This window comes from Brevundimonas sp. ALps5, assembly GCF_058681645.1.
Genome location: NZ_CM178744.1, coordinates 2,138,899 through 2,365,054, shown reverse-complemented (window position 1 = coordinate 2,365,054; position 226,156 = coordinate 2,138,899). Strand labels below are relative to the sequence as shown.

Below are 226,156 nucleotides of genomic sequence, written 5' to 3'. Positions count from 1 at the left end.
CATGCCGATCAAATGCGCCGGCGCCCCGCAGAAGGCCATGTATCTGTCGGCCGATCACTGGCGCGACCACGGTCGAAACGACATCGAGATCGAATTCCACAACGCCGGCCCGGTGCTGTTCGGGGTCAAGGACTACGTTCCGGCCCTGATGGAATATGTCAGCAAATACCGCATCGACCTGAACTTCGGATCGAAACTGGTGGCGGTGGACGGCCCGGCGCGGATCGCGACCTTCGCCGTGACCGGTGCGGACGGTGAAGTTCGCCAGGTTCGGCGCGAGTTCGACTTCCTGCACGTCTGCCCGCCGCAGACGGCGCCGGACTTCATTCGCGAAAGTCCGCTGGCCGCCGAAAGCGGCTGGATCGAGGTGGATGACGCCACCTTGCGCCACAAGCGGTTCGAAAACGTCTTCGGTCTGGGCGACGCCTGTTCGGCACCCAACGCCAAGACTGCTGCGGCCGCCCGCAAACAGGCGCCCGTGGTGGCCGAGAACATCCTGTCGCTGCTGGACGGCCAGCCGATGCGGGCGGTCTATGACGGCTATGGCTCATGTCCGCTCACGGTCGAGCGCGGCAAGATCGTGCTGGCCGAGTTCGGCTATGGCGGCAAGCTCCTGCCCAGCTTCCCGAAATGGATGCTCGACGGGACCAAGCCGACCCGTCTGGCCTGGCATCTGAAGGCCCAGGCCCTGCCCGAAATCTACTGGCTTGGGATGTTGCGCGGTCGCGAATGGCTGGCCGGCCCCCACCACATCGAACCCGCCCCCCAGCTTCGCCCTGCTGTCGCCTGAGCCTGATCATGGACCTGTCTCCGCTGCAGTACGGCCTCGGCGCCGGCGCCGGCTCGCTCGTCGGCTTCACCCTGGGCCTGGTCGGCGGCGGCGGGTCCATCCTGGCCGTGCCGCTGATCGTCTATCTGGTCGGGGTCAAGGAGCCGCACCTGGCGATCGGCACCAGCGCCTTCGCCGTGGCCGCCAACGCCTTCGCCAATGTGATCAATCATGCCCGCCACGGCACGGTGAAATGGAAAATTGCCAGTCTGTTCGCGGTCGCCGGGGTGCTCGGAGCCTTTCTGGGTTCGAGCCTGGGCAAGGCCGTGGATGGTCAGAAGCTGCTGGCCCTTTTCGCCGTCCTGATGCTGGTCGTCGGCGTACTGATGTTGCGGGGCCGCTCCGCCGGCGGAGACCCGAACGTCCAGCTTGATCGGCGCAATGCACCCAAGCTCGTCGGCACGGGCCTGGCCACGGGCGTGATGTCGGGCTTCTTCGGCATTGGCGGCGGCTTCCTTATCGTGCCCAGCCTGATGTTCTCGACCCGCATGCCGATCTACTATGCCGTCGGCTCTTCCTTGGTCGGCGTCACCGCCTTCGGCCTGACCACGGCCTTCAACTACGCCCTTGATGGCTGGGTCGACTGGCCCCTGGCGGCCGTCTTCATCGGCGGCGGCGTGCTGGGCGGTCTGGTCGGCGCACGGCTCGCCAAGGCCCTGTCGGGACAGAAAGGCGTCTTGAATACCGTCTTCGCGGGGCTGATCTTCGTCGTCGCCTTATATATGCTTTACCGCAGCGCCGGCGCGCTCGGCTTGATCGGTTGAAACGCTTCCATGGAACTTGACGCCCTGATCCTGGCTCGGATGCAGTTCGCCTTCACCGTCGCCTTCCACATCGTCTTCCCGGCCTTCTCTATCGGCCTGGCCAGCTATCTGGCCGTGCTGGAGGCCCTGTGGCTGAAGACAGGGCGCGAGCTCTATCTGAACCTTTTCAAATACTGGCTGAAGATCTTCGCCGTCGCCTTCGGCATGGGCGTCGTCTCGGGTCTGGTGATGTCCTATCAGTTCGGCACCAACTGGTCGGTCTTCTCCGACAAGGCCGGACCCGTCATCGGCCCCCTGATGGCCTATGAGGTGCTCAGCGCCTTCTTCCTCGAGGCGGGCTTCCTGGGCGTGATGCTGTTCGGCCTGAACCGGGTCGGCAAGAAGCTGCACTTCCTGGCCACCCTGATGGTCGCCATCGGCACCTTCGCCTCGGCCTTCTGGATCCTGTCCGTCAACAGCTGGATGCAGACGCCGCAAGGCTACGCCATCAACGAGGTCGGCCAGTTCATCCCGGCCGACTGGTTCAAGATCGTCTTCAACCCGTCCTTCCCCTATCGCCTCGCCCACATGCTGCTGGCGGCCTACCTGACGACCGGTCTGGTGGTCGGCGCGGTCGGCGCCTGGCACCTCATGAAGGAGCGGACCAACAAGGGCGCGCGCAAGATGTTCGCCATGGCCATGGGCATGATCCTGGTCGCCGCTCCGGTGCAGATCTTCATCGGCGACATGCACGGGTTGAACACCCTGGAGCACCAGCCCGCCAAGGTCATGGCGATGGAAGGCCACTTCGAAAGCCACCCGGACGGGGCGCCGCTGATCCTGTTCGGCCTGCCCGATCGCGAGGCCGCCACCGTCCATGGCGCGGTCGAGGTTCCGAAGCTGTCGTCCCTGATCCTGAAGCATGATCCAAACGCGCCTCTGGCCGGTCTCGACACCGTCGCCCGCGCCGACTGGCCGCCGGTGGAGATCGTCTTCTGGTCCTTCCGCGTCATGGTGGGACTGGGCATGGCCATGCTGCTGCTGGGGCTATGGGGGTTGTACGCCCGCCTGCGCAGCCGCCTCTATGACGCCCCCTGGCTGCACCGCTTCGCCCTGATCATGGGACCGATGGGGTTCGTCGCCGTGCTGGCGGGCTGGATCACCACGGAGGTCGGCCGCCAGCCCTGGACCGTCTACGGCCTGCTGCGCACCGCCGACAGCGCCGCGCCTCTGGCGGCGCCTGCCGTCGCGACTTCCTTGGCCGCTTTCGCCGTGGTCTATTTCACCGTCTTCGGCGCCGGGGTCTTCTACATCCTGCGTCTGATGAGCCATGCGCCTCATCGCGGCGAGCCGGGCGTGGCGGAAACGCCGATCCGCACGGCGGGCATCACGCCTGCCCCCGCCATCGACCCCGACCGTCCCATCCCGACTGGCGAGGAGACTGATCATGAGCGTTGATCTGACCCTGGTCTGGGCCGGTCTGCTGGCCTTCGCCGTCTTCGCCTACATCGTCATGGACGGGTTCGACCTGGGTGTCGGCATCCTGTTCCCGACACTGAAGGCCGGCGATCAGCGCGACAAGGCGATGAACTCGATCGCCCCGGTGTGGGACGGCAACGAGACCTGGCTGATCCTGGGCGGTGGCGGCCTGTTCGCGGCCTTCCCCCTCGCCTATGCGGTCCTGATGCCGGCGGTCTACACGCCGATCATCGCCATGCTGCTGGGGCTGGTCTTCCGGGGCGTCGCCTTTGAATACCGCTGGCGCACCGTGCGGGCCAAGCCCGTCTGGGATGTCGCCTTCTTCGGCGGCTCCCTCCTGGCCGCCTTCTCCCAGGGCGTCACCCTGGGGGCCATCCTGCAGGGGGTCGAAGTGTCCGGTCGCGCCTATGGCGGCGGCTGGTGGGACTGGCTCAGCCCCTTCAGCCTGCTGACCGGTGTGGCCGTCGTCGTCGGCTACGCCCTTCTCGGCGCCACCTGGCTGAACATGAAGACGGATGGCGCGCTCCAGACCCACGCCCGGTCCCAGGCCTGGAAGTTGGGGCCGGCGACCTTGCTGATGATCGGCGCGGTCAGCCTGGCCACCCCGTTCCTCGACGGCGAATACGCCCGCCGGTGGTTCGACTGGCCCGGCGTGCTTCTGACGGCCCAGGTGCCGTTGCTCGTCCTGATCGTCGCGGCCGCCTTCTTCTGGACCATGCGTCAGAAGCGTGAGGTCTGGCCCTTCCTGCTGTCGCTGGGCCTGTTCGCGGTGACCTTCGCCGGGCTGGGCGTCAGCGTCTTCCCTTACGCCGTACCCGACGAGATCACCCTCTGGCAGGCCGCAGCTCCCGCCTCCAGCCAGCTGTTCATGCTGGTCGGCGCCCTGATCCTGATCCCGATCATCCTAGCCTACACCGCCTACGCCTACTGGGTGTTCCGCGGCAAGGTCGGCGACGACGGTTACCACTGATGCGTCGCGGCTCCACAAACGGGCTCCGGCAGGGCCTCTGGTTCGTCGCGCTCTGGGCGCTGGGCGTGGGCGTCCTGGGCATCGTCGCCTATCTGCTGCGCGGCGTTCTCAAGCTGGCCGGGGGGTGAGCCCGCAGGCGCCGAACCGCTGGCCCTGGCCGCCGCTCATCACGGGCGGCGCCGTCCTTGTCGCGCTCATCACGGCGCGTCTGTGGTCCCCGCCCGCTCTCTTCCCCGGCGCCTTCGCCGCTGGCGGCCTCCTGGTCGGGCTCGCCCTTGGTTTGGACCTCTGGGCCATGCTGGTGATGCGGCGGTGGCGCGCCAACATCCTGCCGCACCGGGCGGCGACCGCTCTGGTCACGACCGGTCCGTTCGCCTGGAGCCGCAACCCGATCTATCTCGCCAACGGCCTGCTGCTGCTCGGCCTCGGCGGCCTGTTCGACAACGCCTGGTTCTTCGTGGCCGCCCCCGTCGCCGCCTTCGCCACCGACCGCCTCGCCATCCGGCGCGAGGAACGACACCTGACGGCCCTCTTCGGGCCAGCCTGGTCCGCCTACGCCGATCGCGTGGACCGCTGGTTTGGGCGGCGGATGCCGTCGCAATCACCTTAAGGCTGGCTTAAGCTTGGCCCGGCCTGTTGCGACAAAACGCAGCAGGAAACGACGATGGGAGACATCAAGAGGCCCGCGCCAACCACGGGAACGCTTGTCCGGTGCTGATGGGCCTCCTCATGAGCGGTGCGATCGCCGCCGCCGGGCAACCCACGGACGCCCAGGATAGCTGGCGCGTCTCCGGATCGGCGCGCGCGCGGGGAGAGACGCTGTCAGGCCAGTTTTGTCCGATGGCGGAGCCAAGCGACGCCGTCCTGACGACGCGGCTGACGCTGGCCGTCGAGCGGGATGTGGGTCACGTGACGTTCGGGCGAGGTGTTCGATTCGCGGGCGTTCGGGCAAGGTCCGCTGTCGTCGGTCGGCGTTGGCGAGGTCAATGCGCTGGAGTTGGTTCAGGCCTACGCCAAGATCCGTCTCGGCGCGCGACGTGAGCGGACACTGAAACTCGGCCGCTTCACCATGGATCTGGGTTCCAAGCGTTTCGTTTCTCGCCAGAATTTTCGCAACACCACCAACGCCTATACCGGCGCCCGTTTCGACACGCCCCTGGCCGACGGCGCGCTGACGGCCTTCTGGGTCATGCCGCAGGTGCGGTTGCCGGACGACAGGGCCGCCATCGAGGACAATCGGATCGCGTGGGATCGAGAGAGTTCCAACCTGCAGTTCGCCGGCCTGTTTTGGACTCGCGACCTCGGCCAGCGGCGGTCGCTCGACCTCTATGTCTACGGCCTGACCGAAAGCGATGACGCGGACCAGCAGACCCGAAACCGCCGGCTGGCGACGCCCGGCGTCCGTTGGCGCCATTCGCCGGCGGCCGGGGCGTGGGATGTCGAGGTCGAGGCGGCGGCCCAGGTCGGTCAGGTCCGGCGCTCGGCCTCGCCCGCAGACACCCAGGATGTGGATGTCAGGGCGGGCTTCATTCATCTGGAGGCGGGACGTACCTTCGCCCACGACTGGTCGCCGAGACTCGCCGCCCAGTTCGACAATGTCACGGGCGATGGGGGACGGGGCGACTATGGCCGGTTCGACACCCTGTACGGCGCACGCCGCTTCGAGTTCGGCCCCGCCGGTCTCTACGGCCCGGTCTCGCGCGCCAACCTCGTGTCGCCCGGCGTTCGCCTCGAGGTAAAGCCCGACCGCAAGCTGGACGGCTTCGTCGCGGTGCGGGGCCTGTGGTTGGAAGACGCGCGCGACAGTCTGGGCGCGACGGGGGTCATCGACCCGTCGAGCGACAGCGGCCGCTTTGGCGGAACTCAGATCGAGGCGCGGGTCCGCTACAAGCTGACCCCCGACGTCACTCTGGAGACCGGCGGCGCCCGGCTCTTCAAGGGCGGCGCCCTGACCGATGCCCCGAACGCGCCGGCGACCGCCGACACCACCTACGGCTATGTGGACGTGACCTATGCCTTCTGACAGAGTCCTCGCCCCATGTCGCTGACCATCGGCCTCCTGCTGGCGCTCAGCTTCCTCGTGTCCTTGCTGGCCCTCGCCTTTCTGATCTGGGCGGTGACGAATCGGCAGCTCCAACTACACCAGGGCCAGGCCTACACCGTCTTCACGCCCGGCGAGGCGGGCACGCCCGACGATGCGACGATGGCCGGCGAGGACACCCAGTCCGTCGGGCCGCATCACTATGACACCGAGCGCGAGGGCATCGATGCGGTCTCGCGCCGCCCCGTGATGATCCTGATCGGCAGCGGCATCACCTGGCTGGTCATCGGCTCCATTTTCGGCCTGATGGCCTCGCTGAAGCTGCACTGGCCGGACTGGCTGACGGACGTCGCGCCGCTGACCTTTGGCCGGGTCCGCACGCTTCATCTGAATCTCGTGATCTATGGCTGGCTGTCGATGACCGGCATCGGCGTGGCGCTCTGGATCGCCCCGCGCATCTTTCATACGGAGCTGCGACATCCCCGACTGCCTGTGATCGGGGCCGTGCTCTGGAACATCGCCGTGGCCTGCGGCGCTCTGGCGATCGCCTCGGGCTGGACGGATGGCGAGGAATGGCTGGAGATCCCCTGGCAGATCGATGGGCTGTTGGCCCTGGCCGGGGCCTTCTTCGTCTGGCCGCTTCTCCACACAGCACTACGGCGCAACGTGGACCACATCTATGTGACCGGTTGGTACTATCTCGGGGCGCTGTGCTGGTTCCCCATTCTGTTCTTCATCGCCAATCTGCCGGGCATCCATTCGGGCGTGCAGGAGGCGACGGTCAACTGGTGGTTCGCCCACAATGTCCTGGGGCTCTGGCTGACCCCGCTGGGCGTTGGCGCGGCCTATTATTTCATTCCCAAGATCATCGGCAAACCCATCTACTCCTACAGCCTGTCGCTGCTCGGCTTCTGGGCGCTCGCCTTGTTCTACAGTCAGGTCGGCATCCACCATCTGATCGGCGGTCCGGTGCCGACCTGGGTGGTGACCCTGTCGATCGTCCACAGTGTGATGATGTTCGTTCCGGTGATCGCCGTGGCCATCAACCAGCACGTCACGGTCGCCCGCAACCTGTGGGCCTTCAAGGCCTCGGTCCCTCTGCGGTTCATCTCGCTGGGGGCGGTCATGTATACCCTGGCGTCCTTCCAGGGGTCGATCGAAGCCTTGCGCACGATCAATACCGTGACCCACTTCACCCAATACACGGTCGGGCACGCCCATCTCGGCGCCTATGGTTTTGTGTCCTTCATACTGTTCGGCGCGGTCTACCACATGGGCCCGCGACTGACGGGACGGCAGTGGCCCGAACCGGCCCTGATCAAGGCCCATTTCTGGCTCGTGGTCATCGGCTTCGCCATCTACTTCTTCGCCCTGACCATCGGCGGCGTGCTGCAGGGTCTGGCCATGCTGGACGCGACGCGCCCCTTCGCCGACAGCGTCACCGTCCTGGCGCCCTATCTTGAGGCCCGGTCTGTCGGCGGCGGGCTGATGACCCTGGGTCACCTCATCTTCGCGGGCCATTTCATAGCCCTGCTGGCCAAGGGCCGCGCGCCCCAGGCCGGGGCCGTCCCCACCGACACCGTTCCGGCGACCACAGCATGAACCGCGTCATTCCTCTGGGCGTCCTCGCCCTCGCCATCCTGGCCTTCGCCACCCTGATGCTGGTCATCCTTCCCGGCATCCAGATCCGCGAGCAAGCGCCCACGCCGGGTCTGCTGCCCTACACGGAGGCGGAGCTTCGGGGACGGGCGGCCTATGTCTCCGAAGGCTGCGTCTATTGTCACAGCCAGCAGCCCCGCGCCCTGGACCAGGCGCCGGACAGCGAACGCGGCTGGGGCCGGGCCGCGGTGGCCTCCGACTATTTCTACGACCAGCCCCATCAACTGGGCACCATGCGCACCGGGCCGGATCTCCAGAATGTGGGCGCGCGACTGCCGAGCGAAGCCTGGCACATGACCCACCTCTATCAGCCGCGCGCGATCTACGACTGGAGCATCATGCCGGCCTATCCTTATCTGTTCGAGGTCAAGGACAAGGCGGCGCCGGGCGACGTTGTCGTTGCGCTGCCGGAACGCTATGCGCCCAAGGGCAAGGTCGTCGTGGCCAGACCGCAGGCGCGCGACCTCGTGGCCTATCTGCGCAGCCTGGACCGGACCTTCCCTGCCCCGCCCACGGCCGTCCGCGACGACGGATACAGCGAAAAGGGCGAGCCGAAATGATCCGCAAAAGGCCGCCTGACGCCCCTCGGCCCCGCGAACCGGACGAGGCCTTCGAACCCTACGAGGAATTCCGGCGCATTCCGCTGCCGGTCTACTGGATCGCCATCGCCCTGGCGATCTGGGGCGCGGTCACCTTGTGGGACAACGCCCAGGCGGTCAGCGTCGGGCGAGAAGAACGCGCCGAGCAGATCGAGGACATCCCCGCCCTCGCCTTGAACAGCGGCGCTCAGGTCTTCGAGGCGCGGTGTTCGACCTGCCATCAGCCCAACGCCGTGGGCGTGCGCAGCGCCATCCCGCCGCTGGCGGGATCCCGGTTCGTCGCCGCCGATCCGGCCGTCATCGTGCAGATCCTGCTGCATGGGATCGACGGCCCGATCGATGTCGGCGGCAAGGTCTTCGACGGCCATATGCCGAGCTTCGCAAGCGTGCTGTCCGACGCCCAATTGGCGCGGGTCGCCACCCATGTCCGCCAGACCTGGGGCGGCGATGACCAAGAGATCACGCCCGCCTTCGTGACGGCGCAGCGCGACCGCTTCCCCGGCCGCGGGGCCTGGCGCGGAGGCGAGGAGCTGGCTCGGGTCGTCGATCCCGGATTGGCGCCTCAACCTCCGGTCGGACCTGTCCGGATCTTCAGTTTCGACGATCCTGGCGTGATGCGTCTGGTCACAGAGGGCCGAGGCGAAGCCTGGGCCTGCGCCTCCTGTCACGGCGCCGCCGGCGAGGGCGGCGCCAACGTGCCCCGACTGGCAGGTCTGCCCGAGGGTTACATCGTCAAACAGCTGCAGGACTATGTCTCGGGCCGCCGTCGCAATGAGACCATGCAGACCGTCGCCGGCGCCCTGAGCGACGCCGACCGACGCGGCCTCGCGCGATACTATTCGGCCCTGCGCACGCCCTCCACAGCGCGGCCGGAGCTTGGCGGCGGACTGAAGCGTGGCGAGCAGCTGGCGCTGTATGGCGACTGGTCCAAGAACCTTCCCGCCTGTTTCAGTTGCCATGGCCCCTCGGGCTTCGGCGTGGCGCCGAACTTCCCCTCCCTGGCGGCCCAGCATCCCGCCTATACGGCCTCGCAGCTGGCCGCTTGGGTCGGGGGGCAGCGCGACAACTCTGACGTCCAGCTGATGAACGAGGTCGCACGCAATCTGTCCGACGCGGACCGACGCGCGATCGCCGACTATCTGGCGACCCTTCCGCCGGTGCCGGCCGCTTCCGATGATGAAAGGCGATGACCATGGATGACGACGCTCCGCCTCCCGCACCGCAGGATCGGCCCGCCAAGGGCCGGTTCGCCCGTGACGTGATCTATGCCGTCGGCGGCGGCTTCGCCCTGTTCGCCATCGCCGCCTACGCCTTTGACGCGGGCTGGCTGCGGGATCGCAAGGCTGGCGAGGCCGACGGCGACAGGAACGTCCACGCAGCCCTGTTCCAGCCGCCGCCGGACAGCGCCATCCCCGACGGGCCGGAAGGCGATGCGATCCGGCGCGGCCAGGCGATCTTCATGAACACCTCGGCCAATGCCTCGGATTTTGTCGGCAACAATCTTTCGTGCTCGAACTGCCACCTCGACGGCGGTCGACGGGCCAACTCGGCGCCCATGTGGGCCGCCTGGACCGTCTATCCCAAATACCGTTCCAAGAATAAGCAGATCAACACCATGGAAGATCGGGTGAAGGGCTGTTTCACCTATTCGATGAACGCCCAGCATTCGCCGACCGGCGGCCCGCCGCCGGCCGGTCACGACGTCTACAAGGACCTGCAAATCTATATGCACTGGCTCGCCACCGGAGCCCCGACGGGCCAAGACTTGGAGGGCGCCGGCTATCCGGAGCTTGAAAAGACCGCGGCGGGTTACGACCCGGCGCGCGGGAGCCGGGTCTACGCCGCCAACTGCGCGACCTGCCATGGTGCGGACGGCCAGGGGCAGTACGACCTGAATGGACGGCCGGTCTTCCCGGCGCTCTGGGGCCCGCGGTCCTATAACTGGGGCGCCGGCATGGCGCGGGTGAACACCGCCGCCGGCTTCATCAAGGCCAATATGCCGCTCGGCCAGAGCGATCGTCTCACAGACCAGCAGGCCTGGGACGTCGCCGCCTTCATCAACAGCCACGAGCGCCCCAAGGATCCCCGCCAGACCGGGACAGTGCAGGAGACGGCCCAAAAGAACCACAGCGGCGAGGAGACGTTTTACGGGCGCACCTACCAGGGCCGTCTGATCGGGGTGGGCACGCCTGAACCGGCCGCTCGCGCCCGGCCTTGAGCGCAGACCCCCGCCAGCAGCTGTTCGCCGTGGACGGCCTCTTCTGCGGCGGGTGCGCGCGCGGTCTAGAGCGTCGGCTTGGCGAAACCGACGGCGTCCTCCTGGCCCGGGTCCACCACCTTTCCGCCTCGGCCCTGGTGCGATGGGACACACAGCGCTGCGATACCGCTCATCTTCGCGCCGTCGTCCGTCAGGCCGGCTATCGCCTGATCGAGCGCGCCGACCCTCAGGATGCGGTGGACCGGTTCGACGGTCAAATCCGCCAGTTGACGCTCAGGCTCGCCGTGTCGGTGGCCTTCGGCATGTGGGCGATGGTCGCAGCGATCGTGATCTATGTGACTCCGAGCCTCGGCGCGAACCTCGGCTGGAGGCTGGCTATCGCCAGCGGTCTGCTGGCCTCGCCGGTGCTTCTCTATGGCGGTTGGGACATCGGCCGCATGGCGATCCGATCCCTGCGTCTCCGCGCGCCCGGGCTAGACCTCCTGGTCACGCTCGGCGTTCTGGGCGCCGTGGCGGCCTCGCTCGTTCATCTGGGGGCCGGCGATCGCCACGTCTACTTCGACACGGCGGTCATGCTGATCACCCTGCTGCTGACCGGACGTCTGATCGAGACCCATATCCGCCGCAGGGCCGCCCAGGGCGTGGTGGCGATGGGCCGTTTGTTCGACGACACGGCCCTGGTCTGGCGGGAGGCGGACGGCTGGCAGGCGGCGCCCAGCGCCAGCCTCCGTCTTGGCGATCTCGTGCGGATCCCTGCCGGCGCCGTAGCGACCGTCGATGGCCTGATCTTGACCGGTAAGAGCCGCCTGAACTCGGCCGTGCTGAACGGCGAATCCGCGCCGCGCGCCATCACTCCGGGAGACCGCATCAGCGCGGGGGCCGTCAATCTCGACCGGATGATCGAAGTCTCGGTTGATCGCGAAGCCGGAGATCGCGACGTGGATCGGATGGGGGGACGGGTGGCCCTAGAACTGGCGACGCGCGGCGGTGACGAGGACCGGATCGCGCGCCTGGCCGGCACGCTGACCCAGGGCCTGATCCTGGCGGCCGTCCTGGTGACGGCAGCGACGCTGGCGGTTATGGCCGACGGGGGCGAGGCGGTGATGCGCGGCCTGGTCGTGCTCCTGGCGGCCTGCCCCTGCGCCCTGGCCCTGGCCGCGCCCCTGGCGCAGGCGCGGCTCTCGGCCAAGGCCGCCGGGCACGGTCTGCGGTTTTCCGATCCCGGCGTCGTCGATCGCATGGCCGGGCTGCGCACCGCCTTTCTGGACAAGACCGGGACCCTGACCCTGGGCCGCCTCGAGGTGGTCGCCGTCGACCCCTGCCCCGGCTGGTCTGTGGCGCAGGTGCTGGACCTGGCGGCGCGTGCGGAGACCGGCATCGCCCATCCCCTTGCGCAGGCCGTCGTCGCCGCCGCGTCGATCGGCGACGCGGTCGTCGTCGGCGGTCAACGCCTGGATCGCGGCGCCGAGACGACGCTGGCGGACGGAACCCACGTCCATGTCGGCGGCGTCGCTAGTTTGCAGGGAGAAACCCGTCTTCGGGTCACCGTGGATGGTCTCGCGGTCGGCGACCTTCTGCTCGCCGATGCGCTGGACCCCAGCGCCGCCGACGGTGTGGCGCAGCTCAAACGGCGAGGATTGCGGGTCGCCATGGCCACCGGCGACGCCGACGGGCCGGCCCTGGCGGTCGCGCAGCGGATCGGCCTGGACGCCGCTGCGGTCCACTGGGGCTGCACCCCCGCCGACAAGGCCGACAGGATCAGGAACACGAGAGGACCTGTGCTCTTCGTCGGCGACGGCGTGAACGACGCCCCCGCCCTGACCGCCGCCGCCTGCGGGGTCTCGGTGGCCCGGGCGCATCCGGCCGCCGCGGCCACGGCGGCGATCGTCATCCTCGAAGGGGGTCTTGAACAGGTCGACGTGGCGCTAAGCCTGGCCGCCGAGACACGCCGCAAAATCCGCCAGAATGTCGTCCTCGCCCTCGCCTACAACATCATCGTCCTGCCCCTGGCGGCTTTGGGCCTGCTTTCTCCCTTGGGGGCCGCAATCGCCATGACCGCGAGTTCCCTGCTGGTGCTGCTGAATGCGTTGCGAGATTGACCGACGGGGCAGTCCGGGGGCCATCCGCCCTCGGCGCCGGACGAACACCGACACCTCATGTCTTGCGTTGAGCGCCGGTTTCGACCCAGCACGGCTGTGGGATTTCGATAGAGGGCCTTTCGCGCGGGCGCTCGGACGACGGGGAACGTCCGGCGATCCTCAGATCTGGAGCCAAGAGACGCCAATGGCTCGGCAGCGATCGCGGGGAAGATGTTGAGCGGAGCACGCTTGTTTCTAGCCCGCCGCTACGAACGATCTGATGGCGATTGCCATGGAGTTCCGCTCAGCAGCCTGCGCCAAAAGTCCGTTCTGCGAATTGGGCGCCCTAAGTCTGATCCGCACGATCCCATCCGCGCATGATGACCCCCTACTCGACGTCAAGATATGCTGATCGCGCATGCCGTCATCCTCCCGCCGAGCGCAGTCAGGAGGATGTGCCCCGGCTTCTTCGGCGCAGCGGTCAGATTCGCTCCGCCGAAAAGACATATATTCATTGGGCGTCACCCGTGGTTGTCTCGATCTGCGCCGGTTAGGGCGCCGCCTGTCGAGGCGCGACCAGCTTAGGGAAGTAGGGCGGCGGCTTGCAGGGCGCGCCGGCGATCAGCGGATGCACCTTGGCGAGTTTCACACCGAGGCATTGCGTTACGAAATCGCCCGCGTCATAGGCCCCTGGCGCGCCTTCAAATGACTGGTGGTGATAGACGGCGTTTCGCGCATCCCGGATGCGGTCGAGCCAAGTCACCGCGAGTTGCTTCGGAACCATTTGCCCCTTGAAGACGAACTTGGGCGCGAAGAGCGACCAGTGGTCCTCAATCAGGAAGACGAGGTGTCCGAAGTCGCAGGCTGTCAGGAGCTCGTTCCCGGTGCGAAAGCTGGTGACCGCGACCTTCTTGTCGATCAGGGACTGCAGGATTCGCCCCATTCGGTAGGGAATCTCGCGGTTGATGTCGACGTTGCCGATGCGCGTCACCGACCGGGGATCCCACGCGCTCGACATCAGCCCTTTGAGTACAGGGTTCCACCAACCTTGGATGCCGTAGTGGGTCTCCAGCTCGACGGCGAGGCTCGCGCGCAGGGCGGTCTCGACCGTGTGGAACATCGGGAACATCTGAGCGTGCTCAGCGACCTTGCGATTGTAGATTCGGTAGATCGCGTCGCGGATATCGCCCTCAGCCGGTTCTTCCGGCAGCTTCTTTTTCGCGGTCGCCGCGATCTCCTGGATGGCGCCGCTCAAAAGCTGCGAGCTGACGACCGACAGGTCCGTTCGGAGACGGTCGATTACGGCTTGGTCGGGTCGCTGCGGCAGGGCGTCGATGAGGGCGTTCAGGGATTCTGTGATAGACTTGGTCACGCGCCGACGCCCCCGCTCCAGCCCGGCGCATTGACGAACCGGGAAACAAACCTCATATTCACGGCACTCCAGCCACGTCGTTCCGTGGGTTCGTTACCAGCCGCAAGGCTGGCGTGGAATGAGTCTAAACAGACTTCCAAGGGCCGCCGCGAGGCGGCCCTTCTACTTTGGGCCTCGATCCGAGCGGTCAGGCCGTCGCCTTCCACCTCGTGCGTCGAGACCGGATCGGTCACGGCTCCACCAAGGGTTCAAGTCTTGAGCGAGAGCTGCAGCTTGTCCTGATAGACCCTGATGCGCTTTTTCGCCCTGGCGACGACGTCGTCGTAGAAGAGGATTTCGGAATAGGTCTCGCCCAGTTGTCGCCTGGCCACCGGGTCGCGGAGCTCACCTGAGGAAAACCAGCCCGTGCCGGTCGGAAACTGGGTCCAGGTCTCGCCGAGCCGCAGCGGGTTGAGCGTGTCGCCGATCAGATAGCAGTAGAAACGGTTGAGCTTGCCGCCGGACTTGGCCGCAAGGAGATGGGCGTACTCCCGCAGGTCGCCGGTGTGATCGTCCATCGACACGCCAGGCGCCTTGAACTCGACAATGATCGCCGACCCCTCCTTGCTGAAGAGCGCGATATCGGGGCGTTTCGCGGCATGGTCATTGGAACGCTCGACCAACAGCTTGGCGAACTCGCGATCGATATCGTCCTCGAAGACGGTCTCGTCCCCCTCCCAGACGATACTGGCCAGCGGAACATCCGACGCGATGTAGTCGTAGTACTGGTAATCCTCGCTCAGCAGCCAGATGTCGTGATCGGTGACGTCGGTGCTGTCCCGCCGCATCGGGAAGAAAATGCTGTGAATGATCCGTTCGTCCTTGCGGCGGACACCATCCGCCAACGACTGCATGGCGAGGTTCTTGCCGCAGGCCAGGGCGAGAATTTCCACGATGGCGGCGCGGCGAACGACGAGCTGGGACAGGTTCGCCATGTCGAAATTCTTGAGCGACGAGGTGTACTTCCAGGCCAGCTGGTTGATCTTCGCACGGAACTCCTCGGAATCCGGTTCGGCGCGGATGATCTCCTCCTTCAAGTCGAAGATTTCCGCCGTCTCCTCGATGACCCGCTCCTGGTACTTCTTGAGCACGCGCTCGACCACGGACTGCGCCGGCTCGCCATAGACGATGCGCGTCGAGGTGTCGGCCAACATGGCTTCGCTCACACCGAACTGGTCGGTGAGCTCCTTGATCACGACCTCCTTCGTCCAATCCGCCGGAACGACCATCTCCTCGATCACGGGATCGATGGCGGCATGGATGTCGGCGTAGGAGAGGGGGTCCGAGGCGAAGAGGTCCGTGGTCGGGATCTCGGCGGGAATGTCGTCGAAGCCGTCGCGCTGTTCGTTCACCCGTTGGTCGAGGAAGTCGCTCTCCACGAGGACGATGTGGTGAAAGCCGCCGACAGGGTTGTTCTGCTCGGTCTTCGTACGGAGGTAATAGCCTGTGATGTCCTGCACCGGAGAGGATTTGGCGCAGAAGGCGATCGCATTCCTGGGCAGGCCGAACTCGGCGGCGTCCAGCTGATAATGCGAGAGCCGGAAGGTCTGATGGACCCCGGTCCCCTCGCCCGTCGACGGATTCCGCTCCTCGACCTCTACCGACCGTGTCGCGGTCACTTTCGGAAGATCGGCCCGCTTCAGCACTTCTGTGTTGGCGTCGCCGTCGCCATGGCGGGTCACAAAGGCGATGCCGAAATCCCCCAGGCGTTCATCCAGCCCGACGAGACGCTGGAGGAAGGCCATGAGCATCTGACGCTTCAGCGCTGCAGCGGAGAAGAGCGTGCTGGGGGCCGCCCCCGCGAAGCGCGGCCGCGCCGTCTCCTTGAAGGCGCCGAGCGACAGCGCCGTGCCGATAACCGTCTCAGCGCCTGGCGTTTCCGAGAAGTCCTCGAAATCGATCTGCTTGGTCGGCTCGGCATAATCCATGCGACGATGGATCGCCTCCCCGCCCCGCCTGAACGTGCTCTCGATCGATAGCGAACCGAAGTAGTGGAAATACTGAATGCGCCCCGCGCCCTTACACTTGCCGATCCCGGCGATGTGCAGGTCGTCCTTGTATGACGTGTCCTTGGTGAGGAACGCCTTCAGCTGATCGTCACCGAGCCCGCAACCGTTGTCGCGACAGCGCACCGACATCACCTCGAGCTCGCCGAACAGATCGCTCGTCCTGAACACCACGTCCACACGGACATCGAGCGCCGGCGCCGAAGGCTCGGCATCCTTCCGGATCAGGTAGGAGTCGATGGCATTCGAGATCAGTTCCTCGAACACAACATAGGGGTTCGTACTGAGCTTCGTATTCTTGATGCTGCCCCGGATATCGAGCGTCATAGTCGTGTCGGCCCGTCTTCGAGGTGTCGCCCTTCCCTCTCCAGACCAGCGCCCAGAGGGCAAGTCAAGACGACTTTCTTCGCTCCACGAGACGTCCGCGACCGCACCTGGCGCAGGCGAACGACTCTGGAACACTCGCGCAATGCGGGTATCATCGCCCCTCGTTCAAGCCGCTGGAATCACTCCGGCGGATCGGGGGAAGTCTTGACGGCGTTCGAAATCCAGAATGAGAACCGGAACCCGGGCTCCGCTCTTCGGAACGAGGCGGCGAACTACCTCAGCGGTCTCTACGGAAACGGCCGCACCGAGATCCTGATCGCTGGAAAGAAGGTCGACGGCGTTTTCGAGCGAGACGACTTCGGAAGCCGCGAGACGATCATCCTTGAGGCGAAGGACTACGCGCGCCCCCTCCATCGGGACGACCTCAAAGCAATCTGGTCGGACTATGAGACGGTTCTGGATGAAGTGCGGCCGGCCAAGCTTCTGGTCATCTCCCGTCACGGTCTGGCTCCCGGCGCACAGGCCTATCTCGATACCCGCCCGCCGATGCGGCACCGCACGATCTGGGAGCTGGAAGACGAGGTGCTGGGCCTGCGACCTCACACCCAGGCGATGGCGGCCGCCTTTGAGGAGGGCGGGCTCAGCCGGTTCTACATCGAGGCCCGAGCCGCCGAGGTCGCGTATGATGCCGACATGGCCGAATCCGAAGGCGAGGTCGTCGGTCTGATCGACGAGGTCGTGGCATGGCTGGCTACGGAAGACCCCACGCCGCTGGCGATCCTCGGCGGTTACGGGGCCGGCAAATCGAGTTTCGCCAAACGCCTCGTGACGCAGCAGGCGGCGCAGGCTCTGACGGATCCCAGCGCTCGCCGTCCGATCCTGATCAAGCTCGGCGGGCTGTCCCGCTACAGCGATCTGGAGGGCTTCCTCGGCGCGATGCTGACGAGTCAGCACAATGTCCGGGGATACAACTTCACCCGCTTCCTGGACTTCAACAGCAAGGGCCGTTTCCTGATCGTCCTCGACGGCTTCGACGAGATGAAGCACGCGATGTCCTTCTCGGAGTTCCGCGCGCAGGTCGGTCAGTTCAATCAGCTCATCACACCGGGGGCGAAGGTGGTTCTGCTGGGCCGCCCCTCCGCATTCACCACCGACGCCGAACACCACTATGTACTGAAAGGGCGCATCCCTGCGCAGGATCGCTGGCGCAAGCTGCCGGGCTGGCCCGAGTTCAGGGAGTACCGCCTCGCCGATTTCAGCGACGCGGAGCGCGATCTCTTCATCGCCGGCTTTCTGGCCTATCAGGCCGGAACCTCGGGCGATGGGGGTGCGGATGCGGAGTGGGTCGACAAGCGTCGCCAGGAGGTGTCCGAACTCGCGGCGGCGGACCCTGCGGTTTTCGGACGCCCCATCCATCTGAAAATCCTCGCCGAAATGGCGGCGGACCGCGAACAGGATCTGACCCGACTGCGCCGAAGCCCGTCGCGCTGGTCGCTTTATGATGAGTTCTTTCAGTCGCTGGCGCGCCGTGAGGCCGAGAAGCCCGCCCGCACCCCCATCGGCGAGAAAGATCGACTTCGTTTCCTGGCCGAACTCGCCTTTTGGCTTTGGAGAGATCGGGCCGCAGCAACGAGCTTCGTCGCGGAGGTCATTCCATCGGACCTTCTCGCGGACTTGCCGGATGGAGACGCGCACGAGGTCGAACACAAGCGTCGGGAGTATCTCGCCGGGGCCTTCCTGGAGCGGAAAGCCGGCGACATCTATTATTTCCCGCACCGGTCGTTCGCCGAATTCCTCGTGGCCTCCCGGATGTTGAGCTGCCCGCCGCAGGCAGGCGACCATGTCCTCTACGGGACCCTCGCGCAGGAGGGCGTTCTGGAGTTTCTCCAGACCCCCGAAAACCAGCCCCGCCTCCGCGCCTGGGCGGAAACCTTCGTCTCGGCGCAGGGCTCGCTCCGGCCGAGTTACATCCGCCTTTTGATCGATGCTTTCGGCGGACCAAACCCGCTCATCCAGCACATTCCTTCAACCTACTGGACATTGCCGATCCGACTGATCGGCGGATCGTTGAAGATCGATCCGTCGAACCTGGCGCCTCTGCGGACCGCGATGATGCAGGCTCGCGTTCCCGAGCTGGCGCTCGCACTGCAGTTGCTCGAGCCTCACGGCGTTCTCGCCTCTGAAGACACTGTCCGTCAGGCGCTGGAGCCGATGATCGCCGGCGTCCTGATCGAACGAACCCTGGGACACGTCCGAGAGCTGCCGCAGAATGATCGGCTCTCGGTCGATGGCGAAGAGGGCGAGCGCATGCGTGCGCTTGCGACCGCGGGGGTAAAGGAAATCGCGGCCGGCCGCACAGGGCGCGTGGTGTCCATGAACTGGCTTGGACTGCTTGAAGGGGCCTGGGCGGCGAGCCAGGCGCACGGCGTCGTCCTCAAGACCCACGCCCCTCAACAAGCCTCGGGTTACCCACCCCTCGAACTGCCTCTCGATGTCGTGCTCTCGACGATCCCGGTGGCATCCCGCCCACGGATTCAAGGGTTTCTGCATAAGCTTTCCGACCTGCGGCACATCATCGTTGTCGCGCGCCGTAACCCGCGCACGATCGCAGCGGATCGGCCAATCCGGAGGCCCTGAATTCCGCTCGCGCGAAGCCCTTCCCGGCGTCGTGCGGCGCGGTTGTGCAGGCGACGCGCGATCATCGGAGAATGGCCGACCGAGGCCGTGGGTGCGTGGTGAGGTGACGTGGGCGCCGAACGTTTGCACCTGATCGACGGACCGGGACCGCCGACAGGAGCGGCGCGCCGCCCAGCCGTCACTCAAAAGGGCGAGAGCGCCAGGTCGACCCTCTCGATCAGGGCCCGAAAGAGTTCAGCCGTTTCGGTCACATAGGCTTTGGTGAAGACCGTCAGCTTCTCGTTGTTCTTGTCGCGGCCGTTTCGATGGACGCAGTCGTGACGATGCTGAATCGCGACAAACAGCTTCTCCCTCTGTGTTTGCTCCTTGAGGAGTTCGACCTCCAGAGCGATCCGGTACAGCGTGTCGACCTTCGCGAGGTTGTGGTAGCGGATGTCGGCCAGATAGGCCCCGACCCTGTCTCGGATCAGGCCGGGATTTTCCTGGATCTCCGCCAGGGTGAACCTTTCCTTCGCCAGTTCCTTGTCGCCGGCGAGAAGCCGCCCCAGACGCTTCTCGTCGCCCAGCACTTCCTTGAGAAGCGTGTCGCCGAGGAAGGCTTCGAGAGCCGCAACGTGCTGAGAGAAGACCATCCGATTGATCAGGGCGCCGCCGTCGTCCGAGCCGTGGGCATCGAGATAGGCCTGCGCCTGCTCGAACGACTCCGCCCAGATTGAGAGCGGGTTTTCCGGGAGAGCGTAGTCGGACCAATCCTCCTCGGGAGAGTAGAAGGCGACATCCGCCGAAACCGCCGTCTCAGGATGGGCGTTGAGCCTGACCTCGCAACTGCCTGCGCTGTTCACGACATAGGCCTCAAAGACGGTTTCGCAGTGGGGGCATTCGACCTCGGTTTCGCCCTCGGAGTTCAGGTCCGACATGCTTTCGGCTGCGCTCCAGTCCGGCTCGGGCACCTCCGCGCTCGTGACCGCCAGGGCGTGGCAATCCGGGCATGTGAACTGGATCTGCGTCTCGAAACGTTGGGTCATGCGGGCGCGGTCCTCTTGAATGGGCGGGGGTCGGCATTGGGCCGACCGCGCGAACGCCAGATATCGCGGAACAGGACCGACTTCGCCCCCCAGTTGCTGTCTCTGGACAGACTATCACACGACCGGAGTAGAACGACGCCCTCCGAAGCTCCCAATACGCAAGAAGTTCGGTGATCGTCCGCAAAAAAGTTGCGGGTCACACGCAATCTATTGGCGGTCAAAATATAACCTTGCATTGCATCAAATATATCTGCACTAACTTGTGTAATCGGATCGGCCTCCCCCCGTTTCCCGGTCCGCCCATTGTTCAGTCGAGGGCGTCATGCAGACTTCCGAACCACGAGACCCCTATGGAGCGGCTCTGGGTGCTCTAAAGCGGTTCGCCGAGGCGGGCCGGTTTGTTCCGGGCGAGCCGATCGTGGTGACGGAGCTGGCGGCGGAGGTGGGATTGAGCGCCACGCCGGTCCGGGAAGCCCTGGCCTGTCTCGCGGGACAAGGGCTCATCGAGCGCAGACGCGGACGCGGCTACTTCTACCCGTCGCTGAGCCCGGCGGAGATCATCGACCTGTTCGAACTCCAGCTCGCCTATCTCCACGCCGCGCTGACCCTCTACCCCCGCGGGCTCACACCTTTGCGCAAGGCGGCCGTTGCGGTCGATCCGCTCGACGGCGTTCAGGCCCTTTTCGACGCGATCATCAACCAGTCGACCAACGCCGCGCTTGTGCTGGCCCATCAACGTGTCGTCGACCGGCTCAAGGCCGTTCTCAAGGCCGAGCGCATCCATGAAGAAACTGACGGCGCGACCGTAAGGACCATGGTGGAGGTGATCGTCGACGGGCGGATCCCGGCGCTCCTGGGTCTGCTGGAATCCTATCACGAGCGCCGCTGCTCACGCACAACGATCCTGGTGATCGAGGCCGCCTGATCCCCTCACTCCGTCCCACTTCGCGCCACCTCTTCCCGAGGCCCGACGCCGGCGAAGACCAGAGCGGCCAGTGCGCCAGCCGCCCCGATGCGCCGGTCATGGTAGCGCCCGACGGTCGCAGCGAACGCGGGCGCGGCCTCCTCATTGTAGGCGGTATAGAGCCCTATCGCCTCGTCACAGAGATCGTCAAACAGGGTCGCCTCATGGCGGCGCACCAGATCGAGCTGTCCGCTCACCTTCTGAAATCCGTCCCACAAGGCCTGATTGCCGGCGCTGCAGACGATGGTCGCGAACAGCCGGTTCACGGCCGCTATGGGACGACCGTGTTCGTAAGCGGGCGCCGGCGGACGCACGGCTCCGAGGGCGCGCAGGTTCACCTCGACGGCGATGCGGACGTAGTGGCCATGCATCGCCCAACGGTCACGGGCTGCGGTGGCGTCCAGCCGCAGGGTGACATAACCGCCGGTCGACGCACGCTCGACCAGTCCTTCTCCGCTCAGCCGAGCAAGAGCCTCTCGGATCGGCGTGGTCGACAGGCGCAGCCGCCGGGCCTCGTCCTGAACAATGACCGGCGACCCGCCGGCCAGGGCTCCCGAATGAATACGCTCACGCAAAGACGACAGCGCCTGGGTGAACGGGTCGCGATTACGCGCCATGTTCAGATTCCGATCTGCTCGGACCCCGGTCCGCCCCCTGATCGTCCACCCAAGCATCGTTCCCCAGACCGGCGAGTTCGTCTGCGAAAATCTTCTTCGGACAGGCCGCCATGCTCTGGCGCGCGCCCCGCCGATTTCTTGCGGGTTCTTCGTCTCGCTCCGGAACCATTCAAAAAAGTCGCACACGCCTGCATTGATTCGACACACCCAACACAGCACCTTCAGTGGTGAAAGGTCGAATCGCCTATGCTTTCCGATCCACCAGAAAAGTTGAGTGATGCACGGCTGATCGGTCTGGCGGCGCGGACGGTGCGGCGTGCCCGAAACATGACCGCCCAGCAGGTGGCGACCGCCATGAACCTGCCGCTTCGCACCTACGAATACTTTGAAGCCGGCGCTGGCCGGGTGAACCTCGACTACGTTCACCGGTTCGCCGTCGCGACGAACTGCGACCCGTGGTCGCTCTTGCTCGGCCCTTCGCTCGGCTCGATCGAGTTCGCGCGTCAGACGGCTGACAGCAAGCTCATGCTGATCTTCCTCATCGCCCTGGGCGAGTTCGTCCGGAAGATGGGAGACCGGCTTTTGACGCTCGATCCCCGCGCCCTGATCGAGGCCTTCACCGAGACCTTCCGCAAGCTGGAGGAAGAGAACCGGGCCAAGAGCGAGGAAACCGAGTCCTGGCTCGACGCGGGCCGCGACCGTCTGGCGGGCAAACCGCCGGAAGATGAGGTCTGAGCCGCAGCAGTTGAAATACACGACAGATATAGATTGCCGCTGGGGTCACCGCGGGCGCTCCATGACCTGCCGCAATCCGCGGCGACTTGCGAATGGAGGCTACCATGACCAGCACCGTTCAGATCCGACTGATCGGCTTCGGACCCGTCACCGCCCTCACCCGGGGCGCCATCGTCGGGCCGCCGCTGGAGATCGAAGAGACGCCGTTCGACGGCGTGGCCTGATCGCCCGGGACGAGCGTCGTTCGCGGCGCTCGTCTTGCCCCACATTGAGGATGACCGGTCGCCCGACAGCCGTCGCGGCGACGTTTGTGCATTCGCTCCTGTCCGATCGACAAGGCTCAAATACACGACAGATATAGATTGCGACCGCCGGCTTCGGAGCGGCTCCATAGGCTGCCGCAATCCTGCGGCCTCACAACCTGGAGGCTCTCATGACTGGCATCGCTCAGATCCGACTGATCGACCTCGGTCCCGTCACTGTTCTGACGAGGGGCGCGGTGATCGGCCCGCCCCTCGAACACGAGGAAATGCCGTACGACGGCGGGGCCTGACGGCCTCGGGGACGAACGCCTTTTGCGGCGCTCGTCCCCAGCCGCCGCGCGCGTGCCTCATGGAGAACCAGACCTTCGATTCCCCCACGCCCTTCGTCGCCGAGCCGGGGAGCGCTCTCGCCCACCTTTGGGAGCATCTGCATTTTGCTGTCGTCGATGAAGACGTCATTGTGCTCGATGAACGGACGGACGCTTACAGCTGCCTGCCCGGCGCCGGAACGGTGATACAAGTCCGTGGCGACCTTATCGTCGCCCCCGAACCCGTGCTGGAGCAACTTCGGGACGGCGGGTTTCTCGGCCCCTCGGGTGAGACCCGGGCCGTCGCGCCGCCGGCGCCGACCCGAGCCCTTCCCCTGCCGCCGTCGCCTGCGATCGATGTGGTTGCGACCACGCGGTTCTGGTGGTCCTGGTGGCGCGAGGGACGGAATTTCGAATCCCGATCCCTCGCGAGTCTGCTCGCCACGCACCGCCGGCGCTCCCCCTCCTCGAGCCTGTCCGAAGAGGAGGTCGCCCGTCTGACGGCGGCCTTCGTGCGCCTCCTGCCTTGGGCGCCGGGACAGGGCGCCTGCCTCTACCGGGCGCACCTGCTGAGGACCTTGATCCGGGACGCAGGCGGAGACGTGCGATGGGTGTTCGGGGTTCGCACCTGGCCATTTTCCGCCCACTGCTGGCTGCAGGTCGGCGACGCGGTGCTCGACGACGAGCCGGACCGGGTCGCCGTCTACACCCCGATCATGGTCGTCTGAGGTGGGGCATTTTCTGCATCTCGCCTGGTCCGACACCAGCAACCTTGCTCTCGCCGAAGGCCTTGTGGCTGAAGCCCAGGCCCGAGGGTTTGTCCCGGTCCAGGTCATGGAGCAGGCGTGGCTCGGCACGAAGGGGCCGAGGCCCCTGGCGGTCCACCATCCCGCCGGCGAGCATCTGCTCGTCCTCGGCGACCTGTTCGATGCCCTCGACGGGGATCGAACCCCTATCCCGACGCACGGCGACGACGCCGACCGCGCACGCGCCCTGATCCGGCGGTACTGGGGGCGGTACATCGGGATGTTCAGGACGCCGCGAGGCCAGGTCCGCCAGATCCTGCGGGACCCTTCCGGCGCCCATGAATGCGCGGCCTGGCGGTACGAAGGTGTCCAGGTCGTCACCTCCGAACTCTCCGACTGGCTGCTGGAAAGCGCCGCGCCGCCGGTCCAGATCGACTGGGACGTGGTGGGCGGTCTGCTGCGCGACCCCATCAATGCGACCGCGGCCAGTCCGTTGATCGGGATCAGGGTCGCCGAGGCCGGCGACCTGACCGATCTCAACGCCCGGCGAACGACTCCGCTGTGGCGTCCGGTAGACTTCACCGCCTCGGTCACCTCCGATCCCCGCGAAGCCGCAGCCTGGCTGAGAGGCCGGATCGACGGCTGCCTCGCCGCCTTCGCCAAGGTCATCGAACGGCCGGGCGTCGAAGTGTCCGGCGGGCTCGATTCTGCGATTGTCGCCGGCGGCTTTCAGGCTGGGGGAGCGACCCCGCACCTCTGGTTCAACATGTTCGGCCCGTTCGCCGAAGGCGACGAGCGTCGGTTCGTTCGAACCCTCGGAGATCGCCTCGGCTTCGAACCGCACTGCGTTCAACGCGCGATCAGGCCGATGACGACGGAAGGGTTCGAGGTCACCGCTCGAGGTCCCAGACCCGGAGTGAATGGAAGAGATTACTCGTTCGACACGGCCGTCGCGGAAGCCTGCCGGGAGGCCGGCGTCGACGCCCTCCTGACCGGGAAGGGTGGCGACGGGGTCTTCTTCCAGATGGGGGTTCCGGACATCTTCACCGACGTCCTTCGCGAGCGGGGTCTCGGCGCTGTGTTCAGCCCCGCACTACCGCAACTGGCGCGGTGGACACGCCGATCGACCTGGTCCCTTCTGCGCACCGCCCTGAGCACACCGCGACGCGCTCCGCTCGACCGGTCGGCACGCAGACTGTCCATCTTCAATCCGGAGAGCGTTTCGCACGATGCAGAAAGGGATCTGCATCCGTGGCTACGCGGGCTGGAAACGGTCCCGCCGGCCAAACGTCTCCAGATCGAATCCGTGGCGGCGGGCCTGGCCTATCAGAGCCAGTGCCGCCGAACGGAGGCTGCCGACCTGATCCATCCGCTTCTGGCTCAGCCCGTTGTCGAACTGGCGCTCGGACTGTCCGTTCCCCTCCTCACCGACGACGGTCGGGCCGATCGAAGGCTGGCGCGCGCGGCCTTCGCCGACAGACTGCCGCCCGAAATCCTGCACAGGCGATCCAAGGGTGAGATGACCGCCTACTTCGGGCGCCAGGCGGCCGCGAGCATTCCGTTCCTGAGAGACCACCTGCTCGGGGGTCGCCTCGCTGCGCGCGGACTTATCGACCGGGGTCGTACGGAAGCCCTCCTCGACCCTGACCGTCTGCTCTGGAAAGGCAGCGTCCCGGACTTCACGATGGCGGCAGTGATGGAGAGCTGGGTCCGGCGCTGGGAGGCGATCGGGGCTGGGGTCTGAGTACCGGCGGGACCTCGCCCGAGCTGAGGGTGCGGTCGAGGAAGGCCACGATCTCCGTGTAAAGATCCCGGATATTGTCCGGGCTCCAGAGGTGATGGCCCTCGCCCCAGTAGGTGAGAAGCCGTGCATCCTTGTTCTGTCGCCAGAGCGCCGAGAACATGATCTCGGACTGGGTGCTCGGCAGAAGATCGCGGTCACCGTGGACGAGAAGAACCGGTGCCGAGATCCGGTCCGCGCCGAACAGGGGACTGTTCCGGACATAGAGGTCAGGCGCGGTCCAGGGCGGCGCGCGCATTCGCCCCTGGCTTTCCTCGGCCCATCCGATGCGCTGGCGCAAGGAGAGTCCGAACTCCGGATTGTCCCGGTTGGCGGGAGAAAACTCGCCCCAGGCGGTCGCAAGATCTGACAGGCCCGCAACGGAGATGATGGCCTTGAACCGGTCCGTCTGCGTGGCGGCGACCAACCCAGCATAGCCGCCGAAACTGTGTCCCCAGTGCGCGACGCGGTCCGGATCCAGATCCGGGTACTGCGCGAGGGCGGCGTCGACCACCGCCAGGACATCCTCAGCGTAGTCCTCCGCGGGCTCCTTCTCCCGGTCGAGAGGCACGATCGGGATCAGCACTGCATATCCGCCGGAGACGACAAGCTGGGGGTTGGCCCAGGCGTTGAGCGCGGCGGGTTCCGACGGCGCGGCCGCAGGGCCGCCTGGGTAGGAGAGAACGACCAGAGGCGTCTTCTCCCCCCGCCACTGCCGGGGGCGATAGAGCCAACTGAACCGCTCTACGCCGTCCGCCCCCCGATGGCGGACCCGTTCGGGCTCGGGGAAGTCGATCTCTCCCATCCATGCGTTGATCATCGACAGTGTCCGGTCGGGGCGACCCGGCTGCTGAAGGCGCAAGGTCTGGACCCCGTTTTCCACGGTGCGGACGATGACGCCGTCGGCGCCGGCGTAGACGCCGGAGACGAAGGCGTCGCCCGTCGCCATCACGTCAGGATCGAGGTCCGGGCGGGCGATCGCACCATCGGACAGGCGCACCGCCATCCAGCCCCGCCGGGGTGGAGAGTTCCGCTGGCGTCGCTGCGACTCCAGATAGCCTGCGCCGTCGAAGCCGGTCACGACGCCGGTCGGAGCGACCATCGGCGCGGCTTCGCCAGAGACGGTCACGGCCCAAGGGCGGCCTCCGGCGACCAGCAATAGCCGCTCCCCGTCGATGGCCCCGATGTCGACGGACGGCGGACTGAGCGCCGCCGTCAGGTTGACGGCGCCCTGGCGTCCGAGCCGGTGCCAGTCGTTGCGCTCGCCCGTCGCGGTGTGGGCGAAGAGGACAGGCCAGTCTCCCAGCCAGTCCGCATAGACGCTGTTGAATGTGGCCACCCCGCCGCCGGTGTAGGGCCTGAGACCGCCGAGATCGTAGCGCTGCACGGCGTCACCGTCCGGGTCGACGCCGAGAAGGTCGCCGGCCTCCCATCCTTCGGCGCCGCGCGCCCACACCAGCAGACGATCCGAGGCCGGCGACCAGGCCAGCAGGCTCGGGGCGATATCGGCGTCGCCCAGCGGCGAGGTCACGGCGCCCGTCCGCAGGTCGGCAATGCGAAGCCTTCGCTCCCGATCAATGGCCTGCGGCTCGAACGCTGTTGTCGGGTCGAAGGTCGCCGCCGTGGCGGTCTCGACCAGCGCCAGGCGATCTCCGTCCGGGGAGAGTTCGAGGTCGTAGAACCAGCCTGCGGCGAGCGGGGTGGCGATGCCTGAACGAACGTCGAGTCTGACCGCCTGGTTCTGCGGAGGCTGGGGCATGTCGCCGGCGAAGGCGCCGCTGCCGAGGGAGGTCCGCTGCGCCGGTCCACCGGCGTCCGTCGCACGCCAGCGCGCCTCGAGCGCTCGCCTGCCTCGCGCACCGCTGGCCAACCATTGCGGCAACGATCCATCGGGTCTCACCAGCAGCAGGAGCTCGTCGTCCGAACGCCATTGCGCCGCCTCCCCGAAGACAGAGAGCTCCGGCGACAGGGAAAACCAGTGGACCGTCCGATCCGACATTTCCACGACCCCGGCCTGCCACCGGTGATCTCTGAGACGGAAGATCAGGAGTCTGCGCCCGGACGGCGACCAGGGCCCCAGGACGTGGCCGTCTCTCTCCTCCGGCCGAAGGAGGCTCTCAGCAGGCCGGCCCGAGGCCAGATCCACCACTTTCAGACGGCTCACGGTCCATGGGTTGCGGAGACCGAACTCGAACGACGTCGCCTGGTCGTAGGGCGCGCGTTGTTCAAACACCGCCCACCGCCCCGTCGGATCGATGGTGGCGTTGCCGAAGGACTCCGCCGCGAGCATGTCATCCGTGCGATAGGGACGACCCGGTGTTGCGGGCGAGGGAGATCCGGTGGCGACCTCAACTCCCGCCGGAGCGTTCTGTGGGATCTGCGCGGCAGCACCCCATCCCGCGCCCGACAGTAGGATGAAGGCCGAGGCGGCGACAAATGCGCGCGAACGCGCGCGGCGTCCTGCGGACGCCGTCTGGCGTACGCTCGAAGCAGCTCGGGGCATGACGGCCTACCAGCGCTTGATCAGCTGGAACGCCGCGACCCGGCCAAGCGGACCCGCCTGCCCCGGATCGAAGCCGAAGCCTTGCGGGGAGTCATAGAAGGGCGGGTCCGCGTCGAAGACGTTCTGGATCGTCAGGGCCACCTCGACGCCCTCGGCCAATCCGGTTCCGACCCCCGCCCAGCGCAGCTGAAGATCGGCGGTCGTGAAGGCGTCGATGGTCCGCCCCGCCGCGTCGCGGTAGTCGGCGGCATGGTTGACGCCGATCCGCGTCGACCAGTCCCCGCGCGTCCAGGTTGCGGCGGCCTGGGCGCGGAGATCGACGGGGAAGCCCACCAACCCGAGAACGTCCTCGCGAACGGCCACCGGGGTCACCCGACGGCTGTAGTCCAGCAGGTAGGATGCCGAGAGGGAGAGACCGAAAGCGTTGTCTCCTACGTCGAAGTCGTAGCTGCCCGCCAGATCGATCCCCTCGACGTTCAGTTCGCCGGTGTTGGCCCATCGGCCGTCGAGGATCACCGAGTAGGACGACGCCGGATAAAGGGTTGGCGAGACGAAGCGCGGGTCGGCGAGGAAAGCCTGGACGCGAGCCAGATCGGCCGCATTCCCGGGCGTGAGACGGGTGACGAACGGCGACAGGCTCGGATCGACGAGGATGCTGGTGATGTTCTCCAGCGCCGGTCGACCGATCTTGTTCTCGAAACGGATGTCAAAATAGCCCGCGCTGAACCGCATGCCGGGCCGGGGCGCCCATTCGACCCCGAGGGTGAGGCTATCGGCCGTTTCCGGTTCGAGGTCGGTATTCCCGCCGGACTGCAGGATCGCCACGCGGCTGACCCCGGAGTCGGACACGGTCAGGGGACCGAGCTGGACCCGATCGAAGACTTCGGTGAGGGCGGGGGCGCGAAAGGACGTCCCCCAGCTGGCGCGAACCGTGAACGGGTCCGAGGGCTGCCAGATCAGGCCGATCTTGGGATTGGAGGTCGTGCCGACGTCGTCATAGTCCTCGGCGCGCCCCGCCAGGGTAAGCTCCAGACGCTTGATCCCGGGCATTGCATTGGCCTCGCCCACCAGCGGCGCCCGCACCTCCATGAAGACGGCGCCGATGTCGCGGACCTGGGGGTCGCCGATGGTGATGACCGGAGCCACGCCCGAAGCGAAGTTCTGGCTGCGACGGTTGAACTCCTCGCGCCGGAACGACGCGCCGATCGCAATCCGGAGGTCCCCGCCCGGCAGTCTCAGGGGTGAGCCGTCCAGCATCAGATTGGCGGAGCTGATACGGCTGCGGTAGCGGGACCAGGTGTAGCCCTGCGAGATAAAATCCAGAACCGCGTCGCCGTTGGCCCCGCCCGACCCGAAGGGATTGAAGTATCCGTCCCGGGCTGCGTTGTAGGAGGTCGCCGGATTGTCGACGGCGTTGCCCAGCGCTTCGGCGAGGAAGGTGCTGTTAAGCTGGTTGTTCGTGCCGCCTTCGCTGAGCTCCTCGGCGAAGGCGCCGTAGGCTTCCAGCGTCCAGTCCCTCGGCAGCGCGATCTCGATCCCGGCGGTCCCGCCGAGGCTGCGCGACATGCCGTAGCTCTCGGTCGGACCGAGGTCGCCGATGAAATTGTAGGCGATCAGGTGGGAGGCCGAACCGGTCGGCGATACGAAGAAGGGGTTGTTGCGTCCGATGGTGAGAATGCTCACGGGCGCGAGGTTGGCGTATTCGAACGTCCGCCGGCTGAAGCGGGCGTCGGCGGACACTTCGATGTGCGAACCGAGGTCTTGGCGGACGCTCGCATAAGCGCTGTGGCGCTCCTGGAGCGGGAGGATGTCGACGTCGGCCCGCCGGTTGCCGAGGTTGGCGCCGCCTGCCTCGAAGTCCGACGGCGTGCGCGCCGTGCCATCGGGACCGGGTCGGATCGCATAGGTGCTGCGATAGGCGCCGCGAGACGCGTCGAACACAACGATGCTGCCGGGCGGCCCGTAGAAGCTGCGGCGATCCGTGCCGCCCCAGGGCCTCAGATCGCCGGTGGCGGTGTAGTCGCGGTCCGCCGAGTTGAGCGCCGATTGATGCTGATACTCGTAGGACAGGAGCGCCGAGCCGGTCTCCCACCGCGTCCCGAACAGGTGGGACGCCAGCAGGTCCTCGCCCCCGCCTTGCGCCGCAGAGGCGCGCAGCCGGGTTTCCTGACCCTCATAGCTCCGCCGCAGGATGACGTTCACCACGCCGGCCACCGCGTCAGATCCATACAGGGCCGAGGCGCCGTCGAGCAGCACGTCCACGCGCTCGACCGCTCCACCCGGGATCGCCGAGACATCGGCGAACTCCCCCTTCATTCCGGTCCCCGCCAGGCGCCGCCCATTGACCAGAACGAGCGTCGCGTCCGCCCCGAGCCCTCGGAGGTTCACGCCCGTCGCCGTCGAGGTGTTGCTTCCTAGCGAGTCGGCGCCCAGCAGCAGGCTGTTGGGTGTCGCGTTGCCCGAATAGGACTGAGGCAGCCGAACGAGGGCGTCGGCGACCGTGGCGTCGCCGCGCCGGTCGAGGTCCGAGCGCGAGATCACGGTCACGGGGGACGGCGATTCCCCGGGGCCTCTCAAAAGCGTCCCAGTGACGACAACCTCGTCGATGACGGTGGCGTCGTCGGTCGCCGCCTGCTGCGCCGAAGCCCGGCGCAGAACTATCACGCCCGGCCGACTGCGCGACCAGACGACGCCGCTTCCGGCGAGCAGGCGATCCAGCGCCGTGTCCGGCGCATGCCGTCCGCTCAGTCCCGGTGTCCGAAGGCCGGCCACGAGGTCGGCGGTATAGAGCATCTGCACATTGGCCTGCCGGGCGTAGGCGATGAGCGCCGCGTCCAGCGAGCCGCTGGAAATATTGAACTCGCGGGCCTCTTGGGCCTGCACGTCGGTGGCGAAGGCCACGGCGGCGATGGGCACGAGCGCGACGCCGGCAAGCAGGCTTCGGGTGCAGATGGTCATGAGTTAGGTCCTCTCTGACGCAACGGCGCGTCGAACAGGAGACGCAGGGCCGTCATCTCATCTGAGTTGGAGCCTGAAATTTTTATCCGCCGACGGATCGCGCGGTGAGGCGGACGCCGCCGTCGGCCTGCGGCTGGGCGGTCAGACCGAAGAGATCCGAGACGGCCGCGACGAAGGCGTCCCTGTCACCCGTGGCGAAGGAGCCGTTGACCGCGACCTCCGATGCAGGCCCGGCCGCCAGGACAATCTTGTCCGGAAGGTAGCGATTGACCTCGGCGACGGCGTCGCGCAGCGGCGTGCCCCGGAAGACCAGGTGACCCTGCGACCAACTCGTCTCGACCGTCGCATCGACAGCAACCGGCGCAGGGTCACGACGCGATGTCTGGACCTGTTGCCCCGGGGTCAGGCGCCAGTTGCGGGTCTCGGCCTGGACATCGGTGACCGCGACCGATCCCTCGACGAGGGTCACACGCGCCCCGGTGGATTCGCGCCGGACGTCGAAGACGGTGCCCAGGGCCGTGACCTCCGTGCCCCCGGCCTCGACCCTGAAGGGGCGGGTCGCATCGTGGGCGACGGTGAACAACGCCTGACCCTGTTCGAGCACGATCCGCCGTTCGCCAGAGGCGAACCGCACCCTGATCCGCGTGTCCGTATCCAGCCGGACCTGGGTCCCGTCGTCGAGCGCGACGACCCGTTGGCCGCCGATCTCCGTTTCGTACAGGCCTCGCGTGGGCAACCAGAAGACCAGCGCTAGCGCCAGGGCGGCCACGGGGACGAGGACGACCGCGACCGGGAAGAGCCGTCTGGACCATTCGCGTTTCGTCCTTGGCCTTGAGGTCCGCAAGGTGGCCTGGGTCAGGTTCTGGATGTCGCCATCCGACGAGAGGGATCCCGTGCTCCGCCAAAGACGCTCGACCTTGTGATAGGCCTCCACGTTGCCAGCGGTCTCGCGCCACGTCTTGAACGCATGGAGCGTGTCGGCGGACACGGGGCGTTCCCCGAGTCGGACATGCCACTCGACCGCTTCACGGTCCGCAACGCCTGTCGCGCTCTGCGGGTCGCTCATGGCGTTCCCCATCGGCTACAGCCGCAACTGGGCTGCGCAGTACTCGAGCGCCTTGATCATCCGCCATTGGACCGTGGTCACGGGGATGTTCAGCCGCTCGCCTATCTCTTGATACTCCAGATGCGCGAAACGGCTCAAGACGAACACGTCCCTTAGTCGGGGCGGCATCGTCATAACGATCTGCTTGAGAAGGACCATGTCGATCTGAGAGGCGGGATCCACGAGCGGATCAGGGTCCAGCCGATCGTTGGCCCCGAGAGGCGCTGGCCCCCGCCGCCTGGCCTTATCAATGATCAGGTTGTCGACGATCTTCAAAAGCAGCGCCTTGGGATGCTCGATCAGACCCTTGCGACTGTATGGCGCGGCCCGGATCCAGGCCTCCTGGGCGAGGTCCTCGGTTTCGTCGCCGAAGCGCTGCCTCAGCCGCGCCGTGAGCCAACCGGAATAGGCGCGATAGAGATCGTGAAGGCCGTGATCGGCCTCCTTGTCTCCCACACCTCCAGTTCGATCCGACACGGGCTCGCCTCCAGATGATGAGGCGAGCCCGGCCGAAGCACCGGGTGTTGAGACCATGCTTGAGGCATGCGCCGACGCCTTTAGCCCCCAAGTCGTTGTCCGAGGGGCCTGGACATACGCGCCAGCCACACCGCTGCCGCGGAGCGAAGATGTAGAATGATCGTCTCAAGCGAGGTTCTCACGCCTCGGCGCCGCCCGAAGGCGACGCACTCAAAGCTTGAATCATGGCGGCGGGGTTTGCAAGCGGTGGCGCATTGGGTGCGCATGTCATCCACGACAAGCCAGCCGCGCGAGCCTCACCGCGCCTAAGCGCCCCATCGGGACACGCGCGTCTTGTCTGAATTCGCTGTCGCGGTCTTCAGGCGGTGAACGGTCTCATCGATGCGACCTTGCGTATCCGATCGACGACCTCCTTCGCCGCTCGCTTGGCCTCCCCTCGTTTCATGCCCTTTCGGCGCAGCTTCAGGGCGGTGTGGGCGAGGAAGAGCCGGTCCCAGGTCGCCTTGAAGCCCGTGTCCGCCACCTCGACGATGATCTTCGGCTTCTGTGGATCGTCCTTGAGACGATCCCCTGGCCGGCCAGGTTGCACATAGAGGCCGCGATTCTGGAGGATCTGCTCCACGATGACCCCATGGTTCTTGTTGAGATCGAATTCCACCATCACCACTGCTTCCACCGGGCGAAGAAGGGTCAGGATGAGGGTCACCGTCTCCTCACGGTGCGGAAGCCTACCCCACTGGACCCGGACGTCTCCCGGCGGCCCATGGTCGTGAGCTGCGATCGCCGCGTCGATATCGGGACGCTCCGTGGTGTCGAGGATGACCAGGGGAAACATCCGACCGTCGCCCACCCCCACGGTGGCGAGCGATCCGTCGGCGATGATCGGCGCGATCAGCTTCTCGTGGCTATGGTTCAGGGCGATCATCGCCTTGCGGAACGCTCCGATCATCGGAGACTCCAGGTCAGCATGTGGGTCTCGAGCGTCGTCTTCTCCTGATGCGTATCGGTCGCGACCAGCTCGTAGCCCTCGATGGTCGAGCCCTTCAAAAGGTCGGCGGCGACCGCGAACCGCACCCAACCTTCGACGGTGTGATGGGCGTCGATGCGCAACGGCATCAGGAGCATCGGCACGCTCTCGTCGGCATTGGGGATCGCCGGCGCCAACAAGGTCAACGGAATCTCGCGGCGGTGGCGGATGCACAGTTCCAGCCCGGCGACACTGTTGGCTGTGTCGGTTGGGTTGGCGATCTGGAGGTGGATGGCGAACGATCTCTTCCCGTCGATGTCGGAGACCTTGGAGTCGATGAGGCGGAGATCCAGCCGGGGCGCGCGACGGGCTTCCTGCCGCTCCGCCAGTCGCTGAGCGCGGTGCGCAGTGATCCAGCTCATGATCGCAACGACAAAGGCGGCGAGGGAGACGAGACCGGTCGCGATGGCGATCACGTCAGACGAGGTGAGACCTTTCATCCGATCGCCTCGCGCTTGCGGGCGATGCGCACTTCGGCAGCCGCATCCTGTGACGCCCTGAAAGGCCCATAGTCGGCCGAGATTTCCCCGAGGCGAGTGTTGTTCTCCTCATCGCCGACGATCTGGGTGAAGGCGACTCCCAGGGCGATCCCGATCATCAGGATGCGATCGAGCGTGTCGGCGATCCGCTCGGGATCCTCGGGACCGACCAGATAGCCGTTCCAGCTCTCACCGTCGTCAGCCATCCTCATGTGCCGCTGCAGGGACTTGCCGGAGGGGTGAACGGCATCGTCCGACATCACGCGATAAAGGAGGTACAGGTGTCCCAGAGGGCCGAGCTCCGCGAGCTTCGAGATGTTCAGGTTCGACACGGATCCGATGCTGTCCACAACATCCTGAAGCATCGCGGCGTCCGCGGACATACCGCTGCGGAGGATCGTTTTCGCCTGCCCCTTCTTGGCGGCGGCGGCATCCTCGATCATCACCGCGCGCGCCTTGTCCGGATTGTCGTGAAGCGCGGCCATCAGCAGGGTGTTCTCCAGCAGTCCGCGCGCCAGTGTCCGCGCCTCAACATCCATGCCGCGTTCGGCCATCAGCACCGCTCCCTGCAACTGGGCGCAGGACCGATGCAGGAGAAGCAGGGCCATCGGCTCGCGGTCGAACGGCATGCCCCGCACGGTTTCGCAGGCCGCGGTGGCGGCCTTCTGAAGGCAGGCATTGAGGGCTTCGACGAGTTCGAACCCGAGGGCGTTGCCGTTCCGCCTGGCCTGGATGCGGTCCGAGATCGCCGTCGACAGAAAGCCTGCTTCGTTGAAAGTCGTCATGCTGCGGATAACACGGTCGTCCCGTCTTGAAGGCAAGGGTCGTCTCTCCCTACCTAGGATTCACGCCCAGGGCGCACGGGGAGGGACTATTCGGCGGGATGACGCAGCAAGGGTTCAGCGCGAAGGACATGGTCGGGGCCCGCGCCTTGTTGGCGTGGTCGCAAGCTGACCTGGCCAAGGCGGCGAATATTCACCCCAGCGAGGTCGCTGACTTCGAGCTCGATCGGCGTGAGGTCAGGCCTGCCGCCATCGAGGCCATGACTGAGGCGATCGCAGACGCCGGCGTCCGGAACGACGATCAAGGCCTCAGCCTCATTGAAGATCCCGCTGCGCCGACCCCCTTCTCCGGCGGGAACCCGACCCGCTTGATCGAGGCTTCCGACCTCGTCGTCTGGGCCGACAGCCGCGACGGCCAGGCTGGCATGCCCGAGCTTCTGAGCCGTTTGATCCGCGCCGAGCGCGGGGTCGCCGCCAGAGTTCGATTCCCGTCCGGCGACAGCGTCGCTCAACATGGCTGGGACGGCGAGGTCCGCGTTGTCGGCGCGTCGGTCAGGATTCCGGATGGCCAGTCGGGGTGGGAAACCGGGACCGACCAGAACAAGAAGTCAAAAGCCGATGGAGACATAGAGGCCCGAACGACGGATCACGGCGACCTCGACCCGGCGGATACGACGTTCGTCTTCGTAACGCCCCGTCGTTGGGCAAAGCAGAAGGACGTCTGGGCCAAGGCGCAGCGCGCCAAGCGCATCTGGAAGAACGTCCTGGCCTATGACGCCGACGACCTGGTGGACTGGATCGAGTGCCATCCCGGCGTCGGCCAGTGGCTCGCAGTCCGCCTTGGCAAGCGCCCTAGAGATCTGAAGTCACTCGCGGACCTCTGGGCGGACTGGTCGGGCGCGACCCAGGTTCCGTTGAGCGGAGAGCTTACATGCATCGGACGCGACGAGGATGCTGCGGTCGTCCTGCGGTGGCTTTCGGCCCCCGCCTCAGAGCCGCTGTTCGTTCAGGCCGAGTCCGTCGAAGAGGCGGCGGCCTTTTTCCATGCGACGATCGAGATGTTGCCTGATCGGTACTATCGCGCCGTGGAAACCCGCGTCCTGGCGCCGGAAACATCGGCAGCGGCGGCGGAGCTTGCCGACGGCCTGACGCCGCTCATCCTCATCCTCAACGAGACGGAAGCCGGCGTCGCTCAGCGGCTCTCTCGAAAGGGCCATTATATCTACGTCGCCCTGGGCCCGAACTCGGAGGCGCCTGACTCAGCGCGTCGGTTGGCGAAGCCGACCCGGAACCAGCTGCAGCAAGTGTTGGAGCGGATGGGCCTCGAGTACGGCCAGGCGCAGAATCTCTCGCTCGACGCCGGCCGTAGCCTCGCCGTCCTTCGCCGTCTCATGCCTGCGGCACCGGGCAGCCGTCCATCCTGGTCGATCCCGCAGCCGCCTCGTCCGATGCTGGGTGCGCTTCTCGCCGGCGGATGGCTCGAGACGCTGGACGGCGACAAGGCCGTCATCGAACAGCTGGCCGGCGTCCCGTACGAAGAGGCCGTCAGAGCGCTCGGGCCATACGCGACCGCTCTGGACGGGCCTCTGCGCAAGCGCGAAGACGCGTGGCGACTGAAATCGCCTCGCGACGCCTGGACCCTCCTCGCGCATAGTCTGACGGCTCCGGACATCGACCGCTTCCTGTCCGTCTATTGCGAAGTCTGCGCCGAGATCGATCCGACATGGGACATGGCGCCGGACGAGCGCTGGCTGGCTCCCATTCGGAACATCCACCCGCGTTTCTCGTCATTCCTGAAACAGTCGATGACGGAAACGATGGCGCTTCTGTCGTTGTACGGCGACCGGGCGGGTCTGGTGGACGGCGTCGAGGCGAAAGTCGCCAGGTCCCTCACCACAATTCTGGACGGCGCCACGGAGGCGATCTGGTGGTCCCTCGGACCCGTCCTGCCGAAGCTGGCGGAGGTCGCGCCTTCGGCCTTCCTTGGCGGCATCGAACGTGCGCTCGGCCCGACGCCCAGCCCACTGATCGCCTTCTTCGAGCCCGAGACGTCGACCCACACCGTCACGCGGCTTCCCCAGCTGATGTGGGCCTTGGAAAGACTGGCCTGGGATCCGGCTCTTCTGCCTCGGGTCGCCGACGTCCTGGCGCGGCTCGATGCGCTGGATGGGGGCGGCAACAACGTCGCCCGTCCGAAGCAGGTTCTCACCACGATCTTCCTGTCGTGGTCTCCTCAAACCCACGCGACGCTGAAGCAGCGGCTGGCCGTCATCGACGGCCTGCGCAAACGACATGGAGACATCGCCTGGGATCTCATGATCTCACTCCTGCCGCGCTCGCACGCGATCACGATGCCGACGTCGTCTCCGCATTGGCGCAAGGCCGCGCCAACCGACCGCGAGGCGTCGCCTGAGACGGTCGTCCACGACTGCGTCGTAGAGGTCTCAGACCGGCTGATCGAGGATGTCGGCAATCGGCCAAAGCGTTGGAAGGCTCTGCTCAAGGCCATGGAGCTCCTTCTGCCCGACGCTCGGGCTGGGATCGGCCAGAAGTTGCTGGAGGCGGAGCCGACGATCATCGGCGAAGAGGATCGCGACTTCACGCGCACGGCCCTTCGGAAGGTCCTGGCTCGCCACCTGGAATTCCAGGACGCGGACTGGTCGATCCCGGCGGATGAATTGACGGTCTTCCAGACCACCCTCGAGCGGTTCAAACCCGAGGATGTCCTCTGGAGGCATGCCTGGCTGTTTTCCAACGGCACCGGCTGGATGGGTTCCGTGCGCGAGTGGCGTCAGTCGCTGGACGAAGCGACCGCCGCCCGTGCGGCGGCCTTCGAGGAGATCGTCGAGGTGCGCGGAATCGACGGCGCGCTGGCCCTCCTCGACCGATGCGATCAACCCCGGTGGGTGGGAGAGGCGGTAGCGCACTCGCCCGCCGCAGCGTCCTGGCGGTCAGACTTCATCGAACGCGGACTGGCCTCCGATGACGGGCCGCTCTGGCAGGCCGCAGCCGAAGCGATCGGCCTTCTACGCGAGAAGGAAGGCGGCGCCGATTTCGTCACCCGCCTGCTGCCGGCGCCGGCCCCCCAACTGGACGAACGCGTGGTCGGACGCCTGCTCCACTTCCTCCCGGCGCGCCCCGAGACCTGGTCGGCGGTCGCGGCCTACGGCCTCTCGTCAGAAGATCGCTACTGGCGTACTCTCGCGGGGTGGGCGGTGGCTGAGACCAAAGAGGAAACCGAGCACGCGATCCGGCGCTTCAACGTCGTCGATCGCGCTCGTGACTCTCTCCATCTGATCGGAAGCCGCCTTGAAGTCGACCTCGATCCAAAGCTGATCGTCGAGACGCTCCACTTGGCGCTGAAGACGATGAACCAGGCGAGCGAGGACACGAACGAGCCGGTGATGCGGCTCCACTACCTCACGCGGATCCTCGCCCACCTCGAAAACCATCCCGAGGTGTCGGACGAAACCTTGGTCCTGCTCGAGTGGTACTACTTCCACATGCTGCGGTACTCCGAGCGACCCAGCCCGGCTTTACACCGCGAACTGGCGAGGAACCCGGACTTCTTCCTCCAGGTGCTGACCATGGTCTTCCTGCGGGACGACGACGGCGGCGGCGCAGACGAGGACCTCCCGGGCGGACCCGCGACGCCGGAACAGCGGGCCGCCATGGCCCGGCACGGCTACGATGTGCTGGATGCTTGGAACCGCATCCCCGGCGCAGACGACAAGGGGCGGATCGACGGCGCCGAACTCGAGCGGTGGGTCACGGAAGTGCGCCGCCGCGCGTCGGAACTGGGACGCAGCCTGCCGGCTGACCTCCGGATCGGCCGCATCCTCGGGATGAGCGCAAAACCAGCCGGCGAGGTTTGGCCTCCCATCGCCATCCGCGAGATTCTCGAGAGCGCAGGATCAGAGACCCTGGAGGATGCTTTCGTCTCGGGTGCGTATTCATCGCGCGGAGTGATCACCCGTGACCTGAGGGAAGGCGGTCGCAAGGAGCGGACGCTGTCTGACCGCTACAGAGATCACTCGTCGGCGATGGCGTCAGACTACCCCGTCACCGCCCGGCTACTGAATGACATCGCCGATATCTACGACGGGCGGGCGAAGCGCGAAGATGACGAGGTCGAGGAGCGGAGCTGGCACTGAGATGCCAGCCGAGCGTGATCAGCTTGCTGCGCCTCGAAGCTGATTGAGGCGCTCGCGGCAGACTTCGGCGACGACGGCCCCGAGGCGGCGGGCCGAAATCGCCAGCATTTCGAGGTCTTCCCGGCTGACATCGTACTGGTCCGAATAGCGGGCCTCGACATAGGCGCGCTTCAGCGTCTCGAACCGCCGCCGTTCGGCCCGCTGCTCACGCGGCCACGCCTCGACAAGGCGCTTGTCGATGTCCTCGGCCAGCGACCTCAGGAACTTGATGTTGTGGGACCGCGGGAAATAGAACGTGTGGACGAGCAGGAAACAGATGTAAGCCGCCTCCACAGTCTGGTGGAGTTGGAACGCTGCGTTCTTACGCCTCGAAAGCGTCGACTCCTGCGCCAGCAGGTGCGCGACGGTGTCGAGCCAGACTTCAATGTCCGCCTGCTTCGTATCGAAGTACCGCTGCGCCATCTCCAAGGCGTCAGCCGGCGTCATCGGCTTGGGAGTCGCCAACGGATGGCCCGGCAGCTCGTAGAGCATGACCCCGTCGCGGGCGATGTCGGTCCAGAAGTATTCGCCGCGTCCGAGAGCCTGGTTCACCTCGGCGAGGTCGTGCACGATGATGTTGACGATCCGGCCAACCGACGGGTCGTGGAGGATCTTATTCTCGGCCTCCCACCAGTAGTCGGCGATGTCGGTCAGCTTGGGGTGGCTGACGATGACCAGCAGATCAAAGTCCGAGAGGTAGCCGTTGTCCGGTTCGTCCACCCAGTCGGTGCGGGCGTAGCTGCCGAACAGGATGATCTTGAGGACCTTGCCGCCCTTGCGCCAATCCGACGTGCCGCCCGCGCCTTTCCGGAGCGCCGCTTCGAACTCCGTCAGCAGGGTCGCGCGGACGTGCGCCAGCTCCTGCTGCTGACGTTCGGGGAGATGGTCGAGGGTCGTTTTCATCGCGATGACTCTAGCGAGAAATTCGCGTTCTGCCGGATATATTTTGGCCGACCGGCACAGATACCCACGAAGCTAGGCTGGAGGCCGCACAACCGTTAGTCTCACTCCGAGAGCGGCGGTCACGCCGGTGGGATCATCGCTGAAAACCACCCTAGAACCTGCCCCTCGCGCCACAGAGGCCGTCGCCAGGGAGCCGCGCATTCTTCGAGTCTTCGCCCACCTCGCCAACCTCACCCAAGGACTGGCCGCACTTCGAAAGCCGTCGCTCCAGCGGATCACGACACGGCTCCACCGCGAGCATCTCCGGCGGAACGTCGCGTCCGCCGGGCTGCGGCATGGATCGGGCCGTCGCATGCTCGCGTTCGTCCGTCGACACTGGCGGGTGTCGCTCCTTGTGGCGATCGCCCTCTACGGCGTTGTCGGCACGATCACCGCCCTTGTGCCGCCCACCGATTACGGACCGCAAATACCGGGCGATCTGGCCGACTATTTCCGCGATCTCCAGACCATCAACCTGGCCCTGCTGGGCGCGCAGGCGACCTTGCTGGGCCTGGTCTATCCCCTGGTGATCGCCTTGGTCGGAATGCTGTTTGAGACGCGGTCCTCGACCGGCCACCGGCTTCAGATCTATTTCTCCGAGACCGAGGCGGCTTCCGTAGGCGGCCTGGCGCTGACCTACATCGCCTTCGTGGCCCTGCAGTCGCTCCTCTACGCCCAGCTCGAGCTCAAGGTCGTCGGCGCGATCACCGTGCTCAACGTGATCTGGTTCGCCATCAATCTCCTGGGCCTGGCCTTCTTTGTTCTGAGAAGCCTGGATTTCATCCAGCCGACCCGCCGCGTTCGACTGACGCGGAGCTACATCGCCAACATCGCCTGGCGCGATCAGTTGCGCGGCCTGATGCTCGCGAACCGCTGGGTGAACGCCGCGAGGTACAAATATCTGCCCGAGGACGCGGCCGAGTCCGAGTTCACCATCACGCCTTTCATCAGCGACGCCGACCTCGTCGCCCGCGAATTCTCCAGCCCACGCCGGCTGCGTGACATCCGCTTCGGCGTACTGTCCGTGGCCCTCAAAGCCAGAACGAAGCGCGCTTCGGCCGAGGACAAGGAAATCCGCACGACGTTAGCGGGATGGCCCGGTCAGGACTACGCCAGCCGCGCGGTCCTGGTTCGAGGCGTGGGTGAAGCGAGCTGGTCCGAACGCCGGCTATTCCTCGCCGCCTTCCGGTTCGGTCCCGTCTCACACGCGGACCCAATCCCGACGACCGAGGGCCTTCTGGCGGAGGGCGCCGCCGATCTCGTCTCGCTGTTCGATGCTGGTCGGCTCGATGATTTCAAGGCGCGCCTGAGGGAACTGCTCGAACAGCACGCGCTCTACTATCAGCTGGCGCAAACGCCCCAGAACCCCGGCGACCCACCCTTCAACTACGGCGCCATGGACGCCGGTTTCCAATCGCTCGCGATGGAATGGGTGCGCGCCTACATCCCCTTGCTGGACCGTCTTGCGGAACGGCTGAGCAGCGACCCCAAGTTTCTGGAGAGCGCGGCCTCGCTTGCCGCCCGGCTTCAGCACCGTGTTGGGAGCGCTCCGCACGAAGCGACCCGCGCATTGTTCTTCCCGACCATGTATCTGGTGCGCGGCCTGCTCCTCACCGCGACGCGCAGTCGAACCCTGTCGCCAGGGACGACGCCCGAGCCGACCTTCGCGTTCTCGGGTCCGAAGGCGGACGCCTATACCCGCGCCTGGCAAGATGTTGTCGGGGGCTGGGAGACCTTCGCCGAAGCTCTCGCTCCGCTCGGGACCAGCAAGCCGGCGCCAGGATGGCCCCAGATCCGGGCCCTGGCGCCGGGTTTGGCGCGACATCTGCGCGACACGGCGATGATGGTCGCCGTGGCGGCTCAATCCGGCGAGACCATCGCCATCCGCTGGACCATCGATCTCATGCTCAAATGGGACGAGCGCAATCGGCGGATCTGGCCGACGTCAAGCCAGGGTTGGGCCGTCGGGCGCGCACTGCCTACTCTGGAGCTGACGTCCCGGGAATGGGAGGCCGTGCCCGCCTCTCTCTACCGTCACGACGATCGCCCCGCAGAACCGATCGATGTCTTCGACGCGGCGATCGAGAACGCCTGGCGAGACACCCTTCTGGTGCTCGTCTGCAGCCTGATCGGACGCTCCGTTTCTCCCGCTCCCGGCGTGGTGAATGACGGCGCGGCCATGGCCGCCTGCGCCCTGTTCCAGAATCGGGAGTTCGACGCCGGCGCCTCCTATCACCCGCGTTCCGCCCCGCTGGTCACGGAGGAAATCCTGCGCTCGATCCTCCGCCTCGTCGGCGAGTCCGGTCGTGACGACGCAGCCTACGGGCGGTCCATCGAGGAGCTCGCCGAGCAAATCAGCCGCCTGGAGGGGCCGAACTACATCTCCGGTCGGGTCTATGGGTGGTCGGGAGAGGCGTCTCTCTGGGGTCAGAACACGACCCATGGCCTGCTGATCGCCGCCAGCCTGAATACACTGCCCGCCGGAAGAACGGGCAAGATCGGCGTGTCGGGCACGATCAGAACCCTTCTTCTGCCAGCCTCCGATGAAGCGCGACGAGCGATCATCCGGCATCTGGAGGGAATCCGCGATGCATTGCCCGGGATCGATCGTGTCCACGGAGCGGGGATAGCGTCCGCACTGACCGCATCCGTGATCGATGTGCCCGAGCTCGAGACACGTCTGGACCGGGTGCGGGAGTGGTTGGAGGAATGCCTTTCGCTCATCCACGTCGCGCGTGAGCAGGTCCTGTTGTCCGCTCCAGTCGACACCGCCGCGCTGAGGGCGATTTCCGACGCCGCCCAAACCAAGGGCTTCTCCAAGGCAGAAGGGGCCTTCCCGGTATCGGCCTTCGCCGTGATCGATCAATCCTCCGACGCTCTGAAGCCTAGGGTCTATCGCCAGACGCACGTCCGCCGAGGAAGCTACGTCTTGCCCCCGATGGACGACCGGATGGGCAGCGAGGGAGAGTGGTGGGCGCACGAACTCGTGGGTCGCGTGGGCGAGATCGTGCTTCTCGATGTGCTCGAGGCCTCCACCCCGTCGCGACGATCCCCGCGCAGCGCAGCGACCTATTGGAAGGCTCTGTCCGAAGCGCTCGAGGCCGTGCGCGCGACCGGGCAATCACCCGTGGTGATCCGGCCTCATCGGCAGGACCCTAAATGTCTCTGGGACTGGACCCACGGCAGCGGCGATCGCCCATCGGACTTCGCCTTCGTGCGCCAGCCGAATGAAGACGACAGCTACGACTTCCATCTCAACGGTACGCCCGTCTACTCGTCGAGAGCCGCGAACGGAGCCACATGGGTGTTCGGCGTGGAGCGGCTGGATCGGCTGACGTTCCAATCCTTCGGCGAAGAGGGTCTGACGAAACTGACGCTGGAGCCGGATGCGGCGAATCCGTGGTCGGCCTCCCTGCGTCTTGAGTGGGCACGCAGGGTCCGCCTGTCCGACGGCCCGGCGTTCCGCATCTCGCACCCCAAGCCATCGTCGTGACAGCCCGGCGATCGCGTTCCCGCCATGGACGGCGCTCGGCCGTGTTCCTACAGTTGCCCCACCTGAATGTTCGGAAGGTCACGCAGTGACAGAGGCGCTCCTCAATCAACTGGTCGAAACGGTAGAGGCGCACTACGCCGCCCCCGAGGCGCCGCCGCTGCTCGCATCGCGCTTTGGGCATAGCAACAAGGCCCTCCTGAACGACCTGAAGGGCGCCTATGGCGGACTGCTGGCTGCCGTCCGGGCCGCCGGCGAGGACCGCCTCAGGATCGCCGACACCCGCCCCGGGCGGGAGGTCATCGCGCCGGCGGACCGGGCCGCCGATATCGGCAATGAGGTGCAGCAACTGTCTGCGACGGCGCGGGCGGCCGGCTCCAGTTTCGACAGTCTTCCGAAGTCCGTTCAGATCGCCTTCTGTGTTCGGACCGAGGCCGGGGAAGTCGTCACCCTTCGTGTGACCTCGCCCTACGACTACAAACGCATCAAGGCCGGTGAAATGGTTCGGCCCGGCTTCCGCATCATCGCGGAAGAATATCGCAAGCCCGGTCTCGCCCTCGCTTCAGCCACCGTCCAGGACAAGCAGGCTTTGTGGCGACAGTTCCTCGCCTGGGCCCAGCAGGAGCAGCTCGACCCTGCGACCTTCCAGGCCGCCAAGAAAGACAGCAACGCCCTGGCCCGGTTCCTCGCCGCCCAGCCTTCGGACATTATCGGCCGCATCGTCATTCCGGCCGATATCGCAGAGATGCTTCTTCGGCGGAGCTAGGCGTGGCGGGGAAGGTCAAGACCAAGGCGAAGCCTGTTTCGCGAGCGAAGACACGCGGCGTCGCCGGCCGAGCGCCGCTGCTTGTGCTCGCGGGCTTGCCGCAAGCCAGCGCCGCCGCCGCCGCGAACACGATCAACAACGACGGAAGGACGCCGTGGCGGGCGACTACGGTCGCCTTCCCGGATCGCGACCCCGTTTACGACGTCGCAGCCGTCGAGGAGCTCGCTGCTCAGGTTCTCGCCTATGCCAGGGAGAACTATCAGGGCGAAGAGAACCCGGTGAACCCGACCCGCATCGTTCTCGCCTATGTCGACGATGAGTGGACCCAACCGTTATGGGAGGTCTTCGGCAGCGCCGTCTTCCCGATACGCATGGCGGACCCTGGCTGGGAGTGGCCGGACGGTCGCCCATGGCGTTTTGACGCTGATGCCGTGCATGCAGCCGTGAACCGCGCACGCGTCACCGCCGAAAGTGAGGAGGTGAACGGCACCCGGCGAAGGCTCGAAGCCCATCGTCGCGACGATCCGTTGCTTCTGCCGGCCCGAAACTTCGAGCTGGCCCGAAATGCGGTGTTTCATGACCGCTTCCTCGCCCTGCTGGAGAGCGGGATCGCACCTGCGGACATCGCCGCGATCGACGAGGACGTCGAGCGCCGCAAGTTCCCGTTCAAGCATCTGCCGAAATTCTACGCCAAGACAGGCGGGCAGAATAAGAGCTTCGCAATCGACCGACGCGACCTCGTCTTTGCGAAGGCTCATGTGGGCCAGGACGGAGGGGTCCACGATATCCCTGCGGACGCCGAAGAGGACCTGACCGCGGCCAGGCTGCGTCGGGAACTTGAAAGCCGCTTCCGGTTCGGGACCCCGCTTCAGCCCCCCGGCTTTCAGCACGATGTTCAGAGGGAGTTCGGCACCCCTCTGGTCCGGGAGCGCATGTTCTGCATCGATCGCGGCCCGGTGCATGTGTTTGGGGATCACGCCAACGTCTTCGGCAGCGACATGATCACCGCACACCGGATCGAAGACGCCCAGAATGAGTAAAGGGCGGGTGCTGGTGCACCCGCCCGATACATAGTCGCGTTATCTTCGTTTACCGCCGATTCAGTTGAGGTCTCAACTGCGTCGGCCCCAAAGCTCCAAGGCCCTATGTCCCCAGTGCCCGGTTTCAACGGATCCAAGATCCTCGGCGACGGCGAGAGAGGTGTTATCCCCTCGTCAGTCCCGTGCACTTCCACCAAAAATGGCTCAGGTGCGAATTAGGATAACGCAAAAACCTGCGTACTATTTAGGCGCAAACCGCCTTCACGACAAGCCGCACGCTTTAAAGCGCGCTGTGGAGGTGCGCCGGGCGTTGAGAACATGTGAGATTCGCACGCGCTCACGCCTTTAGCCGAAGCCTGTACATACGCGTGAGCCGCACCGGGCGGCGCCATTCTAACGTAGAGACAGGCCGACAGGTAGGTCGCGGCGATCGTGAACCGTCGTCAGGCCAAGAGCACAGCGGCAGCCTCGGCCGGCGTATGGACCATGTAGTCCGGCACGGCGGCGCTGAGAGCCGAGGCCGCTCCGTATCCCCAGGACACGGCCATGGCGGCCACATGAACGTGGTGCGCCGCTTCGATGTCCCGCACCTCGTCGCCGACGGCGCAGACGCGGGCCGGTTCGACATCCAGTTTACGGATCAGGGAAGAGAAGCGCGCCCCCTTGCCGAACAGCGACGCGCCGCAGCTAAAGGCGGAGATCAACGCCGCCGATGGCCCGAGCACCGCGCGGACGTTCTCTTCGCTGTTGGAGCTGACCACGGCAGACCGGACGCCGCCGTCATGCAGCCGCCGCAGAAGATCGGGGACGCCTTCGAACAGCGCGATCTGGTGCGCCTCATCGGCCATTCGCTTGCGCAAATCGGCGGCGATCCCCGGCAGGCGGAGCGGCGACACGCCCAACGCCTTGACGACGTCTCGGGTCGGCAGGCCCCGAAGACGTTCGATCTCCGCCACATCGGGAGACCGGAAACGATGAGCCTCGGCGAGGCTCGGCAGCTGGGCGATGAACCATGCCGCGCTGTCGGCGAGCACGCCGTCGAAGTCGAACAGGACGAGTTTGTATTGGGCCATTCGGATCGCCATAGCGGGAATACGGTCGGCGGGCACGGGGTCCCGCCCCGCTACGTCCCGCTGGCGATAAGAAACAGGGTGAATGGGGCCGTTAACGGCGACGCTTAAACGAGCCTTCAGCGCCTCGCACTAGGTGTCGGGAATGAGCTTCCCCGTCGCCAGACCCGATCGCCGCATTCTCGCGCGCCGCCGGTGCGCCGAACAGTGCGTCATCGAGTACGGCCAGGGAGAGACAGCGCCCGGGGTGCTGCGCCAGCTCGATCTGCACGGCGCTCGCGTCAGATTGCTCCAACGGGGCGCCTCGCTCTCGGGCGATGTCCGCATCCTCACGCAGGCCGGCGACGAGGTTTTCGGCGCGACGGCCTGGCGCATCGGCGACGTGCTCGGCGTGCGGCGGCACTCCCGATCCGAAGCCAGGATCAGGGCGCTCGGGGCAAGCTGAACCCCGCACTAGACCCAAGGCGCTAGAAGTCGAAGCCAAGCTGACCCTCTGCAATGACAGGGCCGCTCCGACGCCGGGGGCGCGACTTCGGCTTGCTTCCTCGCGGTGACGGCGACGGGTTCGGCTTTGCCGTCGGCGTCGCGATGACGCGGTCTTCGCGAGGACGGGGCGGCGTCGGCCTGATCGGTCGTGTCGCCGGCTGGGGTTCCGGTGCCGTGGAACCGCGGCTCTCGTTCCAGCGGGCGATATCGCGCTCGCGCCAGGCCACCCGTCCGGGCGAGATCGACACCGGCTCCGGAAAGTCTCCGGCCTGACGCATGCGCCAGGCGGTCGTGCGGCCGAGGCCCGTCAGGTCCCGGACCTGCCGCCAGCCCAGGAACCGCTCGAGCCCGTCGTCATGGGCCATGACGCTGCTCCAGAAGCGCCGTCGCGCGATCCCCCATGACCGAGGCGAGCGCCGCCGCATCGTTGGCCGCGTCCAGGGGATCCCGGCTCCACCAGACCAGCAGCACGGCCTTGAGCGGATAGCTGACCGTCGGATCGTTCATCAGGGTCTCGAGACTGGGGCGGGTGGTCGTCATGGGGTCGCCTCCCGACGCCGGGCCTCCCGCCGCAGCCGCTGGCGCTCGCTGGATGAGGCGGCGGGCGCCGTGATCTGGGCCTCGGCCCAGGTCTCCAGCAAGTCCAGCGGGTAGTAGGGCTTGTTTCGGATGTGCCGGCACGGCGGGCCGCCCGACCCGGTCGAATAGGCGCGCGCCAGGGTCGTCGGCTTCATCCGGATGCCTTTGCCCTCCAGGAATACGGACGCCTCCGCGCGGGTCAGGAGCGTCTCCCGGGGCGACGACGCGGCCGCCTCCGCGCCGTCATGAGGGGCCGTCGCGAAGGTCACAGCCCGGCCTCCGCCGGGACGCATTCCCGCGACGATCGCACCCCGCGCCCCGCCGTGAGCGCCAGGTAGCAGTTGATCACCGAGACGACGTAATTCTGGGTCTCGGTGATGTTCGGGATCCGGCCCAGCCGGGCGACCCGATCCGGTCCCGAATTATAGGCCGCGAGGGCAAGGCGGAGGTCGCCGAAGCGGAGGATCTGCCGGGCCAGATAGTCGGCCCCTCCCCGCAGATTCTCATAGGGATCGAAACGGTCGCGCACGTCGAGATCCGCGGCGGTGCCCGGCATCAGCTGGGTCAGGCCGCAGGCGCCGGCGTGAGAGCAGGCCTGGGCGCGATAGGCGCTTTCCACCACGACCAGGGCATGGAGCAGCTTGCGATCCAGACCATGCCGGTCGGCCGCTTCGGCGATGGCGTCGGCGAAGGGCTGGTCAAGGTCCGCCAGACGAACGGCCTCGAGGCCAGCGGCCTCCGGTGCGGGTGCTTCCGGAACGACGCCCACGAACAGGTCGCCGCCGGCCGGACGCCAGTCGACGCGGGTCTGGGCCGCGACCGGCGTCGCCGCCATGGCGATGACGGCGGCAAGAGGAAGAAGGTGGCTCACCATGTCAGGGTCTCCCGATAGACGCCCTCGATCTGGGCGGTCCTCACCGGCCCGAAGTACCGGCTGTCCAGGCTGGACGGCGTATCGCCGAGCAGAAGTCGTTCGTCGGCGGCGAGCCTGCGACAGCCTCGCCAGGCCGGAAGCGCGACGCCCGCGCTATCCCGGGCGTGGATGCGGACGGTGCGCATCGGCGCGATCAGCCACCGGCCGTCCGAACACACCATCTCGCCGCCCGTCGCCGCCACCCGTTTGATCAGCCGCACCTCGCCGGGCATCCCCTGGCGCGAGAGATAGGGCCGCACGATCTCGGGCTGACGAATGGCGACCACCGCGCCGCGCTCGATGTCCCGGGCGTCGGCGCGGACATAGACGCCCCGAGGCAGGCTCGGGCTCTCATTGATCAGGGCGACGGCGGGCCGCTGCGCCGCGACCCCGCCGACGGCGAAGAGGCCGACGGCGGGCGCGACGGCCGCCACGAGAAGACAACGAAGACGGGTCATCGGCGGTACGGCTCCAGAATGAGGTCGCGGGTGATCATCACCCGAACCGGAGCCCCCGCCCGGACCCTTATGGACGGCTGGACGCCGAGCTCGCGATCGACGAGCCGTCCGCCGACCTGGGAGGCCTCGATCGAGGCTGCGCTCCCCGCACTGGCGGCGAACGAGCGGTCCTCGGATCCGCCGCGCGCCAGTTCGCCCAGGGTCGTGATGGCGCCCGCGAACAGGGTCGCCACGCCGAGCGGCAGAAGCCTTCGATCCACCTCTCCCCGCACGCCGACCGCGCCCTGCGCGTCCACGCCCGGTTCTTCGGACAGGATCAGGCTCTTGCCGTTGGGAAGGATCAGCCGATCCCAGACCAGGAAGGCCCGACGGTCGCCGTGGGCGCTCTCGCCTTCGTGGCGTCCGATCAGGCGCGTCCCCTGCGGGACGACGAGATGGCGACCGGTGATGGAGTCGAACACATTCTGGCTGACCGTGGCCACGACCGGGCCGGGACGCGAGGTGTCCACGGCCGTCAGCAGCACGCCCGGGATGATGGCGCCGGCCTTCAGCTCATAGGGGGAAACCGGCGCCAGGAGGCCGTGGGGACTGTAGATCGCGCCATAGTCCCGCATCGCCGGGGACGGCGGCGCATCCGATCGCCCGCCTCCGGCCGGAGCGGCGGCCCCGCTCGACGGGCCTCCGAAGAACAGCCCGGACGCCGCCGCCTGCTCCACCGGTCGCGGCCCTCTGGGCGTCGCGGCGTATGAGGGCGCCGGCACGCGAGCGGGCGGCGGCGAGGCGACGGGAGGTTCATCTTCCGGCGTGGCGCCCCGGCGCTCCGGCAAGGCGTCCGCCCGGGCGAGCCGGTCATAGCTCGCGGGCTGGTCGGTCACCCGCTCCGAGGGTCGAACGCTGCCCCGGGCCTCGCCCGCGCCACCGGCCTCGGCGGCGTCCCGGGCCTGACGCGTCATCTGCGGCTGGACGACGAAGGCCCAGGCGAGCGAGCCGGACACAAGCAGGGCGGCGACCATCACCGCGCCCTGGACGACGAGCTTGCGGATGCGGACGGCGCCCGGCCGCGGCGCCCGGCCCATCAGGGGCGGCGGAGGCGCCTTGGGCGTCGCTGTCGGGGTGGACGGAGGCGGGGCGACGTCGTCGCGAGGGGTGTCTGGAGAGAGATTGGGATCGGTCATCGGGCGGCTCCCGGAATGCGACGGATGCGGACGATTTGCGGACGACGGTCTCCGAGCCGGAGCTCGGCTTCGTCGAACAGCCTGTCGACGATCAGGACGCCGTCTGCCTGCCGGTAGTTGACCAGCTGGAGTTCCTCGCCGGCCCGGACGAAGAGGGCCGGCGCCTCATCGATCGAGGCTCCCGGCGACAGGGTGATGAAGGTCCGTGCGCCGTCATTGAAGACGGCGGTCGGAGCCCAGCGCGGGGAGCGGCCTCGCGCCTCGATCCTGTAGCGGGCGTCGAGGGGCCCCTGAGGCGTCGCCGCCTGCACATCGACCGGCGGCAGGCCCGACAGCGGGTCGGCGACCGGGCGGCTCGAGGCGGCGAAGCCATAATCCCAGGCGATGGCGGCGTTGAAGGCGTCGGCGGCGCCGCTGCGCAAGGTCAGGAGATAGACCCGCTGGCTGGTGGTCAGGACGAGGTTGGTCTCCAGACCCGCCTGCAGGGGTTTGATCAGGACATGGGTCCGGGCGGAGGCGCCGGCGCCCGACTGGCTCTCGCCGATCTGCCAGCGCACCGTATCCCCGGCCGCCTTGGCCGTGACCGTCTCGCCCGGCGCCAGGGTGAGGGTCGTGACCCGCAGGGGGGCGGTCCAGACCTCGTAGACCCGACCGTCGGACCAGCCGAACACCTGGACTCCGCCCACGAAGCCGTCGGCGCTGGAGGCGGCGCGAGCGGATCGATTGGCTTGTGCGATCGCGGCGCGTCCGGACGGCGTCTCCGGCGGCGGCGTCTCGGCACGACGTCGACGCGGCGGCTCCGCCTGGGCGACCGCCTCGAGGTAGGGTCGTGCGGTGGAGTCCGGCTCTACGGGAGGCGGAGCCGGGTCCGCCTCAGACGAAAGGACGGGCTCGGGCGCGACTTCGGGGGTCGGGACCTCGGGCGTGATCGCCTCGGCCAAAATGACGGGGTCGGCGTCCGGCCCTCGCAGCAGGGCGCAGCCGGAGAGCGCGATAGCGGCGAACGCCGAAAGGGCGGTCACGCTCAGGAAGCGTCGGGGGTCCATGAGACATCCTCGATCTTGAGGCCAAGGGGATTGCGCATCAGCTCGGCCTCGTTGCGCGGCGGCTGATGGGCGACGGTGATCAGGGCGCGCCAACGCTCGGCCCCGGCCTGCTGGCCGTTCACGAACCGGGTCTCACGCCATTGCAGGTCGAAGGTGCGGTCGCTGCGGCGGACCACGTTCAGCACCTCGACATTGACCGCCTCGCGGCCGGCCTCCGCGAACGGATCATTGGCCTGGGCCCAGTCGTTCAGAAAGGCCGAGGCCTTCGGCGTGAGGAGGTCGTAGGCGCGCAGCCAGTTCTGCCGGATCACGATCGGATCGATCGATTTCGACCGAACGTCCCGGATCCATTGCGCGAGGGCATAACCGGTCTGGGCCTCGGTCGGTTCGTACCGGCCGTCCAGGGCCGTGATCCTCTGGGTCTGCCCCCAGTCGGACACCTCCACGACGAAGGGCCGCACCACCGCCCGATCGGCCTGGACCCACCAGCCGGCGCCGAGAAAGGCCGCCAGCGCGAGGTTGGCCAGGGCGATACGGCGCCAGTTGCGGGCATGGGCGATGGAGAGCCCCATCCGGTCGTCCCAGACCTGGCCTGCCCTCTGGTAGGGAGTGGCCTCGGGCGACGCAGTCAGGGCGCGCTTGGGCTTGAAGAAGGGATGCATGCTCAATCCTCGGATCTGACGGTGGGCTTGAGGGCGCCGCTGTTCTCGCCGGCCGGCATCAGGGCGCGACCGGAGTTGGCGATAAAGAAGGCCTGGAGGGCGGCGGATCGGCCGGCGGCGCGTCCCCCCTTCGCGCCCCCGCCCAACGACCGGTCCTCGGACAGGGACGGCCGGGAACGGGTCTCAGCCTGGGGCCCGGCCTGGCCCGGAGGCGGCCCGGACGAATCCGGCTGAGGGGGCGGCGCCTCCGACGGCGCCGGGGTGGGAGAACTCGGGGCCGCCGCAGCGCCCGAGGTCGGCGCGGCGCCGCCGGTGGAGGGCGCCGGATCTCGCGTGCGCCCGGCGGGCCCCAATCCGGGTCCAGGGCCCGGTGATGGCCGCGGTCCGCCGCCCGAGGGCGCGCCTCCCGAGGAAGGGCCGGGTCCCGATGGTCGCGCCGCGGACGCGGCCCCGGCGGCGGATCGCGACGACCCGCCGATCGCCGCGGCCCGTCCGGCCATGGCGCCGACGCCCGCGACCCCGCCGGCGACGAGGGCTCCCGCCCCGGCGACGGCGAGCCCGCTGGTCAGGGCCGCGCCCGCCCCGAGGGCGGGGCCGCCGGTCACCAGGGCCGAGGCCAGGTTGGGGATGAAGATCGCCAACATCGCCAGCAGCAGGGCAGCGACCAGGATCGTGAGGGCTTCATAGATGTCGGGATTGGCGGAGGGCTGAAGCTGGTCGAAGATCGTCCGCGCGCCGGAGACGACGATGGCCAGGGCCAGCACCTTGAGCCCCGAGGAGACGACATAGCCGAGCGGTCGTTCGGCCAGGAAGGCGGTCTTGTTCCAGATGCCGAACGGCAGGAGGACGAAGCCGCCCAGGGTGACGATCTTGAACTCGAGCAGGGAGACGATGATCTGCAGGGCCAGGATGGCGAAGGCCAGCATGATGCCGATCATCGCCAGACCGAGAATCAGGGCGTCGGCCATATTGCCCATGACGTCGAGCGGGTTCTCGACCGGGGCCGGCGTCTCTCCCAGGGCCTTCACGATCTCCCAGCCCTGCTGAAGGATGGCTCCAGGGTTGAGGAACTCCTCGCGCGACAGCGAGCCTCCCCCGGCCGTCAGACCCAGCTCCAGAAACCCGGCGTAGAGGGTCTCGGACAGGGCCTGCCAGTCGTTGATGATCCAGGCGAAGGCGCCGATCAGCAGGACCTTTCCGAAGCCGGACGCCAGGACCTCCCTGTTGGGCGAGAGCGCCCACTGGATCCCTGTCAGGGCCACGACGAGCGCGATCAGCAGACCGAAGACACCGTTGACCGACCCGGACAGGGCGTCGAAGCCGGCGGTGACGGTGTTGGAAAACACCACCATCAGCTCGTTCGGGGTCTCCATTCCGGGGCCGGCCATGACAGCGCTCCTCAGTCCCGGGCGTGGGGCAAGGGGTTGAAGGACGGAGCGGCCGGCGTGGCGGTCCCCCGTTCCCAGAAGCGGCGGCGCGCCTCGATCGCGGCTTCGCGGTCGGCGGCCTGACGCGCCGCGCCCTCGGCCATCAGCCGGGACTGGGCCAGAAGCACGGTCCGCATGCTGGCCAGATCCTCGGCCAGAACGGACAGCATCTGGGTCGAGGACTGGATCGCGGCCGTCTCGCCCTCCGCCGCCTCGCTCGCGGCCATGGCCCCGCGCAGGCGGCCGTCGCGGCTCTGGGCCAGTCGCTCCAGCTCGGCCGCCGTGCGCGCCAGGTCCTCGGCGGTCCGGCGCGCGGTCGTGGACCGATCGGCGCCGAGGGCCGTGAGGTCCGAGAGGGAGAGATCGTCCGGATACAGATCCGCGAACTGCCGCTGAACGCCATCGAGGGTCGAGGCCGTCCCCCGGACCGTGCGCGCCAGCTCGCCGATGTCGCGCAGGGTCTCAGACGATCCCGCGAGATGGCTGTAGGGCGAAGCGGCGAGGCTGCGGGCCTGATTGGCCAGAGTGCGAGCCTCATTGGCGAGGCTCTCGATCTGCCTGGCGGCCGAGAGCATCGCCTCGACATCGGCCTTGGCGTCATACACCGCCCATTGCGCGCTCGCCGGCTGGGGCGCCGCCGCAAGGGTCAGCGAAAGCGCTGCAAGCCCGCAGAGCCAGCGTCGGCTATTCGGCCGCGAGACGATGGGCGACGGCCGGATCGAAGCTGTCGAAGACGTTGTCGACATGATGGACTCCCTTGGCTTTGAGGAATTCGCGGGCGAAGCGGTCAGGCCGCGGATCGGCCGGATCGAGAGCCGCCAGCACGCTCTCGATGAGAGTCTGGTCCTCGGGAGACGAGGCGCCGCAGAGGGCGAGCCCGGCTCCGCTGAGCTTGAGGTCGAAAAGCCGCCGCCCTTCGGGCTGACGCAGGTAGTAGGTGCGCTTGGGGGTGGCCCAGGCGATCAGCTCCAGCTGGCGGCGGTTGAGACCGAACATCCGGTAGAGGTCCGCCGAGGCCGGCTCGAGCGCGCGGGGGTTGGGCAGGAAGATCTGGGTCGGGCAGCTTTCGATCAGGGCCGAGGCGATCGACGAGCGCACGACGTCGTCGAGCGACTGGGTGGCGAAGACCACCGCCACGCCCTTCTTGCGGAGCGTCTTCAGCCACTCGCGGATACGGGCGGCGAACGCCGTCTCGCCGAGGAACAGCCAGGCCTCGTCGAGGATCAACAGGGTCGGCCGGCCGTCGAAGCCGCGCTCGATCTCGTGGAACAGCGCCGCGAGTACAGGCGCGACCGCCGACGGGGTCGCCATCAGGCTCTCGAGCTCGAAGCATTCGAAGGCGGCGAGCGTCTCGTCTTCCGGAGCGACGCCGTCGATCAGGGCGCCATGAGGCCCCTTGAGCGTCAGGGGCTCGAGAGCCGCGGCCACGGCCTTGTCCTGGACCAGGGCCGTGAAGACGGTCAGCGTCCGCTGCGCCACGGGGGCCTGGGCCAGGGCGCCGAGCGCGGCCCAGATCTCCTCGCGAATGCGCGGCGTCGGCTCGAGGCCCGCGAGCCGGACGGCATCCGCCAGCCACTCCGAGGCCCAGGCCCGTTCGCCGTCATCCTCGATGCGCGCCAGGGGCTGGAGGGTGAACGCGCCGCCGGGCTGGAGCGGATGCCAGCGCCCGCCGACCGCCAGGGCCGCGGCCCGCGCGCTGCGGCCCTTGTCGAAAACCACGACCCGCCCCTCGGGATAGCGGAACCATTGAAGGGCGAGGAAGGCGAGCAGCGCGCTCTTGCCCGAGCCGGTCGGCCCAACGACCATCGCATGGCCGACGTCGCCCACATGCAGGGCCAGCCGGAACGGCGTCGATCCACTGGTCCTCGCGACCGCGAGCGGCGGCCCCTGCAGGCGCGGGTCCGATGTCGGTCCGGCCCAGACCGCCGAGACCGGCAGGAGGTCGGCGAGGTTCAGGGTGGAGACCAGAGGCCGACGCACATCCGCATAGGGCTCGCCCGGCAGGGAGCCCAGCCAGGCCTCCACGGCGTTCAGGTCCTCGGTGCGGGCGACGAAACCCTGGGCGTTGAGCGTCGCCTCGATCGCCCGGGCCTGTTCCGCCGCCCGTTCGGGATCGCGCGCCATCACCGTGATCGTCGTGGTCAGATAGCCGTAGGCGCAGGCGTCCGAGCCGAGGGCTTCGAGCGCGCCGTCGCACTCGTCGGTCTTGGCCGCCGCATCCGTATCGAGGAGCGGGACCTCCTCCTTGGTGATGGCCTCGCGCAGGAGAACCCCGACCCCCTTGCGCTTGGCGAACCAGCGCTTGCGCAACTTGACGAGCTCCACCTCGGCGTCCGCCTTGTCCAGACCGATCCAGCGCGCGCTCCAGCGATAGGGGAAGGGCAAGGCCCCGAGGGCGTCGAGCAGTCCCGGCCGCGTGCTCGCCGGAAGCCCCCGCACCGAGACCACCTTGAGCGTCTGGCCGTCCAGTGTCGGAGACACGCCGCCGAGCAGGGGCGCGTCCGCCAGCCAGGCGTCGAGGAACATCGGCGTCGCGGGCAGCGCGAGCCGGACCGACCTCGGAGACACGCAGTCGTGCAGCCAGGTCAGGATCTCCACGTCGTCGAGCATCGCGACTTCCGGAAGGGCGTCGGCCAGAAGGTCGACGATCTGCGCGGTCTCGCGGGCGAAGGCGTCCAGGGCGGTGCGCCAGTCCCGGCTCGCCGGATCTGCGCCGTCGAACAGGACGCGCTCCACCCGGCGGGTCTGGTCCGCCGGCGGAAGCCAGGTCAGGGCCGCCCGATAGTCGGTCTCGTAGGCCGGCTCGCTGGTCTCGAAGAGGGAGCGGCGCTCGGCGTCGACCAGCCAGGCCGCGGCGATCTCGAACTCACTCGTGGGATAGGGCTGGGCGGGGCGGCGACGGGCCTCGACATGGAGGCACCATCCGCTGCCCAGACGCTTCAGGGCGTTGTTGAGCCGCGCTCGAACCGACATCAGCTCCAGGTCGGAGGCTGACTCCAGATCCGGCCCCCGGAACCGCAGGCCGCAGGTGAAGGAGCCGTCCTTGTTCAGCACCACCCCGGGAGCGACCATGGCCGCCCAGGGCAGATGATCGGCCAGAAGCGCGGGCCGGCGGCGATGTTCATCCAGAAAGCGCATGCTCAGGTCTCACGCATCGAGATGGCCCGGCAGGGCCAGATGGCGGCGAAGGACGTCGAAGAACCGCTTGTCAGCCCGTGCGGCGTAGAGTCCGATCGCGTGGGCGACCGCCCACCACAGGAGGCCCAGCCACCAGATCCGCAGCGCCAGCCCCAACACAACCGCCACGGTGCCCATCAGGATGGCGTAGTCGCGAGGCATCCCCGCCAGGGTGACCGGCTCGGTCAGGGCTGCCGCGACCGGAAGATCCCAGCCTGGCGGGCGGTGATCGGACGACGTCTCGGACATCAGGCGATCTCCGCCCCGCCGGCGAAGCCGAAGAACTGCAGGAAGAAGGTCGAGGCGGCGAAGGCGATCGAGAGGCCGAAGAGTATCCCGAGCCCTCGCCGCATGGACGATCCGTTCTCGCTCATGGCGACCCCGGCGCCGAACAACACCACCGCCACGACGGCGGCGGCCTGGACGACCGGCCCGGTGATCGATTCCACGATCTGCTGGAGCGGTCCCTCCCAGGGCATCCCGGATCCGCCCGCCAGGGCCTGTCCGGCAAAGAACAGGCCGCAAGTCACCGTCGCGGCCGAAAGGCCACGTTGAAGTAAACGTCGCATGGTTTGAGTTCCTGTGGTCGGGCCGGAAGGTCGGCGTTGACGATCCACAGCAAGCAAAACCATCCACAGCCTGTCAACGCGGCCTGTGAATATATTTTTACGGCGGAGTCTTGCTTCTAGATCGCCCTCGAAATCCAGCGACCGTCCATCAAAGTCTTGCAACGGCGCAAGTCGTCCGCGACTTTCTTCGATTCACCCGGAGGGCCCGTCATCATTGACTTCAGACCTCAATGCGTCCGGATTTCGCCGGAATGCGCGACAGGGCGCCGACGAGAGAATCGGATCGACGCCAGGCCTCCCGAAAGCGCGAAGCGCATGACGTCAGAAGCTTGTCGGACCGCCGAATATTGTCGGGCGTGGCCTGCGACGGATCAGCATGGGACCGGCGGATGCCGGCGGCCCCTTAAACAGGGGCCCGCCAAGACGTCCGCGACCGCCTGGAAGACGGCGGACACGCGGTCGAGGCGGTCGTCCATCGATGTCGACGATCGCGCCGACAGTCTCTGAGCCGAGTCAGGCGGTCTCGCGCAGGAAGTCGTCCTCGTCCTCGACCTGCGCCTCCTCCCCCTGTCGGTTGGGACGGAACTGACGCCCCATGCTTCGACGGGCGCTCTGGATGGAGTCGTAGAAATCGTCGGCCGCCAGGCTCAGGCTTTCCGGCGCGAGGGCGTGACGCACGGCGTCGGGATCCCATTCCTTGTTGAGCTGCTTGGCCAGGGCGAACACCACCGCCCGACCGACGCGCAGGACCATGCTCTTCTCCGCCTGTCTAACGGCGGCTTCACGCATGGTGTCGAGGTCGGCGACGGTCGCATAGGAGGCCTCGAGCGCATCCTTCATCTCGCCGATCGACGGATAGAGCATGTTGAGAAACAGCTGGCCGTTCTCATAATACCGACCGGCCCGCCCCTTCAGCTGCTTCTCCTCGATCTCCTCGGCTGTCCTCAGCAGGACGATCTCGGGCGCGCGTTCGCGGTCTTTCCAGAGATCGGCCGCCTTCGACCCCTGCGGGGCAAGGTTCAGATCGATATGCTTTGTCTTCGGCCTGGAGGCCCCGCCGGCTCCGCCCTCGCCGTCACGCTGGGGTTGGGCGCCCACGCCGCTCGCTGTATCGACCAGACGGATTCCCGTGGTCGTCGGCCTCGGGGAGACCCGGCGAACCCGCAGGTCGTCGAGCAGCTTCTGAAGTTCGTCACGGATGTCGTCGCTGGAGGTGCTCTCCGGCGCGAACGACCGAATGACGTCGATGAGCCACTGGGGGCGATGCTGGGCGACGAGGTCGCCGAAATGGGCGGCTTGAACGGTGTCCTGCTCACCAGCCTGGTATCGCAGGAACTGACGGTAGGCCTCCGGCAGCACGTCTGCGTCGTCCGGCAGTTCGATATGGACAGAGATGTGCTTCGATCCGAAGGGGATGCCGAACAGGGGGGCGTTGATGGACCAGCCGCGCCCGGTTTTCACATCATAAAGCTCGTCGCGATAGACGACGCCGGCGAGACTCAGGGCCGACTGGATGGCGCCGCTGATCGAGCGGTTATGGCTCGGCGACTTCTCATAGGGCGGGTCGTAGAAATAGTGAATCTTCACGCCGCCCGGCGCCTCGACCGTCTCGGTCCGCTCAAAGGCTCCGGCGGCGGCGCGTCGCGGCAGGGGCTCGAAAGCCCGGGTCCCGTCTCCGAGCTTGTGCGTTCCAGCCAGCAGGGTCACGCGCACGCCTTCAGGCAGGCGGTAGAACCGGTGATACAAGTAGGTGGCCAGCCACTGCGCATCGACCACCGGATCGCCGTTGTAAGGCGCACGGGCGGTCTCCTGATCCGCCTCGTTCCCCAGCAGGCGAACTTCCGTCCAGTCCTCCGTCAGGTCGTATCCTTCCTCGGCGGCCAGCTCGGTCACATCGATGACCTCGACGAGGTCGCCGTTCTCCAGCGTTCGCCGAAGACGCCCGTACCGCCCGTCGCGCTCGCAGAGGATCACCTCATTGACCGCGCCGGATTTGCAGGAGCGATAGACCATCCCCAGTCGGTTGGACGGCAGGGACGCCACCTTCGCGCCCATCCCGAAGTTCGCGTCCAGGCCCTTCTGCTTGCGGATGGACGAGGCTAGATCGCACATCCGGTAGAGCTCGGCGGCGTCCATCCCCGGTCCGGTGTTCCAGATCGCAAGCTTGGGCGTGTCGTTGAACGTCACAGTGCGGAAGATGACCTGACGACTGCCTTCGGGCGCGAGGGACGCGGCCTCCATTGCGTTCTTGGCCAACTCCCGCACCATCATGGTGCGCGGGCAACGCTCGATGGTGGTCGAGACGAGGAAATCGACATCGTCGATAAGGATCGGGGTGATGCTGGACTGGGTCATGGCGGCCTACAGCTTGAAGCCGGACTTGCGGGTCCGGGGAGCCTCGAAGCGGGCCTCGACCTCCGCGACGGCGTCACGCAGCGCCCGCATGATCTTCTTCACCTCCACGTCCTCGTACTCATAGACCTGCCGGTTCGACAGGTTGCCGATCCGGGCGATCGCATCGAGCGCCTTGGTGGTGCGACCTTCCGCCAGTTCACGGAATTTTTCGCGTTTCTGAGTCACGAATGAGCATCCTTGTGATCGTATTCGTCGATATTTTCGTCGAATACGAACCACACATCCGCACGATTTGCAATCACGCGGATATTTCAGGCCTATGGGGGAGCTGCCTCTCAGCTCCAGCGCGCGGTACCCTCGTCAGCTTTCAAGGGGCAGCAGGTCATCGACGACCCGGCCCGTCCGGGTCCGGCGGATGTGGACGATGATGTCGATGGACTGGGTGATCATACGGTGCGGGATCGCTGGCCCGACCTCGGCGATCAGATCCTCGATCCGGGACACAGCCTCGCGGGCGGAATTCGCGTGGATCGTCGAAAGGCCGCCCGGATGCCCGGTGTTCCAGGCCTTGAGGGTTTCGAGCGCCGCCGACCCTTCGCGCATTTCTCCAACGACGATCCGATCAGGTCGCATGCGCAAAGCGTCACGGACCAGGTCGACGACCCCGATCGGCACAGGGTGGCGGCGTGTGAGGGTGGCGACGAGATCCCACGCGGAACATTGAAGTTCGGGCGTATCTTCAATCAGGAAGACACGGTCGTTCGCAAACGCCGGCTCTGCGAGCAGCGCATTGGCCAGCGTCGTCTTCCCCGAACCCGTACCGCCCGAGATCAGCAGATTCCGGCGATCCCGCACCGCGGCGCGCAGGACCTCGGCCTGCCCCTCCGTCACCACGCCGTCACGGACATAGTCATCCAGGGTCCAGATCACGGCGGGTCGTTTCCGGATCGAAAAGGCAGGCGCGGCGGTTACCGGCGGGAGAAACCCCTGGAACCGCTCCCCGGTGACCGGAAGTACCCCTGCCAGACGTGGATTCTCCCGGGTGACCGGATCCCCGACATAGTCCGCGATCAACCGGATGACCCGTTCCCGGGCTTCTGACTCCAACTCGTGGCCGGTATCGGCGCGCCCGGTCCCGACGCGATCCAGGACCAGGCGCCCATCCGGGTTGACGAGGACTTCGACCACAAGCGGATCGGTGAGCGCCTCCAGGATGTCGGGCCCCAGCGCGTGGCGAAGCGCCTCCAGCTTCCGTTCGCCGACGATAGGATGGACGCTCATTCGGCCGTCCCGCGCTGCGGCCTGCCGCCCGAGATCAACCGGGCGGCCGTGTCATCGAGAAGCTGTTCGATCCGGCGGTCCACTGCGGCGCGGGCGACAGGATCCTGATCCGTGACGGCGTCCGGCAAACGCATGAAGAAGGCGCGGGCGACCTCGATGACCAGCTCCTGGATGATTTGCACGTCTCGCGCCGTCGACCGCATGTGGTCTCTTAGCGCGCGGTCGAGCTGAAGCAGACGGTCGTCCGGATCGGCGGGGAGGCTTCTGGCCAGGCCCTTCGCAAGCGAGCGTCCGGCGGCCTGGCTGATCGGAATATTGGCCGAGCGCGCTTCCCGCTGCAGGGCGGCGACCACGCGGGGGTCGGTGAGATAGACCTGAACCCGCGTCGCCCCGGTCTCACGCCCGCCCATCCCCGCCTCCCTGCAACCCGTCAAGCACCGCCTGTTCCGCCGCGAAGGCGGTCGAAATCCGCTCGTAGGTCTCGGCCGCCCTGGCGGCGACGCGTCGGTCATGGATCGCCGCCTCCACCTCTTTGAACAGCGGCAGGGCCGCCTCCGGATCCTCGCCCAGCCCCCGTCGTCCCGCCCATGGGTGAACCGGTGCGCCAGGCGTGTCGACGCCAGCCGCCTGATCCGGCGGCGGCAGGTCCGCGCGCGTCCGGAAGGGCCGCTCCCTGTCGTAGAGGACCTTGCGTGTCCGCAGCGGTCTGTGCCCTGCCGCAAAGGTCAGCTGCACCTCGTCCGGCAGCGCCCGGACTTCGCCCGGCTCCAGCAGGGGCCGTTCGATCTCGGAGCGGGACACCGAGCTCCGGCCGGCGCCCAGCCCCGCCGGACCGCTGCGGCTGGTCTTCCGCTCCAGCACGGTGCCGGTGAGCTTGGACACCTTGTCCTGTGTTAGCGGATCGAGAGCGCTGAAGGCGGTGTAGACATGGCAGTTGTCGAGGATGGTGTTGTTGGCCCCATAGGTCTCGACGATGTCGTTCAGGGACTGGGCGACGAACATTGTCTTGATGCCGTAGCCGCTCATCAGGCGCAGGGACTTCTCGAAGAAGGCCAGTCGGCCCAGCAGCGGGAACTCGTCCATGAGCATCAAAAGGCGCCGGCGCTTCTCGCGGCCCGCGTCGTCGGCGTGCTCTGCGGCGGTCAGGGCCTGGGCCGCCGCGTAGAAGAGAAGCCGGATCACCGGTCGCAAGGCGACGGCGTCGGCCGGAGCGACCTGCACATAGAGGGAGACCGGCGCCTCGGCGCACATCAGATCGCCGAGCGCGAAATCCGATGCCGACATCGCCCGAACCAGATCGTCGCCGGCCAGCCATTTGAGATAGCTGCGCGCCGTGCCCTGCACCGAGGTGCGAAAGCGGTCGTGCATCGCCGCGTAGCCCTTCACCGCCGTGGAGATGAACGGATGGACCTCGGGGACGCCCTCGGGACCCAGACGATGAAGGGTCCGGACCATGACGTCGGCGGCGGCGTCCAGATCGGCGAGGATCGTTCTCACCGTCAACAACGTCTTGTCCGCGTCCGGCGCCGTGTAGAGGACGTGCAGGATCACGGCTTCGAGAATCTCGGACGCCGCCTTGTCCCAGATGGCCTCGTCGTCCCGTGCGCCTCCCGGATCGCTGAGGATGGCGACCAGCCGCTGGACCTGCGCCAGTTCCTGGGGCCCCGGTCTGATCTCCGCCAGAGGATTGAAGCGCGCGGACGCCGGGTCTCGCGGGTTGAAGTAGAGCGCATGACTGTGCTGGGCGCGCCAACCGGCGGTCACCCGCCACAGCTCCCCCTTGGGATCATGGACCAGGACGCTGTCGGTCCAGCTCAACAGGGTGGGGACGACATGGCCCCGTCCCTTCCCCGCGCGGGTCCCGCCCGTCACGAGCGTCGGGCGCAGGTCGGTCGTCGCCAGAAGACGGCCCTGCAACCGCCCGAGGACGCACCCCGCGTCGTGCCTCAGGCCCGCACGGCGAGCCTCCGCCAGGCCGCCCCACCCGCGCGTTCGCTTCACGGCGCCGCCGTCGAACAGAAGCAGGCCCCCGGCGCCCGCGGCCATCACGAGCATGAAGACCGAGAGCGGCAGGGCGAAGGCGTCCCCCTCCGCCGCCCCGAACCTCTGGCGCCAGACGAGGATCATCCAGGGCCAGTAGACGCCTGTCTCGTCCAGCCGGAGCGCCGGCCCCAGCGTCACATGATAGCGATAAAGCCAGGCGAAGGTCTGGGTGGACGCCTGAAGCGCGACTAGTAGTGCGGCGACAAGACCGGCGAGGCGTGCTGGCGGCATGACGACCATCCGTTCGAAGACCATCGAGACTTCGAGGGAGAGGGCCGTTTGAGGCGACTTTCTGGCCGCAAATCCGGTCCTCGGGCGCCGTCGACGCCGATATAGAGGCGTGTCACGCGGGTGAGCCGTTTTGCCCGATCCGGCCGGACCGCAATATATTCTCGCTGTCGGCTCGTCTCCGAGCCGTGACGGGTCAGTTGCCGCCTTCGCGCACCCCGGCGGCCCTCAGGAGGTCGCCGACACGACGACCGTCGAGCCGGCAGGTCGCGATCACCCGATCATAGACGATCACCCGGCCGCTACGTCCTCGCGTCGCCACGCATTCGAGGCGTCGGCCCATCACCAGACGGCGCAACTGGTCCCGGGCGGCGCGTCCGCCCGGTGCGTTGAGCTCCGGGGCATTGAAGTCCGCGAGCCTCACCTCGATCCAGGTGGAGGGGTTCGTGCTGTCGCCGACGCAGAGCCCGTCGCCATCGCCGACATAGCGGGTTTGCCCCGAGAAAACCTGTCCGGCGCGATCTGGCAGTCGCCCCTCGCACGGATCGGCATGGGCGATCGCGGGCGCGGCGAGGAGCGGGAGGATGAGCCACCATTTCATCGGATCAACCTGGGCCGATCCGGTCGGATCGAAAAGCGCGATCGGGAAGAAAGGAAGGGCGGCCGGGAATGCTCCGCTTGGGAGCCTTGCTGGAGACCGCCATGCGCCCGCTTCCTGACCTCGAACCCGCGATCGCCGCGGCTGGGCGTTCGCCCGACACGAGTTCCCTCGCCAACCTCGACGACCGCGCCCTCCTCGCGCTTCTGCTGGGCCGCAGCATGCGACAGACATCAATGCCCGCCGTGGACGCCCTGTTCGACCGGTTCGGCGACATCGCCGCCATTGCTTCCGCCGATGTGCCGGAACTGGCGCGCGCCAGCGGACTGGGACCAGCGGCTCTCACCGACCTGAAACTGCTTCGTGTGCTCAGCGAACGGCTGGTCCGCGCCGAGGCTTCGAGACGGCCCGTCATCACCAGCTGGACGGCCTTGCTCGCCTATGTTCGGGTCGCATTGGCCGAGGAACCCCGCGAGCAGTTCCGGGCCCTGTTCCTCGACAAGCGCAACCGGCTCCTGAGCGACGAACTGGTCGCCCAGGGCACGATCGACCATGCCCCCGTCTATCCGCGCGAGGTCGTGCGGCGGGCGCTGGAGGGGTCGGCCGCGTCCATCATCCTCGTGCACAATCACCCTTCGGGCGATCCCGAGCCGTCCCGCGCCGACATCGAGATGACGCGGAAGATCGTCGACGCCGCCAAGGTCTTCGACATCCAGGTTCACGATCATCTGGTCGTCGGGAGGGACGGTACGGCCAGCCTGCGCACCCTCGGGCACTTCCGGTGAGCCTGCGCCAGATCGTGGCGATCCTCGGCGGAGACCTCTACCAGAACGGCTTGCGCGCCAATGTGCCGGCGCCCGGCCATGGGAAGGCGGACCGTTCCGTCTCGCTCCTGCTCGATGGCGGCCGTGTCGTCATCCACACCTTCGGCGCGGCCGATTGGCGGGAGGTGCGCGACGACCTGCGGCGTCGCGGACTGGTCGATCACGGCGGTCGGCTCATGGGTGTCGCGGACACGCCGGACAGGCCCGTGATCGACCACCCCCGACGGCGGGCGGTCGCGGGTGCGCTCTGGCAGGATGGGGTAAGGCCCGCCCGGACCGGCGTGGTCGCACGTCACCTCGCCGTGCGCGGCGTCGCTTGGCGGGAAGACCTCGACGACCTGCTCGAACATCCCCGCGCGCCCCTCTCGGTCTACCGGCCGGGGCGGCGCGTCGGACGCGCGATGATGACCGGGATCCGGTCGCCCTCGGGGGATCTCACGGCCGTCGAGCTCACCTATCTCGCGACCAACGGGCAGGTCGCATCGGGTCTGAGCGTTCCCCGCAAGACCGTGGGCCAAGTCCCGCCGGGATCGGCCGTACGGCTGCGTCCCGCGGCGGCGCGGATGCTGGTGGCCGAAGGCGTCGTCACCACCCTGTCCGCCATGGTCCGCTTCGACCTGCCGGGCTGGGCGCTCATGTCAGCCGGAAACCTCTCGCGGTGGCATGCACCCCACCATGTTTCGACGGTTCTAATCGCCGGAGACCGGGGCGAAGCCGGGGAGATCGCCGCGATGCGGCTGGCCAGGCGGCTCGAGCGCGATGGCGTGGAAGCGATCGTCGCCTTTCCCCCAGCCCCGTTCGGCGACTGGAACGAGGCCGCTCGAGACCATCAGAAAGCGGGAAAGGAAGGGCGCGGACGGGCGCCGTAAAGGCGGGGATGGACCTCGCCTACGGCAGGAGAGCCCTCATGTCCCGTTCCACCGCCGTCGCCGTCGTCGCCACCCCCTTCCAGGTCGCGTCGACCCGTAACCGCCCGCTGGTCCATCTCCGTGATCTCGACATCGCCCCGGAGAACCTTCGCTTCGGCGAGCCCTCCGACGATGACATTCCGCTGCTTGCCGAGACTCTGTTCGCCGCCGGTCAGCTGCAGCCCCTGACCGTCCGGCCCGGTCGAAAGAAGGAAGCCGCCAACATGGCGCTCGACGGCAGGCGGCGCTTGCTGGCGCTTCGTCTTCTGGTCGAACAGGGACGTATCGACGACAGCTTCCTCGTCGATGTCTTCGTCGAGACGGATCCCGCCCGCCAGGCCGCGGCCGTCCTGCTCACCAACACGGCCGTGCCGGTCCATGTCGCCGACATCATCGCGGCGATCGGCCGGATGCTGAAACGCAAGCTCGGCGTGCCCACGATCGCCAAGGCGCTGGGATACGCGGAAATCGACATCAAACGTCTCGCGGCCCTTGCCGCCCTGCCGGATGTCGCGCTGCAGGCGCTGCGGCTCGGCCGGCTGAACCTGCGCCAGGCGCGCCTGCTCGCCAGGCTCTCCGACCCCGACGAGCAGGCGGAGCTGGCCCGGATGACCCTCGACGGTCACGGTTTCCAGGATTGGCGCGTGACCGAAAAGCTCGACGAGGCTCGCGTCACCGCGCGCGACCCTCGCTGCGCCCTCATCGGCCCGGAGCGATACGCCGAGGCCGGCGGCCGCTCCGAGACCGATCTGTTCGGCGAGCTGCCGCCGGTGCTGCTGGACCCGGCCATTCTCACGGAGGCCTGGACCCGACGTGCACGGGAGATCGCCCTGATCTACGAGGCCGAGGGCCTGGCGGTCCACGTCACGGCGGGCCCCGAACCGGACCTGCCGGACGATCTGGAAGCCGCCGGTTACGTCTACGGCGGCATGCTTCCGGCCACGGAGATGGCGGCCTACCGCGACAAGCGAGACGCCTTCAACGCCGCCGTCGAAGGGGTCGAGGCGGTCCTGACGGAGACGACCGACGCCGAGGCGGTGGACGCCGCGCTCGACGTCATGATCCGCGACCGCCTGGCCATGGATCAGGCGGGATGGAGCGGCCGGGCAGCCACGACCCTGGTCCTGCGTCCTGCACTACGCACCGGGATCGAAGTCCGGTGCTTCACGCCCGTGGAACCGGAAGTCGAGGACGAGACCGACGATGAGGCGCCCGCCTCCGCGGGGGGCATCGCTGCCGCTCCCGTCTACCGGCCGCCCGAGGTCGATACGCCGGAACCCGAGACCGAGGGCGTCAACCACGCCCTTCACGCCGTGCGCACCGACGTGGCCACCCGCGGTCTGATCCGCGCCCTCGCCGACGATCCCGGCGTCGCCTTCACGGCGCTGATCGCCCGCCTGTTCAATCAGCTGGCCGTCAGGACCTCCGGCCAGAGGTCCGAGTCCGCCCTCGCCCTGACCGCGTCCGCCTTCAAGCCGACCGGCGGTCGCGTCATCGAGGCGTTGGACGGCGAGGTCCGCCAGAGGCTCGACGATCGACGCGCCGCGTGGGAGGCGTCGGGCCAGACGGTGATCGCCTGGGTGCATGGTCTCGCCCATGGCGACAAGATGGGTTTGCTGGCCGAGCTCACCGCCCTCTCCCTGGATGTTCGGGAGGAGCGGACCACACTGATCCGCAAGTCGGCCCGGGCCGAAGCCGCTGAACTCGCCGAGCTTTGCGGCGCGGACATCAGTCTGCACTGGACCCCGGACGCCGAGTTCCTGAAGCCGCATTCCAAAACCCTGCTGCTGAAGATGCTGGAAGAGATGGACCGGGCCGATGTGAGAGCGGCCCTGCTGAAGAAGGCCGATCTGATCCCCTGGGTCGAGGAGAATGCGGCCGAGAAGGGATGGGCGCCGGCCAGCCTGTCCTGGACCACACCGCCCGACGTCGACGAGGTCGCGGCGTCGGACGCTGACGGTCCGGAGAGCGATACGGCGGAAGAGAGCGAAGGCGATGCTGACGACGGCGTCGGCGCCTTCGAGGTCACCGCTGAAGGCGAGGCGGCGCTCGACGACGCCGCCTGATCCAGGCGTGAAGACGACGAGGCCCGTCGCGACATCGTCGCGGCGGGCCTTCGTCATGGAAGGCGGGAGGAAGGGCGGCTGGGCGCGAGCCTGGAGGACCGGAGGGATGAGCCCGCCGCTCCAGGCGACGGAGCCCTTCCCATGACCGCCGCGCAGACACCGCCTCAGACCGCCAGCCTCTCGCTCTTCAGCGCACCACGCCCGTGCGACCGCGCCGCCAACCTCATGGCCGCAGCCCGGGTGCTCGCCACCCACCTGGCCCGGTCCCGCCCGCTGCACCGCAAACTGGTCTCCAGCGTCATGACCACCGGCTTCGGCGGGTCGGACGCCGAGGGCTTGTGGAACTGGCGGGACGCCTATGAGGCCATCGAGGCGGCGACCGTTTTGCAGATCCGCCGGCTGGCGCCCCAGGTGTCGCGGCTCGAGGACGCGCCGGCCGCCATCGCCGTCCTTCTGGCGACGGTCGGCGCCCTGGGTCTGACCCACAGCCGACGCAGCGAAGATCAGATCGCGCTGGACCAGTTCTCCACGCCGCCGGAACTGGCGGCGCTCGTGGTGCTGGCCGGTCAGGTTCGCCCGGGTGACCAAGTGCTGGAGCCTTCGGCGGGCACCGGGCTGATCGCTATCGTGGCCGAGGCCTGCGGCGGAGTTCTGACGCTGAACGAACTGGCCGAGGGTCGCGCCGTCCTGCTCGACGGCCTCTTCGTTTCGGCGACGCGGTCACGTCTTGATGGACGACGCGTCCAGAACCTGTTGCCGGGCGCGGGCGGGTTCGACGTCGCGGTCTGCAATCCGCCCTTCACCGATCTGGAGGCGCATCTGACCGGGGCCTTCTCGGCCCTGGCCGATGGCGGGCGCCTGGCCGCCGTCGTGCCGATCACCGCCCTCATCGACGAGGGTCTGATGCGTCGGTTGAGCGCCAGGGGGCGTGTCGTCGCCCGGATCGGCTTTCCGCCACGCGCCTTCTCCAGGCACGGCACCAGCGTGGAGACCGGGTTGCTGGTTCTGGACCGGCTCGAGGGCGGCGCCGCGGTCGCTGCGCTCGCGAACGGTGAAGATCTCGCCGCCTGTGCCGCCCTGGCCTCGGCTGTGCCCGAGCGCGTCAAGGCGAGGCCGAGGGTTCGCCTCGAACTCGGGGCGCAGACCTTGCTGGCGCCCCGGGACCGGTCACTCGCCCTGCCGTCCGGGCGTCTCGGCTTCCTCGCGGGAGCGTCCCCCATCACCTATCAGACCCTCGCCTGGACGGGCGAGGGCCGCGATGTCGGCCTCTACCAGGCGCACCGGCTGGCGCGGATCGCCCTGACGGCGCAGACGCCCCACCCGTCAGCCCTGGTCGAGTCCGGTCCGATGGCCTCGGTCGCCCCGCCCGCCCCGTCATACCGGCCGGTCCTTCCGGCGGCGGTGCGTCTCGACGGCCGGATCTCCGACGCCCAGCTGGAGACGGTCATCTACGCCGGCGAGGCTCACGCCGGCATGCTGCCCGCCTGGTGGACGCCGGGAGAGTCGGCTCGTCAGCTCAGGTTGTCGCGGGAGGAGGATGAGGGTTCCGTCCAGCTCCGGCGCGGCTTCTTCCTTGGCGACGGCACCGGCTGCGGCAAGGGCCGGGAGATCGCCGCCGTCATCGCCGACAACATGGCCCAGGGGCGGACCAAGGCCCTGTGGTTGTCGAAGAACGACTCCCTGCTGGACGACGCCCGGCGCGATTGGGCCGCCATCGGCGGCGGGGCCCACGACATCGTGCCGCTCAACAGCTGGAAGTTGGGAGATGGCGTGCGGCTGGATCGCGGGATTGTCTTCACCACCTACGCCACCCTGCGTCAGCCTGCGCGCGGCCAGAAGATGTCGCGGCTCGACCAGATCGTCGCCTGGCTGGGCGAGGATTTCGACGGGGTCATCGCCTTCGACGAGGCCCACGCCATGGCCAACGCCGCGGGGGGCGGCAAGGGGGCGCGGGGAACGAAGAAGGCCTCCCTGCAGGGGATGGCCGGCCTGGCGCTTCAGAACCGGCTGCCGAACGCCCGGGTGCTCTATGTCTCGGCGACCGGCGCCACCACCGCGGAGAATCTGGCTTACGCGGCCCGTCTGGGTCTTTGGGGCGGGCCGGAGGCGCCCTTCGTCACCCGCGACGACTTCCTCGACGCCATGGACAAGGGCGGGGTCGCCGCCATGGAGCTCGTCGCGCGCGAGCTCAAGGCGCTCGGCCTCTATGTGGCGCGGTCGTTGTCGTTCGAGGGCGTCGAGTACGAGCCGCTCTTCCACGCCCTGACCGAGGACGACATCAGCATCTGGGACGCCTGGGCCGACGCCTTCCAGCTGATCCACGCCAATCTGGGCGAGGCGCTGAAAGCGACCGGCTTCAATGATGAGGAAGGCAAGGCCAAGAGCGGCCTGGCCGCCTCAGCCGTCCATTCCGCGTTTGAAGGCGCCAAGCTGCGCTTCTTCGGCCACCTCCTCGCGGGATTGAAGGCGCCGACGCTTGCGGCGTCGATCCGGGCGGACCTGACCGAAGGGCGTTCCGCCGTGATCCAGATCGTTTCGACGAACGAGGCGGTGATGGAGCGAAGACTGGCGTCCATCCCGCCGGAGGAATGGAACAACCTCTCCATTGACCTGACGCCGCGCGAATATGTCCTCGACTATCTGCGCGAGGCTTTCCCGGTGAATCTCATGGAGGCGATCGAGGGTGACGACGGCTCGGTGACGCTGGTCCCGGTCATGGTCGACGGCCGGCCCGCCGTGAGCCAGGAGGCGTTGCGCCGGCGCGAAGACCTGATCGAGAAGATGGCGCTCCTGCCCGCCGTGCCCGGCGTTCTGGACGCCCTTCTGGACACCTTCGGAACAGAGGCGGTCGCAGAGATCACGGGACGGTCGCGTCGCGTCGTCGCGCGCGACGGACGCCGGCTCGTCGAGCGCCGCGGCGCCTCGGCCGCGCGGTCGGAGACCGACGCCTTCATGTCCGGCCGCAAGCGTATCCTGGTCTTCTCGGACGCAGGCGGCACAGGACGCAGCTACCACTCCGACCTCTCGGCGCCGAACCAGCAGCGCCGCTCGCACTACCTGGTCGAACCGGGCTGGCGGGCGGATGCCGCCATCCAGGGTCTGGGGCGCAGTCATCGCACCCATCAGGCCTGTCCGCCGCTGTTCCGCCCGGTCACCACCGACATCCACGGCGAGAAGCGGTTCACCTCGACCATCGCTCGACGGCTGGATTCGCTGGGAGCCCTGACGCGCGGCGAACGCCGAACGGCCGGGGCCGGTCTGTTCCGGGCCGAGGACAATCTGGAAAGCCCGTGGGCGCGACGCGCCTTGCTCGTCTTCTATGGCGCGCTCGGCTTTGGCGAGCTGTCGTCCATGACGCTGGAGGACTTCGAGACCAGGACCGGCCTGAAGCTGCGCGACGCCGACGGGGGGCTCAAGCTCTCCGACGACCTGCCGCCGATCCACACCTTCCTGAACCGGCTGCTGGCGTTGCGCATCGCCGACCAGAACGCCCTGTTCGCCGACTTCGACGGCATCCTTTCAGGCATTCTCGAAAGGGCCGCCGCCTCGGCCGACCTGGACCGCGGGCTGGAGGACATCGAGGCTGAGGAGTTGGCCGTGGTGGAGGAGGAGACCATCCGGACCGACGTCTCGACCGGGGCGGAAACCGCACTCGTCACCTTCGAACTCAAGGTGCGGCGTGAACTCGTCAGCTCGGACGCGGCGTTGGCAGGCGCTGAAGGCTCGGCCTTCCGCCTGGTCGTCAACGACCGTTCCGGCCGCGCCGCCCTGGCCGAGTTCGGGTTGACCACCACGACCGATGACGACCGGCTTGTTCCGGCGGTGCGCCTCTTGCGGCCTGACCAGCATCAGGTCACGCCGGAGAAGACGTTCGAGGAGTCGGCCTGGGCCCAGACCGATGAGGCGGCGTGGCGGGCGGTCTGGGACGCCGAAGTCGCCGCGACCGATCCGTGGCGGACGCGCCGCCTGACCCTGGCGACCGGCCTTCTGTTGCCAATCTGGGGAAGGCTGCCGTCCAAGGGCTGTTCGGTTCGCCGCGTACGCGCGCCGGACGGTCGGCGTTGGCTGGGCCGCGTGCTGGACGAGGTTCAGGCCGCCAGCCTGAAGACGGCGCTGGGCCTGACCGAGGTCGGCGACGCCTGGGCCGATGGCGGGCGCACCGCTGCGGCCGTACTCGACCGCAATGTCCAGCTCGCCCTTTCGGGCGGCCTGTGGCTCAAGCGATCGCGGGTCATGGACCGCTGGCGGCTGGAAGTGGTCGGGGGCCGCACCGACCGTGACGCCCTGGTCTCGCTCGGCTGCTTCGTCGAGATCATCGCCTATGCCCCACGGGTCTTCGTTCCGGTGGACCGGCCCGATGTCGTGGAGGGGGTGCTGCGCCGCCATCCGGTCCAGTCGATCCTGGAGGGTGCCGCAGCCTAGCGAAACAGCGACTTACGCTTGCCGGCTCACTGCGGGTCGCCGGGCGCGATACCGACAAGTCCGGCGACTGGAATCAACAGCGGCAGCGCGCCGACGATTACCAAATGGGAAGAGCGACACCGTCCCGCGAAACCCAGACCGGCTGCGGCCTGGCGGTCTGCGCTGCAGTCTCAAGGCCGTGCCGCTTCGGCCACTCCGGGGTGATCGTGATGACGCGGACCGAACTGCAACTGATCTCGCGTCAGAACAAGAAGGCCGAACCCCAAGAGACATACAGTCGCCATGGCGGCGGTCATGACCCGTCCAGCCTGCCCCTTCCGCCCGAGACGATAGGTCATGATCGCCAGGAGCGACATGAGAACGCCGAAGGACACGAACACCGGGATGCGGTAGGTCGCCGCCAGCGGTACGGCGAGACAGACGACGATCGCGCCGGCGACGAGGCTCGCGCCAATCGCGATCAGTGTGTCCTGCACCGGCCGGAACGGCTCTGGCCTCCCGTATAGCTTGGACCGGCCGCGCCCCTTGTAGCGCCCTGGACGCCATCGAGGAGCCTTGCTCCGGATCGGGGATCGCTTGCCCCCCATGGCTTCAGCCCTGCGCGTCCGCCGGGCGAGCCGCGCGGTTGGCCAGCCACACCCGCATACGGACAATTTCAGCTTCCTGAGTCCGAATGATCTCCTCCGCGAGGCCCTTGACCTCGGGATCCGAACCTTGGTCGAGCGCAATCCTTGCCATGGCGACCGCCCCCTCGTGGTGGGCGATCATCCCGCGCATGAAGTCGACATCGGCGTCGCCGCTGTAGTCGATGTTCATAGCGGCGTGCATCCGCTCGTTCGCCTCCTTGTAGGAACGGGTGGCGGGATTATCCGAGGCGGCATCGCCGTGCCCGGCATGCTGGTCGATCGGGCGTGCATCGACTGCCGTCGGCTCCGGCGCCGGGCGACCCTGCCGCGAGAGCATCCCGAAGCCGAAGACCGAGATCAGGAGAAAGGCGGCGATGACGCCAACCCAGCCGAGACGTTTCATTGGACTATCCTTTGCTTTCCTGAAGGCGGGTCATTCGACGCCGCGCGGACCGCGCCACGCCAGAAGGCGAAGCGCGTTGAAGACGACCAGCAGGGTGGAACCCTCGTGGAGGGCGACGGCAGGGCCGATGCCGAGACCGAGGATCGTCGCCGGGACGAGGAACGCCACGACCCCGAGGCTGACGAACAGGTTCTGGCGGATGATGCGGCGGGTTTGACGGCTGAGACCCACGGTGAAGGGCAACTTCGACAAATCATCCGCCATCAAGGCTACGTCGGCGGTCTCCAGGGCGACGTCCGATCCCGCCGCACCCATGGCGACGCCGACCGTCGCGGTGGCCATCGCCGGAGCATCGTTGACGCCATCGCCGACCATGGCGACCTTGGTCTCCGCCCGGAGTTTCTTGATGGCGTCGACCTTGTCCTCCGGCATCAGGTCGCCCCACGCCTCGGTCAGCCCGACCTGACCGGCCACCGCCTGGGCCGCCTTCTGGTGGTCGCCCGAGATCATGATCATGCGGCGAATGCCGAGCGCGCGGAGCGCGGTAAGGGTCTCGCGCGCCTTGGCCCGAGGCGTGTCGAGAAGGCCGATGACCCCGAGATCCTTTGTCCCGCGGCGAACCACCATGAGCGTCCGTCCCTGGTTTCGAAGGCCCGCGACGGCGATCTCGGTGTCCGGTGCGAGCGGAGCGATGGCGTCCGAACCGAACATCTCCGGTTTGCCGATCCAAACATCCTGGTCGTCCAGGCGTGCCGTGACGCCCTTGCCAGTCAGGCTACGCAAATCCGTTGCGGTTCGAACGGGGGCGGCGACCAACCGCTGGCTTCCGTCGCGGACGATCGCTTCCGCCAAGGGGTGATCGCTGAGCCGTTCGACCGCGACAGCAATCTCCAGGAGCTCGCTCTCTGTCGTCTGGCCGAACGGAACGACATCGGTGATCCGCGGCCGCCCCTCGGTCAGCGTCCCGGTCTTGTCAAACGCGATGGCGTCGAGCGCTCCCAGGTTTTCGAGCGGCGCGCCACCCTTGACGAGAACCCCGGCGCGGGCCGCCCGGGCGACCCCGGACAACACCGCGCTCGGCGTGGCGATCGCGAGAGCGCACGGACTGGCGGCCACCAGCACGGCCATCGCCCGATAGAAGCTGTCGCGGAACGGCTCGTCGACGACAACCCATGCAAACAGGAGGACGAAGGCCAGACCGAGCACGAGGGGCACGAAGACGCGCTCGAAGCGATCGGTGAAGCGCTGGGTCGGCGACTTTTGGGTCTCGGCCTCACTCACCATCCGGACGACCTTGGCCAAGGTGGTGTCGTTGGATCGACGCGTCGTTTCGATCTCGATGGCGCCGCCGCCGTTAATGGTGCCGGCGAAGACCACCGACGCCGCCGAGACATTCGCCGGCTTGGCGCGGGCCTCCTCGGGGTTCAGGACAGGCTGCTTGTCCACCGGAATGCTCTCCCCTGTCACGGGAGCCTGGTTCACGCTGGATGTTCCCTTCACGACGAAGCCGTCGGCCGGGAGACGCTCGTTCGGCCGGACGACGACGAGGTCGCCGACTTCCAGCTCTTCGACCGGAAGTTCGACGACGGCCTCTCCTCGCCGCACATGAGCGGTGCGCGGGGCCAAGGCGGCCAGAGCCTCGATCGCCTTCTTGGCGCGACCCATCGCGAAGTGTTCGAGGGCGTGCCCGAGGCTGAACAGGAACAGTAGCAGCGCCCCTTCCGCCCAGGCTCCGAGCGCCGCGGCGCCGGCTGCGGCCACCAGCATCAGGGTGTCGATCTCGAAACGCTTGCGCCGCAGATTCCCGACAGCCTCGCCGACCGTGAACCAGCCGCCCAAGGCATAGGCGATCAGGAAAAGGCCGAAGGGCAGCCATCCCGGCACGCCCGGAATGAATTTCTCGATCAGCCAACCAATCGTGAGCGCGACACCGCTGCCGACCGCGAAAATGAGCTCCGTGTTGGGTCCGAGGAAGCCGCCATGACCATGGTCGTGCCCGTCGCCTTCGGAATGTCCGTGGTCATGGCCATCGCCATCGAAGTGGCCATGGCCGTGACCGTCATCGGGCGTATGACTGGCCTCGTCATCGGATGGCGCAGTCGGCTGCGCATCAGGGCGCTTTGCAGTGGCTGAAGCAGCGTCCTCCGTCGCTCCGACCAGTGCGAGGCCGTGGCTCGCAAGGCGATCGACAAGCGTCTCACGGTTCGTGATCTGCCGGTCGAACTCCAGGCGCAGAGCGCCAGCCGGATCCAGCACCGCCTCGATCACGCCGGCTTCTTCGCCGAGCGCGGCCGCGAGCGTGCGGGCGTGCCGGGCGTGGCGGACACCCTCCACTCGCCCGACGAGATGCCCGAAACGCTCACTGACCTCGGCTCCGGCCTGACGCGCACGGCGACGGACCTGAGCCAGCGACAGCTGGTCGGGGTCGTAATGGATGCAAAGCTCTGGGCCTCCCTCGCCTTCGGCGACATGCGCCTCAGAGACGCCGGGTTCGGCCCGCAACAGCGCGATCAGCCGTCCAACGCAGCCGTCCTGCACATCGGGCGCATGAGGCAGGAGGACGGGAATGTTGAGGCGGAGGGTCTTGGGCATGATCGGGCTCCTCAGGAGACATCACGGGTAGGGATCGAGCGGTCAGGCACGAACATCCCGGCGCGCTGGGCGACGGCTCCAGCGACGAAGGCGGCGATCGCCAAAGCCGCACTCAGGAGGATGACCAGTCGCTTGCGGTTCATCTCGACCTCACGGTAGGGCGATGAGAGCGTCGAGCCAGCCGAGGTTCTGGAGGTGCTCCAGTCCCTCGAACACGGGCAACGCCAGAAGGAAGACAAGGCCGTCGCGGACAGTCCGGAGGAAGAAGGCCGGCCGGACGGACAGTTCCGCCTCATCACGCCAGAGGCGCAGGTTCGGAACGAAGCGGGGGGTGCGCACGACGTAGCTGCGGTAGGTGTCGCCGAAGGCCGACGTCAGGAAGCTTTCCTCTCGGCTCGCGACGATGCGGAACACGATCCAGCAGGCGACGGCGAAGGTGGCGCCGACGGTCAGGCTGCCCGTCTGTGCGCCGATCCCGAATGCGCCGATGAAGCTGAAAACATAAAGCGGGTTTCGACACAGCGAATAAGGCCCGCTGGTGACGATCTCCTGCTTCTTTCGGCCGCCGATGTAGAGCGAGCACCAGGCGCGCCCCAAGACGCAAACCATGATGGCGATCAGCCCGAGATGTTCGACGGGATGCTCGAGCTGTGGCTGGGCCTTCACGAGAGCGGTCCAGGCCAGCAGGGCGAACAACCCGGCGGCGATGAAGAGTTTGCGCCAGCGCTGGACGGAGGCGATGTCGATCAACGGCGGGCTCATGTCACCGAGCTCTCCGCGTCGCGTCGCGCAAGGCGCGCATCGCGTAGAATGTCGAAGCCGCCCTTGGCGGCTATGGCGGCGACCAGCACCCCCACCAGCAGGTCGGGCCACGACTGGTCCAACCACATCACCAGGCCGCCTGCGACGAGGATGCCGCCGTTCGAGGCGAAATCGTTCAGGCTGAATGTCTCGGCCGCCTTCATGTTGACGTCGCTGCTCTGCTGACGACGGATCAACAGCAGGCAGATCAGATTGATAACCGCCGCTACGACAGCGAGCACCATCATGGTCGGTCCGACCGGCTCGGTTCCCGTCAGCGTCCGGCGCAGGGCGTCGAGCAGGACGAGGACCGAGAAGATCAGCAGCATCACGCCGGAGACCTGAGCCGCCCGCGTCTTCCAGATCAGCGCGCGCCCGACGGCGAGGAAGCTGATCAGATAGACGGCCGCGTCGGAGCCGTTGTCGACGGCGTTCGCGAGCAGAGCGCTGGAGTCGGCGGCGAGGCCGCCGACTCCCAGGCCCACGAACAGCAGAGCGTTCAGGAACAGCACCACCAGGAGGGTGCGGCGCTGGACCTGCTCTGTTTCGTGGGCCCCGCTCATTCCTCGATCCCTTCCGCCTTCCGGTGTTTCACGGCCTTGGCCGCGAAGGTCGGAAGGACAAGGAGCGTCAGCGCGGTGGCCGTGAGCAGGCCTCCGATGACCACGGTGGCCAGCGGCTTCTGCACTTCGGCGCCGGCGCCGTGAGCGAATGCCATCGGGATAAACCCGACGATGGCGACGAGAGCCGTCGTCAGGACGGCGCGAAGCCGGCTTGTCGCGCCTTCGATGGCGGCAAGACGCGGCGCCGCTCCGCCCGTGAGACGCTCCCGAATGGCCTGCATCAGCACGAGACCGTTCAAGGTCGCGACGCCGGACACGGCGATGAAGCCGACCGCTGCGGAAACCGAGAACGGCATCCCCCTGAGGACAAGCGCCAGGGCGCCGCCGACCAGAGCCAACGGAACGCACGCGAACACCAGGCCCGCCTCGGCGAAGGATCCCAGAGCCATGAAAAGCAAGACCCCGATCAGGATGAAGACGATCGGAATGACCAGCCCCAGACGCTGTTCGGCCCGCTTCAGGTTCTCGAACTGGCCACCCCAGGTCAGGGAGTAGCCGGTCGGAAGATCGACGTCGGCCTCCACCTTGGCCTGGGCCTCGGTGACGAAGCCGCCCAGGTCGCGCCCGCGAACGTTGGCCTGCACCACCATCCGCCGGCTGCCGTCATTGCGGCTGATCTGGTTCTGTCCTTCCGCGACCTGAATCCGGGCGACGGAGGAGAGCGGCACGGTCACGCCTGTGGCGGTCGTTACCGGCAGAGCCGCAAGGGCCGCCGGATCATTCCGTGCATCATCCGCGAGACGGACGACGACGCTGAAGCGACGATCGCCTTCGAAGATTTGCCCGGCCTCGGCGCCGCCGACCGCGGCCGAAACCGCCTCGGAGACATCGGCGGCCGACAAGCCGTAGTTGGCGGCCGCGAAACGATCCACGCTGACGGTCAGGGTGGGCAGCCCGGACGCCTGTTCGACGCGAACGTCGGCAGATCCGGGCGTTGCGCGCAGGGCGGCGGCGACCCGGTCCGCAGTGGCCTGCAGCTGGGTGAAGTCGTCGCCATAGACCATCACGGCGAGGTCGGTCCGAACCCCCGAGATCAGCTCGTTGAAGCGCAGCTCGATGGGCTGGCTGAACTCGAAGCTGTTGCCGAGTTGTCCGGCGGCGAGCTCTTCGAACCGTTCGATCAGCTCCTCTTTCGGAAGGTTCGGATCGGGCCACTCCTTGCGGTCTTTCAGGACGATGACCGCGTCCGAAATGTTCGGCGGCATCGGGTCCACCGCCGCCTCCGCCGTCCCGGTCCGGGCGAAGACAGTCTTCACCTCGGGCTGGGCCTTGATGACGCGTTCGAGGGCCATCTGCATCGCCAGCGATTGTTCCAGCGAGGCGGACGGCACGCGCAACGCCTGCATGGCGATATCGCCTTCATCCAGGGTCGGAATGAACTCCCGCCCCAAAGAACTGAAGGCGATGCCGCCAATGACGAGGGCGCCGAGCGCGGACGCCAGGACGACTTTGGGCCGGTCGACGGCGGCGCGGATCGCCGGTTCGATCCAGCGCCGCGCGTATCGGAGGATGAAGGTCTCGTGCTCGTGGGCGTGGCCGTGCTCATCGACCTCGACCTTCTTCGGATCCCGGACCAGCAGGGCCGTCATCGCCGGCACGAAGGTGAAAGAGAAGATGAAGGCGCCGACGAGGGCCAGCATCACCGTTGCGCCCATGGGGATGAAGGTCTTGCCCTCCACGCCCTCAAGCATCAGCAGCGGCGTGAAGACCAGGAGGATGATCAGCTGGCCAAAAGCAGCCGGTTTGACCATCTGACGCGCCGCGGCTCCAGCAACCTCGAGCCGCTCCCGGCGTGTCAGCATTCGACCGGCTTCGGCCCGCCGCTGGCTGAGCATCAGCAGGGTATTCTCGACCACCACGACCGCGCCGTCGACCAGAAGGCCGAAGTCCAGCGCGCCGAGGCTCATCAGGTTTCCGCTGATGCCAAAGCGGTTCATGCCGATGACCGCGAACAGGAAGCTGATCGGGATCATCAGGGCGGTGATCGAGGCCGCACGGATGTTGCCGAGCAGCAGGAACAGCACCACGATCACCAGCAGAGCGCCTTCGATCAGGTTCTTGGCGACGGTTGAGATGGTCTTGTTGACCAGCGAGCTGCGGTTCAGGACCGGTTCGGCGACAACGCTCGGCGGCAGGCTCGCGGAAACCTCCTCGAGACGTTCGGCTGCGGCTTGGGCCACCGTCCGGCTGTTGCCGCCGGCCAGCATCAGCGCCGTACCAACCACGGCCTCGTGGCCGTCGCGGCTGGCGCCGCCGAGACGCGGCGCCTGGCCAATCTCGACGGTGGCGACGTCGGCGACCCGGACGACCAGTCCGTTGCGGTTGACGACGGGGGCCTGGGCGAGATCCGGGATGGTCTGCGCCAAGGCGTCGGTCCGCACGGTCAAGGCTTCGCCGGACCGCTGGACATAGCCAGCGCCAGCCTGGGTGTTAGCCCGTTCCAGCGCGACGACGAGATCGTTCAGGCTCAGACCGTAACCCGCCAGACGCGCGGCGTCGGGTCGGACCGCATACTCCTTCACATAGCCGCCGTTCACATCAACGCCGGCCAGTCCCTTCGCGGTCCGCATGCGCGGGGCGATGATCCAGTCCTGAACCGTGCGGAGATAGGTTGCGCGGGCCTGGGGCGTGGTCAGGAGTTCGCCTTCGGGCGTCAGATAGGCGCCGCCCGCCTGCCAGCCGGGCTCACCCGGTTTGGCGAGGTTGGCGCTGTTGAACGGCTTGAAGTCGACCGTCCACATCAGCACCTCGCCCAGTCCCGTGGTGATGGGCGCAAGCGCCGGCTCCACGCCTTCGGGCAACCGTTCGCGCGCCTGGGCCATCCGTTCGGCCACCTGCTGGCGGGCGAAGTAGATGTCCGTGTTGTCGGAGAAGATGACCGTGACCTGGCTGAAGCCGTTTCGGCTCAGCGACCGCGTGGTCTGGATGCCAGGAATACCCGCCATCGCGGTTTCGAGCGGATAGGTGACCTGACGTTCCATCTGCTCGGGCGCGAGCGCTGGCGCGATGGTGTTGATCTGAACCTGCCGGTTGGTGATGTCCGGCACGGCGTCGATGGGTAGCTGCGTCAGGTTGTAGAGGCCGAAGGCGGCGACGATCGCCGTCGCCAGGACCACGAACCATCGGAAGCGGACCGAGGCTTCGATAAGTGCTTTGAACATGACGCCCCCTAGTGCCCGTGCTCGGCTTCGCCCTTGGCCATTTCGGCCTTGAGCAGGAAGGCGTTGGCGGACGCCACGCGTTCAGATCCGGTGAGCCCGCGCAGGATCTCGGTGCGGCCCGCGGCCTGGCGGCCTGCGAGCACTTGCACGGCTTGGAAGCCGCCCTCGACCTGCACGAAGACCACGGTGTTTCCATCGACGGTCTGGACCGCCTCGGTGGGCACGGTCATCCCGCCAGTCGCCTCGCCGGTCACGATGGCGCCAGTGACGGCCGAACCGGCTGGCGGCAGAGACGCGCCAGAGGGTCGGGCCCGGATCACGGTCGCGCCGCTTTCGCTGAGACCGGCGTCGGCGGCGACGCCGGTGACGACGGCGTCGAACTCGCCGTTCGGCCCGGTCACGCGCATTGGCGCACCGGCACGCACATTGGCCGCAAGGGCAGGCGGTGCGTTGAAGACCATCTCGACACGAGCAGGATTGCTGACTTCCGCCACCACGCCGCCCTGGGCGACGAACCCGCCCGGACCGACCTGGACGCTGCTGACCACGCCCGAGATCGGACTGGTCACGCTGAGCCTGCCCGAAGCGTTCGGAGAGCCAGCGGCCGCCGAGCGGGCGCGAGCGGCGCGGGTCGCCGCCTCGGCGCTCAGGAACTGGGCGCGTGACGCTTCGACCTCCTGCCGCGCGACGATGCCCTGATCCGCCAGACTGCGATTTCGCTCATAGGCCTGGCGCGCCGCTTCAGCGGATGCCCCGGCCGCGTCGGCGTCCGCGCGGAAGGTCGCCGCCTCGCCGCTGACAAGGCTCACAAGCGGCTGACCGGCGCGGACCGACTGACCCGGCGCGACGAGAACGCGCTCGACGCGACCTCCGACGGCAGCGCCCACGGCAGCGCGAGAATCGACCATCGGCTCTACGCGGCCGGCGAGCCGGGTCTCCCCTCCTCCTCCGCCGCCGACGCCGACGACCGTGATGCCCGCTGCCTGGATCTCTGCTGTGGTGAGTTCAATCCGACCTTCGGTCTCTGCCCCGGCGGCCTCCCCCTCGGCGTGTCCCCCCTCTTCCTCGGCATGGCCGGCTTCGCCTTCGGCGGCAGCCGGCGCGGCGGGTTCGGAGGACCGGGTGGCCAACCAGAGGCCGCCGCCTCCGAGAATGACCAGGGCGGCGACGCCGCCGATCAGCAGGGTCTTGTTCGATGTGCGCTTGCGCATCACTGGGCTCCTTCGAAGGGGGCGCGGCCATCAAGGCGCGCGAGATCGATCTCGGCTCGGACGCGCGCGAGACGCGCGTCGACCGCTGCAGACCGGGCGTTGACGAGGGCGGTGCGGGTCACCCGCAGTTCGACCTGGGAAATGCGGCCGGACTCAAAGCCGATGCGGGACAGGCGATAGGCTTCCTCTGCGGCGGTGACGCCGCCGTCAGCAGCGTTGACGCGACTGACCGAGGCCGAAAGGCGAGCGACCGCGGCAGCGCGGTCCGCCTGGGCTTCCTGCCGCGCACTCATCAGCCGGGCGTCGGCAGCGCGAAACTCGGCTTGCGCCGCTTCGATGTTTCCCCGGTTCCGGTCGAACAACGGCAGCGGCATGCTGACGCCGAAAGTCAGCGCCGTCGCATCTTCCGCCTCGAAGCGGCGGATGCCGATACTGGCGTTGATGTCGGGGCGGGCCTGAACCCGTTGAACATCGATGCGTCGTTCGGCGGCGGACCGTTGGGCTTCGGCGACGCGGACCGTCGGCGCATCCTCGATCACGGATCCGATCGTCGTCGGCGCCTCGTCGAGAAGGCTGTCTTCGATCTGCGTGACCGGAACCGGGATCATGGCGACAGCCGTGAGACGGGCATAGGCCGCGTCGCGTTCCGCGACAGCTTCATCCCGCGTCGCGCGCGCCGAGGCAGCCTCGGCCTCCCCCTGAATGCCGCGGAGGAGAGGTTCGCGACCTTCCTCCACGAGGGTCAGGGCCGCGCGGGCATCCGCGACGGTCAGCGTGAGGGTTTCTTCCGCGAGCGTGGCTCGCCTCTGCGCGGCCTCCGCTTCGGCATAGATCAGGGCCAGGCGGCCTGCGGCGTCGATGACCGCAAGGTCTCGTTGAAGGCCCACTGCGCCGGCCTCGGCGCGAGCGGCGGCGATGCGCGTCGAACGACGTCCCCACAGCTCGAGATCCTGACTGATCGCCAGGGTCATGTCCGCGTTGTTCAGACCCGAATAGGGGCCTGAGCCATAGGCGTTCTCGACATCGAAGCCGAGGACAGGGTTGGGACGCACCCGTGCCTGACGGACACGGGCTTCCGCTGCGTCGTAGTTGGCGCCCGCCTCAAGGGTCGCAGGCGCATTCCCGAGTTGAGCGAGGAGTTGGGCATAGGTCGGAGCTGGGTCAGCCCATACGGGACTGGCCAGGGTCGCCGCGATCGCAGCGAGGGCGCAGCCGACCGCGTAACGCGGCCGCCTGCGAGATGTGGGAGACATGATTCATTTCCAGAGTTTCTGAGGACGAAGAGGCGCGCTAAGGCGCAGGTCTTCGGTCAGACTCTGGGAGGACGCTTCAGGCCGTCAGGCGTGATGGACGCCCGGAAGTCATCCTGTCGGCCGCTTTGCAGAGGAGGCTCGCCGAACGACGGAGCAAAGGCGTCCACGGCAGGACCGCGCGCCGTTGAGGTGTGGTGGCAGTGGCCGTGCGAGCAGATCCCGTGACCGCCGCTCTTGCCGCTGTGGTCGCCCTCGCTTTGATCATGATCGACGACCGCGTGAGCCGCAGGCGGTTCCGGCAGACAGGTCGCGGCGTCGACGGCGGGCGCAAAGAAGAAGGCGGCGAAGACAAGAGTCATCGCCACGATCAGCTTCGCCCATGTCGTCATCGACCAGGTCATCGCGCGCTGCATACTTTCGTTCTCGAAGTTAGGCAATGCGTTACAAAGTCCGAGCAGCGGCGTGGGCTGCGCGGCTCTCCGCCCTAGCCTGCACCAAGATCGAAATGGCGGACTGGAGGAAGACGCCGCCCAGCAGAAGGCCCGCCAGCAAGTCCGGCCACCGGGATCCAGTCAGCCAGACCAGCCCGCCGGCCGCGGCGACGCCCAGGCTGTGGATCAGATCGTTCCGTGTGCAAAGCCAGACGGAGCGCACGTTGGCGTCACCGTCACGGAAACGCACGAGCAGCAGGGCGGCGATTAGATTCGCGGCGAAGCCGACCAGTCCCAGACCGGTGATGACGACGCCTTCGGGCGGCTGCCCCGTGACCGCTCTCCAGACGGCGTAGCCGAGAATGCTCACGGCCATGACGAGGAGGCTTGCGCTTTTGAAGACTGCGGCACCGGACCGCACCCGCACGGACTTGCCGATGGCCCAGAGGCTGACGGCGTAGGTGGCGCTGTCGGCCAGGAAGTCCATCGCATTGGCGGCGAGAGCCGCCGATCCCTGCATGAGACCGCCCGCGGCGACCGCGAAGAACCCACCCAGATTAAGGGCGATGACGGCCATCAGCACGCGCCGATAGGCGGGCGAGGCCCCGTCGAACCGGACCTGATGGCCGCAGCAGCCTCGGGCCGGGGCGCAGGATTCTGTCGGAGCGGGCGTCGTCATGCACCCTTCATGCATCCTCTAGCCACTAGAGGATCAAGCCCTATATTTCGAGCATGGCCAGAGACCCATCCCCTCCCCCGCTCCGGACGATCGGGCGCCTTTCGGCCGAGACCGGCGTGAAGGTTCCGACGATCCGGTTCTACGAGAAGATCGGACTGCTGGAGGAGCCGCCCCGCACCGCGAGCGACCGACGCCTTTACGACGGCGCTGCGACGCGGCGGCTCGCCTTCATTCGCCACGCGCGGCAGCTGGGGTTCGAGATCGACGACATCCGCGCCCTGCTGGCGCTGTCCGACGAACCCGACCAGCCCTGCACGGAGGTCAACCGGATCGCCGAACGCCAGCTTGCGGCGGTTGAGACTCGCATCGCCGGGCTTCAGGCGCTGCACGCCGAACTCACCCGTATTCAGGCGGCGAGTTGCTCAGGTGGGCGGATTTCCGACTGCCGAGTGATTGAGGCGCTTGGAAACCATGCGCACTGTGACGGTCTCCACGCATGACGACGGCCCTTCGCGTTCCGTCACTCCAAACAACCTTGGCCGTATCGGTCAGGTGAACGACCCGGCGGAGCACCAGTGGTTCCGAAAGTCGAGCGTACTCTTCGTCGCGGTTGCCGGCCGCCACGAGCGGCCAGTCCGGGTGGATATCCCAGGCGAGGGTGAGAACGCACATGCCCCAGCATCGCGCGAAAGCGGATCGATAGCGACAGTCCAGGCGGTCACGCCCGGGGCGAAAGCGCCCGGCCGGGAGCTGAGGAGGAAGGGAGGTCTCGGGCGAAGCGGGATTGGGGAGATCGGCTCCCCGGCGGCTTCGCATCAACAGGAGACTGATATGCAGACCATGGTGTTCACGGGCCGCCTCGCGGCCGACCCCCAGATCAGCGACGACTTCGGCAAGGCGGTCTTCCGCCTGCTCGAACAGCGCGGGACCGACAATGCCGGCAAGGCCCGGCTGGTCGGCGTCAACTGCGTCAGCTGGTCGAAGGGCCTCAACGAGAAGGTCATCGCGCGCGGGCTGGCGCAAGGGTGCGAGGCCGTCGTGATCGGCGCCTTCATCGACACCGCCTACACCGCCCGCGACGGGTCGGAGCGGACGGCCAAGGAGCTGGTGATCAATCGGCTCACCGTCCTCGACTGGGCGGAAGACCGCCAGGCCGATGCGAGCGCAGACGCGGCGGACGACCGCGCCGCCGCCTGATCCTCAACCGCTCATCCTGATTTCAAGGAGACTGACCATGCAAACCCTGACCCTCGAAGGCTACCTGGCCGCAGACCCTTCCATCCTGTCGGCGCAAGGCTCCGGCAAGAAGCGCGCGAGCTTCCGCGTGGTGGAAACCACCCGCTTCCGGCGCGCCAACGGTGAACCCGGCGAGCGGACCACCGGCTTCAACTGTATCTGCTTCAACGAGGCGACGGCTGAAAACTACATCCAGCCCTATGCCCGAAAGGGCAGCCGCGTCGTGATCCAGGGCCATGTCGAAAACGACACCTGGACCGGCAAGGACGGGGTGGAGCACTACGACCTTCGCCTCGTCGTCAGCGACATCCGGTTGAAGAACCGGCGCGTCGTCGGCGAACCGTCCGAAGACCGCTCCGGCGTCGCCGATCGCGGCGTCGAGGCGGGCGGCGGCTACGATCTCAACGACGACATCCCGTTCTGATCCGAAGGGGAGATTTGAAGGGCCCGGGCGCGCTGCGCCTCGGGCCCTTCTTCGTGCTGGCGACGGAAAGGCCGGAGGAAGGGCGCGGTCGGACGAGCCATCGGGGCTCGCCGAAGGAGACCGCCATGTCCGCATGGACCCAAGCCCGTATCAATCTGCTGAAGCGCCTGTGGCCCGAAGGGCGGAGCGCCGAGACCATCGCCCTGGAACTCGGCGGCGGCCTCACCCGCAACGCCGTCCTCGGCAAGGTCGCTCGCCTCGGCCTCTCGGAGGGGCGCACAGGCGCCCGGACTCGTCGCGAGGCGGCGCATCACGTGGCGCCCGAGCCGCCGCCCGATGGCGTTGCGACCATTCTGTCGGTGAGGCGGATGGATTGCCGTTGGCCGTATGGCGAACCGGGCGACGCCGCCTTCAGCCTCTGCGGTCGTCCGTCTGAACGCGGCGCCTTCTGCGCCGCCCATGCAGCGATCGCCTATCGGCCCACACCGCTGTCGGTGGAGGGCCTTATGCGCCTCGCGGGCGTGGCGCCTTGAGGACGGCTCGCTCGCCTGGGGATGCGCCGCCGGCCCGCCGGCGTCGAGGGACGAGAAGATCGACGCCTTCTCGTCCGTATCGGCGCGACGGCGCCGAATGGAGTCGTCGTCGCGAAGGGCGACGACGACTTGCCCCCACACAACGCCCTCCGACTTTGTCACGGCACCCCGGAAATCAACGGCTGCGCCGTTCCCCTCCACGGAGGGCAAGCGGCCCTCCGCTCCGGTGACTGCCGAGGACCCCGCCGTGGCCAAAGCCGGGGTCGTTGCGCATGGGGCGCTTCGACAGTCTCTTTTCAAAGGAATGGTTCGATGACCCACTTCAACACCGCCTTCTCCGCCTCTTCGAAGACCGACTCCGCCTTCGACGACCTGACCGCGTCCTTGGGGGATGCGCGTCCGCACCCCACCGAGGACGCCCTGATCCAGCTGGGGCGCGCGCTCATGACCGAGCTCGTGGACGTGATCTCCGACACCGCTCTGGAGGACTATCAGACGATCCTCGGCGAAGCGCTTATCGGCGCCTTCCACTCGGCCGCGGGACGGATTGAACGGGACGCCGACCGCGCCCGTGACGCGATGCGCGCCCTGGATCGGGATTTCGACGGATCGGAAGCGGCCGATGTCGAACTTCAGGACGCAACGGCGAAAGCGAGATCCGGAGATGCGGCGACGCAGGCCTGCGAACTGATCCGGGATGCGGCCTCCGAAACCTGGACGATCGCGACCGGGGAGGTCTGGACCGCCTGGCGGGGATCACGGCGCGGCACCCATCTGACGGCGGCGCAGCTGGAGGCGAAACAGGCGATCCGGGCGATCCGGAATCGTCGGTCCGGAGAGGCCGATCCGGGCGGTCCGGTCGTCGCCTTCCGGGGCGCGCCGATGGCGGACACGGCCGAGGACGCCGGGCGGATCTTCGACGCCCTCAACTGGGCTAAGGGGGAGTGGCCGGACATGGCTCTGGCGACGACCGGGGCGAAAGGCTCCGAGAAGCTGGCGATCAAATGGGCCCAGCAGAAGGGGGTGAAGCTGATCCTCGCCCGGGCGGATTTCGACAGGAACGGAAAGGCGGCTCCCTTCCGGGCGAACGACGAGTTGATCGCGCTGGAGCCGGAGGTCTGCCTGACCCTGGTCCATTCGCTGGCCGGGGTGCGGGAGGATCAGCGGCCGTTCGGACCGGCGCTCAACCTCGGCCAGAAGGCGATGGAGAACGGGCTGCGGCACGTGCCCATCAAGGCCCGGGCCGCCTGAGACATCACGATCTGGATCAATGACCCGCTCGGCTTCGGCCGGGCGGGATTTTTCTTGTCATCCGGCGGACCCGAAGCGGTCTGAACGCCGGGGTCGCCTGGGTCTTGCCGAGGTTTGATCGGCTGTGTTCACTGTTGGAGAGGCTGGTTGGAAATCGTCAGATTGAGGGCTTAGGGCAAGATAAAAGAGGGGTTTTGGCCTTCTGTTTTCCTGAGCCCGGGCAGACACTTGCGAGGATTGCGGAGACCGACGTCGACTTGCGCTGAGTTGACGCCTGATTCCGCGACGACGACAGGCCGGAGCCCCGATCATGCAGGTCCGAACCGCCATTGAGGTACGCCTCGCCCAAGCGTCAAAGGATGACGTCTCGACCTTGAAAGTGCGCCTTCCGCAGAGGTTGAAGTCGGACAAGACCAGCGTCCGGATCGCCATGTTCCAGAGGCTCGCGGCCTCGCGCCTGTTCGCCTACGGGGACCGCGCCGGGTGTCTGCGCGCGGCCCAGAACCGCTCGGGTCGTCCCTTCCGTCTCGACGTCCGGCAGCGCGTCACGGTCAAGGCGCTGGTGTCCCGGCACATGGGCAAGGGGTTCGCCCGGGGCGCGGCGCTCGCCGCCCATATCGCCTATCTCGGCCGCATGGGCGCGGGCGAGGACGGCGAGCGCGCGGCCTTTTTCGGACCGGTGCGTGAGAGGGTCGATCCGACCGGCGCCACGGAGTGCTGGGCGAAGGACAGGCACCATTTTCGCTTCATCATTTCACCCGAGCACGGCGATCGGATTTCGGACCTCCAGGGCTTCGCCAGGGAGGTCATGTCGAGGGTCGCCGACGACCTTGGAGAACCGGGTCTGAACTGGATCGCCGTCTGCCATTTCGACACCGACCAGCCGCACGCCCATGTGCTTGTGCGCGGCCGGAGAAGCGACGGCCGGGACCTCGTGATTCCGCGCGACTACATCGGCTACGGCTTTCGCGCCCGGGCCCAGGAAGTGGCCCAGGAGCGGCTCGGCGACCTCAGCCGTCAGGACGCCGAACGGCGGGTCTGGCGTGAGACCGAGGCCGACCGGTTCACCGCCTTCGACCGCCGTCTCCTGGCAGCTGCGGACAACAACGGCTGTGTCGATGACGGGATCGGGGGCACTGACGCCTGGACGGCGCTGACCCGGGGACGGTTGCGCCATCTGGAGACCCTGGGCCTCGCCGAACGAACAGGGCGGCGCTTCCGGCTGGCCCCGGATATGGAAGCCCGACTTCGGAGGCTGCAGCTCTCGAAGGACGTCATTCGCACCCTCAACCAACGGCGTCTTGACGGCGCGCGGTCGGCGGAACAGCTGGGCAAGGCGCCGGTCCAGGGCAAGGTCGTGAAGACCGGCTTCCACGACGAACTGGGCGGCTCCGCCTATGTGGTGGTGCGCGCCGCTGACGGCTCCGAACACTATGGGCGGCTGGGTGTCGGCGAGACCCCGCCAACCGTGGGAAAAGCGGTCACGCTTTCGCTCGATGCGCGCGGCTTCGCCCAGGTCCTCAGCGGCAAGCATCTGGGTCAGGATCTGGGTCGGTGACGATTTGCCGAACTCATGCCGCTTCCGGGAAGACCTTCTCGACAGACAGGCTGCCTTCCGGCAGGGGGCGCAGCAGCTCGGCCTCGGGTTTGCGCAGGTCCAGCCAATCGAGGGCCGCATCGGGTCTCAGCAGGACGATCTGGCGGTCGTGGTAGGGGGCGATGTCCGGTCCCGGCTCGGTGGTCAGCATGGCGAAGGCGCCGTCTCGAACCAGGCCGGCGACCCAGAAGATCGGCGCGTCGGCCATGGTGAACCGCCACTTGGTCTTGCGCTTCTGACCCGGCTCGGCATCGGTGAACTCGAAGAAGCCGTCGGTGGGGATCAGGCAGCGGGTGACGCCGTCGAAGGATCGACCGTCGGATCGGAAGTTGAACACGGGTCTTCCCTGTGGCGACTTCCAGGCCCAGGGCGACACGATCAGCTGCGAGCCATCGGGGCCTCGCGTGATGATGGGCGCCCGGTCGCCGATACGGATCGAGGCCATGGGTCCGAAGTTGGGCATGCCGCCGGGAAAGACGAGACGGTCGCCGGTTCGGTTGAAGGTCTCGATCACCTCGTCGAACGGCAGGATGAGCTGATACTCGTTGCACATGCGGACCTCCGTCTACCGCCCCATTGATCGCCGACTTCGCTGAAAAAGCCAGCGGCGACCGTCCCTGGCCGTCCTGGCGCGCGGTCCACAGGTCGTCCGGCGAAGGGGATAAGAGATGAGCGAAGGTTGACTCTTCGCATCATACAGAACCAGAACATTACAGGAACATTCATCAGCCTTGGGAACAGGAGGCTTCTCATGCGCGCCCGCCTGCCTGCCGGGCTCGACATCCTGCGCGATCGGATCCGCGCCCTTGAACAGGGCGGCCGGAACACCACCGGGGTGTTGCCCTTCGGCGTGAAAGATCTCGATCGCCATCTCCCCAGCGGCGGTCTTTCACTGGGCGCCGTTCATGAGATCGCAGGCGGCGGCGAGGAGGCCGTGGACGGCGCCGCAGCCGCCCTGTTCGCCGCAGGCATCGCCGCCCGGCGGCCCGGCCAGGTGTTGTGGTGCGTAACCCGCCCCGACCTCTTCGCACCGGCCCTGCGTCAGGCCGGTCTGGGGCCGGACCGGGTGATCTATGTCGAGGCCGGGGACGAGCCTTCCCTTCTCGCCTGTTTCGAGGAAGGCCTTCGTCATCCCGGTCTGGCCGCCGTCGTGGCCGAGACCGCCCGCCTCAGTCTCGTCGCGTCCCGACGGCTGCAACTGGCCGCCGAAGACTCGGGCGGCCTGGGTCTGGCGGTGCGCCGATGGCGACGGGCTTCGGAAGCCGCCGACTTCGGTCAGCACACCGCCTCCGCCACGCGCTGGCGCATCAGCCCGGCCCCCTCCTCGCCCTTGCCCGTGCCCGGCGTGGGGCGGGCGCGCTGGTTCGTCGAACTCATCCGTTGTCGCGGCGCCGAGGCCGCGGATTTCACCTTGGAAGCCTGTGATGAGACGGGTCGTCTCGCTCTACCTGCCGAACTGGTCCGTCGATCGTCTGCGACGCGGACTGGCGGACGTCGCGCCGCCGCCTGAGCTTCCCCTGATCCTCGCGGGTCGGTCCGGGCGCCGTCGGATCGTGCTCGCCGCCAACACGGCGGCGCTGGCCCAGGGCGCACGCGTCGGCATGGCGGCGACCCAGGCTCAGGCCCTCATCCCCGGCCTCGACGTTCGGGTGGCGGATCCGGCGGGCGACGAGGCCGCGCTCGGTCGTCTCGCCGTCTGGGCCATGCGCCGGTACGCCCCCGTCTGCCAGCCCGATCCGCCGGATGGCCTCGCCATCGACGCCACCGGGGCCGCCCACCTTCAGGGCGGGGAGGCCGCCATGCTGGCGGACATGATCCTACGCCTGAAGGAGGAAGGCATTGAAGCCGACGCCGCGATCGGTCCGACCTATGGCTCCGCCCATGCCGTGGTCCGCTTCCGACGCGCGCACCGTATGATCGCGCCCGACGCCGTCGACGCCGCCATCGCAGGATTGCCGCTGGCGGCGCTGCGGCTTCCGGAGGCGTTGATCGCGCATCTGCACCGGATGGGCTTCGACCGGATCGCCGACGTCGCACATCGGCCTCGCGCGCCTCTCACGCTCCGGTTCGGTCATGACCTCGGCCGTCGCATCGACCAGGCCTACGGGCGTGTGGACGAGCCGCTCGTCCCGGTCGAGGCGCCGGAGATCCCGACGGTGTCGCGGGTGTTCGGGGAGCCGATCGGCGCGCCGGAGACCCTCGAGCGCCATGTCACGGCGCTCGCCTCGGAACTGTGCGCGGCGTTGGAGATCCTGAGCCTGGGAGCCAGACGGCTGGACTGGTTGTGCGTCCGTGTCGACAACCGGGTCGAGGCGCAGAGGGTGGGCCTGGCCCGACCGACCCGGGATGCGGCCCGGCTGTCGCGCCTGCTGACCGACCGGATCGAAAAGATCGATCCGGGGTTCGGCATCGAGCGCATGACCCTGTCCGCAGTCCAGGCCGAACCCCTCGATTGGCGGTGGGGCAAGAGCGCCTTGGGCGAGACCGAGGGGCCAGACCTGTCGGATCTCGTCGATATGCTGTCCAACCGCATCGGCGCCCAGCGCCTGTATCGACTGGTCCCGGTCGAGAGCGACGTGCCCGAGCGCTCCGTCGGCAAGGCGCCGCCCCTTTCTGTCGCTCCGGTTCTGGACTGGACGCCGGATTGGCCGCGTCCCGCACGCCTGTTGAAGCGGCCCGAGCCCGTCGAGACCATGGCCCTGCTGCCCGACAATCCCCCGACCCACTTCACATGGCGAGGCGTACGGCGTCGGGTAGTCCGCGCGGACGGCCCTGAAAGGATATTCGGAGAATGGCGACGGCGGGACGCCGAGGTCTGGGCCGTTCGTGACTACTTCCAGGTTGAGGATGAGGTGGGGCGGCGGTTCTGGTTGTTCCGGGCTGGCGACGGCGAAGATGGTCGGACGGGGTCGCAAGCCTGGTTTATCCATGGACTGTTCGGGTGATCGATTGTCGCGTCAATCCGGGGTCACCTCGTTGGGCGCGTCGGGAGCGGCCTCGTCGGCCAACCAGTGCGAGGGGATGAGGAAATCGGCCTCGCCGCGCCAGTTGGCCACCTCTTTGACGCCCTCGATGTCGCCCCATGCATGATGGTCCGCATGATCCAGCACGATGATCTGCAGGCGGGAGTTGAACGACCCGTGCGCGCGAGCGAGGCTCGCGAAAATCTTGCGCGTACTCTCCAGATCGCCGAGCCGACCTTTGCGCCCACGAGCGGCGCCAATCGACTCTCCAGGCTCGTCAAGATCGGCTTCGCCGGTGACGATCTGTTCGAAGGTGTCGCTCGGGAAATAGACCTGGCTCGGCTGATCTATGACGAGGAAGGTCGGCACCGGATTGTTCTGGAGACGATTGAGGAAGACCCCGTGAAGCGCGAGCAGGGCGGCGAGATGGTAGGCCATCCAGTTCTCGCCGCTGCCGATTTCCCAGAGAAAATCCGCGCCCTTGGCGCCCTCGCGTTCGAACCGGAGATTCAGCTCGCGCTCATCGAGCATGGGCCGGCCTTCGGCGCCTTCGATCCCGAGATGCTCGATGAAGCGGACGATGTAGCTTGAGATACGGGCATGGACGTCCGAAGCGCGGCGGCGGCGTTCTTCGTCGTTGCCTTGCCGCTCGATATCCCGGATGTCGCCGCGAAGTTTGGCGACCTGGGCCTCCAGACCCTCGTCACCCTGGATATCCCCGAGCATGCGCAAGGCCTGTTCGGTCGATCCGATAAATCTGAAGATGTTCTCCAGGCTCTGCGACTGGCCGCGTTCCTTATCGACCTGCGCCTCGAACTCGCGTCGGGTGCGTTGCAGGGCCTGAAGATCGTTTTCCGCCTGAAGCAGGGAGCCCTGAACAGCGATAAGGTCACGATCAACCATAGGCCGAGCGGTCGTCGCGCCAGTCGAGAGGCTCTGCAGCTCAGCGATCGGGTCGTTCAGTTCCTCCAGGGCGTCTTTCGCCGCTTCGGTGTCCGATCCACACAGAACGCAGGACTCTCCCGCGACATGAGCCTTGAACCAGCCGACACCTTTCACGCTCGCCGACTGCTCAGCCAGCACATCGGCATAGTCGACCACCGCTCGGGAAAGGCTGCGCAGCTTGCGTAGGCGACGCCGTTCGGCGCCGATCTTCTGGTCGAGCGCCTGCTCCTGACGACGAATGTCGTCCAGCCGGGTCACCGCAGCCGTGACCCGGCCAGGAGCGGCGACAGATTGACCGCCGGCGGCGACCACCTCGGCGAGCACCGAGAGCAGCCCGCGCAGGTCTCCGGGCGGCTCTCCGGGCGGCACGAGACTGAGCTCCTGGGCGCGGAAGAAGGCGCCGCGTGCGTTTGCGCTCCAGTTGTCGATGGCGTTGCGCCGGGTCCGCAGCTCTGTCTCGACCTTGCGTAATTCGTCACGCAGCAGCCGAAGGCGATGGAGTCTCACCAAGTCTTCGTTGGTCACGATCCCCAAAGCGAGAGGCAGCACGTGGCGCAAGGTCTCGCGATGCTCCGAAGAGTCCGCCTTGAAGAAGAGCGTGTAGGGATTGGCCACGACATGTTGTGGCAGAAGGTTGAAGGCCGCCAGATCGCGGAAACTCGCCCGCCCGCCGAAGCCTTTGTCCTTCTCCGGATCGAGCGCCAGATTGGACAGGCCGGAATAGATGTCGAGCAGCGCTTTAAGACGCGCGACGTTGGAGTTCGCCGCCGGGCGCATGGGCAGGGGCTGCTCCACCTCAGGCCCCTGTTGCAGCCATATCTCCTCGGACACCTGACGCGCCGCCGGCTTAGGGCGGGCGATCCTCATAAGGCCGGCGTCGGTTTCGATGGTTAGTCCGAACCAAGAAACCGCGTTGCGGATCACACCGACAGCGATCGAGCAGGAGCCCGCCCCGAGCACATAGTCGATGATGTTGACGATCGAGGATTTGCCAGTGCCGCTCCATCCGGTCACCACCGACACCGCGCCCGGGTCGAAGGTCAGCGTCCGGGGTTCGAAGCGAACGTCTTCCGGCCAGATGATGATTTCGCGGATGAAGAGCTTCATGGGTCAGAACTCGATGTTCAGCTGTCGCTGGGCGGCTTCAAAGCCGTCCATGGCGAACCAGGTCCCGAGCCGCTTGGCGGCGCTCAGGACGTGAGAGACCGGGGGGTCGAGATCCCGGATAGCTTGCGGAAGATCGGCGCCGCTCATCGCCCTGAAGCGAGGAAAGCCTTCTCCGCCTTCGCGGATCAGAAGGCCCGAGGCGACACCCACCTGCAGCGCCTTGAGCGCGGTGTCGGCATGCGCCTCCACACGGCGTTGCAGGCCGGCGAGCAAGTCGGGCCGCTCCACGACGGCTTTGAGGAACCCGCTGTCGAAATTCATGCCGTGGACCTTGTCCACCGTCGCGCGGTGAAGAAGCAGGGCGGCGCTGACCACAAAGATGGGCAGGATCGGCGGCGCGCCATGGGCCTTGCCGGCGTGGCGCTGGGCGACATGCCAGAAGGCGCTGGCCATCAGAGCCGGGTTTCTGGCCAGCAGTTCCTCGTGATCAATCTTCACCGGAGGGCTCCGGGGAATAGTTAGGGTCCCACCAGACCTGATTCTCGTCTGCCAGGCGGTGGTAGTGGCCGGACGTCATGTAGAGCTCGCCGCAGGGCTGACCATCCAGCGGTTCCTGGTGATCATAAGTGGCGTCGGCGAGCACGGCTTGTCCGATCTCCGTCGGCGGCTTGGGCTTCATCTCCCGGGTTCGGCGCCGCATCAAATTCTGCCATCGGGTGCGCAGGCGGTCACCCCGATCGCGCCATTCCCCGTCGGCGACCTCGCCCTCGATGACGAGCCGGTGCTTTTCGGCATTGAACTTCAGGAAATGATCGACGGCGTCGACAACATCCTCATCCTGGGCTTCGATCCGGCCGAGGTGCTCGACAAACGTCCGCGACAAGGCGCCGGCACGATCGGCGTCGGACACCCGTACATCCGAGGCCGCCCTCGGAAGAAGGCGGCTCCGCGCCTGGCGAGCCTGGAGGGCATCCTTCTGGAGTAGAATCGCGGCACGCGACACCATTCCGGGACGCCCGGCATTCCATTCCTCACGCACCAGCCGCGTCAGCCATCCGAGCAGGCCGTCCAGAATGTCCTCCGCATTCGCCCTGGGGCTCAAACCGAGGCCGTTCGCCATGGCGGCGCGATCCTCTGCCGGGTCGCCGGCCTCGACGATCTCGATGCGTCCGATCAGGTCGAGCAGTTCGTCGTCGGAGCGTTGTAGCACCCGGTCGATCAAGGCCTGCGCCTGTGTGACCTTGGTCGTTTTCTTGGACGGCGCCGTGCCTTCGGCTCGCAGGGCGACCAACACCTGCGCCGCGCTCGCCTCGCCAAGCTTGCGCTTCTTCAAGAGGGTGGAAATGGCCGTCTCCACAGGCCGATTGACGAAGAAGAGATATCGCTCGCAGGCGATCGCCTCAGGCGTCTCCTGCTGGAGCAACCAGATTTCCAGCGTGCGCCAGATCGCCTTGCTGCGGTCAGAGAGCAATCGGGCGCTGGGCGTCGCCGTGCTCTTGTCCTGTTCCTGAACGACGGCCTTACCATCCTTGAGGACGACCACGTCGTCCAGATGTTCCACGGCGATCACGGCCCCCACACCGGCATGGGCCAGATGGTGAAGCGCCCTTTCGAGTTGAAGGATGTAGCCGGCCGCCTGCGGCGCCGCCGTGTTGTTTATCGCCGCCAACCCCGACCCTAACTTCAACGGCGTTCCGCTTCGCCGGACAGCGGTTAGTTGTACGGATTCCTGCAAGAACGCCAATAGCTGGCTGGAACGAAGACTTTTTAATCCCGGCAGCCTCGACAGTTAGGATAGCGTCGGTCTGCGTTGCACGTCTAGATTATCGATCGGGCCGGAAGGGAGCGAGGGACGTGGAGCATTACACCAGCCGGGTGCGCGACAGCATCCTGCCCCTGTCCATCGCCAAAACCCTGCCTGCGGCGTTCCGCGAATGGCGGTTCACCGAGCGGACCGAGGACCACGGCGCGCCGGTCGAGACCTGTCGCCTCTGCGGTCAGGAAGGGCTCCGCTACCACTTCGAGATCGGCAACGAGCGGACCGACGAGACCCTTTGGGTCGGGTCACACTGCATTCTGAAGTTCGACGTCGCCATCGTCCAGGAAGGACGCCGACTGACGCCACAGGAGGCCAAGCGGCGACTGACCGAACTGACCAATGAGATGCAGCTCAAGGCCTGCATCGCCGCGCTGGAGAAGCTGGCTGCTGCGGAGAACAACGCGATCCTTGAAGGCGCGTTGGAATACTACAAGCGGCACGGGACATTGACGCCGAAATACGCAAACGTGGTCTTCTGGCGTCTGAAGACCAATGGGATCGACCACCAGCCCAGCTTCTTCAAGGTCGAGCTCAAACGTCAGCAGCACATCGACGATTTACAGTCGATGCCCACTGGACGCGTGCACAGGTTCTGGGCAGCGCTTAGTCCTGCCCAGCGAAAGAAGGCCATCGCCCTCGGTCACACGCCACCGCCCCCTGAATAAGAAAGTGATCTCGCTTTCCTGGCGTCGAAGAATGTGAACATAACGGGAACAAACCTCCCGTTGGGCCCATGTCGTACGTCGAACTCCAATGCGCGTCCCACTTCTCGTTCCTGAGAGGGGCGAGTTCTTGCGAGGAGCTGTTTGCCCAGGCGGCCGCCTGTGGGCTCGACGCGCTGGCGGTGACGGACCGGAACAGTCTGGCGGGCATCGTCCGGGCGCACGAGGCAGCGCGGGCGACCGGGGTTCGGCTGATCGTGGGCTGCCGTCTCGTGCTGGAGGATGGGGCGGAGATTCTCGTCTATCCCCGGGACCGGGCGGGCTACGCCCGGCTCTGTCGCCTGCTGACGGTGGGCAAGCGGCGGGCGGGCAAGGGCGGATGCCGGCTCGGGTGGGACGACCTGGAGACTTGGGGCGAAGGATGGATCGCCGTGCTGGTCCCCGACGGCCTGACGGCGGCGCGTCGGAACCTGGTGCATCTGGTCGAAGTCTTCGGCGACGACGCCCATCTGGCCCTGACCCTGCATCGGCGGCCGCGCGACCAGATGAGACTGCATCAGCTCTGCGAAGCCGCGAGGGCCGCGGCGGTGCGGACGGTGGTGACCAACGACGTTCTGTTCCACCATCCCGACCGCAGGATCCTGCAGGATGTCGTCACCTGTATCCGGGAAGGCTGCACCATCGACGACGTGGGCTTTCGCCGGAGCCGGACGGCCGACCGGCACCTGAAGCCGGTGGGCGAGATGCACCGACTGTTCGCGCGCTATCCGGAGGCCCTAGCGCGCACGGTCGAGATCGCCGATCTCTGCCGCTTCAGCCTGGACGAGCTGGCCTACCAGTATCCGCGCGAGGCGGCGGCGGGACAGACCCCGCAGGAGGCGCTGGAGGCCCTGACCTGGGCGGGGGCGGCGGACCGGTATCCGGAAGGCTTGCCTGACAAGGTGCGGGCGGCGCTGAAACACGAGCTCGGACTGATCGAGACCCTGGGCTATGCGCCCTACTTCCTGACCGTTCACTCCATCGTCCGCTTCGCCCGCAGCCGGGACATCCTGTGTCAGGGGCGAGGGTCGGCCGCCAACTCGGCGGTCTGCTTCGTGCTGGGCGTCACCTCCATCGATCCGGGGCGCAACGACCTCCTGTTCGAACGCTTCGTCAGTCAGGAGCGCAAGGAGCCGCCGGACATCGACGTCGACTTCGAGCACGAGCGCCGCGAGGAGGTGATCCAGTGGATCTATGACACCTATGGGCGGGACCGGTCCGCCCTGTGCGCCACCGTCATCCGCTACCGCTCGCGCGGCGCCCTGCGCGATGTCGGCAAGGCGCTGGGCCTGACCGAAGACCTGATCAAGACCCTCTCGTCCCAGGTCTGGAGCTATTCGTCGGAGGGGGTCGAGGATCGGCACGCCGAGGAGCTGAACCTCAATCTGGAGGACCGGCGTCTGAGGTTGGCGCTGGACCTGTCACGACAGCTGATCGGGTTTCCGCGCCACCTGTCCCAGCATCCCGGCGGGTTCGTCCTGACCGACGACCGGCTGGACGATCTCGTGCCCATCGAGCCGGCGGCGATGAAGGATCGTCAGGTGATCGAATGGGACAAGGACGACATCGACGCCTTGAAGTTCATGAAGGTCGATGTCCTGGCGCTGGGCATGCTCAGCTGCATGCGGCGCGGTCTCGACCTGTTGCGCGATCACAAGGGCATGGATCTGGACCTGGCCTCCATCCCGGCCGAGGATCCCAAGACCTACGCCATGATCCGCAAGGCCGACACGCTCGGGGTCTTCCAGATCGAAAGCCGCGCGCAGATGGCCATGCTGCCGCGCATCAAGCCGCGCACCTTCTATGACCTGGTGATCGAGGTCGCCATCGTGCGACCGGGCCCCATTCAGGGCGACATGGTCCATCCTTACCTGCGGCGCCGCGAGGGGAAGGAGCCGGTCGTCTTTCCCAAGCCGGAACTGGAGGAGGTTCTGGGCAAGACGCTCGGCGTGCCCCTGTTCCAGGAGCAGGCGATGCGGGTGGCGATCGAATGCGCCGGATTCACCGCGTCGGAAGCCGATCAGCTGCGCCGCGCCATGGCGACCTTCAAATTCACCGGCGGGGTCAGCCACTTCAAGGACAAGCTGGTCGGAGGGATGGTCGAGCGGGGCTATACGGCCGAGTTCGCGGAGAAGACCTTCAGCCAGCTGGAAGGCTTCGGATCCTACGGCTTCCCGGAAAGCCATGCGGCGTCGTTCGCCCTGATCGCCTACGCCTCCTCCTGGCTCAAGTGCTGGCATCCCGATGTCTTCTGCGCCGCCCTGCTCAACGCCCAGCCGATGGGGTTCTACGCGCCGGCCCAGATCGTGCGGGACGCCCGCGAGCACGGGGTCGAGGTGCGGCCGGTCTGCGTCAATGCCAGTCGCTGGGACTGCACCCTGGAGCCCACGGAGCGGGAGGACCGGTTCGCGGTGCGGCTGGGACTGCGCATGGTGCGGGGCCTGGCCAACGGGGACGCGGCCCGGCTGGTGACGAACCGCGGGGATCGGCCCTTCGCCGGCATCGACGATCTGTGGCGACGGGCCATGACGCCCGTCGGGGCCCTGACGCGACTGGCCGAGGCCGACGCCTTTCTGGAGGGGCTCCGCCTGTCCCGCCGCGACGCCCTGTGGTCGATCAAGGCGCTCCGCGACGATCCCCTGCCGCTGTTCGCGGCGGCCTCGGCGGAGGCCGGCGAACTCGTGCCGGAGGTGGATGAGCCTGATGCTGCCCTGCCGGCCATGCCCGCCGGTCAGGAGGTGGTGGAGGACTACACCCATGTGGGCGTGACGCTGCGGGACCACCCGCTGGCCTTCCTGCGCGACGAACTCCAGGTCCGGCATGTGATGACCTGCGCCGACGGGACGGCCATGCGCGACCGCCGCCTGACCCGGGTCGCCGGCCTCGTTCTGGTCCGTCAGAAGCCGGGATCGGCCAAGGGGGTGATGTTCATCACCATCGAGGACGAGACCGGTGTGGCCAATCTAGTGATCTGGCCGAGCCTCTACGAGCAGCAGCGGCGGGTGGTGCTGGGCGCCAGCCTGCTGGTGGTCGACGGCAGGGTGCAGCGCGAAGGCGAGGTGGTGCACATCGTCGCCGAGCGGCTGCACGACGGCTCGGACCTCTTGGCGTCGCTGGGCCGGAGGGGCGAGTTCCGGTTGCCGCATGGGCGGGGCGACGAGGTCTATCGGGGCAGTAAGCCGGACGCCCGGACACCCAAGGCCCGGGACATCTACATTCCGGACCTGTCGCTCGAGGGCATTCGAGTCAGGACGCGGGACTTTCGGTAGGCATGAGATCGCACCACTTTCCCAGCCGCCTACGGCATCCTAAAGCTCCGCATTAAGGACGAGACCAACCCCGGGGCTATTTGATGGACAAGATGGAGTGGGCAGTCGAGAGCCTGGAGTATCTTCGTAAAGCCCGCATCGCGATCGACGATGAGTTTCGCGGCGCCATGCAAGATGCGAAGGGCTACCCAGGGTCCTGGAAGGATCCATGGCATGGCACATCGCGCGATATCATTTCCAATCTCTACCACTACTCCGAGGAGTTTGTGGCGGACGTCCGGATCCCAAATGAGATGTTCGCCTCACCTGAGCGATTTGAGCAGGGGCTCGTAGCGTACCGGGCTTTCGTGCAGGCAATGGTCGACGACCTCGACGAGGAGCAGGCCGCCTACGAACTCAAGCACAAGATCGTCGGCGCACCACACATCGTCGACGTCGCCCGCCGGCAGGTTTTCCACGTTCTCGGAGCCATTGATTACACCTTGGCACGCAAACCCTCGCCACCCGCTGCCACAGTCAGTTCCGAAACCGCGGATCTGGACCTGATCGTCACACTTGCCCGCCGTTTCCACGAGAGTGTCCTTGCTTTGAAGACCCACCCGCACGGTGGAGCGGTTTATGCCATCAAGGACGAGTGGGACTGCCAATACCTGTTCCGCTCGATCCTCGCCGCCTACTTCCCGGATGTGCGTGAAGAGGAATGGAGCCCATCCGTCGCCGGCAGCGCGTCGAGGTGCGAGTTCTTTCTCAAACCGCTGCGGGCGATGGTGGAACTCAAATACGTCCGCAAGTCCGACACGACCAAGATCAAGAAAGAACTCGCCAACGACTTTGTCGATTACGGCGGTAACAGCGAAGTCGACCGGCTCATCTGCCTCGTTTACGATCCCGACAACCACCTGAAAAACCCTGCAGGCTTCCAGTCCGATCTGTCTAAACCACGGACCGGCCTGATTGACGTGAAGGTCATCGTCTCTCCACCGCGATGAGGGGTGATGCCGCAGGCGTCAGTGCATTTCGGACCGATGCATGGGCGGTGGCGGCTCGGTCATATCCAGGCTGTCGATCATGATGTCGATTTCCGCCTGCACAACATCGAGGTCACGCCCTTCGAACATCTGTTCGGCGGCCTCACGCCAAGCCGCTCGGAGCAACTCTCGGGCATCGTCGGGTAACATATCCTCGAGATAGTGGAGGCCGCGCTCCGCGAGCAGGCGCTGGGCGACCACGCCGGCGCGCGTCGCAATATCTCCTGCGGGGGCCGCGTCGCCGGCCGCACCTCGCTTCAGTGACTTTGTGCGCCTTGGCATGACGAAGGATGTCCCGGCTAGGCGTGTCCGCGCACAGCCGCGTCGGCCAGCACGCGCGCGCGGAAAGACTCGAGATCGAATCCGACTGTGTGATCATCGATCGCCAGAAGCGGCTCAACTGCCGCGGCAGCCACTACGTCGGCATGTATGTAGTCAGCGCCTTCGGCGTCCCCCGGAAGCGTCCAGGCTCGCAGACCACGATCATCATGCAACCGCGCGAGCGCCTCCAGCCGAAGCTGAATGGCAAAGGCATTAAGCGCTGCCTCATCCGCTTCGTCACGCTCCTCGAGTAGTCTGAACAGGCGGAAGGCGCGACCTTCGAACGAACCACGTTGATCCGCAGGCAGTTCGCCGATGGCTTCCAACGACGCCGCAAAAAGCTCGGGCGATACCTCGGCGCTCATGGCTCGATCCGTGAAGCTAGACATGCAGTTCCCCTGAACGGCTGTGGTTCACCAGTATGGGCGTAAAAGCCCGCTCGACTATGTCCGCACTCGAGGGCAACGCCAAGGCCACCTTCATTCACCACCGCTTGATGTCTTGCTTCTCCGCGGGATCCAAGAAAAACCGAAGTTCATAAGCGACCCATCTCACAAGGCTGTGATCGATTTCCTTACTCAGAACCAGATCGGAACAGGCCGAAACAGATCGAACAGGTCACCTATTCATTCCGTCCATCAGTTCTCTACGTCCGCCGGTTGCGGTTTATTTCCGTCGATGCTTGCTTGGTTGCAGTTCTGGTTCAGACGGAAAGGAGCGCCACATGGCCGGTCTACATCTTCACGGAACTGAGGAAATGCTGCTGACCCGCAAGGAAGCGTCCACCGAGCTTCTACGTATGGGCATCCGCCGGTCACCGTCGACACTGGCGAAGGTGTTCTGCACCCGGTCTGACGGACCGCCCTGCACCCACCTCGGGCGGACCCCCTACTACCCCAAGAGCCTGCTGCACGAGTGGGCGCGCAGCCAGCTCTCGGGCCTCCGGTCTTCGTCGAGCCAGCCTCGCCAGGCCGGACATTGGGGCGAGGCCGCTCACGAGGGCGCCTAGCTCCCCAGTCCATCGCGACAACTTCGGCCGCCCGGCGACCCGCCGGGCGGCCGTCTTTCAATGGGCCGTCTGTCCGTCTTCAACCGACCAGCCCGCGAGAGAGGCGGCGACGCTCTCGCTGATCCTGTCGGCGGCGGCACGGACCGGGTCGTCCGCCAGGTGGGCGTATCGACTTGTGGTGCTGACGTGACTGTGGCCGAGCAGCTTGCCGATGAGCTGAAGCCCTTCGCCGCCGGCCAGCCCGGCGCTCGCGAAGCTGTGCCGAAGGTCATGGATCCGCAGGTCTTCCATCCCGGCGCGTTTGCGGATGCCGACCCAGGCCCAGTCGAGATTGGCGATCGGACGCTTGGGATCCTTCCGATCCGGGAACACGTAGATGCTCCCGTTCGAGAGCAGGCCCTCGATCAGCTTCAGCGCCGCGCTCCCGAGACGGATCACCTTCGCCCCGGTCTTGGAATCCTCCAGCCGGAGCATCCCCATGGTGCGGTCGATCTCCGACCACTTGAGCCTGGCGATCTCGTTCTTGCGGGCGCCGGTCAGCGCCAGCAGGCGGATGATGTTGATGTGGCGCGGATCGCCCCCATGCTTCTCGAGCTCCGCCAGGACATCGCCGAGCCGGGCCAGTTCGGCCGGGGAAAGGAAGCGGTCCCGACGGTTGTCCTTGTAGCGTTTCACCCCTCGCGTGGGGTTGGTCTTCACGAACTCCCGCTCAACGGCGAACGTGAAGATACCGCCCAGCAGTCCGACCGTGCGCGAGGCCGCATGAATACCGCCGCGAGTGTGCGGCGTCGCCTCTCCACGAATGCGTCCCGACCCGACATCGACCATCAGCCGCTCGATGTCCGCTCGGCCGATATCGGTGACCTTCATCTTGCCCAGGCGGGGTTTGATGTGGCGGGCGATGCGGATGCGATCGATCCGAAGGGTCGTCGCTTTCTTCATCGTCACGCCCTCCTTCATGTAGAGGTCGCAGAGCTCCGACATGGTCAGTTCTTCGCGTCGTTCGACTTTGGTCCCCTGAGGGTCACCACCTGACGCGACTTCGGCCAGTACAGCGGCCGCTCGTTCGCGGGCTTCCTCGGCGGTCACGACGCCATGGCGAGCGATGTGAAGGAGGCGGTCAGCGCCGCCGATCGTCCTGTATCGAACGACGTAGGTTTTGGTATCGCTGACGGCGACGCGCACCCCGAAACCCTTGAGCTGCGTGTCCCAGAGGGTGAAGCGCACCCCTTCAGACGTCAGGGCGTCGACCAGGCGTTTGGTGATCTTTCCGGACCTCGGGTTCTGAACCATTCGATCTCTCCTCGGGCCCACGAGGGGTCCCGTTTCTGGTCCCGGTTTTGGTCACCACATGGTCACCAGCCGGGAGGATTTCGGAGGATAATCGAGAAATCAGCGGTAAAAGAACGAACCCTGAACCTGCCCACCACAAGGGTGTTTGAGCCATTTCGAGCAACTGAAAAGAACCCTAAGGTTCGAGCTCTATGTCCCAGTAGAGGTAGTCGAGCCAGCTCTGGTGCAGGTAGTGCGGCGGGAAGCGGCGGCCGGCGTCCTGAAGCTGCCAGGCGTTGGGACGGATCGGTTCGCGGCGTATCGGCATCTGGGCCTGACGCGGCGTGCGGCCGCCCTTGCGCAGATTGCAGGGCGAACAGGCGGCGACGATATTCTCCCACGTCGTGCGGCCGCCCTGGGAGCGGGGAATGACATGGTCGAAGGTCAGCTCGGCCGTCTCCGAGCAGTACTGGCAGGTGAAGCCGTCGCGCAGGAAGACGTTGAAGCGGGTGAAGGCCGGGCTGCGGTCCTGGTCGACATAGCTCTTCAGCGCGATGACGCTGGGCAGCTGCATCTCCATGGAGGGGCTGCGCACCACCTTGTCATAGAGGGACACGACGTCCACGCGGTCCTGATAGACGGCTTTCACCGCCTCTTCCCAGGGCCACAGTGACAGCGGGTAGTAGGACAGGGGGCGGAAATCGGCGTTCAGCACCAGAGCCGGAAATCCGGACGGCGGTCGGGTCAGGACCTGCATCAGGCCCTCCCGCTGTGCTGAGGGGGGTGTGAGGCGACAGGACTGAAGACGTGATCTCCTTCCTTATCTGTGATCACACCCTAGGCCCGATTCGACGACGCCGCCATGACGTTCCGACGGCGGAACGATCACGATTTCCCTCGCCTTCAACCCGCCTTGCTCACCCTGGCTTGCGGGGTCGGTCAGGGAAGCCCGGCAGGCTCCAGCCCCATTGCAGGGCGCCCGCGCGCAGGCCGAAGCCGCACACGGCGGCGATGATGGCCGCGGGCCAGGGCGACAGATCCGCCATGCCCAGGGCATCGGCCCTGAGCACCACATAGACCGTCGCGGCCAGAAGGGCGGCCGAGACGGTGATCTCGCGCCGCAGCAGGATCGAGGGCTGGCCGGCCAGGAGGTCGCGCACCACCCCGCCGAAACAGGCCGTCAGGGCGCCCATGACGATGCAGATCAGGGGCGCGGCGCCGACAGCCTCGGCCTTGGCGGCGCCCAGCACCCCATAGGCCCCCAGACCGATCGCATCGAGCCAGAGCAGGGCCCGGAAGCGCCAGTCGCGACGGCCGATCAGCCAGATGGCCACCGAGGCGGCGATGCAGACCCCGAGATAGCGCCAGTCCTGGACCCAGAAGACCGGCAGGCCGAGCAGCAGGTCCCGCATGGTGCCGCCGCCGACCCCGGTGATGGCGGCGAAGAAGGCGAAGGTGACGAGGTCGTGCTTCTCGCGCGCGGCGGCCAGCGCCCCGGTGGCGGCGAAGACGGCGACGCCTGCGAAGTCCAGCACGGACAGCAGCCGCTGCGGGTCGGCGAGGACCTTCGCCGTCTCGGCGTCGACCAGCGGCGTCATCTCCCCTCCCTCGCCTGTTCCAGCGTGGCCTGTTCCAGCGCGACCTCGCCGCGCCTGACCGCCCCGTACCAGCCCCACAACAGATGGGCGGCCACGCTCCGGTGCGGCGCCCAGCGTTCGGCGCGGATATAGGCCTGTTTCTCGGTCGGGCGAAGGGCGCTTCGGTCGGCCCAGCGCATGGCCTCCTGCAGCGCGATGTCGCCGGCCGGAAAGACGTCGGTGCGCCCTTCGCAGAACATCAGGAAGGTCTCGGCGGTCCAGCGGCCGACGCCCTTGATCGCCACCAGGGACGCGGTCGCCTCGGCGTCGTCGAGCCGGCCCAGATGGTCGAAGTCGATGCGACCCTCGGTCTGGGCCCGGGCGATCTCATGGGCATAGCGCGCCTTCTGGCCGGACAGGCCGAAGGTCCGCAGGGTCTCGATGTCGTGAGCGAGGACATTCTCCGGGGTCACGACGCCCTCCAGCCCCTCGACGGTGCGCTTCCAGATAGCGGCGGCGGAGGCGAGGGAGACCTGCTGCTCGACGATCATGCGGAACAGGCCTTCGAAGCCGCCCGTTCGGGTGCGCCAGTCGAAGACGGGGACATCGGCATGGGCGCGGCTCAGCGACGGGTCCGCCGCGATCAGGGCGAGACGGGCGGCGGCGATGGCTTCGGGGCTGGTCATGCAGGGCGGATCATTGGGGGCTCGGCGCCCGTCGACAGGAAGGACCGACCGCTCTAGCGTCCGGCGCGATGAACAGTCTGGACGAACTTCTGCATCCGATCACCCCCGATCGGTTCATGGCCGACTACTACGGCCGAAAGCCGCTACACATTCCGGCGGAGAACGGGCCGACCGAAGCCGGGGCGCCCAAGGCCGCCCTGACCGACTGGGCGGAGTTCAACGGCCTGCTGTCCCAGACCGCGAACTGGACCGCCAACACCCTGAAGCTGATCCGCGACGGCCAGCCGGTGCCTGCGGACTTCTATTGCGAGGAGACCGCCGACCAGACCGGGCGGCTGCTGCGGCCCTCCCCCGCCAAGGTCGAGATCTTCCTGTCCACGGGCGCCAGCCTGGTGGCCAACGACGTCCATACGCTGACGCCCAGGCTGCGCGATCTCGCCCACGCCCTGGGCCGCGCCTTCGCCGGCAAGGTCGGGGCCAACGCCTATCTGTCGTTCGGCGGAGTGCGGGCCTTCGACACCCATTTCGACCTGCATGAGGTCTTCGCCGTCCAGGTCGAGGGCGAGAAGCGTTGGCGGCTCTATGAGAACCAGGCGGACTGTCCGATCGGCTTCGAGGCGCCCGACGACCAGATGCCCGCCTGGTTCGAGCGGACCCGGGGGCGGCCCATGATGGACGTCATGATGAAGCCCGGCGACGTCCTCTATCTGCCGCGCGGCTGGTATCACGACGCCCTGGCCGAGCCCGGCGCCTCGCTGCACGTCACCTATTCAGTCACCCCGCTGTACGGCCGTATCCTGTTCTCCCTGCTGGAAAGCGCAGCCCTGCAAGACCCGGAGTTCCGGGCCTGGCTTGCGCCGGCGGGACAGGACGGCGGGCGACCGCTGCAGGCCCAGCTCGCGGCCCTGGGCCAGAAGCTGGCGGCCCTCGCCGCCCACCCCCGGTTCGCCGACGAGATCGCCATGACCCAGGAGCGGCTGATCACCCGGCCGCCCGCCTACGACCTGCCCCATCGCAAGCCCCTGACCGGCTATCGCCGCACCAACCTCGCGCCCCCGCCGTTCCGGGGGCCGGTCGCAGTCGCCATGCAGTGGGCGTTTAGCCAGCCTGACTTCGCCATCGAGGACCTTCGCGCCCAGTTCCCCTTCGTCGCGACAGAGGCGGTGGATGCGGCGGTCGAGGCGGCGCTCAAGGCTGGCGCCCTGGTCCGGATCTGACGGGCCGTCATGGCCTTCGTCACCCGCTTCGCGCCCTCGCCCACCGGCCATCTGCACAGGGGCCATGCCTTTTCGGCCCTGACGGCCTGGACAGCGGCCAGGGCTGAAGACGGACGCTTCCTGCTGCGGATCGAGGACACTGACTTCACCCGCTGTCGGCCCGAATATGAGGCCAGCGTCTACGAAGACCTGGCCTGGCTGGGGCTGGACTGGGAAAAGCCCGTGCGACGACAGTCGGAGCATCGGGCGGAATACGACGCGGCGCTGGAGCGGCTGCGGGAGATGGGCGTCCTCTATCGCTGCTTCCGCACGCGCAAGGAGCTGATGGCCCTGGCCGGAGGGGCGCCGCACGCCGACGATCCGGCGGACGCCCACGCCTTCGCCCATGGCCCGCACTCGCCAAAGGACGAGGCCGAAAGACTGGCGGCGGGGCAGGCCTTCGCCTGGCGGCTGTCGCTGGCGGCGGCGCGCGAGCGGCTGGGCGATCTGCACGCCCTGACCTGGGTCGAGGAGGGCGTGGAGCCGGGTCTCCGCCACGCCGAGCCCGAGCGGCTGGGCGACATGGTGGTGGGGCGAAAGGATATCGGGGCGGGCTATGTCATCGCCTCCGTTCTGGACGACGCCCTTCAAGGGGTGACCCATGTCATCCGGGGCGAGGACCTGATCGAGGCGACCTCGGTGCAGCGCGTCCTTCAGGCCCTGCTCGGCCTGCCGACGCCGGTCTATCGCCACCATCCGCTGCTCCTGGGTCCCGACGGCAAGCGCTACGCCAAGCGGGACAAATCCGTGACCCTGGCCGAGATCCGGGCGTCGGGCGTCACCCCCGAACAGCTAAAGGCCGAGCTCGGGTTTTAGGGTCCGACAGTCAGATCAAGCTCACGCGAGGCCCACATCCGGCCGCCGCCGAGATCCAGCAAGACGCGGCGGCCGACGAAGGCCTCCATCCCGATCAGGGCGTCGGGAAAGCCCGGCAGGGCGACGTCGCCGAAGACGGCGGTCTCGGCCTTCTCATACGTCTGGTCGGCGAAGGTCAGGCTGCGGACCTCGACGAGGGTGGAGGCCATGGCGCCGCCCAGCACCAGGCTGGAGCCCCCGCGCCGCTCGCGTCCGTCGAACAGACCCGCGGAGGCGGCCGCCGAACGGCTGAGCGCCAGCAGCGACGAGGAGCCGGTGTCGATCACGGCCTGGACCTTCGCTCCCTCGACCGTCACCTCCGTCCGCAGCGCCTTGCCCGCGCGATGGACGTCGACGGTCCAGACCTCGGTCGGTGGCGCTGCCTCGCGCGGCAGAAAGCGAACGCGGCGATGGTCGGGATCGAGGTCGAGAATGATCTCGCCCAGCACGTCCTGACCCAGGATCAGGGGCGTGCCCAGACCGTCGTCGGAGGCCAGCAGGCCGAGGTCGAGGATGGCGGTGCGAAGCTTGCCGATGCGGGCGTCGCCGACGGCGACATCAAGGGTCACCCCCTTGCCGATCTGGGCCTGCCCGCCGACGCCATAGGCGAGGATGGGCATGTCGAAGGTCTTCACCGCGCCGAGCGACTTCAGCCAATCGCGGTCGATCACCGAATACTGGGCGCCGCTGTCGATCAGGGCGCGAACGGGCCGGCCGTTCAGCCGGACATCGACCGTCGGGACATTGGCCTGGGCCTCGGCGAAGGCCAGCCATTGAGGCTCGGGCGGCAGGGTGACGTCGGGCCTGCGCCACAGGACATTGTCGCGGAACCACCAGGCGGCGCCGGCCGTGGCCCCCACGGCGCCCAGCCGGATCAGAAGATCCCTTCGGTTCATTCAGCCGACCTCATGACCCAGACATGGCGGGTTCGGTGGGCCCGCGCCAGCCCGCAAAACGCACCGAGCATCCATGGCAGCAAATATGGTCGCCGCTTTCAGGCGAAATGCGGGTGACGGCGGCGCTTCGGCTGGGTACGACCAATCCATCATGACCGACGCCGCCGCCCGCTACATCTCGACCCGTGGGGACACGACCCCGACAGACTTCGCCGACGCCTTGCTGCGCGGCATGGCGCCCGACGGCGGCCTCTACATGCCCTCGGCCTGGCCGAAGCTGACCCCCGGAGCGACCGCGCCGGGACAGTCCTATGTGCAGATCGCCGGGGCGGCGATGGCGCCCTACATCGGCGACGCCCTGCCGGAAGGCGCGCTGGACCGGGCCCTGCAAAAACTGGTCGCGGGTTTCGACGACCCGGCGGTGACGCCTCTGGTCCAGCTGGCCGACGACCTGTGGATGCTGGAGCTGTGGCACGGCCCGACGGCGGCGTTCAAGGACCTGGCCATGCAGCTGGCCGCCGCCCTGTCGGCGGAGGCCCTGGCCGCCTCGGGCGAGCGGCTGACCCTGGTCACGGCGACCAGTGGCGACACCGGCGCCGCCGCCGTCAACGCCTTCGCCAACAAGGCCGGGATCGACCTGATCGTCCTGCATCCACTGGACCGCGTCTCGGCCGTGCAGCGCCGCCAGATGACGACCGTCGAGGCCGACAACGTCCTGAACCTGGCCATTCGCGGCGACTTCGACGACTGCCAGCGGCTGGTGAAGGGGCTGTTGTCCGAGGAATCCCTGCGCGAACGCAGCCGCTTCTCCTCGGTCAATTCGATCAACTGGGCGCGGCTGGCGGGGCAGATCCCCTACTACATCTCGGCCTCGATGCAGCTGGCTGCGGCGGGCGAGACCCGGGCGCCCACCTTCGTCGTCCCGACCGGCAATTTCGGCGACGCCTTCGCCGGGATCGCGGCGCGGAAGATGGGCCTGCCGGTCGCCGGCTTCGTCGCGGCGGTGAACCAGAACGACGCCCTGGCCCGGGCCATCAACGACGGCCTCTACGCCCGCCGCGCCGCGGTGGAGACGGCCTCGGTTTCCATGGACGTCCAGGCGCCGTCGAACTTCGAGCGTCTGGTGTTCGAGGCCTCGGGCCGCGACGCCGCCGCCACCCGCGCCGTGTTCGAAGCCTTCGCCCGCGACGGCCAGACCACCCTGCCCGCCGACCTCCTGACCGCCCTGCGCGCCGAGGTCTCGGCCGTCTCCGTCGACGAGGCGACAACCCGCGCCGAGATCGCCCATGCGTATGAGACGTACGGCAAGGTCGTCTGCCCGCACACGGCCGTGGCCCTGTCGGCCGCACGCAAGCAGCTGAACGGCTCCGGTCCCGTCGTCGCCCTGTCGACCGCCCACGCCGCCAAGTTCGGCAAGGACGTCGCCCCCGTGGTCGGCTTCGATCCCGACCCGCCTCGTGTCATCCGCGAGCTGGGCGACCGGCCCGAGCGTCTGACAGTGATCGAGGCCACGCCTGAGGCGGCGCTGGCGGCGGTGAGGTGGTTCCGGTCCTAACCGCCTGCCTCTCCGGATTCTTTCGACAAATCACACATTGTCGGATACCGATTCCGGATCGCGTGTGGGGCGTATCGGCGGTAGCGACAGTGCCAGAGAGTTCAATTCGATCAGACAGGGCGCTCAGCGTCGCCTGGGCCATATCGTCCGAACAGCAGCCTGACGCCTACGAAAGCTACCGCGCCACCATCGCGGACTTCTATGAGGTTTCGGGCGTCGCCGACCAGGGTCGCCGGGGCTTTCGCAGCCAGACCAAGGCCTGGCGGTTCGGCGCCACCGCCTTCGCCCGGGGCCGCTCGGTCGCCCAGACCCTGACGCGCGGGCATGGCGAGATCCGGCGCTCGGGCATCGATCAGATCAGCATCATCGTGAACCTGACCGACACCATCGGCGACTGCGACGGGCGCGAGACCATCGCAGGCGCGGGATCGGTGCAGTTCCGCGACCTGGCCCGGCCCTCGGCGTCACGGGTCGAGAGCGTCGACACCATCAACCTGGTCACGCCCCGAACCTCGGTGCCGTCCTGGCTGCTGGGGCGCAAGGTGCACGGTCTGGTCCTGCCGCCGTCCAGCCCGGGCGGGCGGCTGGTGGCGTCGCATCTGAAGACCCTGTCGGAGGTCGCCGGCGACCTGACCGAGGAAGAGGGCGTCGCCGCCGTCGAGGCCACCTTCGTCATCGCCGAACGGTTCCTGGGCCGAACCGGACCGGTCGCGCCCCTGCATCTGGAAAGCATCCACCGCACCATCCGCCAACGCGCCATGCAGGTGTTCGACGCCCGCGCCGCCGACCCGAGCCTGAACGTCAATGAGGTGGCCCTGGCCATCGGGGTGTCGCGCAGCGCCCTGTATCGCGCCTTCGGCGACATGGGGGGTGTCCAGACCTATGTGCTGAACCGGCGGCTGGACCGGGCCTATGCCGACCTGCGGGTCTCGGGTGGCGGACGGCTGGCCAGCATCGAGGACATCGCCTCGCGCTATGGCTTCGGCACCCGCATCCGCTTCGACCGGGCCTTCCGCGAACGCTTCGGCTTCCCGCCCTCGGAGGTCGCGCCCGTCGGCTTCGTCGGACGCGGCGCGCCGCTGGCGGCCAACGAAGAAGGCTATCTGGACGGCGCAGCCCACGACGTCGTGGTCGACTGGCTGCGCCGGGGCGAGGCGGCCTAGAGCTTGATCCCTCAAGCTCTCACCGGAAACTGATGCCGGTCAGGCATCAGACCGTTTCGGATACCCGCCAATAGGCCATGCGGCGGAAGAAGGCGGCCGGGTCCTTGGGCGTCACCAGTTTCGTCGGGTCGTGGAAGATGCGGTCGTGCAGCCGGGTCAGGGTGAAGCGCAGGGCCGCCGCCTCGCCGAGCAGCGGCAGGGCCTTCTCCTCGGCCCAGGTCAGCAGCCGCACCGATTCATAGCCGCGCCGGAAGGCCTCGACCGCGCCCGCGATCTCGCGCCCCTCGCCGTCGAAACCCCAGGCCGTCAGGGCGATGGCGAGGTCATAGGCGAAGGGGCCGTCGCAGCCGAAATAGACGTCGATGACGCCCGAGACCTGACCGTTCTCGAACAGGACGTTGTCGGGGAAGTAGTCGGCGTGGATGGCACCCGACGGCAGGTCGTCCGTGAACGGATCGCCGATCCGCTCCAACGCCTGACGGCAGTCGGCGACCAGCTGGCGGTCCTCGGCCGTCGTCGCGCCCGAGGCGGAGCGGTCGAGCAAGGCCTTCCAGACCGGCGGTCCCACGGGGTTGGCGCGGCGGCCGGCGAAGCGGCGGGCCGAGAGGTGGAAACGGGCCAGGGCCGCGCCCGCGCGGGCGACCTCGTCCGGCGAGGGCTCGCGCAGCCAGACGCCCGACAGCCATTCGACCACCGCCGCCGGACGGCCGTTCAGCTCGCCGATCCATTCGCCTGATCTGTCCCGGAGCGGACGCGCGGCGGGATAGCCGGCCGCGCCCAGATGGTCGGTCAAACCCAGGCAGAACGGCAGGGAGGCGGCGTCGGTGCGCCCCTCGAACAGGGTCAGGACGAAGCGGCCTGTGGTGGTCTCCAGCCGGTAGTTGGTGTTCTCCACCCCCTCGGCGATGGCGTGCAGCGACACGAACTCACCGGCGGCCGGATAGCCGCCGACGAAGGCTCGCGCCTGATCGTCCGAAACCGGAGTGAAGACCGCCATGACCTAATGATACCCGAGAGCGGCGTGTCGCGCGCGCACGATGTCGGCGACGTCGGCGAGCACGCTTTCGGTCGTCGGCCAGCGCCCGGCGCCGCGGCCCTTGCACGACCAGACCCGGCCGTCCTCGCCATAGACCTTGAGCGCATTGCGTTCGCCGCGGAGGGCCAGGAACAGCGGATCCTCGAGCTCGCGGTTGAGCAGGACGGTGGCGTCGAGCCCGGCGTCGGACTTCACGCAGGCGCCGATCTGGCGCACGGGCGCGCCGTTCGGGCGAAAGGCGTCGGACAGGACGTCGCAGGTGATCGTCCCCTCGCCCGGCGTCTCGCCGAAGGCCTCATAGGACAGCAGGCGCACCTTGGCGGCGGCGTCGCGGCCTTCGAGATCCGAAGACGGATCTTCTTCCGCGAAGCCCGCCACCCGGGCGTCGGCCAGGGCGTCGGCGAAGTCGGCGCCGGCGCTGAGGCGGTCCAGCATGAAGTTGACCGTGCCGTTGAGCACCGCCTCGAAGCGGGCGACCGGACCGGCATGACGCGCGGCCCGAAGCGTCTCGATCATCGGGGCGCCGCCGCCGACCGCGGCCGAATAGACCAGCAGGGCCTTGTGCTGATCCGCCAGGGCCTGAAGCCCAGCGGGGTCGCGGCTGATGGCCTGTTTGTTGGCGCTAGCCACGTCGATCCCGGCCTGAAGCGCCTCGCGGATCAGGTCGTGGCCGGCCTCGCCTTCCGAAAGCGCCTCGACCAGCAGGTCGGGCTTCTGGGCGAGGAAGGCGGCGCGGTCGGCGGTGTAGAGCTCCGACGGGGCGGCGACGTCGCGCGCCTTCTTCGGATCGCGCACCAGAACGCCGGTGACCTGATAGCGGGGATCGCCGAGCAGTCGGGCCAGGAGGCCGCCGCCGACCACGCCGCAGCCGGCGATGGCGACCCGGATCGGGGCGTCGGGCACGGACGGTCCGGGAGGGGCGGAATGGTCGCCGACCACCGTGCCGCCGGCGCGCGCCAGACCCGCGACCTCGATCTCCACCCCGCGCTGCTGGCCCAGGTCGATGGCGTCGTGCTGCACCAGGGCCCCGCCGTGACGGCGCGCATCATCCCAGGAGGCGCGGCGATAGCGCAGCGGCTTGCCCGAGGCCGAGGCCGGATCGCGGTCGTACAGACCGTCCACATCCTTGACCAGCCGCACCCGCTTGAGGCCCAGTTCGGCGGCGAGGAAGACCGCCGTCATGTCCGAACCGCCGCGGCCCAGCAGGGCCACCTTGCCGTCCGGCCGCACGGCGCCGAAGCCCGGGACCACCACCACCTGATGCTCCGACAGGGCGTTCAGCAGGGCCTGGCCGCGCAGGTCGCAGGGGTGGGCGTGCTCGGGCGGGCCCTCGGCGACGATGCCCAGTTCGCGGACGGACAGGGCCACGGCGTCCAGCCCGATCCGGTCACAGGCGATCGCCGTCAGGGCCGCCGCCTGCTCCTCGCCGAGCGCCACATAGCCGGGCAGGAGGTCGTTCTCATGGTCGAGGCCCAGCAGGCGGGCGTCGGCCAGAAGCCGGTCGGTCTGACCGCCGAAGGCCGAGACCACCGCCACCACCTTCCGCCCCGCGCGGACGTGGCCATAGACCTCGGACGCCACCGCCGGCGCATCGGCCTGGGAGCGCAGGATGGAGGAGCCGAACTTGAGCACCACGACGTCGAGCGCGGCCCCCTGTTCGGCGGCCGGTTTGAGAGGGTCGGATTTCTGAACGACGGAGAGATGGGACATTTTCGGTCTCGGAGGCGGAAGGGGGTGCGGAAAATCGGGGGTGGAGATCGGGTAAGAAAAAACCCGCCCGGGGGTCCGGGCGGGTCTGGGTTGGTGCTTGTCGGTTCCGACGCGCGCTAACCTGTCCCCGCCCTGGAAGGGCCGGTGATGGTCATACCGCCGGTGGTGGTGAGCGCAGGCGTGCCCGTCCGCGCCGTCACTGCGGCGGCGGTGGTAATCGAAATGGCGATGCGGCCAGAACGGATCACGGGGTGAACCTTGCGAAGAAGTTGGCTCAAGGGTGTCGGGCCTCAACGCCGCCGTCAACCCCATCGTGGAAGTTTTTTGCGCATTATCGGGTTTCAACGAGTATAGGGCGGCACACCTCCCGAAGCGTTGCGCGGGTATGCGGTGGATTTTTCCGCTTGACCTGAACCCCTGTTTTGCCTCACGGTTATTTCACTCATCAAGACCGACCGAGGGATAGGCCCTTTGACGTCGGGGCAACCATCGGATTCCGTCCGAACGGTGCCAACTCCTGCGAGGCCAACTCCCAAGATTGGGGAAGGTCGCGAGAGATGAGTGGAGCGTCGGTTTACGGCGGCGCATCCACGCATCTGTCATCGCATCGGAGCCTTGCTGGGCGGGACTGATGCGACGACGATGGCCTTCGATACCGAAACCACCGAACCCTTCTGTAGCGCCGACGGCGATGCCGTGCGCGTGGACGTCAAGCCGCGCGCCTTCGTGCCGGAGCTGCGCCGTATCCGTCAGGGCAACGCCGTCGACGTCGTCGTCGAAATCCCCGCCGACTTCCGCCTGCAGTCGGGCCAGCGCCTGAACCAGACCACCGTCACCGGCCGGCTGCACGGCCGCGAAGGCGCGCCGCTGGTCGTCGTCGCCGGCGGCATCTCGGCGGGCCGTTTCGTGCATCGGACCGAGACCAACGGCCTGGGCTGGTGGTCGGACGCGGTGACCGCGGGCGGGCCGATCGACCTGCGCCGCTGTCAGGTCCTGGCCTTCGACTACGCCCCCGGCGCCGATGCCGAGGGCGAGGAACTCGTCACCATCACCACCCAGGATCAGGCCCGTCTTCTGGCCCTGCTGCTGGATCATCTGGGCGCCGAGACCGTGGCGGCCGTGGTCGGCTGCTCCTACGGCGGCATGATCGCCCTGGCCTTCGGCGAGCTGTTCCCCCGCTGGGCCGAGCAGCTGGTCGTCGTCTCCGCCGCCCACCGCGCCCATCCCCAGGCCACCGCCTGGCGCGGCATCCAGCGCCGCATCCTGAAGCTGGCGGTCGAGGCCGGCCGGCCCGAAGACGGCGTCGCCCTGGCCCGCGAACTGGCCATGACCACCTATCGCACCGCCGAGGAGTTCTCCGAGCGGTTCGACACCACCGCCCCCCTCGCCGCCGGTCAGGCCTATCCGGTCTGCGAATACCTGACCGCGCGCGGCGTGGCCTACCGCACCCACACCACCCCCTCGCGCTGGCTGTCGATGTCCGACTCGCTGGACCGCCACTCGGTCACGCCCGAGGCCATCACCACCCCCGTCACCCTGGTCGGCTTCACCTCCGACCGGCTGGTGCCGATCGACGACATCCGCGAACTCGCGGCCCGCCTGCCCACCCTGTGGCGTCTGGTCGAGGCTCCGTCCCTGTACGGCCACGACGCCTTCCTGAAGGAGGACGCCTTCGTCGGCGACATCCTCCGCTCCGTTCTCAAGGATATCGACCAGTGACCCGTACCCCCCGTTCCGCCAAGGACATCCGCACCATCTGCGCCCGCTCGGGCGTGGATCAGGATTCGGCGCACGGCGCGGTCATGCCGCCGCTCTATCTGTCGTCGAACTATTCCTTCGCCGGCTTCGACCAGAAGCGGAAATACGACTACGCCCGCTCGGGCAATCCGACCCGCGACGTCCTGGCCGAGACCCTGGCCGAGCTGGAAGGCGGCGCCGGCTGCGTGGTCACCGCCACCGGCATGGCCGCGGTCGACCTGCCGCTGAGCCTGCTGTCGCCCGGCGACCTGCTGATCGCCCCGCACGACTGCTACGGCGGCACCCACCGCCTGCTCTGCGCCCATGCGAAGAAGGGCCATTTCGAGGTCCTGTGGGTCGATCAGGGCGACCCGGAAGCCCTGGCCGCGGCCTTCGCCCTGAACCCCAAACTGGTGCTGGTCGAGACCCCGTCCAACCCCCTGCTGCGCGTCGTCGACGTCGCCGACATCTGCGTGCGCGCCCACGCCGTCGGGGCCAAGGTGGTCGCCGACAACACCTTCCTGTCGCCTGCCCTGCAGCGCCCGATCGAACTGGGCGCCGACATCGTGGTCCACTCGACCACCAAATACATCAACGGCCATTCCGACGTCGTCGGCGGGGCGGTGATCTCCGCCGATCCGGCCGACCATGCCGAGCTGGCCTGGTGGGCCAACTGCCGGGGCGTGACCGGCGGCGCCTTCGACGCCTATCTGACGATGCGCGGCATCCGCACCCTGTTCACCCGCATCGAGCGGCAGCAGGAAACGGCCGGCCACGTCGCCGCCCTGCTGGAGGCCCATCCGGCGGTGAAGACGGTCTACTATCCCGGCCTGAAGTCGCATCCGAACCACGCCCTGGCCGCGCGCCAGCAGCAGGGCCCGGGCGCGATGCTCAGCTTCGAACTGGTCGGCGGCGTCGAGGCCGTGCGCACCCTGGTCGAGACGCTGGAAACCTTCACGCTGGCCGAGTCGCTGGGCGGCGTCGAAAGCCTGATCGCCCACCCGGCGACCATGACCCACGCCGCCATGACGCCCGAGGCCCGTGTGGTCGCCGGCATCACCGACGGCCTGCTGCGCCTGTCGGTCGGTCTGGAGCATCAGGACGACCTGATCGCCGACCTGGTCCAGGCCCTGGACGCCGTCTCGGTCGAACAGGCCGAAGCCGCTTAGGGGCGGGTCAGCCCGTTGGCGCGGTAGAATTCGTTCAGCGCGGCGGGCGTCGCCAGCCGGATCTTCGGCAGGTCGAAGCCCTCGAAGGCGAGGCGATCGCGCGCGCGGTTCGAGCGGGTGGTGACGGCGATGTGGTGGATCATCACCCACTTCACGCTGTCGCGCCCGCCCTCGAGGCCGCCCACCCTGCCCCGCTCGAACCAGCTGCGCCGCGCATAGCGGTAGAGGCTGACGGCCGTCGGCAGCTCCAGCCGGATCACGCCGGTGGCGCGTTCGAGCCGGGCGGGAAGCAGACGCGAATAGTTCCCGTCCATCGCCCACCGCTCGCTCGCGATGGCCTCGGCGTGCAGACGCACGAACTCTTCCGGCGGCCGCTGGACCCAGTCGGTCCCCGGCAGGTGATGCAGCTGATCGAGGTGCACAGCCGTCAGACCTCTCGCCCGCGCGATGGCCTCAGCGAGGGTCGACTTGCCGCTGTTCGACGGCCCCAGGATGATGATGCGCGGCCCGAGGTCGTCGAGGGTCATGCCGCCAAGGTGGCGTCATCCGTCGCCGGTGACCAGCCGGCGCCGATCAGAAAAGTCGGGGCCGCCCCTCGCAGGGCAGCCCCGTCTCCCATCGTCAGAAGCGGTACTTGAAGCCCAGGACCACCGACCACAGGCTGGCCGCCTGATCGACCGTCGGGGTGGCCACGGTCGTCGCATTGGCGGTGGTGTAGCTGTAGCGGTAGCTGGCGCAGACCGGGCTGGCGGCGCCGGCGACGGCCCCGGTCGCCGTGGCGCACTGGGCGTTGACGATGACGGCGCCCGAGCGGCTGTTGGAGTATTCCTTCACCACGCCCCAGCGGTTGTTCAGCAGATTGCCCAGGTTGGCGACATCCACGGTGAACAGCAGGCTGTTGCCGCGGACCGGGCTGGGGATTTCCTGGGCGAACTGGAAGTCGAAGCGATCGACGTCGGGGTTGCGGCCGATGCCGCGCTTCAGGATGCCGCCCATCGGCAGGCCGAACTGGTTGACCACCGCCTTCAGCCGATCGACCGAGGTCTGGCTATCGAAGAAGACGTTGACGCCGTTCTGATCGACGAAATGCAGCGGGTTCAGCGGATCCGGAGCGTTCAGGTTCGGAATATAGGCCAGGGCGTCGTCACGGCTGACGCCGAAGGTCGGGTTCCGGTTGCCCGCCGGGTCGCTCATCAGGAAGCTGATCGGACGGCCCGTGTGACGCTCGCCGAACAGGGTGAAGCGCGACACCCAGCCGGGGATGAACTCGGCCTTGTAGGCCAGGTTCAGCTTGAAGGCCCGCTCGATCTGGTTGTTCGCATCGCCGCGCGCCGGGGCGTTCGGGTCCCGATCGAAGCTCTGGTCGGTGTAGTAGGCGCCCGAGGTGCCGTTGCCGCCGGCGGTGGTGCCGAACTCGGAGATGCCGCCGTACTGCGAGCCCTTCTGGATGGCGTAGGAAGCCCAGGCCTTCAGGTCGCCGAAGTCGCGACCGACCGAGAAGGCGGCGGTGCGGCTCCAGGCCTGCTGATCCGGATTATAGGCCTGGATGTCGCCGAACAGGCCGAGGTTGGCGAGGTCGGGGTTGGAGGCGACCGGCAGCCCCTGGGCCGCGCGGGCGGCCAAAATGGCGGCCGGGGTGGCGCCGGCGATCTGCAGCCCGTCGTAGCGCAGGCGGCCGTCCGGGGTCAGTTGCTGCACCCCGTTGACCGTCAGCAGGCGCGAACGGATGTCGCGGAAGGCGACGTTGTTCTCGGACCGGCTGACCACGCCGTCGAAGCCCAGGTCGAAGCCCCAGAGGGTGGTCTTGTAGGAGAGGTTGGCCTTCCAGTCCGAGGGCATTTCGAAGCCGGGCGCCAGGGAGTTGGTGAAGGCGTTGCGACGCGCGGCGCTGTCGGCGGTCAGGATGGCGTTGGCCGTCGCCGAAGGCGTGGTGATGAACGATCCGTCGGCCTTGTTGAGGTTCAGCAGGGCGTCGCCCTGGGCCTGGGAGATGACCGTCGAGGAGGCGGTGTCGAAATAGGTGCCGTCCGCCTGGCGACGGATGGCGAAGCTGTTGGTCAGGGCGCCGGTCGTCGCCCCGTAGCTGTTGCCGAGGAAGACGTCCGGCACGCCGCCCGAGACCAGGCCGAAGCCGCCCGACAGTTCGAAGGTGTCGCCGTTGTACTTGGCCGAGACGCGCGGCATCAGGACGTCGATGCCGTCGTAGCTCTGCTGGTTGTTATAGCCGTAGCGGGTGACGAAGTTGGCGTTCAGCGTCGGCTTGACGTCCGACACATAGTTGTCCCAGCGCAGGCCGTAGTTCAGCGTCAGCCGGTCGGTGACGTCCCAGGTGTCCTGCAGCAGCAGGGAGTGGATCGAATAGTTCAGGACGGCCGCGGCGTCGGTCGTATTGCCGGTGAGGGCGTTGCCGTACGACAGCTGGTTTGCGCGCCCGGCGACGAAGTCGGCGACCGAGTCGAAGTAATAGACGCCCTTCGCCTGCTGAAGGAACAGGTTGTAGATGTCGACCTTGCGGTACTGGTAGCCGCCCTTGATCGTGTGGCCGGCGATACCGGTGAAGTTGCCGATGAAGGACCCGGCGTATTCCTTGGTGGCCAGGACGTTGGCCTGGCGGAACTGGTCGGGACCGAAGTTGATCGAGGGCGTGCCCGAGGTGCACGAGAAGGTCGCGCCGCCGGCCGGGTTGGTCGGGTCCGTACAGATCGAGATGTTGGCGAAGCCCTGGCCTTCCGGCGGCTGCTGGCCGCGGGTGTACTCACGATAGGCGACGCGGCCTTCGGTCGAGAAGACGTTGTTCCAGCGCGAGTTCAGCTGGATCGAATAGTTGTCCTCGACCTCGGGCTGGACGTACCAGTTGGTGTCGAGGCTGATGCTGGTCCCCGAAGGGCTGCGCTTCCACACCGAGCTTTCGGCGTGACGGTAGGTCGCCGACAGGCGCTGGCCGTCGATGATGTCGTAGTCGAGCTTCAGCGAATATTTCTCGTCGATGATCGGCTCGACCTGGGCGACCGTGCCCGGCTTCAGCAGGGTCGAGGCGGCATAGCCGTTCCAGTTGGCAAGGACCGCGTCGATGTCGGCCTGGGTCGCGCCCGTCCCGGTCGAGACGCCCGGGATGCGGTTGAAGACGTTGGCGAAGCCGGCGCCCAGCGGCCCCGTGCCGGTGGTGTCGAAGCTGGTGAACTTCTCGTACGAGGCCGCGAAGAACAGGTGATCGGGGATGATCGGACCCGAGAGGAAGAAGCCGTAGTTGTCCTCGTCGATCGTGTTGACGACCTTGCGCTCACCGGCCAGCGGCGCCTGGAGGATGTCGTTGCCGGTGAAACCGACGAGCGGCAGGGTATCGCCCGCCAGGTCGGTCGAGCGGTAGTTGTAGAAGGCCGAACCGTGGAACTGGTTCGAGCCCGAACGCAGGATCAGGTTCAGGGCGCCGCCGGTGAAGTCGCCGTCCTCGACGTCGAAGGGCACGGCCTGGATCGACATCTGCTCCAGCGCCTCGAAGGAGACCGGGCCGCGGTTGGTCGACAGACCGCCGGTGTTCAGGCCGTAGCTGTCCTGCGACCGGACGCCGTCGATGGTGATGCGGTTGGCGCGCGGCGAGGAGCCGGCGATATAGAGGCCGCCCGAAGGGCCGGTGCTGCGCGCCACGAAGTCGAGGCTGGCCAGCGGGTCGCGGCGGCCGATGTCGCGGATGTCGCGGCGGACCGAGACGACCGATTCAATGCCTTCGCGGTTGATGGTGGTGCGCGAGCCGACGTTGGCCAACTGGGTCGTGGTGGCGCGGCGGGCGCCGGTGACCACGACCTCGGACAGTTCGTCGACGGGGGCGAGGGTCAGGCGCACGCGCTGGGCGTCGCCGACGTTCAGCGACAGGTCCTCGATGGTCTGGGAGGCGAAGTGGGGGGCGACCGCCATGATCCGGTACGGACCGCCGACTCGCAGGCCGCGCACGTCAAAGCCGCCCTCGGCGTTGGTGACGATGACCTGCTCGGCGCCGGTCGGGACGTGGGTCACGGTGACGGTCGCGCCGGACAAGGCGACGCCGTTGGCGTCTACCACGACGCCGCGCACCGCGGCCGTCGTCTGCTGGGCGTAGGCCGGCGCGGCGGCGAGCGCGAGGACCGCCAGGGCTGAGCCGCCCGCGAGCATTCTGGACAAAGACATTTGAGATCCCCCCGGAAACATCCATGGCGACAAGGTGTCGCGGATGGGGCGATCTAGGCGCGCTTCGTCGACGGATTCCGCTCAGTCCGATGACGGTTTGACATCGCTGACGGCTGTTGCAGCGATGAAACACGGGCGCTTTCGGGGCGGATCGTCCGTGTCCGGTCGATATCAGCCCGGCTTGGGCCGCGCCTGCATCGCGCCGGTCATGGGGATGAAGAAGACGCCGACGTCGCGGCGGCTGTGGACCCGGCCCTCGGCGTCCTTGGTATAGACATAGAGGACCTGGCCCCGGCGGAAGGGCTGGCCGATCGGGATGATCAGCTTGCCGCCGGGCTTGAGCTGGCGGAACAGCTCGGGCGGGGCGTACTGGGCCACGCAGGTCAGCATGATAGTGTCGAAGCCTTCGGTGACCTCGGGCCAGCCGAAATAGCCGTCGCCGACCTTGCCGTGGACGTTGGAATAGCCGAGCGGAGCGAAGATCCTGTCCACCGCCCGGCCGATCGGCTCGATGATCTCGATGGTGTAGGCGTCGCGCACCACGCGGCTGAGCAGGGATGACTGGAAGCCCGATCCGGTCCCGATCTCCAGCGTCACGTCGGTCGGCTTGGGCGCCGCCAGCTGGGTCATATAGGCCTGCCCCAGATAGTCGGAGAGGACCGAGCCATGGCCGATGGCCCAGGGCTTGGGATCGGCCTCATAGGCCTGGTACGCCGTCGAGGCCTGTTGGGCGTAGGCGTAGTGGAAATATTCGCGCGGCACGGCCTCGAAGGCGGCCAGCACATTTGGATCGGCGACGCCGTTGAAGCGGCCTTCGAGATAGGTCTTGATCCGGGCGATGGCGGCGGGCTTGCGGGTCTGGATCTCGGCCCACTGGGGCTCGGTGATGGCGCTGGGGCGGCCCGAGGCCTCCATGGCGGCCTGGAAGGCGGCGAAGGTCCAGGGGCTGGACGCCGCCTTGACGCCATTGACCACGGCCGAGGCGACGGGGCCGGTTCCGGGCGCCGCGGTGGCGGTTGCGGGCGTAGCGGCGGGCGCCGTTTCGGCGGCGCCCTGCGTCGGGTTCAGCCGCGCCTGCACGTCCTTCATCGCCTTGTCGTCGCAGGCGGCCAGAGGCAGGGCGGCGAGACCGGCGGCGCCGGCCAGAAGGGCGCGGCGATCCATCGTCGAGGTCGTCATGCGGGAAACTCCAGCGGCGTCGGGGCGGCGCCCGAGGGGTTGGGAACGGGGTCAGTCGCGGGTGCGCGGACAGCCTTTGCGGCCTTCACCCCGACCGGCAGGACGAGGAAGGCGACCGCATAGAGACCGGCGGCGGCGATCAGCAGGGACGAGAAGCCGACATCGCGGCTCATCAGATTGGCGAGGGGCGTGGCGACCACGGAGAAGGCGCCGTTCAGCCCCCAGGCCCAGGGCAGGGCCCGGCCGTCGCCGACCGAGATCAGGCCCAGCGGGAAGGGCATGCCCAGCGCCAGCGACACCGGGGCGGCGGCCAGAACGACCGTGGCCGCCCGCATCCACAGCGGCTGGTCCAGCGTCCGCATCAGATAGTCCTCGCCCCCGATCAGCATGGCCGCGATCCAGGCCAGGACCACGATCAGGCCGATGGCCGAGGCGGCCTTGGGCATGCCGCCGACCTTGCCCGCGATCATGCTGCCGAGGCCGGAGAAGATCAGCATGGAGGTCAGGACCAGGGCGAAGGCCGAGGAATAGTCGTTCAGATAGAAGGCGGCCCGGTCGATCAGCAGGATCTCGATGAAGAGGAAGCCGAGACCCAGCGCCGGGAAATAGAGCACGGGCCACAGGCGTCGCGGCTCCTCCGCCATCCCCTTGCGGCGCACGAACAGGGCGGGCGCGGCCAACACCAGAAGGGCGATCAGGATGGCCTGACCGAGGACGGCGACGTTGACCAGCGCCCCGATCTCGGCCTGCGGCAGGACCTCGAGCCGCTTGATCAGGGTCTGGGGACGCTCGATGCGCAGGGAGGAATAGAAGGCCGGGCGATCGAGCGTCGCCGGGCGGATGTGGAAGGCGCCGCTGGAGGCGGACGGCCGCCCGGCCAGAACGGCGCCGACCTCATTGGCGATGGCGTCGTCGGGACCGTTCGAGGTCATCTGGCCGGTCTCGAAGGAGACGCCGGGCAGGTCGTTGAACAGGCTGGCGCGGGCGGCGGCGACGTCCATTCCGGGAGCCCAGGAGACGTCGAAGGAGCGGGCGGCGCAGAAGGCCTTGAGCGCCGCGATGTCGGTCGTGGACCACGCCGTCGGGCTGATCAGGATCCGCGCATTCCAGGCCGAGCGGTAGATCATGACGTGGGCGGACGGATCGGCGACGCCCGCCACCAGCAGGGCCTCGCGCGCGGTCGAGACGACGCGCAGGGCGTAGACGGGGAAGTCGCGGATGGAGACGGAGATCGACACCATCCCGCCGGGTCGCAACGCCGCCAGATAGGCCTGCATGGCCTCGACCGTGACGCCGGTGACGTTGGCGGGCGCGGCATCGACGAAGTCGGCCGACACGTCGATGACATCATAGCGGTCCGGCCCCGCGCGCCAGGCCGCCGCGATCGGACCGCCGTCGAGCAGGCGCACGCTGGGGTCGCTCGCCATCGCGGGCGACGGGCCGAGGCCGTGGATCAGGGCGTCCTTCAGCACCGGCTCGCCCTCGACGCCGTCGATGTTGGCGGCGCCGAGCGCTTTCGCCTCGGCAATGCGGAAGCCGCCCGAAAGGCCGACCAGCAGGGTCTCGGCATGGGGCCTGAGCACATAGGGGGCGGCGCTCAGCGCGCTGGGCGCATAGGCGGCGTCGCGGCCGAAGGCTTTCGGAAGCGAGGCGATGCGATTGCCGTCGCGATACAGACCATAGGTCGGGGGCGGACCCGCGATGCCCATCAATCCCGCATTGTTGGAGACGTCGGCGTCGACCCGCTCGGTGAAGTCATCGAGCAGAAGATAGTGGCCGCGCGGCGCGCGAATCTCGGCGACGACCCTGGCGCCAGGCGTGTTCATCGGGGCGTAGATGGCCTTGAACTCGCTGAATGTCGGGGCCACGCCGGTGAAGAGGACGTATTCTCCGCCGACCAGGGCCGCGAGGGCCAGCAGGCCGCCGATCCAGCGGCTGCGTCCCGGCTGGAACCACGGCCCGAGCGCCAGCGGTATCAGCAGCACCGGCGCCAGCAGGAAGGGATGGACCACGAACATCAGGCCCAGCGCTACGGCCGAGCCCAGCCCGGCGCCGATCAGATCATAGCCGTAGACCCGCCCGATCTCCCGGTGATTGAGCACGAAGATCAGGGAGATGTAGAGACCGGCCAGGAAGAAGAAGGGCAGCAGGGCCGCATAATAAAGGCCGATGTTCCGAACCTGATCCGGCCAGGTGGTCGGGTTCTGCAGCTGCAGCGGATTGAACGGATTGGCCGTCACCATCTGGAAGCCGAAGGCGGCGGCCAGGATCATGGCCGCGGGCAGGATGGCTCTCAGCACCACGCCCGACTTCGCCACCGTGTCGCGGAACAGGGCGACGAAGACGCCCGAAAGCGCGAAACCCGCCATGACGATCGAGATGATCCAGTAGCCGTACTCCGACCATTTCGCGACGGCGAAGTAGCGGGTCAGGGCGTTCTCGATCCCGACCACGCCCAGCGCGATCAGGAACAGGGGCATCAGGGCCGCACGGCTATTGGCGACGGCCTTCAATGGACGGTCTCCCCGGTCGCGCGACGGGCGACCCGGTGATCCAGAAACTCGATCAACAGGGCGTCGAACCGGTCGGCTTCATCGACGAACAGGGCGTGGCCGGCGGTCTCGAACACCTCCATCCGGGCGTCGGGATGGGTGCGGATCAGGTTCTCGCCCTGGGCCCGAAAACGCGGCCGCACGACGTACAGGACCGGCTTGTCGGTCGAATGCAGGGCCGCGCGCCAGTAGCTGCGCGGAACGTCATAGGCCAGCAGGCGGCGCTCGTCGGCCTGGGTCATGCGCAGGGCCTGATCGGTCAGGCGCGCGCGATAGTCCGCTCCCGGATCATGAGCGAACATGGAGGCGATGAAGGCGGCGCGGCGGCGGCGGCGTTCGTCCTCGGGAATGTCGGCGCGATCCGCCGGACTGGCGGTCGAGGCGCCGGATCGGGGGACCGGCGCCGGCTCCTCGCCCACGGAGTTGTCGATCAGGACGAGGCCGGCGATCCGCCCGTCCCCCTGCCCCGCCACATAGGCGAGGCTGTCCAGCACCCCCAGCGACCAGCCGACCAGCACCACCGGACCGGACGCCGCATGATCGATCAGGTCGCCGATGTCGCGACCGCGCCGTTCGTAGCTGTAGCCGAAGGCCGTGACCTCGCTCTCCCCCTGACCGCGCGGATCCAGGGCGAGGACGTGGAAACGACCCTTCAGGGCGTCGATCTGGCGCTCGAAAATCCACCCCGGCATGGTCCACCCCGGCACGAAGACGACGGTGGGTGACCCGCCAGCGAGTTGATCAGGTCCGGGGCCCGCCTCCAGATAGTGAAGGCGGGCCCCATCGCTGGTGATGAAGCTCCGGCTCTCGACAGCCCCTATCCCCGGGACCGAAGCGGCGCCCCCCGACGCCGGCTCCGGACCTGCCGTAAAACCCGAGACGACCAGCCACACCATCCCGACGGCGGCGGCGCGCGCCCAGGCCGTCAACAGTGGTGCGCCAAACGGCTCCATCGCCCGCATCTGGCCCTGACAATTCGCCGGTGTCGATAGACCTCGCTTAACAGGCGTTAACGACGCGGGACAGGCGTGTCCGCCGCGCATCATTCTCACGCCGGACGGAGGCTCAGCCGAAGGGCACGATCTTGTTGTCGCCGTCGTGGCCGATGTCCGCCTTGCCGAGGAAGGGGATGCCCGAACGGCGGCACCAGTAGCGGACGATCTCCTGCGCGGTCAGGCCGAAGTCCGGGTCGTTCGGCGTCACGTCCGAGACCCGGCCCAGACGGATGCCCGCGACCTTGCGGATCGACGGCTGGCTGGTCAGGTGGAACATCATCCGGTCGACGCGATAGAGCGCCTCGGACACCTCCTCGATCATCAGGACGTGGTCGGTCAGGTCGGGCTCCAGCGGCGTGCCCACCAGCTGGTCTATGATGGTCAGGTTGAAGGCGACGGCCTTCTTTTTGTCGATCGCCAGCGACGGCTCCAGCCCCTGCTCGTCGCCCCTGACCAGCCAGGCCAGGGCGCGCTCGGCGGTGGCGTCGTGGCGCACGGAATCCGAGGCCATCGGCCCGTGGGCGAGATGCTTGAACCCGGCCTTGTACATCCCGGCCAGCAGGGTCCCGACGTCGGAATAGCCCATATAGCGCTTGGTCCGGGCGACGTCGTTCAGGCGCGGAATGACGTCCTCGACGATGCGGCACGAGCCGTAGCCGCCGCGCGCGAACCAGATGGCGTCAAAGCGCGGATCGTTGGCGTATTCGACGAAGGCGTCGGCGCGGGCCCGGTCGTCGCCGGCGAAATGGCCGTGCTTCATGAAGCAGGCGGGGTGGAAGGTGACCGCGATGTCGCCTTCCGGGTGGTGCTCGGCCATCCAGGCCTCGACCTGCTCGGCCCGTTCCTTCGCGAACCGGGAGCTGACGCAGACGACGCCGATCTTGAAGGTATTGGCCATCATGGGGTGGGCGTCATCCGGGCTTTGGCGCGACGTTGGTAGTGTTTCTCAAGCTGTTCCCTGACCAGCCGCAGGAGGATGAGCACTCCGAGGATGCCCATGAACCACCAGGAATTGAGCTTCGAATCCATGAACGGAAACCACCCGCGTTGCCAAAGGAAGGCCACCAGCAGCAGGGCAGCCAAGCCCCACTCGGCAACCTTGAGCGGCTGGTCTATCTGAGACGGCAGGGCGGCTTCGCGAGCGGTCGCCAGCTCTTCGGGCGTGCTCGGCCTGCCGAAGACGATGTCTACAAGCCGGTCTCTCAGCCTCTCACGCGGGGCCTCGGTCATGCGGCTGCCCCCAGCGACTCGACGATCTCCGCCACCGACCGCACCCGGGCGATGCGGGGGAAGACCAGCTTCATCGGGAAGTCCTGCATGGCCGCCGAGAAGGTCGTCGAGGCGTCCTCGGCGACGATCATCGAATAGCCGTGCGACCAGCCCTCGCGCACGGTCGACTCGACGCCGAAGTTCGTCGCGATCCCGCCGACGATGATGGTGTCGACGCCGCGCCGGCGCAGCAGGGTGTCGAGCTCCGTGCCGTGCAGGGCGCCCCACTGGCGCTTGGTGATCGTGATGTCGGCCAGTTCCAGCAGCTCGGGGACGATCTCCGCATAGTTCGCCGGGACCGGATCGGTGGAGACCGGATTGTCGATCAGCCCCTGCGGCCCGTTGATCCGCCCGGGCCCGAAGCTGACGTTGACCGCGACCACCACGCCGCCCGCCGCCTTGACCGCCCGCGCCAGGGTCAGGCCGTTCGCGACCACCGTCTCACTATCGTAGGGCGCCAGCGTATTGCCGAGGATCCCGGCCTGAAGGTCGATGAGGACGAGGGCGGTCTTGCCCGGATCGATTTCAAGCGTCACGAAGCCTCCGAAAACCCGTTCCGGCCGCGAACCCACTGGCGGTTTGCGGCCAAGTCCTGTTCTAAGACCTGATGACCCAAGACGTCTCCTACTTCTTCTGCGGAATCGGCGGCTCCGGCATGCTGCCCCTGGCCATGATCGTTCAGGCTCAGGAATGCCGCCGGATCGAGGGCTCGGACCGGGCGCTGGATCAGGGCCGCACGCCGGAGAAGTTCGACTGGTTGCGCGCCCACGGCGTGACCCTGCATCCGCAGGACGGATCGGGCGTGACGCGGGCCGAACAGATCGTCGTCGCCACCGGCGCCATCGAGGACACCGTCCCCGACATCGGGGCGGCGAAACGCGCGGGCGCGACCATCGTCACCCGGCCCCAGCTTCTGTCGCAGCTGTTCAACGCCGCCCCGACCTCGGTCGGAGTCGCGGGCACCAGCGGCAAGTCGACCATCACCGGCATGGTCGCCTGGATCCTGCATTCGGCGGGCCGCCAGCCGACGGTGATGAACGGCGCCGTGATGAAGAATTTCGCCGACGCCGACCATCCCTTCGCCAGCGCCCTGATCGGCGGCCCGGACCTGTTCGTCGCCGAGGTGGACGAGTCGGACGGCTCCATCGCGCGGTACAATCCCACCGTCGCCGTGGTCTCCAACATCTCGCTGGACCACAAATCGATGGAGGAGCTGCGCGACCTGTTCGGCGGCTTCACCGGCCGGGCGAAGACGGCGGTGCTCAACCTCGACAACGTCGAGACGGCCGCGCTCGCGCAGACGATGGTCGATGACGGTCGCGCGGACGCCGTCGTCACCTTCGCCCTCGGCAATGAGGACGCCGACCTGTCGGCCCATGATCTCAAGCCCCTGCCGACCGGCATGACCTTCGACCTCGTCGAGCGGTCGAGCGGGGTGCGACTGAAGGCCGTGCTCAACGTTCCCGGCGCCCACAATGTCGCCAATGCGCTCGCGGCCCTCGGCGCCGTGCGCGCGCTCGGCGTGCCGCTGGAGGCGGCGGTCAGGGCGCTGGAGGGGTTCGCCGGCATCCGTCGCCGGATGGAGGTGGTGGGCACGAAGAACGGCGTCACCGTCATCGACGACTTCGCCCACAACCCCGACAAGATCGCCGCGACCCTTAAGACGCTGCACGCCTTCGACGGCCGGCTGCTGATCCTGTTCCAGCCGCACGGCTTCGGCCCGCTGAAGCTGATGAAGTCCGAGTTCATCGAGGGCTTCGCCGGGCTGATGCGTCCGGAGGATGTGCTGGTCATGCCCGAGCCCGTCTATTACGGCGGCACGACCGACCGCAGCGTAGGATCCGAAGACATCGCCGCCGGGGTCCGGGCGTTGGGCCGCAATGCCGAGGCGCTGCACGACCGCCCCGCCTGCGGCGACCGCATCATTGAACTGGCGAAACCCGGCGACCGGATCATCGTCATGGGCGCGCGCGACGACACCCTGTCGGAGTTCGCGGCGGAGTTGCTCACGCGACTTTAATTCCGGACCCGGAACACCCGTCACGATATGATCTAAAAACCTTCATTTCCGGCAAAGCCGGCGTTAAATCCTCGCCCCTAAACGCCCCTTCGAACAGGGGAGTTTTGTATGGCCCGGATCGGGGATTTCATCAGCGCGGTAGCGGCCGTGTCTCCGGATACCCCGGGCGCGCAGATCTTCGATCGGTTCCAGTCAGAGCCCAACACCCTGGTGATCGCCGTCGTCGATGCGGATGATCGTCCCGTCGGCCTGATCGAGCGCAACGCCTTCACCCTGAAGATGGCCGCCGAGTTCGGCCGCGCCCTCTACGCCCGCCGCCCGGCCACCAGCCTGATGAACGAGCGCCCCCGCATCCTCGACGCCCAGGCCGACGCCGCCATCCTGTTCCAGAGCATGGACGCCTCCGATCTGGGCGGGCTGCTGAACGGCTTCATCGTCACCTCGGGCGGCCGATATGTCGGCGTCGGCGCCGGGGTCCATGTGCTGCAGGCCGGCGCCGTCATCCACCGCAAGCGCGCCGAGGAGATGAGCACGCTCGTTCGCGATCTGGGCCGGGCCGAGCAGGAGGCCCGCGCTTCCAGCCGCGCCAAGTCCGAGTTCCTGGCGGTGATGAGCCATGAGATCCGCACGCCCCTGAACGGGGTTCTGGGCGTCGCCGCCCTGATGGAGCGGGAGCTGACCCAGGCGAAGATGCGCCCCTATGTCCGCACCATTCTCGATTCCGGCCAGAGCCTGCTGCGGCTGCTCACCGACGCCCTGGACATGTCGCGCGCCGACGCCGGACTGATGAGTTTCGAGACCGCGCCCGTGCATCTGGACCGGTTGGGCGAGGACCTCGCGGCCCTGTGGAGCCCGCGCGCCGAGGAGAAGGGCCTGACCCTGTCCGTCATCTGCGACACCACCGCCGGCGACTGGGTCGTCGGCGACGAGATGCGGCTGAAACAGCTGTTCAACAACCTGATCGGCAACGCCCTGAAGTTCACCCAGGCCGGCGGGGTCGAGGTGCGGATCGAAAGCGCCACGCGCGACGGCGATCTGGTCGTGACCGGCATGGTCGACGACAGCGGTCCGGGCGTGTCCGAGGCCGCCGCCGCGACCATCTTCGATCCCTTCAACACCGGTCAGGCGGGGCGCGAGGGCGCCGGCGCAGGGCTGGGCCTCGCCATCTGCCGCCAGATCGTCGAACGCCTGAACGGATCCATCGCCGTGGAGCGCTCGCCGCAGGGCGGGGCCCGCTTCCGCTTCACCGTCGCCCTGCCTGAGGCCGGGCCGGAAATGCGCGACCCGCGCGAGAAGATCGTCGAGCCGACGCCGCATGAAACCCTCCACGTCCTGATCGTGGACGACAACGCCACCAACCGCTTCGTGGCCTCAAAGATGCTGGAGCTGTTCGGCTGCACCACCGCCACGGCGGAGAACGGGCGCGAGGCGGTCGAGCGGGTCCAGACCGAACGGTTCGATCTGGTCCTGATGGACATCAAGATGCCGGTCATGGACGGGGTCGAGGCGACGCGCGCGATCCGCGACCTGCCGGGCGCCGAGGCCTGTATCCCCATCCTGGCCCTGACCGCCAACGCCGATCCGAAGGACGAACGCCTTTATCTGGCCGCCGGAATGAATGGTGTGGCGCAGAAGCCGATCCAGGCCGACGCCCTGCTGAACGCCATCCGTCTGGCGCTCTCGGGCGAGGCTGAAATACAGGTTGAAGCCGCCTGAGCCATTGGCGGCGCAACCGGAGCGGAAGTCGCGTATTGTGACGCTCGATGTTGCAGATCCCTCCCCCGCCGCCCCAACCTGACATCCTTCCCGAGGTGGTGGTCACCGCCGCCCGCCTGCCGCCTGCCGCGGGCGAGGCCGCCTTTTCGGTGATCCGGCTGGATCAGGAGACGCTGGACCGGTCGACCCGTCTGGACGAGGCCCTGGCGACCGTGCCCGCCGTCTCCCTGTTCCGCCGCACCTCCAGCCTCGGCGCCAATCCGACGACGCAGGGGATCAGCCTGCGCGCCATCGCTCCGTCGGGCGCCGGGCGGACGCTGGTGACGCTGGACGGCGTGCCGCTGAACGATCCCTTCGGCGGCTGGGTGATCTGGTCGCAAGTGGCGCCGGAGTCTCTGGAGAGCCTCGACATCGTGCGCGGCGCGGGGGCCGGCCCCTACGGCGCCGGAGCCCTGACCGGGGTCATCGCGCTTCGGGAACGCGACGGCGAGGGCGGCATGCTGGACGCCTCGGTCGGCGAGGACGGCGGCCGGCGGCTGGCGGCGGCGACCACGCTGAAGAGCGGCCGCGTGGCGATCACCGGCTCGGTCCTGCTGGATCATTCCGACGGCTATGTCCCCGTGCGCGGCGCGGCGGCGGGCGCGGCCGATACGCCGCTCGATCTGGATACCAGGAGCGCGGCCCTGCGCGCCGACGTCGGGATAGACGCCCTGACCGCCCTGTCCCTGCGCGCCTCGGCCTATGATGAGGACCGAGGCTCCGGGCTTCTGAACACCCGCTCTTCGGCCAGTGGCCAAGGGTATTCCGCGACGCTGAGCCGCACGCCGTCGAAAGGCGCCCTCGGCTGGCGCGCGCAGGTGTGGCGGCGCGAGAGCGATTTTTCCAACGCCTCCGCCTCCGTCGCGGCGGACCGGTCGGCCACCACCCCGGCCAACGATCAGTACGCCACCCCCGCCACCGGCTGGGGCGCCAACCTCGCCCTGCGCCAGAGCGCCATCGACCTGTTCGGCGGGCGGCTGGAGTGGGAGCTGGGCGCCGACGCCCGCTATGCCGAGGGCGAGACCCAGGAGCGGTTCAGCTGGTCCGCCCCGCTCAACCGCTTCACCCGCGACCGCTATGCGGGCGGCGAGACCTCCGTCATCGGCGGCTATGCGGAGGGCTCATGGACGGGCGGACCCTGGCTGGTCGCAGGGGGCCTGCGTCTGGATCAGTGGAAGAACGCCGACGGCCATCGGCTGGAGCTCGACCGCGCGACCGGCGCCGCCCTGCTGGACGAAACCTATGCCGACCACTCCGGTGAAGTCACCTCGGCAAGGGTCGCGGTGCGCCGCGACCTCGGCGCAGGATGGGCCGCCCGCGCCGCCGCCTATTCCGGCTTCCGGCCGGCGACGATCAATGAGCTGCATCGCCCGTTCCGGGTCGGCAACGACATCACCGAATCCAATCCCGATCTGGAGCCCGAGCGGCTGCAGGGGATCGAGACCGGCCTGTCGTGGGACCGCGAGACGACCACCTTCGGCGCCACCCTGTTCCGGAACCGGATCGAGGACGCCATCGTCAATGTCACCATCGGGACCGGCCCTGGCGTCGTCGCCGCCCTGCCCCGCGGCGGCTTCGTGCCGGCCGGCGGCGTCCTGCGTCAGCGCCAGAACGCCGGGACCATTGAGGCCACCGGGATCGAGCTGAACGCCCGACAGCGCCTCGACCGCGTCACCCTGACCGCCGCCGTCAGCTGGACCGATGCGGAGATGGACGGCGGGACTTCCGCGCCCCGGCTGACCGGCCTGAGGCCCGCCCAGGCGCCGGAGTGGAGCGCCACCGCCGGGATCGACTGGCGCGCCGGCGACCGCCTGACCCTGTCCAGCCGCGCCCGCTACGAGAGCGCCCGCTTCGACGACGACCTGAACAGCCGCACCCTGGACGCCGCCCTGACGCTGGACGCCCGCGCCGACTACGCCCTGCGCGACGGCGTCACCCTCTACGCCGTCGCCGACAATCTGTTCGATGAGGATGTCGAGGTCTCCCAAACCGCCGACGGCGTCGCCGGCTATGGCCCGCCCCGGACCCTGCGGGCGGGCGTCACCCTCAGCTGGTAGGCTGGGCGGTTAAGAAAACCGTCCTGCGACATCGGTTTCGTATCCCGATCTATTGCAAATCGTTCGCAAGATATGGCACAGCCACGCCGTGACCGAAGCCACCACAAACCCGCGTTCCAAAACGCCTGAGAAGACCGCCGAGGCCGCCAAGGCGAAACCGCCGGCGATCAACAAGGCGCGCGCCTTCTGGCTGAAGCAGCTGCACAGCTGGCACTGGATCTCGGCGGGCCTGGCCCTGGCCGGGATGATCCTGTTCGCGGCCACCGGCATCACCCTGAACCACGCGGCCCAGATCAAGGCGACGCCCGTCGTCGCCGACCAGACCGGGACCCTGCCCGCCCCCTTGCTGGCCCGTCTGGCCGAGATGCCGGAGGAGACGACCGCCCCCGTGCCGGACGCCGTGGCGCGCTGGGCCGGTCAGACCTTCAAGGCCAATATCGGCGGCAAGCCGACCGAGACCACCGCCGACGAGGTCTATGTGGCGCTTGCCATGCCCGGCGGCGACGGATGGCTGACCATCGACCGTGCAACGGGTGAGGCCCAGTACGAGGTCACCTCCCAAGGCTGGGTCGCCTACATCAACGATCTGCACAAGGGCCGGAACACCGGACCGGTCTGGTACTGGTTCATCGACGTCTTCGCCGCCGCCTGCATCGTCTTCGCGGTGACCGGCCTGACCCTTCTGTGGCTGCATTCGCGCAGCCGGCCCATGACCTGGCCCCTGGTGGGTCTGGGTCTGCTGATCCCCGTCATCATCGCCCTCATTTTCGTCCACTGATCCTCCCCTCATTGACCGAGTAAAACGATGCGCCTTCTCCCCGCCGCCGCCCTCGCCGTCACCGCGGTCTCCGCCGTCGCCGGCCCGGCCCTGGCCGCCGACCTGACCGTGACGATCGAGATCCCCCGCCTGCCGGTCGCCGCCTATCACCGCCCCTATGTCGCCGTCTGGATCGAGAACCCGGCCGACCAGAGCACGGTGCGCACCCTGGCCGTCTGGTACGAGCAGGTGAAGCCGGACAACGAGGGCCAGAACTGGCTGAAGGACCTGCGCACCTGGTGGCGCAAGGGCGGCCGCGCCATGCGCATGCCCGCCGACGGTGTCTCCGGCGCCACCCGCGCCCCGGGCCGTCAGACCATCACCATCCCCGCCGCCCGCCTCGCCGGGGTCGCCGCCGGCCAGTACAACATCGTTGTCGAGGCGGCCCGGGAACAGGGCGGCCGCGAGGTCGTGCGCGTGCCCTTCCGCTGGGGCGCCGCGAACACCGGCCGCGTCGCCGGCTCCACCGAACTGGGCGCCGTCTCCGTCGCCGTCAGCCGCTAGAAGGAAGCCACAGACATGAACCGCCTCAAAACCGGCGCTGCCGTCTTCGCCCTGATCGCCGCCTTCGCCGCGCCCCTGTCGGCCCAGGCCCACCGCGCCTGGATCCTGCCCTCGACCACCAGCCTGTCGGGCACGGACGGCTGGGTCGGCTTCGACGCCGGCATCTCCAACGGGGTGTTTGACGCCGACCATGCCGCCATGCGTCTGGAGAATCTGCGCGCCACCGCGCCGGACGGCTCCAATGTGCCGCTCGAGCACCCGATGCAGGGCCAGTGGCGCTCGACCTTCGACGTCCACCTGACAAAGCCCGGCACCTATCGCGTCGGCAGCGTGTCCCAGACCGCCAACGCCACCTGGACCCTGAACGGCGCGCCCGGCCGCTGGCGTGGCCCGGCGACCGAACTGACCGCCAACATCCCGGCGGGCGCGACCGACGTGGTCTCGGCGATCAACTCCAACCGCCTGGAGACCTTCGTCACCCTGGGCGAGCCGACCAGCACCGTCTTCCAGCCGACCGGACAGGGCCTCGAGATGGTCCCGACCACCCACCCGTCCGAACTGGCCGTGGGCGAGGCCGCGACCTTCCAACTGCTCAAGGACGGCGCCCCCCTGGCCGGCGCCGACGTCACCATCGTGCGCGGCGGCGTCAAATATCGCGACGCCCCGGAAGAGATCGCGGTCAAGACCGGCGCCGACGGCAAGTTCTCGGTCACCTGGCCCGAGGCCGGCATGTACTGGATCAACACCGTCGTCCGTCCGGGCGCGCCCCAGCGTGAAGGCGGCGAAGGCCCGCGTCCGGAAGGCCAGCGTCCGGCCGGTGGCGAAGGTCAACGTCCGGCCGGCGGCGGCGAAGGCCGGGGTCCGATGGGGCCGCCGACGCCCTCGGCCGGCTACACCGCCGTCGTGGAAGTCCTGCCCTGACCTTCAAGGGATCAAAGGGAGCGCCGCCGTCGATCCTGATCGGCGGCGGTTCGCCGTCTGAAGAGGACGGTGCGGACAACCGCGTCCTGATCCCGCCGATGAGCGCCCCGCCGTCCCGCCCGCCCAGCGACATCGTCTGGACCCTGGGCGGCGAGACCATGGGCACCGGCTGGTCCGCCCGCATCGTCGCACCGCCGGGTGTGGACAAGGAGGCTCTGGACGCCGCCATTCGTCAGGAGCTGAACGCCGTCGTGGCCGTCTTCAGCCCGTGGGAGCCGTCCAGCGAGATCAGCCGCTTCAACGGCGCGCCGGCCGGGACCTGGGCCCTGTCCCAGCCCTTCTGGACCCTGCTCGACGCGGCCATGGACATCGCCGACGACACCAATGGCGCGGTCGACCCGACGCTGGGCGCCCTGGTCGATCTGTGGGGCTTCGGGCCTCCCGGTCCGCGCCCGGCCGACGCCCCCCTGCCCTCCGACGAGGAGATCGACGCGGCCCAGGCGCTCTGCGGCTGGCAAAAGCTGCGCCTGAACCGCGAGGCCCGGGCCGCTGTCCAGTCCGGCGGGATGAAACTCGACTTCTCCGGCATCGCCAAGGGCCATGCCGTGGACCGCGTCTCCGAACGCCTGACCGCTCTGGGCGCCACCTCCCACCTGATCGAGATCGGCGGCGAGCTTCGGGGCGCCGGGGTCAAGCCCGACGGCCAGCCCTGGTGGGTCGAGATCGAACAGCCGCCGGGCAGCCCGGCGCCCCGCACCCTGATCGCCCTGATCGACATCGCCCTCGCCACCTCCGGCGACTACCGCAAGGCCTTCACCCACGAAGACCGCCGCTATTCGCACACCGTAGACGGCCGCACAGGTCGCCCGATCGACAACGGCCTGGCCTCAGTGACCGTGGTCCATCCCTCGGCGATGAAGGCCGACGCCTTCGCCACGGCCCTGACGGTCATGGGTCCCTACGACGGCCCCGAGTTCGCAGAGGCCTATGGACTGGCCGCCCACTTCGTCGAACGCACCCCGCGCGGGCCGATCGAGCGGATGACCCCGCTCTACGCCGCCATGCTCGAAGATCCCGCGCCAGAGGAAAACTGACGTGACGACCGATCCCGTCCACTGGATCGCGGCCGGCGTCGCGGTGGTTCTCTGGCTGATTGTCTGTGTCGCGGTCGCCATCGCCAGCGCCCGCGCGCGTCGCGCCGACCGCGCCCGCACCGAGGCCTTCGGCGGCGGCGGCTCCGACGCCACCCTGATCGCCTATGCCAGCCAGACGGGTTTCGCCGAGGAGCTGGCCCTGATGACCGCCCGCGCCCTGAAGGACACAGGAGGGGCCGAGGCCGGGCTCGGCGCGCGCGTCGTCTCCTTCGCCGACCTTGAACTGGACATGCTGACGGCGGCGAAGCGGGCCCTGTTCGTGGTCGCCACCACCGGCGAGGGCGATGCGCCGGACAGCGCCGGCCGCGTGCTCCGCCGCATGCTCGACCGCGACGCCGCCCTGCCCGACCTGAGCTATGGGATGCTGGCGCTCGGGGACCGGAGCTACAAGGACTACTGCGGCTTCGCCCATGTCGTCGACGGCTGGCTGATGCGCTCGGGGGCCACGCCCCTGTTCGATCTGGTCGAGGTTGACGACGCCGACCCCGAGGCCATCCGCCACTGGCAGCATCAGCTGAACGCGATCACCGGCTCCAACGCCGAGCCCGACTGGACCCCGCCGTCCTACGACCGCTGGACGCTGGTCGAGCGGCGCCTGCTCAACCCGGGCGGGCCCGGCGGCGAAGCCTTCCACCTGGCCTTCGAGGCCATCGCCCACACGCCCGACTGGTCGGCCGGGGACATTGTCGAGATCGGCGTCCCCTCCCCCGAAGGCGACCGTCCGGCAGCCCGCGAATACTCCATCGCCTCCCTGCCCGCCGACGGCCGGCTGGAACTGCTGGTGCGGCTGATGCGTCATCCCGACGGGACGCCGGGTCTGGCCTCGGGCTGGCTGACCGGTCAGGCAAGCCTCGGCGACGAGGTCGCCATGCGGGTGCGGGTGAACCGCGGCTTCCACGGCCCGGCCACCGCGACGCCCATGATCCTGATCGGCAACGGCACGGGCCTGGCGGGCCTGCGCGGCCACCTCAAGGCCCGCTCACTCCAGAATGGGGCCGGCGACGCCTGGCTGATGTTCGGCGAGCGCACCGCCGCCCACGACGCCTTCCACGAAGCCGAGCTCAAGGCCTGGCTGGCCTCGGGCGTCCTGACCCGTCTGGACCGCACCTTCTCGCGCGACGAAAGCGACGGCCGCTATGTCCAGGCCGTCATCGCCGAACAGGCCGACGAACTCCGCCGCTGGATCGACCGGGGCGCGGCGATCTACGTCTGCGGCTCCCTCGAAGGCATGGCCTCGGGCGTCCATACGGCGCTGGAAGAGGCGCTCGGCGCCGACCGGGTGATCGCCCTGTCCGAGGCCGGGCGGTATCGCCGGGACGTCTACTAGACCCCGACCTGAAGCGCCCGTCGGATGATCCGGCTGGCGGAGCTGGCAGCAGTCAGCCCCGCCATGGTCGGCTCAAGGAGAAAGCGGGCTTCAGGGCGTCCCTCTCGCCGAGGTCTGATCGGCGGCGCGGATCAGCTGAACGAACTCGGCCCGGTCGCCGTAGGGGTCCTCGCCGCGCGCGCCCTGGGCCTGTTCGAGGATCGAGGCCCAGTCGTAGTTGGCGGCCATCCAGGGATCGCCGCGCAGACGCTGGCCGAAGGCGGCGACGGCCAGGGCCCAGCGCGTGCTTTCCGGCGGCTGGGCCGAGACTCGGTCACCGCCGGCATTGGACACCACATGCTGCATCAGCCGTGAGGTCGGCTGGCCGGGCAGCTTGTAGCGGATCTGGACGAAGCCGACTTCGCCGTCCGGATCGCCGGCGCCCCACTGGAGTGCGGGCGTGGGCCGGTTGCCCTCATAGCGGCGCTCGGAGATCTGAGACGGCCCGCCGACGGGGGTGATCTCATACAGGGCGGTGACCGAGGCGCCGGACCCGACCTCGCCCGCATCGACGCGATCGTTGTTGAAATCCTCCTCATTGAGCAGCCGGGTCTCGTATCCGATCAGCCGGTATTCGGAGACGCGGCCCGGGTTGAACTCGACCTGGATCTTCACATCGTCGGCGATGGGGAAGGCACCCTTGTCGAACTGGGGGCTGAACAGACGGCGCGCCTCGTCCAGATCGTCGACATAGGCGGCGGTTCCGTTACCGGCCTGGGCGATGGCCTGCATCCGGGCGTCCTGATAGTTGCCGCGCCCGAAGCCGTAGACCGACAGATAGATGCCCGTTGCCCGCTTGTCGGCGACATAGTCCTCCAGCCGCTTGTTGTCGGTGACCCCGACGTTGAAGTCGCCGTCGGTGAACATCAGGATCCGATTGACCTTGTCCGCGCCGAAGCTGGCCTGGGCCTGGTCATAGGCGTTGGTCATGCCGGTGGCGCCGGCGGTGCCGCCCGAGGCGTAGAGGCTGGCCACGGCGCAGCGCAGCTTCAGCTTCTGATCGCCGGGCGTCGGGGCCAGGGTCGTGCCCGCCCCCTCGGCATAGTAGGCGACCGCGACCCGGTCCTGGGGCCGAAGCCGGTCGATGATCAGGTTCATCGCCTTCTGGGCCAGCTCCAGCTTGTCCGCGCTGCCCATCGAGCCCGAGACGTCGACGAGGAAGGTCAGGTTCAGCGGCCTGCGCTCACCCTCCGGCAGCTCATAGCCCTGCAGCCCGATATGGACGATCTGACGGCCCGGCGACCAGGGCGAGGCGGTCACCGCCGTGGTCACGGCGAAGGGCTCGGCGCGGTTGGTCGGACGGGCGTAGCCGTAGTCGAAATAGTTGATCAGCTCCTCGACCCTCACGGCGTCGCGCGGCGGCCGCTGGCCGTCGGCGATGAAGCGGCGGACGTTGGAATAGGCGGCCGTGTCGACGTCGATGGAGAAGGTCGAGACGGGCGCGTCCGCGACGCGGCGCACCGGATTGGGCGTGGCGTCCGGGTAGCGTTCGGTGTCGAGCCTGGGCGGCTGGACGAAGGCTGATACGGGCGGCGGTGGTGCGGAGGGCGGCGGTGGCGGGGGAGGCGGAGCGGGAGGCGGAACGTAGCCGGGAGCCGGTGCGGCCGGGGCGTTGCGGACACGCGTCCCGGTGACCACGACGTCCTGGACCTCGGTCCCGCTGGACGCCCCATAGACCGGAGACGGCGGGGGCGGGGGCGTCGAGCGGGGCGGCGCATAGCCGACCCGCGTCAGCGTGAACCCCAGCGGCGCGCAGGCGGCGGGCGTCGCCTCCCCGTCCATGGCCGCGACGGGCGCAGGCGGGGCGACCACAGGGGCGCCTCCAGGCGCCGCGAGGGTCAGGCCGACGACAGCCGCCACCCCCTGTTTCAGAATGGCTGCGAGCATGGCGTCCTCCTCCGGAATTTGTCGTTGCCGCAACACACGGACTCGCGTTCGGCGAAACTGTGGCGGGGTCGCGGACCAAAAAAGGCGAGGAACGACTGTGTCCTGATGGCAATCCCGCGCCCCAGCCCCCACTATGGAGCTTCACGAGACAGGGCTGGCAAGATGGCGGATCCGACGGGCGGCGGAATGGGACTGGGTCATGCGGTGGCCCTGCTGGCGGCCGCCGTGGTCGCCGTGCCCCTGTTCAAGCGTTTTGGTCTGGGCGCGGTGCTGGGTTACCTCGCCGCCGGACTGGTCATCGGCCCGTTCGGCTTTCGCCTGATCGAGGACGCCGAGGCGGTGCTGCACGTCGCCGAACTGGGCGTCGTCATGTTCCTGTTCATCATCGGGCTGGAGATGCGTCCGGCCCGGCTGTGGAGCCTGCGCAAGGAAATCTTCGGCCTCGGCTTCCTGCAGGTGATGACCTGCGGCGCGCTTCTGACCGGCGCCGCGCTTCTGGCCGGGCTGGCCGCCCCCGCCGCCGTCATCGCCGGCGCCGGCTTCGCCCTGTCGTCAACCGCCATCGTCATGCAGCTGCTGGAAGAACGCAACGAACAGGCTGACGCCCCGGGGCAGCGGGTGGTCTCCATCCTGTTGTTCGAGGACCTGTCGATCGTGCCCCTGCTGGCCTTGGTCGCGGTGTTCGGCGGCATGTTCGGCACGGCGGTCGAGGACCCGCAACCGATCTGGCTGACCATCGGATTCGCCGTCGCCGCCGTCGCCGCCGTCTATGTGATCGGGCGCTGGCTGCTGAACCCGGCCTTCCGTCTACTGGCCCGTTACGGCGGACGCGAGGTGATGACGGCGGGCGCGCTTCTGGTGGTCCTAGGCGCCGCCTGGGCCATGGACCTCGGCGGGCTGTCGATGGCCATGGGCGCCTTCCTGGCCGGGGTGCTGCTGTCGGAATCGACCTTCCGCCACCAGCTGGAAGCCGATGTGGAGCCGTTCCGGGGTATTCTGCTGGGCCTGTTCTTCCTCAGCGTCGGCATGTCGCTGGATCTGGGCGTCGTCGTCCGCGACTGGCCGATGATCCTGGGTGGGGTCGCCGCCTTCATGTTCGCCAAGATGGCCGGAGTCTATGCGATCGCGCGGATCAAGTCCGGCCACGGCGAGGCCCTGAAGCGCGCGGCTCTGATGGGCGAGGGCGGGGAGTTCGCCTTCGTCCTCTATGGCGCCGCCCTGGCCGCCGGCCTGTTCGACGCCCGCACCGCCGCCATCCTCTCGGCTGTGGTCATCCTGTCGATGGCCCTGACCCCGGTGCGGATGCTGCTGGCCGACCGGTTCAAGCCGAAGGACGTCATTTCCCTGGACGGCATCGACAAGGCAAAGGACCTGCGCGAGCGGGTCCTGATCATCGGCTTCGGTCGCTTCGCGCAGGTCGTGGCGCAGCCGCTGCTGGCGCGCGACGTGGACGTCTCCATCGTCGACATCGACGTCGAGATGATCCAGGCCGCCGGCAATTTCGGTTTCAAGGTCTATTACGGCGACGGCGCCCGTCTGGACGTGCTGCGCGCTTCGGGCGCCGGATCGGCCGAGACCATCCTGGTCTGCGTCGACAAGCCGGAGACGGCCGACCGGATCGTCGAGCTGGTCAAGGCCGAGTTCCCCCTGACCAAGCTGTTCGTGCGTGCCTATGACCGCGGCCATTCGATCCGCCTGATCAAGGCCGGGGTCGAGTTCCACATCCGCGAGACCTTCGAGTCCGCCCTGGCCTTCGGCGAGCATGTGCTCAAGGACCTGGGCTTCTCGGAGGACGAGGCGCGCGACACCATCGAGGACGTCCGCCGCCGCGACGAGGAGCGACTGACGCTTCAGGTGGCGGGCGGGCTTACCGCCGGCCGGTCCCTGTGGCGCAACAACACCACGACCCCGCAGCCCGCGCCCTACGTCAAGCCGCGCCGCGAGGGCCAGGCCCTCAACGAAGAGGCCGCCGAGGTGCTGGAGGACGAGAGACTCGACGATGAGGCGGACGACGAGGTGCGAGAGCACGTTTGACGGCTTCGCCGACCGCCGTGATGCGCCCTCGCCACAGTGGCCCAAGGTTCTTCGTTAACGGATGAATTTCGCGGAACGACGGAGCCAGTCGCGAACTTTTTCTCTCAGCTGAGGGAACCCGATCATGCCGACCACAAAGTCCAAGCCGCCCGCCAAGCCCAATCTGCGCCTCGTCGAGGCGGAGAGCGCCATCTATGAGATGATGCGCACGCCCGAGACCACCGCCGAGCGCGTCAAACGCCTTCAGGTCGAGGCCCGCGCCCTGGCCGTCGAACAGGTCGAGGCGTTCGAGAAGATCCTGCTTCAGGCCGCCGAGATGGCCAAGGAGATCGCCGACGGCGGCGACGCCTATCCGGTCGGCGCCCGCGAGATCGCCTCGCGCCTCTACAGCGACCTGCCGGTCAAGGCCGAGACCATCCGAACCATCGTCGCCCGCACGCTTTAGGCCGCTGATCGGTTCGGCCGCTCGCGCAGGCGGTTGGCCAGGCGGAACAGCAGGACGGCGAAGACGATCAGGACCACCGGCACGATCAGCGGCGCCAGAAAGGCGATCAGCACCATGCCGACGCTGAACACGTCCTCGATGAAGGACAGCACCGGATTGCCCAACCCGCCGGTCGTCGCCGTCGAGGTCAGCCGCGTTCCGCCCTGGACCGCGTTGAAGGCGAAGGCGGTCGGAGCCCCCACGATGATCCCCGCGACCGCGGCCGTGGTCGGGTCCACGCCGGTGAAGACGCTGGCCGCCGCTATGGCCCCCGCGATCGGCCGGGTGAAGGCGCCCATGACCGTCAGGGCGTGATCGACGGCGGGGACCTTGTCGCCCGCGAACTCGGCCGCCGCCGCGATGGCGAGGGCGGCGATTGCCGGGAGCGAACCGATCCAGGCCAGGTGTTCGTTCAGGCTGACGCCGAACAGGCCGAACCGCGCCGCCAGGGCCAACATCAACAGGGGCAGGAAGGTGCGCAGGCCCGTCGCCGAAGCCAGACCCAGTCCCAGAAGCACCGGCAGGACCCAGGTCTGGAGCAGGCCGGCGGCCGGGCCGAGCTGGCCGGGATCAAGGCCTGGCATCAGGCCAGGACGTCGGCGTAGTCGGGGTGGCGTTTGAACCAGACGACCGCATAACTGCAACGCGGGGTCAGCTTCAGCTTCTCGTCGCGGGCGTGATCGGCCAGGCTCTGCATGAACTGGCCCGCGGCGCCCGAGCCGCGCAGTTCGGGCTCGGCCTCGACATGGAGAATGGCGCGGCGGTCGCCCTGGACCGCATAGTCGGCGAACACCACCCTGAGCGCGCCGTCGGGGTCGGTGAAGCCCTGCTCGAACCGATGCTCGGCCGGCACGTCGCGAAAGTCGGTCATGATGGCGCTTCCCCGCGTTCTGCTTTGTTCGGCAACCGACAGAGGGCCGGAGTGTTCCGCGCCGAAAGCGATCTCTTGCGATTGATGCGCGCCTGCAACAGCGGCTAAAGCCGGGCCTTTCAGGGGGCGTTGTCGGACAGCAGGTTCACCAGGCTGAGGATCGACTTGATCGTGAACCAGACGTGCAGAACGAAAAGGGCCAGAGCGCACAGGCAAAGGGTCAGTATGCCGACCCCGATCATCATCAGCGGAATGCTGATCAAAATTCCGATCCACAGGCCGACCGTCCACCAGAAGACCGACCAGAACAGGGCAATCTGGGCCTCGATATGCTGACGCGGCAGACCCGTGGCGGTCCCTCGTCCCGCGTAGGCGACGATCAGGCCGACGATGACCAGCAGGTTCGCGCTGGGGATCGACAGGATGTAGAGGGCCCAGGCGATGATGGCGGCGGGCCGCCCTTCCGACTCATGGCCGCTGTCGAGACGGGGCTGGGGGGCGTCGGTCATTCGGTCGGGCTCCTTGGTCTCAGATCATCCAGGTGCGGGGATTGGCGACCGGCTTGCCGGCGGAGAGCGTCATCACTCCCCAGGCGCCGCGTATGATCACCCAGACCGCCATGGCGACCAGTACGAACACCCCCAGGTTCACCGCGACCAGAACGGCGCCGACCACGGCGGCGATGGCGGCGATCCACAAGGTGCGTGTCTGGAACTCGAAATGGCTGCGGGCCAGATGTTGTTCCGGCTTCGGACGCATCCAGACCATCAACAGGCCGATCACCGCCGCCACGCCGAAGGTCGGCACGGCGAACAGGATCAGGGCATAGATCGTATAGAGACCCGTCGCCCCTTCGGGCGCGTCGCCCGACCCGTTGCGGCTGCCCTTCTGGTCAGCGCGACCGAAGGCGGGCGCCGAAGAGGGCCGGCTGAAGGCGGGCGTCGCCGACAGAGGGCCCAAGGAATCGGGGCCAAGGGTATCGGGGGCGATCCGCTCGGCCGCCAGCGGCGTCTCCACGGACCATCCGGAAGACACGGGCTCTGACGGCGTAGCGGCTTCGTCCGGCTCCGGCGTGGGATCCAGGATGGGGTCGCGCTTGCGGGGCGCCGCGAAGGTCGGGGCGGGAATCACCGGTTCGGGCTCGGGAATCGGGGTGATGACCGGCTCGGCCTCAGGTTCCGGCGCGACGACCTCGACCTCGGGTTCCGGTTCGATCTCGGGCTCGGGCTCCGGAACGGGCTCGGGCGCACGGCGCTCGATCCCGGCGAGGGCGGCGGCGCTGGTGAAGCCGATCAGTTCGTCGTGGGCATGGTGGTCGGGCTCGGGCGCCGGACGCACCGGGGCGGCCCAGGTCGGACGGCGGGGTGCGGCGGGCGCCGGCTCGTCACGGAACAGGTCGGCGTCCTCGGGCTCTTGCGCGCCGTCCTGGGGCGAATGCGGTACGCCGGGTTCGGCCATCGAGGATCTCCGTTCAGGCGGCGGCGCCGAACGGCCCCGTCGTCATCGGGCGGACAATGGCGCTCGGCGAGCCCGAGCGCAACCGCTTCAAGGGGTTGGGCCGGGGTGCGGCCCCTAGCGAGCCCAGGTCAGTTCGCAGCCGGGAGCGACCGCGCCCTGCAAAGCCCCGGGTTTCTCGACCCGCACGGTGACCCGGCGCACCCGGCCATCGCGCAGGCAGGCCAGGGCCAGGCGTTCGGCGAAACTCTCGACCAGACCGATATGGCCCTCTGCGGCGATGTCGCGGGCCGCCTGGGCGATGGTCTCATAGTTGATGGTGTCCGACAGCCGCTCAACCGCATGCGCTCCCAGATCGAGGGTCACGTCGATGATCAGGGTCTGAAGCCGGCCGTGTTCGTGGTCATAGACCCCGATGCCCGCTTCGATGGTCAGGCCGCGCACGAAGACGGTCAGCCCCTCGCGCCGGACGGTGTCGGTCGAGGGGAAGGCGGCGACGCCGCTCAGCTCAGCGCTCATTGGGGATACTCGGACTCGAGGATGTCGGGGGTCTGCCACGCCAGGTGCTGGCCGCCGTCGACGGCGATCATCTGGCCGGTGACCATATCGGCCTGAACCAGCCAGACGACGGCAGCGGCGACGGCCTCGGGGCTGCCGGGCTTCTGCAGCAGGGTGCCGGCGGCCTCGGCGGCGAAGTCGGCTTCGGACTGATGGATCGAGGGCAGGGTCGGGCCGGGGCCGACGCCGTTGACCCGGATGCGCGGCGCCAGGGCCTGGGCCAGGGTCCGGGTCGCCCACCACAGGCCGTTGCGGGACAGGGCGTAGGAGAAGAAGCGCGGATCGGGCTTGAGCACCCGCTGGTCCAGCAGATTGACGATGACCGAGCCATCCGGCGCCTGATCGGCGAAGGCTTCGGCGAGAACGACGGGGGCACGCAGATTGGTGTCGAGGTGTTTGTCCCAGGTCTCGCGCGACAGGCCTCCGACCGCGTCGTTCTCGAACACCGAGGCGTTATTGACCAGGACCGACAGGGGACCGAGTTCGGCGACGGCGGCGGGGATCAGGCCGCGCACCTGATCCTCGTCGGTCAGGTCGGCCTTGAGAATGACGGCGCGGCGGCCGAGCGCACGCACCGATTCGGCGACAGCCTCGGCCTCTTCGGGATCGCTGCGATAGTGGATGGCCACGTCGTGACCGGCGCCGGCGAGCGCCAGACAGATGGCCCGGCCGATGCGCTTGCCGCCACCCGTGACGAGGGCGGCGCGGGCCTTAGTCAACCCGACCGAACTCGATGAAGTTGATGACGCCCAGCAGGACGACGAAGCCGAGAATGATGCCGAGAGCCAGCATGGAAATGCTCCTGTTCAGATCGGGTGATACCGGGCCGGGGGCATGGGTTCAAGCCGCAGACCGGCGCCGCGTGAAGACGAGGCCTTCGCGTTCGGCTTCGCCATGTTGCAACGGCGTTATCCGAAGATCGAACTGAGGCCGCACCGCACCTGCAGGAACGCTCCATCGGAGGCCGACGCGCCTCGCCATGGAGACCCCCGCCCCATGACCCTCTCCCCAATGACGCCCGATCAAGGTCGCCGCATCCACATCACCGGCGCGCCGCGCAGCGGCACCACCCTGCTGCACGTCCTCTTCCTGGCCTGTTTCGACATCGACGGCGGAGTGAAGGAAGAGCTGCGTCTGCGCCGGCCCGCGCCGCGCGACCGCCGGATCGTCTGCACCAAATGTCCGGACGAGGTGGCCTTCACCGCCTCCATGTTGAGCCTCGATCCGCGGCTGCACGCCGTCTATGTGGCCCGCGATCCGCGCGATGTGATCACCAGCGAGCACGGCGGCTGGCCCGGGCGCTACTTCACCAATCTGCGCGTCTGGCGGCGCAGCGCCCGGGCGGCCGAAAAGGCGCGTGGCCGCGAGCGCTTCCACATCGTCGATTACCACCGCCTGGTCACCGAGCCGGACACCGTCCAGGTCGAACTGATGGCGGCCATGCCCTTCCTGACGCTGAAGCACCTCTTCTCGCGCTATCATGAGGTGGTGCGCGAACCGAGCGCCGAATGGGCGCCGGCGATGCGGGCGATCCGGCCGGTGACGCCCGAGAGCCTCGGCGCCTGGCGGCTCAAGCCTGAGCGGATCAAGGGCCAGATCGCCCGGCATGGCGATATGACCGAAGAGCTGATCGCCCTGGGCTATGAACGCGACCACCACTGGCTGACGGCCCTGCGCCCGGTCGAGCCCGACCTGACGCCCAGCATCCATCCGGAGCGGCTGGGCCTGCGCCGGACGATCAGCGAGCGCCTGCCCCGCGTGCGCGACGCCGTCCTCTATCTGACCCGCAACGCCCTGCCGATGGCCGCCGCCCGCTAGGCGAGGCAAGACCGGCGTGCCATGGTCGCGCCATGTCCAGAAAGCCGTGGCGCGCCGTCGTCGAGCCCTATACCCGCCCCCTGTTCTTCGCGGTCTCGCGCCTGACGCGCGGCATGACCCTGGGGGTGCGGGGCGTCGCCGTCGACATCGAGGGACGGGTCCTGCTGGTCAAACACACCTATGTCATGGGTTGGTGGCTGCCGGGCGGCGGCGTCGACAAGGGCGAGACGACCCAGGCCGCCGTGGTGCGCGAGATGCGCGAGGAGGCCGGACTGATCGCCACCACCCCGCCTCGCCTGCTGTCGATCCATTCCAACGAGGCCTACTTCCCGGGCGACCATGTCGTGGTCTTCGCCATCGACGCCTTCACTATGGAAGAGCGAACCAGCCACGGGGAGATCGCAGAGATCGGCTGGTTCGCACCCGACGCCCTGCCCGAGGACGCCCACCGTTCGACCCGGGCGCGGCTGGCGGAAATCTTCGGCGGCGCGGCGGCCACCCAAAGCTGGTGACGGAATCCGGGGCATGGCGGCGTTGAAGCTTCGGGGCTCATGGAGACGACCATGCCGATATTCGACCGCCGCCGCCTGATCGCCCTTTCACTGGCCGGAGCCGCGCTTGCGGCCGCCGCGCCCGGCTTCGCCCGTCAGGCCGCGCCGACCGCGAACCGCTACGGGTCCGATCCGCTTCAGAGCTACGATCTATACCCTGGGCCGGACACGGGACCGATCCTGATGTTCGTCCACGGCGGCGGCTGGAAGCGGGGTGAGAACTCCATGGTCAACGCCCTGCCCGACTATGCCCGGCGGCACGGCCTGACTTTGGCCTCGACCAGTTATCGGCTGGTCCCTGAGGTTGGTGCCCGGGAAGAGGCGCAGGATGTCGCCGCCGCCGTCGCCGACCTGCATCGCCGCCTGCCGGGCCGGCCGATCTTCCTGCTGGGTCATTCGGCGGGCGCACATCTGGCGGCCCTGGTGGGCGTCGATCCCGTCTATCTGCGCGCGTACGGGATGAAGCCGTCCGATCTGGGCGGAGTGATCCTGCTGGACGGCGCCGGATACGACGCCACCGGCCCGCGTGGGCGCGGCATCGTCGGGCGGGCGCTGGACCAGATGTACGACAACGCCTTCGGACCCGAGGGCAGCCCCGCCCGCGCCGAACTGTCGCCGACGCTGCGGGTCCAGCAAGGCCAGACCTATCCGCCCTTCCTGATCTTCCACGTCGCCAGCCGCCCCGATTCGGCGGCCCAGAGCCAGGCGCTCGCCGCCGCCCTGAACAGGGCCGGCGGTCAGGCTGAGGTCATCGCCGCCCCGGGCGAAACCCATATGACCATCAACCGCAGCTTCGGCGTCGAGGACGATCCCGAGGGCGAACGCGGCGCCCGGTTCATCTCGGCTCATTCCTGAGAAACGCCCCCTGCCCGTCCGCGAAACGGCGTGATAGCTCAAGGGTATGAACTTCAACGCCGCCATGATCTTGCTCGCCGTCATCATCGCCGGCGGCGCGACCGCGCTTCAGGCGCCGACCAACGCCCGGCTGGCCGTAGCCATGGCCTCGCCGGTCAATGCGGCCTTCATTTCCTTCGCGGTCGGGACGCTGGCGCTCGGCATTCTGGCGGCGGTCCTGCACACGAAACCGGACCTCGCGGCGGTGAAGACCCTGCCCGCCTGGGCCTGGATGGGCGGCCTTTACGGATGCGTCTTCGTGATCACCGCCGCCTGGGGCGTGCCGCGTCTGGGAGCCGCCCTGACCATCACCCTGATGGTCGCCGGCCAGCTGCTGCTCAGCCTGATCCTCGACCACTTCGGCGCCCTGGGCGTGCCGCGTCACCCGATCGGGATCGGCCGCCTGGCGGGTGTGGCCCTGGTCTTCATCGGCGTCCTGATGGTGCGCCGGTTCTGAACCGAACCGGCCGTCGGGGTTTCAATACGACAGAAAACAGGGAGCCCCGAAATGCCCACGCTCAGCAAGATCGCCCCGTCCTTCTGGTTCGTGAAGGAGGCCGAGGAGGCCGCCAGCCTCTATGTCTCCGCCTTCCCGGACTCGCGCATCGACCGGGTCTGGACGCTGGAGGTCGAGACGCCCAGCGGCCCGCCGGGATCGGTCAAGGTGGTGGAGTTCACCCTTGCCGGCCAGTCGTTCACGGCCATGGACGCCGGCAAGCTGGACGACTTCAACCACGCCATCTCCTTCACCGTGAACTGTGAAGATCAGGCCGAGATCGACCACTATTGGGACGCGCTGCAGGCGGGCGGCGGCTCGCCCGAGCAGTGCGGCTGGCTGAGGGACCGGTTCGGGGTCTGCTGGCAGATCGTGCCGGTCGTCCTCAATGAGCTGCAGTCGTCCAGCGACCGCGCCGCCGCCGGGCGGACGGCCGTGGCCATGCTGAAGATGGTCAAGCTGGATCTGGCCGCGCTTCAGGCCGCTTACAGCGGCCAATAGGCGACGGCCAATAGTCAGACGTCGAACTTCACGCCCTGGGCCAGAGGGAGGTCGGCGGAGAAGTTCACCGTCTGGGTCTGGCGACGCATATAGGCCTTCCAGGCGTCCGAGCCGCTCTCGCGCCCGCCGCCGGTCTCCTTCTCGCCGCCGAAGGCCCCGCCGATCTCGGCGCCCGAGGGGCCGATGTTGACGTTGGCGATGCCGCAGTCCGAACCCCAGGCCGAGAGGAAGGCCTCGGCCTCGCGCACGCTGTCGGTGAAGACGCAGGAGGACAGGCCCTGCGGCACGGCGTTCTGGAGTTCGACCGCCTGATCGAAGTCGCTCCACGTCAGGACGTAGAGGATGGGGGCGAAGGTCTCATGCTCGACCACCGCCGTCTGGGCCGGCATGCGGACAATGGCGGGGGTGACATAGGTTCCGTCGGCCTCGACGCGCGTTCCGCCGACGAGGATCTCGCCGCCTTGCGCCACGGCGTCCGCGAGCGCCGTCTCGAAGCCCTTCACGGCCGGCTCATCGATCAGGGGGCCGACGAGGACGCCGTCCTTGCGCGGATCGCCGACCGGCAGGCTGGCATAGGCCTTGACCAGTCGCTTGGTCAGGGCCTCGGCGACGCTCTCATGCACGATCAGGCGACGCAGGGTGGTGCAGCGCTGACCGGCGGTGCCGACAGCCGAGAAGGCGATGGCGCGCACGGCCATCTCCAGATCGGCGCTGGGGGTGACGATCATGGCGTTGTTGCCGCCGAGCTCGAGCAGGGAGCGGCCGAGACGGCCTGCCACGGTCTGGGCCACCGCCTTGCCCATCCGGGTCGAACCCGTCGCTGAAACCAGCGGCACGCGCGGGTCGGCCGACAGGGCCTCGCCGATCTCGCGGCCGCCGATCAGGAGTTGGCTCAGTCCTTCCGGAGCATCGCCGAAACGCGCCACGGCGCGTTCGAACACCGCCTGCACGCCCAGCGCGGTCAGGGGCGTCTTCTCCGACGGTTTCCAGATCACCGGGTCGCCGCAGACAAGGGCGAGGGCCGCGTTCCAGGCCCAGACGGCGATGGGGAAGTTGAAGGCGGTGACGACGGCGACGGGGCCCAGCGGCTGCCAGGTCTCGCGCATGTGGTGGCCGGGCCGTTCGCTCGGCAGGGTCAGGCCGTAGAGCTGACGCGACAGGCCGACGGCGAAGTCGCAGATATCGATCATCTCCTGGGCCTCGCCGAGGCCCTCGGAGACGATCTTGCCGGCCTCGAGCGTGACCAGCATGGCCAGGTCGGTCTTGGCGGCGCGCAGCTCCTCGCCCAGCAAACGGACCAACTCGCCGCGACGCGGGGCGGGCACACGGCGCCAGGCCTTGAAAGCCTCGACCGAACGGGCCACGGCGGCCTCGACCTGATCCGGCGTCGCCTGGGCCAGATTTCCGGCGCTGGAGCCGTCGATCGGCGAGCGGGTCGGCAGATCTCCAGACCAGACGGCGTCGGAAACGCCGAGGCGGGTCAGGATGGCTTTGGCGTCTGCGGCTGCGGTCATTGAAGTCTCTCCGTCGGGCCGATGCCCTTACCGCTCGTGGGCGAAAGGCGAAAGCGGAACCGGCCGTTCTCCCCGGGGTTCTGTGGCGACAACGAGGAGGAAGCCCGATGAAGATTCGCGATGTGATGACCAAGGACGTTCAGGTCGCCCGCCCCGGCGACACCCTTCAGGACGTGGCGGCCCGCATGGGCTCTGGCGATTTCGGCTTCATTCCCGTCGCCGAGGACGACCGTCTGGTCGGAACCCTGACCGACCGCGACATCGCCGTGCGCGCCGTGGGCAAGGGCTTTGGGCCCGCGACGGCGGTGTCGGAAGTGATGACGACCGAGGTGGTCACCGCCCTGGACAGCGCCGATCTGAAGAGCGCCCTCGACGCCATGGGCGACGGCAAGATCCGCCGCCTGCCGGTCGTGGACAAGCATCAGCGGCTGGTCGGGGTGGTGTCGCTGGGCGACCTGTCGACCCGGGTGAAGGAGAAGTACGCGGGCGAGGCGCTGGAGACCATTTCTCAGCCTGGTTGAAATTAACGGCCTCTTCACCCTATTCGGAAACCGCGCAGCAAGCGGTGAACCGCCATTCTACGGGCTCGGATAGTCGGAGAACCGTCATGGCGCGCGCTCAATTCCAGAAGGGCCAGAAGGTCTGGGTCGAATGCGTGGGCGCGTGGGCCCACATCGAAAAGGTCCAGCCGGTCTGGGCCAAGGGCTTCGACGAGCCCGTCCGGGTCACCTATGAGATCGGCCTCGGCCGCGAGTTCCTGGCGCATGAACTGATGCTGCCGGTCGAGGACGAGGCGTCCGAGGACGTCGGCAACTGGCGGCTGCTGCGCGCCCGCAACAAGTGGCAGCTGGCCGAGGACACCCCGCACCATCCCTTCCCCGGCACCTATCCGGTCGTGGTCACCGATCCGGCCGACTGGGGCGGCTGGCGCGTGCCGGGCGCCGAATACGACCGCGATCCGGACCGCATCGAGTTCCAGGCCCGGCTGATCGCCGCCGCGCCGCAACTGATGGCCCTTGCCCAGTCGCTGATCGACGCCGTGGATGAAAACCCCGACGACGCCCCGCCCGCGACGGTCGCCATGGCGCGTCAGGCTCGCGATATCCTGAAATCGGTCACCGACGTCCTGGCCACGCCGCCGGAGACTGTTGCCCAGAAGATTCGCGCACAGGCGGCTTAATACCTTTCGTTAACCATGCCTCGACAGGATTCCGCGACGCAGCCTAGATTCCAGACTTCGTCGAATCGCTTCGCACCGGTCTGAAAAGGGCCGCGGACGCGAGCTTTTTTAGTCCGGGAGAGCGCCTTGCGGGGCAATGAGCGCCGCATACAGGGACCGGGCCGCCGATCATCCGATCAGGGCGGCGGACGTGCGGCCAGCCGCACCCGGATCCTGATCCTTGGCCTCACCCTCTGCGTCGCCGCCTATGTGCTTCTGGTCGCGCGCCAGACCGCCCGCCCCGAACGGGAGGCCGATCAACTTCGCGTCGCCGCCCAGCAACAGGACGCCCAGCTGTTCGCCGCCCGGATGGACGGTCGCATCCTGACCGCCCGCGCCGCCCTGACCATCGGCGCCGCGGCCCTGACCGGCCATACCGACCGGCCGCTGGACGCCGCCGAGGCCGCCCGCGCCGCGGCCCCCGAGGCCGCCTTCGCCATCCTGTCGCCGACCGGCGCCGTCCAGGCCGCCAGCGGCGCCCCCGCCGAGGCCTTCGCCGAACCCCCGGCGTCGGCCGGTCACGCCCTGCGTCTCGGCGCCGATCGCCGCGCGGTTCTCACCAGCCAGGCGGCCGGAACGATGCGGATCGTCGCCCGCATTCCCCTGCCCGCCTCCGAGACGGGGTCCGCCCTCTATTTGTCCATGCCCGACGACGACGTCGCGACGGCGGCTCCCGGGGCGACCGTTCCGGCGCTCAACCACGCGGCGCTGAAGGCGGCGACGGGTCCGATCGCGACGACGCCCTCGGGCGGCAAGCCGCTGACCCTCCTCGCCGCCCCGGTCGGATCCACCGGCTTGCTGGCGGTCGCCGCCCAGCCGGCCGGCTCGGGCGGCGGACTGCTGGGCGACGCCTGGGTCCTGTTGGCTCCGCTGGCCCTCGGCGCCGCCGTGGGAGCCATGATGCTGGTGCAGGGCTGGCGCCAGCGCCGGGCGACCCGCGACTGGGCCGAGACCGAGCACCGCTTCCGCGTCGCCGTCGAGGCCGCCCGCTGCGGCGTCTGGGAATGGGATCTGGAGGCCGAGGAAGTCACCCTGTCCGACTATATGGCGACCCTGCTGGGCTTGCCGGAGGGCGGCGTCGTCCCGGCCGCGACCGTGCTGGGGCGGGTCCATCCCAAATACCGCGATCTGGTCGAGCACGCCCTGCGTCAGGCCGCGACATTCGGCGCCTTCGAGACCACCTTCCCGGTCACCGGTCCCAACAGCACGATCCGCTGGATCGACGCCCGCGGGCAGGCGCGCGGCGAACGCGACGAAGGCGGCTTCATCAACATCCTGGGCGTGGCCCTCGACATCACCGAGGCCCGCCGCGCCAAGGCCCAGGCCCAGTCGGCCGAAAGCCGGCTGCGCGACGGCATCGAGAGCGTGTCCGACGCCTTCTCCCTGTTCGACCGCCATGGGCGGCTGATCCTGTGCAACCAGGCCTTCTCCGACGCCTTCGGCCTGGCCCCCGAGGCCGTGCGCCGCGGGGCGATGAAGGACGAGCTGAACCGCATCGCCGCCCTGGCCATCAAGGCCGACCATCCGTCCTCGGACCTCGGCGCCGGAATGCGCGAGGTCGAGATGCACGACGGCCGCTGGCTGCGGCTGGCCGAGCGCTACACTTCCGACGGCGGGACCGTGGTCACCGCCACCGACCTGACCCAGATCAAGAAGCAGGAGGCCGAGACCCAGCGCGCCGCGGACAGCTTGCGCCTGATGGTCGACCAGTTGGAGTCGAGTCAGGAGAAGCTCAGCCTGCTGGCCCGCAAATACGAGATCGCCATGACCCGGGCCGAGGCCGCCAACCAGGCCAAGTCGGAGTTCCTGGCCAATATGTCCCACGAGCTCCGCACCCCGCTGAACGCCATCAACGGCTTCTCCGAGATCATGGCCGGCGAGATGTTCGGCCCGGTCGGCGACGCGCGCTACAAAGGCTATGCCTCCGACATCCTGAAGTCCGGCCAGCACCTGCTGAGCTTGATCAACGACATCCTCGACATGGCCAAGATCGAGGCCGGCAAGATGACGCTGCACTATGAGAAGGTATCGCTGAGAGAGGTCTGCGAGGACGCCATCCGCCTGATGCGCGGCAAGGCCGAGGACTCGGGCCTGACCCTGGCGCTGGAGGCCCAGGACCTGCCCGACATCGACGCCGATCAGCGCGGCCTGAAGCAGGTCATGCTGAACCTGATCTCGAACGCGGTGAAGTTCACGCCCGAGGGCGGCTCGATCACCGTCTCGGTGGCCCAGCACGGGGTGGGACGTCAGAGGGTCGCGGTCGCCGACACGGGCATCGGCATCGCCGCCGAGGATCTGGGCCGCCTCGCCCGCCCGTTCGAACAGGTCGAGGGCCAGCACTCCAAGACCACGCAGGGGACCGGCCTGGGCCTGGCCCTGACCAAGTCGCTGATCGAGATGCACCACGGCGTGATGGCCATGGACAGCGAGCCGGGCGCCGGGACCGTGGTCAGCTTCGACCTTCCCGAAGTTCGCCCGGCCGAGGCCGGGGCCAGCCCGCCCCAGGCGCGCGCGGCCTGAAGCCTCTCAAAATCGCCTAGCGTTCCCCGCGCGGCGCACCGGGCTGATCGGGTCCACGACCTTGATCGCCGTCAGGGCGCCCATCGGGACGGCCGCCGGGTCCCCCCTTGTGCTGATCGGGGGCGCCGCCGCCGGGCTTGACGCGCCGGGCCAGGATCACGGCCAGAGCCTGACGGTCGTCCGGATTCAGCGTCGCCAGAACCGCCGTGGCGTCGTGTTCCAGCCGGGCCCGGCCGCGCATCTCGGCGGCGCGGGACTGGTCCAGCAAGGTGTTGGCGGCAGCGGCGTCGGGGTTGGGGCCGCGCATCAATTCGACCGCCTGGCGCCGCGCCGCGCGCGAGGCCTCGAAGTCCGGCCGGGCCGCCATGGCCGAGGCGCGGAAGGCCGTCCGCACGCGCTGGCGCGTCTCGGGCTCCATGCCCGCGAGGATATCCCTGAAGGTGCTCTGACGGCCCGGAACCTGGGCCGCCTCGATCTTGTCCTCGGCCTTGGTCTTGGTCACCCACAGGGTCGCGCCGCCCGCGATGGCGAACAGGTTCAGGGCGACCGAGGCGGCCAGGGCGATCTTCAGGGCGCGCGGAGAATCCAGAAGGCTCAACCCAGGACCTCCGTATCGTCCACGCCCGACAGGCTGGATTGATAGAGGACCGCATCGGCCTGGGCGTCGGCGGTCAGGTGCGGGGTCAGGCTGGCGCCCGCGATCACGCCCGCGCAGGCCGCGGCGGCCCAGCCGGCGCCGAACCAGAGCACCAGACGGTCCCAGACCAGACGCGCCTTGCGCGGCGACAGGCCGGCGGCCATGGCCGAGGCGATGACCCGGTCGCGCAGGGCGCTGGAGATCATCGGGCGCGCCGAGGCGTCGAGCGCGGCGTCGGTCTGACGCGCCTCGAACAGCACCCGGTCGGCCCACGGCCCGTCAGAGGCCATCAGAGCCTCCGCCGCCTTGCGCTCGGCCTCGGGCCAGCGCCGCTTGTCGGCGCCATAGGCTTCGGCCAGTTGTTTCAGCCTTTCGGCGTTCATCGTCGTCATCCTTCAGCCCCCCGTCCACCGGTGTGCCTCTCGGCATTGGGCGCCATATCCGCCAACGTCTGCCTCAGGGCGCGACGGCCCCGCGACAGCAAACTCTCCAGCGCTTCCACGCTGATCTGCATCAGGTCGGCCGCCTCGATATTGGACAGCTCCTGATAGTGGCACAAGACGATGGCCTCCCGCTGACGCTCGGGCAATCGTCGCAGGGCCGCGTCGACCCGGACGCCGAGCTCGGCGGCCAGAAGCCCCCGATCGGGCGCCGGACCGTCGTCGGGCCGGTCCGGCGGCGTCTCGGTCGGCACCTCGCGCCGCCGTCGCAAACGGTCGTAGCAGAGGTTCAGACCCACCCGGTGCAGCCAGGTGTCGAACTTCGCCTTGCCCGGTCGCCAGCGCGGCGCCTGTTTCCAGGCCCTGAGCATGGCCTCCTGGGCCACGTCCTCGGCCTCGACCGGATCGCCCAGCATCCGCTGCGCCAGGGCCAGCATGCGCGGCAGCTTGCGCGCGACCATGGCCTGGATCGCCGCCGGGTCGCCCTGACCCACGCGGCGAACCAGTTCCTCGTCGGGGTCGACGATCGATGCCAAGCCGGCCTGCTCCCTTGCTCACAGAGCGGGCCGACCGAACCATCACGGCCTTCCCCGACACGGTCTTACTCCGAAGCCGTGGCCGAGGGCGACGCCGAAACGGCGGCAGGCGCACGGTTTTGTCTTTGAGCCCTGCGCTCCTGAAAGCGTTCACGCATCACGGCGCGGCCCGCCTGACGCTCGGCCGGGCTCAGGACTCCGTCGTGGTCGGTGTCGAGCCGGGCGAAGTCTTCGGTCAGCTTCGTCTGGACATCGGCGATAATGATGGGACCGTGCTGGGCCATGCGTTGACCGGACCCGTGACCTTCGCCGCCACGGCGGTGCGCCATGCGCGGACCACGATGTTCACCACCGGGTCCGCGACCGACGCCGCGTTCGGGGCGGGCGGCGTCGAACTCGGCGCGGCTGATCTGGCCGTTCTTGTCGGCGTCGAGGCGGTCGAAGCGTTGGGCCGCATGCTGAGCGCGACGGGCCTGGGCGCCGGCGCGCAGTTCCTCGGCGGGGACCGTACCGTCGTGGTTGGCGTCCAGCGCCGTCAGGCGGCTGACGCGGGCCTGGACGAACTCAGCCTGGGTGACCGGCGCGGTTCGCCGGGCTTCCATGCGCGCGTGTCGCGCCGCGGGAGCGGCCTGCGCGGTCGCGGCCTGCGTCGGAGCGGCCGTCTGCGGGGCCGGAGCGGCGGCGCCCACCAGAACGGCCAGGGAAGCAGCGGCCAGTCCGCCGGCGATGATGGTCTTCTTCATACGTCGTCTCCGTCGGGCCCGGGGCCCGGATGACCCCCGTCGAGAAGTTCAACGCGGGCCCGACGACTCTCCGTCGCTGACGCCCGGCAGGGCCTGATCGAAGGCGGCCCGGGCCTCTGAGCGCACCTCTTTCAGGCGCGCGATCAGGGTCTCGAAATCAGGCGCGCCGGCCCCCTCGGCGAGACGCTGGCGGAAGGCCAGGGGTTCTTCCTCAGGATCGGGGCGCTCGTCGAAGGCGCAGGCGAACAGCTGGCCGATCCTCTGCTGCAGCCGCCAGGCCTCGGCCATGGGCGTGTCCTCGCCCAGCTGGACCACGGTCGAGACCGACAGGGGTCCGCCCGCGAGCGCCGCCGTCAGCTGGCGGTACTGACCCACGAACTCGGCGTCGACCAGACCGCCGCGCGACAGCTTCAGATCCCAGAACCCCTGGGCCCGCCGTTCCCGGTCCATCAGGTCGCGCATCGCGCGAATGTCGCGGCCGATATCGACGCCGGGGCGCGGCCGGCGCAGGGCGGCCTCGATGGCCTTGGTCACCCGCCCGCCGAAGTCATCGTCGCTGGTCCAGGCCACCCGGGCCCGGGTCAGGGCCATGAACTCCCAGGTGTCGGCCTCGGCGGCGTAATAGTCCTCGAAGGCCGAGAGGCGCACCGATACCGGCCCCTTGGAGCCGGAGGGCCGCAGGCGCATGTCGACCTCATAGAGCCCGCCCTCAGCCGTATGGGCGGACAGGGCCGCGATCAGCTTCTGGGTGAAGCGGACGTTGAAGACGTCGGCGGTCCAGCCCTTGCCCTCGGACACCGCCTCGGGCGGCGCCTCATAGACGGTCATCAGATCGAGGTCCGAGCCCGCCGTCATTTCCCGCGACCCGGCCTTGCCGAGCGCGATCACCGCGACCGCCCCGGGCATCGCCCCGCCCAGCCGCACCGTCTCGACCAAAGCCGCCTCGGACAGGGTCCCCATCACGGCGTCGGCCAGGTTGGTGAAGGCCCGGCCCGCCGCCCCGGGACCGACCCGGCCGGTCAGGGTCTGGATGCCGATGCGGAAGGCCTGTTCGCGGTGCAGGCGGCGCACCACATTCATCGCCCCCTCGAAATCCCCCGCCTCGCGCGCCTCGGCCTCCATCTGGGCGAACAGGCCGGTATTGGGGCCGACCGGGATCTGGAAGCGGGCGTCCAGCATGGAATCCAGCGCCGCCGGATAGCGGCCGAGCGTGCGGGCCAGCTTCGGCGCGAAGGCCATGACCCCGACGATCAGGCCGAACAGCTCGGGCTGGTTCAGGAACAGGGCCTGGACCTGCACGCCCGAATTCATGGCCGAAAAGAAGACCGCGAACCGCTTGAAGGCCGCATCCGGCGATCCGGTCCGGGCCACGGCGGTCAGCAGGCGCGGCGCCAGCCGGGTGAACAACTCGCGCCCCCGCGCCGAGCGCGTCGCCGGGATACGGCCGTGGTGCCAGCTGCGGATAGTGTCGGCGACGGTGGCGGGCTCGGAGAAGCCCATGCGCTTGAGGGTCTCGAGCGTCTCCGGGTCGTTGTCCACGCCGGTGAAGACCAGACTGCCCCAGGGCGAGGACAGGTCCTCCTCCCCTTCGAACAGCTGGCCGTAGATCCGGTTCACGCCCAGCAGCAGAGCCTCCACGCCCCGGTCGAAGTCGGCGAGACTGTCCTCGCCGGACAGGGCCGCGACGGCGATGCGGCGCTCGGCGTCGACCGGCAGGGTGTGGGTCTGTTCGTCGTCCAGCATCTGGACGCGGTGTTCCAGCGCCCGCAGCTCGGCATAGGCGGCGGTCAGGTCGACGGCGACCTCGGTCGGGATGTGCCCCGCCGCCGCCAGCGCCGCGAGGGCCTCGTCGGTACGGCGTGCGCGCAGGGACTTGTCGCGGCCGCCGAGGATCAGTTGCTGGGTCTGGGCGTAGAACTCGATTTCGCGGATGCCGCCCCGGCCGAGCTTCAGATTGGCCCCCATGGCCACCAGCCCCTCGCCGGTCTTGTGGGCGTGGATCTGGCGTTTGATCGACTGGATATCGAGCACGGCCTGATAGTCGAGGCTGCGCCGCCAGACGAAGGGGACGAGGGCGTCGAGGAACTCCGCTCCCGCGACCGGATCGCCGCAAATGGCCCGGGCCTTGATGAAGGCCGCCCGCTCCCAGTTCTGGCCGACGGATTCGTAATAGGAGAGGGCCATGGGCGTCGCCACGACCGGCGGGGTCGATGAGGGATCTGGCCGCAGCCTCAGATCGACGCGAAAGACATAGCCGTCCGCTGTCCGCTCCTGCAGCAGGGTCGCCGTGGCCTGGGCCAGACGGTCGACGAAGGGCTGGGCCTCGACGCCGGGCGCGAGGGCCGGCGCCAGCCGGTCCGGATCGAAGAAGAGCGAGATGTCGATGTCGCTGGAATAGTTCAGCTCGAAGGCGCCGTGCTTGCCCATGGCCAGACCGAACAGGCCGGGGACGGGACCGGCGGGATCATCGGCGGCGGAGAGCAGCCGCCCCTTCGCGCGTTGTTCGCCCGCGACCGAGGCGAGAGCGGTCTGGGTCACCGCATCGGCGAAGCGCGACAGGGCGGCGGTGACGGCGGTCAGGTCCCACACTCCGCCCAGATCGGCCAGCGCCGTCAGCAGGTGCAAATCGGCCTTCAGGCCGCGCAGCGGCGCCCTGACCTCATCGGGCGGGCCGGACAGGGCCAGGGTTTTGGCGAGGAGGGTCTCCAGCCGGGCCTCGGGTGCGGTCTCCAGCGTTGCGCGCAGCCGCTCCGGCGAACGCCGCGCCAATCCGGCCAGATAGGGGGAGGCGGCGAAGACAGGAGCCAGCGCCGGCCATGCGCGGTCAAGGCAATCGCTCCAGCCGCCCTCCTCCGCCGCGGGCCTCAGCCGCTCCAGCCAGCGCGAGGCGGCCGCCGCGTCCGCGACCGGGCCGCAGGGGCCGATCCGGTCGCCGAGGACGGGTTCGGTCACGGCGCCGGCTGCAGGACGAGGGCGACGCGCAGGCCCGGCCCGAAGCCGCCGTAGACGCCTGGCCCCTCATCCAGCTGAACGCGTCCGTCATGGGCTTCCAGCACGGCGGAAACCAGCGACAGGCCCAGACCCGAGCCGGCCTCGCTGCGGCTGTTGTCGAGACGGACGAAGCGCTGGACGACCCGCTCGCGGTCCTCGGCGGGAACGCCGGGGCCGGTGTCGGTGACCGAATATTCGATCTCACCTGAGGAGCGTCGGCGCGCACGCAGCATCACCGCCCCGCCGGTCGGGGTGTATTTGATGGCGTTGTCGATGACGTTGGCCAGGGCCTGGGCCAGGAAGGGCTGGTTGCCCTCGATCATCAGGCCGCGCTCGATCTCGGCGGAGAATTCCAGCCCCTTGTCCTCGGCGGCGGGCTCATAGAGCTCGGCCATGTCGGCGGCCAGATCGGCGGCGTCGAACACCTGCGGATCCGGCGCGCCGCCGGCCTGCAACCGGGCGATGGCCAGGACGGTATTGAAGGTCTTGAGCAGGTGGTCGGCCTCGCTCAGGGCCACTTCCAGCGCCTCGACACCCGAGACCCTGCCCGCCTCGGCGTCGATCAGGGCGACCTCCATCTTGGCCCGCATCCGGGTCAGGGGCGAGCGCAGGTCGTGGGCGATGGCGTCACCGGCGTGACGGATCGAGGCCATGGAAGCCTCCAGCCGGTCCAGCATGCCGTTCAGGCCGCGTCCGAGCTCGTCCAGTTCGTCGCCGCCCGAGCCTTCGCCGCCCCGGACCTGGGCCCGCGCCTTCAGGTCCCCGTCGCGCACGGCGGCGACCACGGCGTTCAACCGCCCCATCGAGCGTTCGACGTTGCGGCTGATGATCAGGCCGCCGGTGGCGCCCAGCAGCAGGACCCCGCCCATGGCCATCCAAAGGGCCTGGGTCAGGCGCGCGAGGGATTCCTCGATGTCGCCGATATCCTCGCCGACGACCAGCTTGCCGCCGGTTCTCAGGGGCATGATCACCCCGATGGAGCGCCGGTTCACGACATGCCCCTCGGCGTCCGTCGACGTCAGGCGGAAAGTGTCCCAGTCGCCCATTCCAGGCGTCTGGGTTCCCGGATCGAACGGCAGGACAGAGAGGTTGCCGGTCACCACCTTCCCGGCTCCGTCCGTCAACAGATACAGATAGGGACCGCCCCGAATGGTGCGTTCGACCAGGGCCTGGTTCAACGCATCCTCGCCACGGGTACGATAGATGGCCGTCAGGGCGTCGAATTCGCTCTGCACGTCCTTGGTCGCCCGCGCCTGGGCCTCCGACGCCGAGGCGAAATAGACATAGGCCAGGATGGCGCTGGCCGCCGCCGCGAACAGGGCGAGGAAGAGCAGCGTCAGCCGGAAGGGCGTGCGGCGAAAGAGGGACGGCAGTTTCATTGAGGCGACTTAGGCCTCCAGCCGGTATCCCGCCCCGCGCACCGTCTGCAGCATGGCCTTGTCGAAGCCCTTGTCGATCTTGGACCGCAGACGGCTGATGTGAACGTCGATGACGTTGGTCTGGGGGTCGAAGTGGTATTCCCAGACCTTTTCCAGCAGCATGGTGCGAGTCACCGACTGGTTGGCGTGGCGCATCAGGAACTCCAGCAGCTGGAACTCGCGCGGCTGCAGGTCGATCTCGGTCGTGCCGCGATGCACGGTGCGGGCGATCAGGTTCATCTCAAGATCGCCGACCTTGAGCACCGTCTGGACGCCGCCGGTCTCGCGACGGCGGGCCAAGGCCTCGACCCGGGCGATCAGCTCGCCGAAGGCGTAGGGCTTGACCAGATAGTCGTCGCCGCCGGCCTTGAGGCCCGTGATCCGGTCCTCGACCTCGCCGAGCGCCGACAGGAACAGGACCGGGGTCTGGTCGCCGTCCTTGCGCAGGGTCTCGACCATGCCGATGCCGTCGAGGCGCGGCATCATCCGATCCACGACATAGACGTCGTAACCGCCGCGCTGGGCCTCGAGCAGGCCGTAGGCCCCGTCGATGGCGTGCGACACCTCGTGCCCGGCCTCGCTCAGGCCACGGACCATCGCCGTCGCCGCCTCGGCGTCGTCCTCGACCACCAGAACACGCATTGACCCCTCCTGAATTCAGAATCGTCACGGACGTTAGCGCATCCGTGACGATCCTGTCAGTTAAGGCTTATTCACTCTTGGACAGTTCCAGGGCGATCAGGGCCGTGGTGCCCTGAGCCGTGACCTGCAACAGCACGCTGGGGCGGCCGGCGGCGCGGGCCGCGTCGATGGCGGCCTTGAGTTCCTGCGGCGTGTTGACCGGACGGCTGAAGGCGCGGCTGATCACCGTGCCGACCGGCAGGCCGCCCTGCGCCGCCTTGGAGCCGCGGGCCACCTGGGTGACCACGACCCCCGAGACGTCATCAGCGATGCTGTAGCGGCTCTTGAGCGCCGCCGTCAGGGGCGAGACCGACAGGCCTTCGACCGTCAGGCCCGACGGAACGGCGGGGACCGCCGGCGACGGATTGGCGTTGCCTTCCTCGTCGGTCGGATAGAGTTCGGCCTCGGACGGGCGTTTCGCGGCCCGCACCGTGACCGTCTGGCGGCGTCCGTCACGCATCAGTTCGACGCGGAGTTCGTCGCCGACGCGGGCGTTGGCGACGGCGCGGGTCAGGGCGTTGCCGGTCTCGACCGCCTGGCCGTTCACAGCGACGATGACGTCCTCGGCGCGGATGCCGCCCTTCTCGGCGGGACCATCCGGGGTCACGCTGTTGATCAGGGCGCCCTTGACGCCTTCCGGCAGACCCAGGGCGGCGCGCTCGTCGTCGCTCATGGTCTTCATCGACACGCCCAGATAGCCGCGCTCGATGTTTCCGCCGCGCATCAGCTGGTCGGTGATGCTCTTGGCGGTCGAGGCCGGGATGGCGAAACCGATGCCGACCGAGCCGCCGGTGGGCGAGAAGATCGCCGAGTTCACCCCGATGACGCGGCCATAGATGTCGAAGGTCGGGCCGCCCGAGTTGCCCCGGTTGATGGCGGCGTCGATCTGCAGATAGTCGACATAGGCGCTGGAGCGGTCCTGCAGGTCGCGGCCCCGGGCCGAGACGATGCCGGCCGTGGCGGTGCCCCCGAGGCCGAACGGGTTGCCGACGGCGACGACCCAGTCGCCGACGCGCGGATCGGCCTGTTCCTCGAAGCTGACGAATTTGAAGTCGTCGCCCTGGACCTTGATCACGGCCAGGTCGGTGTTTTCGTCGCGGCCGACCAGGGTGGCGTCCAGGGTCCGGCCGTCGGTCATCTTGACCTTGATCGACTTGGCGTTGGCCACGACGTGGTTGTTGGTGACGATATAGCCGTCACGCGAGATGAAGAAGCCGGAGCCGGCGCCCTGGGCCAGTTGCGGCTCGGCGTCAGGCTCTTCCTGCTGCTGGCCGGGGCTCGGGATGACCAGGCCGGGCAGGCCCGGGATCTGGAAGCCCTGAATGCCTTGCGGGCGCTCGACCGGGGTCTCGACCTCGATCTGGACCACGGCCGGGGCGACCTGCTGGACGATGTCGGCGAAGCTGAGCGGCGCGCCCTGCGGCGGGGCGAAGGCCAGGCCCGCGCCGGCGGAGGCCACCAGTTGACCCGGACGGGCCTCGGCATGGGCGCCCGGCCATGAAATGACGCCGCCGGCGGTGGCGCCCGCCGCAACGATCAGGCCGGCCGCAGCCCCCAGAATGAACTCTTTCCGCTTCAGCATCGTCGTCTTGCGATCCTCTTTCGGCCTCGTCTGGAGGCCGTTTCGCGTTGAGATATAGACCCGGTCGGGCAGAAGCCAAACCCGGGGCGTCGGAACGATTGTTCCCCGCGCACGTCAGTCGTGGGACGAAGTTGCGTCAGGATCGGGGCGAACCTCGCCGCCACGGAGAAGATCGTTCAACCGGCGCTCCTCATCGGGCGAAAGCGGCGCGGCGTCGGGCCTTTGCCGGCGAGACCGGGCGATGAAGACGCCGCCGACCAGCAGCACCAGGGCGAGCGGGCCGAACCACAGCAGCCAGGTCGCAGCCTTCACTGGCGGCTTGAACAGGATGTAGTCGCCCCAGCGGCGGACCAGATCCTCGCGGATCGATTCGTCCGTGGCGCCCGAGGCGATCTCCTCGCGCACGAGGCGGCGCATGTCGGCGGCGATGCCGGCCGGGCTGTCGGCGATGGATTCGTGCTGGCAGACCACGCAGCGGATGTCCTGAAACAGCCGCTGGGCCCGCGCCTCCTGCGTCGGAGACGATAGCGGCTGGTCGGGCGCGGCGGCGGGTTCGGCTATCGCAGGCGCGGCGAGAAGTGCGAAAACCAGGGCGATCGCGGCGGTTCTCACGCGGCGCTCTCCGCGGCCTTTTTGCGCCCGGCCACTCCGATCCGGAGGCGGCGGTCCAGCAGGGACAGAACCCCGCCGATCGCCATCACCAGAGGCCCGAGGAAAATCAGCCGCGCCCAGGGGTTCCAGTAAACTCTGACCGTCCAGGCCCGCGCGGCCTGAGGCGTCGATCTGCGCTCGCCGAGCACGACATAGACATCGTCCAGCCCGCGGAAATCGAGGCCGACCTCGGTCGTGGTCTGGCCGCCAGCGGGGAAGAAGCGGCGCTCGGCTATGACGGTCCGCTCAGGACCACCATCGGTCGGGGTGACGGTCAGATGGCCCTGCTCGGCCAGATAGTTGGGGCCTTCGACGATACGGACGTCGTCCAGCCGGACGGAATAGCGGCCTGCGGTCACGCTCCCGTCGAGGCCGAGCGGCGCGGCGGCCTCGACCTTGAAGCCGGTCTCGACCACGGCGCCGAGCACGAACAGGCCGAGCCCGGCGTGGGCCAGGGTCATGCCCCAGGCGCCCAGCGGCAGGGCCCTGGCCCGGCGTCCGACTTCCGCCAGAGGAACCCGGAACAGCCGGACGCGCTCGGCCACCTCGGCCAGGGCTCCGAGGATCAGCCAGGCGCCGATGGCGATGCCGCCGGCCGCCATAGCCTTGTGCGGTTCGAAGGCCATCCAGCCCAGAAGGGCGCAGACGAGGGACAGGCCCGCCGCGACCGCCAGCCTCTGGCCTACCCCTTTCAGATCGCCGCGCTTCCACCCCAGCAGCGGCCCGGCGGGCAGGATCAGGAAGGCGACCACCATCAGGGGGGTGAAGGTCAGGGCGAAATAGGGCGGGCCGACCGAGATGGTCGCCCCGGTCGCCGCCTGCAGGATCAGGGGATAGAGGGTGCCGAGCAGCACCGTCGCCGCCGCCGCGGTCAGGAAGAGGTTGTTGAGCACCAGCGCCCCCTCGCGGCTGATCGGTGCGAACAGACCGCCACCCGTCAGTTTCGGCGCCCGCCAGGCGAACAGGGCAAAGGCGGCGCCCGCCGTGACGCCGAGGATGCCCAGCAGCATCAGCCCGCGCTCCGGATCGACGGCGAAGGCATGGACGGATGTCAGGACGCCCGAGCGCACGAGGAAGGCGCCCAGCATGGAGAAGGTGAAGGCCAGAAGGGCGAGGAAGACCGTCCAGCCCGCAAGGGCTCCGCGCCGCTCGGTCACCACCGCCGAGTGCAACAGGGCCGCGCCCGCCAGCCAGGGCATGAAGCTGGCGTTTTCGACCGGGTCCCAGAACCACCAGCCGCCCCAGCCGAGTTCGTAATAGGCCCAGAAGGAGCCGAGGGTGATGCCGATGGTCAGCAGCACCCAGGACGCCAGGGCCCAGGGCCGGACCCAGCGGCCCCAGGCGGGATCGACGCGACCCTCGATCAGGGCCGCGACAGCCAGCGAAAAGGTCACCGAGAAGCCGACATAGCCCGCGTAGAGCAGCGGCGGATGGAAGGCGAGCGCCGGGTCCTGAAGCAGGGGGTTCAGGGACGCGCCCTGGAACGGCGCCGGGTCCAGCCGGGCGAAGGGGTTCGAGGTGAAGACGGCGAAGGCGAGGAACAGGCTGCCCAAGGCTCCCTGCGCCCCGACCGCCGAGGTCTTGAGCCCGAACGGCAGGCCGCCGGCGCGCGCAAGGGCGGCGCCGAAGCCGGTCATGACCAGACACCAGAGGACCAGCGAGCCCTCGTGGCTGCCCCAGGCGCCGGCGACCTTGTAGAGCATCGGCTTGTCGGTGTGGCTGTTGTTGGCGACGTTGGCGACCGAGAAGTCCGAGGTCACGAAGGCGAAGATCAGGGCCGCGAAGGCCAGCGCCACCGCACAGGCCGAGGCGATGGCCGCGCCCTGCGCCGCTCCGGCCAGAACCGGCGAGCGCCGGATACGCCCGGCCGTCGCCATCACGGTCTGAAGGACCGCGAGAGCGAGCGCCAGGATCAGGGCGTAGGCGCCGAACTCGCTGATCACAGGGCGGCGTTTCCGGCAGAAGCCTTCGAGGGCTCAGGACGCCACTCGCCCTTGGCCTTCAGCTTGTCCGCCACTTCGCGCGGCATGTATTTTTCGTCGTGCTTGGCCAGCACCTGATGGGCGACGAAGGTCCGGTCGGGCTGAAAACTCCCTTGCGCGACAATGCCCTGCCCTTCGCGGAACAGGTCGGGCAGGTCGCCGTGATAGATCACCCGGGTCGAGGCCATGTTGTCGGTGACGGCGAAGCTGACGTCGGCGCCGTGGCGCTGGACGCTGCCCGCCTCGACCAGACCGCCCAGACGGATGTCGCGTCCAGCCGGGGCCTTTTCGACGGTCACTTCCGAAGGCGTGAAGAAGAAGGTCACGCTGTCGTTCATGGCCCACAGCGACAGGCCGACGGCGAGGGCGAGGATCGGCGCCACGGCCGCCACGACCCACAGGCGACGGCGCGCCTTCGGCGATCGGGGAAGCCAGCTCATGTCCGGAAGGGTCCGCGCGCGGAGGAAAACTGGCGGCCGTATAGCGGGGCGCGACAGCGGCTGAAAGAGGTCATCGGGCCGCGCTCGCCAGCCGCTTCTCAAGTTCCACGCGGCGCGGATCGGCGGGATCCAGCGTCTTGATCAGTGGCGTCCACAGGGTCAGCGCGCCGGCCCGGTCGCCGCGCGTCAGGGCCGCGTCGCCGAGGAAGTACAGGGCGCCCAACTGACCGGGATCGCGCTTCAACGCTTCCCGGAAGGCGGCCTCGGCGTCGGCGCCGACGGCCCCGTCCTGCGACCGGACCAGGCTCTCGCCCAGCCGCGCCCAGGTGCGGGGATCGTCGGGATTCATCGCCAGCGCCCGGCGGAAGGCCGAGGCCGCGCCCACGGGGTCATCGGCGGCGAACCGGGCCGCGCCCAGCATGGTCAGGATCTGGCGGTCGTCGGGGCGCAGCCTCGCCTCGCGGGTCAGGACCGCCGCCACCTGTTCAGCCTCCAGCGGCTCAGCCGAGGCGCCCCAGGCGTCGACGCGGCGATCATAGGTCTGGTCGCCGTAGCCGGGCTTGCCTATGCCCCAGTAGAGGCCGAGCGCCACCACCGCCGTCAGCACGACCCCGCCCAGAACCCGGCGCCGGTCGGCGGGGTGGGCGCGCAACGCCATCGGCCCGGTGCGGTCGGCCAGCAGGCGGCGACCGGCCTCGGCCCGCGCGGCCGCCCAGGCCTCCTCGGTCAGCAGCCCACGCGCCTTCAGCCGATCCAGCTCGGCCAGCTCTCGCGCGGCGGCGTCCGGCTCGACATCGACCACGGCGTCGACGCCACGCCGCGCGCCGGTCAGCACCAGCAGCGCCGCCATCGCGGTCGCCAGTGCGGTCATGATCCAGAAGGCCGTCATGGACCCGCTCTAGCCGATCCCGGAAGCGGCGGCGAGACCTCTCCTCCAGAGCTCAGGCTGACAGTTTCATCGGGGCCGGGCCGCCCGCCACGGCGGTGCGACGACGGATGGCGCGCGCCTCGGTCAAGGCGTCGATCTGCTCCAGCAGGTCGGCCATCATGGCGGCGCGGTCGATGGCCTGGGTCTCGTCCGGGGCGTCACCGGAGTTGACGTCCTCGATGATCAGGTCGGCATAGCTGCTGAGATGAACCGTCAGGCTTTGCACCAGGGCCAGACGCTGGGACTCGCAGCCGAACGCGCCGGCGAAGCTGCGTACAAGGCCGACCATCTTCAGGGCGTCCTTCGCCGACTGCACCGTCGCGGCGTCGAGCGGCAGTTCGAGGTGCGGCGCCTTGCGAGTCATCCGGCCCGAGGTCTGGACCTTGTGCATCGGCGTGGCCTTGTCGACCAGCTTTGTCACCCCGCTGAGCAGTTCGCCCAGCCGCTTGCCGATGCGGACACGAACCTCGCGCAGCCGCTTGCCCCAGTCGCCTTCGCGGTCGAGGTGGACGGTCGCCTCGATCTCCTTGAAGACCTCCGCGCACCATTCCAGATCGTCCTTCAGACCCTCGGGGCCGTCGCCGATGCGGAAGGCGACGATGCGGGCGCAGCGCCCTTCAAGACCCGCCACCAGCCGGTCGATGAAGACAGCCAGCTCGCTCTCGGACAGCAGATTGCCGCGCGAGGCGCTGGTCGAGGCGTGAATCATCAGCCGGAGAACGAGGGAGGCGTCGGCCAGATGGGCGAACAGAATGTCCATCAGCCGCTCCGCGCCGTCGGGCAGCATCTCGGAGGCGTCGCGAACCAGAAGCCTGAGCTCGGCGACCTGATCTCCGTTCGGGCGGCCGACCCAAGCCTTCAGCGACGGCAGGGCGCGATAGACCAGGCCGCCGAAATCGCAGCAATGGGCCAGATCCTCAAGCCCCGTTTCCCGCTTCGCCGGATCGCCGAGAGCGGCCGGCCAGACCTCGGCGGGGCGATCACGCACGGCGGCGGCGGCGGCGGCGTACAGGCGGACGCAGACGGCGGTGGTGCGGGCGATCTCGCGCTCGTCGTCATCATCCAGAAGCGGCAGGAGATTGGGTTCGCGGCTGGAGGCGATTTTCCAGAGCCGCGGCAGGACGCCGGGCGGGAAAGTCATGGCCTCGATACCGTCGGCGCGGGGTCGGAACAGGGGGGTCAGGGCGGCGAAGCCGCGGGCGCGACGCACGCGGTCGATGCTCTCGGCCGCCAGCATGGCTTCCAGCGCACGCGCCTTGTCGCCGGGCATGCCCGAGACGGCGAGCGACAGCTGACGCAGCGTGCGATCCGGAACCCCCTCGACCACCTGGGCCAGGGCCATACGATGAGCGACCGACAGTTCGGCCATTCAGACTCTACCCCACGTAAACGCCTGTCAGCGTCCAGAATACGAGCGCAGGGTTAACGGATTACGTAGGAACCTTAACGGGTTAGGCCTCGGCCGCCGGCAACTCAAGGATGGCCTTCAGCCCCCCCATGTCGCTAGCCGCCAGGGTTAGACGGCCGCCGTAGGCGCGCGTCAGGTCGTCGACGATCGACAGGCCGAGACCCGATCCGGGCGCGTCCTCGTCCATGCGCTGGCCGCGTTTCATGGCCGTTTCGCGCTGGTCCTCGGGCAGCCCGGGGCCGTCGTCCTCGACCACCACGATCATCTGGCCGAGGCCGCTGGGGCCGGCCGAGACCCGGACCCGGCGCTTGCACCATTTGCAGGCGTTCTCGATCAGATTGCCTAGAATCTCTTGCAGGTCCTGCCGCTCGCCGAGGAAGCCGAGTTCGTCAGGCGCGCGCCAGTCGATCTCCACGTCCTTGGACTGGAAGACCCGCTCCAGCATCACCGCCAGTTCGTCGATCACCTCCCCAACAGGCGTGCGTTCGCCCAGGCCGTGGGCGGCGCGAGCGGCGGCGCGGGCGCGGCGCAGGTGATGGTCGACCTGACCCTTCATCACCTCGGTCTGGCGGCGGACCAGATCGGCCATCTTGTCCCGGTCGCTCTGCGGGTCCGAGGCCTCGGCCAGCATGACCGACAGCGGGGTCTTCAAGGCGTGAGCCAGGTTGCCGACGTGGGTGCGCTGACGCTCAACCACCTCCTGATTATGGTCCAGCAGCCGGTTCACCTGCTCGGCCAGGGGGGCGATTTCGAGCGGATAGGCGCGCTCGATCCGCGCCGCCTTGCCCTTGCGGACATTGATGATCTCGTTCCTCAGCCCGAACAGGGGGCGCAGGCCGATCTGGACCTGCAGGAAGACGGCGACCACCAGGCCGAGGCCGAGGATCAACAGGGCCGTCCAGGTAAAGGTCGCGAACTGACGCGTATCGAGATCGATGTCGGACCGGTCGATGCCCGCCATGAAGACGAGGGGCGCCGACCGGTCGGGGATGGATTTCAGGCTGGCGGCGACGCGTAAGGGCTGGCTGTGCGCGGGCCTGAGCACCCCGACGAGGTCGTTGTAGGTAATCAGGATGCCGAACTCGGACTTCAACCGCCTGGGCAGTTCGGGATCGATGAACAGGGTCTCGCCCGCCAGCGACGGCGACCGCTCGATGACGCGCAAGCCGCCCTGTTCGTCGTATTCGGCGATCATCCAGTATTTGCCGGACAGGCCGCGCAGCGTCGGGGCGTCCTTGATCTCGTCGACATGGACGCCGCCGTCCGGGGTGGCGGTGGTGGCCAGCACCACCTCGTCGATGGTGTCGCCCAGCATGAAGCCGAGCCGCCGAAGCGCGCTTTCCTGATATTGGCTGGTCAGGACGCCGCCCGTCAGGATCAGGGCCAGGGCGATCCAGCCGCAGGCGAGAAGGATCAGGCGCCGGGTGAGGCTGCGGCCGGGCCGCCCGAACCAGCGCCCCCAATCTGCAGGACCAGACGGCTTGGCCGGCTCGGACGCGGCTTCGCTGAGCGGAGTTTCGCTCACGCCGCTTCGGATTCGCCCGGCAGGGGCGTCAGGCGATAGCCGAGGCCGCGCACCGTCTCGATGCGGTCCGGACCGACCTTCTTGCGCACCCGGCCGATGAAGACCTCGATGGTGTTGGAATCGCGGTCAAAGTCCTGGTCGTAGAGGTGCTCGACCAGCTCCGTCCGGCTGATGACCCGGCCTTGATGCATCATCATGTAATGCAGCAGCCGGTATTCCAGCGAAGTCAGGCGCAGGGGCTCGCCGTTGACCGTGGCCCGGGCCGCGCGCGGGTCGAGACGCAGGCCGCCGCACGACAGGGTCGCCGAAGCGATGCCCGCCGAGCGCCGCAGCAGGGCGCGCAGACGGGCCAGTAGTTCCTCGGTGTGGAAAGGTTTGGTCAGATAGTCGTCGGCGCCCGCGTCGAAGCCCGAGACCTTGTCCGACCAGGCGCCTCGCGCTGTCAGGATCAGCACCGGCGTGGTCTTGCCGTCGCGACGCCAGCGCTCCAGCACCGAGACGCCGTCGATCTTGGGCAGGCCGAGGTCCAGCACCACGACGTCATAGGGTTCGGTGTCGCCGAGGAAGTGGGCTTCCTCGCCGTCAGCGGCGTGATCGACCGCATAGCCGGCGTCGCCCAGCGCCTGTTTCAGCTGACGCGACAGATCGACGTCGTCCTCGACCAGAAGAATACGCATTCAGAAGCTCCCGAAACCTGGGTTCAATTTCCGCTGGCCGAGACCGAGATCTGGAAGATCCGCCCATTGTCGTCGAAAACGAAGACATAGGAGCCGCCCTGCAGGCCGCGCGAGCCGACGAAGCGGGCGCCGCGCGCGCGGGACTGGGCGATGGACTGGGCCTGGGCCTCGCTGATCTGACGGCCTTCCCGGCCCTGATCACGGGACTGTTCCTGACGCGGGCCACGGTCGTCTCCGCGATTGCCACGATCCTGCGCGGACGCGGCGCTGAAGGGCGCGGCGGCGACAAGAAAAGCCAGGGTGATGGCGAGAGCGCGGGTCATGATGGAGGTGTTTATGCGTCACTGGCCCTGAACGAGGCCTGAACGGCACTGTAAGGCGGTTTGTCGGGATGTCGAAGGGGTTCGCACATCCCACCAATGTCAGTCTTGCGCATTTGTCATGCACATGAACCGAACCTGACGCGGCCTGTTCAGGTCGGGCTCAGCCGGGGGGTGGTTATCTGCAGTCATCGCTGGCCACCCGGCCCCCGACGAACAGAAACACCGAGGAGTGATCCGATGTTCAAGAAGATGATTGTCCCCGCCCTGGTTCTGGCCGCGACGTCGGCCGCCGCCATCCCCGCCGCCGCTCAGTCCTATCATGGCCCTTACGGCCCGAACCACGGCCCGAACCGCCCGCCCGTCGTCTCCACCGGCTACGGCAGCTGGCAGTCGATCAACCAGCGTCAGGTCAATCTGGACCGCCGCATCGATCGGGGTCTGCGCGACGGTTCGCTGAGCCGCCGTGAAGCCGGTCGGCTGCGCGCCGAGTTCAACGGCCTTGTCCGTCTTGAGGCGAACTACCGCCGCGGCGGTCTGAGCGCTTGGGAACGCGCCGATCTGGATCGCCGTTTCGACCGCCTGTCGGCCCAGATCCGCTACGAGCGCAACGACCGCGACAATCGCCGGGGCTAACTGGCGTCGCGGCTAATCCGGACCATCCGGTCTGAAAACAGAGGGCGCGATCCGAAAGGGTCGCGCCCTTTCGCTGTTCAGTCAGGGCTGCAGCCGCAGCCGGCTCTCGATCACGGTCACCGCCCGCCCCCGGATCAGGACCCGACCGCCTGCGACCTCGGTCTCGAAGCGCGCGCCCCGGCCCGGATAGACCTGCCGGAAGCTGACCACAGAACGCTCCAGCCGGTCGGCGTAGAGAGGCGCGAGGATGCAGTGGGCCGATCCCGTCGCCGGGTCCTCGTCGATACCGCAGCCGGGGCCGAAGAAGCGGTCGACGACATCGACGTCATCCTGATCCGACAGACCCGTACCTGACAGGGCCGCGACAATCACCTGACCACCCTCCCCGGCCTCGCCCTGTAAGCCGCTCAAAGCCTTGAAGTCGGGTGCACAGGCCCGCACCGCCGCCGCATCCGGCAGGAGCGCCACCAGATAACGGCCCGCCCAGACCTCGACCGGTTCGACCCCCAGAGCCTGGGCCAGCCCCTCGACCGGACCGGTGCGGCGAGGCGGATCAGCCGGCAGATCCATTTCGAAGCCCTTGGCCGCCTTGCGGACGATCAGGCGGCCTGACCGGGTGTCAAAGCTGACAGCGGTCAGTTCGGGGTGGATCTCCGTCATCAGGGCCGCACCGGAGGCCAGGGTGGCATGGCCGCACAGATCGACCTCCATCGCCGGGGTGAACCAGCGCAGGTCGAAACGGGACGGATCGGCCGTCCGGCGCAGGAAGGCCGTCTCCGACTGGTTGTTCTCCATGGCCAGGGCCTGCATCCAGCCGTCGGCGGGCCAGACGTCGAACGGCTCGACCACACAGGCCGGATTGCCCATGAAGGGTCGGTCGGCGAAGGCGTCGATGGTCCACTGGCGCATGGTCGTTGCCTAGACCAGCGGTGGCAGACTGAAAACCCGAAGCCCTATTCCGCCGGCGCCGGGACCGCCGCCGGGGCCGGCGTGACCCGGGGAATGGGAGTCTTCTGACCATAGGTCAGCATGCGCAGCAGCCATTCCAGCGGTCCCATCTCGAAGACCCTGAGCCACAGGACGCTGAAGATCCCCTGGGCGATCCAGATCAGGGCGGCGATCCCCATCAGCTGGGCGAAGCCGAACTTTCCGAGCAGGCCGAAGGCGTAGAACAGGATCGCCGTGATCACTGACTGGCCGACATAGTTGGTCAGGGCCATGCGGCCGATAGCCTTGATGCCGTCGGCCAGTCTGCCGAAGGCGTCCACCTGATAGAGGGTCATGACCAGACCCAGCAGCCCGATCGTCATCGGCAGTCGCCCGACCTCGTACAGAAAGGCGCCCCAGAGCATCTGGTACGGGTTCAGCTCATAGGCCGTCGTCCAGGCGCAGAAGGCCTGAACACCCCGTATGGCCAGACCCAGGCCGTAACCCCCCACCATCAGCCCGACATAGACCTTGAGCGGCTTCTGGCCGGTCAGATAGCCCTTCTGGAACAGGGCCATGCCGATCAGCATGAAGCCGAGGCTTTCCAGCAGGCCGAAGATACCGTTGCGGCTGAGATTGAACTGGGCCCAGAATTTGGTGCTCCAGACCACGACCCCCGGGAAGCTGGTGCGCTGTTGGCGCTCCTTCTCCAGCTTGGCGGCGGGCGGTCGCATGACCTCGGCGCCCCGCGCCTGCATCTTCAACGCGGCCTTCTGATCGTCCGTCAGGGTCTTGCCCTCGGCCTTGGCGGCAGCCGCGGCGGGGGCGTCGCGCAGGGCGGCGGCCCGGTCGATCACCGGGATGGCGAAGCTCAGGGTCAGGACCACCAGCGAGGCCGCCGCCGCCGTCAGCAGCAGCCGGGGCGGCGCTTTCCTGAACAGGAGCAGGGCCAGACCGACCACGCCGTAGGCGAACAGGATCTCGCCGGGCCACAGGAAGATCGCGAAGTTGGCTACCCCCAGCAGGATCAGGGCGAAGCAGCGCGTCAGATAGGCCGAGATCGCATTCTCGCCGCCCGGCTCGTCCGCGCGGCGCAGCATGATCAGCATCCCGGCCCCGAAGAGCAGGGTGAACATCCCCCGCATCGACCCGGAGAAGACGACGTCCTGGATAGTGAAGGCGATCCAGTCCAGGTTGGGCGCGGCGGGCAGCGGCGGTCGCCCCGAGTCGCCCAGCATGCCCATGAAGGGGATGTTCATCAGCAGGATGCCGCAGACCGCGACGCCCCGCAGCACATCCATGGAGCCGAACCGCTCCTTCACCGCCACCGGCGCGGCCGTCATCGTCATCGCGTCTTCCCCCTCGCATACGACAGGGAACAACGATACGCGAAAAGTCAGGACGCGGTAAGGGCCACCTGGACCTCAGCCACCGACACCTCGGGCCAGCGCGTCTTAATCTTGGTGGCGATCTTCGCCCAGTCCTTGGCGAGGGGCCGATCCGGGTTGGGACGCACGACCAGGTCGAAGGCGTCCTCCAGACCGAACGGGGCGACGATGGTGATGCTGTCATCCGCCTCCAGCCGGACACCGACCGCGAAGGCCGGAGCGACGAAGCGCGGCAGGGCTTCGGCGGTGCAGGCGATCGAATCGTAGTCCTCGCCGAACTTGGACCTGAACCAGATCGGCACCCGGCACTGGTTGCGGGCCTCGACCCGACTGCGCAGCGGCTCGTCAAAGGCGGCGGCGACGCGCTTGATCACCACGTCCTCGGCGTCCCAGCTGGTGTCCGTGTCAAAATAGCCGAGGTCGAAATCGTTGACGCCATAGCCCGGCTCACGACCTGTCTGTGCATTCCAGACGCTCTGATAGACCGAACCGGAGAAGATCAGCCAGTCGGGCAGGTCAAGAGACCTCACGGTGGTCATGACGTGCATAAGGTCTGGATAGTTCCGGACGATCTCGATCAGTCGTTGTTCCAGATCGCTCATCGTCCCCTCACCGGCCAGCCGTGATCCAGGGGGCCGTGGCCGTGGCCCAGTCCCGGCGCGCGGCGGATGGCCTCGGCGACATAGGCCCAGGCCTCGGCGACGGCGACCTCCAGCGGCAAACCCTTGGCCAGACCCGCCGCGCAGGCGCTGGCCAGGGTGCAGCCGGTGCCATGGGTGCTGGTCGTGTCGATGCGCGGCCCCTCCAGCAGGGTCTCGCCGGATGGGGTCATCAGGAGGTCAATCACCGTCGGCCCGTCGACATGGCCACCCTTCATCAGCACCGCCTTCGCGCCCATGGCCAGTAGGGCCTCGCCGGCGCGGCGCTGGCCGTCCAGATCGGCGACCGTCAGCCCCGTCAGGGCCTCGGCCTCGGGCGCATTGGGCGTCAGGAGCGTCGCGCGCGGGATCATCAGGCGCTTCACCGCCTCGACCGCATCATTGGCCAGCAGCGAGGCTCCACCCTTGGCCACCATGACCGGATCGACGACCACGGCGGCGTCGGACGTATCCAGGATGGCGGCGACGCGCTCGACCGTCTCGGCCGTGCCCAGCATGCCGGTCTTGATGGCGTCTGCGCCGATGTCGTCCAGCACGGCCCGCGCCTGCTGTTCGATGAGGTCGAGCGGCAGGGGGAACACCCCTGTCACGCCCAGCGTATTCTGAACCGTGATGGCCGTGATGGCGGTCGCCGCATAGGCGCCCAGCATCGTCACGGCCTTGATGTCGGCCTGGATCCCGGCCCCGCCGCCCGAGTCGGAGCCGGCGATGATGAGGACGCGGCCGGGCTTCTCGGAAGGCATCTGGGAGGATTCGGCGGTCATGCCGTCCTGATGCGTCAGCCCCCGACCAAGGGCAAGAAAATCATATATTGCATTATGGCTATATAGCTGATTAGTTATTCACATGCATGACGCCCTCCTCGCCCTGTCCGAACCGAACCGCATGGCCATCATGGGTCTGTTGCGCGAGGGCGAACGCCCCGCCGGGGACTTCGTCGCCGCCCTGCCGATCAGCCAGCCGGCGGTGTCGAAACATCTGGGCGTGCTGCGCGCCGCCGGTCTGGTGACGGTGCGCAAGGACGCCAACCGCCGCCTCTATCGCCTGAACCCCGCCCCCCTGGCCGAGCTGGACGCCTGGCTCGCCCCCTATCGCCGCTTCTGGAGCGACAAGCTCGACGCCCTTGAGGCGCATCTGGACAAGGAGTTTCCGCAATGACCGATACTCTCGTTGAAACGCTTCCCGGCACCGACGCCGGCACGATCCGCGAAGACGGCGATGGCTGGATCATCGGCTTCGAACGCCGCCTGCGGCATTCGCCCGAGCGCGTCTGGAAGGCTCTGACCACGCCCGAGGGCCTCGCCTGCTGGCTGGCCGACGCGGAGATCGAGACAGTCCCGGGCGGCAGGATGGAGCTGCATTTCCGCCAACCGGATAACGACTTCATGCCGGACGTGCCGGAGAAGCGCCGCCAGTCGAACGAAGTCCTGACCGTGCGGCCCTACACCCTGTTCGAGCACACCTTCGGCAGCAATCCGGACTCGGTCGTCTCCTGGCGGCTGGAGCCCGACGGCGACGGCACCCACCTGATCCTCGCCCACCGCGTGCCCTCGACCTGGGAGAGCGGGCGCAAGAACGTCCTCGCCGGCTGGCAGCACCATATGGAAGGGCTGGAGGACGCCATCAGAGGCGTGCGCCATCCGTGGAGCTGGGACCGCTGGTTCGCCCTGCGCGACGCCTATGCCGAGCGTATCGAAAACCCGAACGCGGGTGACGAGAAGCCCTACTCCAACGACTGGCGGACCGCGTGACGGCGCCCGTCGCCCCGCCCGTCGCAACGGCCGGGATGCTGATCCGCCGGCCGGTCACGGAGGTCTTTCAGGCCTTCGTTGACCCGGCGGTGACGACCGGCTTCTGGTTCACCGACAGTACGGGCGTGCTGGAGCCCGGCGCCGTCGTCAACTGGACCTGGGCCATGTACGGCGCCTCGACCGAGGTCGCGGTCAAGGCGGTCGAGCCCGACCGCCGCATCCTGATCGACTGGGATAATCGCAGCACCCCGACCGAGGTCGAATGGCGGTTCGAACCGCGTGGTGATCACACCTGGGTCACCGTAGAGAACCGGGGGTTCAACGATGACGCCGACGGCGTGGCGAAGGCGCTGGATTCCACCGGCGGCTTCGCCCTGGTGCTCGCCGGCGCCAAGATCTGGCTGGAGCACGGAATCGCGCCGCGCTTCGTCGTCGACCGCCATCCCGACCATCACGCGGAGGGCTGGAGCGAATGAGCGATCCCGTTGAAGTGCGCGTCGAGAAGCGTTTCCGCTACCCGCCCGAGCGGGTCTTCGACGCCTTTCTCGATCCGGCGACGGTCGGGCTGTGGCTGTTCCATACGCCCGACGGCGTGATGGAGAAGACCGACTATGATCCCGTCGTCGGCGGCGCCTTCGCCATCTTCGAACGGCGCGGCGACGACCTGGCGCGCCACTTCGGACGGTTCGTGCAGATCGAACGCCCGGCCCGCATCGTCTTCGACTTCTGGGTCGATGAGGCTCCGGAGGAACCGACACGCGTCACTGTGACCTTCGCGCCCGACGGAGACGGCTGCGTCGTCGTCCTCAGCCACGGCCTCGCCCCCGCCTGGGCCGCCTATGCCGAGCGCAGCGCCGCCGGCTGGTCCATGATCCTCGACAACCTGTCCGCCGTCGCCGACGCCACCCTCCGGAGCTGACCCATGATCACCGCCGCCGCCCCCTTCCTGATGTTCCAGGGCGATTGTGAGGAGGCCCTGACCTTCTACGCAGAGGTCATTCCGGGCGCCGTCGTGTCCGCCCTGCACAAGGGCCCGGACGGCAAGGTCGCCATGGCCCGACTGTCGATCGCCGGGCTGGAGATCATGGCCAACGACTCGCCGCCCGTGCACGACTTCACCTTCACCCCCTCGACCTCGACCTTCCTGACGGTCGAGACCGAGGCCGGGGTCGACGCCCTGGCCGAGGCGCTCGGCGAAGGCGGCAAGACCATGATGCCGGCCGGAAACTATGGCTTCTCGAAACGGTTCGCCTGGGTGCAGGACCGCTTCGGCGTGTCCTGGCAGATCAACCTGCCGAGCTGACGGCCGCCCACAGTTTCAGGGCCTGAACCGTCTCGCGCACATCGTGGACGCGGACCATCTTCGCCCCGCGCCGCGCCCCCTCCAGCATCAGGGCCAGCGACCCGCCCAGCCGGTCGGCGGGATCGGTTGCGGTCTCGTCGACGCCGAGGATCGTCCGCTTGCGGCTGGCGGCGTAGAGGACGGGGAAGCCCAGATCGACGAGCGCCTCCAGCCGCGCCGTCAGGGTCAGGTTGTGGGCCGTGGTCTTGCCAAAGCCGATGCCGGGATCCAGCCATATCTTCTCGCGGGCCACCCCGGCCTTGGCCGCCGCCGTCGCGCGCGCGGCCAGATAGCCGACGACCTCGGCGACCACGTCATTATAGACGGGCGCCGCCTGCATGGTGCGCGGCTCGCCCTGCATATGCATCAGGACCACGTCGCAGCGCAGGGCCGCCGCCGTCGCCAGACTGTCGGGCGAAAAGCTCAGGGCCGAGACGTCGTTCCAGATCGTCGCTCCGGCACCGACGGCGGCGCGCGCCACCTCGGGCTTGAGGGTGTCGATACTGATCGGCCCCGCCCACTGTGCGCGGACGCCCGCGATCACCGGCAGGGTGCGGGCGATCTCCTCGGCGACATTGACCGGCTCAGCGCCCGGCCGGGTGCTCTCTCCACCGACGTCGAGGACGTCTGCGCCCTGTTCGACCAGCGACAGGGCATGGGCCACCGCCGCCTCCACCGTCGCCAGCCGCCCGCCGTCCGAGAAGCTGTCCGGGGTGACATTGACGATGCCCATAACCTGAACGCGGTTCATTTGGGCGTCCCTTGCGGATAGATCGTCTCACCCCGCGCCAGCATGTCGACGAACCGGGCGATGGCCTTGTGCCGCCCCGCCTCGGTCTTAAGGGCCTGAAGCCGGAAGATCAGGGCGAAGCGGTTCTGGGCGCTGAGGGACTCAAGCGTCGTCTTCGCAGCGGGTACGGCTTCGACCGCCGCCACCAGATCTTCGGGAAGGGTCGAACCCTTGATGCGATAGGCGGCGTTCCAGCGGCCATCGGCCTTCGCCGCCTCGATGTGCGCCTGGCCGTGGCCGGTCATCCGCCCCGCCTCGGTCAGGCGCGCGACGTTGTCGACATTGACCTGGCTCCAGACGCTCTTCTTCCCGCGCGGGGTGTAGCGCTGCAGGAAGCTGGCCTCGTCGAAGCTTTTCTTGATCCCGTCGATCCAGCCCCAGCAGAGGCAGACATCGATCGCCTGCTTGACGGTGATCGAGGCCACGCCCGACTTGACCTTGTAGATGCGGATCCAGACCTCGGTCTCGCGATCGTGGTTCTTCGCCAGCCAGGCATCGAAGGCGGCCTCGCCCGCGAAGGCGTGGACGTGCTTCGGATCGACGACAACGGGGGCCATCAGCCGCGCCCGCCGATCAGCCCGCCCAGCGCCTCCAGATAGGCGGCGAAGGCCTTGCGGCCGTCGTCGGTGATCGAGACCCGGGTCAGGGGCTTGTTGTTCACGAAGCTCTTGGCGACGGCGACATAGCCGGCCTCCTCCAGCTTCTTGATATGGACGGAAAGATTGCCCTGGGTCGCCTCCAGAACTGTCTTCAGCTCGGTGAAGTCGGCGACCTCGGCGTCAGCCAGATAGACCATGATCCCCAGCCGCATGCGGCCGTGGATGACCTCGTCGATCCGTCCGAGATCGTTCAGCCCCATGGTTCAGGCGGCTTTGCGGGCATCGAGAGCGCCGCGCAGCATGACCCATCCGGGCAGGGCGAACAGCAGGAACAGGGCGACCGTGCAGATGCCGAGATAGATCGGGGCCTGACGCACCGTCAGGCCCAGCGCCACCGCCGTCAGCCAACCGCCGATGGAGACCGCCAACATCCACGGCGTCCGCTTCAGGGTAAAGGCGACGAACCAGGCCGCCGACTGCAGGGCGAAGATCACCGCCGCGTAGTAGAGCCACACGGCGAAGTCATGATCGCGCGCGGACCCGACGCCGAAGACGATGATGATCGCCAGATTGGCCATGCCCGTGGCGCTGAAGGCCGCGTTCAGGGTGCGGGTGACCATCGGACCCGGCTTGGGGACCTTACGGTCCTCGAGAATGGCCCAGGTCAGGATGACGAAGAAGGCCACGGGCACCGCGACGACCACCGCCAGATTGGCGAGGTCCGGCCAGCGGATCCAGCCGGCGATCTGGCCGATGTGGAACAGACACTGGCCGCCGTAGAGCAGCCCGCCGGCCAGATAGGCGACGCCCAACGTCAGATGCCCGCCCGGGCCTCCGCCCGTCACAACGGAGCGCAGGAAGGCGAGATCGGCTTCGGGCGTGGACTTGTCTGACATGAGGGCGATTCCTGATGCGGCCGGCGCCTCCATCGGATGGACGCGCCGGCCGGGGTTGGCAAGCTATTCGGCGGGGACCAGTTCGGCGTCCCGCTTGCGCCGCCAGGGCACGCGCCGTCCGTTCAGCCAGCGGCCCATGAAACTGTGGCGGATCAGGAGCTCATAGCTGGCGAGGCTGACCGCCAGAACCCCCGCGACCACGACCGCCAGCTTGACCGGCCAGGGCGCGGCCCAGTCCTGGATCAGCACCTGTCCGGCCATGACCAGCGGCAGGTGAACGATATAGATCCAGTAGGAGGCGTCGGCGACGTAGCGACGCAGGGCGCTGTGGCCGGAGAAGAGCTTCAGCGCCAGCCCCACCGCGGCGAAGGCCGAGGCGAAGGTGGCCACCCCGAGGGCGGCGGCCGCCATGGCCTTGGTCGCCGGATCGGTAACCGGGACGATGGACGGCGCCGGACCGCCCGCGAGCATAAGCAGGGTGGCGCCCGCCCCGACCGCAAGGCCGAGGTTCACCGGCGCCCAGCCTTCCAGCTTCGCCAGCAGGTCGCGACGACGGTCCAGCAGGAAGCCGAAGCCAAAGACCGCGCCGAAACCGACGCAGGCGCTCAGGTTCGGAACCAGCCCGTGGTCCGGCGTCGGAATGCCGAAGAAGGGGACCCAGTTCGGCTCCGCCCACAGGGCGAGAGCCAGAGGCGCGGCGAGGATGACGGCGCCCCACGGCGTGGCCAGTCCGCCCATCAGCCGATCGACCGTCCGGCCCCAGCCGCCGTTGCGATCGAGCATGGCGAAGGGCGCGCGCAGGATCAGGGCGGCGACATAGAGCAGCATCAGCACCCACAGGAACCACAGATGGGTCAGGGGGATCGTCAGCCAGGTGTAGGTCGGCGGCGGGGGCGGCGGGCCCATCGGGGCGCCGGCGGCCTGCCGGACCGCATTCCAGATCAGGACGGCGATGATCGCCGCCATCACCGGGGTCCAGAAGACGCCCAGCGGCCCGCCGATGCGGATGAAGCGGTCCTTGAAGAAGCCGCCGACGCCGCGCCGGCCCAGCATCATATGGGCGAACAGGCCCGCCAGCAGGAAGAAGGTCGCCATGCGGAAGATGTGGATGGCGAAGAACAGCACCCCGGCCCCGATCGACTGCTGATCGTCAGAGACGATCCAGATCGGCGCCGGCATGAAGGACATGGAGGCGTGGAGCACCACGCCCAGAAGCAGGGCCCCGCCCCGCAGCGCATCGAGGCCGTGAAGGCGCTCGGAACGATCGATTTCGGATGCCGACATGGCGACCCCTCCCGTTTCGGATGAGGCCGTATCTCATAGACTTGTTTATAATGCAAACATGTTCATCAAAAAGAACCCGCCGGAGCGAAAGCCCGCGGCGGGTTCTGGAAGGCCTAGTGGACGGTCGGGACGTCGACCGTGACGCCGCCGTCGGCGACGGGGGTCACCGGCACGGAGACCGAGGGGCCGGAGTTGGGGAAGTTGTTCTCGTCGCGATTCGGCGCGGCGCCCTTCTCCAGCAGGTCCTTGATCTCCTGACCCGACAGGGTCTCGTACTCGAGCAGGGCCTGGGCCAGGGTCTCCAGATCGGCGGCCTTGTCGGTCAAAATCTGGCGGGCCTCGTTCCAGCCTTCGGTGACCAGACGCTTGACCTCGGAATCGATGATCCGGGCGGTCTCTTCACTGATGTTCTGGCTGCGCGCGACCGAGTGACCGAGGAAGACCTCCTGCTCGTTCTCGCCATAGGCCACGGTGCCCAGGATGTCGGAGAAGCCCCACTGGGTCACCATGCGGCGGGCCAGCTTGGTCGCCTGGGTGATGTCGGACGAGGCGCCGGAGGTGATGTTCTCCTTGCCGAAGATGATCTCCTCGGCGACGCGGCCGCCGGCCATGATGGCGATGCGATCAACCATCTGCTGGTACTTCATCGAATAGCGGTCGCCTTCCGGCAGCTGCATGACCATGCCCAGGGCCTGACCGCGAGGGACGATGGTCGCCTTGTGCACCGGGTCGGCCATCTTGACGTTCATGGCCACGATGGCGTGCCCGCCCTCGTGATAGGCGGTCAGCTTCTTCTCTTCCTCGTTCATGGCCATGGATTTGCGCTCGGCGCCCATCATGACCTTGTCCTTGGCGTCCTCGAAGTCGCGATGGGTGACCATCCGGCGATCCTTGCGGGCGGCCATCAGGGCGGCCTCGTTGACCAGATTGGCCAGATCGGCGCCCGAGAAGCCCGGGGTGCCGCGCGCCAGGGTCTTGACGTTGACGTCGGCGGCCAGGGGCACGTCCTTCATGTGCACGCGCAGGATCTTCTCGCGGCCGTTCACGTCGGGGTTGGGCACCACGACCTGACGGTCGAAGCGGCCGGGACGCAGCAGGGCCGGGTCCAGAACGTCGGGACGGTTCGTCGCGGCGATCAGGATGATGCCTTCATTGGCCTCGAAGCCGTCCATCTCGACCAGCAGCTGGTTCAGGGTCTGCTCGCGCTCGTCATTGCCGCCGCCCAGACCGGCGCCGCGGTGACGACCGACCGCATCGATCTCGTCGATGAAGATGATGCACGGAGCATTTTTCTTCGCTTGTTCGAACATGTCGCGCACACGGCTGGCGCCGACGCCGACGAACATCTCGACGAAGTCCGAGCCGGAGATGGAGAAGAAGGGCACGCCCGCCTCGCCCGCAACGGCGCGGGCCAGCAGGGTCTTACCCGTACCGGGAGGGCCCACCAGCAGGGCGCCCTTGGGGATCTTGCCGCCCAGACGCTGGAACTTGCCCGGATCCTTCAGGAAGTCGACGACCTCCTGCAGCTCTTCCTTGGCCTCGTCCACGCCGGCGACGTCGTCGAAGGTCTTGCGGCCCTTGTGCTCGGTCAGGAGCTTGGCCTTGGACTTGCCGAAGCCCATGGCCCCGCGCGCCCCGCCCTGCATCTGGCGCATGAAGAAGACCCAGACGCCGACCAGCAGCAGGATCGGCAGCAGACCCAGAAGGGCGCTCATCCAGATCGACTGGCGGGTGGTCTTGACGTCGACCTGGGCGCCCGACTGACGGATGGCCTCGATCAGCTGCTCATTCTGCAGCGGGGTGGTGACGCTGAAGCGAGTGGCGTTGCGCAGCTCGCCCGAGATCTGGTCGCCCTTGACGACCACACCCTTGACGTTGCGGGCCTCGATCTCGCTCACCAGCCTGGAATAGGTGATGACCTCTTGCCGCTGGGCGGCGGCCGCTCCGGTCTTGGCGGTGGCCAGGGGGCCGCCGTTCTGGCTCATGGCGGCGTAGATCGCCACCAGACCCAACAGGATCACGCCCCAGATCGCCAGGTTACGCAGGTTCATTGTTGTTCTCGGTCCTTCGGCAAGGCCTCAGCCTGGGCCGCAATGGTGGTCTTTGTGTGAAAATAGGTCAGCGGGCGGCGTTTCGCCATGGATCGTTCGAAAGAGGTCGGCCTCCTGCGTCGTTTCGCCCCCCGAATTCGGCATAGCCGCTCCCGGAAAAAGCGCCAGACGTCGCGGCGCCAGGGCCCGTACCTCGGCCTTTCGCCATGCCAGAACCGGGCCAGCGCCATCGTCCCGGATCAATACGGGCAGGGCCGCGCGCGCCCAGGCCGGAGCCGTCGCCATGATCGCCCGGTCGGCGTCGGTGAGCCGGTTCAGTCGTCCGGCGGCGGCGGTGGCCGTCCATCCCGGTTCCGCGATCACGATCTCGTATCGCCCGTCCCAGACAGCGGCCTGTCCCGGCGTCAGCGGCGCATCATCCGGCGTCCGGCGGCGAAACTCCCCCGGCTCCCGCCCGACGACGACCTCGGAGCCACGCGCCTCGACCCGGGCCCCGGCGAGGGTCGCGCTGAAGTCTTCGCCTGTCCTGAGCCGTTCGGTCAGGCGTCCGATGCGATCACGGCGAGGCGGACTGGACCCTCCGGACGCGGACAGAAGGGTGGCGGCGAGCACCGACGATCCGACCGCTCTCCCGACCTGAAACCCCTCTCCCAGAGGGAGAGGGAGGGGCCCGGCGCTGAAGGCGTGGGGAGGGTGAAGGGTTTCGTTGTCGGCGGCTCCAGACAAAACCTCACTGCCGGATTTCCTCATCCGACCCGGCTCCGCCGGGCCACCTTCTCCCTCAGGGAGAAGGGAAAGCGCGCTCCGCGCCCGGCTGCGGCCAAAACGGGGATCTGCGTTGGCGGGATCCTCGATCCAGTCCAGCCCCCTGCCCTTCAGGAACGCCCGCAGAACCTCTCGCCGCTCCCCCAGAATGGGCCGGAACAGCATCAGGTCGCGCCCCTCGGGCCAGACGGGCGACGGCGACCAGTCGCGCAGAAGGCCGAGCGTCGAGCCCCCGTCCTCGACCGGACGCGCCCGCATCCAGTCGGCCTCGGCGATATCGTCGGCGGTGTGGGCCAGAAGGACGACCCGGGCGCCCACCTCACGCGCCGCCTCCGCCAGCAACCGATGCCGCGCCGTCCGGGCCGCCGCCGTCAGCCCGCTCGCGGGCTTTTCGCCCTCCCAACGCCGTTCGCGCCAGTTGACGCCCAGCCGCGCGCAGGCCTCGGCGCAGAAGCGGCCCCAGTCGGGGCTGGCCGGGTTCAGGCCGTGATCGACGGTGACGACGAGCAGACCCCGGCCATGGGCGCGCGCCCAGTCGGCGACGATCTCCAGCAGGGCGAGGGAATCCCCGCCGCCGGACAGGCCCAGTACGACGGGATGATCGGCCTCGCGCATCAGGCGGGCGTCGAGCCGGGCCTGAATCCGCGCCGTCAGACCGACATCGCGCCCGGCATCCGGCCCGGCCATGGCGATCAGGTGCAGCGCGCCTGGGTGCGGATCTGGCCGGCGATGGTCTTCAACTGCGCCGAGGCCGCCGCGGCGTAGCGCCGGTTGAACTCGCCCAGGGCCGCACAGGCCTGCGGATTGCGGTTGGTCGCCGCCAGCGCACGCGCCAGCTTCAGCGTCGTCTCCCCGGCCCAGGGCGTGGTCGGCCAGCCGTTCAGGGCGCCGGCATAGGCCTGAACCGCCCCGTTCATGTCGTCGCCCGCGCGACGCAGATCGCCGAGACGATAGCCGGCCTCGGCCGACTGGGGAGTCGACGGCCAGTTGGCGATCAGCACCTCATAGGCCTGGGCTTGCGCGGCCGCATCGGTCAGGGCCCGGGCGGCGGTCAGATCCCCGGCGGCGCTTCCGGTCGGCGATTTGGTCGCCTCCTCGGCGGCGGCGGCCTGGGCGGCGGCTGCGGCAGCGGCCTTTGCCTGATCTTCCAGCGCCTTGATACGGGTGTCGGCGTCGTTCAGCCGGTTGCGCAGGGCGGTATTGTCGCGGCTGGCCTCGTCCAACTTGAAGGCCGTCTGCTCGCCGTCTCGGGTGATCCGCTGCAGCGAGGATTCCAGATCCTGAAGCCGGCGATCCATCTCCCCGACCTGCCCCTGCAGGGCCACGACCTCAGGGTCGGGCTCGACCAGAACCGGCTGGCCGACGGCGTTCCTCTGGGTCACGGCGCGCTCGAGACGGCGGACGTTGCGGTCCAGGGTGTCGAGACGGCGATTGTCCCACTCGACCGGGGCCAGGGGCTGGGTCTGGGACACGGCGATGCCGCCGCCGACGACACAGAGGCCCACGGTGGCCAGCAGAAGATTGCGATGCAGGGGCTTGATCATGGCTTCAGGCTTTTCATCGTTTGAGGGCCTTCGCAAGGCCAGGTCGAAGGTCGCCGGGAACGAAAAGGGGCGCCCGCGTCGCGAGCGCCCCCGAGGTCGTCAGGTCCTCGCGGGCTTACATCCCGCCGGAGACGATCGCGGTGTGGCCGTTGCGGTTGCGGGCCCAGGACTCCTCGCTCGACCCTTGGGCGATCGGGCGCTCCTTGCCGAAGCTGATGGTGTCGATGCGGCCGGCCGGCACGCCGCGCTGGACCAGATAGTTGCGCACCGATTCCGCGCGGCGCGCGCCCAGGGCCAGATTGTACTCGCGGGTGCCGCGTTCGTCGGCATTTCCTTCGATGCGGACCATGATCTGCGGATAGCGGATCAGCCACTGAGCCTGGGCGTCGAGACGCGGATAGGCTTCAGGACTGACCTGATAGGAATCCAGGTCGAAATAGACGCGGTCGCCGACGTTGACGACGAAGTCCTGCTCCGAACCCGGGCGGGCGGCGTTCATGTTCGAGCCGCCGACAGTCCCACCCTGGCCCGGATAGACGGGGTTGGTGCTCGGACCCGAAGGCTGGTTCGGGACAGCGGTCTCGACGGCGCGCTTGGGCGTACAGGCGGCCATCGAGGCCATCACGAGGCCGACGGCGGTCAGCTTCATCAGATTGGTCATGGTCGTCATCGCGGGACGTCTCCTTGGTGTTGCCCTCGGACGCCGGATCGGCGCTTCAAGCTTTGCCTTTAGCGGGGCGGGTGGCGAAATGGTGGCGCTTCGGTTCGGGTAACGCACAGTTGAGGTCTTCGGCTCCGCCCGTGAACTGATTTCACCTGACGGAGGTGTCTGAAATCACGAGGGGCAGCTGTCCGGACCCTGGCTGCGGCCGAGGTTCGCAGGGGCGGCGTCCAGCAGGGGCGACCAGGCGGGGTCGGAACCTCGGCCCTGATAGCCCGACTGGGCGATGACCCGGCCCGACAGGTCGACCATCCACAGATTGGTGTTCCCGCCCCGGGTCTGGCGCGAGAACATGATGTAGCGGCCGTTCGGGGCCCAGGACGGACCTTCCTCGAAATAGCTGGACGACAGGCTGCGCTCGCCCGAGCCGTCCGTGCCCATGACGCCGATCGAGAACCGGCCGCCCGAGGACTTGGTGAAGGCGATCAGGTCGCCGCGCGGACTCCAGGACGGGGCGGTATAGCTGCCGCCGCCCCGCGAGATCGGCCGCTGGCCCGACCCGTCGGCGTTCATGATGTAGAGGCGCGGCGTGCCCGAGCGGTCGGAGTTGAACACGATCTGGCGCGCATCCGGGCTGAACGACGGCGAGGTGTCGATGCCGGGGTCCGAGGTCAGGCGGCTCAGCTGGCGGCTGCGCAGATCCATCACATAGACGTCGGTATTGCCGCCCCGGATGATGGAGAAGGCGACCTTGGACCCGTCGGGCGAATAGCGCGGCGCCAAGGCCTGACCGTCGAACTCGCCGAGGCTTTCACGGCGGCCGGTCGACAGGTTGTAGAGGTAGATGCGGCTGTAGTCCTTGCCCAGCGCCATATAGGTGATCTCGTCCGGGTTGGACGAGAAGCGCGGCGTCAGGATGATCTCCTCGCCACCGGTCAGGAAGACGGGGTTGTAGCCGTCCTGGTCCACGATCGCGAGGCGCGACAGGCGGTTCAGCTCGGTGCCGCTTTCGGCGACATAGATGATGCGGGTGTCGAAGAAGCCGCTCTCGCCGGTCATGCGCTGATAGACGACGTCGGCGATCTTGTGCGCGACCCGGCGCCACTGCTCGGGCGTGGCGGTGAACTGGTAGGAAACCAGCTGGCACTGACGATAGGGATCGTACAGGCGGAAGCCGTAGTCGTTGCGGTTGTCCGGGCGCGGCGTCACCGAGCCATAGAGCACCGCCTGGGCGCCGATCTGGGTCCACTGCGGGAAGTTGGGCGCGTTGGCCAGCGTCAGCCCGGTCTCGATGAAGCTGCGCGGGCTGATCGCCTCGAAATAGCCCGAGCGGGTCAGGTCGCCGGTCAGGACGCCGGACAGCTCCGAGCCGTTCGGACCGCTGAACGGGGCGATGGCGATCTGGAAGGGCTTCAGAACCCCCTCGTCGACGACGACGTCCTGCGTCTGCTGCGGCGCGGCCGTGGGCGCCTGGCCGGGAACCTGGGCCTGCGTCAGCATCGGGACGGTCATCGCCACCGCGGCGACCGTGGCCAGAAGAGTTTTCAGACGCATTGACGGCTCCCTCGTTTACCTTGCGGCCCGCCTGATCTAGCGCAACCGTCGCCCCCACGGCCAGCTTGCCCGCGAATGGGGCGACCGTTTGGCGAAGCTTGAACCGCGCTCTCAACCATTTGGCAGCTCAGAGGTTGCGGCATTGGCGCGCGGTCTCGAACCGGAACGGAATTTCCTGGGGCGTGAAGCCGGCCGGAACGTCGAACGGCGACGTCGCCCGCAAGGCCTGCAGCAGGCTGTCCGAGGCGGCCCGCCACGCGGGATCATTACGAGCGCCCTCGACCACCGGCGTGCCCTGGATGCGGCCCGTCGCATCGAGCCGGACCCGAACGCGGATCACGATCTCGTCGCCGCCGGGCAGGTCGCAGACGACCCGCACGTTCCAGTTCGGCGTGATCTGACGCGCCAGAGCGCTGAGCTGCGGTCCCGACGCCTGGGGCGCCGCGCCCGTCCCCTGCTGCCCCGTCGAGGGGCGGCCGGGATTGTTGTTCGGGCGGCGCGGTCCCTGCTGCAGGGCGCTGAGATCCAGCGAGGGCTCGTTGCGACGTGGTGTGGCGGCAGGCGGCTGGGTCTTGGGGCGCGGCGGCGTCGGGCGCGTGACCGGCGGCGTCGGCCGGGTCGGCTGCGGGCGCGGCGTCGGAGCCGGCGGCGTGATCTTGGGCGGGATGCGCGGCGTCGGCGGCGCGGGCGTCGGCGGCGGGGTCGGGGCGGGCGTCGGAGCCGGCGGCGCTTCCACGGCCTCGGTCGGGGCGCTGGCGCCGTCTTCGGTGACCAGTTCCTCGGAGGGATTGTCGGGCGCCGCGGCGTCGATGACCTCGGACGACATGATCGACACCGGCACCGAGTTCGGAACCGGCGGCAATTCCTTCTTCGGCCAACTGATCAGGGCGAGCGCCAGCACGCCGACGTGCAGCGCGACCGATCCCAGAATGGCGGGGCTGGGCCTTCTCACGTCAGCCCGCGGGAACCGTCTCGGGGTCGGTGATCAGGTTCAGCTTGGTGAAGCCCGAGGCCGACAGGCGCGCCATGACCCGCGCCACCGCCTGATAGGGAGCCCGGCCGTCGGCGCGCACGAAGATGGGCTTTTCCGACTTGTCGGCGCCGTTCGCGGCGTCGACCAGACGGCTGGACAGCTGCTCGTAGGGCGTCTCGTCCTTGTCGATGTAGATGGCGCCGTTGCGGTCGATCGACACCGTGATCGGCGTCTTGTCGGTCGGCGCGGCGCTGGCCTCGGTCTTGGGCAGTTCGACCGGCACGCCGACGGGCGCCAGCAGGGGCGCCGACACCATGAAGATGATCAGCAGCACCAGCATGACGTCCACCAGGGGCGTCACGTTGATCTCACTCAGCGGCCGCTTCTTGGCGCGGCGGCGTCCTCTTACGTGGCCCTGTCCGGCCCCTCCGCCCATGGCCATGTCAGTCGGCCCGGCGGATGGAGAATTCAGACGGCGGCGGAGGCGGGGGAGGCGGGGCGCTCGGCACGCCCAGACGGCGGGCCACGGCGGCCTGCAGATCGTCGGCGAAGCTTTCCAGACGGCCCGCGAACTTGCCCGCGTCGATCGAGAATTTGTTGTAGCCGATATAGGCCGGGATGGCCGCGGCCAGACCCATGGCCGTGGCGAACAGGGCTTCCGAGATCGGACCGGCGACGGTGGCCAGATTGGTGTTGCCGGCGTGCTGGATGCTGCCGAAGGCGTTCATGATGCCCCAGACGGTCCCGAACAGGCCGATGAAGGGCGAGGCGGTGGCGACCACCGACAGCACGCCCAGGCCGTTCTCGACGCGCTGACCCTCGCGGGCGATGATCGAATCCAGCGAGCGGTCGATACGGCTGATGAGCAGATTGCCCTGCTGCTCGGTCAGCACCCCGCGCGCCCGGGTCTCGCGCCAGTCGGACAGGGCGGTCACCAGCATGCGCGGCAGGGCATGGTTCGGCTGGGGTCCGGCCTCAGCGGCGACATCCTCCAGCGACCGGCCCGAACTCAGCGCCTTCTCGAAGGTGTCGGCCTGATTGTTCAGGGCGGTGAAGCGGAAGGCCTTGTCGATGATCACGGCCCAGGACCAGACCGAGGCGACCGCCAGCCCGACCATGATCAGCTGCACCACGATATCCGCGTGCAGGAAGAGGGAGACGGGGTTCAGCATTCCGGCTTCGGCGGCGGCGGGAACTGTCATCGGCGAGCGGGTCCTTGGAGGCAATGGCGTCCGGCCTATCGTGCGGGCCGGCGTGACCATAGTGTGGCGCTTGTCCGGCTCTAGCGGCCAGACGTGACAAGGTCACTAACGCTCCCCTCACCGGTGCGTGAGAACAGTTTCCATATATCCGCGACGGAGTGCGCCGGGTTCAGCCCTTGAGCCAGGGCGTGACGCTCTCGATCAGGGCCTTCGTCGGCCGCCGGGGGCGACCGTCCAGATGGATGCAGACCGCCGTCACCTCGGCGCGGCACAGCACCTCCCCGTCCCGCTCGACACTCTGGGAGATGATCAGCCGAGGCCCCTTCACCGCGTCATAGGTGGTGCGCACCACCAAGGCGTCGTCGATCCGCGCGGGCTTCAGATATCGGATATTCATCTCGGCGACGACGAAGGCCATGGGTTCGGCGTCGTCCAGCAACTCGGCGTGGCCCTTGGCCGTCAGCCGCATGAAGTCAGACCGCCCCCGCTCGAAATAGCGGACATAGTTGGCGTGATAGACCAGACCGGTGAAGTCGGTGTCCTCATAATAGACCCGGACCGGCAGCAGGTGATCCCGGCCCTCGAAGCGGCCGGCGGTGGGGGCGTCGGGGTTCATCGAAGGATCGGGTTCGGCGGCGGCGCGGGGAACTCGGGGCAGTCCTGGGCGACCATCTGGTCGAACTCGCCCTTGAGCGGATCGTTGCTCAGCAGCAGGCGGTTGGGGCGTGACACAAATCCGGTCGCAGGCGCGGAGTGACCGGCCGCCAGATAGCCGCAGACGACCCGCCCCTCGCCCGCCTCGATCAGACGGATTTCCGCCTTGGGTCCCAGCTGTTCGCGCGCCTGACGCAGGACCCGTTCGGACGCCGGCTCCTGGGCGAAGCCCGGCCGCGCGCCTTGCGAGATCGCCCACATGCTCAGGGCGCCGAGCGCGATCACGACGACGCCCAGACCTCCGATCACCTTCTGAACCGACAGCTTGCGCGCCATTCGCCCCTCCGACCCCGCCAGAATGCAGGGGTTCGTCGCCGAGGGGAAGCGTCCGCTACCGCTCTCGCGGATGGATCGCCCACTGCGGCGCGGGCGCGGGTCGGGGCCGCGACAGGACCAGCCCCAGCGAGACCAGCCAGCCGACCACGAGAGAGGCGCCGTAGCCGACCACGGGCGCCGGATAGTTGCCGAACAGATTGCCGGCCACCAACCCGATCCACAGGCCCGCCAGACCGGCGGCCACGGCGCGCTCTCCGCCCGCGAAGGCCCTCACCACGAACGGCAGTGACAGGAGGATCAGCAGCGAGCCCGCGGCCATCCCGACGGCCGGATTGGCGGCGAAGGCCTCGGGCACGACCCGTTCAACATGGGCGATCGCTGGCAAGGGATCGGCGCGGGTCCAGCTCCAGACCGCCGCCGCCAGAGCCATCAGAAGAGCGGTTACGTCGGGCGCCGCCACCCTGGCCCGCACCACGGCCAGCGCCACCAGCGCCAGCAGGAGGGCTGTCGCGGACGCCGCATCCGGCTGGATCGCCAGCACGAGCGCGAACGCTCCGGTCAGGGCGCCCGCCCACCAGTTGGTCCGCGCGACCGTCAGGGCCCAGACCACGAACGGCAAGACGATGGAGGCGGGCTGCAACACGATCGGTCCCGCCGCGATCCAGCGATGCACGCCGGGACCGGCGTCCCCCAAGGTCGCAAACAGGAGGGCCAGACAGACGCCGATCAGCACCGCCGCTCCCTTCGGACCCGGCCGCCACGAATTGAAGGCCAGCCCCATGGCGATCAGGGCGCCGACGGCGAGCGCGCCCGCCTGAACGATGAGAGCCGAACCCGGGCCGCCCGCCAACCGGATGGCGATCAGGCTGATGATGGCCGTGACAGCGGCCTGCGCGACCACCGCGCCGACGGTCCCAGCGCGTTCAAGCCACTTCATCTTCACTCGAACAGATCGCCCGGCCCGACGACCGGCGGCTTCGGCGGTTCGGTCAGGCCGAGGTGGCTGTAGGCGCGGGCGCAGGCCATGCGGCCACGCGGGGTGCGCTGGATGAAGCCCTGCTGCAGCAGATAGGGTTCGATCACGTCTTCGACGGCGTCGCGCGCCTCGGCGATGGCGGCGGCCAGGGTGTCCATCCCGACCGGCCCCCCGCCGTAGTTCTCGATCAGGGCCTTGAGGAAGCGGCGGTCGTTGGAATCCAGCCCCGCCTCGTCGATTTCCAGCCGCGCCAGAGCCCGCGCCGCGACCAGTTTCGTCACCGTCTTCGCCCCCTCCGCCTCGGCGAAGTCGCGCACCCGGCGCAGCAGGCGGCCGGCGACGCGCGGCGTGCCCCGCGACCGAGACCCGATCTCGCGCGCCCCCTCGTCGTCGATGGCGACCCCCATCTTCCGCGCCGCCCCGGTGATGACCCGCACCAGTTCGTCGGGGGTGTAGAACTCCAGCCTCAGCGGAATGCCGAACCGGTCGCGCAGCGGCGTCGCCAGCAGCCCGGCCCGCGTCGTCGCCCCGACCAGCGTAAAGGGCGCCAGGTCGATCCGCACCGAACGCGCCGACGGCCCCTCGCCGATGATCAGGTCCAGCACATGGTCCTCCATCGCCGGATAGAGGATTTCCTCCACCTGCGGGGCCAGCCGGTGGATCTCGTCGATGAACAGGACGTCGCGCGGTTCGAGATTGGTCAGGATGGCGGCCAGATCCCCGGCCTTGGCCAGGATCGGTCCCGAGGTGGCGCGGAAACCGACGCCCAGCTCCTTCGACACGATCTGGGCCAGGGTCGTCTTGCCCAGACCCGGCGGGCCGAACAGCAGGACGTGATCGAGCGCCTCGCCGCGCGCGCGGGCCGCATCGATGAAGACCTTCAGATTGCCCTTGGCCTGGGACTGGCCGACGAACTCGGCCAGCGACTGCGGCCTCAGCGCCCGGTCATAGGCCTCGCCGGGCGCCGGCTGGGGCGAGATGATGCGATCGTCGGTCATCGGCCGAGTTCCTGTAGTCCGGCCCGGATCACCGCCGACAGATCAGCGTCCTCGCCCAGACGGATCAGGGCCTGATCGACGGCGCGGCGGGCGTTGACCTCGGCGATGCCCAGACCCAGCAGGGCCGAGACGGCCTCGCCGGCGATGCTGGGCGTCGGCGGCGCGACCTCGGCGTGAACACCGGGCGCCGTCGGGGTGAAGGAGACATCGCCCAGCGGCTTGCCCTTCAGCTCGGTGACAATGCGCAAAGCGAGCTTCGGCCCCACCCCGTTGGCCCGGCCGATCGCCGCCTTGTCCTCGCGCGCCACCGCACTCGCCAGCTCGCCGGGCGGCAGGACGTCCAGCACCGACAGGGCCGCCTTGGGCCCCACGCCCTGAATGGCCAGCATGGTGGTGAAGGCGCGCCGCTCATCCCGCGTCAGGAAGCCGTAAAGGCGCGGCCCGGCATCCTCGCTCCACTGGGAGTGGACGTGCAGGGTCGCCTCGTCGCCGGGCGCCGGCAGCCGACCCAGCGTCCGCGAGCCGCACGCCACCACATAGCCCACCCCCGCACAGTCGATCAGGCAGTGGCCCTCCTCGACCTCGGCCAGAACGCCTCGAAGTCTACCGATCATGCCGCGCCTCGCAGGCTTTCCAGCAAGGTGCGCTTCCTCAGCTGCGCATGGGTGATGGCGACGGCGAGCGCATCGGCCGCATCGGCCTTGACCTCGCCGGAGGCCGGCATCAGCCGTTTCACCATGAAGGCGATCTGGCCCTTGTCGGCATGGCCCGCGCCGACCACCGCCTTCTTGATCAGATTGGGCGAATATTCCGCGACCGGCAGGCCGCAGCGCGCCGGGGCCAGCATGACCGCCGCCCGGGCGTGACCCAGCTTCAGGGTCGAGGACGGATTGACGTTGACGAACACCTCCTCGATCGCCGCCTCCTCGCACGCGTGGGCGACGCAGATTTCGCCGACAGCCTCGAGCAGGTGCAACAGCCGTTCGGCGAAAGGCGCGCGCTCGTCCGGCGCCACGACCCCATGGGCGATCCAGCGCAGCCGCGCGCCCTCGGACACGATCACCCCCCACCCCGTCCGGCGCAGGCCGGGGTCAAGTCCGAGGATGCGGACGGGTCCGTTCTGAATCATCGCGTTCGTCATTCGTTCCGTTCATGCCCCGAACTTGGTTGACAGACAATGACCAGATGACGGGACCAGTGCTGGCGCTCCCCTGCGGACGCGCTACTGTCCCCGGGAAACAGGGAGACGGGGATCATGACTGCAGGGATGGGCGGAGCAGTGGCGGCAGCGTCCGTGCGGGCCGAGAAGCGCATCGTTCAGACGCTTCGCAACGCCAATGCGACCTCGCCCGAAACGGCCGTCGCTCTGGCCGAGGGCCGCCTGATCCAGCGCGGCGCCCTTCGGCGTCTGGTCCGGCGCAATGCGGTGATCGAGGCCGCGCCTAACACCTTCTGGCTCGACGACGCCGCCTATGAGGAGATGAAGAAGCTGCGCACCAGCCGGATCATCCTGACCCTGTTCGGCCTCGCCGCCCTGCTGATCGTCGTCTCCGCCGTGACCATCGCCAAGGCCGACACGCCCCAAGGCTCAGCCCTTCGCCCCGACCAGGTCGAGTTCCGCGGCCTCTACAAGGAGCTGGTCGAGACCAACACCACCCTGTCCGAAGGCAGCTGCACCCTGGCTGCCCAGCGGATGGCCGCGCGCATGGTCGCCGCCGGCTATTCCGAAGCCGACGCCCGCGTCGTCATCCCCGAGGACCAGCCCAAGTTCGGCTCCCTGATCGCTGCGCTGCCCGGCACGGACGCCTCGGCGCCCGCCATGCTGCTGCTGGCCCATATCGATGTGGTCGAGGCGCGTCGCGCCGACTGGGAGCGCGATCCCTTCGTCCTCGTCGAGGAGAACGGCTTCTTCTATGCGCGCGGCGCTTCGGACGACAAGGCCGAGGCCTCGGTCTGGGTCGACAGCCTGATCCGGCTGAAACAGCAGGGCTTCCAGCCCCGCCGCACCATCAAGATGGCCCTGACCTGCGGCGAGGAAACCAACGACAACTGGAACGGCGTCCAGTGGCTGCTGGAGCACCACCCCGAGATGCTCCAGGCCGGCTTCGCCCTGAACGAGGGCGCGGGCGGTCAGCTGGACGCCAACGCCAACCGCATCGCCCTGAACGTCCAGGCGGGGGAAAAGGTCTATCAGGACTATACGCTGGAGCTGACCAACCCCGGCGGCCACTCGGCCCGGCCCAGGAAGGACAACGCCATCGGAGCCATGGGCGCCGCGCTCGACCGTCTGGTGCAGCACGACTTCCCGCTGGAGCTGTCGCCGGTCACCCGCGCCTATTTCTCGGCCATCGCCGAGACGACGCCCGCCAGCGCCGCCGACCTGCGCGCCTTGACCGCCCATGACACGCCCGACGCGGCCGCCGCCGCCCGGCTCGGCGCCGCCAATCCGGTGTGGAACGCCATGATGCGCACGACCTGCATCCCGACCCTGATCAACGGCGGCCATGCCCCGAACGCCCAGCCGCAGAAGGTCACGGTCAACGTCAACTGCCGCATCCTGCCCGGCCATTCGATCGCGGAGACGCAAGCCGAGATCGCTTCGGCCCTCGCCAATCCGGCCATCACCATCAACACCATCGGCGAGCCCAGCCCGACCTCGCCGGCCCCGCCCCTGACCCCCGCCATCCTCGATCCGATCAAGACGGCGGCGGCGAAGCTGTGGCCCGACGTTCCGGTCGTCCCGACCCTGTCGACGGGCGCCACCGACGGCCGTTTCACCAATGCGGCAGGCATTCCGACCTACGGCGTCACCGGCATGTTCACCGATCCGGACGGCAACGGCGTCCACGGCCTGAACGAGCGGCTGCGCGTCCGCTCCCTCTACGAGGGCCGGGACTTTCTGTTCGAGCTGATCAAGCTCTACGCGGTTCAGGAGTAGTCCGGGCAGGAGCAGGAGAGGCGCGGCTCAGCCGTGCTTCTCGACATAGGCCTCGGGGTCCTTGTTGACGGGCTTGATCCCCATCAGGTGGTCGGCCTCGAAGGCGGCGAACTGGACGGCCAGTTCGTGGCGTTTGGTGATCGGGGCGTTGCGGCGGAAGTCGGTCAGGCCCTGCCGCTCCTCCTCGCCCATATGCTTGGAGTTGACGATATTGGCCTTGCCGACCGCCTCGATCCATTCGGCCGTGCCGATCGTCAGCTTGTTGGCCGCCTTGACCGCGTCGCGCAGCTTGTTGTGATCCTCGATGGCGTCCTCGGTCTCGCCCTCGACCGTGCCGTCCTCGGCGTCATTGGCCCCTTCGCCGCGCTTCAGAAGCTCGGGATAGAAGAACCGTTCCTCGGCCTCGGCATGGACATCCAGAAACGCCGACAGCCGGCCCCAGACCTTCGTCAGGGCGTCGACGTCCTTCGGGTCGATCTGTTCCAGGATGGCGAACAGCCGCCGTTGCTCGGCGTGGTCGTCGAGGATCAGCTGGGTGATGTCCATGGGCGGTGTCCTTGCGCCAAGTCGCTGCTTCAGAGCCCGGCTTTAACCCGGCCGCGACATCACGGTTCCGCTTGACCCGTCGCGGGCCGCCCGAAGGCCGGCTTCAGCCGACGAGCGACTGAACCGAGCCGTGGCTTTCGGTCGGGGCTGGACGGCCGCCGCGTTCGCGACGCGCCGCATCCAGAGCCGCCGCCGACATGGCGGCCTCGGCGCGGGCGCCCTCGACATCGGCGCGCAGCGACGTGATCTGCTGCAGCCAGCCCTCGGCCTTGGTGTGGTGATCTTCCTGCACCGCCGCCAGCTTGGCCTGGATCTTCAGCATCCGGTCCTCGGCGCGGGCGATCGCCTTGTCGTGGGTCGAGGCGGCCTTGGTCAGGGTCTCGGCGCGGTCGACGGCCGCCAGACGCGCGACCTCCATCCCGGCCAGACGCTGGCGGGTTTCCTCGACCTCACTTTCCAGACCGCGGATGCGCTCCAGGGCGCGGTCCAGGCTGATCTGCAGCTGCTCGCCCTTGCGCTCGGCGCCGTGCGACCCGGCCTGCAGCTCGCTCAGGCGTGAGGCCTGTTCGGTGTTCAGGACCTCCAGCCCGTTGGCGCGCGCCGTCGCCGTGTCCAGACGCGCCGACAGGGAGGCGATCTCCGCCCGGGCCGTCTCGGTCTGGTTTTCCAGCACCCGCATGTTGCGGGCCGTTTCGCTCTGCTCCGAAGCGGCGCGGGCGCGCTCGGTGGCCAGCAGGCCTTCGCTGGCGGCGGAGGAGCGCGCCAGGGACGCCACCTCGGCCGAAACCTCTTCCATGCGGCGGCGCAGGACGGTGTTCTCTTCCAGCACCAGGGCGTGGTCACGCTGGGTCTGGGCGCGGCCGTTCTCGGATTCGGTGCGTTGCGTCTCGGCCTGCTTCAACTGGCTGCGCAGCGAATCCTGATCCTGTTCCAGCTCGCGGATGCGCTGGGTCGCGGCGCGTTCGGCGATCTCCAGCGCATCGACCTTCGAGGTCGCCAGCGACAGGTCGCTGCGCAGGCGGTCGGTCTCGATACGGGCTTCCTGAAGCGAGGCGGACTGTTCGCCGTTGCGGGCGGTCAGGTCCTCGACCTTACCTTCGGCCTCGCCGAGGGCGGCCGCCAGCTTGCGGGCCTCGGCGCTGGCGGCTTCCAGACGCTCGGCGGCCTCGCCGTGGGCGACGCGCAGATTGATCAGTTCGACGTGGTTGTCGCGGCGCGAGCGGAACTCGGCTTCCAGTGGATCACGCAGCTGGACCAGCAGGCTCTCGAAGGTCCCGAACTTCTGGGCCATGTCCGAAAGTTGGTCGAGGCTGTCCTGAATGGTCTCGAACCGTTCGCCGATGACCCCCGCGGCGTCCTGGCCGACGACGGTTTCGGCCTGGCCGGCCGCGTTGGCGCGTTCGCCCTTGCCGTTTCGCGACAGAACCCGGTCGATCCTGGACAGCATCGTCTGCACTCCGATTGGTGGACAACCCTCGGGAGGCGGCCTCCTGACAAGACCTTCAAACGAATCGGACCCCCGGCGCCCCTTCAACCAAACGTTAACTTCCGGCTCCCGGCGAGTCGATACGGGCGACTCCGTGCGTCTGGGGACAACCCGCTCGCAAACGGGACAACCCGCCCCATCGACCCCGCCGGCGTCGTCACCCGGCGTATTTCGCCAGGTCTTCGTCCGAGATGTCCTCGTTGGAATAGACGGAGGAGACGTCGTCCTCGGCGTCCAGGGCGTCGAGGAGTTTCAGCAGGGTCCCGACCTGCTCGCCCGAGACCGGCACCTCCGACTGGGGCTTCCAGACGATGGCGGTGGACTTGGGGTCGCCCAGCACCTTGGACATGGCCTCGGCGACGTCGTTCAGGTCCTCGAAGGCGGTCCAGATGGTGTGGCCCGGCGCGTCCTCATAGATGTCGGGCTTGACCAGATCGCTCTCGACGTCCTGGGCGCCGGCCTCGATGGCGGCCTCCATGACGGCGTCTTCAGTGCCGGCCTCGGCCTTGTAGATGATCTGGCCGACCTTGTCCCACATGAAGGCGACCGAGTTCATCTCGCTCAGCGCGCCGCCGTTCTTCTTGAAGGCCGCGCCGATGTTGGAGGCCGCGCGGTTGCGGTTGTCGGTCAGGGCCTCGACGATGATGCCGACGCCGCCGGGGCCACGGCCCTCGTAGCGGACCTCTTCCATCGTATCGACGTCGCCGCCGGCGGCCTTGTTGATCGCGCGGGCGATCACGTCCTTGGGCAGGCTCTCGGCCTTGGCGTTATTGATCGCCAGACGCAGGCGCGGGTTCAGGGCCGGATCGGGCATGCCGTTCTTGGCCGCCACGGTAATGTCGCGCGACAGCTTGGAGAACAGCTTGGAGCGCACCGCGTCGGCGCGACCCTTGCGGTGCATGATGTTCTTGAACTTGGAATGGCCGGCCATAGAAGGTCTCTTGGTAGTGGGCGCTATCGTTCGCGACGCGGCCGCTCTGCTTGAGCGCCACGCGGTGGAGCCGCCGCCTCTAGCCGATGCGCGACCGACTGTCACGACAGGCGCCCGTTGCACGCGAAAGACGGAACCGCCAAGTCGGCGACGGATTTAGGCATCACCAACGCACCACGGCTTGCGCCGGGGTAAAACCGCGCTCAAGCAGCGAGCAACCGCGTTGCGAGCGTTAGCGCACCAAGAGAGAAGAGTTCTCCATGACCGGACCCGATTACGCCGCCGAAGCCGCCGGTTACGAAGACGACGATCTGGACGAGGCCGACATCGTCGAATGGTACGAGGCGCGCCCTGTCACCGTCTCGACCGCCGTGGCTACCGGCTCCATCGTCGCCGCCTTCGCCCTGGGCGTCGTCACCACGGTCGGCGCCGTGCTTCTGGCGCGCTACCTCGACGAGGACTGAACCCGCTTCAGTCCCGCCAGCCGCCCCTTGTCGAGACTGAGACTCAGCCCGGCATTGCGCCCGGCCAGGGTCGCGACGCGGTATTCGGCCGCTGTACCGAGGATCATCGAGGCCTCCGAGACCGTCAGGCCGTAGTCCTGCTGCAGCCACTGGACCATGCCGCCGGTCGCCGCGCGAACGGCCTCGTCCAGCGACGGCGCCTGGCCCAGCACGGTGATCCGGTCGGCCGTCTCGACGCGCGGCGCGGACAGGGGGCGTGAGGGCAGAATCTCGACGCTGAACTCGACGTCCAGCGAGGTCTCCAGCGCCCACTGGGTCGTCTCGCCGTCGCCCTGAAGCGCATGGCCGTCGCCGAGGAACAGCATGGCGCCGGGCTGGAACACCGGCAGATAGACCGTCGCCCCCTCCCCGATCGCATTCAGGTCCATATTGCCGCCGTGCCGTCCGGTATCGCCCGCCGACTGGGCCGGAAAGCCGAAGTCGGGCGCCACGCCCAGCCCGCCCAACATGGGCCGCACCGGCACGACATAGTCCTTCAGCCCCTCCGGCGGATTGTCCAGCCGCGCCGTCCCCGCCGCCCGATCGAGCCGCCAGCGCACCCGCGCGCCCAGATCCGGGACCCTCGCCAGCCCTTGCGACAGCGCCCGGCCGGAGAAGCCGTCCAGGCTGTCGGCCCAGTCGCGGTTCAGCGACAGCTTGCGGATATGGATCGCCAGCACATCGCCGGCCTCGGCGCCCGCGACGAAGAAGGGTCCGGTCTGGGGGTTGCCGTAGAGGGCGACGGTCCGCCCCTGTGCGTCGACCCCGCCGGAATCGATCGTCCGCGTCGCCACAACGTCGCCCGGCTGGATCACCATCGCCGGCGCGAGATCGGCCGTGAAGGTGTTGGAGAAGGTCTGCGGATCATAGGTCCGGCGCGTCGGCGGCCCATCGGGCAAGACCAGTCTCAGCCCCGTGACGGCGTGGCGCACCCGTGCGCCGGTGTTGGAGGTATCCTCATAGTCGGCCGTACCGGTCAGGACGCCGTTCCGTACCGTCGCCTCGAAGCGGCGGACGTCGCCGTCGCCGTCCGTGGCGGTGAAGGTCAGCCGCTCGCCGTCCGTGCGCCCGCTGATCGTCCAGTCGTCCAGCCGACCTGTCAGGACATGGCCCGAGGCTTCCAGCGTCAGGGCTGCATGCTCCGCATTGCCCCACCGATCGACCGACAGCAGCCAGGTCTCGGGCGCCGCGAGCGCGGAAGGCGCTCCCAAGGCGGAAGAGACGGCCGCAGCCGCCAGACCCAGGATCAGATGCCGCATTCGAACGCCTCCGCCCCCGCAGAGGCGCGGGGTCAGACAGACGCTACAGGCGTAGCGTCTTCAGGCAAGTGAACCTTCGGCAATCCGGGCCGGAAGCGGCCTCAGTCGGCCTTCAGGTTCTCGACCACAGCGCGCAGCTTTGCCGGCAGCGGCTTCGGCCGGCGCGTCTCGGAGTCGACGTAGACATGAACAAAATGGCCGATGGCGGCCGGGACGCTGACCCCACGGCGGAAGACGGCGAATCCGTATTTCACGCTTGAGGTGCCGACGTGATCGACCTTGATCCCGACCTCGATCACATCGGGGAAGGCCAGGGACGAGGTGTATCGGCAGCCGCTGTCGACCACCAGGCCGATCGATTCCGAAAGCGCATCGGCGATGATCAGGTGGGCGTTCACCGCCGAGTCCACGAACTCATAGAATTTGGCGTTGTTGATATGGCCGTACTGGTCGTTGTCGGCCCAACGGGTCGAGACCATGTGGAAGGCCTTGTAGGTGGCGCGATCGGCCAGGGGGCCTTCGTCCCGGATCGGCATGGCGGTTCCTCGTCCTCATTTTTTGTGCGCTAACGCCGCCGACGCGGTCGTCGGCTGCATGAGCGCGGGGGTTTCTTGCCGCCTTCGGAACGAATCCGGGGATGTCCTTCCGGCGGAGCTGCTCGCGGAACGACGCTCGGGCTTGGCCGACGCTGCGTCAAGCGCCTATCGAGAAGTCATCGATCACGAGGCCGCCAATGACCCTGACCACGAGAGCCGCCGTTCTGCGATCCATGGGCGCCGCCCGTCCCTATGCCGACAGTCGTCCTCTGGCGGTGGAGACGGTCACCCTGGACCCGCCCGGCCCCGGCGAGGTTCTGGTGGCGATCAAGGCCGCGGGCCTGTGCCATTCGGACCTCAGCGTCATCAATGGCGACCGCCCCCGCCCCCTGCCCATGGCCCTGGGTCACGAGGCCGCGGGCGTCGTCGAGGCGCTCGGTGACGGGATCACGGACCTCGCCGTCGGCGACCATGTGGTGATGGTCTTCATGCCGTCCTGCGGCCACTGCAACCCCTGCGCCGAGGGCCGCCCCGCCCTGTGCGAGCCTGGCGCGGTCGCCAACGGCAAGGGCGAGCTTCTGTCTGGCGGCAAGCGCATCCATCACGGCGACGAGGCCCTCAACCACCACCTCGGCTGCTCCGCCTTCGCCGACCGTGCGGTCGTGTCGCGCCGCTCGCTGGTCAAGGTCGATCCCGAACTGCCGCTGGACGAGGCCGCCCTGTTCGGCTGCGCGGTCCTGACCGGCGTCGGAGCGGTGGTGAACACAGCAGGCGTTCGCGCGGGCCAGAGCGCCGTCGTCGTCGGCCTCGGCGGCGTCGGTCTGGCCAGCGTCCTCGGCGCCCTCGCCTCGGGCGCCTCGCCCGTCATCGCGGTGGACCTCTCGGAGGACAAGCTGGCCCTCGCCCGCAGCCTCGGTCCCGTCCAGACCGTCAACGCCGCCGACCCGGACGCCGTCGAACAGGTGCGCAAGATCACCAACGGTGGCGCCGACTTCGTCTTCGAAATGGCCGGATCGGTCCGGGCCCTCGACGCCGCCTGGCGCATGACCCGACGCGGCGGGACCACCGTCACCGCCGGCCTGCCCCCGCCCGACGCCGCCCTGCCGGTCAATGTCGTGTCTCTGGTCGGCGAGGAGCGGACGCTGAAGGGCTCCTATATCGGCACCTGCGTGCCCAGCCGCGACATCCCCCGCTACGTCGCCCTCTACCGTCAGGGCCGGCTGCCCGTGGACCGGCTGATGAGCGGCAGGATTCCTCTGGATCAGATCAACGAGGGCTTCGACCGCCTGCACGCCGGTCAGGTCGTGCGCCAGATCGTGACCTTCGACACCTGATTCCACGCTCAGTCCCGGCGTGACACCCCGGAACGGATCGGGCACAAGCGCCCGATGCCCGCCGAATCCGCCACCTTCGCCTCCCCCGCGTCCGCGGGTATGGACGACGCGCGCGAGCTGCTGCATCGCGTCTGGGGCCACCCCGACTTCCGCGGACTTCAGGCCGACGTCGTCGCCGAGGCCCTGGCCGGGCGCGACGTTCTCGCCGTCCTCCCGACCGGCGGCGGCAAGTCGGTCTGCTACCAGATCCCGGCCATCCTGCGCCCCGGCCTCGGCCTCGTCGTCTCCCCCCTGATCGCCCTGATGACCGATCAGGTCGAGGCGCTGAAACAGCAGGGCGTCGCGGCCGCCCGCCTCGATTCCGGCGTCTCCATGGACGACCGCTCGGCCATCTGGCGCGCCGCCCGCGCGGGCGAACTGGACCTGCTCTACGTCTCGCCCGAAGGTCTGGCCCAGCCGCATCTGATCGACCGCCTGCACGAGCTGCCGCTCAGCCTGATCGCCATCGACGAGGCCCACTGCGTCTCGCAATGGGGTCACGACTTCCGCCCCGACTATCGCACTCTGGGCAAACTGGCCGAGCTCTTCCCCGGCGTCCCTCGCATCGCCGTCACCGCCACCGCCGACGCCCGCACGCGCGAGGACATCGTCCGCTCCCTGCGCCTCGAAGGGGCGGAGGTCTTCGTCGACAGCTTCGCCCGCCCGAACCTGCAGCTCTCGGCCATGCGCAAGGAGAATGCGTCGCGCGCCCGCACCGACGCCGCCGTCATCGATCTGGTGCGTCAGCGACGCGGCAAGTCGGGCGTCGTCTACTGCGGCTCACGCGACGGTTGCGACCGCGTCGCCCAGGCCCTGAGGGACGCCGGAACCAACGCCATCGCCTATCACGCCGGCATGGGCACGGACGATCGCGACCGCCGCCTGGCCCGCTTCCTCGCTGAGGAGGGCGCCGTCATGGTCGCGACCATCGCCTTCGGCATGGGGGTCGACAAGGCCGACGTCCGCTTCGTGATCCACGCCGATCCGCCCGGCTCGCTGGAGGCCTACTGGCAGGAGATCGGCCGCGCCGGGCGCGACGGCGAACCGGCCGAGGGCATCACCCTGTACGGCCCGTCGGACATCGCCTGGAACCTGCGCCGCCTCGACAGCCGTCCTATGCCGGAAGAGGTCAAGGCGGTTCAGGTCGGCAAGGCGCGTCGCCTGTTCGCCATGCTGGACGGCGCGATCTGCCGCCCCCAGGCCGTACGCCGCTACTTCGGCGAGACCGACGCCGGCGTCTGCGGCGTCTGCGACATCTGCAGCGACCCGCCCGCCCTCTATGACGCCACCGTCCAGGCCCAGAAGGCGCTCGCCGCCGTCCAGCGCCTCGGCGGACGGTTCGGCCGCAACCGCGTCATCGACCACCTGCTGGGCAAGACGAAAGACGTCCAGCCATGGGAGAGCGACCTCTCCACCTGGGGCATCGGTCAGGACGTGTCGCAGAACGGCTGGCGCGACATCGTCGACCACCTGCTGTTCGAGGGCCTGCTGCTCGAAGACCCCAATGACGGCAAACCTCTTGTCGGGCTCGGCGATCCCGAGGCCGTCCGCGCCGTCTATCGCGGCGAGCGCGCCATCGAGGTGCGCCGCGCCCCTGCCGCCCCCCTTACGGGCCGGTCCGAGCCCCGCCGCGCCCGCAACGACAGGAACGCCGCCGTTGAGGCCCTGGACGCCGACGTTCGCGCCCGCTTCGAGGTCCTGCGCAGCTGGCGCCGCGACCGCGCCGCCGAACAGCACGTGCCGCCCTATGTCATCTTCCAGGACAAGACCCTGCTGGAGATCGCCATCGTCGAGCCGGGCTCGCTCGACGCCCTCGGCGCCGTCTCCGGCGTCGGCCAGTCGAAACTGGACCGCTACGGCAAGGGACTGCTGGAGGCGCTCAGGGCCGCCGCCTGATCAGCCCTCGCCGACCGAGGCGTTGAAGGCCGCCATGTCGTCGCCCAGCCCCGGCGCGACCTGGACCGGGAACTGGCAGGCATTGGGTCCGCGAAGGAAGCTGCTGCCCGACGTCTCTGTCAGGGCGCCCGACAGCCGCTGGGCGATCAGGTCCCGCATCTCCTCCACGCCGGGCGGCGTCGGCAGGGCGCCGAAATACTTCAACGTCGACCGTCCGTCACAGCGGTATTCATCAAGGAAATACTGGGACTTCGTCGGGTCCGTCAGATCAGCCGACGTGGTCAGATAGAAGGCCCGGGCCATATTCCGCTCCCCTGCCGAAACCAGCAAGGCGACCCGGACGGCCCTGAGACTGTCGCCCATCGCAAGAGGCCTGTCGAAGATCTGGAACCTGCTTCCCGCGCCTTCCACCGGCTCGCCCACGGCCCGGGTCCAGGGCTCCGCGCGCAGGGCCATTTCCGAGGCCTGCATCAGCCGGTCGCGCTCCGCCCCGTATCCAGCCCAGTCCCCCTTGGCCAACAGGGCCTGCTGGGCGACGAAGCTCACATAGCCTCCGATCGGCGCCGGGGCCGGCCGAGGCACCGGGGCAATCAACGCCAGCGCCTCATCCGGCTTGCCCCGGGTGTTCGCGATCAAGGCGCGCATGATCCGGGGATGCCACGACAGCTTGTCGTCGCCGCACAGGGCGATGATCCGGTCCGACGCCGCCACTGCCCCGTCCATGTCCCCGGCGCCGAAACGGCGGGCGGCGTCATTCCACAGCGGGCCGACGGCCTCGCACCGGACGACCGTGACCGGGTCGATCGGCTGGTCTTCGTCGAAGGGGCTGGGGATCAGACCATCCCGGGGAACGATATCCGCCACGACCGGAAGCAGGGCGGCATAGGCCTCGGGCGAGCCACAGGCGACGGCGCCATACTGGGCCAGACCGGTCAGCAGGCTCAGGCCGCAGACATCCATCACCCGCGCACGCTGCGGGCTGATGCCGGGCATGGTGACATAGATCATGTTGACGCGGCCCGGCGCGCCGTTGATCCCGGGAATGTACTGGGTGATCGGCATCGTCCCGCCGCGCGCGGCCCCGGCGCGCAGGACATCCACCCCCTCGCGATCGACCTCCATGCCGCGCAGGCCGTATTTCTTCAGGAAGGACAGGGCGTACTGGGCCTCGCCCTCACCGCGATCGGCGCGGCGGGTCAGATCGTCGACCGGATCAGTCAGGGCCATGCGCAGAGGTCTGTTCGGGTCCGCCGGAGTGACCAGGGCTGCGCACCCCGCCTGCAGAACCAGGCCAAGCGCGAGACAGACGGGCGCAAGCCCCCTCAGACCGATCTTCATGACTTCGCCCCCCGGCTCTCTTCGACGCAACCGGGGCGAGACTGCCCGACAAGCGTGACAGCCGTCCAGCAGCTAGTTCAGAAACCGGTCCAGGGCCGCATAGAAGGCCGTCGGCCGGTCCAGCATGACCATATGCTCGGCGCCCTCGATCCGCTCGAAGGTCGCGGGGGTCCGCAGGTTGGCGTAGCCGGCGCGGAACAGGCCGTCGACGTGGGCGCGCGGCGAGGCGTCGTCGGGGCTCCAGCCGTAGACGACCGTCACCGGCGCGGTGATGTCCGGCAGGCGGTGGCGCAGGTCGGTGGTCATGACCTCATACAGGCTCTGGGCCAGCATCGCCCGGTCGCCGCCCTGCCAGCCCATGGAGTTGAACAGACTGTCCGACGCCCCGCCCAGCTGGCCGCCGAGCGCCCCCGCCTGCTGCCTCAGGGCCTCGTCGCCGAGGAACATCAGGGCCTGATAGGCGATCCGGGCCAGGGGTTCGACATCCCCGACCGTGGCGCCGGCGCTGATCAGGGACGGAAAGAAGGGCGCCGCATCCACCACCATGACCCGGCCGATCTGACCGGGGGCGTCGGCCGCCATGCGCAGGGCGATCAGCCCGCCCATCGAATGGCCGATCACGGCCGGACGGTTCAGGCGTTCGACGGCGATATAGCGGCGGATTTCAGTGGCCACCGGGCCGATGACCGCGCCCTGGGCGTTGGCCCCGGCCGGGATCTGGCCGAAGCCGCGCAGGGAGATGATATGCACCCGATAGCGGTCGTCCAGCCGGTCCGCGGTGCGCCGCCAGACCTCGCCGGTGGAGGCCAGGCCGGGGATCAGGATCACATCCGGCCCCTGCCCCCGCGTCTCGACTACGATCCGGTCGGACTGGAAATCGGCGGTGACGGGGCTCTGGGCCAGCGCCGGTCCGGCCAGAAAAACAAGGAGAAGTAGAAGAAGTCGAGCCATATCCTGACCTAACGCGCGAACATGGCCGAAGTCGTTCACCCCGCCGTGGCATTGCCGTTCGGACCGCTTGCCAACTCTCCCGTACCGGGAGGATAGTCCGGCCCATCAGGGGGAAGATGGGGAAACACCAGATGAAGACGATTCTGAAAATCGCGGCGGTGACGGCGGTGCTGACGGCCGCCGGCGGCGCCTTGGCCCAGACCGCGGCTCCGGCCGCCCAGGTCGAAACGTTGAACGCCGCGGCGGAGGACTGGAACCCGTTCTCGCGCAGCGCGGTCAAGATCTACATGACCGACGCCAACGCCTTCGCCACGACCGGCGACGTGACCCGCGTGAAGGTCGCGCGCGTGCCGCTGGACAGTCCGGCGGGCGACCTCAGCTACGCCGTCGATGACGTCGAGATGCGTTGCGCCGCCAAGCAGTCGCGCACCGTGGTCACGACCGAATACGGCGCCGACGGCGCCCAGACCGACCGCTACGACACCGGCGAGGACTGGGGCCCCTTCACGGCGGAAAGCCGTGACGGCTACCTGGCCCAGATCGTCTGTGACGGCGATCGCGCCTCCAAGACCTGGCCGTCGATCAAGGCCTTCGTCGACGCCGGACGGCACTAGAACCGACTGAAAAGACGATCCGCCGGCGCCGCCTGCGGATCGTCCTTCAAACGGATCAGACGTCGACCGCCGCGTCCAGGGCGTTGGCCTGGATGAATTCGCGGCGCGGTTCGACCACATCGCCCATCAGCTTGGCGAACAGGTCGTCGGCGTCTTCCTGGTGCTCGACCGAGACCTTCAGCAGGGTGCGGGCGTTGGCGTCCAGCGTGGTCTCCCACAGCTGTTCCGGGTTCATCTCACCCAGACCCTTGTAGCGCTGGATGGCCAGACCCTTCTTGCCCGCGTCGAGCACGGCGTTCAGCAGGTCGATGGGCCCGCGGATGGTCGTGGACTTGTCCTTGCGGCGATAGACGGCCGGCTTGTCGAACACGCCGTCGAAGGCATGGGCCCGTTCGGCCAGACGGCGGGCGTCCAGCGAGCGCAGCAGGGCCTCTTCCAACACGATCGTCTCGGAGACCGCGCGGCGGATGCGGTTGAACACCACGGCGCCCTGCACGCCCGGCTCGCCCGACCAGTCGCCGTCGCCTTCTTCGGCATAGAGGTTCAGACGGCTGGCGGCGGCGGCCGGATCGCCATGGTCTTCCGCGAACAGGCCGGCCAGGGCCGATTGCTCGACCGCGAAGGCCGGGGCGCGCTGCGACAGGCGGTCGACCAGGGCCTTGAAGGCCTTGGCTTCACGCACCAGCGACTGCAGGTCCTGACCGGTGCGGCGTTCGCCGCCGGCCAGATCCAGCTCGGCCTCCGAACAGCCTTCCTCGATGAGGTAGGCGTCCATGTCGGCCTGGTCCTTCAGGTAGCGCGACTGCTTGCCCTTGGAGACCTTATAGAGCGGCGGCTGGGCGATATAGACGTGCCCGCGCTCGATCAGCTCCGGCATCTGACGATAGAAGAAGGTCAGCAGCAGGGTGCGGATGTGGGCGCCGTCGACGTCGGCGTCGGCCATCAGGATGATCTTGTGATAGCGCAACTTGTCGGCGTCGAAGTCGTCGCGGCCGATGCCGGTGCCCAGCGCCAGGATCAGCGTGCCGATCAGCTCCGAAGACAGCATCCGGTCGAAGCGGGCGCGCTCGACGTTCAGGATCTTGCCGCGCAGGGGCAGGACGGCCTGGTTCTCGCGGTTGCGGGCCTGTTTGGCCGAGCCGCCGGCGGAATCGCCCTCGACGATGAACAGTTCGGACTTGGCCGGATCGCGTTCCTGGCAGTCGGCCAGCTTGCCGGGCAGGCTGGAGATATCCAGCGCCGACTTGCGCCGGGTCAGGTCACGGGCCTTGCGCGCCGCCTCACGAGCCGACGCCGCCTCGATGATCTTGGAGACGATGGCCTTGGCCTCGACCGGGTGCTCCTCGAACCATTGCGACAGGCCCTCGGTGCACAGGCCCTCGACGGCCGGGCGCACCTCGGACGAGACCAGCTTGTCCTTGGTTTGCGACGAGAATTTCGGATCCGGCACCTTCACCGACAGAACGCAGGTCAGGCCCTCGCGGGCGTCCTCGCCCGACGGCGCGACCTTCTCCTTCTTGAGCGCGCCCGAGCTTTCCATATAGGCGCCCATGACCCGCGTCAGGCTGGTGCGGAAGGCCGACAGGTGGGTGCCGCCGTCGCGCTGGGGGATGTTGTTGGTGAAGCACAACATCGTCTCGTGGTAGGAGTCATTCCACCACAGGGCCATGTCGATCTCGATATTGTCCTTCTTGCCCTTGATGACGATCACGTCCTTCATCAGCGGGGTCTTGGACTTGTCGAGGTGGCGCACGAAGGCTTCGACGCCGCCCTCGTAGTGCAGCAGGATGTCGATCGGCTCGGCGCCGCGATGATCCTGCAGCTTGATGACCACGCCCGAGTTCAGGAAGGCCAGTTCGCGCAGCCGGTGCTCCAGCGTCTTCAGGTCGAAGTCGATGTGGCTGAACGTCGTCACCGACGGATAGAAGGTGACCTGGGTGCCCGACAGGACTTGCCCCGCCTTTGGGCCGTCCTCGCGCAGCGGGGCGTCGCCGGTGACCTTCAGGCTCTCGACCGTGTCGCCGCGCTCGAACTTCATCTCGTGGCGTTTGCCGTTGCGGAAGATGACCAGCTTCAGCCAGTCCGACAGGGCGTTCACGACCGAGACGCCGACGCCGTGCAGACCGCCGGAGACCTTGTAGGAGTTCTGGTCGAACTTACCGCCGGCGTGCAGCTGGGTCATGATGACCTCGGCCGCCGAGACGCCTTCCTCGGCGTGGATGTCGACCGGGATGCCGCGGCCGTTGTCGGTGACGGTGACCGAGCCGTCGGCGTTCAGGATGACCTCGACCAGATCGGCGTGGCCGGCCAGGGCCTCGTCGATGGCGTTGTCGACGACCTCATAGACCATGTGGTGCAGGCCGGAGCCGTCGTCGGTGTCGCCGATATACATGCCGGGCCGTTTGCGGACGGCGTCCAGCCCCTTGAGAACCTTGATGGATTCCGCGCCGTAGGCGGCTTCTGCGGCCGTATCTTCGTTACGGGCGTTTTCGTTCTGGTCGGTCATTCAATCGTCCGGAGACGCGGGCGGCTTCAGGGATGGCGAACGGCCATCCGGCCCGCAGGAAAGAGCTTTCAGAGACCCGCCGATTCAGGCGGATTCGATCTGTCGTTTATATAGGAAAACCCCCACGAAAAGCGAGGGAAAGCGGAGGGTTCAGCCCTCGGCCAAAAGGGCGCCGCCCTCGACCCGGACGAACCGCGCGCGGCCCTTCAGATCCTCGAACAGGGCGGCCTCGGTGCCGGTCATGAAGGCCTGCAGTTCGAGGGCGACGATCTCGTCGAACAGGGCGGCCCGGCGGTTCGCGTCGAGGTGGGCGGGGGCTTCATCCAGTAACAGGACGGGAGACGCTCCCCCCTCCGATTTGAGCCGCACGATCTGGGCGAGGATCAGGTTCAGGACCAGCGCCTTCTGCTCGCCCGACGACCCCTCGGCGGCGGGGCGGTTCTTCTCGCGGTGCAGGGCGGTAAGGTCGGAGCGATGCGGGCCGTACAACGACCGCCCGGCGGCGGCGTCGCGGCCGCGCGAGCGGACCATGCCCTCGCGGATCACGGCGGCGATGGCGGATTCGTCGGCGCCGCTCACGGCCAGCCCCTCGGCTTCGCCGGAGAGGCCCAGATCGGCCTGGGGGAAGGGACGGTCGCCGCGGGCGTCGATGCCGGCCTGAAGGGCCTCCAGGGCGCTCGCACGGGCCATCGCCGCCCGCGCCCCGCTCTCGGCCAGCCGCAACTCCAGCGCATCGAGCCACAGCGGATCGGCTTCGCGTCCTTCCGCCCCGTCGGTCAGCAGCCGCAGTCGCTCGCGCAGGGCCTTCTCATAGGCCGAGACGGTCGCCGCATGGGCGGGGTCGGCGGCGAAGACCAGCCGGTCGAAGAATTTCAGCCGCTCGGCCCGGGCGTCGGAGAACAGCCGGTCCTGTTCGGGCGTCGCCCAGACGGGACGCAGATAGTCGAGCAGCCGCCCCGGCGGCGCCGTCTCCCCGTCGATCCGCACGATGCGCCGAGCCGCCCCCGCCGACTGGACCCCGGTGCCCAGCCTGATCTCATCGCCGTCGCCCGCATCGAGGGTCAGGGCCACGGCCCAGGCCCGGCCGCCGGCCTCGCCCGGCTCGCGCCGCCCCATCTCCACCGCCGTCGCCCCGCGCAGACCGCGCCCGGGCGTGAACAGGCTCAGCGCCTCCAGCAGATTGGTCTTGCCCGCCCCGTTCGGCCCATGCAGCACCACCGGCCCCGCCCCCACGGGCAAGGTCGCGCTCGCATAGGAGCGGAAGTCGGTCAGGGTGAGGGCGGTGATCACGGGGCGTCCCCTCGCCGGGTCAGGTCCCGCGTCATGAGCCGCCGTAACGCTCGCGCCATTGCTCCAGCGTGACGCAGACGGCCTCGGCTCCTCCCTCCCAGTCGCATCCGATTTCGGCGTCCAATGTCGTCTTCCGAACGTCTTCCAGATTGGGGTTCTGCCAGACCGGGTTGCCGCCGAGAGCGTCATCATGGTCGTCCCACCCGACCACGGAATACATACCGTCCTTCGGGCGTTCGACGCGGAACCGCTTCACGTCGGACCAACGGACAAACCGCGCCCGCTCCGGCATCCGAATCCGGAAACCCTTGTCGCTCAGCGTCAGGGTATCGCTGCGAAAATGCCGATAGACGGAATGCCCTACGAGCGCGAGAGCCAGCAGCGATATGAAACCCGTGACGACAGCGCTGAACGGATCAGCCGCCATCATGGTCAGGCTTCTCTGAAAACCGACAATGCTGGCGACCCAGCCAAGGACGCCGAAGATCACGACGACGCCGATCACGGATGTCGCCACGCTCGCAAGGGTCCGCCAACGCGCCGTGCGGATGACCAGAAGCGCGACGCCTTCGTCGTCAGACACGCAGCGGCATCAGCACGTACTGGACGCCCGGATCGCCCGGATCGAGGACCAGGGTCGGGCTGGCCGGATCGGCGAACATGAAGGTGGCGTTCTCGCCGGTGATCTGGCCGGCGACGTCCAGCAGATAGCGGGCGTTGAAGCCGATCTCGAAGGGCTCTTCGGAATAGCCGATCTCGACCTCCTCGACGCCCTGACCGGCCTCCATGTTGCGCACCGTCAGGGTGACGCGGTCCAGCTCGAACGCCAGCTTCACCGACCGGCTCTTCTCGGCCGAGATGGTGGCCACGCGGTCGACGGCCTTGGAGAACATGGCGTTGTCGATGTCGGCCTGCTTGTCGTTCCCCTTGGGGATGACGCGCATATAGTCGGGGAAGGCGCCGTCGATGACCTTGGAGGTCAGGGAAGCCTGGCCGAACTCGAAACGGATCTTCTGGGGCGAGACCTGAACCTCGACCGGACCGGCTCCGTCGTCCAGCAGGCGACGGACCTGATCGACGGTCTTCCTCGGCACGATCACGCCCGGACCGCCCGCGGCGCCCTCGGGGGCCGGGGTTTCGGCCAGGGCCAGACGGTGGCCGTCGGTGGCCACGGCGCGCAGCAGCGGAATGCCGTTGTCGGCCACCGTGTGCAGGTAGAGGCCGTTCAGATAGTAGCGCGTCTCCTCCGTCGAGACGGCGAACCGGGTCTTGTCGATCAGACGGGCCAGATCCTCCTTCATCAGGCTGAACCGGGCGCCCGAGGCGTCGGTCGACATGACGGGGAAGTCGCCCGCCGGCAGGACCGGCAGGTTGAAGCGCGAACGGCCGGCCGAGACCGTCAGACGCGGATCGTCGCCGTTGTAGGTCAGGGAGACCTCGGCGCCGTCGGGCAGCTTGCGCACGATCTCGAACAGGGTGTGGGCCGGGGCGGTGATCTGGCCCTCGACCTGAACCACGGCGTCGGCGCGGTCGATCATCTCCATATCCAGATCGGTCGCGGCGAACGACAGGCTGTCGCGCCCGGCGCTGAGCAGGACGTTGGACAGGATCGGAATGGTGTTGCGGCGCTCGACCACGCTCTGCACATGCCCGAGGGCCTTGAGAAGCGCGGATCGTTCGATGGTCAGCTGCATATCGTCTTATCGCCCGGTCGCGACGCGGAATCGCGGCGTCGCCTTACAGATTGGCCCGTGACACTAGCGGATTGGCGCGGCGGGGCAACGGGGTCAAACGTCTCCTCCCCATCGAAGATGGGGAGGGGGACCACGAAGTGGTGGAGGGGCGTTTGAAACGGACGCTGTATTCGGGGTGAGGAACCCCTCCGTCACGGCGCCGAAGGCGCGCCGCGCCACCTCCCCTTCGCTGCGCGATGGGGAGGAGACATCCTCGCGTCAGCCGCGCAGCTTCCGCGTCAGAGCCTCAACATCCCGGGCGATCTGGTCATCGGCGGGCAACAGCTCCTCGATCTTGCGCACGCCGTGCAGGACCGTGGTGTGATCGCGTCCGCCGAAGCGACGGCCGATGTCCGGATAGGAACGGGTCGTGTGCTGCTTGCACAGATACATGGCGATCTGGCGCGGACGGGCGATGGCGCGGGTCCGGCGTTCGCTGAGCAGATCGGCCTGCTTCATGTTGAAATGTTCGGCGACGGTCTTCTGGATCTCGTCGACGGTGATGCGGCGCTCGGGTCCGCCGCGAAGAGCCGAACCCAGCAGGCCGGCGGCCTCGTCGACGCCCAGGCTCGACAGGCGCATTCCAGCGGCGGCGGCCAGGGTGTTGACGGCGCCTTCCAGCTCGCGGACCGAACCCGGGGTGCGGTCGACCAGCTGTTCCAGAACCTCGCTGGAGGCCTCGCCCTGGACCACGCCCATCCTGGCGAAGGCGGCCAGGCGGTTGCGGGCGACGGCCATCTTCAGGGCGCGGTCGGCGGGCTCGACCGGGCAGGTCAGGCCGGCGGCCAGGTGGCTGCGCAGGCGCGGCTCGACTTCGCTGAGGGCGGTCGGGGCGCGGTCGGCCGACAGGACGATGCGCTTGCCGTCCTCGATCAGGGCGGTGAGGGTCGAGAGCAGTTCTTCCTGGGTCGAGGCCTTGCCGCCGACGAACTGGACGTCGTCCAGCAGCAGCATGTCGGCCGAGCGCAGGCTCTCCTTGAAGGCCGCCGTCGACCGGTCCTGCATGGCGCGCACGAAGGTCGACAGGAAGCGTTCGGCGGTCAGATAGACCACCTTGGCCTCGGGCTTGAGGCGCTGGGCCTCCCAGGCGATGGCGTTGAGCAGGTGGGTCTTGCCGTAGCCGTAGGGGCCGCAGAAGAAGACCGGGTTGAAGTGACCGTCGGCCCAGCTGGCCACCTGTTTGGCGATGGCCAGGGCGAAGGCGTTGCCCTGCCCTTCCACGAAGCTGTCGAATGTCAGGCGCTCCTGCAGGCCGGCGGCTCGCACGGCGCGGGCGCCGTCGGCGACGGGGGCCACGGTGGGCATGGGAACGACAGCGGTGTCAGCGGCAGCCTGAACGGCGGCGACGGCGGGGGCGGGCGAGCCCACCTCGGCGCGGCAACGGACCTCCAGGCGGCGAGACAGGCCGTCCAGGCCCAGCCACAGCTCGTTCATGCGGCGCAAGGCGTTCTTGCGCACCCAGTCGCGCGCATAGGCGGTGGGGGTGACGAGGATCAGCTGGCCGGCGCCGTCCATGCGCACGGCCGACGGCGCGATATACGAGCTGAAGGGACCTTCGCCGATTTCCGCGCGCAGACGGCCCGCCGCCTCCGTCCAGATCCGATCCGGGTCCGTCATGCTCGTCACTGCCAAGCCCCCCATCGTAAAGCCACCCGCCATAAAAAAGTCATCAGAAGCCGACGTCCTTCTGACGCCGGTCACGCACCGCATCCCACACTGGAGGCCGGCAAATTCAGGGACGCAGGATCCTGCCCCGCGAAGCGTGCGCTTCAACGGGCCGGGTACGGCCTCTCGGTTTGACGTCTCTCGCCGACTGGAACCTCGTTCCCGCCGTCTTCATCCGTGTGGGGATGGAAGTGCGCTAGAACCCAAAACTTACGCTCGGCGGCGGGAGGGTCAACGCTGATTCGAACGTCGATTCGTACTTAAATTGTTTGACTCCGCTAAATCCAAACCCGGCTTGGGGAAATGCGGATTTCACCCCACAGGCGAGCATCAATTCTCCTGTGAACACTTAGCGACAGACGTGCAAACGGCGAGGCAACGAAAGCTGCCTCGCCGTTGATTTTACAGGATTTTACAATGACGGTTCGGAAAAATCCGCTCCGTATCCATCCTTGCCGCAAGCTTCGCCGTAGAGTGTCGGCCTAAAGTTAGACCACCCGTTTAACGGGCGTCGAACCCTTAATCAGGCGGCCGACATCTTCTTCAGCTGGGCAGCCAGACGGCTGACCTTGCGCGAGCCGGTGTTCTTGTGAACCACGCCCTTGGTGACGGCGCGCATCAGCTCGGACTGGGCGGTGATGAAGGCGTCCTTGGCGGCGCCGGCGTCGCCCGCGGCGACGGCTTCCTGGAACTTGCGCAGGAAGGTGCGGACGCGCGTGCGGCGCGCCTTGTTGACTTCGGTGCGGGCGGCGATCTTGCGGATCGCCTTACGGGCGCCGGCGTTGTTGGCCATCGGTAAACCTATGAGACGGAAAACGCCGCGGAGCACAGTGTCCACGGCGCGGAAATCTGAAGAGGCGCGGCTATAGCCGAACCCGCGGCGGGGGTCAACGCGAGTCCGCACCCTTCCGCAACAAGGCCCCGGACGAGTCTGGAGCCCTTTCCCGGTCTGGCGCGTTTCGAGGCCCGGGGCTGTTCTGAAGGAACCAAGGATATGAAACCCATCTCGCCCGCCGCCCTCGCTATAGCCGCCTTGCTCGCAAGCCCCGCCTTCGCCCAGCAAAGCACCACCCCGGCGCCCGCCGACAACGTCGCAACCCTTCTGGGCGCGCCCGCCCCCACTCCGGCCTCCCAGGCCCGGACCTCGGCCGCCGCCTCGACCGACGCGGCCCTGGAGCTGAAGGGCGAGACCAACGCTCCGGCCCCGGATTCAGAACAGAACCCGGCCGAGCTCTCGATCACCGCCCGGCTGAACTCGGAAGTCGCCGCCCGCGACGAGCTGGCGGACCAGACCGACCGGGCCAATCAGGCCGCCTATGCCCGGTCCCAGAGCGAGTACAAGGAAGCCGTCGCCGACCGTCAGGCCGAGATCGAACGCCAGGCCATCGATACTCAAATCAACGCCCAGTCCCGCGCCGAGTACAACGCCGAGCAGGAAGACCGCTACCAGAAGGCCATGGCCGACTGGCGCGCCACCGTGGCGGCCTGCGATCGCGGCGACGCCTCGCGCTGCCGCGCCGGATCGATGCCGGCGCGTCCGGGGACCTGAGGCCCCTTACGCGCCCTTGAACTCCGGCTTCCGCTTCTCGACGAAGGCGGCCATCCCCTCCTTCTGATCATCGAAGGCGAACAGGGAGTGGAACAGGCGGCGCTCGAACTGCACCCCCTGTGTCAGCGTCGTCTCGAGGGCGGCGTTGACCATCTCCTTGTTGGCCATGACGGCCAGCGGGCTCTGGGCCGCGATCCGGGCCGCGATCTTGCGGACCTCGTCCATCAGTTCTGCATGGGGGAAGACGCGCGAGGCCAGTCCGGCCCGTTCGGCTTCGGCGGCGTCCATCATCCGGGCGGTCAGAACCATATCCATGGCCTTGGACTTGCCGACCAGACGCGTCAGCCGCTGCGAGCCGCCGATGCCCGGCGCGACGCCGAGGTTGATCTCTGGCTGGCCGAACTTCGCCTTGTCCGAGGCGATGATGAAGTCGCACAGCATGGCCAGTTCGCAGCCGCCGCCCAGGGCGAAGCCGTTGACCGCCGCGATGATCGGCTTGCGGAACCGGGTAATGCGGTCGTGGCCGAGGGCGAAATAGTTGCCCGTGTACATCTGGGCATAGGTCTGGTCCGCCATCTCCTTGATGTCGGCGCCGGCGGCGAAGGCCTTCTCGCCCGAGCCGGTCAGGATCAGGCAGCGCACGCTGTCGTCGCGCTCGACCGCGTCGAGGAAGTCGGCCAGATCCTTGAACAGGGCCGAATTCAGGGCGTTCAAAGCCTCGGGCCGGTTCAGGGTCACCACCGCATAGCCGTCGGCGTGGCGTTCGATCAGGATGTTGTCGTAAGCGTCGGACATCGGAGGCTCCGAAAATGGGTCGAGGTGTCTTAGACAGGGGCGCGGCGAGAGCAAAGGCGCGTCGTTGTCGGATCCGCTTGCGAAATCGCCGGACCGGGCTTGGCCGGACACCGCGAAAACGGGCGCCAAACCGTGCCAAACCGTGCCAAACGCCCTGACGGCCGCGTGTGAATTCAAAGGGTTGGAATTTCGGCCCGTCAGAACCCTGCCAGGTTATGCGAAGTTTCAGCCCTGCTGGGCCGGGGCGGTTCCCTCCTCGACCCGGAGTTTAACCCCACGCGGAACGGCGCCGAACCGAATGACGAAAACGGGCCGCAAATCCAGGTGGGATGGGAAACCGAGTGTGAGGTCGAAAATTTGATCCCTCTCCCAGAGGGAGAGGGCTTGAGCGCACGGCGGCTTTGGCCGGCGTCCTTGCGCGAAAGGGTGAGGGGTTATGCCCTCACCGGCCCACGGCAGAACCCCTCACCCTCCCATCGCTACGCGACGGGCCCCTCCCTCTCCCTCTGGGAGAGGGATCATGACGATCATCCCTCCCACTCGAACACCTCGGTGATCGGGACGCCGAAGACCTGGGCGATGCGGAAGGCGGCCTCGAGGCTGGGGGAGTATTTGCCCTGTTCGATGGCGACGATGGTCTGGCGGGTCATGCCGATCCGCTCGGCCAGCGCCGCCTGGGTCATCTCGCCCGCATGGAAACGCAGCTCGCGGATGCGATTTTTGATGGGAGGCGGAGAGGCCATCAGAGGGCGCGCCGATGCAGGACCAGCACGGTCGCCGACTTCAGCATCTCGGCCAGAACGATCGCCAGCAACAGGCCGCCGGCCATGACCACCGTCGGGTTCAGGGCTCCGCCGGGAACCAGCCGATAGTCGCCCACCGGCAGGCCGACGCCGATGACGAGGGCGCAGGCCAGGGCCACGCCCACGACCACGGCGATCAGGGCGCCGTAGCCCAACGTCGCGGCCCGCCCCTCGATCAACCGCTCACGCTCATCGACCAGCCCCGTCTCCCACGGCAGGGCGCGCCACCGCGCCCACAGGGACAATCCGAACTGGACCGCGAGGCTCAGGATCACCGCCTCGACGAACAGGGCCACAGGCCAGCGGCCGAGGTCGTCTCCGGCCATCACATGCCAACCGACCAGCCCGGCGTAACCGCTCCAGATCGCCGCGCTGACGATCAGGCTGATCCAGGCCTTCTTCTCCGAAACGGTCATCAGCGCAGCCCCCGCAGCAGCATCAGGGTGACCCCGGCCCTCACAAGCTCGGTCAGGACCAGACAGGCCAGAAGGACATTGGCCAGGGCGACCATCAGATTGCCGTTGACCGAAAAGACCGCGCGGCCACCCACCATATTGTCGTCCACCACCCCGGCCAGCCAGGCGGCGGCCGAGACGCAGAAGATCAGGCCGATCAGGGCCATGAGGGCGATGTGGCTGGCCTTGAGCGCGGCGTGGATCTCGCGCTCGTCCTTCATCCTGCGCTCGGCCTTGGGCGTGATCGCCGTGGCGATGAAGGTCAGGGCCGCCTCGATCAGAACCACCAGGATCAGACAGCCGAGGAAGGCCATGCTGAGCGTCGCGGTGAAATGATCGTCCGTCCGCCAGCCCGCCGTCAGGCGACTGGCCACGAACCAGAAATACCAGCCCCAGACCGCCACGCTGGAAACGATGCTGACCCACAGATGCTTTTCACGAAACGACATGAAGCCTCCTCGACCGCGCAATGCGGCAACGGGAGCGATGTCTCATGAAGCAGACATTGAGTCTAGTATTTTTTACATAACGTCCGATTTTTCGGACATGGCTCGAAGTGGCAAATCGAACACCAGCAGGCCGGGAACGCCCAGCGGCAGTTGCGCCACAACCGCTCCCGCCGGGTCGATCACCGAGGTCGGCCCGAGCGCCAGCCGTCCGTCCCGCTCGCCGGTCACATCCGCGGACAGCATCCACAGGCCGGTCTCGCGGCAGCGCTCGCCCCGGATGGCGTTGTGCCGATCCTTCCAGAGCTCGGCGGCCTCGCGCCGCATCATATTGTTGGCCGGACAGACGATCAGGGCGGCTCCGAGGTCGGCGACCTCACGGGCTGCGGCAGGGACGGTGGTGTCGTGGCAGATGTTGATCCCGAAGGTCAGGCCGCCGACCGTGAAGACCCCGGCAGCATCGCCGGGATCGAAACAGGCCTCGCCCTTGAGCAGATACCGCTTGCGATAGCGGCTGACGAGGACGCCCCGCTTCACCACCGCCGCTGTGTTGAACAGCCGCTCGCCGTCCCGCTCGATCAGGCCGAAAACCACCATCGGTCCGTCCTTCGGCAGACGATCCAGCACCGCCCGGAAGGCCGGCGACGACAGGTCGAGCGCATGACGCCGCGCCTCGGCCTCCGTCGTCAGATAGCCCTGCAGGAAGCCCTCGGGCAGGCACAGCAGGGCCACGCCCTGCGCCGCCGCGGCCTCGACCGTCCCGATCATCCAGACCAGGGCGCCGTCGCGGTCGCCGACGAACTCCGGGGTCTGGGCGGCGGCGATCCGGATCGTCCCGCCGGGAGGCGCGGTCAAAGCCCCGCCATCTCGCCCAGTTTGAGGACCGTGTTCCAGTTCCGGCCGGTGCCCATGCCCAGCATCCCGGGCGTGGCCTTCTTGAAGATCTCCGAACTCCCCTGACCGTTCGGGAACCAGAAATACAGAACCCCGTCGACCGCCTGGACGTCCTCGCCGTCGCGGCACAGGGCCTGGACGGCGTCCAGAGCCCCCGGCTTGATCCCATCCTTCATGACCATGGCCACGACTTTGGCGGGATGGGCCTCGGCCTCCTTGGGGAAGGGGTTGGCGGCGATCAGCTTTGACCACTGCTCCGGCGTGCGGGCCATGGCGGCGATCTTCAGGTCGAAGCGGCGGGCCATTTCGGCTTCGATCGCGTCTTCCAGCGCCGCCGTCGCCATGCCGGTCTCGACGACCAGATTGCCGCTGGCCTGAAGGGTGCGCGGGTTCTTCAGCCCCATCTCTTCCGCCATCGCCCGCTGCTCGCCCACCGGCGCGCGCACGCCGCCGGTGTTCATGCCGCGGAAGAGGATGATGCGGTGTTGAGTCATGGAACGACCCTCACTTCTTCTGGCAACTCGGGCAATAGAAGGTCGACCGTCCCGCCTGGACGATGCGTTTGACGACGCCCGTGCAGCCTTCGCCCAGACAGGGCTGACCCTCGCGGCCGTAGACGTCGAAGCGGTGCTGGAAATAGCCCTGCCCGCCCTCGGCGTTGGCGAAGTCCTTCAGCGTGGAGCCGCCCGCTGCGATGGCGTCATTGAGGACGTCGCGGATCACGCTCGCGAGCGTCTCCAGCCGAGGCCGCGAGACCTTGCCCGCCGCGATCAGGGGCGAGATCCGGGCGCGGTAGAGGGCCTCGCAGACATAGATATTGCCCAGACCGGCGACGTTTCTCTGGTCCAGCAGGGACACCTTGATGTTCTGGGTCTTGCCCGCGAAGACCTCGGCCAAATGGGCGGCGGAGAAGCCGTTGCCGAGCGGCTCGGGCCCCATGGAGGCGAACCAGGGATGGGCCTCGGCCTCGTCGGTGGGGATCAGCCCCATGAAGCCGAAGCGGCGGGCGTCGGCGAAGCCCACACGGGTCGCGAGCCCGTCGCGCACCGCGCAGAAGCTCATATGTTCGTGCTTGCCCGCGATGGGGGCCGGCTCCTCGAACTCGCCGATCTGGGTCCCGTCCAGGGTGAAGCGGCCGGTCATGCCCAGATGGGTGACCCAGGTCTCGCCGGTCGACAGCCGGGCCAGCAGATATTTGGCGCGCCGGTCGATGGCGGTGACGGTCGCCCCCTCCAGCCGCTCGACGAAGCGGTCGGGGAAGGGAAAGCGCAGATCGGGGCGGTTCTGACGCACCCGGGTCAGGCGGGCGCCGACCAGAACGGGCTCCAGGCCGCGTCGGACCGTCTCGACCTCGGGAAGTTCAGGCATGGCCCGTCCTAACCCGTCGGGACCCCGGAGAGAAGGGCCGCGCAAGCGACCGGACGAAGTATGACGGAACCGATCCGCGACCGGATCGACCCTCACATCACCGTCGGAAAACCGCTGCGGAACCGCCACGCCGCCGTGACCTTGCCGACGCCGATTCTCGCCAGACTGCGATCGTCCTTTGAGTTGGGGATATCGATCCGGGGGGAACGATGGACGCCGAGTACACGCGGGCGCGCGCGCCCTTCTCCGCAGCGTGGAAGACACCGTCGTTCACGTCGATGCGCCGCGCCGCGCGCGACGAGATCGAACGGCTGAGGCTGGCCATCGGGGTGCGCATCCGCTGGTCCGAGCCGACGACCCTGGCCCTGATCGCCGTCGTCAGCCTGTCGGCCTATTTCATCCTGTTCCCGGGCGTGGACCTCGCGGTCAGCGATCTCTTCTACCGCACCGGCGACGGCTTCTTCCTGTCGCAGGAGCCGGTGCTGAGGGCGCTGCGCAAGAGCTCGACATACGTCATGGCCCTGATCCTGCTGGCCGCCCTGACCGGGGTCGGGATGCGCCTGTTCCGCGACAGCGAGCGGCGGACGATGTGCGCACGTCGCTGCGGCTTCCTGCTGATCGGCCTGCTGCTCGGCCCCGGTCTGGTGGTCAACACCTGGCTCAAGGGAAGCTGGGGCCGGGCCCGGCCGATCCAGACCGACCTGTTCGGCGGCGACGGCGGCTTCACCCCGGCCTGGACCGTGTCGCAGGCCTGCGCCCACAACTGCTCCTTCGTGTCCGGAGAGGCGGCCTCGGCGGCCTGGATGGTCGCGGGGCTGATCCTGCTGCCACGCGCCTGGCGGGCGAAGGCGGCGGTCCCGCTGGTCGCCTATGCGGTGGCCCTGTCGATGAACCGTCTGGCGTTCGGCGGCCACTATCTGTCGGACATCCTGCTGTCCTGGGCGATCACCGGACTGGTGCTGGCGGTCCTGCATCGGGTCATGGTCGCCTGCCCCTATGCGGCGGCGCAGAGGGACCGGGCCGGGGCCTTCGCGACCGCCTGATCCCTCAGTGACCCCCGTTAGTGGCCCGGACGGACCCGGTACGGCTGGTGGCACGACTTGCAGGTGTCGCTGACCACCGCCAGCTGGGCCTTGAAGGCTTCGGGGTCCTCGGTCAGTTCGCTCAAGCGATCGGCGGCGGCGGCATAGGCGGCGGCCTTGGCCTCGAAGTCCGCGCGATTGGCCCAGATGGCCGGGGAGGCCGTCGTCTCGCCCGGCATGTCCGTGGCGCTGGTCCCGGCGGGGAAGAGGCCCGGCAGGGCGTGGGCCCAGCGCGCGAGCGCCTGGGCGCTGAACGACAGCTGGCGCGGGTCCGACGTGGGCGAGGCGGCGGCCGCGTTCATGGTGCTGAAGGCCACGGCCGACAGGTTGAAGGCCGCCTTGCGCGCCGCGACGGTCTCGGCCGCCGAAGGCGAGGCTGTGGTCTGGGCTCCGGCCGCGCCCGCCGCGCAAACAAGGGCGATGAGGCTGGTGACGATGATGCGGCGCATGGCGATCTTTCCCGAAGCTGATGCGGGACAGTTCGCCGCACAGACCCTTTCGTCAAGCGATCCGGCGTCATGCGGCGCCTGCCGTTGCCAGCGGAGGCGTTTCCGGCTTACCTCCGCCCTCAAAGAGGGACCTTATGACCGACACCCCGGCAGTACCGCGCCTCAAGCGCGTTGAACTTACCATCCGCGCCCTGATCCTGGGCTGTGTGCTGGCGGTGATCTTCACCGCCGCCAACACCTATCTGGGCCTGAAGGTGGGCCTGACCTTCGCCTCGGCCATCCCGGCGGCGGTCATCTCCATGGCGATCCTGCGGGCCTTCAAGGGCTCGACCATCTGGGAAAACATGACCGTCCAGACCGTGGCCTCGGTCGGCGGGGCCATGAGCTCCATAATCTTCGTCCTGCCCGGTCTGGTCATGGTCGGCTGGTGGATGGACTTTCCGTTCTGGGAATCGGTGGCCATCTGCGTCCTCGGCGGCGTGCTGGGCGTCACCTTCTCCATCCCGCTGCGTCGGGCGCTGGTGGTCAACGCCAACCTGCCCTACCCCGAAGGCGTCGCCGCCGCAGAGGTGCTGACGGTCGGCTCGCCCGGCGTCGATCAAAGCGAGGAGGCCGTGCGCGAGAACAAGGCCGGGCTCGGCGTCGTCATCGTCGGCTCGATCGTCTCGGCCGCCTTCGCCTTCCTGATCGCGGCCCGCGCCTTCGCCGGCGAGACGGCCAAATTCCTCAAGCTGCCCGCCTTCCTCGGCGGCGGCGCCACGGGCGTCGGCTTCGGCATGCAGTTCGCCCTGCTGGGCGCCGGTCACCTGATCGGCCTGACCGTGGGTCTGGCCCAGCTGTTCGGCCTGCTGCTGGCCTGGTGCATCGCCGTGCCCCTGCTGACCTCGCCCGACTTCGTGGCCTTCCTCGGCTCGCATTTCGGCATCCATTCGCTGGCCGCCACCCTGGCCTCGGCCCCGCCCGAGGAACTGGCTTCCAAGGTCTGGCGCAATGAGGTCCGCTTCATGGGCGCCGGCGTCATCGGCGTCGCCGCCATCTGGACCCTGATCAAGCTGATGGGACCTCTGGTCGGGGGCCTGACCTCGGCGCTGGCCGCCCAGCGTCGCCGCGCCGAGGGCGAGGTGCTGGACCGCACCGAACAGGACATTCCGATCGGCATCGTCGGCGGCCTGTCGATCATTGCCCTCGTCGGCATCGCCTCGGTCCTGGCCCTGTTCACCCAAGGGACCCCGCTGGCCGCCAGCGCCCCGATCCTGGTCATCGGCGGCCTGGTCTATGTGATCGTCATCGGCTTCGCCGTCGCCGCGATCTGCGGATACATGGCCGGCCTCATCGGCTCGTCGAACAGCCCGGTCTCGGGCGTCGGCATCATCGCCATCGTCGTCGCCTCCCTGCTGATGCTGGTGGTCATGGCCATCGCGGGCGTGCCCGCCGATCCGTCCTTCGTCGCCTTCGCGCTGATGGTCACGGCGGTCGTCTTCGCCGTCGCCGTCATCGCCAACGACAACCTGCAGGACCTCAAGACCGGCCAGCTGGTCGAGGCCACCCCCTGGCGTCAGCAGGTCGCGTTGATCGTCGGCGTCGTGGCCGGCGCCCTGGTCATCCCCTTCATCCTGAGCCAGCTGAACGGCGCCTTCGGCTTCGAGGGCGGACCCAAGGGCATCGCCGACGCCCCGCTGGCCGCCCCGCAGGCGACGCTGATCTCGGCCCTCGCCAAGGGCGTCATCTCGGGCGAGCTGCGTTGGGACCTGATCGGCGTCGGCGCGGTGATCGGCGCGATCATCATCGCCCTGGACGCGGTCCTCGAGAAGGCGACCAGGGGCAAGATCAAGCTGCCGCCGCTGGCCGTCGGCATCGGCTTCTACCTGCCCGCCGCCGTCACCACCATGCTGGTGGTCGGCGCCGTCGTGGGCTGGTTCTATGACAAGGCCATCGCCGGCACGAAATACGCCGACGTCGGCCGCCGCATGGGCGTGCTGCTGGCCTCGGGCCTGATCGTGGGCGAGAGCCTGTTCGGGGTCCTGCTGGCCGGGGTCATCGTCGGCACGGGCAAGGAATCGCCCTTCGGCCTGATCCCCGAGGGTTCGGCCTGGCCGGCCATGCTGGCGGGCGTCGTCGCCTTCGCCGTCCTGGCCTTCGTTCTCTACGGATGGATCAGGCGCGTTTCGGCCAAGGTCGCGGGCTAACCGCTTCCTCCCTCCGCAAGGACAAGGGGCGCATCCGCCGGATGCGCCCCTTTTTCGTCAGAGATTCTCGAAATCCACCACCACCGGGTCGCGACCCAACAGGCTCATCACCCGCCGGAACGCCGCCTGATCCAGGGCCGTGGTCGCCGTATTGATCAGGGGGTGGAAGTTGACGATGGCCGCCTCGTGCAGCTTGCGGTCCAGAACGAAGGTCACCCGCCGGTCGAGGTCGTTGATCAGCGCCAGCGCCGTCACCGAACCGGGTCGCACGCCCAGGGTCTCATACATCAGCCCCTCATTGCCGAAGGACAGCCGCCCGGACCCCGCGGGAGCCCCGATGGCGGCATTGACCCGCTTCAGGTCGATGACCGTGTCCTGGGCGGCCGAGATCAGCCACAGCCGCCCCTTCTTGTCCTTCAGGAACAGGTTCTTGGTGTGAACGCCCGGCAGGCCGGCCTTGAGGTCCAGCCCCTCCTCGACGCGGAACACCGCCGGATGGTCGTGGGTGACCTGATCCACGCCGTTGTCGGCCATCCAGGCCAGCAGGCGGTCGCGGTCGAATGCAGGCGCGGGGGCGGGCGCAGGAGACGTCGTGTCGGACATGGTTGAGATCGGGGCGGATGGCGGGCTAGGAATGGCGCCTGTCCCGCTTACAGAACGGAGCCCGGCCTTGGAACTGGAATGCTATCCGATGACGGCGACGCCGCCGGACCTCGTGCCCGGCCGTCAATCCCGCAACTGGATGGACGCCTTCATCTCGCGGCATCCCTATCGCTGCCTGCCGCTGAACATGGCCAATACGACGGGGTGGGAGATCCTCTGCCCCTTCGGCTTCACGGCCGAATGGAATGGCGGGCCTCAGCAGTCGGACATCACGATCACGCCCGACCGGCCCCAGCCGACGCTGAGCCATTTCGTGACCTCGCACTTCTCGCGCGGGGTCCTGACCATGCACCCCCAGTATCTGTTCCGCACGCCGCCGGGCTGGGGCATGCAGTGCTCGGGCAGCCCCAACCATGTGAAGGACGGCATCCAGCCGCTCGTCGGACTGATCGAGACCGACTGGCTGCCCTTCCCCTTCACGATGAACTGGATCTTCACGCGGCCCGGCCGGGTCAAGTTCGAGAAGGGCGAGCCCTTCTGCTTCATCACCCTGCTCGAGCACAAGAAGGTCGAGGCCTTCCAGCCGGTGATCCGGACGCTGGAATCCAACCCTGTCATGCACGGCCAGTTCGAGGCCTGGAACCGCCAGCGCACCGACTTCAACACCCGCCTGGCCTCGGGCGATCCCGACGCGGCCAAGGAGGCCTGGCAGCGCTTCTACTTCAAGGGCGAACTGCCCGAGGACCTCGGAACCGCCCCCGCCAGCCACTCCAACAAGCGCCGGCTGAAGTCGCCGAGGATCGGGTAATCCTCCCCCATCGGGGGAGGGGGACCGCCCGCCGCTTGGCGGGCGGTGGAGGGGGCCAACCGCGAACGCAGCGCCTGGCTTCAGCCCCCTCCGTCACGGCGCGAAGAGCGCCGCGCCACCTCCCCCGTCGGGGGAGGATCTGACCCTTAAGACCCCGCCCGCGTCACGCGCGGCCCGAGGTTGGCGATGACCTCGCCGGCGTCGAAGGCGTTGGGATCGCCGGCGGGCTTGGCGCCGCGGCCCATGACGATCTCCGAGGAGGCTTCGTAGCGGTCGA

212 protein-coding genes and 1 riboswitch (2 of these 213 running past the window's edge) are annotated in these 226,156 nt (G+C 68.2%); of the genes, 77 read left to right on the top strand and 135 right to left on the bottom strand.

Annotated features, from left to right (window positions below; all coding sequences use genetic code 11):
- From ACW172_RS11440 to ACW172_RS11385, 12 genes are all read left to right on the top strand, one after another.
- A protein-coding gene (locus ACW172_RS11440) for an NAD(P)/FAD-dependent oxidoreductase (protein WP_035308651.1) crosses the window boundary here: on the top strand, positions 1-790 show its 3' portion. It extends 488 nt beyond the left edge of the window; the window shows 790 of its 1,278 coding nt (coding positions 489-1,278); the start codon falls outside the window, past its left edge; it ends in the stop codon at positions 788-790.
- Between the two features lie 8 nt (positions 791-798).
- Entirely contained in the window at positions 799-1,593 is a 795-nt protein-coding gene (locus ACW172_RS11435; RefSeq protein WP_035308649.1) for a sulfite exporter TauE/SafE family protein, read from the top strand.
- 9 nt (positions 1,594-1,602) lie between these two features.
- Entirely contained in the window at positions 1,603-3,030 is a 1,428-nt protein-coding gene (locus ACW172_RS11430; RefSeq protein ID WP_035308646.1) for a cytochrome ubiquinol oxidase subunit I, read from the top strand.
- Positions 3,020-4,021 (top strand): cytochrome d ubiquinol oxidase subunit II, encoded by a 1,002-nt coding sequence (gene cydB, locus ACW172_RS11425; RefSeq protein WP_035308644.1) that lies wholly within the window; start codon positions 3,020-3,022, stop codon positions 4,019-4,021. The genes ACW172_RS11430 and cydB overlap by 11 nt, the downstream gene beginning before the upstream one ends.
- Complete coding sequence (locus ACW172_RS11420) at positions 4,021-4,149, top strand: DUF2474 family protein (protein ID WP_137721941.1); 129 nt, start codon at positions 4,021-4,023, stop codon at positions 4,147-4,149. Before cydB ends, ACW172_RS11420 begins: the two co-directional genes overlap by 1 nt.
- Positions 4,146-4,631, top strand: coding sequence for a methyltransferase family protein (locus tag ACW172_RS11415; RefSeq protein WP_054764186.1), 486 nt, complete (start codon positions 4,146-4,148; stop codon positions 4,629-4,631). The genes ACW172_RS11420 and ACW172_RS11415 overlap by 4 nt, the downstream gene beginning before the upstream one ends.
- Positions 4,632-4,946: 315 nt before the next feature.
- Positions 4,947-6,044, top strand: a complete 1,098-nt coding sequence (locus tag ACW172_RS11410; protein ID WP_052004684.1) for an alginate export family protein — start codon at positions 4,947-4,949, stop codon at positions 6,042-6,044.
- 15 nt (positions 6,045-6,059) lie between these two features.
- Entirely contained in the window at positions 6,060-7,664 is a 1,605-nt protein-coding gene (locus ACW172_RS11405; protein ID WP_201463312.1) for a cbb3-type cytochrome c oxidase subunit I, read from the top strand.
- Entirely contained in the window at positions 7,661-8,281 is a 621-nt protein-coding gene (locus ACW172_RS11400; protein ID WP_035305693.1) for a cbb3-type cytochrome c oxidase subunit II, read from the top strand. Before ACW172_RS11405 ends, ACW172_RS11400 begins: the two co-directional genes overlap by 4 nt.
- Entirely contained in the window at positions 8,278-9,510 is a 1,233-nt protein-coding gene (locus ACW172_RS11395) for a c-type cytochrome (RefSeq protein ID WP_052004686.1), read from the top strand. The genes ACW172_RS11400 and ACW172_RS11395 overlap by 4 nt, the downstream gene beginning before the upstream one ends.
- Positions 9,511-9,512: 2 nt before the next feature.
- Positions 9,513-10,538 (top strand): c-type cytochrome, encoded by a 1,026-nt coding sequence (locus ACW172_RS11390; RefSeq protein WP_052004688.1) that lies wholly within the window; start codon positions 9,513-9,515, stop codon positions 10,536-10,538.
- Positions 10,535-12,637, top strand: a complete 2,103-nt coding sequence (locus ACW172_RS11385; RefSeq protein WP_035305696.1) for a heavy metal translocating P-type ATPase — start codon at positions 10,535-10,537, stop codon at positions 12,635-12,637. Before ACW172_RS11390 ends, ACW172_RS11385 begins: the two co-directional genes overlap by 4 nt.
- 529 nt (positions 12,638-13,166) lie before the next feature.
- Here the strand turns inward: ACW172_RS11385 and ACW172_RS11380 are convergent.
- Together ACW172_RS11380 and ACW172_RS11375 are read right to left on the bottom strand one after the other, a co-directional pair.
- Entirely contained in the window at positions 13,167-13,988 is an 822-nt protein-coding gene (locus ACW172_RS11380; protein WP_035305698.1) for a hypothetical protein, read from the bottom strand.
- Between the two features lie 248 nt (positions 13,989-14,236).
- Positions 14,237-16,360: an ATP-binding protein gene (locus ACW172_RS11375; protein WP_035305702.1), complete on the bottom strand. Its 2,124-nt coding sequence runs from the start codon at positions 16,358-16,360 to the stop codon at positions 14,237-14,239.
- Between the two features lie 204 nt (positions 16,361-16,564).
- Here ACW172_RS11375 and ACW172_RS11370 point away from each other — a divergent pair, with 204 nt between their 5' ends.
- Entirely contained in the window at positions 16,565-18,997 is a 2,433-nt protein-coding gene (locus tag ACW172_RS11370; protein WP_492031582.1) for an NACHT domain-containing protein, read from the top strand.
- Between the two features lie 182 nt (positions 18,998-19,179).
- On the opposite strand, the gene ACW172_RS11365 is transcribed toward ACW172_RS11370, so the two are convergent.
- Positions 19,180-20,022: a hypothetical protein gene (locus ACW172_RS11365; protein WP_052004690.1), complete on the bottom strand. Its 843-nt coding sequence runs from the start codon at positions 20,020-20,022 to the stop codon at positions 19,180-19,182.
- 322 nt (positions 20,023-20,344) lie between these two features.
- Between ACW172_RS11365 and ACW172_RS11360 the strand changes: the two genes are divergently transcribed.
- On the top strand, positions 20,345-20,947 hold the full coding sequence (locus ACW172_RS11360; protein ID WP_081836073.1) for a GntR family transcriptional regulator: 603 nt from the start codon (positions 20,345-20,347) through the stop codon (positions 20,945-20,947).
- A gap of 5 nt (positions 20,948-20,952) precedes the next feature.
- On the opposite strand, the gene ACW172_RS11355 is transcribed toward ACW172_RS11360, so the two are convergent.
- Positions 20,953-21,603, bottom strand: coding sequence for a GntR family transcriptional regulator (locus ACW172_RS11355; RefSeq protein ID WP_052004693.1), 651 nt, complete (start codon positions 21,601-21,603; stop codon positions 20,953-20,955).
- Between the two features lie 270 nt (positions 21,604-21,873).
- On the opposite strand from ACW172_RS11355, the gene ACW172_RS11350 reads away from it, so the two are divergent.
- From ACW172_RS11350 to ACW172_RS11340, 3 genes are all read left to right on the top strand, one after another.
- Positions 21,874-22,338, top strand: coding sequence for a helix-turn-helix domain-containing protein (locus ACW172_RS11350; RefSeq protein WP_155988049.1), 465 nt, complete (start codon positions 21,874-21,876; stop codon positions 22,336-22,338).
- A 612-nt stretch (positions 22,339-22,950) separates the two neighbouring features.
- Positions 22,951-23,637, top strand: coding sequence for a lasso peptide biosynthesis B2 protein (locus tag ACW172_RS11345; RefSeq protein ID WP_052004694.1), 687 nt, complete (start codon positions 22,951-22,953; stop codon positions 23,635-23,637).
- A gap of 64 nt (positions 23,638-23,701) precedes the next feature.
- On the top strand, positions 23,702-25,399 hold the full coding sequence (locus tag ACW172_RS11340) for an asparagine synthase-related protein (protein ID WP_183218350.1): 1,698 nt from the start codon (positions 23,702-23,704) through the stop codon (positions 25,397-25,399).
- Here the strand turns inward: ACW172_RS11340 and ACW172_RS11335 are convergent.
- The 7 genes from ACW172_RS11335 to ACW172_RS11305 form a co-directional block, all read right to left on the bottom strand.
- Positions 25,335-27,725: a S9 family peptidase gene (locus ACW172_RS11335; protein ID WP_035305709.1), complete on the bottom strand. Its 2,391-nt coding sequence runs from the start codon at positions 27,723-27,725 to the stop codon at positions 25,335-25,337. The genes ACW172_RS11340 and ACW172_RS11335 overlap by 65 nt on opposite strands.
- Positions 27,726-27,944: 219 nt before the next feature.
- Positions 27,945-30,896 (bottom strand): TonB-dependent receptor, encoded by a 2,952-nt coding sequence (locus tag ACW172_RS11330; protein WP_035305712.1) that lies wholly within the window; start codon positions 30,894-30,896, stop codon positions 27,945-27,947.
- A gap of 82 nt (positions 30,897-30,978) precedes the next feature.
- Positions 30,979-31,884, bottom strand: a complete 906-nt coding sequence (locus tag ACW172_RS11325) for a FecR family protein (protein ID WP_052004696.1) — start codon at positions 31,882-31,884, stop codon at positions 30,979-30,981.
- Positions 31,885-31,977: 93 nt separating this feature from the next.
- Entirely contained in the window at positions 31,978-32,478 is a 501-nt protein-coding gene (locus tag ACW172_RS11320; RefSeq protein WP_197019695.1) for an RNA polymerase sigma factor, read from the bottom strand.
- A gap of 358 nt (positions 32,479-32,836) precedes the next feature.
- Positions 32,837-33,427 carry a hypothetical protein gene (locus tag ACW172_RS11315; protein ID WP_035305720.1) on the bottom strand — a complete coding sequence of 197 codons (591 nt, stop codon included), beginning with the start codon at positions 33,425-33,427 and terminating at the stop codon, positions 32,837-32,839.
- The gene (locus ACW172_RS11310) at positions 33,424-33,921 is read right to left on the bottom strand and encodes a hypothetical protein (RefSeq protein WP_155988050.1); all 498 of its coding nucleotides are present in this window, start codon (positions 33,919-33,921) and stop codon (positions 33,424-33,426) included. Before ACW172_RS11310 ends, ACW172_RS11315 begins: the two co-directional genes overlap by 4 nt.
- Before the next feature lie 20 nt (positions 33,922-33,941).
- Complete coding sequence (locus ACW172_RS11305; protein ID WP_035305726.1) at positions 33,942-34,769, bottom strand: DUF5677 domain-containing protein; 828 nt, start codon at positions 34,767-34,769, stop codon at positions 33,942-33,944.
- A gap of 98 nt (positions 34,770-34,867) precedes the next feature.
- Here ACW172_RS11305 and ACW172_RS11300 point away from each other — a divergent pair, with 98 nt between their 5' ends.
- Positions 34,868-38,920: a helix-turn-helix domain-containing protein gene (locus ACW172_RS11300; protein ID WP_052004698.1), complete on the top strand. Its 4,053-nt coding sequence runs from the start codon at positions 34,868-34,870 to the stop codon at positions 38,918-38,920.
- An 18-nt stretch (positions 38,921-38,938) separates the two neighbouring features.
- Here the strand turns inward: ACW172_RS11300 and ACW172_RS11295 are convergent, their stop codons facing one another.
- Positions 38,939-39,862, bottom strand: coding sequence for a HEPN domain-containing protein (locus tag ACW172_RS11295; protein WP_054764189.1), 924 nt, complete (start codon positions 39,860-39,862; stop codon positions 38,939-38,941).
- Positions 39,863-40,214: 352 nt separating this feature from the next.
- On the opposite strand from ACW172_RS11295, the gene ACW172_RS11290 reads away from it, so the two are divergent.
- The 3 genes from ACW172_RS11290 to ACW172_RS11280 all read left to right on the top strand — a co-directional run bounded on the left by ACW172_RS11290 (position 40,215) and on the right by ACW172_RS11280 (position 45,197).
- Positions 40,215-43,394 (top strand): hypothetical protein, encoded by a 3,180-nt coding sequence (locus tag ACW172_RS11290; RefSeq protein ID WP_054764190.1) that lies wholly within the window; start codon positions 40,215-40,217, stop codon positions 43,392-43,394.
- 85 nt (positions 43,395-43,479) lie between these two features.
- Positions 43,480-44,157, top strand: coding sequence for a hypothetical protein (locus ACW172_RS11285; RefSeq protein ID WP_054764191.1), 678 nt, complete (start codon positions 43,480-43,482; stop codon positions 44,155-44,157).
- A 2-nt stretch (positions 44,158-44,159) separates the two neighbouring features.
- The gene (locus tag ACW172_RS11280) at positions 44,160-45,197 is read left to right on the top strand and encodes a hypothetical protein (RefSeq protein ID WP_054764192.1); all 1,038 of its coding nucleotides are present in this window, start codon (positions 44,160-44,162) and stop codon (positions 45,195-45,197) included.
- 443 nt (positions 45,198-45,640) lie between these two features.
- Here ACW172_RS11280 and ACW172_RS11275 read toward each other — a convergent pair whose 3' ends face one another.
- Complete coding sequence (locus ACW172_RS11275) at positions 45,641-46,306, bottom strand: HAD hydrolase-like protein (protein WP_199683725.1); 666 nt, start codon at positions 46,304-46,306, stop codon at positions 45,641-45,643.
- 106 nt (positions 46,307-46,412) lie between these two features.
- Here ACW172_RS11275 and ACW172_RS11270 point away from each other — a divergent pair, with 106 nt between their 5' ends.
- On the top strand, positions 46,413-46,712 hold the full coding sequence (locus tag ACW172_RS11270; RefSeq protein WP_054764194.1) for a hypothetical protein: 300 nt from the start codon (positions 46,413-46,415) through the stop codon (positions 46,710-46,712).
- 22 nt (positions 46,713-46,734) lie between these two features.
- Here ACW172_RS11270 and ACW172_RS11265 read toward each other — a convergent pair whose 3' ends face one another.
- The 19 genes from ACW172_RS11265 to ACW172_RS11175 form a co-directional block, all read right to left on the bottom strand.
- Positions 46,735-47,118, bottom strand: coding sequence for a helix-turn-helix transcriptional regulator (locus tag ACW172_RS11265; protein ID WP_082382559.1), 384 nt, complete (start codon positions 47,116-47,118; stop codon positions 46,735-46,737).
- Positions 47,108-47,293 carry a hypothetical protein gene (locus ACW172_RS11260; RefSeq protein ID WP_054764195.1) on the bottom strand — a complete coding sequence of 62 codons (186 nt, stop codon included), beginning with the start codon at positions 47,291-47,293 and terminating at the stop codon, positions 47,108-47,110. The genes ACW172_RS11265 and ACW172_RS11260 overlap by 11 nt, the downstream gene beginning before the upstream one ends.
- Positions 47,290-47,487 (bottom strand): hypothetical protein, encoded by a 198-nt coding sequence (locus ACW172_RS11255; protein ID WP_231681368.1) that lies wholly within the window; start codon positions 47,485-47,487, stop codon positions 47,290-47,292. The genes ACW172_RS11260 and ACW172_RS11255 overlap by 4 nt, the downstream gene beginning before the upstream one ends.
- Before the next feature lie 110 nt (positions 47,488-47,597).
- Complete coding sequence (locus tag ACW172_RS11250) at positions 47,598-48,203, bottom strand: lytic transglycosylase domain-containing protein (RefSeq protein ID WP_492031581.1); 606 nt, start codon at positions 48,201-48,203, stop codon at positions 47,598-47,600.
- A complete protein-coding gene (locus tag ACW172_RS11245) occupies positions 48,200-48,703 on the bottom strand; it encodes a S26 family signal peptidase (protein ID WP_082382560.1) in 504 nt (167 codons plus the stop codon). The genes ACW172_RS11250 and ACW172_RS11245 overlap by 4 nt, the downstream gene beginning before the upstream one ends.
- Complete coding sequence (locus ACW172_RS11240) at positions 48,700-49,878, bottom strand: TraB/TrbI/VirB10 family type IV secretion system protein (protein WP_082382561.1); 1,179 nt, start codon at positions 49,876-49,878, stop codon at positions 48,700-48,702. Before ACW172_RS11240 ends, ACW172_RS11245 begins: the two co-directional genes overlap by 4 nt.
- On the bottom strand, positions 49,875-50,924 hold the full coding sequence (locus ACW172_RS11235) for a TrbG/VirB9 family P-type conjugative transfer protein (protein WP_054764198.1): 1,050 nt from the start codon (positions 50,922-50,924) through the stop codon (positions 49,875-49,877). The genes ACW172_RS11240 and ACW172_RS11235 overlap by 4 nt, the downstream gene beginning before the upstream one ends.
- On the bottom strand, positions 50,903-51,586 hold the full coding sequence (gene trbF, locus ACW172_RS11230) for a conjugal transfer protein TrbF (RefSeq protein WP_054764199.1): 684 nt from the start codon (positions 51,584-51,586) through the stop codon (positions 50,903-50,905). Before trbF ends, ACW172_RS11235 begins: the two co-directional genes overlap by 22 nt.
- A gap of 2 nt (positions 51,587-51,588) precedes the next feature.
- Entirely contained in the window at positions 51,589-52,974 is a 1,386-nt protein-coding gene (gene trbL / locus ACW172_RS11225) for a P-type conjugative transfer protein TrbL (protein ID WP_261339035.1), read from the bottom strand.
- A gap of 11 nt (positions 52,975-52,985) precedes the next feature.
- Positions 52,986-53,759 (bottom strand): TrbJ/VirB5 family protein, encoded by a 774-nt coding sequence (locus ACW172_RS11220; RefSeq protein ID WP_156314136.1) that lies wholly within the window; start codon positions 53,757-53,759, stop codon positions 52,986-52,988.
- Positions 53,698-56,151, bottom strand: a complete 2,454-nt coding sequence (gene trbE, locus ACW172_RS11215) for a conjugal transfer protein TrbE (RefSeq protein WP_119412793.1) — start codon at positions 56,149-56,151, stop codon at positions 53,698-53,700. The genes ACW172_RS11220 and trbE overlap by 62 nt, the downstream gene beginning before the upstream one ends.
- A 9-nt stretch (positions 56,152-56,160) precedes the next feature.
- Complete coding sequence (locus tag ACW172_RS11210) at positions 56,161-56,439, bottom strand: VirB3 family type IV secretion system protein (protein WP_054764202.1); 279 nt, start codon at positions 56,437-56,439, stop codon at positions 56,161-56,163.
- On the bottom strand, positions 56,439-56,759 hold the full coding sequence (locus tag ACW172_RS11205; RefSeq protein ID WP_054764203.1) for a TrbC/VirB2 family type IV secretion system protein: 321 nt from the start codon (positions 56,757-56,759) through the stop codon (positions 56,439-56,441). The genes ACW172_RS11210 and ACW172_RS11205 overlap by 1 nt, the downstream gene beginning before the upstream one ends.
- 513 nt (positions 56,760-57,272) lie before the next feature.
- Positions 57,273-59,114, bottom strand: a complete 1,842-nt coding sequence (locus ACW172_RS11200) for an ATP-binding protein (protein ID WP_119412792.1) — start codon at positions 59,112-59,114, stop codon at positions 57,273-57,275.
- Positions 59,115-59,120: 6 nt separating this feature from the next.
- The gene (locus tag ACW172_RS11195; protein WP_054764205.1) at positions 59,121-59,339 is read right to left on the bottom strand and encodes a hypothetical protein; all 219 of its coding nucleotides are present in this window, start codon (positions 59,337-59,339) and stop codon (positions 59,121-59,123) included.
- Between the two features lie 135 nt (positions 59,340-59,474).
- Complete coding sequence (trbB, locus tag ACW172_RS11190) at positions 59,475-60,395, bottom strand: P-type conjugative transfer ATPase TrbB (RefSeq protein WP_054764206.1); 921 nt, start codon at positions 60,393-60,395, stop codon at positions 59,475-59,477.
- Positions 60,392-60,805, bottom strand: coding sequence for a hypothetical protein (locus ACW172_RS11185; protein WP_054764207.1), 414 nt, complete (start codon positions 60,803-60,805; stop codon positions 60,392-60,394). Before ACW172_RS11185 ends, trbB begins: the two co-directional genes overlap by 4 nt.
- Positions 60,792-62,669, bottom strand: a complete 1,878-nt coding sequence (locus ACW172_RS11180) for a type IV secretory system conjugative DNA transfer family protein (protein ID WP_082382754.1) — start codon at positions 62,667-62,669, stop codon at positions 60,792-60,794. The genes ACW172_RS11185 and ACW172_RS11180 overlap by 14 nt, the downstream gene beginning before the upstream one ends.
- Before the next feature lie 193 nt (positions 62,670-62,862).
- Complete coding sequence (locus tag ACW172_RS11175) at positions 62,863-63,267, bottom strand: thermonuclease family protein (protein ID WP_035306061.1); 405 nt, start codon at positions 63,265-63,267, stop codon at positions 62,863-62,865.
- Positions 63,268-63,368: 101 nt separating this feature from the next.
- On the opposite strand from ACW172_RS11175, the gene radC reads away from it, so the two are divergent.
- From radC to ACW172_RS11155, 4 genes are all read left to right on the top strand, one after another.
- Positions 63,369-64,049 carry a RadC family protein gene (radC, locus tag ACW172_RS11170; protein WP_081836096.1) on the top strand — a complete coding sequence of 227 codons (681 nt, stop codon included), beginning with the start codon at positions 63,369-63,371 and terminating at the stop codon, positions 64,047-64,049.
- Positions 64,046-64,957 (top strand): toprim domain-containing protein, encoded by a 912-nt coding sequence (locus tag ACW172_RS11165; protein ID WP_035306060.1) that lies wholly within the window; start codon positions 64,046-64,048, stop codon positions 64,955-64,957. The genes radC and ACW172_RS11165 overlap by 4 nt, the downstream gene beginning before the upstream one ends.
- 38 nt (positions 64,958-64,995) lie before the next feature.
- Positions 64,996-67,062 carry a ParB/RepB/Spo0J family partition protein gene (locus ACW172_RS11160; RefSeq protein ID WP_052004749.1) on the top strand — a complete coding sequence of 689 codons (2,067 nt, stop codon included), beginning with the start codon at positions 64,996-64,998 and terminating at the stop codon, positions 67,060-67,062.
- A 141-nt stretch (positions 67,063-67,203) separates the two neighbouring features.
- The gene (locus ACW172_RS11155) at positions 67,204-71,484 is read left to right on the top strand and encodes a strawberry notch-like NTP hydrolase domain-containing protein (RefSeq protein ID WP_035307822.1); all 4,281 of its coding nucleotides are present in this window, start codon (positions 67,204-67,206) and stop codon (positions 71,482-71,484) included.
- Positions 71,485-71,654: 170 nt separating this feature from the next.
- On the opposite strand, the gene ACW172_RS11150 is transcribed toward ACW172_RS11155, so the two are convergent.
- From ACW172_RS11150 to ACW172_RS11100, 11 genes are all read right to left on the bottom strand, one after another.
- Positions 71,655-71,960: a hypothetical protein gene (locus tag ACW172_RS11150; RefSeq protein ID WP_035307824.1), complete on the bottom strand. Its 306-nt coding sequence runs from the start codon at positions 71,958-71,960 to the stop codon at positions 71,655-71,657.
- A gap of 115 nt (positions 71,961-72,075) precedes the next feature.
- A complete protein-coding gene (gene copM, locus ACW172_RS11145; protein WP_035307825.1) occupies positions 72,076-72,513 on the bottom strand; it encodes a CopM family metallochaperone in 438 nt (145 codons plus the stop codon).
- Between the two features lie 30 nt (positions 72,514-72,543).
- On the bottom strand, positions 72,544-75,105 hold the full coding sequence (locus ACW172_RS11140) for a heavy metal translocating P-type ATPase (protein ID WP_035307827.1): 2,562 nt from the start codon (positions 75,103-75,105) through the stop codon (positions 72,544-72,546).
- 11 nt (positions 75,106-75,116) lie between these two features.
- The gene (locus ACW172_RS11135; RefSeq protein WP_255347087.1) at positions 75,117-75,248 is read right to left on the bottom strand and encodes a hypothetical protein; all 132 of its coding nucleotides are present in this window, start codon (positions 75,246-75,248) and stop codon (positions 75,117-75,119) included.
- Positions 75,249-75,255: 7 nt separating this feature from the next.
- Positions 75,256-75,855, bottom strand: coding sequence for a methyltransferase family protein (locus ACW172_RS11130; RefSeq protein WP_224764254.1), 600 nt, complete (start codon positions 75,853-75,855; stop codon positions 75,256-75,258).
- A gap of 8 nt (positions 75,856-75,863) precedes the next feature.
- Positions 75,864-76,469 carry a cation efflux transmembrane domain-containing protein gene (locus ACW172_RS11125; RefSeq protein WP_035307831.1) on the bottom strand — a complete coding sequence of 202 codons (606 nt, stop codon included), beginning with the start codon at positions 76,467-76,469 and terminating at the stop codon, positions 75,864-75,866.
- On the bottom strand, positions 76,466-79,690 hold the full coding sequence (locus ACW172_RS11120) for an efflux RND transporter permease subunit (RefSeq protein ID WP_035307833.1): 3,225 nt from the start codon (positions 79,688-79,690) through the stop codon (positions 76,466-76,468). Before ACW172_RS11120 ends, ACW172_RS11125 begins: the two co-directional genes overlap by 4 nt.
- 8 nt (positions 79,691-79,698) lie before the next feature.
- Complete coding sequence (locus ACW172_RS11115) at positions 79,699-80,901, bottom strand: efflux RND transporter periplasmic adaptor subunit (RefSeq protein ID WP_035307835.1); 1,203 nt, start codon at positions 80,899-80,901, stop codon at positions 79,699-79,701.
- Positions 80,901-82,154: a TolC family protein gene (locus ACW172_RS11110; protein WP_035307836.1), complete on the bottom strand. Its 1,254-nt coding sequence runs from the start codon at positions 82,152-82,154 to the stop codon at positions 80,901-80,903. Before ACW172_RS11110 ends, ACW172_RS11115 begins: the two co-directional genes overlap by 1 nt.
- A gap of 56 nt (positions 82,155-82,210) precedes the next feature.
- A complete protein-coding gene (locus ACW172_RS11105) occupies positions 82,211-82,567 on the bottom strand; it encodes a hypothetical protein (RefSeq protein ID WP_197019742.1) in 357 nt (118 codons plus the stop codon).
- Between the two features lie 28 nt (positions 82,568-82,595).
- The gene (locus ACW172_RS11100; RefSeq protein WP_119412790.1) at positions 82,596-83,264 is read right to left on the bottom strand and encodes a cation efflux transmembrane domain-containing protein; all 669 of its coding nucleotides are present in this window, start codon (positions 83,262-83,264) and stop codon (positions 82,596-82,598) included.
- Between the two features lie 116 nt (positions 83,265-83,380).
- On the opposite strand from ACW172_RS11100, the gene ACW172_RS11095 reads away from it, so the two are divergent.
- Positions 83,381-83,764: a MerR family transcriptional regulator gene (locus tag ACW172_RS11095; RefSeq protein WP_492031580.1), complete on the top strand. Its 384-nt coding sequence runs from the start codon at positions 83,381-83,383 to the stop codon at positions 83,762-83,764.
- Here ACW172_RS11095 and ACW172_RS11090 read toward each other — a convergent pair.
- Complete coding sequence (locus ACW172_RS11090) at positions 83,661-83,936, bottom strand: NRDE family protein (RefSeq protein WP_119412789.1); 276 nt, start codon at positions 83,934-83,936, stop codon at positions 83,661-83,663. The genes ACW172_RS11095 and ACW172_RS11090 overlap by 104 nt on opposite strands.
- Positions 83,937-84,095: 159 nt before the next feature.
- On the opposite strand from ACW172_RS11090, the gene ACW172_RS11085 reads away from it, so the two are divergent.
- The 5 genes from ACW172_RS11085 (at position 84,096) to ACW172_RS11065 (ending at position 88,266) form a co-directional block, all read left to right on the top strand.
- Positions 84,096-84,461 (top strand): single-stranded DNA-binding protein, encoded by a 366-nt coding sequence (locus tag ACW172_RS11085; RefSeq protein ID WP_035307841.1) that lies wholly within the window; start codon positions 84,096-84,098, stop codon positions 84,459-84,461.
- A gap of 37 nt (positions 84,462-84,498) precedes the next feature.
- A complete protein-coding gene (locus ACW172_RS11080; RefSeq protein ID WP_035307844.1) occupies positions 84,499-84,924 on the top strand; it encodes a single-stranded DNA-binding protein in 426 nt (141 codons plus the stop codon).
- Between the two features lie 125 nt (positions 84,925-85,049).
- Positions 85,050-85,457, top strand: a complete 408-nt coding sequence (locus ACW172_RS11075; protein WP_066555132.1) for a GcrA family cell cycle regulator — start codon at positions 85,050-85,052, stop codon at positions 85,455-85,457.
- Positions 85,458-85,769: 312 nt separating this feature from the next.
- Positions 85,770-86,708, top strand: a complete 939-nt coding sequence (locus tag ACW172_RS11070; protein ID WP_035307847.1) for a DUF2493 domain-containing protein — start codon at positions 85,770-85,772, stop codon at positions 86,706-86,708.
- Positions 86,709-87,087: 379 nt separating this feature from the next.
- The gene (locus ACW172_RS11065) at positions 87,088-88,266 is read left to right on the top strand and encodes a DUF3363 domain-containing protein (protein ID WP_224764257.1); all 1,179 of its coding nucleotides are present in this window, start codon (positions 87,088-87,090) and stop codon (positions 88,264-88,266) included.
- 13 nt (positions 88,267-88,279) lie between these two features.
- Here the strand turns inward: ACW172_RS11065 and ACW172_RS11060 are convergent, their stop codons facing one another.
- The gene (locus ACW172_RS11060; RefSeq protein WP_035307852.1) at positions 88,280-88,858 is read right to left on the bottom strand and encodes an SOS response-associated peptidase family protein; all 579 of its coding nucleotides are present in this window, start codon (positions 88,856-88,858) and stop codon (positions 88,280-88,282) included.
- Between the two features lie 198 nt (positions 88,859-89,056).
- On the opposite strand from ACW172_RS11060, the gene ACW172_RS11055 reads away from it, so the two are divergent.
- Together ACW172_RS11055 and ACW172_RS11050 are read left to right on the top strand one after the other, a co-directional pair.
- On the top strand, positions 89,057-89,815 hold the full coding sequence (locus ACW172_RS11055; RefSeq protein ID WP_035307855.1) for an ImuA family protein: 759 nt from the start codon (positions 89,057-89,059) through the stop codon (positions 89,813-89,815).
- Positions 89,730-91,250: a Y-family DNA polymerase gene (locus ACW172_RS11050; RefSeq protein WP_054764214.1), complete on the top strand. Its 1,521-nt coding sequence runs from the start codon at positions 89,730-89,732 to the stop codon at positions 91,248-91,250. The genes ACW172_RS11055 and ACW172_RS11050 overlap by 86 nt, the downstream gene beginning before the upstream one ends.
- Positions 91,251-91,262: 12 nt before the next feature.
- Here the strand turns inward: ACW172_RS11050 and ACW172_RS11045 are convergent, their stop codons facing one another.
- Genes ACW172_RS11045 through ACW172_RS11035 form a run of 3 tightly spaced genes read right to left on the bottom strand, consistent with a single transcriptional unit; the run spans position 91,263 to position 94,989 of the window.
- The gene (locus tag ACW172_RS11045) at positions 91,263-93,320 is read right to left on the bottom strand and encodes a DUF3732 domain-containing protein (protein WP_492031579.1); all 2,058 of its coding nucleotides are present in this window, start codon (positions 93,318-93,320) and stop codon (positions 91,263-91,265) included.
- 3 nt (positions 93,321-93,323) lie between these two features.
- Positions 93,324-93,818 (bottom strand): three component ABC system middle component, encoded by a 495-nt coding sequence (locus tag ACW172_RS11040; protein ID WP_035307862.1) that lies wholly within the window; start codon positions 93,816-93,818, stop codon positions 93,324-93,326.
- Positions 93,808-94,989 (bottom strand): ABC-three component system protein, encoded by a 1,182-nt coding sequence (locus ACW172_RS11035; RefSeq protein ID WP_035307863.1) that lies wholly within the window; start codon positions 94,987-94,989, stop codon positions 93,808-93,810. The genes ACW172_RS11040 and ACW172_RS11035 overlap by 11 nt, the downstream gene beginning before the upstream one ends.
- A gap of 185 nt (positions 94,990-95,174) precedes the next feature.
- Here ACW172_RS11035 and ACW172_RS11030 point away from each other — a divergent pair, with 185 nt between their 5' ends.
- The 3 genes from ACW172_RS11030 (at position 95,175) to ACW172_RS11020 (ending at position 100,098) form a co-directional block, all read left to right on the top strand.
- Positions 95,175-95,804, top strand: coding sequence for a hypothetical protein (locus tag ACW172_RS11030; protein WP_035307865.1), 630 nt, complete (start codon positions 95,175-95,177; stop codon positions 95,802-95,804).
- 68 nt (positions 95,805-95,872) lie between these two features.
- Positions 95,873-99,109 (top strand): error-prone DNA polymerase, encoded by a 3,237-nt coding sequence (locus tag ACW172_RS11025; RefSeq protein ID WP_054764215.1) that lies wholly within the window; start codon positions 95,873-95,875, stop codon positions 99,107-99,109.
- An 83-nt stretch (positions 99,110-99,192) separates the two neighbouring features.
- Positions 99,193-100,098, top strand: coding sequence for a PD-(D/E)XK nuclease domain-containing protein (locus ACW172_RS11020; RefSeq protein WP_052005029.1), 906 nt, complete (start codon positions 99,193-99,195; stop codon positions 100,096-100,098).
- Positions 100,099-100,116: 18 nt separating this feature from the next.
- Here the strand turns inward: ACW172_RS11020 and ACW172_RS11015 are convergent, their stop codons facing one another.
- Both ACW172_RS11015 and ACW172_RS11010 read right to left on the bottom strand, forming a co-directional pair.
- Positions 100,117-100,338 carry a hypothetical protein gene (locus tag ACW172_RS11015; RefSeq protein ID WP_035308709.1) on the bottom strand — a complete coding sequence of 74 codons (222 nt, stop codon included), beginning with the start codon at positions 100,336-100,338 and terminating at the stop codon, positions 100,117-100,119.
- A 98-nt stretch (positions 100,339-100,436) separates the two neighbouring features.
- Positions 100,437-100,823, bottom strand: coding sequence for a hypothetical protein (locus ACW172_RS11010; protein ID WP_054764216.1), 387 nt, complete (start codon positions 100,821-100,823; stop codon positions 100,437-100,439).
- A 359-nt stretch (positions 100,824-101,182) separates the two neighbouring features.
- Between ACW172_RS11010 and ACW172_RS11005 the strand changes: the two genes are divergently transcribed.
- Positions 101,183-101,467, top strand: a complete 285-nt coding sequence (locus tag ACW172_RS11005) for a hypothetical protein (protein ID WP_035308711.1) — start codon at positions 101,183-101,185, stop codon at positions 101,465-101,467.
- A 57-nt stretch (positions 101,468-101,524) separates the two neighbouring features.
- Here ACW172_RS11005 and ACW172_RS11000 read toward each other — a convergent pair whose 3' ends face one another.
- The 4 genes from ACW172_RS11000 to ACW172_RS10985 all read right to left on the bottom strand — a co-directional run bounded on the left by ACW172_RS11000 (position 101,525) and on the right by ACW172_RS10985 (position 105,002).
- A complete protein-coding gene (locus tag ACW172_RS11000) occupies positions 101,525-102,694 on the bottom strand; it encodes a tyrosine-type recombinase/integrase (RefSeq protein WP_169802118.1) in 1,170 nt (389 codons plus the stop codon).
- A 241-nt stretch (positions 102,695-102,935) separates the two neighbouring features.
- A complete protein-coding gene (locus ACW172_RS10995) occupies positions 102,936-103,496 on the bottom strand; it encodes an HNH endonuclease (RefSeq protein WP_492031578.1) in 561 nt (186 codons plus the stop codon).
- 160 nt (positions 103,497-103,656) lie between these two features.
- Entirely contained in the window at positions 103,657-104,337 is a 681-nt protein-coding gene (locus ACW172_RS10990; RefSeq protein WP_492031577.1) for a trimeric intracellular cation channel family protein, read from the bottom strand.
- Complete coding sequence (locus tag ACW172_RS10985; RefSeq protein WP_492031576.1) at positions 104,334-105,002, bottom strand: DNA-3-methyladenine glycosylase family protein; 669 nt, start codon at positions 105,000-105,002, stop codon at positions 104,334-104,336. The genes ACW172_RS10990 and ACW172_RS10985 overlap by 4 nt, the downstream gene beginning before the upstream one ends.
- Positions 105,003-105,070: 68 nt before the next feature.
- On the opposite strand from ACW172_RS10985, the gene ACW172_RS10980 reads away from it, so the two are divergent.
- Together ACW172_RS10980 and gluQRS are read left to right on the top strand one after the other, a co-directional pair.
- On the top strand, positions 105,071-106,219 hold the full coding sequence (locus tag ACW172_RS10980) for a cupin domain-containing protein (RefSeq protein ID WP_492031575.1): 1,149 nt from the start codon (positions 105,071-105,073) through the stop codon (positions 106,217-106,219).
- A 9-nt stretch (positions 106,220-106,228) separates the two neighbouring features.
- On the top strand, positions 106,229-107,074 hold the full coding sequence (gene gluQRS / locus ACW172_RS10975) for a tRNA glutamyl-Q(34) synthetase GluQRS (protein ID WP_492031574.1): 846 nt from the start codon (positions 106,229-106,231) through the stop codon (positions 107,072-107,074).
- Here gluQRS and ACW172_RS10970 read toward each other — a convergent pair.
- A complete protein-coding gene (locus ACW172_RS10970) occupies positions 107,071-108,009 on the bottom strand; it encodes a retropepsin-like aspartic protease (protein WP_492031573.1) in 939 nt (312 codons plus the stop codon). The two genes, gluQRS and ACW172_RS10970, sit on opposite strands and share 4 nt — an antisense overlap.
- Before the next feature lie 151 nt (positions 108,010-108,160).
- Here ACW172_RS10970 and thrC point away from each other — a divergent pair, with 151 nt between their 5' ends.
- A complete protein-coding gene (thrC, locus tag ACW172_RS10965) occupies positions 108,161-109,564 on the top strand; it encodes a threonine synthase (RefSeq protein ID WP_492031572.1) in 1,404 nt (467 codons plus the stop codon).
- 89 nt (positions 109,565-109,653) lie between these two features.
- Positions 109,654-110,727 (top strand): helix-turn-helix domain-containing protein, encoded by a 1,074-nt coding sequence (locus ACW172_RS10960; RefSeq protein ID WP_492031571.1) that lies wholly within the window; start codon positions 109,654-109,656, stop codon positions 110,725-110,727.
- Between the two features lie 46 nt (positions 110,728-110,773).
- Here ACW172_RS10960 and thrB read toward each other — a convergent pair whose 3' ends face one another.
- Together thrB and ACW172_RS10950 are read right to left on the bottom strand one after the other, a co-directional pair.
- The gene (gene thrB, locus ACW172_RS10955) at positions 110,774-111,724 is read right to left on the bottom strand and encodes a homoserine kinase (protein WP_492031570.1); all 951 of its coding nucleotides are present in this window, start codon (positions 111,722-111,724) and stop codon (positions 110,774-110,776) included.
- A gap of 3 nt (positions 111,725-111,727) precedes the next feature.
- Positions 111,728-113,473 (bottom strand): amino acid kinase family protein, encoded by a 1,746-nt coding sequence (locus tag ACW172_RS10950; RefSeq protein ID WP_492031569.1) that lies wholly within the window; start codon positions 113,471-113,473, stop codon positions 111,728-111,730.
- A gap of 439 nt (positions 113,474-113,912) precedes the next feature.
- A riboswitch (SAM riboswitch) is annotated at positions 113,913-114,037 on the top strand.
- 78 nt (positions 114,038-114,115) lie between these two features.
- Between ACW172_RS10950 and metX the strand changes: the two genes are divergently transcribed.
- Together metX and metB are read left to right on the top strand one after the other, a co-directional pair.
- Entirely contained in the window at positions 114,116-115,192 is a 1,077-nt protein-coding gene (metX, locus tag ACW172_RS10945; protein ID WP_492031568.1) for a homoserine O-succinyltransferase MetX, read from the top strand.
- A complete protein-coding gene (gene metB / locus ACW172_RS10940; protein ID WP_492031567.1) occupies positions 115,189-116,379 on the top strand; it encodes a cystathionine gamma-synthase in 1,191 nt (396 codons plus the stop codon). Before metX ends, metB begins: the two co-directional genes overlap by 4 nt.
- On the opposite strand, the gene ACW172_RS10935 is transcribed toward metB, so the two are convergent.
- From ACW172_RS10935 to ACW172_RS10900, 8 genes are all read right to left on the bottom strand, one after another.
- Positions 116,376-116,906 carry a P-loop NTPase family protein gene (locus ACW172_RS10935; protein ID WP_492031566.1) on the bottom strand — a complete coding sequence of 177 codons (531 nt, stop codon included), beginning with the start codon at positions 116,904-116,906 and terminating at the stop codon, positions 116,376-116,378. The genes metB and ACW172_RS10935 overlap by 4 nt on opposite strands.
- 94 nt (positions 116,907-117,000) lie before the next feature.
- A complete protein-coding gene (locus ACW172_RS10930; RefSeq protein ID WP_492031565.1) occupies positions 117,001-120,540 on the bottom strand; it encodes a TonB-dependent receptor in 3,540 nt (1,179 codons plus the stop codon).
- A gap of 171 nt (positions 120,541-120,711) precedes the next feature.
- Positions 120,712-121,719 carry a protein-L-isoaspartate O-methyltransferase family protein gene (locus tag ACW172_RS10925; protein WP_492031564.1) on the bottom strand — a complete coding sequence of 336 codons (1,008 nt, stop codon included), beginning with the start codon at positions 121,717-121,719 and terminating at the stop codon, positions 120,712-120,714.
- Positions 121,716-124,232, bottom strand: coding sequence for a spermidine synthase family protein (locus tag ACW172_RS10920; protein WP_492031563.1), 2,517 nt, complete (start codon positions 124,230-124,232; stop codon positions 121,716-121,718). The genes ACW172_RS10925 and ACW172_RS10920 overlap by 4 nt, the downstream gene beginning before the upstream one ends.
- Positions 124,229-124,963 carry an alpha/beta fold hydrolase gene (locus tag ACW172_RS10915; protein ID WP_492031562.1) on the bottom strand — a complete coding sequence of 245 codons (735 nt, stop codon included), beginning with the start codon at positions 124,961-124,963 and terminating at the stop codon, positions 124,229-124,231. The genes ACW172_RS10920 and ACW172_RS10915 overlap by 4 nt, the downstream gene beginning before the upstream one ends.
- A 373-nt stretch (positions 124,964-125,336) precedes the next feature.
- Positions 125,337-126,167 carry an LD-carboxypeptidase gene (locus ACW172_RS10910; RefSeq protein WP_492031561.1) on the bottom strand — a complete coding sequence of 277 codons (831 nt, stop codon included), beginning with the start codon at positions 126,165-126,167 and terminating at the stop codon, positions 125,337-125,339.
- Positions 126,164-126,496: a hypothetical protein gene (locus ACW172_RS10905; protein ID WP_492031560.1), complete on the bottom strand. Its 333-nt coding sequence runs from the start codon at positions 126,494-126,496 to the stop codon at positions 126,164-126,166. Before ACW172_RS10905 ends, ACW172_RS10910 begins: the two co-directional genes overlap by 4 nt.
- Complete coding sequence (locus tag ACW172_RS10900) at positions 126,493-127,071, bottom strand: isochorismatase family protein (RefSeq protein ID WP_492031559.1); 579 nt, start codon at positions 127,069-127,071, stop codon at positions 126,493-126,495. Before ACW172_RS10900 ends, ACW172_RS10905 begins: the two co-directional genes overlap by 4 nt.
- A 71-nt stretch (positions 127,072-127,142) precedes the next feature.
- Between ACW172_RS10900 and ACW172_RS10895 the strand changes: the two genes are divergently transcribed.
- The 8 genes from ACW172_RS10895 to ACW172_RS10860 all read left to right on the top strand — a co-directional run bounded on the left by ACW172_RS10895 (position 127,143) and on the right by ACW172_RS10860 (position 137,090).
- Complete coding sequence (locus tag ACW172_RS10895) at positions 127,143-128,555, top strand: UDP-N-acetylmuramate--L-alanine ligase (RefSeq protein ID WP_492031558.1); 1,413 nt, start codon at positions 127,143-127,145, stop codon at positions 128,553-128,555.
- Between the two features lie 108 nt (positions 128,556-128,663).
- Complete coding sequence (locus ACW172_RS10890; RefSeq protein WP_492031557.1) at positions 128,664-130,271, top strand: ATP-binding protein; 1,608 nt, start codon at positions 128,664-128,666, stop codon at positions 130,269-130,271.
- 47 nt (positions 130,272-130,318) lie between these two features.
- Complete coding sequence (locus tag ACW172_RS10885) at positions 130,319-132,367, top strand: TonB-dependent receptor (protein ID WP_492031556.1); 2,049 nt, start codon at positions 130,319-130,321, stop codon at positions 132,365-132,367.
- An 88-nt stretch (positions 132,368-132,455) separates the two neighbouring features.
- Positions 132,456-133,145, top strand: a complete 690-nt coding sequence (locus tag ACW172_RS10880; RefSeq protein ID WP_492031555.1) for a PepSY-associated TM helix domain-containing protein — start codon at positions 132,456-132,458, stop codon at positions 133,143-133,145.
- Positions 133,146-133,172: 27 nt separating this feature from the next.
- Entirely contained in the window at positions 133,173-133,688 is a 516-nt protein-coding gene (locus tag ACW172_RS10875) for a DUF2271 domain-containing protein (RefSeq protein WP_492031554.1), read from the top strand.
- A gap of 15 nt (positions 133,689-133,703) precedes the next feature.
- Entirely contained in the window at positions 133,704-134,609 is a 906-nt protein-coding gene (locus ACW172_RS10870; RefSeq protein WP_492031553.1) for a DUF4198 domain-containing protein, read from the top strand.
- A gap of 98 nt (positions 134,610-134,707) precedes the next feature.
- On the top strand, positions 134,708-135,703 hold the full coding sequence (locus ACW172_RS10865; protein ID WP_492031552.1) for an FAD:protein FMN transferase: 996 nt from the start codon (positions 134,708-134,710) through the stop codon (positions 135,701-135,703).
- Position 135,704: 1 nt separating this feature from the next.
- Complete coding sequence (locus ACW172_RS10860) at positions 135,705-137,090, top strand: sulfite reductase subunit alpha (RefSeq protein ID WP_492031551.1); 1,386 nt, start codon at positions 135,705-135,707, stop codon at positions 137,088-137,090.
- Between the two features lie 90 nt (positions 137,091-137,180).
- On the opposite strand, the gene ACW172_RS10855 is transcribed toward ACW172_RS10860, so the two are convergent.
- On the bottom strand, positions 137,181-139,016 hold the full coding sequence (locus tag ACW172_RS10855) for a vWA domain-containing protein (RefSeq protein ID WP_492031550.1): 1,836 nt from the start codon (positions 139,014-139,016) through the stop codon (positions 137,181-137,183).
- 162 nt (positions 139,017-139,178) lie between these two features.
- Here ACW172_RS10855 and ACW172_RS10850 point away from each other — a divergent pair, with 162 nt between their 5' ends.
- Together ACW172_RS10850 and ACW172_RS10845 are read left to right on the top strand one after the other, a co-directional pair.
- A complete protein-coding gene (locus ACW172_RS10850; protein ID WP_492031549.1) occupies positions 139,179-141,050 on the top strand; it encodes a monovalent cation:proton antiporter-2 (CPA2) family protein in 1,872 nt (623 codons plus the stop codon).
- Between the two features lie 124 nt (positions 141,051-141,174).
- Positions 141,175-141,495, top strand: coding sequence for a hypothetical protein (locus ACW172_RS10845; protein ID WP_492031548.1), 321 nt, complete (start codon positions 141,175-141,177; stop codon positions 141,493-141,495).
- On the opposite strand, the gene ACW172_RS10840 is transcribed toward ACW172_RS10845, so the two are convergent.
- The 6 genes from ACW172_RS10840 to ACW172_RS10815 all read right to left on the bottom strand — a co-directional run bounded on the left by ACW172_RS10840 (position 141,492) and on the right by ACW172_RS10815 (position 145,137).
- Positions 141,492-142,118: a DUF4126 domain-containing protein gene (locus ACW172_RS10840; RefSeq protein WP_492031547.1), complete on the bottom strand. Its 627-nt coding sequence runs from the start codon at positions 142,116-142,118 to the stop codon at positions 141,492-141,494. The two genes, ACW172_RS10845 and ACW172_RS10840, sit on opposite strands and share 4 nt — an antisense overlap.
- Positions 142,118-142,405, bottom strand: coding sequence for a GNAT family N-acetyltransferase (locus ACW172_RS10835; RefSeq protein WP_492031546.1), 288 nt, complete (start codon positions 142,403-142,405; stop codon positions 142,118-142,120). The genes ACW172_RS10840 and ACW172_RS10835 overlap by 1 nt, the downstream gene beginning before the upstream one ends.
- A gap of 119 nt (positions 142,406-142,524) precedes the next feature.
- Positions 142,525-142,914: a hypothetical protein gene (locus tag ACW172_RS10830; protein WP_492031545.1), complete on the bottom strand. Its 390-nt coding sequence runs from the start codon at positions 142,912-142,914 to the stop codon at positions 142,525-142,527.
- A gap of 19 nt (positions 142,915-142,933) precedes the next feature.
- Positions 142,934-143,863 carry a hypothetical protein gene (locus tag ACW172_RS10825; RefSeq protein ID WP_492031544.1) on the bottom strand — a complete coding sequence of 310 codons (930 nt, stop codon included), beginning with the start codon at positions 143,861-143,863 and terminating at the stop codon, positions 142,934-142,936.
- Positions 143,864-143,977: 114 nt separating this feature from the next.
- On the bottom strand, positions 143,978-144,379 hold the full coding sequence (gene folB / locus ACW172_RS10820) for a dihydroneopterin aldolase (protein ID WP_492031543.1): 402 nt from the start codon (positions 144,377-144,379) through the stop codon (positions 143,978-143,980).
- Positions 144,376-145,137, bottom strand: a complete 762-nt coding sequence (locus tag ACW172_RS10815) for an SDR family oxidoreductase (protein ID WP_492031542.1) — start codon at positions 145,135-145,137, stop codon at positions 144,376-144,378. The genes folB and ACW172_RS10815 overlap by 4 nt, the downstream gene beginning before the upstream one ends.
- A 277-nt stretch (positions 145,138-145,414) precedes the next feature.
- Between ACW172_RS10815 and ACW172_RS10810 the strand changes: the two genes are divergently transcribed.
- Genes ACW172_RS10810 through ACW172_RS10790 form a run of 5 tightly spaced genes read left to right on the top strand, consistent with a single transcriptional unit; the run spans position 145,415 to position 148,678 of the window.
- Positions 145,415-146,236 (top strand): hypothetical protein, encoded by an 822-nt coding sequence (locus tag ACW172_RS10810; RefSeq protein WP_492031541.1) that lies wholly within the window; start codon positions 145,415-145,417, stop codon positions 146,234-146,236.
- A 32-nt stretch (positions 146,237-146,268) separates the two neighbouring features.
- Positions 146,269-146,748: an NUDIX domain-containing protein gene (locus ACW172_RS10805; RefSeq protein ID WP_492031540.1), complete on the top strand. Its 480-nt coding sequence runs from the start codon at positions 146,269-146,271 to the stop codon at positions 146,746-146,748.
- Positions 146,749-146,799: 51 nt separating this feature from the next.
- A complete protein-coding gene (locus ACW172_RS10800; RefSeq protein ID WP_492031539.1) occupies positions 146,800-147,642 on the top strand; it encodes an alpha/beta hydrolase in 843 nt (280 codons plus the stop codon).
- Between the two features lie 46 nt (positions 147,643-147,688).
- Complete coding sequence (locus tag ACW172_RS10795) at positions 147,689-148,138, top strand: DMT family transporter (protein WP_492031538.1); 450 nt, start codon at positions 147,689-147,691, stop codon at positions 148,136-148,138.
- Positions 148,139-148,189: 51 nt separating this feature from the next.
- Positions 148,190-148,678: a VOC family protein gene (locus ACW172_RS10790; protein WP_492031537.1), complete on the top strand. Its 489-nt coding sequence runs from the start codon at positions 148,190-148,192 to the stop codon at positions 148,676-148,678.
- Positions 148,679-148,692: 14 nt separating this feature from the next.
- Here ACW172_RS10790 and amaB read toward each other — a convergent pair whose 3' ends face one another.
- Entirely contained in the window at positions 148,693-150,192 is a 1,500-nt protein-coding gene (gene amaB, locus ACW172_RS10785; RefSeq protein WP_492031536.1) for an L-piperidine-6-carboxylate dehydrogenase, read from the bottom strand.
- Positions 150,193-150,299: 107 nt separating this feature from the next.
- Here amaB and ACW172_RS10780 point away from each other — a divergent pair, with 107 nt between their 5' ends.
- The 3 genes from ACW172_RS10780 to ACW172_RS10770 all read left to right on the top strand — a co-directional run bounded on the left by ACW172_RS10780 (position 150,300) and on the right by ACW172_RS10770 (position 153,931).
- Entirely contained in the window at positions 150,300-150,713 is a 414-nt protein-coding gene (locus ACW172_RS10780; RefSeq protein WP_492031535.1) for a CBS domain-containing protein, read from the top strand.
- Between the two features lie 86 nt (positions 150,714-150,799).
- Positions 150,800-151,372: a hypothetical protein gene (locus tag ACW172_RS10775; RefSeq protein ID WP_492031534.1), complete on the top strand. Its 573-nt coding sequence runs from the start codon at positions 150,800-150,802 to the stop codon at positions 151,370-151,372.
- Positions 151,373-151,498: 126 nt separating this feature from the next.
- Positions 151,499-153,931 (top strand): PAS domain-containing sensor histidine kinase, encoded by a 2,433-nt coding sequence (locus ACW172_RS10770; RefSeq protein ID WP_492031533.1) that lies wholly within the window; start codon positions 151,499-151,501, stop codon positions 153,929-153,931.
- Positions 153,932-153,947: 16 nt separating this feature from the next.
- Here the strand turns inward: ACW172_RS10770 and ACW172_RS10765 are convergent, their stop codons facing one another.
- The 16 genes from ACW172_RS10765 to ACW172_RS10690 form a co-directional block, all read right to left on the bottom strand.
- Complete coding sequence (locus tag ACW172_RS10765; protein WP_492031532.1) at positions 153,948-154,529, bottom strand: periplasmic heavy metal sensor; 582 nt, start codon at positions 154,527-154,529, stop codon at positions 153,948-153,950.
- Positions 154,526-154,951 (bottom strand): hypothetical protein, encoded by a 426-nt coding sequence (locus ACW172_RS10760; protein ID WP_492031531.1) that lies wholly within the window; start codon positions 154,949-154,951, stop codon positions 154,526-154,528. Before ACW172_RS10760 ends, ACW172_RS10765 begins: the two co-directional genes overlap by 4 nt.
- A gap of 5 nt (positions 154,952-154,956) precedes the next feature.
- The gene (locus ACW172_RS10755; RefSeq protein WP_492031530.1) at positions 154,957-155,544 is read right to left on the bottom strand and encodes an RNA polymerase sigma factor; all 588 of its coding nucleotides are present in this window, start codon (positions 155,542-155,544) and stop codon (positions 154,957-154,959) included.
- Between the two features lie 65 nt (positions 155,545-155,609).
- Complete coding sequence (locus ACW172_RS10750) at positions 155,610-156,287, bottom strand: EF-hand domain-containing protein (protein ID WP_492031529.1); 678 nt, start codon at positions 156,285-156,287, stop codon at positions 155,610-155,612.
- Between the two features lie 48 nt (positions 156,288-156,335).
- The gene (locus tag ACW172_RS10745; protein WP_492031528.1) at positions 156,336-159,239 is read right to left on the bottom strand and encodes a bifunctional [glutamine synthetase] adenylyltransferase/[glutamine synthetase]-adenylyl-L-tyrosine phosphorylase; all 2,904 of its coding nucleotides are present in this window, start codon (positions 159,237-159,239) and stop codon (positions 156,336-156,338) included.
- Entirely contained in the window at positions 159,236-160,657 is a 1,422-nt protein-coding gene (locus ACW172_RS10740; protein ID WP_492031527.1) for a sensor histidine kinase, read from the bottom strand. Before ACW172_RS10740 ends, ACW172_RS10745 begins: the two co-directional genes overlap by 4 nt.
- A 9-nt stretch (positions 160,658-160,666) precedes the next feature.
- Entirely contained in the window at positions 160,667-161,338 is a 672-nt protein-coding gene (locus ACW172_RS10735; protein ID WP_492031526.1) for a response regulator transcription factor, read from the bottom strand.
- A 67-nt stretch (positions 161,339-161,405) separates the two neighbouring features.
- Positions 161,406-162,959, bottom strand: coding sequence for a Do family serine endopeptidase (locus tag ACW172_RS10730; RefSeq protein ID WP_492031525.1), 1,554 nt, complete (start codon positions 162,957-162,959; stop codon positions 161,406-161,408).
- 114 nt (positions 162,960-163,073) lie between these two features.
- Positions 163,074-163,571, bottom strand: coding sequence for a cytochrome c-type biogenesis protein (locus ACW172_RS10725; RefSeq protein WP_492031524.1), 498 nt, complete (start codon positions 163,569-163,571; stop codon positions 163,074-163,076).
- Positions 163,568-165,553, bottom strand: coding sequence for a heme lyase CcmF/NrfE family subunit (locus ACW172_RS10720; RefSeq protein ID WP_492031523.1), 1,986 nt, complete (start codon positions 165,551-165,553; stop codon positions 163,568-163,570). The genes ACW172_RS10725 and ACW172_RS10720 overlap by 4 nt, the downstream gene beginning before the upstream one ends.
- Positions 165,550-166,032 carry a cytochrome c maturation protein CcmE gene (gene ccmE / locus ACW172_RS10715; protein WP_492031522.1) on the bottom strand — a complete coding sequence of 161 codons (483 nt, stop codon included), beginning with the start codon at positions 166,030-166,032 and terminating at the stop codon, positions 165,550-165,552. The genes ACW172_RS10720 and ccmE overlap by 4 nt, the downstream gene beginning before the upstream one ends.
- Before the next feature lie 70 nt (positions 166,033-166,102).
- On the bottom strand, positions 166,103-166,921 hold the full coding sequence (gene ccmI / locus ACW172_RS10710) for a c-type cytochrome biogenesis protein CcmI (protein WP_492031521.1): 819 nt from the start codon (positions 166,919-166,921) through the stop codon (positions 166,103-166,105).
- A 52-nt stretch (positions 166,922-166,973) separates the two neighbouring features.
- The gene (locus tag ACW172_RS10705) at positions 166,974-168,329 is read right to left on the bottom strand and encodes a hypothetical protein (protein ID WP_492031520.1); all 1,356 of its coding nucleotides are present in this window, start codon (positions 168,327-168,329) and stop codon (positions 166,974-166,976) included.
- An 82-nt stretch (positions 168,330-168,411) separates the two neighbouring features.
- Positions 168,412-169,893, bottom strand: a complete 1,482-nt coding sequence (locus tag ACW172_RS10700) for a sensor histidine kinase (RefSeq protein WP_492031519.1) — start codon at positions 169,891-169,893, stop codon at positions 168,412-168,414.
- Positions 169,890-170,570, bottom strand: coding sequence for a response regulator transcription factor (locus ACW172_RS10695; RefSeq protein WP_492031518.1), 681 nt, complete (start codon positions 170,568-170,570; stop codon positions 169,890-169,892). Before ACW172_RS10695 ends, ACW172_RS10700 begins: the two co-directional genes overlap by 4 nt.
- Before the next feature lie 23 nt (positions 170,571-170,593).
- Positions 170,594-170,893, bottom strand: coding sequence for a hypothetical protein (locus ACW172_RS10690; protein WP_492031517.1), 300 nt, complete (start codon positions 170,891-170,893; stop codon positions 170,594-170,596).
- Between the two features lie 237 nt (positions 170,894-171,130).
- Between ACW172_RS10690 and ACW172_RS10685 the strand changes: the two genes are divergently transcribed.
- The gene (locus tag ACW172_RS10685) at positions 171,131-171,526 is read left to right on the top strand and encodes a hypothetical protein (RefSeq protein WP_492031516.1); all 396 of its coding nucleotides are present in this window, start codon (positions 171,131-171,133) and stop codon (positions 171,524-171,526) included.
- An 81-nt stretch (positions 171,527-171,607) separates the two neighbouring features.
- Here ACW172_RS10685 and ACW172_RS10680 read toward each other — a convergent pair whose 3' ends face one another.
- From ACW172_RS10680 to thiD, 4 genes are read right to left on the bottom strand one after another with little or no spacing between them, the layout of a single operon-like run.
- Positions 171,608-172,435, bottom strand: a complete 828-nt coding sequence (locus tag ACW172_RS10680) for a PhzF family phenazine biosynthesis protein (RefSeq protein WP_492031515.1) — start codon at positions 172,433-172,435, stop codon at positions 171,608-171,610.
- Positions 172,436-172,479: 44 nt separating this feature from the next.
- Positions 172,480-173,802, bottom strand: coding sequence for a DUF418 domain-containing protein (locus tag ACW172_RS10675; RefSeq protein ID WP_492031514.1), 1,323 nt, complete (start codon positions 173,800-173,802; stop codon positions 172,480-172,482).
- 47 nt (positions 173,803-173,849) lie between these two features.
- Complete coding sequence (locus ACW172_RS10670; RefSeq protein WP_492031513.1) at positions 173,850-174,443, bottom strand: nucleotidyltransferase family protein; 594 nt, start codon at positions 174,441-174,443, stop codon at positions 173,850-173,852.
- Positions 174,440-175,243 carry a bifunctional hydroxymethylpyrimidine kinase/phosphomethylpyrimidine kinase gene (gene thiD / locus ACW172_RS10665; RefSeq protein WP_492034973.1) on the bottom strand — a complete coding sequence of 268 codons (804 nt, stop codon included), beginning with the start codon at positions 175,241-175,243 and terminating at the stop codon, positions 174,440-174,442. Before thiD ends, ACW172_RS10670 begins: the two co-directional genes overlap by 4 nt.
- Positions 175,244-175,346: 103 nt before the next feature.
- Between thiD and ACW172_RS10660 the strand changes: the two genes are divergently transcribed.
- The 5 genes from ACW172_RS10660 to ACW172_RS10640 are packed head-to-tail and all read left to right on the top strand — an operon-like array spanning position 175,347 to position 177,554.
- The gene (locus tag ACW172_RS10660) at positions 175,347-175,658 is read left to right on the top strand and encodes an ArsR/SmtB family transcription factor (RefSeq protein WP_492031512.1); all 312 of its coding nucleotides are present in this window, start codon (positions 175,347-175,349) and stop codon (positions 175,656-175,658) included.
- The gene (locus ACW172_RS10655) at positions 175,655-176,251 is read left to right on the top strand and encodes an SRPBCC family protein (RefSeq protein ID WP_492031511.1); all 597 of its coding nucleotides are present in this window, start codon (positions 175,655-175,657) and stop codon (positions 176,249-176,251) included. The genes ACW172_RS10660 and ACW172_RS10655 overlap by 4 nt, the downstream gene beginning before the upstream one ends.
- Positions 176,248-176,727 (top strand): SRPBCC family protein, encoded by a 480-nt coding sequence (locus tag ACW172_RS10650; RefSeq protein WP_492031510.1) that lies wholly within the window; start codon positions 176,248-176,250, stop codon positions 176,725-176,727. The genes ACW172_RS10655 and ACW172_RS10650 overlap by 4 nt, the downstream gene beginning before the upstream one ends.
- Positions 176,724-177,170, top strand: a complete 447-nt coding sequence (locus ACW172_RS10645; protein WP_492031509.1) for an SRPBCC family protein — start codon at positions 176,724-176,726, stop codon at positions 177,168-177,170. The genes ACW172_RS10650 and ACW172_RS10645 overlap by 4 nt, the downstream gene beginning before the upstream one ends.
- A gap of 3 nt (positions 177,171-177,173) precedes the next feature.
- Positions 177,174-177,554 carry a VOC family protein gene (locus tag ACW172_RS10640; protein ID WP_492031508.1) on the top strand — a complete coding sequence of 127 codons (381 nt, stop codon included), beginning with the start codon at positions 177,174-177,176 and terminating at the stop codon, positions 177,552-177,554.
- Here ACW172_RS10640 and folP read toward each other — a convergent pair.
- From folP to ruvC, 19 genes are all read right to left on the bottom strand, one after another.
- Positions 177,538-178,344 carry a dihydropteroate synthase gene (folP, locus tag ACW172_RS10635; protein ID WP_492031507.1) on the bottom strand — a complete coding sequence of 269 codons (807 nt, stop codon included), beginning with the start codon at positions 178,342-178,344 and terminating at the stop codon, positions 177,538-177,540. The genes ACW172_RS10640 and folP overlap by 17 nt on opposite strands.
- The gene (locus ACW172_RS10630) at positions 178,341-178,940 is read right to left on the bottom strand and encodes a YdeI/OmpD-associated family protein (protein ID WP_492031506.1); all 600 of its coding nucleotides are present in this window, start codon (positions 178,938-178,940) and stop codon (positions 178,341-178,343) included. Before ACW172_RS10630 ends, folP begins: the two co-directional genes overlap by 4 nt.
- Positions 178,940-179,242, bottom strand: coding sequence for a winged helix-turn-helix domain-containing protein (locus ACW172_RS10625; RefSeq protein WP_492031505.1), 303 nt, complete (start codon positions 179,240-179,242; stop codon positions 178,940-178,942). The genes ACW172_RS10630 and ACW172_RS10625 overlap by 1 nt, the downstream gene beginning before the upstream one ends.
- A gap of 3 nt (positions 179,243-179,245) precedes the next feature.
- A complete protein-coding gene (locus ACW172_RS10620; RefSeq protein WP_492031504.1) occupies positions 179,246-179,878 on the bottom strand; it encodes a hypothetical protein in 633 nt (210 codons plus the stop codon).
- A gap of 63 nt (positions 179,879-179,941) precedes the next feature.
- Positions 179,942-181,162: an acyltransferase family protein gene (locus tag ACW172_RS10615; protein WP_492031503.1), complete on the bottom strand. Its 1,221-nt coding sequence runs from the start codon at positions 181,160-181,162 to the stop codon at positions 179,942-179,944.
- A 113-nt stretch (positions 181,163-181,275) separates the two neighbouring features.
- Positions 181,276-183,213 carry an ATP-dependent zinc metalloprotease FtsH gene (gene ftsH, locus ACW172_RS10610; RefSeq protein ID WP_492031502.1) on the bottom strand — a complete coding sequence of 646 codons (1,938 nt, stop codon included), beginning with the start codon at positions 183,211-183,213 and terminating at the stop codon, positions 181,276-181,278.
- A 27-nt stretch (positions 183,214-183,240) separates the two neighbouring features.
- The gene (tilS, locus tag ACW172_RS10605) at positions 183,241-184,665 is read right to left on the bottom strand and encodes a tRNA lysidine(34) synthetase TilS (protein ID WP_492031501.1); all 1,425 of its coding nucleotides are present in this window, start codon (positions 184,663-184,665) and stop codon (positions 183,241-183,243) included.
- A 5-nt stretch (positions 184,666-184,670) separates the two neighbouring features.
- Positions 184,671-185,522: a tol-pal system protein gene (locus ACW172_RS10600; protein ID WP_492031500.1), complete on the bottom strand. Its 852-nt coding sequence runs from the start codon at positions 185,520-185,522 to the stop codon at positions 184,671-184,673.
- A gap of 115 nt (positions 185,523-185,637) precedes the next feature.
- Positions 185,638-186,192 carry a peptidoglycan-associated lipoprotein Pal gene (gene pal, locus ACW172_RS10595; protein ID WP_492031499.1) on the bottom strand — a complete coding sequence of 185 codons (555 nt, stop codon included), beginning with the start codon at positions 186,190-186,192 and terminating at the stop codon, positions 185,638-185,640.
- A gap of 165 nt (positions 186,193-186,357) precedes the next feature.
- Positions 186,358-187,737 carry a Tol-Pal system beta propeller repeat protein TolB gene (gene tolB, locus ACW172_RS10590; protein WP_492031498.1) on the bottom strand — a complete coding sequence of 460 codons (1,380 nt, stop codon included), beginning with the start codon at positions 187,735-187,737 and terminating at the stop codon, positions 186,358-186,360.
- A 127-nt stretch (positions 187,738-187,864) separates the two neighbouring features.
- Positions 187,865-188,689 (bottom strand): hypothetical protein, encoded by an 825-nt coding sequence (locus ACW172_RS10585; RefSeq protein WP_492031497.1) that lies wholly within the window; start codon positions 188,687-188,689, stop codon positions 187,865-187,867.
- A 1-nt stretch (position 188,690) separates the two neighbouring features.
- Positions 188,691-189,152, bottom strand: a complete 462-nt coding sequence (locus ACW172_RS10580) for an ExbD/TolR family protein (protein WP_492031496.1) — start codon at positions 189,150-189,152, stop codon at positions 188,691-188,693.
- A 1-nt stretch (position 189,153) separates the two neighbouring features.
- A complete protein-coding gene (tolQ, locus tag ACW172_RS10575) occupies positions 189,154-189,912 on the bottom strand; it encodes a protein TolQ (RefSeq protein ID WP_492031495.1) in 759 nt (252 codons plus the stop codon).
- Positions 189,913-190,081: 169 nt separating this feature from the next.
- Positions 190,082-190,528 (bottom strand): YbgC/FadM family acyl-CoA thioesterase, encoded by a 447-nt coding sequence (locus tag ACW172_RS10570; protein ID WP_492031494.1) that lies wholly within the window; start codon positions 190,526-190,528, stop codon positions 190,082-190,084.
- Positions 190,525-190,902, bottom strand: a complete 378-nt coding sequence (locus ACW172_RS10565; protein ID WP_492031493.1) for a hypothetical protein — start codon at positions 190,900-190,902, stop codon at positions 190,525-190,527. The genes ACW172_RS10570 and ACW172_RS10565 overlap by 4 nt, the downstream gene beginning before the upstream one ends.
- A 55-nt stretch (positions 190,903-190,957) precedes the next feature.
- Positions 190,958-191,839, bottom strand: coding sequence for an FtsW/RodA/SpoVE family cell cycle protein (locus ACW172_RS10560; RefSeq protein WP_492031492.1), 882 nt, complete (start codon positions 191,837-191,839; stop codon positions 190,958-190,960).
- Positions 191,840-191,841: 2 nt separating this feature from the next.
- Positions 191,842-192,876, bottom strand: coding sequence for a Holliday junction branch migration DNA helicase RuvB (ruvB, locus tag ACW172_RS10555; RefSeq protein WP_492031491.1), 1,035 nt, complete (start codon positions 192,874-192,876; stop codon positions 191,842-191,844).
- Entirely contained in the window at positions 192,873-193,490 is a 618-nt protein-coding gene (ruvA, locus tag ACW172_RS10550) for a Holliday junction branch migration protein RuvA (RefSeq protein ID WP_492031490.1), read from the bottom strand. The genes ruvB and ruvA overlap by 4 nt, the downstream gene beginning before the upstream one ends.
- Positions 193,487-194,017 carry a crossover junction endodeoxyribonuclease RuvC gene (gene ruvC, locus ACW172_RS10545; RefSeq protein ID WP_492031489.1) on the bottom strand — a complete coding sequence of 177 codons (531 nt, stop codon included), beginning with the start codon at positions 194,015-194,017 and terminating at the stop codon, positions 193,487-193,489. Before ruvC ends, ruvA begins: the two co-directional genes overlap by 4 nt.
- A 114-nt stretch (positions 194,018-194,131) precedes the next feature.
- Between ruvC and ACW172_RS10540 the strand changes: the two genes are divergently transcribed.
- Positions 194,132-195,814 carry a M20/M25/M40 family metallo-hydrolase gene (locus ACW172_RS10540; protein WP_492031488.1) on the top strand — a complete coding sequence of 561 codons (1,683 nt, stop codon included), beginning with the start codon at positions 194,132-194,134 and terminating at the stop codon, positions 195,812-195,814.
- Positions 195,815-195,841: 27 nt separating this feature from the next.
- On the opposite strand, the gene ACW172_RS10535 is transcribed toward ACW172_RS10540, so the two are convergent.
- From ACW172_RS10535 to ACW172_RS10525, 3 genes are all read right to left on the bottom strand, one after another.
- On the bottom strand, positions 195,842-196,360 hold the full coding sequence (locus tag ACW172_RS10535) for a hemerythrin domain-containing protein (protein WP_492031487.1): 519 nt from the start codon (positions 196,358-196,360) through the stop codon (positions 195,842-195,844).
- A gap of 103 nt (positions 196,361-196,463) precedes the next feature.
- Positions 196,464-197,807 (bottom strand): hypothetical protein, encoded by a 1,344-nt coding sequence (locus ACW172_RS10530; protein WP_492031486.1) that lies wholly within the window; start codon positions 197,805-197,807, stop codon positions 196,464-196,466.
- Positions 197,808-198,003: 196 nt separating this feature from the next.
- Positions 198,004-198,777, bottom strand: coding sequence for a YebC/PmpR family DNA-binding transcriptional regulator (locus ACW172_RS10525; protein ID WP_492031485.1), 774 nt, complete (start codon positions 198,775-198,777; stop codon positions 198,004-198,006).
- Positions 198,778-199,037: 260 nt separating this feature from the next.
- Between ACW172_RS10525 and ACW172_RS10520 the strand changes: the two genes are divergently transcribed.
- Positions 199,038-199,241 carry a hypothetical protein gene (locus ACW172_RS10520; RefSeq protein ID WP_492031484.1) on the top strand — a complete coding sequence of 68 codons (204 nt, stop codon included), beginning with the start codon at positions 199,038-199,040 and terminating at the stop codon, positions 199,239-199,241.
- Here the strand turns inward: ACW172_RS10520 and ACW172_RS10515 are convergent.
- Together ACW172_RS10515 and ACW172_RS10510 are read right to left on the bottom strand one after the other, a co-directional pair.
- Complete coding sequence (locus ACW172_RS10515; protein ID WP_492031483.1) at positions 199,223-200,539, bottom strand: acetamidase/formamidase family protein; 1,317 nt, start codon at positions 200,537-200,539, stop codon at positions 199,223-199,225. The two genes, ACW172_RS10520 and ACW172_RS10515, sit on opposite strands and share 19 nt — an antisense overlap.
- A 101-nt stretch (positions 200,540-200,640) precedes the next feature.
- Complete coding sequence (locus tag ACW172_RS10510; RefSeq protein WP_492031482.1) at positions 200,641-201,075, bottom strand: acyl-CoA thioesterase; 435 nt, start codon at positions 201,073-201,075, stop codon at positions 200,641-200,643.
- Positions 201,076-201,272: 197 nt separating this feature from the next.
- Here ACW172_RS10510 and ACW172_RS10505 point away from each other — a divergent pair, with 197 nt between their 5' ends.
- Together ACW172_RS10505 and recQ are read left to right on the top strand one after the other, a co-directional pair.
- The gene (locus ACW172_RS10505) at positions 201,273-202,409 is read left to right on the top strand and encodes a zinc-dependent alcohol dehydrogenase family protein (protein ID WP_492031481.1); all 1,137 of its coding nucleotides are present in this window, start codon (positions 201,273-201,275) and stop codon (positions 202,407-202,409) included.
- Positions 202,410-202,463: 54 nt separating this feature from the next.
- Entirely contained in the window at positions 202,464-204,344 is a 1,881-nt protein-coding gene (gene recQ, locus ACW172_RS10500) for a DNA helicase RecQ (protein WP_492031480.1), read from the top strand.
- Here the strand turns inward: recQ and ACW172_RS10495 are convergent, their stop codons facing one another.
- Both ACW172_RS10495 and ACW172_RS10490 read right to left on the bottom strand, forming a co-directional pair.
- Entirely contained in the window at positions 204,345-205,571 is a 1,227-nt protein-coding gene (locus ACW172_RS10495) for a hypothetical protein (RefSeq protein WP_492031479.1), read from the bottom strand. It lies immediately after the preceding gene.
- 183 nt (positions 205,572-205,754) lie between these two features.
- Entirely contained in the window at positions 205,755-206,633 is an 879-nt protein-coding gene (locus ACW172_RS10490; protein WP_492031478.1) for an alpha/beta fold hydrolase, read from the bottom strand.
- A gap of 131 nt (positions 206,634-206,764) precedes the next feature.
- Here ACW172_RS10490 and ACW172_RS10485 point away from each other — a divergent pair, with 131 nt between their 5' ends.
- Positions 206,765-207,247 (top strand): hypothetical protein, encoded by a 483-nt coding sequence (locus ACW172_RS10485; RefSeq protein ID WP_492031477.1) that lies wholly within the window; start codon positions 206,765-206,767, stop codon positions 207,245-207,247.
- A 55-nt stretch (positions 207,248-207,302) separates the two neighbouring features.
- Here ACW172_RS10485 and gyrB read toward each other — a convergent pair whose 3' ends face one another.
- The 6 genes from gyrB to rpsT all read right to left on the bottom strand — a co-directional run bounded on the left by gyrB (position 207,303) and on the right by rpsT (position 215,234).
- Positions 207,303-209,753 (bottom strand): DNA topoisomerase (ATP-hydrolyzing) subunit B, encoded by a 2,451-nt coding sequence (gene gyrB / locus ACW172_RS10480; protein ID WP_492031476.1) that lies wholly within the window; start codon positions 209,751-209,753, stop codon positions 207,303-207,305.
- A 150-nt stretch (positions 209,754-209,903) separates the two neighbouring features.
- On the bottom strand, positions 209,904-211,043 hold the full coding sequence (gene recF, locus ACW172_RS10475; protein ID WP_492031475.1) for a DNA replication/repair protein RecF: 1,140 nt from the start codon (positions 211,041-211,043) through the stop codon (positions 209,904-209,906).
- A 31-nt stretch (positions 211,044-211,074) separates the two neighbouring features.
- Entirely contained in the window at positions 211,075-211,626 is a 552-nt protein-coding gene (locus ACW172_RS10470) for a hypothetical protein (RefSeq protein WP_492031474.1), read from the bottom strand.
- Complete coding sequence (gene dnaN / locus ACW172_RS10465; protein ID WP_492031473.1) at positions 211,619-212,737, bottom strand: DNA polymerase III subunit beta; 1,119 nt, start codon at positions 212,735-212,737, stop codon at positions 211,619-211,621. The genes ACW172_RS10470 and dnaN overlap by 8 nt, the downstream gene beginning before the upstream one ends.
- 258 nt (positions 212,738-212,995) lie before the next feature.
- Positions 212,996-214,393 (bottom strand): chromosomal replication initiator protein DnaA, encoded by a 1,398-nt coding sequence (dnaA, locus tag ACW172_RS10460; RefSeq protein WP_492031472.1) that lies wholly within the window; start codon positions 214,391-214,393, stop codon positions 212,996-212,998.
- Positions 214,394-214,964: 571 nt separating this feature from the next.
- Positions 214,965-215,234, bottom strand: a complete 270-nt coding sequence (gene rpsT / locus ACW172_RS10455; RefSeq protein ID WP_492031471.1) for a 30S ribosomal protein S20 — start codon at positions 215,232-215,234, stop codon at positions 214,965-214,967.
- A gap of 201 nt (positions 215,235-215,435) precedes the next feature.
- On the opposite strand from rpsT, the gene ACW172_RS10450 reads away from it, so the two are divergent.
- Positions 215,436-215,990 carry a cell wall hydrolase gene (locus ACW172_RS10450; RefSeq protein ID WP_492031470.1) on the top strand — a complete coding sequence of 185 codons (555 nt, stop codon included), beginning with the start codon at positions 215,436-215,438 and terminating at the stop codon, positions 215,988-215,990.
- Positions 215,991-215,996: 6 nt separating this feature from the next.
- On the opposite strand, the gene ACW172_RS10445 is transcribed toward ACW172_RS10450, so the two are convergent.
- The 7 genes from ACW172_RS10445 to mutM form a co-directional block, all read right to left on the bottom strand.
- Complete coding sequence (locus ACW172_RS10445) at positions 215,997-216,785, bottom strand: enoyl-CoA hydratase-related protein (protein ID WP_492031469.1); 789 nt, start codon at positions 216,783-216,785, stop codon at positions 215,997-215,999.
- Between the two features lie 527 nt (positions 216,786-217,312).
- Positions 217,313-217,528, bottom strand: a complete 216-nt coding sequence (locus tag ACW172_RS10440) for a helix-turn-helix transcriptional regulator (protein ID WP_492031468.1) — start codon at positions 217,526-217,528, stop codon at positions 217,313-217,315.
- Positions 217,528-218,004 carry a hypothetical protein gene (locus tag ACW172_RS10435; protein WP_492031467.1) on the bottom strand — a complete coding sequence of 159 codons (477 nt, stop codon included), beginning with the start codon at positions 218,002-218,004 and terminating at the stop codon, positions 217,528-217,530. The genes ACW172_RS10440 and ACW172_RS10435 overlap by 1 nt, the downstream gene beginning before the upstream one ends.
- The gene (locus tag ACW172_RS10430; RefSeq protein ID WP_492031466.1) at positions 218,004-218,492 is read right to left on the bottom strand and encodes a hypothetical protein; all 489 of its coding nucleotides are present in this window, start codon (positions 218,490-218,492) and stop codon (positions 218,004-218,006) included. Before ACW172_RS10430 ends, ACW172_RS10435 begins: the two co-directional genes overlap by 1 nt.
- A 72-nt stretch (positions 218,493-218,564) precedes the next feature.
- Positions 218,565-219,344 (bottom strand): carbon-nitrogen hydrolase family protein, encoded by a 780-nt coding sequence (locus ACW172_RS10425; protein WP_492031465.1) that lies wholly within the window; start codon positions 219,342-219,344, stop codon positions 218,565-218,567.
- Positions 219,341-219,877 (bottom strand): DUF1697 domain-containing protein, encoded by a 537-nt coding sequence (locus tag ACW172_RS10420; protein WP_492031464.1) that lies wholly within the window; start codon positions 219,875-219,877, stop codon positions 219,341-219,343. Before ACW172_RS10420 ends, ACW172_RS10425 begins: the two co-directional genes overlap by 4 nt.
- A gap of 10 nt (positions 219,878-219,887) precedes the next feature.
- The gene (mutM, locus tag ACW172_RS10415; RefSeq protein ID WP_492031463.1) at positions 219,888-220,751 is read right to left on the bottom strand and encodes a bifunctional DNA-formamidopyrimidine glycosylase/DNA-(apurinic or apyrimidinic site) lyase; all 864 of its coding nucleotides are present in this window, start codon (positions 220,749-220,751) and stop codon (positions 219,888-219,890) included.
- Positions 220,752-220,960: 209 nt separating this feature from the next.
- Here mutM and ACW172_RS10410 point away from each other — a divergent pair, with 209 nt between their 5' ends.
- Entirely contained in the window at positions 220,961-221,794 is an 834-nt protein-coding gene (locus ACW172_RS10410) for a phosphatase PAP2 family protein (RefSeq protein WP_492031462.1), read from the top strand.
- Positions 221,795-221,811: 17 nt separating this feature from the next.
- Here ACW172_RS10410 and ACW172_RS10405 read toward each other — a convergent pair whose 3' ends face one another.
- On the bottom strand, positions 221,812-222,282 hold the full coding sequence (locus ACW172_RS10405; protein WP_492031461.1) for a cytochrome c: 471 nt from the start codon (positions 222,280-222,282) through the stop codon (positions 221,812-221,814).
- A 134-nt stretch (positions 222,283-222,416) separates the two neighbouring features.
- Between ACW172_RS10405 and ACW172_RS10400 the strand changes: the two genes are divergently transcribed.
- On the top strand, positions 222,417-224,468 hold the full coding sequence (locus ACW172_RS10400) for an OPT family oligopeptide transporter (RefSeq protein ID WP_492031460.1): 2,052 nt from the start codon (positions 222,417-222,419) through the stop codon (positions 224,466-224,468).
- A 57-nt stretch (positions 224,469-224,525) separates the two neighbouring features.
- On the opposite strand, the gene ACW172_RS10395 is transcribed toward ACW172_RS10400, so the two are convergent.
- Positions 224,526-225,071, bottom strand: coding sequence for a prolyl-tRNA synthetase associated domain-containing protein (locus tag ACW172_RS10395; protein WP_492031459.1), 546 nt, complete (start codon positions 225,069-225,071; stop codon positions 224,526-224,528).
- Between the two features lie 67 nt (positions 225,072-225,138).
- On the opposite strand from ACW172_RS10395, the gene ACW172_RS10390 reads away from it, so the two are divergent.
- Positions 225,139-225,879 carry a DUF6065 family protein gene (locus ACW172_RS10390; protein WP_492031458.1) on the top strand — a complete coding sequence of 247 codons (741 nt, stop codon included), beginning with the start codon at positions 225,139-225,141 and terminating at the stop codon, positions 225,877-225,879.
- A 146-nt stretch (positions 225,880-226,025) separates the two neighbouring features.
- Here the strand turns inward: ACW172_RS10390 and ACW172_RS10385 are convergent, their stop codons facing one another.
- Positions 226,026-226,156, bottom strand: the end of a protein-coding gene (locus ACW172_RS10385) for a CC0125/CC1285 family lipoprotein (protein WP_492031457.1). It continues 460 nt past the right edge of the window; 131 of the gene's 591 nt are visible here — the last part of the coding sequence; its start codon lies off the right edge, out of view; the stop codon is at positions 226,026-226,028.

Excerpts from the sequence above, each read along its gene's own strand:
- ACW172_RS10525 (WP_492031485.1), bottom strand. The coding sequence starts at position 198,777 with ATGGCCGGCCATTCCAAGTTCAAGAACATCATGCACCGCAAGGGTCGC.
- ACW172_RS10950 (WP_492031569.1), bottom strand. The coding sequence starts at position 113,473 with ATGTCCCATCTCTCCGTCGTTCAGAAATCCGACCCTCTCAAACCGGCC.
- ACW172_RS10730 (WP_492031525.1), bottom strand. The coding sequence starts at position 162,959 with ATGCTGAAGCGGAAAGAGTTCATTCTGGGGGCTGCGGCCGGCCTGATC.
- ACW172_RS10990 (WP_492031577.1), bottom strand. The coding sequence starts at position 104,337 with ATGACGCCGCTGGTCGACGCCGAGACGGCGAAGGTCCTCGCCGACCCG.
- ACW172_RS10445 (WP_492031469.1), bottom strand. The coding sequence starts at position 216,785 with ATGTCCGACGCTTACGACAACATCCTGATCGAACGCCACGCCGACGGC.
- ACW172_RS11245 (WP_082382560.1), bottom strand. The coding sequence starts at position 48,703 with ATGACCCGTCTTCGTTGTCTTCTCGTGGCGGCCGTCGCGCCCGCCGTC.
- ACW172_RS10750 (WP_492031529.1), bottom strand. The coding sequence starts at position 156,287 with ATGAAGAAGACCATCATCGCCGGCGGACTGGCCGCTGCTTCCCTGGCC.
- ACW172_RS11020 (WP_052005029.1), top strand. The coding sequence starts at position 99,193 with ATGGACAAGATGGAGTGGGCAGTCGAGAGCCTGGAGTATCTTCGTAAA.
- ACW172_RS10890 (WP_492031557.1), top strand. The coding sequence starts at position 128,664 with ATGGCCCGGATCGGGGATTTCATCAGCGCGGTAGCGGCCGTGTCTCCG.
- dnaA (WP_492031472.1), bottom strand. The coding sequence starts at position 214,393 with ATGACGGACCCGGATCGGATCTGGACGGAGGCGGCGGGCCGTCTGCGC.
- ACW172_RS10505 (WP_492031481.1), top strand. The coding sequence starts at position 201,273 with ATGACCCTGACCACGAGAGCCGCCGTTCTGCGATCCATGGGCGCCGCC.
- ACW172_RS11125 (WP_035307831.1), bottom strand. The coding sequence starts at position 76,469 with ATGAGCGGGGCCCACGAAACAGAGCAGGTCCAGCGCCGCACCCTCCTG.
- ACW172_RS10845 (WP_492031548.1), top strand. The coding sequence starts at position 141,175 with ATGCCGACCACAAAGTCCAAGCCGCCCGCCAAGCCCAATCTGCGCCTC.
- ACW172_RS10515 (WP_492031483.1), bottom strand. The coding sequence starts at position 200,539 with ATGCGGCATCTGATCCTGGGTCTGGCGGCTGCGGCCGTCTCTTCCGCC.
- ACW172_RS10440 (WP_492031468.1), bottom strand. The coding sequence starts at position 217,528 with ATGGCCTCTCCGCCTCCCATCAAAAATCGCATCCGCGAGCTGCGTTTC.
- ACW172_RS10490 (WP_492031478.1), bottom strand. The coding sequence starts at position 206,633 with ATGGCTCGACTTCTTCTACTTCTCCTTGTTTTTCTGGCCGGACCGGCG.
- ACW172_RS10510 (WP_492031482.1), bottom strand. The coding sequence starts at position 201,075 with ATGCCGATCCGGGACGAAGGCCCCCTGGCCGATCGCGCCACCTACAAG.
- ACW172_RS10855 (WP_492031550.1), bottom strand. The coding sequence starts at position 139,016 with ATGCTCGCAGCCATTCTGAAACAGGGGGTGGCGGCTGTCGTCGGCCTG.
- ACW172_RS10655 (WP_492031511.1), top strand. The coding sequence starts at position 175,655 with ATGACCGATACTCTCGTTGAAACGCTTCCCGGCACCGACGCCGGCACG.
- ACW172_RS11405 (WP_201463312.1), top strand. The coding sequence starts at position 6,060 with ATGTCGCTGACCATCGGCCTCCTGCTGGCGCTCAGCTTCCTCGTGTCC.
- rpsT (WP_492031471.1), bottom strand. The coding sequence starts at position 215,234 with ATGGCCAACAACGCCGGCGCCCGTAAGGCGATCCGCAAGATCGCCGCC.
- thrC (WP_492031572.1), top strand. The coding sequence starts at position 108,161 with ATGACCGACGCCGCCGCCCGCTACATCTCGACCCGTGGGGACACGACC.
- ACW172_RS10620 (WP_492031504.1), bottom strand. The coding sequence starts at position 179,878 with ATGTCAGACAAGTCCACGCCCGAAGCCGATCTCGCCTTCCTGCGCTCC.
- ACW172_RS10795 (WP_492031538.1), top strand. The coding sequence starts at position 147,689 with ATGAACTTCAACGCCGCCATGATCTTGCTCGCCGTCATCATCGCCGGC.
- ACW172_RS10530 (WP_492031486.1), bottom strand. The coding sequence starts at position 197,807 with ATGCTGTCCAGGATCGACCGGGTTCTGTCGCGAAACGGCAAGGGCGAA.
- ACW172_RS11345 (WP_052004694.1), top strand. The coding sequence starts at position 22,951 with ATGGAGAACCAGACCTTCGATTCCCCCACGCCCTTCGTCGCCGAGCCG.
- ACW172_RS10680 (WP_492031515.1), bottom strand. The coding sequence starts at position 172,435 with ATGCGCCAGTGGACCATCGACGCCTTCGCCGACCGACCCTTCATGGGC.
- ACW172_RS10970 (WP_492031573.1), bottom strand. The coding sequence starts at position 108,009 with ATGAACCGAAGGGATCTTCTGATCCGGCTGGGCGCCGTGGGGGCCACG.
- ACW172_RS11420 (WP_137721941.1), top strand. The coding sequence starts at position 4,021 with ATGCGTCGCGGCTCCACAAACGGGCTCCGGCAGGGCCTCTGGTTCGTC.
- ACW172_RS10910 (WP_492031561.1), bottom strand. The coding sequence starts at position 126,167 with ATGATGGCCAATACCTTCAAGATCGGCGTCGTCTGCGTCAGCTCCCGG.
- ACW172_RS10540 (WP_492031488.1), top strand. The coding sequence starts at position 194,132 with ATGACTGCAGGGATGGGCGGAGCAGTGGCGGCAGCGTCCGTGCGGGCC.
- ACW172_RS10850 (WP_492031549.1), top strand. The coding sequence starts at position 139,179 with ATGGCGGATCCGACGGGCGGCGGAATGGGACTGGGTCATGCGGTGGCC.
- ACW172_RS11185 (WP_054764207.1), bottom strand. The coding sequence starts at position 60,805 with ATGGGCGGGCGTGAGACCGGGGCGACGCGGGTTCAGGTCTATCTCACC.
- ACW172_RS11060 (WP_035307852.1), bottom strand. The coding sequence starts at position 88,858 with ATGTGCAACGAGTATCAGCTCATCCTGCCGTTCGACGAGGTGATCGAG.
- ACW172_RS11360 (WP_081836073.1), top strand. The coding sequence starts at position 20,345 with ATGCAGACTTCCGAACCACGAGACCCCTATGGAGCGGCTCTGGGTGCT.
- ACW172_RS10915 (WP_492031562.1), bottom strand. The coding sequence starts at position 124,963 with ATGCCGGGGTGGATTTTCGAGCGCCAGATCGACGCCCTGAAGGGTCGT.
- ACW172_RS10685 (WP_492031516.1), top strand. The coding sequence starts at position 171,131 with ATGTTCAAGAAGATGATTGTCCCCGCCCTGGTTCTGGCCGCGACGTCG.
- ACW172_RS10430 (WP_492031466.1), bottom strand. The coding sequence starts at position 218,492 with ATGTCGTTTCGTGAAAAGCATCTGTGGGTCAGCATCGTTTCCAGCGTG.
- ACW172_RS10905 (WP_492031560.1), bottom strand. The coding sequence starts at position 126,496 with ATGACCGAGGCCCCGCGTGAGAGGCTGAGAGACCGGCTTGTAGACATC.
- ACW172_RS11105 (WP_197019742.1), bottom strand. The coding sequence starts at position 82,567 with ATGCAGCGCGCGATGACCTGGTCGATGACGACATGGGCGAAGCTGATC.
- ACW172_RS11375 (WP_035305702.1), bottom strand. The coding sequence starts at position 16,360 with ATGACGCTCGATATCCGGGGCAGCATCAAGAATACGAAGCTCAGTACG.
- ACW172_RS11290 (WP_054764190.1), top strand. The coding sequence starts at position 40,215 with ATGCTCGCGTTCGTCCGTCGACACTGGCGGGTGTCGCTCCTTGTGGCG.
- pal (WP_492031499.1), bottom strand. The coding sequence starts at position 186,192 with ATGACGACCATGACCAATCTGATGAAGCTGACCGCCGTCGGCCTCGTG.
- ACW172_RS10875 (WP_492031554.1), top strand. The coding sequence starts at position 133,173 with ATGCGCCTTCTCCCCGCCGCCGCCCTCGCCGTCACCGCGGTCTCCGCC.
- tilS (WP_492031501.1), bottom strand. The coding sequence starts at position 184,665 with ATGGCCGGGCCGGATGCCGGGCGCGATGTCGGTCTGACGGCGCGGATT.
- trbF (WP_054764199.1), bottom strand. The coding sequence starts at position 51,586 with ATGCATCCCTTCTTCAAGCCCAAGCGCGCCCTGACTGCGTCGCCCGAG.
- ACW172_RS10435 (WP_492031467.1), bottom strand. The coding sequence starts at position 218,004 with ATGACCGTTTCGGAGAAGAAGGCCTGGATCAGCCTGATCGTCAGCGCG.
- ccmI (WP_492031521.1), bottom strand. The coding sequence starts at position 166,921 with ATGACGGCCTTCTGGATCATGACCGCACTGGCGACCGCGATGGCGGCG.
- ACW172_RS11175 (WP_035306061.1), bottom strand. The coding sequence starts at position 63,267 with ATGAAATGGTGGCTCATCCTCCCGCTCCTCGCCGCGCCCGCGATCGCC.
- ACW172_RS10645 (WP_492031509.1), top strand. The coding sequence starts at position 176,724 with ATGAGCGATCCCGTTGAAGTGCGCGTCGAGAAGCGTTTCCGCTACCCG.
- ACW172_RS11390 (WP_052004688.1), top strand. The coding sequence starts at position 9,513 with ATGGATGACGACGCTCCGCCTCCCGCACCGCAGGATCGGCCCGCCAAG.
- ACW172_RS11255 (WP_231681368.1), bottom strand. The coding sequence starts at position 47,487 with ATGAAGCCGACGACCCTGGCGCGCGCCTATTCGACCGGGTCGGGCGGC.
- cydB (WP_035308644.1), top strand. The coding sequence starts at position 3,020 with ATGAGCGTTGATCTGACCCTGGTCTGGGCCGGTCTGCTGGCCTTCGCC.
- ACW172_RS10895 (WP_492031558.1), top strand. The coding sequence starts at position 127,143 with ATGACCCAAGACGTCTCCTACTTCTTCTGCGGAATCGGCGGCTCCGGC.
- ACW172_RS10495 (WP_492031479.1), bottom strand. The coding sequence starts at position 205,571 with ATGGCCCTGACTGATCCGGTCGACGATCTGACCCGCCGCGCCGATCGC.
- ACW172_RS10485 (WP_492031477.1), top strand. The coding sequence starts at position 206,765 with ATGAAGACGATTCTGAAAATCGCGGCGGTGACGGCGGTGCTGACGGCC.
- ACW172_RS10625 (WP_492031505.1), bottom strand. The coding sequence starts at position 179,242 with ATGGGGCTGAACGATCTCGGACGGATCGACGAGGTCATCCACGGCCGC.
- ACW172_RS10640 (WP_492031508.1), top strand. The coding sequence starts at position 177,174 with ATGATCACCGCCGCCGCCCCCTTCCTGATGTTCCAGGGCGATTGTGAG.
- ACW172_RS11435 (WP_035308649.1), top strand. The coding sequence starts at position 799 with ATGGACCTGTCTCCGCTGCAGTACGGCCTCGGCGCCGGCGCCGGCTCG.
- ACW172_RS10565 (WP_492031493.1), bottom strand. The coding sequence starts at position 190,902 with ATGGCGCGCAAGCTGTCGGTTCAGAAGGTGATCGGAGGTCTGGGCGTC.
- ACW172_RS11200 (WP_119412792.1), bottom strand. The coding sequence starts at position 59,114 with ATGACCCAGTCCAGCATCACCCCGATCCTTATCGACGATGTCGATTTC.
- ACW172_RS10705 (WP_492031520.1), bottom strand. The coding sequence starts at position 168,329 with ATGGCCGAACTGTCGGTCGCTCATCGTATGGCCCTGGCCCAGGTGGTC.
- ACW172_RS10580 (WP_492031496.1), bottom strand. The coding sequence starts at position 189,152 with ATGGCCATGGGCGGAGGGGCCGGACAGGGCCACGTAAGAGGACGCCGC.
- ACW172_RS10810 (WP_492031541.1), top strand. The coding sequence starts at position 145,415 with ATGACCCTCTCCCCAATGACGCCCGATCAAGGTCGCCGCATCCACATC.
- ACW172_RS11315 (WP_035305720.1), bottom strand. The coding sequence starts at position 33,427 with ATGATCGGAGCGTTCCGCAAGGCGATGATCGCCCTGAACCATAGCCAC.
- ccmE (WP_492031522.1), bottom strand. The coding sequence starts at position 166,032 with ATGAGCTGGCTTCCCCGATCGCCGAAGGCGCGCCGTCGCCTGTGGGTC.
- ACW172_RS10600 (WP_492031500.1), bottom strand. The coding sequence starts at position 185,522 with ATGATCAAGCCCCTGCATCGCAATCTTCTGCTGGCCACCGTGGGCCTC.
- ACW172_RS11050 (WP_054764214.1), top strand. The coding sequence starts at position 89,730 with ATGAGACGGGTCGTCTCGCTCTACCTGCCGAACTGGTCCGTCGATCGT.
- ACW172_RS10935 (WP_492031566.1), bottom strand. The coding sequence starts at position 116,906 with ATGACCCTCGACGACCTCGGGCCGCGCATCATCATCCTGGGGCCGTCG.
- ACW172_RS11160 (WP_052004749.1), top strand. The coding sequence starts at position 64,996 with ATGTCCCGTTCCACCGCCGTCGCCGTCGTCGCCACCCCCTTCCAGGTC.
- ACW172_RS11270 (WP_054764194.1), top strand. The coding sequence starts at position 46,413 with ATGAGCTTCCCCGTCGCCAGACCCGATCGCCGCATTCTCGCGCGCCGC.
- radC (WP_081836096.1), top strand. The coding sequence starts at position 63,369 with ATGCGCCCGCTTCCTGACCTCGAACCCGCGATCGCCGCGGCTGGGCGT.
- ACW172_RS10395 (WP_492031459.1), bottom strand. The coding sequence starts at position 225,071 with ATGTCCGACACGACGTCTCCTGCGCCCGCCCCCGCGCCTGCATTCGAC.
- ACW172_RS11135 (WP_255347087.1), bottom strand. The coding sequence starts at position 75,248 with ATGAACCGCAAGCGACTGGTCATCCTCCTGAGTGCGGCTTTGGCGATC.
- ACW172_RS10775 (WP_492031534.1), top strand. The coding sequence starts at position 150,800 with ATGGCGCGCGCTCAATTCCAGAAGGGCCAGAAGGTCTGGGTCGAATGC.
- ACW172_RS11265 (WP_082382559.1), bottom strand. The coding sequence starts at position 47,118 with ATGGCCCATGACGACGGGCTCGAGCGGTTCCTGGGCTGGCGGCAGGTC.
- ACW172_RS10865 (WP_492031552.1), top strand. The coding sequence starts at position 134,708 with ATGAGCGCCCCGCCGTCCCGCCCGCCCAGCGACATCGTCTGGACCCTG.
- ACW172_RS11115 (WP_035307835.1), bottom strand. The coding sequence starts at position 80,901 with ATGCGCAAGCGCACATCGAACAAGACCCTGCTGATCGGCGGCGTCGCC.
- ACW172_RS11260 (WP_054764195.1), bottom strand. The coding sequence starts at position 47,293 with ATGACGACCACCCGCCCCAGTCTCGAGACCCTGATGAACGATCCGACG.
- ACW172_RS10675 (WP_492031514.1), bottom strand. The coding sequence starts at position 173,802 with ATGACGATGACGGCCGCGCCGGTGGCGGTGAAGGAGCGGTTCGGCTCC.
- folB (WP_492031543.1), bottom strand. The coding sequence starts at position 144,379 with ATGAGCGCTGAGCTGAGCGGCGTCGCCGCCTTCCCCTCGACCGACACC.
- ACW172_RS11075 (WP_066555132.1), top strand. The coding sequence starts at position 85,050 with ATGTCCGCATGGACCCAAGCCCGTATCAATCTGCTGAAGCGCCTGTGG.
- ACW172_RS11085 (WP_035307841.1), top strand. The coding sequence starts at position 84,096 with ATGCAGACCATGGTGTTCACGGGCCGCCTCGCGGCCGACCCCCAGATC.
- metX (WP_492031568.1), top strand. The coding sequence starts at position 114,116 with ATGGCCTTCGATACCGAAACCACCGAACCCTTCTGTAGCGCCGACGGC.
- trbL (WP_261339035.1), bottom strand. The coding sequence starts at position 52,974 with ATGGCCGGCCCCGGAATGGAGACCCCGAACGAGCTGATGGTGGTGTTT.
- ACW172_RS10535 (WP_492031487.1), bottom strand. The coding sequence starts at position 196,360 with ATGGACATCACCCAGCTGATCCTCGACGACCACGCCGAGCAACGGCGG.
- ACW172_RS11235 (WP_054764198.1), bottom strand. The coding sequence starts at position 50,924 with ATGGACCCCCGACGCTTCCTGAGCGTGACCGCCCTTTCGGCGTTCGCC.
- ACW172_RS10630 (WP_492031506.1), bottom strand. The coding sequence starts at position 178,940 with ATGGCCCCCGTTGTCGTCGATCCGAAGCACGTCCACGCCTTCGCGGGC.
- ACW172_RS11010 (WP_054764216.1), bottom strand. The coding sequence starts at position 100,823 with ATGAGCGCCGAGGTATCGCCCGAGCTTTTTGCGGCGTCGTTGGAAGCC.
- ACW172_RS11005 (WP_035308711.1), top strand. The coding sequence starts at position 101,183 with ATGGCCGGTCTACATCTTCACGGAACTGAGGAAATGCTGCTGACCCGC.
- ACW172_RS11120 (WP_035307833.1), bottom strand. The coding sequence starts at position 79,690 with ATGTTCAAAGCACTTATCGAAGCCTCGGTCCGCTTCCGATGGTTCGTG.
- ACW172_RS10450 (WP_492031470.1), top strand. The coding sequence starts at position 215,436 with ATGAAACCCATCTCGCCCGCCGCCCTCGCTATAGCCGCCTTGCTCGCA.
- ACW172_RS11205 (WP_054764203.1), bottom strand. The coding sequence starts at position 56,759 with ATGCGACGTTTACTTCAACGTGGCCTTTCGGCCGCGACGGTGACTTGC.
- amaB (WP_492031536.1), bottom strand. The coding sequence starts at position 150,192 with ATGACCGCAGCCGCAGACGCCAAAGCCATCCTGACCCGCCTCGGCGTT.
- ACW172_RS10400 (WP_492031460.1), top strand. The coding sequence starts at position 222,417 with ATGACCGACACCCCGGCAGTACCGCGCCTCAAGCGCGTTGAACTTACC.
- tolQ (WP_492031495.1), bottom strand. The coding sequence starts at position 189,912 with ATGACAGTTCCCGCCGCCGCCGAAGCCGGAATGCTGAACCCCGTCTCC.
- ACW172_RS11210 (WP_054764202.1), bottom strand. The coding sequence starts at position 56,439 with ATGTCCGAGACGTCGTCCGATCACCGCCCGCCAGGCTGGGATCTTCCG.
- ACW172_RS11080 (WP_035307844.1), top strand. The coding sequence starts at position 84,499 with ATGCAAACCCTGACCCTCGAAGGCTACCTGGCCGCAGACCCTTCCATC.
- ACW172_RS11400 (WP_035305693.1), top strand. The coding sequence starts at position 7,661 with ATGAACCGCGTCATTCCTCTGGGCGTCCTCGCCCTCGCCATCCTGGCC.
- ACW172_RS10410 (WP_492031462.1), top strand. The coding sequence starts at position 220,961 with ATGGACGCCGAGTACACGCGGGCGCGCGCGCCCTTCTCCGCAGCGTGG.
- ACW172_RS11055 (WP_035307855.1), top strand. The coding sequence starts at position 89,057 with ATGCGCGCCCGCCTGCCTGCCGGGCTCGACATCCTGCGCGATCGGATC.
- ACW172_RS11180 (WP_082382754.1), bottom strand. The coding sequence starts at position 62,669 with ATGCCGCCAGCACGCCTCGCCGGTCTTGTCGCCGCACTACTAGTCGCG.
- ACW172_RS11240 (WP_082382561.1), bottom strand. The coding sequence starts at position 49,878 with ATGACCGATCCCAATCTCTCTCCAGACACCCCTCGCGACGACGTCGCC.
- ACW172_RS11395 (WP_052004686.1), top strand. The coding sequence starts at position 8,278 with ATGATCCGCAAAAGGCCGCCTGACGCCCCTCGGCCCCGCGAACCGGAC.
- folP (WP_492031507.1), bottom strand. The coding sequence starts at position 178,344 with ATGAACCGCGTTCAGGTTATGGGCATCGTCAATGTCACCCCGGACAGC.
- ACW172_RS11155 (WP_035307822.1), top strand. The coding sequence starts at position 67,204 with ATGACCGCCGCGCAGACACCGCCTCAGACCGCCAGCCTCTCGCTCTTC.
- ACW172_RS10980 (WP_492031575.1), top strand. The coding sequence starts at position 105,071 with ATGAACAGTCTGGACGAACTTCTGCATCCGATCACCCCCGATCGGTTC.
- trbE (WP_119412793.1), bottom strand. The coding sequence starts at position 56,151 with ATGCGCTTTCTGGATGAACATCGCCGCCGGCCCGCGCTTCTGGCCGAT.
- ACW172_RS10520 (WP_492031484.1), top strand. The coding sequence starts at position 199,038 with ATGACCGGACCCGATTACGCCGCCGAAGCCGCCGGTTACGAAGACGAC.
- ACW172_RS10780 (WP_492031535.1), top strand. The coding sequence starts at position 150,300 with ATGAAGATTCGCGATGTGATGACCAAGGACGTTCAGGTCGCCCGCCCC.
- ACW172_RS10615 (WP_492031503.1), bottom strand. The coding sequence starts at position 181,162 with ATGTCGGCATCCGAAATCGATCGTTCCGAGCGCCTTCACGGCCTCGAT.
- ACW172_RS11045 (WP_492031579.1), bottom strand. The coding sequence starts at position 93,320 with ATGAAGCTCTTCATCCGCGAAATCATCATCTGGCCGGAAGACGTTCGC.
- mutM (WP_492031463.1), bottom strand. The coding sequence starts at position 220,751 with ATGCCTGAACTTCCCGAGGTCGAGACGGTCCGACGCGGCCTGGAGCCC.
- gyrB (WP_492031476.1), bottom strand. The coding sequence starts at position 209,753 with ATGACCGACCAGAACGAAAACGCCCGTAACGAAGATACGGCCGCAGAA.
- ftsH (WP_492031502.1), bottom strand. The coding sequence starts at position 183,213 with ATGAACCTGCGTAACCTGGCGATCTGGGGCGTGATCCTGTTGGGTCTG.
- ruvB (WP_492031491.1), bottom strand. The coding sequence starts at position 192,876 with ATGACCGACGATCGCATCATCTCGCCCCAGCCGGCGCCCGGCGAGGCC.
- ACW172_RS10835 (WP_492031546.1), bottom strand. The coding sequence starts at position 142,405 with ATGACCGACTTTCGCGACGTGCCGGCCGAGCATCGGTTCGAGCAGGGC.
- ACW172_RS10825 (WP_492031544.1), bottom strand. The coding sequence starts at position 143,863 with ATGGCCGAACCCGGCGTACCGCATTCGCCCCAGGACGGCGCGCAAGAG.
- ACW172_RS10670 (WP_492031513.1), bottom strand. The coding sequence starts at position 174,443 with ATGAGCGATCTGGAACAACGACTGATCGAGATCGTCCGGAACTATCCA.
- thrB (WP_492031570.1), bottom strand. The coding sequence starts at position 111,724 with ATGGCGGTCTTCACTCCGGTTTCGGACGATCAGGCGCGAGCCTTCGTC.
- ruvC (WP_492031489.1), bottom strand. The coding sequence starts at position 194,017 with ATGACGAACGCGATGATTCAGAACGGACCCGTCCGCATCCTCGGACTT.
- ACW172_RS11140 (WP_035307827.1), bottom strand. The coding sequence starts at position 75,105 with ATGCCCAAGACCCTCCGCCTCAACATTCCCGTCCTCCTGCCTCATGCG.
- copM (WP_035307825.1), bottom strand. The coding sequence starts at position 72,513 with ATGAAACGTCTCGGCTGGGTTGGCGTCATCGCCGCCTTTCTCCTGATC.
- gluQRS (WP_492031574.1), top strand. The coding sequence starts at position 106,229 with ATGGCCTTCGTCACCCGCTTCGCGCCCTCGCCCACCGGCCATCTGCAC.
- ACW172_RS10695 (WP_492031518.1), bottom strand. The coding sequence starts at position 170,570 with ATGCGTATTCTTCTGGTCGAGGACGACGTCGATCTGTCGCGTCAGCTG.
- ACW172_RS11305 (WP_035305726.1), bottom strand. The coding sequence starts at position 34,769 with ATGACGACTTTCAACGAAGCAGGCTTTCTGTCGACGGCGATCTCGGAC.
- ruvA (WP_492031490.1), bottom strand. The coding sequence starts at position 193,490 with ATGATCGGTAGACTTCGAGGCGTTCTGGCCGAGGTCGAGGAGGGCCAC.
- ACW172_RS10995 (WP_492031578.1), bottom strand. The coding sequence starts at position 103,496 with ATGCAGGTCCTGACCCGACCGCCGTCCGGATTTCCGGCTCTGGTGCTG.
- thiD (WP_492034973.1), bottom strand. The coding sequence starts at position 175,243 with ATGCCTTCCGAGAAGCCCGGCCGCGTCCTCATCATCGCCGGCTCCGAC.
- ACW172_RS10805 (WP_492031540.1), top strand. The coding sequence starts at position 146,269 with ATGTCCAGAAAGCCGTGGCGCGCCGTCGTCGAGCCCTATACCCGCCCC.
- ACW172_RS10735 (WP_492031526.1), bottom strand. The coding sequence starts at position 161,338 with ATGCGTGTTCTGGTGGTCGAGGACGACGCCGAGGCGGCGACGGCGATG.
- ACW172_RS10790 (WP_492031537.1), top strand. The coding sequence starts at position 148,190 with ATGCCCACGCTCAGCAAGATCGCCCCGTCCTTCTGGTTCGTGAAGGAG.
- ACW172_RS10760 (WP_492031531.1), bottom strand. The coding sequence starts at position 154,951 with ATGAACGCCGAAAGGCTGAAACAACTGGCCGAAGCCTATGGCGCCGAC.
- ACW172_RS11365 (WP_052004690.1), bottom strand. The coding sequence starts at position 20,022 with ATGACCCAACGTTTCGAGACGCAGATCCAGTTCACATGCCCGGATTGC.
- ACW172_RS11090 (WP_119412789.1), bottom strand. The coding sequence starts at position 83,936 with ATGTGCGTTCTCACCCTCGCCTGGGATATCCACCCGGACTGGCCGCTC.
- ACW172_RS11220 (WP_156314136.1), bottom strand. The coding sequence starts at position 53,759 with ATGTCGACAACGTCTTCGACAGCTTCGATCCGGCCGTCGCCCATCGTC.
- ACW172_RS10925 (WP_492031564.1), bottom strand. The coding sequence starts at position 121,719 with ATGACGACCTCGACGATGGATCGCCGCGCCCTTCTGGCCGGCGCCGCC.
- recQ (WP_492031480.1), top strand. The coding sequence starts at position 202,464 with ATGCCCGCCGAATCCGCCACCTTCGCCTCCCCCGCGTCCGCGGGTATG.
- ACW172_RS11355 (WP_052004693.1), bottom strand. The coding sequence starts at position 21,603 with ATGGCGCGTAATCGCGACCCGTTCACCCAGGCGCTGTCGTCTTTGCGT.
- ACW172_RS11025 (WP_054764215.1), top strand. The coding sequence starts at position 95,873 with ATGTCGTACGTCGAACTCCAATGCGCGTCCCACTTCTCGTTCCTGAGA.
- ACW172_RS10690 (WP_492031517.1), bottom strand. The coding sequence starts at position 170,893 with ATGACCCGCGCTCTCGCCATCACCCTGGCTTTTCTTGTCGCCGCCGCG.
- ACW172_RS11295 (WP_054764189.1), bottom strand. The coding sequence starts at position 39,862 with ATGAAAACGACCCTCGACCATCTCCCCGAACGTCAGCAGCAGGAGCTG.
- ACW172_RS10560 (WP_492031492.1), bottom strand. The coding sequence starts at position 191,839 with ATGAAGTGGCTTGAACGCGCTGGGACCGTCGGCGCGGTGGTCGCGCAG.
- ACW172_RS10660 (WP_492031512.1), top strand. The coding sequence starts at position 175,347 with ATGCATGACGCCCTCCTCGCCCTGTCCGAACCGAACCGCATGGCCATC.
- ACW172_RS11100 (WP_119412790.1), bottom strand. The coding sequence starts at position 83,264 with ATGACGACGCCCGCTCCGACAGAATCCTGCGCCCCGGCCCGAGGCTGC.
- tolB (WP_492031498.1), bottom strand. The coding sequence starts at position 187,737 with ATGCGTCTGAAAACTCTTCTGGCCACGGTCGCCGCGGTGGCGATGACC.
- ACW172_RS10405 (WP_492031461.1), bottom strand. The coding sequence starts at position 222,282 with ATGCGCCGCATCATCGTCACCAGCCTCATCGCCCTTGTTTGCGCGGCG.
- dnaN (WP_492031473.1), bottom strand. The coding sequence starts at position 212,737 with ATGCAGCTGACCATCGAACGATCCGCGCTTCTCAAGGCCCTCGGGCAT.
- ACW172_RS10830 (WP_492031545.1), bottom strand. The coding sequence starts at position 142,914 with ATGACCGACGCCCCCCAGCCCCGTCTCGACAGCGGCCATGAGTCGGAA.
- ACW172_RS11335 (WP_035305709.1), bottom strand. The coding sequence starts at position 27,725 with ATGCTCGCGGCGGAGTCCTTCGGCAACGCCACCATCGATCCGACGGGG.
- ACW172_RS10840 (WP_492031547.1), bottom strand. The coding sequence starts at position 142,118 with ATGCCAGGCCTTGATCCCGGCCAGCTCGGCCCGGCCGCCGGCCTGCTC.
- ACW172_RS11330 (WP_035305712.1), bottom strand. The coding sequence starts at position 30,896 with ATGACCATCTGCACCCGAAGCCTGCTTGCCGGCGTCGCGCTCGTGCCC.
- ACW172_RS11300 (WP_052004698.1), top strand. The coding sequence starts at position 34,868 with ATGACGCAGCAAGGGTTCAGCGCGAAGGACATGGTCGGGGCCCGCGCC.
- ACW172_RS10420 (WP_492031464.1), bottom strand. The coding sequence starts at position 219,877 with ATGACTCAACACCGCATCATCCTCTTCCGCGGCATGAACACCGGCGGC.
- ACW172_RS11070 (WP_035307847.1), top strand. The coding sequence starts at position 85,770 with ATGACCCACTTCAACACCGCCTTCTCCGCCTCTTCGAAGACCGACTCC.
- ACW172_RS11430 (WP_035308646.1), top strand. The coding sequence starts at position 1,603 with ATGGAACTTGACGCCCTGATCCTGGCTCGGATGCAGTTCGCCTTCACC.
- ACW172_RS10870 (WP_492031553.1), top strand. The coding sequence starts at position 133,704 with ATGAACCGCCTCAAAACCGGCGCTGCCGTCTTCGCCCTGATCGCCGCC.
- ACW172_RS10930 (WP_492031565.1), bottom strand. The coding sequence starts at position 120,540 with ATGTCTTTGTCCAGAATGCTCGCGGGCGGCTCAGCCCTGGCGGTCCTC.
- ACW172_RS10570 (WP_492031494.1), bottom strand. The coding sequence starts at position 190,528 with ATGAACCCCGACGCCCCCACCGCCGGCCGCTTCGAGGGCCGGGATCAC.
- ACW172_RS10800 (WP_492031539.1), top strand. The coding sequence starts at position 146,800 with ATGCCGATATTCGACCGCCGCCGCCTGATCGCCCTTTCACTGGCCGGA.
- ACW172_RS11110 (WP_035307836.1), bottom strand. The coding sequence starts at position 82,154 with ATGTCTCCCACATCTCGCAGGCGGCCGCGTTACGCGGTCGGCTGCGCC.
- ACW172_RS10885 (WP_492031556.1), top strand. The coding sequence starts at position 130,319 with ATGTTGCAGATCCCTCCCCCGCCGCCCCAACCTGACATCCTTCCCGAG.
- ACW172_RS10985 (WP_492031576.1), bottom strand. The coding sequence starts at position 105,002 with ATGACCAGCCCCGAAGCCATCGCCGCCGCCCGTCTCGCCCTGATCGCG.
- ACW172_RS10740 (WP_492031527.1), bottom strand. The coding sequence starts at position 160,657 with ATGAAACTGCCGTCCCTCTTTCGCCGCACGCCCTTCCGGCTGACGCTG.
- trbB (WP_054764206.1), bottom strand. The coding sequence starts at position 60,395 with ATGAGCGTCCATCCTATCGTCGGCGAACGGAAGCTGGAGGCGCTTCGC.